We start from the raw sequence: 230686 nt of genomic DNA, 5'->3' as shown, positions 1-230686 counted from the left end.
ATACCAGCCGTCCACGGCTCCCGGCACCGACACCGGCAAGGGGCCATGGGAGGGAATCCGATCCAGGCCGTTTTCAGCAAAGTAGGAAAATGGCAGGGACTTGGGTGAGCGGCCACTGGCATTCAGCCCGTAGAGTTTCTCGGACTTGGCGTCCCACACGATGGCAAACAGGTCACCGCCGATTCCGCAGCCGGTGGGTTCCATCAGGCCCTGTGCGGCGTTGGCGGCAATCGCCGCATCCACCGCCGAACCGCCCTGCTTGAGAATATCGAGTGCTATCTGCGTGGCCAGCGGCTGGCTGGTGGCCGCCATACCATTGGTTGCCAGCGCCTGAGAGCGACTGGCAAAGCCCTCACCCGCCACGCGGTCATAAGCGTTGGCGCCAGCACTAAAAAGTACAAAGGGAAAAGCCAGCCCGGCCAACAGGCTTTTAACTGACTTCAACCGTCCTATCATGCCTTCCATTAAGGTTTCCTCCGTGGCCGGTTACACTGGAACAGGTAGATGATGCCCTGCCTCACCCTACTGCAAAGGTGGCGGGTAAAGTTTCAGTCTCCACATATCGAAACCGACCGCAAGTCAGACCGGAGAACCCTGTGCCCAAACCGTCCCGAACCACCATTGCCATTCTGCTGCTGGTGGCAGCAGCCTGGTGGCTGTGGCGCGATCGCGATTCGGTTGCCGCGAGCCTGATCAACGCGGTTCAGGATGTTGGCGCCGTGGAGTCCCTGAATGGCCTGAATTTTTACGGGGGAGGCGTGCGCCTGGATCGACTCAGGTTTACGACTAAAAATGGCATCACAGCAGACTTCAGCGCCCTGCAACTGGCAAATCCTCTGGGCGCATTCGGGGCCACTAACGACAGTGAACTCACTATTGGTAAAGCGGAGCTGTACTTTCCCGAACTCCGTCCCCCCCCCGGTTCGGGAGAATCCGGGGAACAGAGGGAATCGGGCACTACCAACGGACAGACTGATACAGCCAAGCACGCAGCAGCCACCAGTCAATCCAGCCGACAGGAAGATAAACGCCGCTCCGATACCGGACCGCTGTACCTGAGTGCTCTGATCGATTCATTGGCCTCGGTGCCGGCCCGCATTGAAATCCAGCAGCTAGAGTGGCCACAAGCGGACCAGAGCTGGCACTCGGCAACGGCCAGGCTGAGCGTCCGGCGACTGCCGGATTCCACCACCCTGCTGACAAAATACGTGACAAGCCGCTTGCGGGCTGAAGCCACCATCATCCCCGACAGGGAGCGCCTGCAGCTGCGGGGCAAAGTGAATCTCGGAGACGCTCCTGCCTCTCAGGTCCTTATCGCTACCGCAGAAAGACGCCCTGACGAGAGCTGGCAAACTGCCATCTCCACAGTGGCCAGGCTGCAATGGCTGCAAAGCGGGGAACTTCCACTGCCGGTGGAGACTTCGTCCGGCGAATTGATCGCAAAACTCAGCGGCATACTGCCCGACGACCTCCGCGCCCTGGATGAATACAAAAACCTCTGGGTGAATCTGTCCAGCCAAAAAGCATCCGTCACTCTGGACAGAGACTTTGCGCCCCTGACTCTGAAGATGGAGACGACAGAACCGCTCTCGGCGCAGATAAGCTCCGTCAGCCCGCTTCAACTGCGACAATTATCCGGCGAGGCCCAGGTCGATGCCGATCTGACTGGCAAAACCATGGCGCAGCTGCTTTCTGCCAATATTCGAGCCCAGGGCACAGGTGGAAAACCCGTGTTGAAGGCCTCAGGCACGGTGTTTCCCCAGCAACTTCATGCCCTACTGCAGGAGACCGCACTGAAAAAGCGCCCGGATCTCGCGGCTATCGAGAGCACAACCGGGACTCTTTTATTTGCAATGCACGCGCAATTGGCAGGGCCGGGCGAAAATCTCGCCATATCCGCCAATGACCACCTCCTTGTTCACGAAGCAAGTCTGGAGCTGAAATCCGGCAGCGAACTGCGTCTTGTTACCGGGCCAGATCCAGCAGGAAAGTCGGTGTTGAATCAACTCGGCTGGAAACAGATCTCCGCGAAAGTGGATTTGGAGGCACCGGTAATCCTCTCCACTGATGGCTGGCCCGGCGACATCCATCTCTCGGCACCGGATCTGCGCGGCACACTACAGGGGGTAACATTACAAAAGAAGGGAGGAAAGGAGGCCACACCGGTCTTGTTCCAGGTTACCGATGCTTCCTGTCAGTTTTCCGATACTCCCAACTGCTCCGTTGTGGCCCGCACGGAGGCTGCAGAACTGGCTCTCGCCGAGCCAGAGGCAACCCTTATCGACCTCCAACTTTCCACCTCAGTGAACGTCAAACACACAAAGTCAGGCAATAAGATCAAGCTCTCGAAATTTGCCGCTGAAGCTGAAAGACTGAGCAGCGGCGAGGTGCAGATAGAGGGATTATCATTGAATTCCCCCTCCTTCGAATGCGTTGCAGAAGAGACGGAAATCCGCTGTGAAGGTGAGTCCACAGCGACGGCTCTATCAGCAGGCAGCGCCAATCCAGCTGTCAATGTCGGCGGCACGCTATCTTTTCCCTCACTGGTTTTCACCCACCGGGACAGAGAGCCGAAGCTCAATGCCAGTTTTCAGATTCCGGGAGGGAAGCTGCGCTGGGTGAATAGCGGTCAGACCGACTTTACGGGCAGCGGTGATTTGTCACTGGAGGGTGGCAAGCTGCGTGGCAAAGGACAGATTTCGGCCGGGGATCTCCAGGTAAGGGGCTCCTGGTCTCACAATCTCGACTCTTCCTCGGGAGAAGCCAAACTCGGAATGCCACGCGTTTCGTTCAGCAAGGAGCGGCCTCTCAGCCACTCCGCTAGAGGCCTGCCCGTCGATATCGTCGCTGGGTCCCTTGCCGGCACCGCACAGTTTGCCTGGCCCGCAGGGGAGCAGGATCAAATCCAGCTCTCGCTGGATGAAATCGCGGGTGTCTACGAAAAGAGCTTTGCGACCGGCATCAGCACCACTTTAAAGCTACAACGCTCGGGGGGCTTTTGGCGAACTCCCGAACCTCAACCGGTATCAGTATCCTCTGTGGATGTGGGCGTGAGCATTACTGATATTCGCTTTGACCTCAAGGTCACCGAAGAGCGCGATATCATTCTGTCCTCACTCTCCGCAGCAACCCTTGGGGGAGAGATCAGTTCGAAATCTCTGAGCTGGAATCTGGACAATGAACCGAGGCGCAGCCTGGTATCCGCCAATGGCATCTCGCTGCGGGCGCTCGAAAACGAGATGGAAGCCGAGAACTTCGCTGCATCCGGCACGCTGGACCTGCAAATCCCCGTGGTTACCGGTCCAGACGGTATTACCGTGGAAAACGGGGAAGTGGAAGCAAGAGCTCCAGGGGGGCGGCTACGCTATTATGGCGCCTTCTCCCCACAGATGCTGGCCGGCAATCCCCAGCTCAAGATGCTTTCCGGTGCCCTGGAGGATTACAACTTCCGCACCCTGGGAGGCACCCTGAACTATCCCCCAAGCGGTGACATGCAACTAAAGTTAAAACTGGTGGGGCGAAGTGACTCAGTGGCCAAAGATCGCGATCTCATCATCAACCTCAACCTCGAAAACAACATTCCCTCAATGCTGCGCTCTTTGCAGGCGAGCCGAGACCTGAGCGAGGCGCTGCAAAAGAGGCTTGAGTGAACCGTCACACGCAGAGGGTTCAGTTTGGGTTAAGCTAGTCCGGATATCATGACATGGCGTTGACACTCAGGAGTAACTCATGACCGGCACCAGACTGCTCCCCCCGCTGCTGATAGCCGCCCTGTTTACCGCGGCCTGCACGCCGACGGTGGCAGTGCAGGCACCCAGCGAGCCCATTACAGTGAACCTGAACGTCAAGATCGAACACGAGATCCGGGTCAAAGTCGACCGGGAGCTGGACGATCTTTTTGACGACAAAGAGGGAATTTTCTAAGGAGGCATCATGAAGAGGCTGACAAAAAATCTGCTGCTCATCATCGGCCTGGCCATCGCGCTACCGGCACTGGCAATTACGCTGGATGCGGCGCGATCCCAGGGCCTGGTAGGTGAGGCCAACAGCGGCTACATCGCGGTCGTCGACCAGTCTTCTCCGGAACTGGAACGGTTGATCAACGAGGTAAACAGCAAGCGCAAACGCGAATATGCAGCCATCGCCAAACGCAATGGTATCGACATTGCCCAGGTTGCAGCGCGCGCGGCTGAAAAGCTGGAGGCGCGCCTCAAGCCGGGAGAGTTTTATCAGGACAACCGGGGAAGGTGGGTGCAGAAATAGCTACGGACTGGCACCACGACCGTTGCCCCATCAGCAGTGAGCAGAGACTGGATGAATGGGGCGTTGATGCATTGAGCAAACATAAAAAAGCCGCGAGGGGCATGATCTCGCGGCTTTTCATGTCATCAAAAGGTTTTTACTGTCAGAGGTTGGCAAATAATGAGAGCCCGTCCAGCCCCTGCTTCTCCATGACTTCACGCAGGCGCTTTAGTGCATCTACCTGGATCTGGCGTACGCGCTCACGGGTCAGACCAATTTCCCGGCCCACTTCTTCCAGGGTGCTCGCCTCATAACCCCGCAAACCAAAGCGCCGTGAAACCACCTCGCACTGCTTGTCCGGCAGTTCGCCGAGCCAGCGATTGATACTTTCGAATAAATCCGTGTCCTGAAGCAGTTCAGCCGGGTCCGACTCCTGCTGGTCCGGGATGGTATCCACCAGGGTTTTTTCCGAAGAGGGACCGATGGGCGTGTCCACCGAGGTTACGCGCTCGTTCAGGCCCAGCATTCGCTCAACATCCTCCACCGGCTTCTCGAGCAGGTTGGCAATCTCTTCTGCCGATGGCTCGTGATCCAGCTTTTGTGCCAGCTCGCGGGAGGCACGCAGGTAGACATTGAGTTCCTTGACCACATGGATAGGCAAGCGGATCGTGCGGGTCTGGTTCATGATGGCCCGCTCGATGGTCTGGCGGATCCACCAGGTGGCATAGGTGGAGAAGCGGAACCCACGCTCGGGATCAAACTTCTCAACCGCACGTATAAGGCCGAGATTACCCTCCTCGATCAGGTCCAGCAGCGCCAGCCCACGGCTTACATAGCGCCGCGCAATCTTGACCACAAGGCGGAGGTTACTCTCAATCATCCGCTTTCGGGCGGCCCCATCGCCTCGCAGAGCCTTGCGGGCGTAGTAGACCTCTTCCTCGGCGGTGAGGAGTGGGGAAAAACCGATTTCGTTCAGGTAAAGCTGTGTGGCGTCGAGGTTCTTTTGCAGGTAACTGTCACTGTCTGTCCTGCGGGCTCGAGCCTTGAGGGGGGTGGGTTCGGAGGTTTTTTTTGCTGCGGTCTTCCGGGGCCGACCGCCGGATTTCTCCTCTTTCTGTGATTTTGCCGATTTCTTTCCGCGAGTATTGACCTCATTTGCTGCCAACTCTGGAGGAAGGTCTGCCTGTCCAGCTGCCAGCTGGTCGCGACGATGTGCTTCCATTTCCCCAACTCCTTGTAAATTTGCCAGTCTCAGTCGCACTGAAACCGAGCCGCTACGCGGGTCGCTGTCAGGGCGACAGTCGCCAGTTTCGACGACCACAAGGAACGGCGGAGAAAGGACAAACTGCCTGGGCAATTTGTTGCAGGGAGGGGACATCGAGTCAGACGCGGAGGCACCTGACTAAAGGCTCTAGCCCTGCTCTGCCGACCTTGGGCAGGTCACGAATCCGGTGACTACCTCAAGTGGTACAAAATAAAAATCCGTTTTTATTTACAGGGCCGTCGGCGCCTCACGGGTTGCGCGGCAGGTAGGAAAGCGGGTCGACTGGCTGACCGTTCCGGCGAATTTCGAAGTGGAGCTTGTTGCGGTCTGTACCACTTGAACCCAGTTCCGCGATCCTCTGCCCCGCCTTCACTTCGCTGCCCTCTTTCACAAGCAATTTGTGGTTGTGGGCATAAGCACTGAGGAATTCCTCATTGTGCTTCACGATCAGCAGCTTCCCGTATCCTCTCAGCGCACTTCCCGCGTAGATCACGGTGCCATTGGCTGCTGCAGATACAGAGTCCCCCTTTTGCCCGGCGATATCAACACCCTTCCGCAACGGGTCCCTGGCCCGGAATGTGCTGATCAGGGGACCACGGACAGGCCAGCGCCAGACAATTTTCGAGTTTGAAACGGGCTGGGGCAGTTTGCGAACAGTTTTCTTCGGTAAAGATCTTTCTACTTTTCTGGATGGCTTTTGCGCCACAGGTTTTGCGGCCGGAGCACTCTTTCGCACCGGCGCCGGGGCTGGCCGGGGGCTGGAAACCAACGCTTTGCCCTCCAGGCGCAGACGCTGGCCGGGGAAGATACTGTAAGGGGCCGCGATGCCATTGATGGCCGCCAGGTGGCGAAAGTCCTGGCCATATCGCCAGGCGATGGAATACAGCGTTTCGCCGCGACTGACGGTGTGGTGCTTGATCCTCTGGCTCGGCGGCTGCCCAAGTGAGTGCGTCGGCGCCGGGTGACTGGTGCAGGAAGCAACTATCAACCCCACCAGAGCGACGGTTAATATCTTTAACACGGACAGAAAAAGATGACCGGAAAAGAGATCAACGTCCCGCCAGCTGAAAACACTAGATTGTTGAAAAAGACGACACTTCATTATTCTCTTTTTACATCAGGGGGTCGTATTTATGGGAAAAGTATCTAAAAAAATTCGCTTAACAGTGCGCATTTCAGGGTTGGAAATACCATTTTTCCGATCCTCAGCAGCTTGAAATGTGGCAAAAGGGCTTTTCACGCCCCTCATTGGCGTGCGCCCTGCCTGTGGCCCCAGAAATCCACCGTCAGGACGATCATCGCAGCAACCATGGCCGCTGTCGCCGCAATCAGCAGGTAGCTGCTTTCCCCGGTCACTTCAGCGTAGGTCCAGGGTGAGGTGTTGGACATCAGGGGCGCCAGCTTGTCCCCGGCTTCCGGAGCCTGCCCGGTGGGCAGCTTCCATGGCCAGATGATTTTCAGGCTGCCGAGAAGAATACCGCCGAGGAAAGCCAGGGTTCGCGCCACGTAATGATGCATCAGCCAGGACAGCAGGCGGCTGAACAGCATGAGACCAGTGACAGCACCAGCGGCGAAGCACAGCAGCTTGACGATCTGCATTTCGTGCACCGCCGTCAGCACATGGGGGTAGATGCCGATCATGAGCAGGATAAAAGAGCCGGAAATGCCGGGCAGGATCATGGCACAGATCGCAAGTGCGCCGGAGAGAAACAGGGTCAGTGGCGTCGCCGGTACCTGAGCGGGCCGTAATTCACTGACCCCTATCGCGATCAGCACCCCTAGCAGCACGTAGAACAGCGCCCCGGTGTTCCAGCGGGGCACCCGCCGCAGAACAGGGATGACTGACGCGAGCACGAGCCCGAAAAAGAAGCCCCAGACCGCAATCGGGTAGGTATCGAGCAGGTAACCGATCAGGCGGGCAAGGCTGACGACGCTGATCAGGATGCCGGCGAACAATGACAGCAGGAAACTGCCGTTGATATATTGCCAGGCAACCACCAAGCCGTGGCGCCGCAGTACCGTCAGGGCGTGCGGGCCGACACGGCTGATGGAGTCGAGCAACTCCTGGTAGATGCCCGTGATAAAGGCGATGGTGCCACCCGAAACACCGGGCACCACATCGGCAGCCCCCATGGCCATTCCCCTGGCAGCAACGCCCCACAGGCGGCTCTCGCGCAGCCTCATCGGACGACACCGCCCAGAAGTGGCACAAAGCGCACCGGCTCAAGCCTCTCCACATCAAACTGTTCGCTGTCGCCACGGCGCGTGATGATAGTCAGGAATTGACGCTCGTTGCCAACGGGCATGACCAGGACCCCATCGGGGCCCAGCTGCTCCTTGAGCTCGGCAGGTACGGAGGCCGGGGAGGCAGCAGCCAGAATGGCGTCATAAGGGCCCTTTTCCGGCCAGCCAAACCCGCCGGCGCTGAGGCTGGTCTCCAGGTTGTAGAGACCCAGCTCCCGCAAACGTTGCCGGGCTTTTTCCAGTAACGGCCCGATGCGCTCGACGGAATAGAGCTTGTCCACCAGGCGCGCCAGAATGGCCGCCTGGTAACCGGACCCGGTTCCAACCTCCAGAACCCGGTGCAGGGATTTCGCCCGGCTCAACAAAAGTTCGGTCATGCGGGCGACGATATAGGGTTGTGAAATCGTCTGCCCGTAACCGATGGGCAGGGAAGTGTCCTCGTAGGCACGGATGGCCAAGGCTTCGTCCAGAAAGAGATGTCGGGGGGTTGAGGCCATGACATCGAGCACGGCCTCATTGCTGATTCCCTCTTCCCGCAGTCGCTGAATCAGCCGGTTGCGGGTTCGCTGGGAAGTCATCCCCAGCCCCTCACGTTTCAAGCGATCCATATTACCCCTATTAAATGCCGGTAGCCGCCCTTGGCTCCGAAGTGCCGGCACGAGGGCCGGTTATTGTTGTAGCTCTATTTTATGTTGGCGCCGCTCTCATTGGCCAGCACCGCGAGCTCCCGCAATACCGCAGTGGCAAATGCACCCGGCGGCAGAGCGAATGCCAGCTCCAGGTTGTCCCCCTGCCAATTGAAGCCGTAGCCATCCGGACGCAGTAGCAAAGCGCGTCGCTCCTGCTGCAGGCCACAGTGCTCCAGCCAGTCACAGAGCCCCTTCCACTGATCTGTGACGGAGGACTCCAGGGTTGCAAGCTCCGCAGCGGCCGGGTTGCGCCCGCGCCCCCACAAGGGACCGGACGGCTCTTCGATGGGTTCCCCCGGCATCGCCTGCCGCCAGCAGTCGCGACGCACCCGTTCCGCCAGCACTTGATTGAAAAGCCAGCTGCGCGCTGCGGACATGGCAAAGGCCCTGTCACTGCGCCTAACCCGCACATTGTCCTCTGCAATCCGCAACGCCAGATCCAGATTGCCCCCTTCGCGGCCGAAACGCTGTTCGCCGAAATAGTTGGGCACTCCCTCACCGAGGCGTTCAAGAACGGACTCCGCCTGATCGCGATCACCCCGCACGTTGCGCAGGGTAATCACAAACCGGTTGCCCACGTGCTCGCCGCGGCGGAGCTTACGGGGACCGCGAAACACATTCAGGATGGCGATCTCGTCAGAATTCAGCTGGCTCCAGTCGGGCGCACTCTTCTGCCCCAGCCAGACACTGAACCACTGCGTGGTGACCGCGTGGCGATCCTTCAGCCCGTAAAACCCGATATCCCCCGGACGAACGCCGGCAGCCCTGGCCAGTTGCTGGGCGACCCAATTGGTGTTGGCACCGCGCTTGCGAACCTGCAGATAGACATGCTCTCCGCCGTCATCGACCGGCGGCGCCGCCAGCTCCTCGACAACGAAGTCCTCGGGAATACTGCGAAAATCCGCCTCGATCGCTGCCCCACCGAGCGCACGGGGCCAGTCCAGATCCCATCCGGGAGCAGCAGACGCAGAAGACCCAGAGGACCCAGAGGACCCAGAGGACCCAGAAGACCCAGAAGACCCAGAGGACATAGTCACGAGCCAGTTTTTCCTTCGGATAAAGCCAGCAAAACTGCGGCCTGGGCGGCAATACCCTCACCCCGACCGGTAAAGCCGAGACGCTCGGTGGTGGTGGCCTTGACGCTAATGGCATTGACGTCTGTACCACAATCTTCGGCAATGTTGGTGCGCATGTCTTGGATATGCGGAGCCATTTTGGGGGCCTGGGCAATCAACGTGCAGTCGGCGTTGATCAAATGGTAGCCCTGCACTTTTACCAGCCCCATTACATGGCACAGCAGCTGGCGGCTATCGGCCCCGGAGTAGTTCGGATCGTTATCTGGAAAATGATGACCGATATCACCCAGGGCCAGCGCTCCCAGCAATGCATCCGCGAGGGCGTGCAATAAGACATCACCATCGGAGTGGGCTTTCAGCCCCCGCTCACAAGGGATACGCACGCCCCCGAGCATCACATGGTCACCGTCACAGAAGGCATGGACATCAAAGCCCTGTCCGATTCGTAAATTCATCAACGATTGCCTTCCACGGCTGCAAACCTGAGGCGCAGTACCGCCTCTGCCAGGGGTATATCCTCAGGATGCGTCAGTTTGAGATTATCACTGCGGCCCAGCACCAGCTGAGGGTGGTCGCCGGCAAATTCGAGGGCACTGGCTTCATCAGTGACCGGGTCACCCCGCTCCAGCGCTTCCCGCAGCGCACTGTGCAGTCGCGACAAAGGCGCCCGCTGGGGAGTCTGCGCCAGCCAGATCCGGGAGCGGTCCAGGGTCTTCTCGATACTGGAGATCCCCGCAGCAGATTTCTGCCCCAGTTTGACCGTATCACTGGCCGGCCGGGCCAGCAGTGCAGACGCTGACTCTGCCGCCAACAGTGCTTCAATATCCTCCACCGCGACACAGGGGCGCGCTGCATCGTGCACGAGAACCTGGGTAGCGGGGGACACCTTCGGGGCAAGAAAATTGAGGGCGGCAAGCACGGAATCGGCCCGCTCTGCCCCACCCTGAACAGGATGCACACGGGAATCGCGGGCTTCCGGCAGGTGTTCAAAGTCGCGATCATCTGCGGAAATTGCCACTACGACTCCAGCCAGCCCGGGCCAGGTCAGTATGTTGCGCAGGGTCAGAGACAATATGGGACGGCCGAGAAGCGGCAGATACTGCTTGGGTTGGTCCGCCCCCATTCGCCGGCCGGCCCCGGCCGCGGGGACGACCACCCAGTAGCCGGAAATCACTCCGTTTCTTCCTCTTCGGGTTGCATGAAGATGAACAGGGTTTCGCCCTCCCTGATCAGACCGAGGTCGTAGCGGGCCTTTGCCTCAACGCCATCGGTGCCTTCCTTGAGGCTGCGCACCTCCCGCAACAGCTGGCGATTGGCCCTGCTGAGAACGGCGTTCTTCTCCTGCTGCTCCGCCAACTCGCGCTTCAGCCGGGACACTTCCGCAAAACTCCCCTCCCCTACCCACAAGCGGTATTGGAAAGTCACCAGCAGGATGGTCAATATTGCCAGCAGCCACTTCATTGGCACTATCCGGTTAATGCGCGGCGGAGTATCTGCGGAGAAACGGTAGCCCGCTTTACAACGGGGTCAGCAGGCTTCCGTTCTCCCCACCGCACTTACTTGAATTCGGCGCGGCCGCGATAAGGTGCGGCGCCGTCCAGTTCCGCCTCGATGCGCAGCAGGCGGTTGTATTTGGCCACCCGGTCGGAACGGCACAGGGAGCCGGTCTTGATCTGGCCCGCTGCGGTCGCCACGGCCAGGTCGGCGATGGTGGTATCTTCGGTCTCACCGGAACGGTGGGAGATCACGGCGGTGTAACCCGCATCCTTGGCCATCTTGATCGCATCCAGTGTCTCGGACAGGGAGCCGATCTGGTTGAACTTGATCAGAATGGAATTGCCAACGCCTTTTTCGATGCCTTCTTTGAGGATCTTGGTATTGGTCACGAACAGGTCATCACCCACCAGCTGCACCTTGTCACCGATCTTGTCAGTGAGGATCTTCCAGCCATCCCAGTCACCCTCGTCCATACCATCTTCGATGGACAGGATCGGGTAGTTGGCGGACAGGTCGGCGAGATAGCTGGCAAAACCTTCGCTGTCGAACTGCTTGCCTTCGCCGGACAGGTCATACTTGCCGTCTTTGAAGAATTCGGAGGAGGCACAGTCCAGTGCCAGCATGATGTCATCGCCCAGCTTGTAACCGGCTTTCTCGACGGCTTCGGCAATAACCTGCAGGGCCGCTTCATTGGACGGCAAATTCGGCGCGAAGCCACCCTCGTCACCGACGGCGGTGTTCAACCCCTGGGAAGACAGCACCTTTTTCAGGGAGTGGAAAATTTCCGCGCCCTGGCGCAGCGCCTCGGCAAAGGAAGCGGCCTTCACCGGCTGGATCATGAATTCCTGAATATCGACGTTGTTGTCCGCGTGCTCACCGCCGTTAAGGATATTCATCATCGGCACCGGCATGGTGTACTCACCGGCTGTGCCGTTCACCTCAGCAATGTGCTGGTACAGGGGCATATTCTTGGAAGCGGCCGCTGCTTTGGCTGCAGCCAGGGATACTGCCAGGATGGCGTTTGCACCAAACTTGGATTTGTTCTCGGTGCCGTCGCCTTCGATCATGGCCTTGTCCAGGGCGCGCTGGTCAGTCGCGTCCATACCCTTGAGCAGGTCGGCGATGGTGGTGTTGATATTCTCAACTGCTTTCAGGACACCCTTGCCCAGATAACGGCTCTTGTCGCCATCGCGAAGCTCCAGTGCCTCGCGGGAGCCGGTGGACGCGCCGGACGGTGCACAGGCGGAACCAACCGCACCGCACTCCAGGATAACGTCGGCTTCTACAGTCGGATTTCCGCGGGAATCCAGCACTTCGTAGGCTTTTACGGCAACAATCTTGCTCATTAACGGGGCTCCATGTTGATCATTGTTGTGTGTTGGCTAGTAAATATTTTGTTCTATTTTATGCACTGTCCCACTGTAGTGGCATCGCCACTGCCAGAGGGAGATATCGAGACACGCCGTGAATCCCTCCCTGGAGGCTTGTCCGCGAGATCCCTCTCGCAGACAGTCTCGATATCTCCCTCCGGCACCAGCGCTTTCGCAGCACGTTACAAAGTCGCGCTAATGCGGTAACAGCGATTACTTGGTATCGAGCGGCTCGAAACCTTTCACCAGGTCGTCGACAGCTTTCATCTGAGCCAGGAAAGGTTCCAGCTTTTCCAGCGGCAGCGCGCTGGGACCATCGCAAAGCGCCTTGTCCGGATTCGGATGCGCCTCAAGGAACAGGCCTGCGAGTCCGATGGCGAGACCGGCACGCCCCAGCTCGGTGACCTGACCCCGGCGGCCGCCGGAGGCAGCCCCGGAGGGATCGCGCATCTGCAGGGAGTGGGTGACATCAAAAATCACCGGTGCACCGCCGGAGGCGTCGATCATGGTGCGGAAGCCGAGCATATCGACTACCAGGTTGTCATAACCGAAACAGCTGCCGCGCTCACACAGGATGATTTTCTCGTTGCCACCCTCAGCCAATTTTTCCACCACATTTTTTACCTGCGGCGGACTCATGAACTGGGGCTTTTTGACATTGATTACAGCACCGGTGGCCGCCATGGCTTTAACCAGGTCGGTCTGACGTGCGAGAAATGCCGGCAGCTGGATTACATCCACCACCTCGGCAACCGGAGCCGCCTGATCCACCTCGTGCACATCGGTAATCAGCGGCACGCCGAAAGTCTTTTTGACTTCCTCAAAAATCTTCAGGCCTTCTTCCATACCGGGGCCGCGGTACGAGTGGATAGAAGAACGATTGGCTTTGTCAAAAGAAGCCTTGAATACATAGGGAATACCGAGCTTTTCAGTCACCTTTACGTAATGCTCGGCCACCTGCATAGCGATATCGCGGGATTCCAGGACATTCATACCACCGAACAGCGTGAAGGGCTTGTCGTTGGCGACCTCGAGTTTTCCGACTTCTATGGTTTTCATCATTCGCTTTCCATTTGACCCGGCTACCTCACACAGGAAAGCCGGGTATCAATTTACCTGCAGGCAGGCCCCTGCTTTTGTCCTGCTATTTATTTTCGCTGGCGCCATGCTGCTTCATCGCGGCCGCGACAAAACTCTCAAACAGCGGGTGCCCGTCACGGGGCGTGGAAGTGAATTCCGGGTGGAACTGACACGCCACGAACCAGGGGTGCTCCGGAATTTCGACCATCTCCACGAGGGTGTCATCGGCAGACCAGCCGCCAATCTTGAGGCCGGCTTTTTGCAGGCGGTCCACGTAGTTGTTGTTCACTTCGTAGCGGTGACGGTGCCGCTCGACAATCACGTCAGCGCCGTAGATATCACGGGCTTTGCTGTCTTTGGCCAGGCGGCACTCCTGGCCACCGAGGCGCATGGTGCCGCCTAGGTCGGACTGCTCGTCACGCTTCTCGATCTTGCCCTCGCTATCAATCCACTCGGTGATCAGGCCGATAACCGGATTGGAGGTATTGATGTCAAACTCAGTGCTGTTGGCGTCTTTCAGGCCGAGCACATTGCGGGCGTACTCAATCACCACCGACTGCAGGCCGAGGCAGATGCCCAGGAACGGGATATTGTTCTCGCGGGCGTAACGCACCGACTCGAGCTTGCCCTCGAGGCCGCGCTCGCCAAAACCACCGGGAACCAGGATCGCATCCGCGTCCTTGATCAGCTCCAGGCCGTTCTCGCCTTCGACATCCTCAGCGTTGATGAACTCGATATCCACCTTGCAGCGATGCTTGATACCGGCATGGGTCAGCGACTCGATCAACGATTTGTAGGCGTCGAGCAGCTCCATGTACTTGCCGACCATGGCGATCTTCACTTCACGGTCGGGGTTCAGCTTGCCATCGACCACGGCATCCCACTCGGACAGGTCCGGCGCCGGGCAGTCCAGCTGCAGTTTCTCCACCACGATATCGTCGAGGCCGTGGCCGTGCAGCAGGCGCGGCACGCTGTAGATTGTCTTGGCATCGGGCAGCGGCACCACTGCGCGCTCTTCCACGTTGGTGAACAGGGCGATCTTGCGGCGGGAGTCTTCGTCGATCTCACGCTCGGACCGACAAAGCAGGATATCCGGCTGCAGGCCGATGGAACGCAGCTCCTTGACCGAGTGCTGGGTCGGTTTGGTCTTGGTCTCGCCGGCTGTGGCGATGTAAGGCACATAGCTGAGGTGAATCAACAGGGCGCGGTTCAGGCCCAGCTCCACACGCAACTGGCGCACGGACTCCAGGAAAGGCTGGGACTCGATGTCGCCCACGGTTCCACCGATCTCGACGATGGCCACATCCATATCGCGACCGCCCTCGATCACGCGGCGCTTGATCTCGTCGGTGATGTGCGGAATCACCTGCACGGTGCCGCCCAGGTAGTCGCCGCGGCGCTCCTTGCGCAGCACGGTCTCGTAAACCCGCCCGGTGGTGAAATTGTTGCGCTTGGACATGCGCGTGCGGATAAAACGCTCGTAGTGACCCAGATCCAGGTCAGTCTCGGCGCCATCTTCGGTCACATAGACCTCGCCGTGCTGGAAGGGGCTCATGGTGCCCGGATCCACGTTGATGTAGGGATCCAGCTTCAGGATGGTGACCTTGAGGCCGCGGGCCTCGAGAATGGCGGCCAGGGAAGCGGAGGCGATACCTTTCCCCAACGAGGAAACCACGCCACCAGTGACAAAAATATAGCGCGTCATGCAAAACCTTGGTCAGTTGAATGCCCGATGAGATCGGGTTTGCGGGGTCGGCACGGCCAGACGCTCGAGCGTCTCCCGCTGCCTTGGGATGGGACGCCAGACTACCAGAACAGGGCATTCGCCTCAATCAAAAAACGCCAGCGGCCGCCAATCCGGGAGGGCCTGCGGGGCATCTCCCTCCCACCCGTCACACAGGAACAGATCGCCCACGGCGAGTAACCGCTCCCCTTCAAAGATTAGCGGAACACGGTCCCGCAGCCATGGCTCGAGACCATACTCCTGCATCAGCTTCTTCAGAGTCTGTGAGTGCTGGCGCTCCAGCGGCCGCGCCCGTTCACCGCCCCGGCGAAAAGTGACCCGGTACAGCGCGGCCGGCCAGTCGGGAAGCCTCCCGAGGCAGCCCCTGCCGGCCAACTGCAGCACGCTTTGGCCGTCCCACATGACCGAGAAGCTGCCCGGCAGCTCCGGCAGGGCCGGCGTCAGGAAAAGGCGGTCACGGAAACGTCTCGCCACCATCCGGCCCAGGGGCACCGCCGGTTGCCGGTCCGCCTCGGCACTGGCGAGCTGCTGATCCAGCTCCGCCAGCTGCAGGGCGCTGGGCCAGGCCCCACCGAGAGATTCCGCCCAACTGCGCAACAGGTTGCGCTGACGCTCGGGGCGCAGGGCCAGGAACAACTCCAGGGCGATTGACTCGCCCAGGCGCTCGGGCCGGCGCCGGCAATCACTGAGGTCTGACTTGGCCAGCTCCCGCAACAGAACCGCACTCTCCTCCAGGTTACGGGCAGCCCGCTGGACACGGTGCCGAAGGGGCCACCGGTCACTCAACAGCGGCAATACCCGGGTGCGCAAATAATTGCGGTCAAAACGCAGGTCGCGGTTGCTCTCGTCCTCTACCCAGCTGAGCTCGTGCTCCCGGGCATAGGACTCGAGCTCACTGCGGGCGACATTCAACAGCGGCCTCAGCAGTGTCCCGCGCCCCAACGAGCGACAACTGCGCATGCCACTGAGCCCCTGGGGGCCAGCGCCACGCAACAACCGCAAAAAGAAAGTCTCGACCTGGTCGTCCCCGTGATGAGCCAGCAACAGCTGGTCACCGGGCTCCAGTAACTGATCAAACACACCGTAGCGGGCATCCCGGGCTGCCGCCTCAAGTCCCGCCGAGGCCTCCACCACCACCTGCCGGGTAACCAGCGGAATACCAAGAGAGTCAGCCAGCTCGGCACAGTGGTCGGCCCATTCATCGGCGTTCGGGGACAGGCCATGATGTACATGCACGGCAGACACGGGCTCCCCCTCAGCGGACAGCAGGTGCAACAAAACGGTGGAGTCCAGACCACCACTCAAGGCCACCCAGCGGCGTCCCCGACAGGGGAAACCGGCGAGAAATGCCCGGAGGGTATCCTGAAGGTCGAGTGTCTGGTCGCCCAAGTTGCCTTGCCCTCCCCCATGCCGGGGCCACTGAATGACTGAAGCCGGGACAGCGCGCCTCTCACACAACGACCAGACGCGGATCTGACCGCCTGCGCTGCGCCGGCAGGTTGGCACAGTTTACCCCAGCTTACCCGGAGCCCGGACGCCCCTGGCGAGAGGAGGCCCGGAGAAGTGAATCCCGATCAGCCTTGTGTTCAATTACTGCCTAGCGCTGCAGCGACCTTTTCACCGAGCGCGCCCGCCGACGCGGGATTCTGGCCCGTGATCAGGCGGCCATCCACCACCACTTTACTCTGCCAGTCAGCGCCGCCCTGGAAGTTCGCCCCGGCTGACTTGAGGGCATCCTCGAGCATAAACGGCACCACATCGGCGAGTTGCACGGCATGCTCCTCACTGTTGGTAAACCCGGTGACATTGCGACCGGCGACCAATCTGGAGCCATCACTGAGAGTGATGCCAAGCAGCGCTGCGGGACCATGGCAGACAGCGGCCACCACCCCATCATTCTCAAAAATCGTTGCTGCCACCCGATTCACATCGGCGTTATCGGGGAAGTCCCACATGGTCCCGTGACCGCCAACAAAGATGACCGCTGCGTATTTTGCCGGATCCACCTCACCCAGCGAGCGGGTATCTTCAATCAGCTTGCGGGTTTGCGGGTTACTCAGGAACCGCTGATTGTCAGCGTCATCCTGCTTCAGGCTGCGGGGATCTACAGGCGCATCCCCGCCGGCAATACTGACGATATCCACGGGAATGCCCGCGTCCAGCAGGGCAAAATACGGGTGCGTCAGCTCCGCCATCCAGAAACCGGTCGCCTTACCGGACTCTCCCATCGTCTTGTGACTGGTCAACACCATCAGCGCACGGGGCTGCTGTCCCTCCTGTTTGCCCGCGGGACCCTGAGCCTGCGACGAAAACGCGAACAGCGTCGCGATCAATACGGCTACAGCTGCCAATAACTTGTTCATCTTCAAATTTTCCCTTCAAAACTGTTGGGTAACAGTAAGCATTCCCGAGCCATTCGGGAATTGCAGAGTTTGGATATGAGTCATCAATTTCCTGCATGGCACCCAGCCTGCCGCAAAAACAGGGCGCCACGACGCGGGAGCGAGCTCACTCCTCCGAACCAGCAACTGAACAGTGCGACAATCGAGGAAAACAAACAATAACGAGAGATAACGGGAGAATAACCCATGGAAGCAACACATGACCGCCTCGCCACCGAAGCGGAACGCCCCCAACTCTTCATCTTACTGATCTGCAGCATCGCCACCATTGGCGGATTCCTGTTCGGCTTTGACAGCGGCGTCATCAATGGCACCGTTGACGGGCTGCAACAGGCCTTCAACTCCAACAGCGCCGGTACGGGCTTTAATGTAGCTTCCATGCTACTGGGCTGTGCGGCCGGCGCCTTCTTCGCTGGTCGCATCGCGGATTTCTGGGGCCGCAAACCGGTCCTGCTTGTCACCGCAGCCTGCTTTCTGGTGAGCGCCTGGGGCTCCGGGATCGCCGCCTCCTCGATGGAATTCGTGAGCTACCGGATACTCGGCGGCCTCGCCGTCGGTGCCGCCAGCGTGCTGGCTCCAGCCTACATCAGCGAGGTGGCGCCGGCGCGCTGGCGGGGGCGGCTCGCCACAATTCAGCAGATCGCCATTATCTCTGGGCTTTTTGCCGCTTTCGTGAGCAACTACCTGCTGGCCAAAGTCGCGGGCTCCGCCACCACTGACTGGTGGCTGGGGCTGGACGCCTGGCGCTGGATGTTCTGGGTCGAGATAGTGCCCGCCACCCTGTTTCTAGTGGCGCTGCTATGGATTCCGGAGAGCCCCCGCTACCTGGCGCTGTCCGGCCAGCTACAACGTGCCCGCGATGTCCTTGAGCGCCTGACCCCCGACTCACGGGAGGTTGCCCTGAAGCTGACCGAACTGGAATCGACCACCGTGGGCGAGCACCGTCCCCGACTGCGGGGCCTGCTTGATCAAGCGGGCAAGATTCGTCGTATCGTCTGGGTCGGCCTGGGGCTCGCGGTACTGCAACAGCTTGTGGGCATCAACGTGGTCTTTTACTACGGCGCCGTGCTCTGGCAATCGGTAGGCTTTTCCGAGTCAGATGCACTGATGATCAACATCATCTCCGGTGGAATCAGTATTGCCGCATGCCTGATCACCATCAGCCTGATCGACAAGATTGGCCGCAAGCCATTACTCCTGGCCGGTTCGGTCGGTATGGCGGCATCCCTCGCCCTTGTCTGCCTGTCGTTCACCACCGCCCAGCTCGACGCCAGCGGGCGACTGCTGCTCTCAGACACCATGGGCCTGATCGCCCTGGTTTCTGCCAATATCTACGTTTTCTTTTTCAATGCGTCGTGGGGCCCGGTGATGTGGGTCATGCTGGGAGAAATGTTCCCCAATCGGATGCGGGGCTCGGGCCTGGCAGTGGCGGGGCTGGCACAGTGGGGGGCCAACTTCCTTATTACCATGAGCTTCCCCCTGATGCTGCATGCCATCGGCCTTGCCGCGGCCTATGGCATCTATATGCTGTTCGCCTGCCTCTCTGTCATCTTTGTCATCCGAATGGTGCATGAGACGAATGGTAAAGCGCTGGAGCATATGCACGGCTAACCGCCTCCACACTGCCCCAATACCGGCAACCCGTACTCAACGTACGGGTTGCGCACCCAGGGGCTGCATGGCCCGCCTGTAAACGAGCAAGAATCGACCGGGTTCCCCTGCCGTTTTCGAACGACCCACCACCACTAAGCGAACGGAAAAACCCATACCTCCGTACCATTTTGTCTACCGTTGCCCGCAAGCAAGTGATAGATTGTGCGGCAATTCTCAAAATAATTGATGTACAGAGTTACCCATGGTCCAGCTCGTTGTAGATTCCGGTTGCGATCTGCCGGATGAGTTTCTGCGCAAATTCTCCATCCCCGTGTTGCCTCACACTGTCAGCGTTGGCAAGGACACCTTCGGTGACCAGCGCAACCCGGCGCAGATGGCCCACTTCTACACACTGTCACTGGTGGACCGCTCTCACCAGATCCTGACCGGCCCAGCGCCTACCGCGGAAATTGAGAGCATCATCAAAAAGCTGGTCAAGAAGGGGCGCAAGGACATCATCGTCCAGACCATTAACGGCACCAACAGCCCGACCTTCGCCAATGCCGAAGTTGCGGTAAAGAACCTCTCTGCGACCAGCGCCAATGACGAGCTGAATGTCCACGCCGTCGACTCCCACACCCTGTTCTGCGGTCAGGGGCTGCTGGCACTTTATACCCTGTCGCTGATTCAACGGGGTCTCGAGGCCGCCGAGATCAAACAGCGGGCCGAGGATTTTCGCCGCAATATTCACGGCTACGCGGCGATCAAGGATGTCTACTACGTGCGCGAGCGGGCGCGCAGCAAGAATGAGAACAGCATCAGCTGGTTCAAGGCCATGGCCGCACGCCTGCTGAAGCTGCATCCCATCCTTTCCATCCACCATTCTGGATCCACTGTGACCGACACGGTCCGCGGCTTTGAGAACTGCACCCAGTCACTGTTCCAGCTGGCCATCGACAAGATCCGGGCAAACGATTTGCTGATGCCTTCGATCGTGGTCAGCATTGCCGGCAAGCTGCAGGACCTGGAGAAAGTCCCGGGCTTCGCCAACCTGGAAAAAGTCGCGCAGGAGCACAACGTGAAGGTCTACAAGACGGTGATGAGCCTGTCCGGCGGTATCAACCTGGGACCCGAGACCGTAGCCCTGGCACTGGCCTCAGAGACTCCCTGATACTGCCCCTGCGCAGGGGCAACAGGCACAAAAAAGGCCGCAACACCATGTGTTGCGGCCTTTTGTTCTTTCGGTACCGGCCCCGTGATCAGGACGTGATATTGCCGTAGCTCATCAGGCGCTGGTAGCGCTTTTCCAGCAACTCGTCGATGGGCACCTTGCGCAGCTGTTCCAGCTGCTCGGTCAGGCGCTCCTGCAGGCGTCCGGCCATTGCCTCCGGATCGCGATGGGCCCCGCCGAGGGGTTCTTCGATGGTCTCATCCACAATGCCCAGCTCTTCGAGCACAGTGGAAGTCACCCCCATGGCCTCTGCCGCCAGCGGCGCCTTTTCCACGGTCTTCCAGATAATGTTGGCGCAACCTTCCGGGGAGATCACAAAGTAGGTGGAATACTGCAACATATTGAGCTGGTCACCGACACCGATGGCCAGCGCACCGCCGGACGAGCCCTCACCGATCACGGTGCAGATAATGGGTGTGCGCAGCCGGGACATCACCGCCAGGTTCTGGGCGATGGCCTCACTGATGCCGCGCTCTTCACTGTCGATACCCGGGTAAGCTCCCGGGGTATCAATCAGGGTCAGTACCGGCAGGCCGAAGCGCTCCGCCATCTCCATGATCCGCAGGGCCTTGCGGTAGCCCTCCGGCTTCGGCATACCGAAGTTGCGCGCCACCTTGTCGTTGACGCTGCGGCCCTTTTCCTCACCGATCACCGCCACCGGCTTGCCGTCGAGGCGTGCGATACCGGAGATGATCGCTCTGTCGTCGCCGAAGTGGCGGTCGCCATGGAGCTCATCCCAGTCGGTGAACATACGCTCGATATAGTCCTTGCTATAGGGGCGCTGCGGGTGGCGCGCCACCTGAACCACCTGCCAGGGCGTCAGGTCACTGTAGATGGACTCGGTGAGGTTCTTGCTCTTTTCCCGCAGCCGGGCCACTTCGTCGGCGATATTCAGCTCGTTATCGTCGCCCACATGCTGGAGCTCTTTGATCTTGCTCTCCAGCTCGGCGATCGGCTGTTCAAATTCGAGAAAATTGAAATTCATGCAATACGCGCCTTTTAACTCTGGTCATCCCGGAGGGCTATTTATGGCGGGATAGCTTACTCGCAGAGAACCAGCCAGTCGACCCTGAGGGTAATTATCGCCGCTCCTTGTAGTCCAAAATGACCCGGTCGCGGCCGATCAACTCCCGCAGCGACTGCACCAACTGATCATTCGGCTCCACCTGCCATGCCGGCGGAAGCCGGTAGAGACCGCGAGCATCGCTGCGGGCCACCTCCATACTGACTCCGCAATGACTTGCCGGACCATTAGTGTAGGGCCTGAGACAGGCGGCTATGCGTTTGCCGAGCCCCGCCGGCGCGCTGGCGCTGTCCAGCCGCAGACGCACCCCCACCACACTGCCCTGGCGCAGCTCATCTAGGGTTGAGACCCCGTTGACGGTCATCTTCAGGCCACCGCTGTAGTCATCGTGGGAGATTGGCCCGTCCAGTACTAGCAGTGCATCCTTGACCAGTTTCTCCCGGTGCTCGCCGAAAGCTTCACTGAAGACCGCCGCCTCAATGCGGCCGCTGCGGTCATCCAGGGTAACGATGGCCATGGAATCACCGCGCTTGGTCTTCATTACCCGCATGGCAACCACCAGCCCCGCCACCTTCTGCCCCTCGCGACCGGGCTTGAGGTCGGCGATGCGTGCCTTCACCAGGTGCTGTAGCTCATCCTCATATTCGTCGATCGGATGGCCGGTAAGGTACAAACCGAGGGTATTCTTCTCGCCCTCAAGGCGCTCGCGAATACTCCAGGGGCGTGCCCGCCGGAATTCCGCGTAAACATCGCCGTCGGAGGCCGATGGCACCACCTCGCCGAACAGGTCCATCATGCCGGCGCTGGCATTGCGGGACTGCTGCTCGGCAGCCTTCACCGCCTCGTCCAGGGCGTTGAACATGACTGCCCGCGAGTAGTTGAGCCCATCCATTCCTTCCGCGGAGGGACCAATACTGTCCAGGGCGCCGGAACGCACCAGGGCTTCGAGGGCGCGCTTGTTCACCTTGCGCGGATCCACGCGGGAACAAAAATCGAACAGGTCGGTGAAGGGCCCGCCCTCACTGCGCACCGCGATGATGTTTTCGATCGGCCCCTCACCCAGGCCCTTGATCGCACCGAGACCGTAGATAATTCGGTTGTCCTTATCGACGGAGAACTGGTAGCTGCCCAGATTCACATCCGGCGGCACCAGGTCCAGCTCCATGGCCCGGCATTCCTCGATGAAAGTCACCACCTTGTCGGTCTTGTCCATATCCGACGACATGGTGGCGGCCATGAATTGGGCCGGGTAATGGGCCTTGAGCCAGGCGGTCTGGTAGGACACCAGCGCGTAGGCCGCGGAGTGCGACTTGTTGAAGCCGTACCCGGCGAATTTCTCCACCAGGTCGAAGATCTTCATCGCCAGATCCGGGTCGACGCCCTGCTCCTTGGCGCCGGCAGCAAAGATTTCCCGCTGCTTGGCCATTTCCTCGGGCTTTTTCTTACCCATGGCCCGGCGCAACATATCGGCGCCGCCCAGGGTATAGCCGGCCAGCTCCTGGGCGATCTGCATCACCTGCTCCTGGTAGACGATTACCCCGTAAGTGGGCTCCAGGATCGGCTTCAGTTTCTCGTGCTGGTACTTGGCATCCGGGTAGGCCACCTGGGCGCGACCATGCTTCCGGTTGATGAAGTCATCCACCATGCCCGACTGCAGCGGCCCCGGACGGAACAGGGCCACCAGGGCGATCATGTCCTCGAGGTTATCCGGCTGCAGGCGCTTGATCAGGTCCTTCATACCGCGGGATTCCAGCTGAAATACCGCGGTGGTCTCGGCCCGCTTGATCATCTTGTAGGTTTCGGCATCGTCCAGCGGCAGCGCCTCGATGACCAGCGGCTCTTTGCCCTCACGGGCCCGCTGCTCGTCGACCATGTCCTTGGCCCAGTCGATGATGGTGAGGGTACGCAGGCCGAGGAAGTCGAACTTCACCAGGCCCGCATCCTCAACGTCGTTCTTGTCGAACTGGGTCACCAGACCCGCGCCCGTCTCATCGCAATAGAGCGGCGCGAAGTCTGTCAGTTTGGTGGGGGCGATCACCACACCACCGGCGTGTTTACCCACGTTTCGGGCCACACCCTCCAGCTGCAGGGCCATCTCCCAGATTTCCTGGCCCTCCTCGTCGCCGTCGAGGAATTCCCGCAGGATGTCTTCCTGCTCGAAAGCCTTTTCCAGGGTCATGCCCGGATCCGGCGGGATCATCTTCGATAGCTTGTCCGCCAGGCCGTAGGACTTGCCCTGGACCCGCGCCACGTCCCGCACCACCGCCTTCGCGGCCATGGTGCCGAAGGTAATGATCTGGCTCACGGCATTGCGGCCGTAGTTGTCGGCTACATAGCCGATGACCCGGTCGCGCTTCTCCATACAGAAGTCGACGTCGAAGTCGGGCATCGAGACCCGTTCCGGGTTGAGGAAGCGCTCGAACAGCAGATCGTACTGCAATGGATCCAGGTCGGTGATCTTGAGTACATAAGCCACCAGCGAGCCGGCACCGGAACCCCGCCCCGGTCCCACCGGGATATCGTGGTCCTTGGCCCACTGGATAAAGTCCATCACGATCAGGAAGTAGCCGGGGAAACCCATCTGGATGATGATGTCCAGCTCGAAGCGCAGCCGTGCCTCATATTCCGCGCGGCGCTCGGCGTAGTCCGCTGCCGAGCGGTCGAGGATGGTTTCCAGGCGCGCGTCCAGCCCCTCGAAAGAGATCTTCTCGAAGAACTGGTTTTCGGTCATGCCTTCGGGAATCGGGTATTCCGGCAGGAAGTACTTACCCAGTTGGATGGGTGCCGAGCAACGGCGGGCGATCTCCACCGTGTTTTCCAGAGCCTCGGGAATATCACTGAACAGCTCCTGCATTTCCTCCACGGTGCGGAAGTACTGTTCCGGCGAGTAGCGGCGCTCCCGGCGCGGGTCGTCCAGGGCGCGGCCGTCGTGGATACACACGCGTACCTCATGGGCCTCGAATTCGCTCTCCTCGAGAAAACGCACATCATTGGTGGCCACCACGGGCAGTTCCAGGCGCTGCGCCAGGGAAACCGCCGCGTGCAGGTAATCCTCATCACCGGGACGCCCGGTGCGCTGCAGTTCCAGGTAGTAGCGGTCCGGGAAGATCTGCGCCCAGTCCCGGGCCAACTCCTCAGCCTGGGCGCTGCGCCCGGCAATCAACGCCCGGCCCACATCCCCGTATTTGGCACCGGACAGCGCCAGCACACCCTCGGCGTATTCGGGTAACCACTCGCGACGGATATAGGCGTTGCCGTGGTACTGCCCCTCCATCCACGCCCGCGAGATCAGCTCGGTGATATTCAGGTAGCCCCGGGCGTTCATGGCGTAGAGGGTAATCAGGGTCGGGTTTTCCTCCCCCCCTTCACTGAGCCAGAAATCCGCACCGGTGATGGGCTTGATGCCAGCCCCGAGGCAGGCCTTGTAGAACTTGATCTGGCCGTAAAAATTGGTCTGGTCGGTCAGGGCCAGAGCCGGCATTTCCAGCTCCGCCGCCCGCGCCACGAGCGGTTTGATCCTCACAAGACCATCGATCAGGGAATACTCGGAGTGGGTTCTCAGATGAACAAAAGGTTGGGTCATATTTTTTATTACGTCGGTGTCACCCGTTTTTTATCCGGGTGCGCCGCACGAGGTAAACCTCGCACGGCTCTGGTGCAGATTGAATATGTCGATCTTATTCGGTGGCCGGACTACCAGATCCGGCCCATGGAGCGTGCCCGCTCAGTGCAGCTTTGCAAAACCGCGCGGCGCTCGTCATTGGTCATGCTCCCCCAGCGGCTGATTTCCATACCGGTACGGAAGCAGCCCTCACACACATCCTGCTCATTCAGGGCGCAGACGGAGACACAGGGGGAGCGCACCGGCCTCTCGGCCGTGACCACTCTGGCTATCACTTTCTCTGACATCAGGATTCGGAAACCGGTACCAATTCTTCTGCGAAACGCCGCCCGTTGGCCGCGTAGTGATCACTGCTTGCCTTCAGCAACTCGAACATCGACTCATCCAGCGTCTTCACCACTTTGCCGGGGCTGCCGAGCACCATGGAGTAATCGGGGATTTCCGCGTTCTCGGTCACCAGCGCATTGGCGCCAATGATACAGCACTTGCCGATCCTGGCTCCGTTCAGCACCACGGCGTTGATGCCGATCAGGCTGTAGTCGCCAATGGTGCAGCCGTGCAGCATCACCTTGTGCCCGATGGTCACACCGGTACCGATGGACAGTTGAACCCCCGGATCCGTGTGCAGAACGGCTCCGTCCTGCACGTTGCTGTGTTCGCCGATGGTGATCCGGTCGCAATCCCCGCGCACTACCGCGTTGAACCAGACCGAGCTGTGACTGAGCATTCGCACATTGCCGATCACGTGGGCCCCGGGGGCAATGTAGTGCCCTTCACCCTCCAGCTGCGGCTCTTTTGTTCCCAGTCTGTACAGCATTTGACCTCCGGTTCCGTTGCCTGGCACAAGCCTCCCATTATCCCGGTCAGGGGCGCTCATGACCAGCGCCGCGCCGGGTGCACCGGTCATATCAGGCGGGGCTGATCCGCGAAGCGCGCGCCCTCCAGGGTCAGCAGGCGGGCCTTCATTTCCAGTCCGCCGGCGTAACCGGTCAGGCTGCCGTCCGCGCCGATGACCCGGTGGCAGGGAATCACAATGGCAATAGGGTTGGCCCCGTTGGCCCGGGCCACGGCACGGATTGCCTTGAGGTTGCCCAGTGCCTCGGCCTGCTGGCGATAGCTGCGGGTCTCACCGTAGGGAATAGACTGCAATGCCTCCCACACCCGGCACTGGAACTCGGTGCCGGGGGGATTCAACGGCAGGTCAAAATTGAGCCGCTCCCCGGCCAGGTACTCTGCCAACTGTGCGGCGGCCCGGTCTGTCAGCGCAGAAGCCCCTCGCTGCCAGTCAGGCGGCGCCTGCCAGGGGCGCGTCTCGGTCGGAAAACGCAAGGCAACCAACCCCTGAGTGTCAGCCGCGATCACCGCCTGCCCCATGGTAGTGGGATAAATCTTGTAATGGATCATGACTGTTTCTCCGGGTTCAGGGACTGCCACAACAGCAGCGCTCCATAGGCACGCCAGGGGCGCCACATTTCTGCCCTGGCGAGCGCATCTTTTGGTTTTGCCTTTTCCTGCCCCTCGCCCAGGGCCTTCAGGATACCCAGGTCCGAAGCGGGAAAGGCATCGGGCATCGACAGCCCGCGCATGGCGATGTACTGGGCCGTCCAGTCACCGATACCCGGCAGTGCGGTGACACGGGTACACCACGCCTCCAGATCGGGCTCGTTGAAATCCACCCGACCGTCCAGCACGGCCCTGACAAAAGTGCGCAGGGTCTCCGCGCGCTTGCGGGTCAGCCCGAGCCCGGAGAAATCGGCCTCCGCCAGTTGTTCTGCTGTGGGAAACAACCGATATTCGCACCCTTGTTCGTCGGGGACCAGAGTTCCATATTGAGCGACCAGGCGCCCAGCGATGGTGGTGGCTGCCGCTACGGAAATCTGCTGGCCGAGAATCGCCCGCAGGGCGTATTCGAATGGATCCCAGGCTCCCGGCAGGCGGGTACCCGGGCAGCGGCAGATCTGCCTGTCCAGCAGGGAATCCTGACGAAGAACTTTCTCTATCTCGTCCGTATCCGCATCCAGGTCAAAAAGGCGGCGCAACCGCCGGTTGATCAGGTAAAGGGATGCACCGACCTGACCATGAACCTCGACCAGCAGCCGATTGCGGGCCGATTCATTCTCCACGCGCAGAAACCCGTGCTGACCATCGATAGAAAAACTGCGCTGGTAAATTTCGTCCACCACCTGCTCCACACCCGGTAGTGCCCTGGGCCGGAAAAATGCCAGCAACTGCCCCCAGTCGAACGGCGGACGATAGGCGAGCTGCAGCCGTACCACTGAGCTACCACGGCTGAGCGGCACTGCGTTCCCCTCCCGCCGCACCTCAGTCGGGGTGCGCTGGTACACCTGCCTGAAAACGGCATTGAAACGCCGCAGGCTGCCGAACCCCGCGGCAAAAGCGATCTCAGCCACCGGCAGACTGGTGTCGCGTAACAGCCCGTAAGCAAACAGGGCCCGCTCCGCCTGCCATATCGACAGGGGGCTTGCACCGAGGTGTTCGGAAAACAATCGGCGCAGATAGCGGCTGCTCACTCCCAGCCGTGCCGCCAACTCCTCGACAGACACCGCCTCACGCTCGCTGCGCATCAACTGCAGGGCTCTTTGCACGGTCGTGGAGACAAGACCCCAGGCAGGACTGCCCGGCGCTGCGTCGGGGCGGCAACGGAGGCAGGGGCGGTACCCCGCCTGCGCCGCCTCGGCGGCAGAGGAGAAATAGCTCACATTCCGCTCCAGCGGCGGGCGCGCCGGGCAAACCGGGCGGCAGAAAATCCCGGTCGTCCGGACCGCGACAAAAAAGCGCCCATCGAATCGGCTGTCCCGGGCCATTCGGGCCCTGGCACAGGTCTCGGGATCCAGTGTTGTCATCCTCCCCCCTCCTTTCAAAGGCAAGTCTAACGGTGCTCCAGCACGCCAACTAGCCATATTCGGAACCGACAGCCGAGAGGATCATTCCGGAAGTGCGGGGGCAGGTTTGAACAGACAGTCGGGAAATGCATGACAAAGTCGAACACTCCCGCGCCAAAACTTAGACTTGGTTCAAAATTTAGATTAGAAACGCATCACGGATAAAAATATTAATTCGTTCCGCAATATCGACCGATAAAAGGACAGGGGACAGCACGCCACCCGGCGACACCCCGAGGTTACAAGGAAGTAACGTTGTAGGAACAGGCAACCAGCGGCCTCTGGCGGCGGGGTCAGGATGATCCCCGCTACCGGAAACCGAGCTGCAGTTGCCCACCCTATCTCCGATACGTCTCCAGCCTCAGACAGATAACAAAAAGGACTTTTGTTCTCCGGAGATTGTTCATGAAGCGCTTGTTTCTCGCTCTGTTAGTCATTCTATTCACCCACCTGGCCGCCTGTAGCGCCGACGTCAAATCGGGAAAACCCAATACAACCACTGACACTCAGACCCTGACCGTTGTCGACAGTGACAACGATGGCATCGCCGATGGCAATGACAACTGCACCAACGCCCCCAACCAGGACCAATCGGATCTGGACGGCGATGGCAACGGCGATGCCTGTGATGCCGACGACGACAATGATGGCACCGATGACGATACCGATAACTGCCCGGCCCTGCCCAATGAAGATCAGGCGGATGCCGATGGTGACGGTATCGGGGATGCCTGTGACGAGGACCTCGACGGCGACAATGTCGACAACGATGCCGACAATTGTCCGGCAGTGCCGAACAGCGAGCAGGGTGACCTGGACGGCGACGGTATCGGCGACGCCTGTGACAACGACCGGGATGGTGATGACGACACCGACGCCAACGACAACTGCCCGGAAGTCTCCAACCCGGATCAGGCCGACCAGGACAACGACGGCATTGGTGACGCCTGTGATACCGACAGTGACACGGACAACGACGGCCTGGACGATGGCGAGGACAACTGCCCGTCAATTGCCAACCCGGACCAGACCGATACCGACAGCGACGGCATCGGCGACGCCTGCGACAGCGACGACGACGGCGATAGCATCGGAGACGACGCTGATAACTGCCCCACCGACGCCAATGCCGGCCAGGAAGATCAGGACGGTGACAATATTGGCGATGCCTGCGATACCGATCGCGATGGCGACGGTGTCGGCAACAATCCCCATGACAACTGTCCGGACACCGCCAATCCCGGTCAGGAAGATGCGGACAACGACGGCATCGGCGATGCCTGTGATCCACTGACCGACCCTGACGAGGACGGAATCGACAGCGGTGAAGACAACTGCCCGCAGACAGCCAACCCCGACCAGAGCGATCAGGACAGTGACGGCACCGGCGATGCCTGTGATGCCGATACCGATGGTGACGGGGTCGAAAACGATACCGACAACTGCCCCAACACCGCCAATTCGGATCAACTGGATACCGACAGCGACAACCTTGGCAACGCCTGCGACAACGATGACGACGGCGACGGTGTTGACGACAACTCCGACAACTGCCCCGCGAATGCCAATGCAGATCAGGCCGACCAGGATGGTGACGGCATTGGCGATGCCTGTGACAGCGACCGCGACGGCGACGGTGTCGAGAACGGCACCGACAATTGCCCGCTGACGGACAATACGGACCAGACGGATACCGATGGCGACGGCTTCGGTGACGCCTGCGACGACAATACCGACAGTGACGGCGATACCTTGCCCGACGAGGCTGACAACTGCCCCAACGCCGCCAACAGTGATCAGGCCGATCAGGATGGTGACGGTATCGGTGATGCCTGTGACGACGACGTGGACGGGGACGGCGACAACAACGATGTCGATAACTGCCCGACCACCGCCAATCCCTCCCAGGCCGATACCGACAATGATGGGCTCGGGGATGCCTGTGACAACGACGATGACAACGATGGCGTTGAGGACACCACTGACAACTGCCCGACCATCGCCAACAGCGACCAGGCCAACCTGGACGGCGACGAGTTCGGCAATGCCTGCGACGCTGACGAGGACGGCGATGGTTTCAATGACGATGCCGATAACTGCCCGTCAGTCGCCAACGCCGGCCAGGAGGACCTGGATGGCGATAGCATCGGTGACGCCTGTGACTCGGACGACGACAACGATGGCATCGAGGACGGTGCGGATAATTGCCCGGCAATAGCGAACGCGGACCAGTCAGATATCGACGGCGATGGCATCGGCGATGTCTGTGACGCGGACCGGGATGGTGATGACATTGCCAGCGATTCAGACAACTGTCCGAACGACAGTAATCCGGATCAGGCCGACCAGGACGGTGACGGTATCGGCGACGCCTATGATGCCGATAACGACACCGATAACGACGGTCTGGACGATGGCGAGGATAACTGTCCAGCTGCACCGAATGCGGATCAGTCCGATGTTGACGGTGACGGCATCGGTGATGCCTGCGACAGCGATGCCGATGGCGACGGAGCCGATAACGGCAGCGACAACTGTCCCATGACTGCCAACGAAGACCAGACCGACAGCGATGGCGATGGCATCGGCGACGCCTGTGACGACGACCTGGACGGCGACGGCACCGATGACAACACCGACAACTGCCCGCTGGTAGCCAACCCCGGCCAGGAAGACAGTGACGGCGACGGACTGGGTGATGCCTGCGATCTCGACCGCGACGGTGACGGTATTGACGACGGCGATGACAACTGCCCATCCATCCCCAACCCGGCACAGCTCGATGCGGACGGTGACGGTATCGGTGATGTCTGTGATGCAGACTCAGACGGTGATGGTGTCGACAACGACGTCGACAACTGTCCGCAGACACCCAATGAGGATCAAGCGGATTTCAATAACGACGGGGTCGGTGATGTATGTGACGACGACCAGGCAGCGAGCTGTGCGTCCTTCGGCGACTTCCAGCCAATCACCACCAGCGAGTCCAAGCTGGACAAAGGGATTATCGCACCTTGCGCAGGCTGTTCCGTTACCAGCCCGGGGCGCGTTACCAATAGCGTGATTACCGATGCCGCACGACTGGAAGTCACTGCGGGGGCTGGTGGTTATGCCTACGTGGATGTCACCAAAACCTCGGTGCTATCCGGTCGCCATATGATTGGCTTCCTGGTGGAAAAACCCTCCACCCTGCTCGACCTGGTGCTGCTGGAGACCATCACTATCAGCACCTGGCTCAACGACACGCCCACTGGCGACAGTTCCACCGGCAGTTCACTGGTGGCGTTCAAGGTGGATGGCGCGGTAGACCAGCGAGTGATCGTGATCGCCTCGGAGCAGGACTTCAACCGTGTGCGCCTGAGCCTCGGCAGCCTGCCGTCAGAACTCAACCAGTTGGATGTCTATATGGCCTGCATGGCTCCTCTTTAAAAGAGCTCCCTGAAAGGGCTCCTCTAAAACGAGCTACGTCACCTGTCTCTGGCCCCGGTAAACACCGGGGCTTTTTTTGCCATTGGTTCGACCAATTTCCGGATCATCAAGAACATCATCGTCCCGGTCCTACCGTCCCACGGGTCCGCTGAAATGCTGAAATGCTGAAAGTGCATCAATAAAAAAACCCGGCCGGAGCCGAGTCTTTTTCAAGCCAGGGGTCGGAGCAGCGTTTACAGCCCCAATACCTCTTTGCCCTGAGTGAAGGTCACATCCACGGGAATGCTGGCGTCAGCGAGGCGATCGAGGTCTGCCTGCAGCTCTTCACCGACCACACCCTTGCCCTCCAGCAGCTCCTTGGACTTTTCGTAGTCACCATCACCCTGAATGGTCAGGATCAGGTTGGAGAGGCTGGTCATGGCTTCCTGCATCTTGTCGAAATCGACACTGTAGTGACCGGTCTCGGGGTCGCGGGTAAAGGCGCCCTGCTCCTTGAAGTAGTTAAAGCGCATCATATTCGCCTTGCCGTGGGCGCTGGCAGCACCGAAACGCACACTGCGGAAGATGCTGGCAAGGAAAGTGACGTAGTTGTCCATCAGCTCGCCTTCCTCGATCTCTCCCTTCTCGTGCAGACGGGTCACCATGTACAGGCCGAGGATATCTGCCTTGCCCTCTTCCAGCGCAGACGATGTCTCCTTCAGCGCCTGACGGACATTCGCGCCATCGGTCACGGTCTTCTTGATGCCGAGGCCGTGTGCCACTTCGTGGAACATGGTGTTGGAGAAGAAGGCCGGGAAGGTGATGTGCTTACGCTGGTCCTCGGCGATCAGTACCTCGCTGATGGGCACCAGGATCTTGTCGAACTTGGCGCGCATGGCATTTTTCAGTTGCAGGCGACGGGTACCCTTGGCCAGCTGAACCTCCTCATCATTGGGAAGGTTGATGGCGATGGTCTTGGAGCCAGCATTGCTGTGGCCGGCATAGTAGAGAACATCGTAAGCGTTCAGGTCAGAGTCGGTGCCGGGCACCTCGGACTTGTACTTCTCGTCCACCGGCAGGCCCTTCTGCAGCTCGGGCAGGAAAGCGGCAAACTTGGCCAGCTTCTCGCTCCACTCCATATCCTTCAGCAGTACATAGGATTCATAGGCGGTGCGATAGGCGAACAGTTGATCCTCGTAGTTCTCGATGGGGCCGATCACCACGTCGATCTCGTTGTCCTTCATATCCATCCACGCCATATCACTGGGACGGAAGTCATCGTTCAGCAAAGCGTCGGCGCGCATGCTCAGGTAGTTGGCAAACTGCTCATCCTCGGCCAGTTCAGAAGCCTCGCGCAGAATCTGTGCGGCTTTCTCCAGGTCTGCCTTGTAGGCTTCGTGGTAAGGCACCAGCTGCAGGTTGCCCTTGTCATCGCGGCGCACCAGGGAGTATAGGCCGTCCTTGCCGGGCTGTTCCCAGGCCTCGAATTCAGCCTTGGTCATATCCTCCGGGTAGAACTGCGCGCCGAGCGGTTTCGGGCCGTACCCCTCCACAAAGGCTTCGTTGTTGTTCAGCCGGTCCCAGGGACCATAATTGATATCGGCAAACTTGCGCTTGGCAGGGTCATCGATCTTCGGCAGCAGGTCATCGGCCGGGCCAAAGGACTGCAACCAGAACAGGCGGTCCATGATTTCGCTGGCATCGATCAGCTTGGCAATCATCTGCCGCTGGTCGTCAGAGAGGTCGGAAAGATCCGCACTCAGCTCGACCGGTACGTAGATGTCGAAGCGATCGCTGGAAGTGCTTTCGCCCTCCTGCGGGCCAGTCTGCTCAGGGGTTGTCTCGGTCTCGGTCTCGGTCTGGGCCTCGGCCTGCGCGGTCGGGGCTTCTTCTGCGGTGCGGGATTGCTGCTCATCGCGGGGGGAGCAGGCGCTTACCAGCGCTAACGCCAGCAGTGCAGCAGTGATCTTAGCGGTTTTCATGGAAATCCTGCCTGTTATCTTCATTGGTCCGGCGCCACATTAAGGCGCTACCGGATTTTTATCAAGACAACAGCGGGGGCGGGCGGCAGCGCTCAGCGGCCGGCCTGGTTGGTATCGGCGGCACTGCGACGCTCCTCCTGCTGCAGCTGCCACAGGCCCGCGTAGTGCCCATCCTCGGCCAGCAACTGACTGTGAGAACCCCGCTCCACCACCCGGCCGCGGTCGAGTACCAGGATCACATCCGCATCCACCACCGTGGAGAGCCGGTGGGCAATCACCAGGGTTGTCTGCTCACTGGCAACCTGTCGCAGCGCACCGAGAATGCCCTGCTCCGAGCGACTGTCCAAGGAGGAGGTGGCCTCATCAAAGACCATGATAGGCGGATGTTTCAGCAGCGCGCGGGCGATGGCGACCCGCTGCTTTTCACCACCGGACAGTTTCAGGCCACGCTCACCAACCATGGTATGCACCCCCTCCGGCAACTCGCGCACGAAGTCTTCCAGTTGAGCGTGGCGGATAGCTGCCATCACTTCGTCATCGCGGGCATCGATACGGCCATAGCGCACATTCTCCAGGATGGACTGGTTAAACAGCACCGCGTCCTGCGGCACCACACCAATGGCTGCACGCAGGGAAGACTGGCTGACGGTGCGAATATCCTGACCATCGATGGTGATGCGACCCGCCGTCGGGTCATAGAATCGGAACAGCAGTTTGAACAGGGTCGACTTGCCGGCCCCACTGGCACCGACGATGGCCACTTTCTGTTGCGGCGCCACAGTGAAACTGACCCCCTTGAGGATCTCTCGGTCTGCACGATAAGCGAAATGCACATCCTCGAAGGCGATGCGCCCCTCTTTCACCTGCAGCTCTGCGGCATCACTCGTGTCTTCAATACCCGGCGCCACACGCAGCAATGAGAACATCTTTTCGATATTGGCCAGCGAGCCTTTCATCTCCCGGTAGACGAAGCCGAGAAAATTCAGCGGAATAAAGATCTGCATCATAAACGCGTTGATGAGCACGAAGTCACCAATGGTCATATCCCCACTGATAACCCCCATCGCCGCCAGAATCATGGCCGCGCTCATGGCACTGGCGATGATCAGGGCCTGACCGGCGTTTAGCCCAAACAGTGACAGGCGATTCTTGCGACGCGCCTGTTCCCAGAAAGCCAGTTCGTTATCGTAATGGCCCGCCTCGTAGTTCTCATTGCCGAAATATTTCACCGTTTCATAATTCAGCAGGCTATCGACGGCCCGGCTGCTGCTCTGGCTCTCGGCCTGGTTCAGCTCCCGTACAAAGCGGGTCCGCCACTCGGTCGCCACCACAGAAAAGCCGATATAGATGACCACCGCACCGAGCACCAGCAGGGCAAAGACACCACTGTAGTTCCACCATAACAGCCCTGCCACCATGCCGATTTCCAGTAGTGTCGGCACGATATTGAAAACCATGAAGCGCATCAGGAAGCCGATGCCGGCATTGCCCCGCTCGATATCTCGTGAGAGTCCGCCGGTGCGCCGGTTGAGATGAAAATCCAGATCCAGCTTGTGCAGATGCTCGAAGACCTCGAGTCCGATCCGACGCTGGGCGCGCTCGGTGACACGGCCAAAGATGGTATCCCGCAGCTCGCCAAACAACACACTGGAAAAGCGCACCGCGCCATAAGCCAGTAAAAGACCCAGAGGCAGCGCCGCTGCAGCTGCCACACCTCCGGCATTATCCAGGTCATCGACGATGTGTTTGAGCAGAAATGGCAGGCCCACGCTGGCCAGCTTCGCCCCCACCAGGCACAGCAGCGCCAGGATCACCGCACGGCGGAATTCCAGCAGGTAGGGAAACAGGGTTTTCAGTGCACCCCAGTGCACCTCACTCAGTGGAACATCAGACTTGGGTCTGGGCATGGTCAAGCTCGCGGGATAATGGCGGCCATTATAGGCCCCAAGGGGTCTACTGCCAGAGGGGTACTCCAAGGCTTCGGAACACAGCCCGCAGCCGGATCAAGAGCCGGAATGCAGAGCTGTTAGTTCAGGGCCCGCAACGGGACGTCGTCACTGTGCTCGATACGCGCGCCGAGCACCCGCGTCAGGAACTCGGTCAGGATACCGGCGGTAAAGCCCCAGATTTCATAGTCCTGAAACTGGTAGGCCGGGAGATAGATGGCGTGCTCATCTATTACGATGCGATCGGTGCGAATGCGCGGGTCCTCGAGGAAGAACGAGAGGGGTACGCGAAAAATCGCATCGAGCTCCCCTGGATTCGGGGACAGACTTACCTGCGGCGATATAATCCCCAACCACGGTGTCACACGCACATCCCAACGCGTGGTACGCGGCCATAGCGGGCCGAGCACTCGCACCTCTTCCGGGGGCAGGCCAATCTCCTCCTCCGTCTCGCGCAGAGCGGTGTGTTTCAGGGAGCGATCGCCTGGCTCCCACCGTCCGCCCGGCAGGGAGACTTCACCAGAATGCGTGGAGAGATGTTGCGAACGCAAAGTCAATATGACCTGCGGGTCGGCTTCGTCCGTGAGGGCCAGCAATACGGCTGCGTGGCCAGTCAGCTCATTGCCGCTTGCAACTTTGCCCTCCAGCCTTGTCCGAAGCTCGGAAAATTTTTCCTCAATCTTTTTCAGCATCAAATTATTTTCGCATCACCCACCACAAGCGCTCGTGGCGATCTCGCTCCTGAATGTGTCCCTCTGTCATTCTATCCTGCGCCGGGCTTTTTCCGCCATGTATGCATCTACAGGCAGATGATCACGGGCGATGTGAGAATGGGAACTCCCCCCAAGGGCGGTGAGCTCACGTCTCCAGGGTTTTCTCGACGCTGACGTTGTCTTTCCCTCGCCCACCTTTGACCCACTCCCGCAGCCGCTGCACCAGCGCGAAATAGATCGGCACAAGAAAAGTGGAGAAGACACTGGCAGCTACCATGCCACCCAGGACGACGAGGCCAAGAGACACCCGACTCGCTGCACCGGCGCCGGTCGCGATTACCAGGGGAAAAATACCAAGTACAAATGAGAGTGCGGTCATCAATACGGCACGCAGGCGCAAACGGGTAGCTTCGAGTGCAGAGTCGGTGATCGATAACCCCTTCTCCTGACGCTGCACCACAGCAAATTCTGTCATCAGGATCGCGGTCTTGGCCGACATGGCAATGAGGAGCACCACGCCGATCTGCGTATAAAGATTGTTTTCCCCCCCCATGATCCACACTGCAAACATACCACCGGCGATGGCGATCGGCACCGCCAATAAAACCGCGACTGGTATCGCCCAACTTTCATACTGCGCCACCAGGAACAGGTAGGCAAAAATCAGGGCGAGAGAGAAAAGGATCGGTGCCATATTGCCAGCTTCGATCTCCTCGAGACTCGACCCTGTCCATTCAAAGCTATACCCTTGGGGTAACTGTTCGGCAACTTCCTCCATCGCCCTCATGGCATCACCACTTGAATACCCCGGGGCCTGGCTACCATTGATATTGATACTGTTATAGAGGTTGTAGCGGTTGATGCTGAGAGGCCCCACCATCGGCTCGAATTGCGCCAACGCATTCATCGGTACCAGCTCACCCCCGCGATTGCGCACGAAGAAGCCACTTAAAACTGCCTCATCGCTACGGAATTGCGCATCCGCCTGCACCAGCACCCGGAAAACCTTACCGAACCGATTGAAATCATTCACATAGATACCGCCGAGATAGGCCTGCAGCGTCGTATAGACATTCTCCAGCGGCAGGTCCAGCGTATGGGTGCGATCTTTGTCGATGACCAGTCTCAGCTGTGGTGTGGCCGACTGGTAAGTGGTATAGGCGGTGGCGATTTCCGGCCGCTGGTTGGCTGCCTCGAGTAACTCTTTCATCGCCTCGGCCAACGCCGTGATACTCCCGCCCTGCAGATCCTCAAGGATAAAGGAGAAGCCACCAACAGCGCCAAGTCCCGGCAATGCCGGCACGGGAAAGGCACCAACGGATGCGGAGGTTATAGCTCCCATTTGCTTTTGCACACGCTGCATGATTGCCTGCTGGAACAATTCAGGATTCGTGCGTTCCTCCCAGGGATGCAGCAACACGATCATCAATGCAGCGTTTGAGGCCAGGGTATTTGATAACAGGTTATAGCCCGGAACCGCGATAATATGGGCAACACCATCCTGCTCCAGAACCTTTTCTGTAATCAGATCGACAACCGGCTCGGTGCGTTCGATCGAGGCGGCATCGGGCAACTGCACATGCATCATGAAATAGCCCTTGTCCTCATCCGGAACAAAACCGGTTGGCACAGCCGAGAACAGGTACCAGCACAACAGCGCGACGCCGGCGATGGTAGCCAAACCAAGCAGGGGAATCCCGACAAAAAAAGCCACTATCCCCGTGTAAGTTCGCGACAGCACCTCCAACAGTCGATTGAAGAAACCGAATACCCCGCCCGTTTTTTGTCCCTCTTCTCCGGTTCCCTCCTGCTTCCTTAGCAACAGGGAACAAAGCGCAGGACTCAGCGTCAGCGCGTTGATACTGGAAATCAGCACAGATACGGAAATGGTGATCGCAAACTGCTGGTACATCTTACCGGTGAGGCCAGGCATCAGCATTACGGGGACGAATACCGCCAACAATACTGCCGTAGTGGCGATCACCGGGCCGGTGACCTCATTCATGGACTTCAGTGCCGCTCCCTTGGGCGCCATGCCCTCCTGGATCAGGCGCTGGGTATTTTCCACTACGATAACTGCATCGTCGACGACGATACCGATCGCAAGAATCAGGGCAAATAAAGTAACAGTATTGATCGTCATTCCCAGCGCATACATCGCGGCAAAGGTACCGATCAGGGAAACCGGGATGGCGATTGCTGGAATCAGAGTGGCGCGCCAGTCCTGCAGGAATACGAACACCACAATGATTACCAGAATCATGGCGATGATCAGTGTCTCTACCACTTCATTGATAGAGGCCTCTACAAACTGAGTGGTATCGTAAAGAATTTCTGCCCGCAGCCCCTCTGGAAAGCGCTGACGCAAATCGTCGAGGCGCGCGTGAATATCTTGTGACACATTGACCGCATTGGCTTCTGGCAGCTGGAAGATACCCATTACGGTTGACGGCTGACCATCGAGCAGGCCAAACGCCCCGTAGTAGCGACTGCCCAACTCAACCCGGGCCACATCGCCCAGACGCAATATGCTACCATCGGCTCTGGAGCGGATGCTGATATTGGCAAACTCTTCCTCTTTTGCCAGACGACCACGCACGATCACGGCATATTCAAACTTCTGATCCTCCTTGGCTGGCGCAGCGCCAATCTTGCCCGCGGCCACCTGAACGTTCTGCGCCCGAATCGCCTGAATGACATCCTGCGCCGTCACATTGAGGGCTGCCATCTGATCGGGGTTCAGCCACACTCGCATAGCGTAATCCTGGGCCCCCAGGATCTGCACCTCACTGACACCATTCACACGGGCCAGCTCATCCTTGATAAAAATTTCGCCGTAATTGGCCAGGAAGAGGTCATCCAGCGCCTCACTGGCCCCCTCTTCAGCAAAAATATTGACGATCAACAGCATGTCGGTGGATTTCTTGCGTACCTTGACGCCGCCGCGTTTCACCTCCTCCGGCAGCTGGGGCAAAGCCTCCTGCACGCGGTTCTGCACATTGACCTGGGCAATGTCGCCGTCGTAACCACTTTCAAAGACCACCCGCAGGGCATAAGTACCATCATTACTACTTACGGAAGACATATATTTCATGCCTTCGACACCGTTGACAGCGGCTTCGAGGGGCACCGCCACACTATCGCGCATCACTTCAGCACTGGCACCCGGATATACCGTCTGTACCTGCACAGTCGGCGGTGTAATATCAGGGAATTGCGCCACCGGCAGCAACGGCAAGGCCAGCAGGCCCGCCAGCGTGATCAGGATTGAGATCACAAAGGCAAAGCGCGGACGCCGGATACTGAACGCACTGATCATGCGTGGACTCCGGTCATGCCCTGCTCATCCGTATATTCACTTGAAGTCATCGTCGACTCCCGACGGATACCGCTGCAGACCATCTTCAGGCGTTCTTTCTTCGGGCTTGATACGGCGTTCACGGAATGGCGGCGGTGTGCGCGTTTCAAGGTCTTTGTAAGGGTCCAGTGATGGTGGCTGTGGATCCACCGGCTTGCCTATTGCCACGCGCTGCAGGCCACTGACCACCACTCGCTCGCCGCCACTCAACCCTTTTTTGACGGCCCACAGCACACCCTCTCGCTGTCCAAGCTCGAGGTACCGTTTTTCGGCTTTGTTTTCCTGCCCGATGACGAAGCAATAATACCCCTGCATATCCTCCTGCACTGCGACCTGCGGAATCAGGGGCTTCACAGACTCAGCCCCACGAAAAACCCATACCGACACCCTGGCAAACTGACCCTGCACCAGTAACTGGTTTGGGTTGGGAAAACTGACGCGCGCGGTGACTGTACCGGTGGAGGGGTCGATCGTGTTTTCGACGAACTCAATCACGCCGGGATGAGGGTAGTACTCCCCATCGGGCTGCTTGATGCGGATATCGCGCCGGATGGGTCCCCTGCCCTCCGCCCGCCGCTGCTCTTCTTCTGCTCGCACGGAGAAAAGCTGAAATTCAGGCACTTGGAAACGGACGAAAATCGGATCCATCCGCACGATGGTGGTCAGCGGGATCTCGATATCCGGTCCCACCAGGGACCCCTCTGGAAACTCACTGCGGCCGATCGGCCCTGAAAGGGGAGCACGGATTTCGGTGTAGGACAAATCAAGTTCTGCGCTGCGCACATCGGCGGCTATTGCCTGCACCCGGGATTCTGCCTGCTCAAATTGTCCCTTGAGCTCATCCATCTGAACCTGACTGATTGCACCGGTCTCGACCAGCTGCAGGCCCCGGCGGTAATTCCGCTCTGCCACCTGCAGCGCCGACTGTGCCTGGGCGAAATTCGCACGCTGGTTTTCCACCCTGGCCACAAAAGGCTGGGGATCGATCACGTATAGCAGCTCGCCCTCCCGGACCTGTTGGCCCTCGACGAAATGCCGGCTCTCGATATGCCCGGAAACCCTGGAGCGCACTTCATATTCATCAGTTGCCTCCACCTTGCCAACATACTCAAAGCGGGGGATCACCTGGTGCTCACGAATCGTCACCACCTCCACTGAAGGAGGTGGGGGCGTCTCTTGTGCCTGTTCTTTATCGCCACAGGCGACCAGGCCAACCGCGAGCAAGAAAAACAATAAATAACGTGCCACGACTACCAACCATGCCCTGTGTACTACGAACGGGACGATGAAGAGCATTTTTTCATCGACCGGCCCACCACCTTCAACTATAGGCCCTCAGTAACCTCACATCGCTATCGCAATCAGAACGGCAGTTACTGGCGTAACAATCCTCGCCCCATTTGCTCAAGTCTGCCTTGTCTGCTACCAGCTCCGACCCATTGATGCCGTATTTCGCATAGCCAGAGAACCTCGTTAACCGATGCTTGTGTCTCATCTGCCAAGCACATTCAGACATCTAGACTGACCTCAGAAACTCCGACAAAGTGGGCCCGCATGTCTGCAGAAACTGAGCACAATCTGACGCGTACGACCATGATGGGCATGGTGGTTGGCTCCATGGTCGGCGCGGGTATCTTTTCCCTACCGGCCACCTTTGGCAATGCCACCGGCCCCTTTGGCGCCCTGATTGCCTGGACCATTGCCGGTACCGGTATGTTGATGCTGGCCTTCGTGTTCCAGTTCCTGGCGGTGCGCAAACCCAACCTGGAAGCCGGTATCTTCACCTACGCCCAGGAGGGCTTCGGCAATTACATCGGCTTTATGGCCGCCTTTGGTTTCTGGGCTGGTAGCTGTCTGGGAAACACCACCTACTTCGTGCTTATCAAGTCCACGCTCGGTGCAGCCGTCCCAGCCTTTGGTGAAGGCAATACCGTCACTGCTGTCGCCGTATCTTCAGTGATTCTGTGGTCCATCCACTTCATGATCCTCAGAGGCATCAAGCAGGCGGCTTTTATCAACAAAATCGTCACCGTCGCCAAGATCATTCCCATCATTATCTTCATCGTCATCGTGGCGGTTGCCTTCCAGAAAGATCTGTTTGTAAACAACTTCTGGGGCGGTAGCGATTACAGCTTCAGCGACGTCATGAGTCAGGTTCGCAAGACCATGCTGGTCACCGTCTTCGTCTTTATCGGAGTGGAGGGCGCCAGCGTCTTTTCCCGTTACGCGAAGAACCGGGCAGATGTGGGCTGGGCAACGGTGATGGGCTTTCTCGGCGTGCTGTGCTTGATGATCATGGTTACGTTGCTGCCCTACGGAGTGATGCTGCGCCCTGAGATTGCCGACCTGCGCCAACCATCAATGGCCGGTGTGTTGCAGGCGATTGTCGGCACCTGGGGTGCTGTGTTTGTCAGCGCCGGCCTGATTATTTCGGTACTGGGTGCCTACCTGGCATGGACGCTGCTCTGTGCAGAGGCGCTGTTCTCTGCCTCAAAATATGACCTTGTGCCAAAAGCTTTCGGGCATGAAAACAAGAACGGGGTTCCATCCACCGCGTTGTGGCTGACCAATGGCCTGGTACAGACATTCCTTATCCTGACCATCTTCGCCCAGTACGCCTTCGACCTGACCCTCGAAATGACCAGTTCCATGACGTTGATTCCCTACCTTCTGGTTGCGGGCTACGGGCTCAAGCTTACCTGCAGCGGGGAAACCTATGAGTCAGATCGCCATGGCCTGCGCAACCGTCAATTGCTGTTTGCCCTGATTGCGACGATCTACGCCATCTTCATGATCATCGCCGGGGGTCTCGAGTATGTCCTTCTCGCCTGCATTCTTTTCGCACCCGGCACCATTCTTTTCATCCTCGCCAGACGTGAACTAAAGCTCTCCCTGTTCAAGATACCGGAGCTCCTGCTGTTCGGACTGATCATGATTGGCGCACTCGTCGGCGTTTACGGGCTTGCCACCGGTACCATTACTCTCTGACAAGAGGTCTGCTTCAATGGCCAAAGCCAGGACAAATTCCGAAGCCACACTCGGGGTTCACTCGGAGGTCGGCCAGCTGCGCACTGTAATGGTCTGCGCACCCAGCCTCGCCCATATGCGACTGACGCCGACCAACTGTGACGACCTGCTGTTTGACGACGTCCTCTGGGTACAGAATGCCAAGCGGGACCATTTTGATTTCATCACCAAGCTGCGGGATCTTGATGTCGAAGTCCTCGAGATGCACAACCTGCTGGCAGAAACCGTTGCCATCCCCGCAGGTAGAAAGTGGCTGCTGGACCGGAAGGTGACTCCCAACAATGTGGGCCTGAGCCTGATGGAGGACACCCGCGCCTATCTCGAAAGCCTGGAGCCCCGCAAACTGGCGGAATTTCTAATCGGTGGCGTCTCGGTCACGGACCTGCCTGAAGAATTCTCCCAGTCGCAATTCGTGGAACTCGCTCGCGAGGCGCACGGGGCCACGGAATACCTGCTGCCGCCGCTACCCAACACGCTCTATACCCGCGACACTACCTGCTGGATTTATGGCGGCGTCTCCCTGAATCCACTTTACTGGCCCGCGCGCAAAGAAGAGACTTTCCTGACCACGGCGATTTACAAATTTCACCCCCGCTTTACGGAAGAAAAGTTCAATGTGTGGTGGGGCGACCCGGATATCAACTTCGGGCTCGCTACGGTCGAGGGGGGCGATGTCATGCCGGTGGGCAATGGCGTCGTACTGATCGGTATGAGCGAGCGCACCTCGCGACAGGGCATTTCCCAGCTGGCCACAGCGCTATTCGAACAGGAAGCTGCCCAGCAGGTCATCGTTGCCGCCATGCCAAAGCTGCGGTCGGCCATGCACCTGGATACGGTTTTTACCTTCGCCGACCGGGATCTGGTGACGCTGTATCCGGAAATCATGGATCAGGTACATCCGGTGGTGATGCGCCCCGGCGACAGCAAAGGCAAGCTGCACGTTACCCTGGAGAACAAATCCTTTGTGGACGTGGTGGCCAAGGCGCTGAACCTGAAGAAACTGCGGGTCGTGGAAACCGGAGGCGATGCCTACGTCGCCGAGCGTCAGCAGTGGGACAGCGGAAACAACCTGGTGGCAGCAAAACCCGGGGTCGTATTTGCCTACGACCGCAACACCACCACCAACACCGCCCTGCGGAAAGAGGGGGTCGAGGTGGTCACGATTGTTGGTGCCGAGCTGGGCCGGGGGCGGGGCGGCGGCCACTGCATGACCTGCCCCATCAAGCGGGATCCCATCGACTTCTAGGAGCCTAACTACCATTTCGCTCCCCACCACCCCACAGGCACTGACGGCGGCGGGTGAGCGGGGTATACTGACGCCATGAAATTCTGTTGTCACTGCGGCAGTGCGTCCGTTTCCTTTGCCATTCCCGAGGGCGACGACCGCCCCCGCCACCTCTGCATTGAGTGCGGCGCCATCCACTATATCAATCCACGCGTGATCGTCGGTGTGATGCCCTATCTCGGGGACCGCGTTCTGCTATGCAAGCGCGCTATTGAGCCGCGCCTGGGACTATGGACCCTACCGGCGGGCTTTATGGAAAATGGCGAGAGCAGTGAGGAAGGCGCCCTGCGGGAATCCTGGGAAGAAGCCCGGGCGAGCATTCGCGTGGACGATCTCTATACCGTCTACGATATCCCCCATATCAATCAGGTGTACCTGGTGTACCGGGGCGAACTGACCGACACCAATTTCGGGCCCGGCCCCGAATCCCTGGAAGTCGAGCTCTTCCGGGAAGAAGAGATCCCGTGGGATGAGATGGCCTTCCCGATTATGACGGAGACGCTGAAGCACTATTTCAGTGACCGCCGTCGCGGACAATTTGGGCTTCATCGGGGCATTATTGCCCGCAAGCTCTGACCACTCTCCGCGTGCAATACGCTCACGGCGACTTTTCCAGGGATTGCTGCAGCAGCCACTGATACAAGTCCTGCCCCTCGTAGACCCGGCGCCAGACGTCATGGGACATGTCTTCATGAACGGTAAAACGAACCTCACCGCCCATCTCCTCGAGACGATTCACCCCGGCATAGAAATAAGACTTTTCCACCGTTCGGTCACGCCCACCGGCAAAGACCCACACCGGCACTTTATTCTGCGCAATTGGCGCCATCAGGTTTGGATGGCCCCAGCCCACCACCGGTGCCACAGCGGCAAATTTTTCCGGATGGCGACTGGCCATATACCAGCTGCCAAAGCCGCCGTAACTGAGCCCCGTCAGGTAGATGCGGTGATCATCCACACGGTAACGCTCGCTGACATGATCGAGCATCGCAATCAAATCGGCTTCGACTTTTTCCCAGCCCCAGGGCAGACCCTCGGGTATTTCATCCCACCCTGAGACCGGCTGTCCAATACTCATCCGGCCACGAGGCTGGATATATTTGCGCTCTGGTACACCGGCAGCGAGACGATCCGGGATACTGTCACGCGAGCGGTTGGCAATGTAGCTCACCTTTTTGTCCATCCCGAACATGTGTAGCTGCGGGACCAAGATAATAAATGGCAGGTCACGCTTCTGAATCCAGGCCTCGTAAAGAGGTCCATGGATCAGCGTATAGTCGAGATCATCTCCACCGTTACCGCGCTCCCCGTTGCCATGCAAGTGCATCAGGACTGGCCAGGTCTTCTCCGGCTGCTCTCCATACCCTCGCGGCAGATAGACAAAATATTCGCGGCTTGAGCCATCCACTCGACTCGTGTACGGGAGCCTGAGCAAACGTGCTTCGCCGACGCCATCAGCCAGGCTGTCCTTGGATAATGGAAAATATTGGCACCCTACCAGCAGCGACAGGGTTAGCAGGACGGGGCCAATGGGAATTGCCGGGGATTTCACGGCGCGCTCCTTTTTCTTCATTATTGTTGCGCTGGATTAAGAGGAAAGGGCCGGACTTTAGCCCCTCTTGATCGGAGGCCAATCATCCGGCATGGGGAGCAATCAGTTACAGCGATCGTCCAGTTTCCAGAGGTCGAAAGCCGGCTCTTCATAGGGGTGCGCGGCGCGCAGAGCGGCCAGCGCCCCGTCCACCAGGTTATCAGCACAGACCATCTCCACCCGGTATTCCGATACCCGCTCCACCTCGCCCTGCTGACCAATAAATGGCTGGCTCCCCTCAAGAGGCCGAAACTGGCCGGTACCGGCCACCTGGAAGCAACAGCTGTCGTAGTCGCCGATACGACCTGCACCGGCTACAAACAACGCCTGCTTCACCTTCTCGAGGTGGGTCTCGGGGATATACACACAGAGCTTATACACGGTTGTACTCCGTCACTCTCTTGCTTTTGCAACCGACTCAATACAAAAGCGTCATCAGTTTACGCTGGTACTTTGCCGCCAGGGGGTCACCTGCGCCCAGGCTCTTGACCACATCCAGGTAGGCCTGCTTCGCCGCACCGTCAGCAAAGTTCATGTCGCTGCGCAGGATATCCAGCAACAGGTCCAATGCCTCCTCATGGCGGTGGTTCTGACTGTACTGCACCGCCAGCTTGTAGCCGGAGTCCCAGTCATCAGGATTAGTCGCCAGCGCCTGTTCCAGCGCCTTGATTTCCGGGGATTCTGCCGCCTGCTGCTTCAGTTCCAGCTGCGACATCAGCTGCTGGTAGTCCGCATCCTGATCCGCCAGCAGGATCTTGCCCAGGATCTCTTCGGCTTCCGGCACGCGGTTCAGCTCCAGCAGGACCGCCGCCAGCTGCTTGGCGATATCCGCCCGCTCACCGGACTCGGTGTAGACCTGGCGCAGCACCGGCAGCGCTTCATCCAGCTTGCCCTCACCCACCAGCTTCTGGGCCTGCTGGAACTGCAGCTCCCAGGCCTTGGGCAGGTACTTTTCCAGCATCTCGCGGATCTGCTTCTCCGGCTGAGCCCCGGCAAAGCCGTCCACCGGCTGGCCTTCTTTCAGCACCATGACCGTGGGCAGGCTGCGCACGCCCAGCTGGCCCGCCAGCATCTGCTCGGTATCCGCATTGACCTTGGCCAGCAGGAACTGCCCCTGGTATTCGTTGGCCAGCTTCTCCAGTACCGGCATCAGCTGCTTGCACGGCTCGCACCAGTCGGCCCAGAAGTCCACCAGCACCGGGCGCTTCATGGATTCGTCGATCAGTACCTGCTGAGCGTTTTCCGCCGTGACGTCGACAATATATTCGTTCACTTCTTCTCCCAATATGTTCTCTTAATCAGCGGTAGACGGCCCTGGCGCCATAGAGCAATTCCAGCGCCTCCCTCTCGCCTTTTCGCAACTGACGGACGACAAGGCCATAGGACCGATCCATCATTTGCTCAATTTCATTGTCCGGCACACTGCCATTCAACAGTACGGTATTCCAGTGCCGCTTGTTCATATGATAACCCGGTAACACACCGGTGAAGATATCCCGCAATGCCTGGGCCTCGTCGGGGTCGCACTTGAGATTGGTCCTCGGTACGCCATTTTCAACCGCCAGGGTGGCGAACATCTTGCCCCTGATCTTGAATACCGCCACCGCCGGGCCAAAGGGAAAGTCCTCTTTGGCTTCGGGGTGGCCCATCAAATACTCCCGGGCGGCCTGATAATCCATCATCCTTACCAGTTGAGGGAGGATGGCAGTCGCGGCGAAGAAAGCAGTCTGGAAAAGCGCTGCCAGCGCTCCTCCTCACTCCCCGCGCCCTCCTCTATGTAGTCCGCGACCAGCTGTTTGCCCCAGTTATAGTTGATTACGTAGGCACCGTAGGTATCCACGAAGCGCTTGCGCTGACGTGCCTTCTCGGGGCTCATCAAAGCGTACTTCTCGAACAATTCCACCGCCCTGTCCCCATCGATCTCGCCATTGATGTATTGCCGCGCGATGGTGTTACCGGCAAAACTCACCGTATCGATCAACTCCAGTACGCGGTCATATTTCTCTGCCTGAGAGGGATCGAGATCCGCCAGCGGGTACAGGACCTCACGCTCGAACTGGGTTTTTTCCTCACCCGGGAAGGCCAATTCGATCCCGTAATTGGCACTGCCCTCGGCAATCAGGGACTGCGGACTGAATAGTGGGTAGACACTGAACTCGATCCAGCCGCGGTCTTTCACCAGCTTCTGCTCCAGCAGCGCATTGTAGGTGTGATGGCCCGGATAGCCTTCGTGACAACCCAGGTCGATTGCCCGGTCGATCATCACCGGCAATTCTGTATTCATCTGGATCAGGCTGTTGGCATCGCCCTGATACCAGTTGTAGCCACTCCAGGGTTTGTCGGTGACATACTCCAGGGTGAACTGTTCGTTCGCCGGTAACTCGATATATTTCCTGGTCCGTTCCCGACAGGCATCGATCGCTGCCTCGAACACAGCCGGCAGCTTGTCGGCGGGTATCTCAAACTGCTTGCGGAATGCCTGCACGCGCTCATGCAGCGGCCCCTCGCCAGGCAACAGCTCTTCCAGCTCTGCCAGGGCGGGCTCAAATTCTGAGAATGCCTGTTTTGGCGGCTGTGTATCGTAAAGTAGCTCCGCCTCGCGATCGAAATCCCGCGAGCCATTTCCGGTCAGGCTCTCTGCGTGGGCTGCTACCGCGCGCAACTGGGTTTTCAGGTAGTGGTGGCGCAGCTTTTCCATTTCGTCCGCTGGCTCGGGCATGGCCTCAAGCTTGCCGGAAAGCTCCATCGCCTTTTCCGCGAGCTCAGCCGGGCTCGCAGTATTCTGCCTGGCATTTTCCCGTAACTGTTCCGGGCCGTAATAGGCATCCACATAGTTGTCGTCGTGGTTGCCGAGCGACAGCACCAGCAGCACGTACTCCCGGGCCAGTTGATCCATGGATTGCATTTTTTCGCCCTCGGCGTGGTTCGCAGTAGTTGAGGCTTGCTGTTCAGCTTGCGGCTCCCCCACATCGGATCCCGGAGCAGGCTCGGAATCTGGGCCCCGCTGACCGCAGCCCGCCAGCACTGCGAAAGTGAACGCGGCAACGGAAAAGCTGAGCATTGTCTTGGCTGACGTCATGAGATCTCCTCAGTACTGCTTGGTTTGAATTCATCTGACTTATTGATTGATGCCGTCTCCACCTGCATGCGCAGCTTGAACAGTTCGGCTGAATATTTCCGGGCCAGGCTCTCCGCATCCCGCAGCCTTCCCGCACCGACAGCTTTGAATATCTCCGCCTCTGCGGCGTTGATCTGTTCCAGTAGGGTTGCGCTGCTCCCGCGCGCGATCGAACTGGTCATATGGACCCGGTGCTGTTCCCACAAATCCGGCTCGCACACCTGCCACCGGCCGCTAAAATCGACTGGGTGAAAGAGGCTACAGCAGGTGGCCGCAGTGCCGGTGAAGGTCACACGCGGACCCTCCTCCCGTAACTGCACAATCATGGCATTGGTGGTCTGGGAGGGACGCAGGAAGGCGAGCGGTGACTCTGACGGCGCGGCATGCATGCACAGATCGCCATTACCACTGGGCCCGGCCTTGCGGTGCTGCCGAAGAATTGCGGCAAAGTGCCGGAAGCCAACACCGTGTTGTGGCAGGGCGCTGAGGGCTTTCCAGCTGGAAGCTCTGCGACGCTTGCTGGCTCCAAAATACGGACGCAACCAGGTATCAAAGCGCCGCCGGAAGCTGCCCTGCCCGCCCGGCACTGATGCCAGATCGGGATGAACCCGATCGGCTTCTACACCGATGGTGAGCGCGTTGGAGATGCTGTCGAACCTGTCGACCCGGGACGCTGCCCACTGGCGCCCTGCCGTCTCCAGTTTCCAGGCACTGTTTTGATCGGCGATGAGGAAACTGTTGTCATAGCGGAAGTCCCGCTGACTGAAACCCGCCGGCCCGCCCTGACCATGCGCTTCCAGTAATGCGATGATCACTTCCAGTGCCTCTTCGGCCGAAGCTCCGCGCTCCAGACCCAGGCGCACCAGATCCATGCCGAGCAAGGCTTCACCGCGCTTCAGTACCCGCCGGGAAAAAATGGCTTCGTTGCCAATCGCCACCCCGCACTGGTTCACCCCCATTTCCGCCCCCCACATCCAGGCGGGGCGGCCGATAATGCAGGCGTGACGATCGGGCACCTGGGGAATTTCGATCCAGGTACAGCGCAAACGCGGACTCCTGTCCCCACACACTGCAGGCACTACCTCCACCCGCTGCGCCTCGTAGGGATCGCGATCACTGTTTTTCGCCAGCCAGGTCTCTCCCTGCCCGCGCCAGACCAGCGTGTCACACACGGGGCGCCTCCCACTGTTGACGGCTCAGCGATGGCAATTCGACCGCGTTCTGTGACAAAGCTTCGCGAACCTCCCCGACGGCGCGCTCGGCAGCTTGCAGAGCCCCTTCCATATAGCCGTACCACTCCGTAGCTGATTCCGTTCCTGCGTAATGAATTGGACCATCCGCATCGCGCAGCACCTGGCCATACTGGGTCCATACGCCCGGCGGCATCAAGGCGGCGTAGCATCCCCTGGTCCAGGGCTCACTGCTCCAGTCCCGATCGACATATTCCAATGGGCGGCGGGCCTGATCACCGAAATAGCGCGCGAAACAGTCGAGCACATCCCGCCGGCGAACCTCAGCATCGACCCCGCCGTAATGTCGCGCGGCCTCACCCTCGAGGAAGCCCATCAGCAGTCCGGACTCGCTACCCGCCTCGGAATTATCGAATACCACCCGCACCGGCCCCTGAACGCTGGTTACCTGCCCGGAGAGCCCCTCGTCCCGCCAGAAAGGGCGATCATAGCGGGCGACACATTTGATGCAGCTGCCCGCGGGCATACGCTGCCACAACTGGTCACGCCGGGCCGATAGAGCGGGGGAAAACTGGATGCGCAGCGCCTGGTTAGGAGGCAGCGCCATAATCAGTCGACGACAGCGGAGGACACCACCGTGAAAATACACCCGCAATGTTCCCTCGGCTTCCCGCTCTATCGAACTGACCGACGCATTGAGGTGCAGATCATCACCCAGCTCTCTGGCCATACGGGTGCAGAGACCTGCCGTGCCACCATGGACCCGGTCCTGCTGGGCACCGCCGGTCACCGAGAGCAGGGTCTCCAGCGAGTTTCCGGAGCGCGCATAAAACAGGGCGTGCAGCAGGGACAGTTCCTCCGGCTCTGCCGCAAATACAGCGCCGATGCCAATGGCAAATAATTTCCGTGCCCTCCGGGTGCGGCAGTTGCGCTGCAGCCAGGACGCCAGAGTCTGGCGATCCCACTTCGAGGCATTGGGATGGGCCCACGGCGCCGCGGTATCGATGCTTCTGGCCATCCTCTCAAAGCGCGCCATGGCCTGCCCCAGGTCAAGCAGCGCCAGAGGCCCAATACGGGGAATCGTGCCTTTGTAGCGCCGTCCCCGATTACTATCCCAGAGCAGGTTGTCACCACTGTCCCAGAGCGGCCAGGTCTCGAAGCCCAGCTCCGAGATCAAGCGGTACATCCGATCCTGCCCCGGCCCCACCCACTGTCCACCGATGTCCACCGTCTCGCCATTGGCAAAGCGATGGTTGCAGAGGCGACCACCCACGCGGTCGCGTGCCTCCAGCACTGCAATCCGGTGCTGCGGTCGCAACTGCCGAGCAGCATACAGCCCGGAAATACCTGCGCCGATAATCACTACATCCAACAGATCCGGAGGCACCGCATAATGATTGTGCTTATTCACGGGAGGTCACCTCATCCTGGTGAGTATTGAGCCAGAGGCTGGAGATAATGGCCGTATCACGGCGCTGGCCGAGGATCAGCTCCCCATCCAACACGGCCATGGTCTGGCCATCGTCGCCCAGATCCCAGAGGTCGCCACGCAGAAAAGTATTGATCCCGGCCCGCAGTTGTTGGCCGCGGCCCCCCAGCGCGTATTTGCGCCAGGCTTCGGCCTCCGTCAGACGACCAACGTCTGCAGCTGTTACGTCGGCGGGTGCCGGCGCGCCGTTGTAGCCACCCCACGGCGATTGCCAGATGCCGTCTGGTGAAGAGAAAGAAGGTACCGCTACCAGTTCGGCGCTTTCCAACTGCGCCCAGGTATCCGGGTACCAGCTGTCTGCGCAGATCAGCACCCCCAAATGACCGGCAGGAGTCTCGAATACCGGCAGGCTATGCTCCAGCACCGCCGGTTCAGTGAAAGGCAGCTCGCTGTCGATGGGGTAAACCTTGCGCACCGGCCCGGCCATTCGACCGTCGGCAAAGAAGACAAAGCTGCTGTTGTACAGGGCCCCACGGCCTGCAATCAGCTGACCATCCTGCGCCATCGGATTCGGCAGCAGTATCGAGCCGGCCACCACCGTCACGCCATACTCGGAGGCCAGTGCGGAGAATACACGCTGGTACTGGGCCGCCATCGACTCCGCTTTTGTGCGAAACAACGCTGCAGCGAAGGAGTCTTCCTCCTTCGCTTCAGACAGGTGGTAGAGAAACTGGGGCAAGTTACCCAGCGCCGCCCAGGTGAGCGCGCCTGTGGTGGTGGATGAGTCGAAGACAAGCGCGCTCTCCCCCTCCGCCACCAGCCAGGTGCCAATGTGTTCCGGGAAAACCACTACTGTCAGCGGAGTCAGCCACCCGGCTTCGCGAGCCTGATCAAGATAGGTGGACAGTTTTCCCAGGAGACGCTGGGTATCGGCATAGTCTGCGGCTTGCAGGTGGGGCTGCACTGATAGCAGGTTGGCGGCCCCGGGCGCCGGCGTGCTCAGTGGCTCCAACAGCGCGAGGGCCGGCTCTGCTGCACTTGGACCCAGTGGCCGCAGAATCAGCGCGAGCACCAGCGAGCCGCCGAGCAACACAAAGGAGATGATCAGGCCCAGGCGGCGCACCGCCGCAGACCTCTCAGGTTTTTTTCTCATTATTGGTAACGCCGCTTTTATCGTTATTGGTACCGCCGTTATTCCTTCGACCACTATTATCCATGGCAAGGCTGCGGCGGTTCAACGCCGCAGCCTGTTCCATGACCGGACTGCGCGGAGGAGAGCCAGCAGGTGTCGGGCCAGGCCACAACCATCACCGTTACCTTCCGCTTCTACCGGGAGCTGAATGACTTCCTGCCCCGGGACCAACGCCAGCGGGATCTGGTGCGCCGTTACCCCTGCGCCGGCTCGATCAAGGACGCGATCGAGAACCTCGGTGTACCGCACACAGAGATCGACCTGATCCTCATAAACGGGGAATCGGTGGATTTCAATTACCAGATCGATAACGGAGATCGTGTCAGCGTCTATCCGATGTTCGAATCCCTCGACATTGCACCACTGAACCGGCTGCGCCCCAAGCCATTGCGGAACCCCCGCTTCGTGCTGGACTGCCACCTGGGACGACTGGCCCGCTACCTGCGCCTGCTGGGCTTCGATACGCTGCTACCGGAGGACTCCGACGACGCCGCGCTGGTGCGTGTTTCGGTGGAGCAACAACGCACCCTCTTGAGCCGGGATCGCGCCCTGTTCCGGCGCCGGGCGCTGCAGCGGGGCTACTGGGTCCGGGCCACCAATCCCCGCCTGCAGGTGGCTGAAGTCGCTGCGCGTTTCCAGCTACAGAATACGCTGCGGCCTTTCTCCCGCTGCACCCGCTGCAACGGGACTCTGCGCTCCGTTCCCAAGGAGAAAGTACTTCACCAGCTGCGGGAGAACACCCGCCAGCATTTTCATCACTTCTGGCAATGTGCACAGTGCGGGCAGGTTTACTGGAGAGGCAGCCATTACGACCGCATGAGCGCCCTGATCGGAAAATTGGTCCTTGCCCCAGCGGGTGAGAAATAGAGCGCCGCACTCAGGCTTGCATAAAAAAGGCCGGGATAACCCGGCCTTTTGTTGCGCTAGTGTCTGACTGCCAGATTGAGCGGTGCCTCAATCGTGGCGGTTGCCGCCACTTGCAGAAGCAGTCGCTGCGTCGCCATGCCCCTCTTCTTCACGTTCAGACTCGGCGTCCTCATCCCGCTCTTCATCCGATTCGTCGAGCGCGTATTCATCGGAGATGGGCGCCTTGCGCAGGATCATAAAGCCGCTGATCCCGGCGATGAGGGACGCAAGCAGCACACCAGCCTTGGCCTGGATCAGCAATTCCTCTTTGCCATAGAAGGCCAGCTCAGAAATAAAGATCGACATGGTAAAGCCGATACCCCCCAACAGCGCCACGCCGACAATATGGTGGAAGGTGGCCCCTTTGGGCAGGCTGCCCAGACCCAGACGCCAGCCGATCCAGGTCGCCCCGACAATACCGATCAGCTTGCCGAACACCAGCCCCAGGATCACACCCAGGGTCACCGGGTTCAGGACCGCCGATCCGGTGGTGAAGCTGTCAATCGGAATGCCCGCGTTGGCCAGCGCGAAGATCGGAATAATCAGGAAGGCCACCGGCGTGTGCAGGCGGGTTTCCATCCGCTGCAGGGGTGATTGTGCCAGCTTCACGCCGTTGCCGAGCGCCATCACCCGCGCGCGCAACGCGTCGTTGGCAATGATCTTGTCCCCGGGACGGAAGCTGCGATCGAAACTCCGGATGATGTCCTTGACGAAGGTACTGAAGGCCACCGGATCGTATTTCGGCCGCGCGGGCATGGCCATGGCGGTAACCACGCCCGCCAGGGTGGCGTGAATACCACTGAGGTAGAATTCATACCAGAGCAGCAGGCCGACAAAGATATAGGCCGGGGAGCTGCGCACACCGGCCGCCTTCAGCAGCCACAGGATCACCACCAGCACGCCGGCAGCCGCCAGGGCAGCCATATTGACGCTTTCGGTGTACCAGATAGCAATCACCAGGATCGCGCCCAGGTCGTCGACAATCGCCAGGGCGACGAGGAACATTACCACCGCCCGTGGCACACGGTTGCCCAGCAAGGCAATACAGCCAACCGCAAAGGCGATATCGGTGGCCATGGGAATCCCCCAGCCCCGTGCTGCGTCGCCGTCGGGATTCAGCCCGGCATAAATCAGGGCAGGTATCACCATACCCCCGATAGCCGCCATGATGGGCAGTACCGCCTGCTTCAGCTCCGACAACTCACCGACGAGAAACTCACGCTTGAGTTCCAGGCCGACCAGGAAGAAGAAGACCGCCATCAGCGCATCATTGATCCAGTGATGCACTGTGAGGGAAAGCTCCCAGTCCCCTGCTCCGAGGCTGATGGGCATATGCAGCAGGTGCTTGTAGGCCTCCTGCATGGGTGAATTGGCAATGACCAGGGCAGCAATTGCCGAAATCATGAGCAGAATGCCACTGCTGCTCTGCCGGTGAATAAATTCTTCAAAAGGCGTGACTAGTCGCCCGAAAGCGCTCTCCAGGGGCGCCTCAAACACCTTGCCCTTGCGAATCCTGAACTTGCCCAGAACGCTTTTCGCCATCCGCTGCCAACCTCCTATCCAGCTCACTGCTTCTAACAAGTGGGTCCAGAGGTTAGCATGTCAGCATTGAATTCCACCATATTTTTAGGATCACGCTCCTCCAATGCGCCTGGATGTCCTGCTCGTTGAACGCCAGCTGGCGAATTCCCGTACACACGCCAAGAAACTGATTGAAGGCGGCCGGGTTATGCTGGATACCGGTGCAGGCTGGCAGGCCGCGCTCAAGGCGGGTCAGGCGGTTACGGCGGACCAGGCCATCCGCGTTGAGCCCCTGCCGGAGGATCGCTACGTCTCCAGGGCGGGCCTCAAACTGGCGGCAATCCTCGATCACACCGGCCTCAATCCTGAGGGCTGGAAGGCACTGGACGTGGGTTGCTCCACCGGCGGTTTCAGCGACTGCCTGCTGCAGCGGGGCGCCGAACTGGTAGTCGGTATCGATGTGGGGCACGACCAGCTGGCCCGGATACTCCGCGAACACCCCCGCATGCGATTGTTTGAGGGCTTGAACGCCCGCTACCTGGAGCCTGCGCAGCTAAGCCCTTACGGAGAGGGGGGATTTGATGCGGTGGTGATGGATGTGTCGTTTATCTCCCAGACCCTGATCCTCCCGCGCCTGCCAGCGCTGATGCGCCCGGGGGCGCAGTTACTCAGCCTGGTCAAACCCCAGTTTGAGGTCGGCCCGGAGAACATCGGTAAGGGCGGGCTGGTGCGCGACCAGAAACTCTATCGGCAGGTCCGGGAAAAGATCGTCGCCCAGTGCGAGGAGTTCGGGCTATCCGTAAAGGCCTATATCGACAGCCCTATTCTCGGTGGGGATGGCAACCGGGAATTCCTGCTCTGGGCCCAGAAGCCCTGAACAGCACCCTCAGGAACGGTTAAGAATATCTTCCAGCTTGGCTTTAAAGCCCTGGGTTGGCACTTCAGTCGGGGAGCGTGTGCGCGGTGGGCGCAGCACCAGCCGACCCTGGCAGTTGGGGCAGCTGAGGGAGAGCGCCTCTGAACATTTAGGGCAGAAGGTACACTCGAAAGAACAGATGTACGCCTGGTCTCCCAGGCCGAGCGCTGCACTGCAGCGCTCGCAGGTTGGCTTCATCTTCAGCATGACAGCTCTAAAATCCTCCATCAGAGCGCACCCGGCTGGTTGAAGCCGGGAGCGCTAGCAGCGAGGCGGCCGCCATTACAGTCGACTATTCCGCCTCAAGTTGCTTGTCGGTACGCGCCGCCATGATGAAGTCGTTCTTGTGCAGGCCACCGGCCTCATGACTCCACCAGGTCACAGTCACCTTGCCCCACTCCGTCAGCAGAGCAGGATGATGGCCGACTTCTTCGGCGATCGCGCCAACGCGGTTGGTAAATGCCAGTGCCTGCTTGAAGTTGCGGAACTTGAAGACACGCTCCAGCTGCATCACACCGTCGCGGGCGAGCGGGGTCCAGTCGGGGATTTCCCGCAGCAGTTCGGCCAGTTCTTCATCGGAGACCAGCGGCGCATCGGCGCGACAGGCTTCACATTTTTGTTCGGCGAGTTCGGTCATGAATCAGTCCTCGAAGTGTTTCAATTATTATGGACTCGAGTGAGCAGCGCATCACTCTAACCCCGCCCCAGGACCGAGACAAGCGCACCACGCAAAAGGCTATTTTATGCGGCCGGGCTAAGGTTTAATGGGACAGAGTGCTAAAAAACGCCAATGGCCTTGCCGACAATCCAGATCCGCCGGCAGACTAAAAAGCTCAAGCAGCAAACGAAAGTGCCACAAACCGAGGACTGCAATGAAAATCACACTTCCCGCAATGGCCGTTTCCGCCCTGGCCGTGAGCCTTACTCTGGCTGGCTGTGACCGGCAGGAAAGTGACGGTGCAAAAAGTGATGCTTCCACCGCCACGAATAACGCGGAAGCACCTGCCGCCACTGAAGCCGACACCAGAGCAGAGAGTTCGGAGATGGGTTTCGATGCACTGTCGGCACGGATGGTGAAAGAGCTCTGGCAGCTATTTCCTTCCTGGGCAGTGAGTGAAGGCTATTATGCGGTCGCTGATCAACTGCAGATCCCTGATGACAATTACCGGGAACAGGTACTTGAGTTCGCCCGCAGCTACCGCGAGCAGTTCTCAGCCCTCGATGCCGAGGCCCTGGACCCCAATGACAGGAGTGATCTGGTACTCATCCAGAACTTCCTCAACCGCCTGGAGTGGGAAATCACCGAATTCCAATCGCACCTCTGGAATCCTGCTGAATACAATGTCTCCCACCCCTTTGCCCTGATTCTCAATACCGACTACGCCCCTCTCGATGAGCGCCTGCGTACCTTCAGTGAACGGCTGCAGAAAGTGCCCGCCTACTACGACGCGGCTGAGAATACCCTGGAGAAACCCGCTTCGCCCCAGCTGGTCCTTGCCATCCAGCAAAACGAGGGTGCGATGAGTGTTTTCGGCGAGGAAGTGGAAAAGAAGCTGGGGCAGAGTGGTCTCACCGACGAAGAAAAGAAACTCTTCCAGGAGAGGCTGGAGGCCGCTCGAAAGGCTATCCAGGAGTACATCACCTATTTGCAGACGCGCCACGCGAAACTGGAGGATAGCCAGGACTACAAGGACTTCCGCATCGGAGAGGAGCTCTACGAACAGAAGTTCAAGTACGAAATACAGATCGGCATGACCGGCAAGGAATTGTACGAGAGGGCTCTCGCAGACAAGGAAAAACTTCACGACAAGATGGAGGAGCTGGCCGGTGAACTCTGGCCCAAATACTACCCGGACCAGCAACCCCCCGAGGACCGTCTGGAAAAGATCGGCATGGTGCTTGAAAAACTATCCGAGCACCACGCCACCAAAGAAACCTTCAAGGCAGAAGTGGAAAAGCAGATTCCAGAGCTGGTCGCGTTCGTAAAGGAAAAAGATCTGCTGACCCTGGATGAGGACAAGCCGCTTGTCGTCCGCACTACCCCGCCCTACATGCGTGGCTTCTCCGTGGCATCCATCAATGCACCCGGCCCCTACGACAAGGGCGCCAACACTTACTACAACGTCATGCCGATCGAGGAATTCAGTGACGATCGTGCCGATAGCCTGCTCAAGGAATACAACAAGTACCTGATGCAGATCCTCAATATCCACGAGGCCATTCCCGGTCATTACACCCAGCTGGTGTATGCCAACAAGTCACCGAGCCTGATCAAGAGCATTCTGGGCAATGGCGCCATGGTCGAGGGTTGGGCGGTTTATACCGAACAGATGATGCTGGAAGCGGGCTACGGTGACTTCTCCCCCGAGTTGTGGCTGATGTATTACAAGTGGCGGCTGCGCGTTGTGATCAACACAATCCTCGATTACGAGATACAGGTAAAAGGTATCGATGAAGAGAGGGCGATGGATCTGATGGTACGCCAGGGCTTCCAGCAGAAAGCCGAGGCTATGGGCAAATGGCGCCGCGCCACCCTGAGTCAGGTCCAGCTCACCAGCTACTATGCCGGTTACGCGGACATTCTCGCGCTGCGTAAAGAAATGAAGGAAAAACTCGGGGACGATTTCGACCTTAAGGCCTTCCACGAGAAATTCCTCAGTTACGGCAATGCGCCGGTACCGGTGATTCGGGAATTGATGCTGGCCGAATTGCAGTAGCCGCTATAGGCCCGGGTCTTCCGTTTGGCTCCGGGCGCCGCTGACGCCGCGGGAGCTTTGCGGGACACGCCGTGTATACATCCCTGTAGGCTTGTCTGCGAGGTCCCTCTCGCAGACAGTCCCGCAAAGCTCCCCCGACGACAGCGCCTTAGCATCAACGAACATACTTACTATATTCTTTAAAATACCCCCCTTCTCGAAAAGAACAGTGCTCAATCGGTGAAGTTAAGGTCCTGCTGCTGGTGGCTGTTCGCCAGACCTTACGCGGCCATGGATGGCCGTGTAGAGCCTACAGGGATGTATTCACGGCGTGTCTGGCGAACAGCCACCAGCAGCAGGAGCGCTCCGTAAGTTTCGACGAGGCACAAAAAAGGCCGGGTCCCTCGCGGAACCCGGCCTTTTCGAATCAGGCGGAGATTAAACCGCGCCCTCCTCGATCTTTTCTTTCCAGATCAGCGGTCCTGTGTTGTGCACCGACTCGCCTTTACTGTCGACAGCGACGGTGACCGGCATGTCCTCAACCTCGAACTCGTAGATGGCTTCCATTCCGAGCTCTGGGAAGGCAACCACTTTGGCATCCTTGATTGCCTGGGCTACCAGGTAGGCGGCGCCGCCCACAGCCATCAGGTAAACCGCCTGGTTGTCACGGATCGCCTCAATCGCCGTCGGACCGCGCTCGGCCTTGCCGATCATGCCCAGCAGGCCGGTCTCTTCCAGCATGGTGCGGGTGAACTTGTCCATACGGGTGGCAGTGGTGGGGCCAGCGGGGCCAACCACCTCTTCGCGCACCGGATCCACCGGGCCCACGTAGTAAATGAAGCGGCCCTGCAGGTCCACCGGCAGCTTTTCGCCCTTGGCGAGGATGTCGACCATCTTCTTGTGGGCCGCATCGCGGCCGGTCAGCATCTTGCCGTTCAGCAGCAGCGTCTCGCCCGGCTGCCAGCTGAGCACGTCCTCCCGGGTCACCTCGTCCAGGTTGACGCGGCGGGTGTTGGCGCCGGCCTCACGGGTGATCTCCGGCCAGTCTTCCAGCTTCGGCGGGGTCTGACGTGCCGCACCACTGCCATCCAGAGTGAAGTGCGTGTGGCGGGTAGCGGCGCAGTTCGGGATGATCGCCACCGCCTTGTTGGCGGCGTGGGTCGGGTAATCCTTGACCTTCACATCCAGTACTGTGGTCAGGCCACCCAGTCCCTGGGCGCCGATGCCCAGCTTGTTGACCTTGTCGTACAGTTCCAGACGCAGCTCCTCGGCACGGTTGGACGCCCCACGCTCCTGCAGCTCCTGGATATCGATGGGGTCCAGCAGGGACTCCTTGGCCAGCAGCATCGCCTTCTCGGCAGTGCCGCCGACACCGATACCGAGCATGCCCGGCGGGCACCAGCCGGCACCCATCTGCGGCACCATCTTGAGCACCCAGTCCACCACGGAGTCGGACGGGTTCAGCATGGCGAACTTGCTCTTCGCCTCACTGCCGCCACCCTTGGCCGCCACGTAGACCTCCACGGTGTCGCCGGGCACGATCTCGTAGTGAATCACTGCCGGAGTGTTGTCGCCCGTGTTCTTGCGGGCACCATCCGGGTCCTCGAGGATCGAGGCCCGCAGCACGTTGTCCGGGTTGTTGTAGGCGCGGCGCACACCCTCGTTGACCATGTCGGTCACGCTATTGTCCGCGTCCCACTGCACGTTCATACCCACTTTCAACTTCACCGTCACGATGCCCGTGTCCTGGCAGATAGGGCGGTGGCCCTGGGCGCACATGCGGGAGTTGATCAGGATCTGGGCCATGGCGTCCTTGGCCGCCGGGTTGGCCTCCTTCTCATAAGCCTGGTTGAGGGCCTGAATGAAGTCCTGCGGGTGGTAGTAGGAAATGAATTGCAGCGCGTCGGCAACGCTGTCGATCAGATCATCCTGACGGATAGTGGTCATAGCCGGCTCCGGTTAACGTCTCGAGGCGGGCGATTTTACACGAAATGGAGGGCAAATGGCCCCACGTCCCCTGGGGTAATGGGGTTCCCGGTGTGCTTGGACTGACTGGTCGTAAAGAGTGCGGGGGAAACTGGGAGAGAGCCGGGCGGAGTATCCGCCCGGCCCCGGAAGGCAAACTTAGAGGGAGGAGGCGGTGTTGCTGCCACCGGACTGCAGCGAGCGCACGGCGTCACGCAGCTGCACCAGGTCCTTGTTCACCGAGCGGCGATACGCGTCGATGGACTGCACGGCCTCTTCATTGGCACCGACACGGGCTGTCAGGTCACTGCGCACGGAAGACAGCTGACGCTCAAGGCTGGTGAGCTTGTCGGTCATTTGCCGCTTGCTGGACGTGTTGTCCTTGCGCAGCTCGGCCAGAGCAGTCTCAACTGCGGAGATCTTCTTCACGCTGGCGCTGAGCCCATTGACCTTGCTGGACAGGGCAGCCACTTCTTTCTTGGCCGCAGCCGCCGCACTCTTGTTGGCAGCGATACTCTTGCGGTTGGTGTCGTAGGAAACCCCCCAGAGCTTGCGGATCTCGGAAGCGTTCTCCTTGACCTTGGCATTCAGAACCTCGACGGAAGCCGTAGACTCCTCGTCGGACATCTCGAAGCGCTTCTCCAGCTCAACGATGCGATCCTCAGCGTCATTCAGCGCCGCGCGGCTCAACTGCCACTGGTTATAGAGAAAGCCGGAGGCGCCCAGGCCCGCCAGGGCCAGGATCAGGGCAACCACACCTACGATTGAGATGCCACCGCGGCTCTCATCCGGATCCAGCGGTGCCGGGGCCGGCCGCTGCGGGCCGCCGCCGATGGGCTTGTTGTCCAGTTGCGGCTCGATGGACGGCGCACCGCCACCTCCGATAGTCGGCTCTTTGCGTTGCATACAGACTCGTACCTGATAGTCACGCCCCTGGGGATCCGAAGTCTCCGAGGGAACGTAGATTGGTGGAATTCAGCGGCAAGTTATACCAAAAATTGACGAAAAAGTAACCGCCTCCGAGATAAGATTCCACTCCCCTCTTGCCTTTGGAAAATCCGCCCCCAATAGAGGGGACAAGCGCGCAGTTTGTGCGCCGGCTTAATTCTGCCACACGCCGTGTGTAGAATGGCCAGACTGACAAATCCAGACCAATCAGACAGAAGAAGGAAGACAGCATGGCTCACGTTCTCCCCGAACTCCCCTACGCGATGGACGCACTGGAACCGCATATTTCCCAGGAGACCCTGGAGTATCACTACGGAAAACACCACAAGACCTATGTCGACAAGCTGAACGGCCTGCTGGAAGGCACCGCTGATGCCGACAAGACCCTGGAAGAAGTGATCAAGTCCTCTTCCGGCGGTGTGTTCAACAACGCCGCCCAGGTCTGGAACCACACCTTTTACTGGAACTGCCTGAGCCCGAACGGTGGCGGCGCTCCCTCTGGCGCCATTGAAGACGCCATCAACAAGGCTTTCGGCTCCTTCGACAAGTTCAAGGAAGAGTTCACCAACAGCGCTGTGAACAACTTTGGTTCCGGCTGGACCTGGCTGGTCAAGAAAAGCGACGGCTCCGTGGCCATCGTGAACACCTCCAACGCCGCTACTCCGGTGACCGAGAGTGACCAGACCCCCCTGCTGACCTGCGATGTGTGGGAGCATGCCTACTACATCGACTACCGCAACGCTCGCCCCAAGTACATGGAAGCGTTCTGGAAGCTGGTTAACTGGGACTTCGTGAACCAGAACTTCTCCTGATCCCTGTGATCTGAAAGGCGGGCTTCAGGCCCGCTTTTTGCTTTAGAGCCACCGGGCTTACGGTGGCGCATCCCCACCCCATGAAGATTTCAACCAGACGGGAATGCCAGACATGCACCTCAACAAAACCCTGATTGCCGCGGCCATAAGCGCGCTGGTAATGACAGGCTGCGACCGCACCGAAGAAAAGCCGGCTGCGAGCCAGGACACCGAGATCACCGCAGAGACCACGACGGAGAGCGCAGACGCCGCTGCAGCCAAGCCGGCTGAGGACGCCTCCGCCAACCCGGAGATGGTAGCCAAGGCCAACCAGCTGTTTGAGGAGCACTTCCAGGAGCTGCTCGACCGCAGCCCGGTGTTCAAAACCTTCCTCGGCATGAAAGAGGATTACGATAAGTGGGACAACCTCTCGCCGGAATTCGAGGAGGAAACCCATGAAATCGTCAAGCGCCAGCTGTCGGAACTGAAAGAGATCGACGCGAGCCAGTTGGATGAGTCCACTGCGCTGAGCCTGAAGCTGGCCATCCGCAACAAAGAGCAGGACATCGAGGGCTTCAAGTGGCGGTTGCATACCTACCCCGTCAACCAGATGTACGCCGAGCACACCAGCGTGGCCTCACTACTCATCAACCAGCACCGCATTGACAGTGTCGAGGATGCCGAGGCCTACATTGCCCGTCTCAACGCGCTGCCGGCGCATTTTGACCAGCTGATCGTCAACCTGAAGGACCGCGCCGAGGCCGGCATTATTCCGCCCAAGTTCGTCTTTCCCTACGTCATCAGCGACGGCAAGAACCTGATCACCGGCGCCCCCTATACCGATGGTGAGGACAGTACCCTGCTCGAAGACTTCAAGGGCAAGGTGGAAAAACTGGAGATCAGCGACGAGCAGAAACAGGCCCTGGTCGAGCAAGCCAAGACTGCCATGCTGGAGAGCGTCCAGCCTGCTTACCAGGAACTCATCACCTACCTCGGCGAGCTGGAGAAGAAAGCCACCACCGATGACGGTGCGTGGAAATTCCCCGAAGGTGACGACTACTATGCCCACCGCCTAAATGTTTATACCACCACGGATATGACTGCCGACGAGATCCACAAGACAGGTCTTGAGGAAGTGGAGCGTATTCACGGTGAAATGCGCGGGATCATGAAGCAGGTCGGCTTCGAGGGCTCACTGCAGGAATTCTTCGAATTCATGCGCACCGATGAGCAGTTCTATTACCCCAACACGGAAGAGGGTAAGGAGCGCTACCTGAAAGAAGCGACGGCTTTGATCGACAACATGAAGGAGCGCCTGGACGAACTGTTCATCACCAAGCCGAAAGCCGAGCTCACCGTAAAGGCGGTAGAGCCGTTCCGCGAGAAATCCGCCGGCAAGGCGTTCTACCAGCGCCCGGCACCAGATGGTTCCCGCCCCGGTATCTACTACGCCAACCTCTATAACATGAACGATATGCCCACCTACCAGATGGAGGCACTGGCCTACCACGAGGGTGTGCCGGGGCATCATATGCAGCTGTCCATCGCCCAGGAGCTGGAGGACATTCCGAAGTTCCGCAAGTTCGGCAGCTACACCGCCTACACCGAGGGCTGGGGTCTCTACTCCGAGCTGGTGCCGAAAGAGATCGGTCTGTACGAGGACCCCTACTCAGATTTCGGTCGCCTGGCGATGGAACTCTGGCGCGCGGCGCGGCTGGTGGTAGACACCGGACTGCACAGCAAGAAGTGGACCCGCGAAGAAGCGATCGAGTACCTGGGTGAAAACACCCCCAACCCGGAGGGTGACCAGGTCAAAGCCATCGAGCGCTACATCGTCATGCCTGGCCAGGCCACTGCCTACAAGGTGGGCATGCTGAAGATTGTCGAACTGCGGGAGAAGGCCAAGGAAGCCCTCGGCGACCAGTTCGACATCCGTGAATTCCACGATGTCGTGCTCGCCAACGGCGCTGTGCCGCTGGACGTACTGGAGCAACTGGTGGACGAGTGGGTTGCGGAAGTGAAAGCCCAGCAATAAGCGCAGGCTTCAACCCCACGAAAAAACGGGCCCAAGCGGGCCCGTTTTTTTGCCAGTACGGTGGCACTCTCTTTATTCATACGTTCACTGGTGATTTGTAATCGCTGGGCTTGAGGGCCAACAGCGAACAGGAAATCCGCTGCAGGATATTCTCGGCCGTGTTGCCCATGATAAAACCCGGAATGCCTGTGCGGGCCAGTGTCCCCATCACCAGGATATCCAGCTGCTTCTCCTCGATCAGCAAAGGAATGAATGAGTCCGGTCGCGCGATGGCATGGTGTATCTCAATCGGTCCCTCAATGCCGGCTGCGTGAATCAAGGCATCCAGTTTACTGCGGTGCTTTGAACCTGCTTTCTCCAGCGCACGATCCAGCTCTTCATCCGAAATATTGATGGGATAATTGTGGCGCAGGTATTCATCCACATCGTAATCCCAGCAGGACACGACATGCAGAGTTCCGCTGCAGCTGTCTGCCAGCCCACGTGAGAGGCGCAACAAGCGAATAGCGAGGTCGTACGCTGAAGGCTGCTCGTATTCAGGATCAACTGCCACAACCACCTGCACTTCCTCGCGGGGATGCTCGATGCGCCGACTGAGCCAGACAGGACAGGGACACTTACGCAGCAACTCCATATCCATGGCTTTGAAGCCCTTGCGCTGGGTACGTCCCTCGACGTTTTTCACGACCAGGTCAAAGTCTTCTTGCAGTACCCGCCGGATGATTCTCTCGGCGGGATTATTGCCCTCATCCACCTCAATTTCAGCCGGAACCTGGCCTTCGTCTACCTTCAGCAACTCACGGGATTTTTTCAGCGACTGCCCCGCCCGGGCGATCAGCCCATCGGTATAAGCGCCCTCATATTCCGTGAACCCCTCCGGCAGGAGCGGACACACAACCATAATCGTCAACGTTGCGCCACTGACACGGGCTACCGCCAGCGCCTGCATCAATCCGTCGCTTTCGTCGACAGTGCCGTGACTGACAAAGAGTATTTTGCGGAAGTTCTGCATATGCTTTTTTAACTCCTGTTTCTTATATGCCCGGCGCTCCTTGAAATAGCCGGGTGCGCACCAGGACTCTGGCCACTACTCATTATGAAAGGCCGCGTGCTACGAAGATACTGAATTGGCGCCAGATTCATCGTGAACAGACACTCTGCGGGCAAATAACAATCCATGCGACATACCGCCCCACTCAACGCCCACCTGATGGGTATCGACACCCATGAGGAACCGATCGTATTTATGCGAAGCGACTGCGCCATCTGCCGCGCAGAGGGTTTCAGCGCCAACACGCGCCTGCAGGTACAAGCCGGGGAACGTAGCCTGATCGCCAACCTCAATATCGTGAGTCCGGAAGTGCTCGAGGAGGACCATATCGGTTTCTCCGACAGCGCCTGGGCCTTTCTGGACCTGAGTGAGGGCCAGCGAGTCCATGTGCGCCACGCCCCCCTGGTGCGCTCACTGAGCGCGTTGCGCAAGAAGATCTACGGGCACGAACTCAATGCACTGGAAATCAATACCATCATTCGCGACATTGGTCGTCGGCTTTATTCGGATATCGAAATCGCCAGTTTCCTGACCGCCAGTGCAGCCGGCCACCTGACTGCCGCCGAGGTAACTGCCATGACTCGCGCCATGGTAAACAGCGGCAACCAACTGCACTGGACCGGAGCCGATCGGGTGTTCGACAAACACTGTATCGGCGGTCTGCCCGGCAACCGGACGACACCGATCGTCATCTCCATTGCCAGCGCCGCTGGACTGATGATCCCCAAAACCTCTTCCCGCGCCATTACCTCCCCTGCCGGCACTGCCGACACCATGGAGGTGCTGACCGAAGTGGACTTGTCTCTCGAGCAATTGCAGAGAGTGGTGGAGCAGACCGGTGCCTGCCTGGCTGCGGGAGGCAAAGTGGACCTGAGCCCCGTGGACGACCTGCTGATCCGCATCGAGCGAGCCCTCGACCTGGACAGCCCCGGCCAGCTGGTGGCTTCGGTTCTATCGAAAAAGGTCGCGGCCGGCTCCAATCACATCCTGATCGACATGCCGGTGGGGCCCACAGCCAAACTTCGCTCCCGCGAAGAGGCCGACGAGCTCGCAGCCCTGTTCCGGCAGGTGGCAAACGCCATGGGCCTGCACCTGCACTGCGTGATCACCGATGGCACCCAGGCCATCGGCTACGGTGTCGGCCCGATGGAGGAAGCCCGCGATGTGCTTGCGGTGCTGCGCAATTCCGTCGAGGCCCCCTCCGACCTGGCCGAGCGATCACTGTTCCTGGCCGCCAACCTGCTTGCCATGGACTCGGGGGAACCACTCGATGTGACCATACCCCGGGCCCGGGAAATACTTTACTCAGGCCAGGCGTGGCAGCAGTTCCAGCGTATCTGCCACGCCCAGGGTGGCCTCAAACCCCTTGCGGAAGCGCCGCATCATTCCTGCCTGCGCGCCCAGCGCACCGGCAAGCTAGGGGCGATGGACAACCGGCGGCTCGCGCAACTGGCCAAGCTTGCGGGCGCACCCAGCTCGCCCCTCGCCGGGCTGCGACTGCATGTAAAGGTGGGCGACAGCGTTATCCCCGGCCAACCGCTGGCCACCCTGTTCGCCGACACACCGGGCGAACTGGCCTATGCGCGGGATTACTACCATCAGAACCGCGACCTGTTCGACATAGAGAGCGCCTCGTGAAAACGATTCTGATCCCCATGGAAGAAGATCTGCCGCTTTTCGGACCGCTCTGTGCGGCGCTGGATGCAGAAGCGGGAACATTACAACGCCGGCGCTTTCCCGATGGGGAGAGCTACCTGCGGGTCTGTAGCCCGGTATCGGGAAAACAATGTATCGTACTCGCCGACCTTTCCAACCCGGACCCGAATCTGCCGGCGTTGCTCTTTCTGGCGGACACACTGCGTGAGCTCGGAGCAGAGACAGTCGGCCTGGTCGCGCCCTACCTGTGTTACATGCGTCAGGATCGCAGATTCCACCCGGGGGAAGCGGTGACAGCGCCAAGTTTCGCCCGCTTGATCTCCCGTTATTTCGACTGGCTCGTTTGTGTCGATCCGCATCTTCACCGTATTCATCGACTGGAAGAGGTCTATACCATTCCCGCCGTGGCTGTCAGTGCAGCCCCGGTGCTCGCCGGCTGGGTGGCGGCTCAGGATGGCCCCTGCCTGCTGGTGGGGCCGGATGCGGAGAGCCGCCAGTGGGTCAACTCCGTAGCGAAACAGACCGGCAGCCCCGTCATCGTGGGCGAGAAACACCGACTGGGAGACCGGGCGGTGGAAATTGCCTTCCCGGAGCTCAGTGCATTTCAGGGATATCCAGCGGTGCTGCTGGACGATGTCATTTCCAGCGGGCATACGATACTGGAGGCAGTGACACGGCTCCGGCAGGCGGGTGTTTCACAGGTCGACTGCCTTGCGGTGCACGGTCTCTACGCCGAGGGCGCGTTTGCGAAACTTGAGCAAGCCGGGGTCCGACACCTGCTGGCAAGCAACAGTATTCCGGGGCGCGGTAACACGCTGGACCTGAGCCCGGTCCTGATACCCGCCATTTCCGGGCTGCTGAGCAATTCGTGAAAAAATTCGAGGGACAAGGGGCAAGCTGAACAGTGAACATCATTTTCCTGGGCGCCACCCAGACAGTCACCGGCTCCAAATTCCTGGTCGAACACAACGACACCCGCTTGCTGGTGGATTGCGGGCTTTACCAGGGCTACAAGTGGCTGAGGGAACGCAACTGGCAGGCACCGGCCTTCGATATCAAATCCATCGATGGCATCCTGCTCACCCACGCCCACCTGGATCACTCCGGTTATATCCCGCGACTGTACAAGCTGGGCTACCGGGGACCGGTCTTCTGCCACCCGGCCACGATCGATCTCTGCTCCATCCTCCTGCCCGATGCCGGCCATATCCAGGAGGAAGACGCGCGCTTCTACGCCCGTCACCGGCTCGGCAAACACGCGCATCCCCAGCCGCTCTACGATGGGGAAACCGCGGAGCACAGTCTCGAATTGTTCCAGCCGCTCGCATTTGGGGAGGAGTTTCAGCTGGGCGGCCTCCGTTTCCACCTGCAGGGCGCCGGTCATATCCTCGGGGCGGGCAGTGCCATTATCCAGGCCGACGGCAAGCAGGTCGGCTTCTCGGGTGACGTGGGTCGGCCCGACGACATTGTGATGTACCCGCCAGATCCCCTGCCCCCGCTCGATCTGCTCATGCTTGAATCCACCTACGGTGACCGTCTGCACCCGGACCTGGATGTCCGCAGCGAGCTCAACCGGGTCGTCAACGAAGCGGTGGCAAAGGGCGGGGTGCTGGTGATCCCGAGCTTTGCCGTAGGCCGCTCGCAGATGATCCAGCACATGCTGGTCTCCGCCATGGCCGCCGGTGAAATTCCCAGACTGCCGGTGTTCCTCGACAGCCCCATGGCCATCGACGCCTCATATATTTACCGGCACCACCCAAAGCTGCACCGACTCACCGAGGCGCAGTGCCAGGAAATGGGCCGGCTGGTCACCTACACCCGTGACGTTGAGGAGTCGAAAGCGCTGGAACAAGTCACCTATCCCCACATCATCATTGCCGGCAGTGGCATGGCCACTGGTGGCCGGGTGCTCCATCACCTGAAGCGCCTGCTTCCCAACCACCGCACAACCGTCCTGTTTGTCGGTTTCCAGGCGGGGGGCACTCGCGGGGCCAGAATGCTGGCCGGCGCGGGATCGGTGAAAATCCACGGGGAATACATTCCATGCCGGGCGCAGGTGGAAATGCTGGACGGACTCTCGGCCCATGCAGATTACGAGGACCTGACAAAGTGGTTACTCGATTCGCAACTGGAAAAAGGCACCAGAATCCAGCTGGTGCACGGGGAGCCGGATGCCGCGGACTGTATGCGGCTCCACCTGAATGACCACACACCGTTCAAGGTAAAAGTGGCGCAATACCGGCAGATCCTGCGGCTCTGAAGAGTCAGAGTGGGAAAACGGGACGGGCGGGGATGCTCAGATACCGAGCACCTCTTTCACAAACGGAATGGTGATCTTGCGCTTGGCCATCAGCGATGCCCGGTCGAGGGTTTCCAGGCACTGGAACAGCGCGCGGGTATCCCGGGGCGACCGGTGCAGGATGTACTGGGCCACATCTTCGGGCAGGTCGAAGCCGCGCAGGCGGCTGCGGCGCCGCAGCGCGGCCAGCTTGTCGCTATCGTTCAGTGCCTGCAGTTGGAAAGTGAGCCCCCACTGCAAACGCGAGTGCAGGTCGGCAAGGTCCAGCTCCAGCCCCCTGGGCGGTTTACGGGCTCCCAGCAGCAACTGCCCGCCACTGTCCCGCACCCGGTTGTACAGGTGAAACAGCGCCTCCTGCCAGCGGGGCTGCCCCTCCACCAGGTGCAGATCATCGATGCACACCAGCTCAAGCTGCTCCAGGCCGTCCAGCATGACTGACGGATCCATGCCCATGAGATCTTTCAGTGGCAGGTACTGGAAGGTGCGGGCAGCCTCCTCTGCGCTCTGGCAGGCGGACTGGAGCAGATGGCTGACGCCACTGCCCGGCTCCCCCCAGAGGTACAGCACCTGCTCTGGCGATTGGCCACAAGCAAAGGCCTGCAGGGCTTCCACCACCTGACGGTTGGCGTCTTCCCCCGAGAGGTAAAAGTTATCGAAAGTGGCGTCGTCCCGCAGGGAAACCCCCAGGGGCAACTGCTGCGGTGCGCCCTGATTACTGCTCATCTCATTGCCAGCGGTAACGCAAGGGATTCTCCGCACTGCCCACAGGCGCGCGGTAGCCGGTCAGATCGATAGGATCTTCCTCTGCATTAGCACTCAGCCGGCGGTTCAGGGCCAGGGCATCACGCAACCGGTCCAATGCCACGGTGGAAGTGATCGAGAACCGCAAGCGATCATTGTCCGCCGACAGCAGTTCGGCGCGGCTTACCTGCGCCAGCCCCTGTACATAGGCGATGGCCCCGGTGTAGTCAGCAAACTGGTCGATACCCGAGAGTTCCAGCACCAGGGCGCTTTGCTGCCCGGTCTCGCCTGTACGGACGGCATAGCGCTGTGCCAGCAAATCTGCTGCGCCGTCGATCCCCTGTTGCGCGACCTCCTCGAGGGAACTGCCACTGGCATCGAAGGCGTGAGCGCGACCGCCGTGAATCAACAGCCAGTTGGCCTGCCAGCGATCGGCGGAGAGTTCCAGAGCCCGCCCCATCAGGGTCGCGTCCGGGCGATAGCGGATACCGGCGCGCTCCGCCGCCCGCTCATCCTGGGCCCAGAGGTTGCCCAGCGGCATGGCACGGCGATCTGTCTGGTCCATCGCCGGGAAGTCCACCGGCAGGCCGCGTTCGATCGCCATTGCGTCGAGGGCCGCATAAAGCTCCGGGAATTGCTGCTCGCTCAACGCGTTGCGGCCACTCTGCAGCGTATCCGCCGCCAGCCATACCAGGGTGCCGGGGCGGTTGTTGGGCCACAACGGCAGTTTCAAGCGGTGGACCCGCTCGGATACTACCTGCGGATCATAGGAGAGGTGGAGGTAGAGTTGATTGTCCTCCACCTCATAGCGGTAGCTCTGCAGGTACTGTTCTGCCTTCCGGAGTTCCGAGCGCAGCTGCGCATCGCTGCCAATGGCAGTTTCGCCGGTGACACGCACGAAGACCCGCTCGAGCCCGCGGGCGGTGGCATCGGCCCGGTCGGTGGTTCCGCGGCTGGGCACGGCCTCCACCACCTCGTAGAGGCCCGTTACCACTCGTGCCTGTGCAGGCATCACCAGGACGCAGAGCAACAGCGCCAATAATTGAGCCGCCAGCCCGTGCCGGAGCAGCTTGTGCATCGGATCTCTCCCAAACATCGTGATTCTTGACGGGCCACCGTCGCGAGGACATCGCAAAACCCGGTGGAACCCCACGGAGCTGGCGGTCAGGCGGGCTCCGAGCGGCTATTGTATCAGTGTCGGCCTTTTCTCCCAGCCCCCAGTTCGCACATTGGGATCCCTGCCGCGTTTGCAGCGCTACCGGCGCCCACGCGAGCTCCCGCTGGGGAACTTCAGCCGAATTGCGGCAGATCGGCATCGGGCGTGGCTAGACGAGCAACTCCAAGCTAGAATACGCGCCCTCTCGAATCCCCCATTTGCAGGAAGAATCATGAGCGATTCCAAACCCCAGTCCCTCAGTTATAAAGATGCCGGTGTCGACATCGACGCGGGCAACGCGCTGGTCGACCGCATCAAGCACGTGGCCAAGCGCACCCAGCGCCCCGAAGTCATGGGTGGACTGGGCGGTTTTGGCGCCCTCTGCGAGCTGCCATCCGGCTACCGGGAGCCGGTGCTGGTATCCGGCACCGACGGTGTTGGCACCAAGCTGCGCCTGGCCATGGACCTGGGTATCCACGACACCATCGGTATCGACCTGGTGGCCATGTGCGTCAACGACCTGGTGGTCGCAGGCGCCGAGCCACTGTTCTTCCTCGATTACTACGCCACCGGTAAATTGAACGTGGACGTGGCCGCCCAGGTGGTCACCGGCATCGGCCGTGGTTGCGAACTCGCTGGCGCTGCACTGGTCGGCGGCGAGACCGCAGAGATGCCCGGCATGTATGAAGGTGACGACTACGACCTGGCCGGTTTCTGCGTTGGCGTGGTGGAGAAGTCCGAAATCATCGACGGCAGCAAGGTCAAGACTGGCGACAAGCTGATCGGCCTCGCCTCCAGCGGCCCGCACTCCAACGGCTACTCCCTGATCCGCAAGGTCCTGGAAATCAGCGGTGCCGATCTGCAACAGGACATGGGCGGCAAGCCCCTGGCAGAGGCGCTGATGGCGCCGACCCGCATCTACGTGAAGAACCTTCTCGAACTGATGAAGTCCGCCCAGGTCAACGCGCTCAGCCACATCACTGGCGGGGGCCTGCTGGAAAACCTGCCGCGGGTCCTACCCGAGGGTGCCAAGGCCAAGATCGATGTCAGCAGCTGGGAGCTTCCTCCGGTGTTCCGCTGGCTGCAGCAGGCCGGCAATATCGACGGCCGCGAAATGTACCGCACCTTTAACTGTGGCGTGGGCATGGTGATCTGCGTGCCTGCAGAGCAGGCGGACAAGGCGCTGGACACCCTGCGTCAGCTGGGCGAAGACGCCTTTGTCATCGGCAGCATCGAGTCTGCCGCCGAGGGTGATGAGGCCGTGGAGCTGGCGGGCCTCTGATGTCAGCGCGCAATGATGAAAACCGCTGCCGTGTGGTGGTACTGATTTCCGGCAGCGGCACCAACCTGCAGTCCATCATCGACGCAGCGGCAGATAGCGACGCCCCCTTTGAGGTCAGCGCCGTCGTCAGCAATAAACCCGAGGCCTTTGGACTGACCCGGGCCAGCAAAGCGGGAATCGAAACCGCGGTGGTCAACCACCGCGACTATCTCGACCGCGAGGGATTCGACACCGCACTGATCGAGACCATCGATCGCCACGATCCCGAACTGGTAGTGCTGGCCGGCTTTATGCGCATCCTCACGCCAGGCTTCGTACGCCATTACAGCGGCCGCCTGCTCAACATCCACCCTTCCCTGCTGCCGAAATACCAGGGCCTGCATACCCATCGACGGGCCCTGGAAGCGGGCGATCGTGAACATGGCGCCACGGTGCATTTCGTCACCGAAGAGCTGGATGGTGGCCCCCCGATTGTCCAGGCCGTAGTCCCCATCGAATCCGATGACACCCCCGACACTCTCGCCAAGAGAGTTCAGGTGCAGGAACATATTATTTACCCCATGGCAGTGCAGTGGTTCGCCGAGGGCCGCCTGTCCATGAATGGCGACCGGGCTGAGCTTGACGGCCATCCCCTCCCCGATTCCGGCCACCGCATCGACAGCCAGGCTGCCTGAATCGCACTAACCCCTCGCGCCGTTGTCAGAGTTTCCACAGGCTTTGGCTCCGGCGCCACCCGAGACCTCAACAGGTCCAGTGGCCGGATGCTAAAGTAGTGCATCCCGGGCCCGGACAACTGGAGGTCAAAGTGCCAATTCGCAGTCTCCTCACACTGGTCTCAATTTTCGCCACCCTGCTGCTGGCACCAATGGCCAGCGCCAGTGACCTGAAACCTTTCCGTGCTGTTTATGAAGCCCGCTATGGCGCTTTCGAGGTCACTGCTACCCGCTCGTTGTCCGGCAGTGCAGACAACTGGCGACTCGACTTCCAGGCCGACTCTTTTTTTGCTGACATCAACGAATACTCCCGCTTTCTCAGCCGGGACGGGCAGCTCTCCCCGCTGCACTACGAGTACCGTCGCTCCGGGCTCGGCCGCAATCGACACACTTCACTCAACTTTGAGCACGGGGAAAACCGCGTCGTCAATCTGACCAACGCGGATCGCACTCTGGAAAACGCTCCGGAAAAAACCCAGGACAAAATCAGCTACCAGCTTCAGCTGGCTCTCGATGTTGCCGCCGGCAGGCAGGACCTTCATTACGTGGTCGCCGATGGCAAAAAATTTCGCGAATACCGCTTCACCGTCACTGGCAAAGAGACTTTGCAGACTCCTCTCGGGGAAGTGGAAACCGTAAAGGTACAGAGAGTGAGAGAGGACGACGACCGGGAAACCAATATCTGGTTTGCCCCGGCGTGGAATTATGCACTGGTCAAACTGCAACAGAATGAAGATGGCGAAACCTATCAAATCGCTTTGACCGAATTGATCATCGACGGGAAAACCATCAACGCCCGCTGAAAAAGTTCAAATTTCCCGCCAAAAAGGGGAAAAAAGTCCCGCCACCCAATAGATTTTTTGACCCATTCTCTTTATAAAGTCGCCCGTTTCCTCAGGTGCAGCGGCGCGACAGTATCGCGCTGCTAGTATTTTTTTTGTACCAAGGAATACATTGCGAGAATTGGAAGCTTTGTGAAAAAGCTTTCCTGCCGGATGCGCCTCCTCCGAACTTCGGGATTGTGCGTGCCGGCGAAAAGTCATCAGCAATACAGAGTGGGACCTCATGAAAAAGAATTTACTGCGCCGCGCAGCGTTGGCTGTCGCAATCAGCACCGTTTCCAGCGGATCAATGGCTGCCGGTTTCTACCTCCAGGAATCAGGCTCTACCGGACTCGGCCGGGCCTATGCAGCAGAGAATACGATTGGTGACAACGCCTCGATTCTCGGTCGCAACCCGGCCGGTTCTGCGTTATTCGACAGCATCAGCGTCAGCGGCGGTTTAATCTACGTCAACCCTGAAATCGATGCCGCGGGCGACGTTACCTTTTTCTTCGACACGCCGGCAGGTCCCTCCAGCGCCACTTTCTTTGACAAAGCGGATGACTACGCCAGCGACGCCTTCATCCCCAATGGCTACCTGGCTGTGCCACTGGACCCCTGCTGGTCGCTGGGCCTGGCCATGTACACCACCTACGGCCTTGAAACAGACTTCGATCCGGACTGGCTGCTGACCCACGTCAACGACCAGACCGAACTGTTGACTCTCAATATCGCACCATCAGTGGCCTACGACTTCAACGACCAGTTCAGCGTCGGCCTGGCAGTGAACTTTGTTTACGCAGATGCAACCTTGAACACCAAGGTACCAGCCAACTTCCCGCTGGACCCGAGCGTATCCAATATCTCGATTCTCGATGCCGAAGATGCCGACGACTGGGACGTGAGCTGGACCCTGGGTGCCCTGTGGAATATCAATGATCGCACCCGCCTCGGCATTTCCTACCACGCCGAGATCGAGCTGGACCTGGAGGGTGATGTTAGTTCCGACATCCTGCCGACCGCGGCACTGCCCCCGGTACTGCAACCGGCCTTCCCGCCATTCGATAATGCGAGCGTGAAAGTCCCTCTGGACTTGCCTGACACCCTGGAACTGGGCTTTTACCATCGTTTCAGCAACGAGTGGGGTGTGGCAGCCGGCCTGATGTGGACCGACTGGGACGACTTCGAGCGCCTCGAGGGCTTTTTCCCGTCCGCCCGTCTCGGCGTCGAGGAAGAGCCATTCAATCCGCTGGTGCTACGCGAGGAGAACTTCGAGAGCGGCCTGCGTTACAGCATCGCCGGTGAGTACTACCCCTGTGAGGAAGTCACCTGGCGGATCGGTTACGCCTTCGATGAAGGCGCCGCCCGTGACGGCCTGAACCGCGCAGAGAGCGAAGAGACCGGTTTCCCGATTACCTGGCGCAACCTCGCAATCCCGGATACCGATCGCCAGTGGATCACCTTTGGTGGCACTTACAAGTTTGACGAGCACCTGAGTGTCGACGGTGGCTTCGCCTACCTGTGGGGTGACGACGAAACCATCCAGGACTTCACTACCGTACCCCTGCCTACCGCCTTCGATGGCGGGACTACCAATCTCGAGGCGTGGCTGTTCAGTGCTTCTGTGAACTACACCTTCTGATTGGCGGCCCCCGGGGCCAACCATGAAAAAGGCCGGGCAGCGAAAGCTGCCCGGCCTTTTTTGTTTCTGCAGGTTCCCCTCGGCCGGAAAACACAAATATCGGCCCGGCTTCTGACCGCCAGGGATGGCGGAAATGCAGGTTTTGCAGGAGCAAAAACCTGCCTTGGCCGGTCGACCTCTTTCCTTGGGAAAAGCCGCGCGGCGGGCAGTGCTCGCCGTACGCGCGGGAAAGCTTTTCGCTAGCAGCCTTCCCTGGATTTAATTCCGGCCCGGCGTCTGACCGCCATGGATGGCGGAAATGCAGGTTTTGCAGAAGCAAAAACCTGCCTTGGCCGGTCGACCTCTTTCCTTGAGAAAAGCCACGCGGCGGGCAGTGCTCTCGACTGTGCCGTAACAAGCTCTTTCCTCGCCATCCATGGCGCAACCCATGCGTGTTTGATCAGGGTCCGGCCCGGCGTCTGACCGCCACGGATGGCGGAAATGCAGGTTTTGCATGGAGCAAAAACCTGCCGTGGCCGGTCGACCTCTTTCCTTGAGAAAAGCCGCGCAGCGAGCAGTGCTCGCTCAGCGCGCGATTATTCCCAGCCGCACTGGCGGCCCTGGTTTTGCTCTTCCAGGTAACCCATCAGCGGCTGGAAGTAATCAATGATGGCAGAGGCATCCAGCTCGCGCTGGCCAGTGATGGCTTCCATCGCATCCGGCCAGGGCTTGCTTGCACCCATGGCCAGCATGTTGCGCAGTTTCTCGCCGGCCGCGTCGTTGTTGTAGATGGAACAGCGATGCAGCGGCCCTTCTTCACCGGCGGCTTCACAAAGGGCGCGGTGGAACTGGAACTGCTGGATGCGAGCCAGGAAGTAACGGGCGTAAGGGGTGTTGCCCGGGATGTGATATTTCGCACCCGGGTCAAAGTTCTCCTCGGTGCGCTCCACCGGCGCCTGGATACCCTGGTAATCCTCACGCAGCTGCCACCAGGCCTTGTTGTAATCACCCGGCTGCACCTCGCCGTCGAATACCTGCCAACGCCACTTGTCCACCAACAGGCCAAACGGCAGGAAGGCAATCTTGTCCAGTGCCTGGCGCATCAGGAAGCCGATGTCTTTCTCGCTGCCGGGTACTTCCTCCATCAGGCCGACTTCCTTCAGGTACTTCGGCGTGATGGACAGCGCAATGGCATCACCTACCGCCTCGTGGAAACCATCGTTGGCGCCCTCGCGGTACAGGAACGGCTGGTCTTTGTAAATACGCTGGTAAAAATTGTGGCCCAGCTCATGGTGCACGGTGATGAAGTCGTCGGCAGTCTTCTGGATGCACATCTTGATGCGGATATCGTCCTGGCCATCCATGTTCCAGGCACTGGCATGGCAGACCACATCGCGATCGCGGGGCTTGGTGAACTGGGAGCGCTCCCAGAAGGTTTCCGGCAGCGGCTTGAAGCCCAGTGAGGTAAAGAAACGCTCACCTACCTTCACCATGTCCTTTTCGCTCATCCCCGACTCCTGGATCAAAGCGTCCAGGTCGTAGGGTGCTTCCATATCCTCATCTTTGACGACGTCATAGATGTTGCCCCACTCCTGTGCCCACATGTTGCCGAGCAGGTGTGCGGGAATCTTGCCGTTGGGCGGCACCACGTCATCGCCGTAGCGCTCGTTGAGCTTGGCCCGCACGTGACAGTGGAGCGCCTCGTACAGAGGCTTCACCTTGTTCCACTGGTTATCCATGTCTGCAGCAAACTCATCGGCGCCCATGTCGTACTTGGAGCGCCACATCACACTGAGGTTGTCGTAGCCCAGCTCCTTGGCACCGGCATTGGCGATTTCCACCTGACGCTCGTAGAGAGGTTTCATCGGCGGGGACACCTTGCGCCAGCCCACCCAGAGGTCTTTCAGTTGCTCCGGGTCGCGGCTTTCGGCCATCAGCCGGCCCATTTCAGTAAGGCTGTAGCACTTCTCCGCGTCGCCTTCACCAGTGCAGTACTTTCCAGAGCCGTACATGCCCTGCAACTTGGACTGGATCTGCGCCAGTTCTGCAGTGAGTTCCGGATCCTTCGGCGCCGGCAGCACCAGAGCCTGCTTCAACATGGTCAACTGACGGCGGGTTTCTTCATCCACCTGCAGATCATCAAACTGCGCCGCTTCGTTGGCCAGTTCGACCGCCAGGGAAGTGAAACGCTCGGAGGCAAGGGACTCCACGTACTGGGAGTCAATATTGATGTAGGTCGAAGCCAACCAGCTGGCGTGGCTCAACTCTTCTGCCATCTCGGCGAGCCGCGACTGCGCATCATCCAGGAATGCCTTGGCATCGGCTGCCGTCAGCTCACCGCCATTTTGCGCGCCCTTGGCAGTCTCACTGCTCACCTGGGCGGCAGCATTCGTCGCCTGCGTCGCCTGTTTATCAGTTTCGCCGCTGTCACAACCGGCAAAAACCACCGTGGCCGCAATCGCCAGAGCAAGTTTCTTCATCGGTTCCCTCTTTGTCTTTATCGGAATCGGTTTCAGGTAGTGACGCCGTTTATAGCATAGGGACCAGAGCCCGCGGGACCGAAGGGCGGCGCAGGACGAAACATCGGCACATTATTCCCTGCATGAAGGCTAAGACGGAGAAAAATACTGCTGTGAGCAGAGCGAAAGGAGGTACGAAAGGGGAATTTCAGGGGGCAAAAATGGAGGCAGCCCAACCAGCACACCCTCGGCACATGACGTCACTGCTACCGTTGCTCCCTTCCGGGCCTGGCGGAGTTCACAGCTGTTCATTGCGAGGGGACCGGAAGGGCCGCCACTACACTGCTTCTTAAGAAGAACTTAAGCCCTCGACCGATATCGACTGGCGATCAGCATCGAAGAGGGCGCGATTATAGAGACTCACAGGCGCGAGTTCTACCCCTGATAGCGGTTATACTATGGCCGCGTTTTTTGACCGACTATTCCTGACCCAAACCGCTAAGGCTGTGCATGCACCTCTTTGTCGACAACCTCATCAACGTTGATTTCAGCTACCTGGACCATACCCGCGGCCTGGTGGGCGAAACCTGGCTCGCCAGTGCTGCGCTGGACGGCGCGCTCGACGAACAGGGTATGGTGTGTGACTTCGGCATCGTCAAGAAAACCCTGCGCAACTGGCTCGATAGTGAACTCGATCACCGCTTGCTGGTGCCAGTACAGTCGCCCCACCTGGAGCTGCAACGCAGCGATGACAAGCTTTCATTGACCTGGTCACTGGCGGACGGCGGGCAGATTACCGTCAGCGGCCCGGAGCAGGCCTTCGCCCTGGTCGAGGCCGAGGAAATTTTTGAGGAGAGTGTCGCCGCCTGGTGTGTAACCCAGCTGGACAGCGCCTTTCCCAGCAGCGTCGCCAGGCTGCAGCTGCGCTTTCGCAGCGAATCCATCGACGACGCTTACTACCACTACAGCCACGGGCTGAAGAAACACGACGGCAACTGCCAGCGCATTGCCCACGGCCACCGCTCCAGAATACAGATCTTTATCGACGGGACGCGGGATCCGGACTGGGAAGCGCGCTGGGCCGAGCGCTGGCGTGACATCTACCTGGGCACGGGCGAGGACCTGGTCGGCGGCAGCAACAGCAACCAGTTCGAGTTCGCCTACCGGGCCCGGCAGGGGGAGTTCACCCTGGGACTGCCGGCCAGCCGCTGTGAGCTGGTTCAGTGTGACACCACGGTGGAACAGCTGGCCCAGTACATTGCCGACACCATTGCCGCAGAGGAACAGGGCCGCATAGTGCGCGTGCGCGCGTACGAGGGACTGGGCAAGGGCGCCGAGGCCAGCACATCCAGCTGACTGCTATCTGGGGCCAGCGCTCCGCTCCCGCCCCAAGGGCATTGCACCGCTTCCACGGGTCAGTCGCCAAGTGCGGCCTGACCTGTAGCTTGAGAACAAAAGCTTGAACCTGATCATTCTGTTTCCCGACGATTTCACCGCGGCGACCCGCGTTACGCTCACAGGCCGCCGTCACGAACATATCTGCCAGGTGCACCGTGCAGGGCCCGGCGACCACCTCAAGGTGGGGCTGCTCAATGGCGCGATCGGTCGCGGGGAGGTGCTGCAGATCGACGACAACCAGGTCAGGCTCGAGGTCACGTTGCAGGATGCTGCACCGACACCGCTCCCCCTGACAGTGATCCTCGCCCTGCCCCGCCCGAAAATGCTCAAGCGCATCATCCAGCATGTGACCACACTGGGCGCCAAGAAAATCTATCTGATCAATGCCTACCGGGTGGAAAAATCCTACTGGCAGTCCCCCTGGCTGGAGCCGGAAAAGTTGCGGGAATTGTGCCTGCTGGGCCTCGAACAGGCCGTGGATACCCGGATGCCCACCATTGAGCTGCGCAAGCGTTTCAAACCCTTCGTCGAGGATGAGCTTGCGGAGATCGCGGCGGACTCCCGCCGCCTGGTCGCCCATCCGGTGACGGATAGTCCCTGCCCTGTGGATATCGACGGCCCTGCGACCCTGGCCGTGGGGCCAGAGGGTGGATTCATCCCCTACGAAGTCGAAAAGCTGCAGGACCTGGGGTTTGAGGGCGTGCACCTGGGGCCGCGAATCCTGCGGGTCGAAACGGCGCTGCCGGTGCTGCTGGGGCGTCTTTTTCCCGGGCGCTGACGGTCACTGCATCCAAACAGCCCCTGTCGCGCATCTATTGATTAAGCAACGCCGATTTCCGGCATCGACTCAATCAGGAGCACGACAATATGAACGAAGGCACCCTCGCCCTACTGATCCCTTTCGCGTTATTCCTGCTGGTGGGCCTGCTGGTATGGATGGCCCTCTACTTCCGCCAGAAATCCAACCGCGAAGTGCAGGAGACCATTCGCCTTGCGCTGGAAAAGGACAATCCGCTGACCCCGACGCTGATCGAGCACCTGGCCAGCTACGGACCGCATCCCAAGCGCGACATCCGCATTGGCATCGTGTGGGTGGCCATCGCCCTGGGTCTTGCGCTGATGGGTTTCTTCACCCCCGACCCCAGCGGCAATGCCTTCAAAGGCATGCTGGCTGTTGCGGCGATACCGCTGATGGTCGGCATTGCCTACCTCGTGATGTCGAGGATTACAACAGACCGCCCTGCGGTCTGACCGGCACGCGCAGCCTCTCCGACCCACCCGCGACAACAACAAAAGCACAAATAAAAAAGCCGCGTAAATACGCGGCTCAAAAATGGTGGCTCCCGCCACCTGGTCTCACAGAGCGGGGCGCCGGGAGCGCCCCTGGGGAGAAACAGTGCTCAAACAAGAATAAACGCGTTACTCAATCAAGCGCGGTGAAGCGGCCGATCAGGCCACTGCACCCTGGTCCACTGCAGATTTCTGCAGGGCCAGTTTCGGGTCGACGAATTCGTAACCCAGTACATCTGCCACTGCCTGGTAGGTCACCATGCCAGCATGGACGTTCAGGCCTTCCAGGAGGTTGGCGTCGTCCAGCAGGGCCTGCTTGGCACCTTTGTTGGCCAGAGAAACGGCGAACGGCAGAGTCGCGTTGTTCAGGGCCATGGTGGAGGTGCGGGCAACACCGCCGGGCATGTTGGCAACACAGTAGTGCACCACGCCGTCTACCACGTAAGTCGGCTCCTGGTGAGTGGTGGCCTTGGAGGTCTCGAAACAACCGCCCTGGTCGATGGCCACGTCCACTACCACTGCGCCTTTCTTCATGCGGCTGATGATGTCGCGGGTCAGCAGCTTCGGCGCCGCGGCACCCGGGATCAGAACCGCACCGATTACCAGGTCGGACTCCAGTGCATGGGTCTCGATGGCGTCATTGGTGGAGTACTCGGTGCGCACCGCGCCGCCAAAGATATCGTCCAGCTGACGCAGACGCGGCAGGGAGCGATCCAGGATGGTCACGTCAGCGCCCATACCCAGGGCCATCTTGGCCGCGTTGGTGCCTACAACACCGCCGCCGATGATCAGTACTTTGGCCGGGGCCACACCGGGAACGCCGCCCAGCAGCACGCCCAGACCGCCCTGGGCTTTCTCCAGGTGGTGCGCGCCGCACTGTACGGACATACGGCCCGCAACTTCGGACATCGGGGCCAGCAGCGGCAGCGCGCCGAAGCGGTCGGTCACGGTTTCATAGGCGATACAGGTAGCACCGGACTTCACCAGCAGCTCGGTCTGCTTGGGATCGGGCGCCAGGTGCAGGTAGGTATAGAGAATCTGGCCGGGGCGCAGCATCTCGCACTCGTGCGGCTGCGGCTCTTTCACCTTGACGATCATGTCGGCGCTGGCGAAGATCTCTTCCGGCGTATCGATGATGCGGGCACCCGCCTCAACGTACATTTCGTCGGTAAAGCCGATGGCGGCACCACCGTCCTTTTGCACGATCACTTCGTGGCCGTGGCTGATCAGCTCGCGGACGCTGGCCGGAGTCAGGCCGATACGGTACTCGTGGTTTTTGATCTCTTTTGGTACACCAATCAACATTTTTCTCTACTCCTCAAAATGAAGGACGCCCGCGCTTTCAATGGCCGGTTTGCCGTCCTGCCTCTGTGATTTCGGCTAGTATAGGACCGCCCTTCAAGTGAATTTATGTTAGATTTTCATCTAAACCAGTGGATTCCACTGCCTTAGGCGTGAGAAAGCTGATTTTTCGAGCAAATCGACCATTTTGGAGCCCGTCATGCGCAAACGCGCCAATGAATTGAGTACCGTCGACCGCAACATCCTGCGCGTTCTGCAGAAAAATGGCCGCACCAGCTATGCCGAACTGGCCCGCCAGGTGGGCCTTACCGCTACCCCCTGCGTCGAGCGGGTCCGGCGTCTGGAAAGCGACGGCGTCATCCAGGGCTACACCGCCTTGATCAATCCCGAGTTTCTGGATGCCGCGCTGGTGGTCTTTGTACAGATTCGCCTGAACCGCTCTGCCCAGGATGCCTTCGAGGAATTTCGCAATGCGGTCGCAGCGCTGCCGGAGGTACAGGAGTGCTACCTGGTATCGGGAAATTTTGACTACCTGATCAAGGCGCGGGTGGCCGACATGAGCGCCTACCGCAAGTTCTACGGCGAGACCCTGCTGACACTGCCGGAGGTGCAGGAATGCACCAGCTATGTGGTCATGGAGGAAGTGAAAGAGACGCTGGAAGTCCCGGTGCATTACAACCGGTAACAGGGGCCCCGAACGGGACCCCGGTGTTGAGTCAGACTGCTGCCGCCTGGCTCAGTAGCGGATACCCAGCTTGCGATAGAGAAAACCGATTACCCAGGCCGGCCCGATCAGCAGGAACTGCACGTCTTTGAAAAAGGAAGGTTTCTTGCCCTCTACGTGGTGGCCGATAAACTGAAAAATCCACATCACCACGAACAGCAGTAGCGACACCTGCCAGACACTAAAGCCCAGCCGGTCGACAATGGACCAGCCCCACAGGCAGACCACGCTCAGCGCCACCATGCCCAGGGCCACGGAGAAGGACATCAGGGCATAGAACATCAGGGCCGGCACCAGCGCCACCACAGCCCAGTTGAGCCAGGCAATCTCGGCCATGAAAGCCGGCTGGGGGATGGACCAGACCAGGCCGATGACTGTGGCGTAGATCACCGGCACTGCAATCCAGTGAATCGCCTTGTTGGTTGGGTTCTGGTGGCTCTCGCCGTATTCGGAAAACCACTGCTCCGCGCTGCGCATACTCTTATCCTCGCGTCATTTATTGTGCGTTTTATGCGCCAATAATGTTGGACGCGAGGACAAGAATCAACAGTGCTTCAGCGGCGCACCAGTGCGTCGAGCTGCTGGCGGTACAACTCCGCCATCGCCTCGTCGAAGCAGCAGAAGACGATCTCGAACGGCGGGCTGTCCCGGTCCAGGTGCTCCTGGACCTGCTCCACTGCGATTTCCACAGCCAGCTCCGCGGGATAATCGTAGACCCCACAGCTGATCGCGGGGAAGGCGATGGACCGCATCCCCTCCCGCCGTGCCAGGGAGAGGCAGTGCCGGTAGCAACTGCACAATAACTCCGGCTCACCGAGGTTGCCGCCCCGCCAGACCGGGCCGACCGTGTGGTAGATACGCTTTGAAGGGAGGGAGAAGGCCGGGGTTGGCCTGACTTCCCCGACCGGGCAACCGCCGATCTCACGGCAGGCCTCAGAAAGTTCGGGCCCCGCCGCCCGGTGGATAGCCCCATCGACACCACCGCCACCAGACAGGTGGCGATTGGCCGCGTTGACGATTACATCGACCTGTAATCGAGTGATGTCACCGAGATGAACTTCAATCACTCAGTATCTCCAACCGCGTTTGGTTAATTAGTGCGGATGGAAATCCTTTTCATCCCCGACAGACACGGTGCGCCGTCGAGGAAACCGCCGGCCGACAAGCGTCAGCCCGGTTTGCGGCGATACTTCCCGCACAGCCGCGAACAAGCGGTGCAGCTCAGCCGACAATTGTACGGTGCCGCTGCTCCACCTCGGCAGGACACTTCGTCACTGCACTAACTATCACGATAGCAGCTGCAGAGAGGACAAAACCCGGCAGCAGCTCATAGATATCGAATATGCCGCCGGAGAGCTGCTTCCACACCAACACCGTCACGCCACCCACCAGCACACCGGCAATCGCACCGGCACCGGTCATGCGCGACCAGAACAGGCTGATCAGTGTCACCGGGCCAAAGGCGGCACCGAGTCCGGCCCAGGCATACGCCACCACATCCAGCACCTTGGAGTCCGGTTCCATGGCCACCCAGACGGCGATCAGAGACAGCGCAACCACCGCCCAGCGCCCCACCTTCACCATGGCCTCGGGACTGGTGCTGCGGCCGAACCACACGTGGTAGATGTCTTCCGCCAGTGCAGCAGAGGAAACCAGAAGCTGGGAGTCCGCCGTGCTCATGATGGCCGACAGGATCGCCGCCAGCAGGACGCCGGCCACCACCGGATGGAACAGGGCCTCCACCAGCGCCATGAACACACGCTCACCGTCCGCCAGCACCTGGGTCAGCTCCAGGTGCCCGAACAGGCCCACCGCCATGGCACCCAGGAACCCCGCCAGCGACCAGATGGCGGCCACCGATGCCGCCACCGGCACATCGTCTGCACTGCGCACCGCCTGGAAGCGGGCGAGAATATGGGGCTGGCCGAAATAACCGAGCCCCCAGGCCAGGGAACTCAGAATGGCCACGATCCCGAGCGTCTGGCCGCTGCTGTCCTGCATCCAGTGCATCAACTCCGGCACCTGCTGTTGCAGCTTGCCCCAGCTGGCGGAAAAGCCGCCCTGGTCCATGATCACGATCACCGGCACGATCACCAGTGCCAGGCTCATCAACAGCCCCTGGAATACATCCGTCCAGGAAACTGCCAGAAAGCCACCAAACAGGGTGTAGGAAATCACCGCCGCAGCACCGATCACCACTGCCCAGCGATAATCCCAGCCAAACACGGTCTCAAACAACTTGCCCCCGGCAATCAGGCCTGAGGCCACATAAAACAGGAAGAACAGCAGGATGAAGAAGGCACACAAGGTGCGCAGGTAGGGGTGTCCCATATTGAAGCGACGGTGCAGATAGGCGGGTACCGTCAGTGCGTCATCCAGCTCGTAGGTATAAATCCGCAGACGCCGCGCCATCACCGTCCAGCTCAGCACAATGCCGCTGAACAGGCCGATAGCAATCCAGCCGGAGGAAAGACCGCTGGCATAGGCAGCGCCCGGCAAGCCCAGCAACAGCCAGCCACTCATGTCCGATGCGCCGGCACTCAAGGCCGCCACCGCCGGCGGCAGCGAACGACCACCGAGGAAATAGTCACTGGCGTTCTTGGTGCGCAGATAGGCGTAGACACCGATGAGCAGGATCAACGCCAGGTAGGCAATGAAGGTGAGCGCGACGAGCCACTGTCCAGACATGGAAACTCCCTTTCAGCAATGCAGGCCCGGCCGGACCCGGTGAGCGAGCCCTTGCGCGGATGGCCATGTGAATGGGCCCTGCAGTTAATTTTTGTGTTTATTGCGCGTAAATCTACCCATTCGCTGGCGCCAGCTCAATCCGCAAACTAAATATTGGGTAGAGAAACGGAAAACAAGACAACACTATGGGCATCTGTCTGGACGAGTTAAGACTGCTGGTCATTCGTCCGACCCTAAAGCATCTGAGAGCCTGGTCTGCGGGAATGGAAAACCTGCTGCTGGGCACTGCCGCGCAGGAATCGCAGCTCGGCTTCCATCTCAAGCAAGGGCGGCGCCACGGACTCGGCATCTATCAGATTCAACCGCACACGCACCGCGAGATCTGGGATCAGTATCTGATCTCACACCCGGCGCTGGCCTCCAAGGTGCGCGGGCTGGCGAGCCAGCGGGACTTCCTGGATCACCCCCACAGCGAGTTGACCACCAACCTGCGCTACGCGACAGCCATCGCCTGGCTCATCTATCGCGCGGCCGAGGCCGACAAGGTGGCCGCAGATGACGTGCCGACCATGGCCAGGCTGTGGCATCAGCACTTCCACCACGGGCCCGCAGCATCGCAGCGGGACTTCGAGCAGAGTTACGCCCAACTGGTGAGCGGTGCCGACCCTACAGATTCAGCGCCTCGATATACAGGGGAGCCTCCTCCCCCTCCTCGGCGTCCGGCACCCAGGAGTTCACCTGACGCTCGATGGCGTGGTCGTCCCGCGCAGCAGTCGCTGGTTTAGCCCGGTCCAACTCCAGGTTCACGAAATCATACAGATCCCCGTCCGCCAACTGTGACGGGGATACTCTTGTAAGCGCCGCAAAAATATTCTCGCTGCGCCCGGGGAACTGGCGATCCCAATCCTGCAGCATCTTCTTGATCGCCTGCCGCTGCAGGTTCTCCTGACTCCCGCACAGGTTGCACGGGATGATCGGGAAATTCCGGTGTTCCGCAAACTTCACCAGATCTGACTCGCGGCAGTAAGCCAGCGGGCGGATCACGATATTGCGTCCATCGTCGGCGCGCAGCTTCGGCGGCATGGCTTTCAGGCGGCCGCCATAAAACATGTTCAGGAACAGCGTCTCGACGATATCGTCCTTGTGATGGCCCAGTGCCACCTTGGTCGCCCCGATCTCCTCGGCGAAGCCATAGAGGGTACCGCGGCGCAGACGCGAACAGAGACCACAGGTGGTCTTGCCCTCAGGCACCACTTCCTTCACCACCGAATAGGTGTCTTTCTCCACGATGTGGTAGGGCACACCCAGGGACTGCAGGTACTCGGGCAGCACGTGCTCGGGGAAGCCCGGCTGCTTCTGGTCCATATTGACCGCCACCAGTTCGAAGCTGACCGGAGCCGTCTTCTGCAGGTTCAGCAGGATATCCAGCATCGCGTAGCTGTCCTTGCCCCCGGACAGGCACACCATGATCTTGTCGCCCTCTTCAATCATGTTGAAGTCGGCAATGGCGCGGCCCACATTGCGGCGCAGGCGCTTCTGCAGCTTGTTGAATTCCAGCCGCTCGCGGCGATTTTCCAGTTCGGACATGGTGCTTCTCTGAATACAGACCTCAGGGTCCGGGGCGTCGACAGTCGATGTGCAGCTGCTGCTGGCGGTGGCTCGCCGCGGGACCTTACGCGGCCAGGGACGGCCGCGTAGAGCGTGCATGGACGCATTCACAGCGTGTCCCGCGGCGAGCCCCGCCAGCAGCACCGCCAATCAGGTCGACTCTGCCCCGGAAATCAGGCCGCGATTGTACGCATTTCGATCACGGAGTACACGACTCAGTGTTCACGCCCTCTTCCAGCAACTGCTGCACACAGGGCCAGACATGGTCCAGCAGTGCCGGCTGGGCCTCTGCCGTCGGATGGATACCATCGGTCTGCATGGCGCCCTCCTTGAGGGCGATAGGCTCGAGGAAGAACGGCACCAGCGGCACCTGCTCCGCCTCGGCCACCTTCGGATAGACCCCGGCAAAGGCCTCGGTATACGCCTGCCCGTAATTGGGCGGCATACGCATACCCAGCAACAGCACCTCCACATCCTCATCCTGGGCCAGGCGAATCATCCGCTGCAGGTTGCGCTGCAGCGCCTGCGGTGGATAGCCTCGCAGGCCATCATTGCCACCGAGTTCCAGGATCATCCAGCGCGGCTTGTGCTCATCCAGCAACCTGGGCAGGCGGGCCAGACCACCGGAAGTCGTCTCGCCACTGACACTGGCATTGACCACCTTCACCGCCTCACCTGCCTCCTCCAGCCTGGACTGCAGCAGCTCCACCCAACCGTCCGCCTGTTCCAGACCGTAGGCCGCACTGATACTGTCCCCCAGTACCAGCAGCGTTCCCGCCCTTGCCGCCGTCAGCGGGGCGAGCAGCAGGAAACACAGGCCGAGATGAAGGCTCAGCCGCCGGAAAAAATCTGTCGTCATGTCATACTCTCCACTGCCTTATGCGTATAACCGTGTATACGCACAGCTTTGCGCAATTGCCGACAATAAGGAAGACTTTCGATGACCGCCATGCTTCGGGCCGAGAACCTGATCCACCGGGTAACCACCAATGAAGGCCCCCTCACTCTTCTGAACGACATCTCCCTGCAACTGGACCGCGGCGAAAGCCTGGCAATCACCGGCGCCTCCGGCTCTGGTAAATCCACCCTGCTGGGCCTGCTGGCGGGCCTCGACAAACCCACCGAGGGGCGCATCTGGCTGGCCGGAGAGGAGATCACGGCCATGGACGAGGAACAGCGGGCCGCCGTGCGGTCGCGCTATGTGGGTTTCGTGTTCCAGACCTTTCAGTTGCTGCCCGGCCTTACCGCGCTGGAGAATGTCATGCTCCCCAGCGAGCTGCGCGGCGAGCGCAACGCCGCCGGCCGCGCCGAGGAGTTCCTCAAGCGGGTCGGCCTCGAACACCGGTTGCACCACTACCCGCGGCAGCTCTCCGGCGGTGAGCAGCAGCGCGTCGCCATCGCCCGCGCCTTCTGCAGCATCACCGGCAGCGACGGCATCCTGTTCGCGGACGAACCCACCGGCAGCCTGGATGCCGGCAACGGCGAGAAGATCATCGACCTGCTGTTCCAGTTGAATGCGGAGTCCGGCACCACCCTGGTGCTGGTCACCCATGAGCAGCGGCTGGCCCAGCGTTGCCAGGCCCACCTGCGCATGGCCGCTGGTGAGGTCGCCCTGGCGGCAGGGCGGGACAACGGCAGCCTGTCGGAGGTGTCCGCCTGATGCAGTCCGCCAACCCCCTGTTACCACTGAAGCTGCTCGTTCGCGACTGGCGCGGCGGCGAGCTGGCCCTGATTGCCACCGCCCTGGTGCTGGCGGTGACCTGTGTGACCGCCATCGCCCATTTCAGCGATCGCCTCACCCGCGCCATGCATATCCAGTCGCAGACCTTTCTCGCCGCCGAACGGGTCGTCAGCAGCAGCCGCCCGGTCGAACCGGGCTGGATGGAAGAAGCTGCTGAACGCGGGCTGGAACAGGCGCAGACCGTCCAGTTCGCCTCCATGCTGTCCGCCGGCGACCAGTTCCAGTTCGCCGCCATCAAGGCTGTCAGCGACGGCTACCCACTGGTAGGTCACCTGGAGATGCGCCCCAGCGAAGACGCCGAATCCCGCGTCGTACAGCAGGGACCGCCTCCGGGTGAAGTCTGGATGGAACCCCGCCTGCTTCCCCTGCTGGGGCTCTCCCCCGGCGACAGCCTGCAGATCGGCGAGTCCAACTTTACTGTCACCGGCCTGCTCGATCATGAGCCGGACCGCAGCGACAACCTCTTTTCCATGGGCGCCCGGGTGATGATGCACCGGGATGACCTGGCGGCAACCAATGTCGTCCAGCCCGGCAGTCGCGTCCGCTACCGCTACCTGTTCGCCGGCGACGATGCCGCCCTGAACAGCTATTTCAAATGGCTGGAACCGCGCCTCACCGAGCACCAGCGGGTGATCGATCTGCGCGAGGGCCAGCCCCGCGTGGCCTCCGCCCTCGACCGGGCTGAGAGCTTCCTTTTCCTCGCCGGCAGCCTCGCGGTATTGCTGGCCAGTGTTGCCGTCGGGCTGGCCGCGCGCCGCTACAGCCTGCGCCACACCAGCTATGTGGCGGTCATGAAGAGTCTCGGCGCCGGCCGCGGCAAGGTGCTCGGCATTTATCTGGGACAGCTGGCCGGACTCGCACTGATCGCAACCGGCGTCGGCCTGCTGCTGGGCACCCTGATCCAGGCCCAGGCGGTCACCCTGATGGCGGACTTCTTCCCGGTCGACCCGCCGCCCAGCGGCTGGCATCCGCTGCTGGTGGGACTGGTCACCGGCCTCGCCTGTGCGCTGGGCTTTGCCCTGCCGCCGCTATTCCGCCTCGCCCGCACAGACCCCATGCAGACACTGCGCCGGGACTGGAGCAACCCGGACCGACGCGAGTGGCTGGGTCTGGTGCTCGGCCCCACCTCCATGCTGCTGCTGATCTGGTGGCTGTCCGGCAGCCTGCCCATCACCCTGGCCCTGTTTGCCGGTATGGCATTGCTGGTGGGTGGCAGTGCGCTGGTCAACCGGCTGCTGGTACGCGGCCGCCTGGCGAAGCTTGGCGGCAGCTGGCGTATCGCGCTGGGCAGCCTGCAGCGCCGCGCCGCCTTCAACACCCTGCTGATCGCCGCCTTCGGTACCGGCCTGCTGGCCATGTTGGCCATGGTGTTTGCGCGCACCGCGCTGATCGACGAGTGGCGTATGCAGCTGCCGGACAACGCCCCTAACCACTTCCTGATCAATATCGCCCCCTATGAAAAGAAAGATGTGCAGTCTCTGCTTAGCGACAACAACATCACCGCCACCGAACTCTACCCGATGGTGCGCGGCCGCCTGATCGCCATCAACGATGTACCGGCCAAGGAACGCAAGCAACAGGCCGGTGCCCTGCGCCGGGAACTCAACCTGAGCTGGACAGAGAACCTGGCCCCGGATAACCGCATCGTCGCCGGGAACTGGTGGGAAAGCGTCGATACCGACAACGGCGTGTCGGTGGAAGCAGAACTGGCGGAACGGCTGAACCTGAAGCTCGGCGACCAGCTGAAGTTTTCCATCGGCGGGCTGGAGGTGGAATCCACCATTACCAGCCTGCGCACCCTGGACTGGAACAGCATGCGGCCCAATTTCTACATGCTGTTCGCCCCCGGCAGCCTGGAAGATTTCCCCGCAACCTATATCACCAGCTTCTATCTGGCACCGGAGGAAAAACTGCTGGTGAATGATCTGGTGCGCACCTTTCCCAGTGTGACCGTGATCGAGCTGGACAAAATCATCGAGCGCATCCGCGACACCATCAGCCAGGTATCGGTGGCCATCGAATCGGTGATGGCCCTGATGCTGGTGGCGGGTGTGCTGGTGCTGATCGCCGGGGTGCGCGCCAGTATCGCCGAGCGTTTGCAGGAGGCGGCGATAATCCGCACACTGGGCGGGCGCCGCCGGCTTTTGCTACAGAGCCTGGTGATCGAGTTCGGGCTCCTCGGTATCGCCGCGGGCCTGCTGGCCGCCGCCGGTGCGGAGACCACCCTGGCCGTGTTGGCGCAGCGGGTATTCGAGCTGCCCTTTACCCTGCACCCACTGCTGTGGATCGCCGGGCCGGTTGCGGGCGCACTGCTGGTGGGAACCGCCGGCACCCTTGCTTGCCGCAGCTCCGTCAGCCAGCCGCCGCTAAAAGTCCTGCGCGAGCTGGCCTGAGCACTATTCCAATCGTCATTCCGGCGAGAGCCGGAATCCAGGGGTAAAAGTCTGGACCCCGGCCTGCGCCGGGGTGACGACAACACGTTTTGACCGTATTCCGACCTATGGATCTAGATTTCGACCGCCAGCATATCTGGCATCCCTACTCCTCACTGATCAATCCGCCGCCGGTCTACCCCGTTGCCCGCGCCGAGGGCGTGCGCCTGTACCTCGAGGATGGCCGCGGCCTCATCGACGGCATGTCCTCCTGGTGGTGTGCGCTGCACGGCTACAACGTGCCCGAACTGAACCGGGCCGCGCAGGAACAGATGGAGAAGATGTCCCATGTAATGTTCGGCGGCCTCACCCACGAGCCGGCCATTGAACTCAGCAAAAAACTGGTGGAGATTACCCCGGCTCCGCTGCAGCGTGTTTTCCTGGCGGATTCCGGTTCGGTATCGGTGGAAGTCGCCATCAAGATGGCATTGCAGTACTGGCAGTCCCAGGGCCAGCCGCAGAAGAGCCGCATCTTGGCGCTGCGCAACGGCTACCATGGCGACACCTTCGGGGCCATGGCCACCTGCGACCCGGTCACCGGCATGCATCACCTGTTTGCCAGCCACCTGACCCAGCACCTGTTTGCGCCGGCGCCACGACCGAAATTTCACGAACCCTGCAGCGATGAGGAAGTGGCCGAACTGCGCCAGCTGATCGAGGAAAACCGGGATCAGCTGGCCGCCGTGATCCTGGAACCCATCGTTCAGGGCGCCGGCGGAATGCGTTTTTATTCCCCGGAGTACTTACAGCGGGTGCGCGCACTGTGCGACGAATACGACCTGCTGCTGATCGCCGACGAAATTGCCACCGGCTTCGGCCGCAGTGGCAAACTGTTCGCTTGTGAGCACGCCGGTATCAGCCCCGATATCCTCACCCTCGGCAAGGCGCTGACCGGCGGCACCATGACCATGGCGGCGACCCTGTGTACCGACAAGGTCGCCGATGGTATCTGTCGCGGTGAAGCGGGGGTGTTCATGCACGGCCCCACCTTTATGGGCAACCCGCTGGCCTGTGCCGTGTCCAACGCCAGTATCGAACTGCTGCTGTCGGGCCCCTGGCAGCAACGGGTCAGCCGGATCGAACAGCAACTGCGGGAAGAGCTGTCGCCACTGGCGGACGCAGAGGGCGTGGCCGACGTGCGCGCCCTTGGCGCCATCGGCGTGGTGGAGATGAAGCAACCGGTCGACATGATGCAGGTGCAGGAAGCCCTGATTGACCGCGGTGTCTGGCTGCGTCCTTTCGGCAAGCTGGTATACGCCATGCCGCCCTATGTCACCAGCGAGGAAGACCTGCGGCAACTCACCACGGCCATGGTGGAAGTGCTCGGCAACGCGTGAGGTTTCACCCCGGGCCCCGGTCCGGGAATTGCCCGGGCGGGCGTTTTCCCCCGAGCCCTTTGCCCGCTCGCCGTGAAAAGCGATAATCCCCACCCCAGCAATTACCAGGGTGCACCGTGCAGTCGCTTCTCCAAGTCACCGATGCCGAATGCCGTTACGGCGATAAACTGATTCTCGAATCGGTTTCTTTTGACCTGCAGCCGGGCGAGATCGCCTGCCTGCTGGGCCCCAGCGGCTGTGGCAAGACGACTTTGCTGCACGCCATCGCCGGCTTCCAGCCCCTGGCTCGCGGCGCCATCGCTCTCGGTGGCGAAACGCTCACCGGCAACGGCCAAATCGTGCCGCCAGAGCAGCGCCACATTGGCGTGGTATTCCAGGATTACGCACTCTTCCCACATCTGACGGTGCAGCAGAACATCGCCTTTGGCCTCCGCGCCCTGCCCCACGAAGAGCGCGCCTCGCGGGTCCAAGAACTGCTGTCACTGGTACAGCTGAGCCGGCACGCAGACCAGTACCCGCACCAGCTGTCCGGCGGCCAGCAGCAACGTGTCGCGCTGGCCCGGGCCCTGGCACCGAAACCCCGCCTGCTGTTGATGGACGAACCCTTTTCCAACCTGGACACCGAACTGCGCCGCAGCCTCGCCAGCGAAGTCCGGCACATCCTGCGCGAGGAGGGCATCGCCGCGCTGATCGTGACCCACGACCGCAGCGAGGCCTTCGTCGCCGGAGACAAGCTGGGTGTGCTCGCCGACGGGCATCTTCAGCAGTGGGATACTCCCCATAATCTCTATCGCGCCCCCGCCAACGGCGCCGTGGCCCGCATCGTCTCGGATGGCAATTTACTGCGTGGGAAATGGATCGGGGACGGCTGGGTGGAAACCGCCCTGGGCCGGGTGGCTGTGCGTGATCAGGGCTCTGAGGTGGGCAGCCCCGTGGAAGTTTTTGCCCGCAGCGAGGACCTGGTCCCCGGCGAGCACGACGACGCCGTCACCGTGCAGGTCGTATCGAAAAGTTTTCTCGGCAACAGTGCCCTCTACTGTTTCCGCCTGCCCAATGGCCGCACCATCGAGGCGACACTCAGCAGCGAATACCGCTTTGAACCCGGTAGCGAGATTCCCATGCGCCTGGACAGTCCGCTGGCCTTTCCCCGCTGAATATGTAGCTCAGCCCATCGCGGCGGTCGGCGGCAGCTCAGCCACTTCCGCCGGCTTTTCTTCCCGCCCATCCTCCGGGCCGCGCATGGCCCGGCTCAACAGAATGACCGGCAGCAGTCCCACCAGCACAATCATCAGTGCCCCCAGTGCCGAGCGCTCCAGCATTTCGTCGGAAGCAAACTGATAGACATAAGTGGCGAGGGTGTCGAAGCCGAAAGGCCGCAACAGCAGAGTGGCTGGCAACTCCTTCATGCAGTCGACGAACACCACGATGGCGCCACTCAGGATACCGGCCCGTACCAGCGGCAGGTGCACCGCCCACAAAGTCTGCCAGCTGTTGCGGCCCAGTGAACGGGATGCCCGATCCATAGACGGGGTCACCTTGTCCAGGCTCGACTCAATGGCACCGGTGGAAACCGCGAGGAAGCGCGCCGTGTAGGCAAACAGGATCGCGAACACACTGCCGGAAAGCAGCAGCCCGGTGGAGGTATCGAGATAACGCCGGGCAAAATCATCGAGGGTATTGTCGAACGCTGCCAGCGGAATAATCACCCCGATTGCCATCACCGCACCGGGCATGGCGTAACCCAGCTTGGAAAAGCCCACCAGTGCACGCACGGTTTTTCCGGCGGCCAGGCGCTTACCGTAAGCTAGCAGCAGGCCCAACAGTGCCGTCGCCAGCGCCGCCACCGCAGAGAGCAGGAAACTGTTGCGGGCGATGGAGAGAAAGTCATCGGTCCAGTAGCTGGCGAAATTGCCCAGGGCGTACTGCAGCAGCACCAGCATCGGCACGCCGAAGCCGCCCAGCAAGACCAGGCTGCAGAACAGTGTCGCGGCCAGAGCCCGGCCGCCCCGCAGCTCGTAGCGATGCCGGTTCGAGCCCGGTGAAGCAACGAAATGGCGCTGGCGGCGCCGGGCCATCCGCTCCAGCGTCACCAGCAGGACCACAAATACCAGCGTACTGCAGGCAATTTGCGCGGCGCCACCCAGGTTGCCCCGGCTTAGCCAAGTATCGTAAATACCCACACTCAGCGTGCGCACCGCAAAGAAATCCACCGTGCCGAAATCATTCAGGGTTTCCATCAAAACCAGTGACAGACCCACCGCAATCGCCGGGCGTGCCATGGGCAGGGAAACACGCAGGAAACTCTGCCACGGCGTGCAGCCCAGTGAGCGGCTGGCGGCGCGGATACTGCCGCACTGCTCGAGAAACGCCGCCCGGGCGAGCATGTACACATACGGGTAGAGCACCAGTGACAGCATGGCAATGGCCCCGCCCATACTGCGAATTTCCGGGAACCAGTAATCCCGTGAAGTCTGCCAGCCAAAACTCTCACGCAGGAACTGCTGCACCGGGCCCGCATACTCCAGCAGGTCGGTGTAGACATAGGCGATCACGTAGGCGGGGACGGCAAAGGGCAGCAACAGGCCCCACTCGAAAAAACGCCGCCCGGGGAAGCGACACATGCTGACCAGCCAGGCGGCACCGACGCCGGTCACCAGCGTACACAGGGCGACACCGAGAGAGAGCGTCAGGGTGGCACCAATATAATGGAACAGGACCGTGTCCCACAGGTGCGGCCAGATATTTTCCTCGGGGAAGAAAGCCAGCGCGAACACGGACAACACCGGTAGCGCCACCAGCAGTGCAATCACCAGTACCGCCCAGAACCAGCGGCGAGCGGAGGGTGTGGACCCCATGGCAGATTCCTGCTTGCTCATAAAACACAGAAGGCGCGGCACCATTTACAGCGCCGCGCCGTCGGACCCCAGCTACCGCGCGGCGGCGCAACGCCCCCGGGCGGAAAACTATGATGACTGATAAACGGGATCAGAAGTCGAAAGCGACCTCGTCCACCAGCTTCGATGCCGCCGGTACATAAGAGGCGATTTCCGTGAGGCTCAGGTCGTCCTCCTTGAACTCACCCATGTATTCCTGAATCAGCTCGGAGCGCTCGACGCCCGGGCGCACCGGGAATTCAAAGTTCTTTTCCGCGTACAGGTACTGCGCCTGCTCACCGCTGAGGAACTCCAGCAACTTCTGGGCATTGTCCCGGTTGGGGGCGTGCTTGGTCACCGCCGCGCCGGAAATAAACATGTGCGTGCCGCGGTCGTCCTGGTTCGGGAATACCAGGTTGACGGACTTGGCCCACTCGATCTGCTCCGGCTCCTCTTCATTGGTGATCATCTTGCCGAAGTAGTAACTGTTGCCAAGGGACAGGTCACACACCCCCTCGCTGATCGCCTTCACCTGAGCGCGGTCGTTGCCTTGCGGCTTGCGGGCCAGGTTGGCCTTGACGCCTTTCAGCCACTCCGTGGTCTTTTCTTCACCGTGCTCGGCGATCATGGAGGCGATCAGGGACAGGCTGTAAGGGTGCTTGCCGCTGCGAGTGCAGACACGCCCCTTCCACTTGGGGTCGGCCAGCTCTTCATAGCTGGTAATTTCCCCCGGCTTGACCCGGTCTTTGGAAGCGTAGATCAGGCGCGCGCGGGTCGTCAGTCCGTACCACTGGCCCTCTTCATCGCGAAACTGGGCGGGAATATTTTCTTCCAGCACTTTGCTGTCGACAGACTGGGTCAGCCCCTTGTCCACCAGCTGCATCAGGTTACTGGTATTGGAGGTCAGCACCAGGTCCGCCGGGCTGTTGCGGCCCTCGCGCTCAAGGCGCTCGACCAGCCCCTTGCTGGCATAGACCACACGGGTCTCGATGCCGGTTTCCTCGGTAAAGGCGTCGAGTACAGGCTCAATCAGGAAGGGCTGACGGTAAGAATAGATATTCACCTGCTCCGCAGCCGCACTGCTGAGGGTGAAGCCAAAAGTGGCAGCAGCCACCGCGATACGGGCAAAGCCTTGAACAAGAGATCTGGAAAGCATCGAAAATCCCTGATTGCCTGGTTAATTTGAGAAGGATTCTCATTTCTATCGCGCACAAAGTCAACCACCCGGGTCATCTGCAGCGCGTGACCCTATCATCCCCACAGTCGCGAAATCCCTCCTATGCTTAAGGGCAAATATCACGCCTCGGCGTCATTTGCCGGGGAGGCATTCATTCAAAAGCAAGAGGTGCCCTATGTACCGCTACTTATCGTTACTCGCCCTGCTGATGCCGCTGTGGCTCATCGGCTGTGGCCAGAAAACAGACACCGTTGAGCCCACGGAAACAGAAACCATGGAGGAGGAAGTCGAGGTCACCGAGCCGGCTGAAGAGCGCACCGCCCCGGGTGAGGCAACCGACGACGCCATGCCCGACACCGGTTATGGCCAGGACTCGTCAAGCGGTCAGGAGCAAACGACAGACTCCGATATTGGCTCCGCTACCGAGGTTGAAACCTGTTCACCGCAGTGGTTCGAGTGGGTACACGAGAAAGTGGTCGCCATGCCCGGCGTAGACGCCAAGGTCGCCCAAATGTACAGCGACGGCCTGCCGGAAGTGGGCAGCGACGAGTGGTTCACAGCCATGGATCGCCTCACCGGAGGCGACGGTGCCCACGGCCCGGACGGCGGCAGTGCCGAATGGTGCAGCATGATGGAGCAGCGTCTGGACAGCCAGGTGCCCTAACGCCGCGGCAATCTCTCAGCTTGACCGTAACTGCTATCAAGGGGCCGGCGCTGCCGGTCCCGCCCGTCACCCTCAGTTGTTGGATTGCCAATCGCCCAATTACAAGCCGATTAAGGAGAGCCGCATGAAATCCGCAATCGCACTGGCGCTACTCATCGCTGGCGCTGCTCTCTCGCCGATCACCATCGCCGACGAAAAAAGGCCCCCGCCCGGTGCCATGGCCCTGTCCACCGTACTGACCAAGCTGGAACAGCAGGGCTACACACCCATTGTGGAGGTTTCTCTCGAAAACGGACAATGGGAAATCGAAGCTTTCAAGGAGGGCGAGCCCGTCAAGCTGAAGGTGGACCCCAACACCAGCGACATCCTCTCTGAGCAACCGGACGAGAGCTGACGTTTCCAGCGGAACAGCCGCGCTGACGGGAAAATCCTGCAGCGACTGACGCCGCACCCGGAGCAAAGTATGAGCAGTCTTGCTTCACTGTTGTTGTTGAGCGCGATAACGATCACGCCACCAACTCCAAAAATCTATTTGCTGACAGATCCCTTGCCGCCGGACCCGCCGCTGCAGCCCAACCTGAACCTGCCTGACAGCGAGGACCTGGATAGCGGTGTGCCATCCGAAATCGCGATGCAGCCAGCGGAAATCCGGCATCGGTTGCACCGGCTCGGCTTCAAACCGGTGACCGATATTCACTTTGCCCGCGGTCGCTGGCAGGTCATCGCCTATCGGCAGGGAGAAAAACGCTGGCTGCAGCTGGACGAGAACACCGGCCTGTTACTGTCCGACCGGCCCGCTCCTTACTGAAAAGAGCCGGGGCCCGGTCAGAGCGCATCCGACGCGGCGCAAAGGCCCATCAAGACCCGGCTGAAACCCGTATTGGCTCCCAGGCTCGCCGACTCCTCCATGGTGTGATAACCGGTGGTGGGAATCTGCAGCGTGGTCCCCTGCACAAATCCCCCCGAGGCTGCTGCGATACGCCCCATCTCCGTGCTGCCAAGAGACTGGGGCTCCTGGCCAGCAGCCACCGCCCGCTGGTTCAGTTCGTCGATGTATGCATCCTTGTAAGTAAAACGCACCCGCTCCTCCCGGCACAGGCTTTCCAGCCGCGCCGTCGTCTCGGGGTGAAATTCAGCGTTGGCGTCGCGGCGGCGCAGGACCACCTGCTGGCGATCCGCTGTCTCCCGGTCCGGGTAGGGGCTGGTATCCACAACCACCAGCTGATCCGTTGCGCCCTTGAAGCGACGGAACCACTCCAGCAGGTAGCGCCAGCTACTGCCGGCCTCTTCCTGTGCAGTAAAAAACGCCGTGCCCTGAAAACCGAGGGCAAACAAGTGCACCAGGTGTGCGGCGGTGAGTACGTTGTCGAGCTGGGCACTGAGTATCCCCTCCTCGATGGTCAGGCGGTCGGTAAAGGCCACCGGGGTACCCGCCTCCAGGTGCGCGAGACCGTCCACTTCAAAAATCAGGTTATTGCGGTACTCGCACACATAGGCTTTGTCGATCACACCCGAACCGCGATAGGAACCCGACCAGGGCTCGTAAGCCATCACCGGCACGCCGTGAAAGCGATCGACGATCTTCATCATCAGCTTTTCCGACACAGAGTTGCCCAGCAGGTCCGAGCGGCGCCCGGCAACAAAAGCGGCATACTGGAATTCATTGGGCCCGGTACAGATCAGGCCGTGACGATCGATATGGGCCGAGAACATGGCTGAGTTGGGTCGCTGGCCATGGGCCACCAGTACTCCCTCGTACCAGGTCACTTGCGCGCCCCGCTCCTCCAGCTCCCGCTGCAGCACACGAAAAAAAGAATGCTCCGCACCCACCACACTGGGGCTGCGGATCAGCACCTTCAGCAGGTCAATAAAGTCCTCAGCTTTTTCCATCCGCGTACCCTTTTTCCAGTTCCGGTGCAGCCGCTGCGACACCCAACAGCGGTTTATATCGCCTTTGGCGCACGACAGAAACAAAAAAATAGCGGACCAGTGAGCGGGGGCGCCGGGCAAAACAGAGAGACTATTTGGATTTATCCTGCGGCAACTGATCGTACCATGCCCGGTACGGCGTGTTTTTCACCAGAAAACGGTTGTAATCCGGCGCACCGTCATCCCACCAGACCGGCCCGCGTTCGCCGAGGGCGACCTTGGCCGCGTTAACCCCCTTTCGCGCGGCCTGTTCCGCCGCTTTGTCACCGCTGCGTTTGGCCCGCCCTACCGCCGAGCGGCAGCGCATCAACTCCCGCACCAGTCGCTCGTGCTCTTTATCACTCAAAGCGGGGTTGGCACGGCGCCACAACCGGCCGCGGACAACAAAATAGCGCTGATCCGGCGTCACCGGATATTGCGTATCAGCCATACGGGACAGTCGTGTCGGGAAATGGTAAAACAAGTAGATCAGTGTGGCTGCCAGCATCGGCCCGCGCAGATATTCGCCATCGCACCACAGCACCCGGCCAGGCAAGTGGGCCGTGAGCCCGGACCATGCCAGACACACATTCAGGAACACAAATAACCATGGGATCAATCATGAAGAAACTCTTTGGCTTTTTCCTCGCCTCCCTTGTCAGCCTGCCACTGGCCGCGCTGGAAGTCGGCGACCCGGCGCCCGAATTCAGCCTTCAGGGCTCCGATGGCAAGACCCATAAGTTGTCTGACTACAAGGGCGACAAGGCGGTCGTCATCGCCTGGTATCCGAAGGCCTTCACCAAGGGCTGCACCATCGAGTGCAAGTCGCTGGCGGAAAATGGCCACCTGATTCGCGAGTATGACGTGGCCTACTTTATGGCCAGCACCGATGAACTGGAGACCAACAAGAAATTTGCCGAGGAACAGAAGGCCGACTTCCCGCTGCTCAGCGATCCGGAAGGTGAAGTGGCCAAGGCCTACGACGTGCTGATGCCGGTGATGAATGTGGCCAAGCGCATCACCATTTACATCGGTAAAGACGGCCGCATCCTCAAGATCGATCGCGACATCAAGCCCGCCACCAGCGCGCAGGACATGGCCCGCACACTGGGCGAGCTGGGTGTCGAGCGCAAAGGCTAACCGACCACCGGGGCTGGCAGGGCCGAGTGCAGAGGCGGACGCCGCCCTGCCATCCCCTGTCAGCTGCCCCGCACCCCCTTCTCGATACGCTCACCCACATCCTTGTCGACCTTACGCCAGTAATCAAAGGCCCGCTCGAGGATCTCGTCCGATACCCCGGCCTTAAGGTGCCCCACCGCGTTGGACACCAGGCGATCCCGCGCCGCATCGTCCATCACTTCACGCACCAATATCCCCGCCTGCACAAAATCATCGTCATCCTTGTGCGGGGTATAAGGCGCGTGTACGAACTCCCCGCTCCCGGACCACTTCTCCGTGTACGTATGGTCCGCAGCAGGCCCGCCCTTGGAGTTGGGGGCATAGACCGGGTCAGAGACATTCTGCACCCGCAAGGCGCCATCTTTGCTGTAACTGTGCACTGGGCACCTGGGAGCATTCACGGGAATCTGCTTGTAGTTCACGCCCATCCGAGCCCGGTGCGCGTCCGCGTAAGCAAACACCCGCGCCAATAGCATCTTGTCTGGACTGAAGCCGATGCCCGGCACGGTGTTGTTTGGCTCGAAGGCGGCCTGCTCGATCTCGGTGTGGAAATCCGTCGGGTTGCGATCCAGGGTCAGGCGTCCCACTTCCTGCAGCGGGTAATCCTCATGGGGCCAGACCTTGGTCAGGTCAAAGGGGTGAAAGCGATAATGCTCCGCCTCTTCGAACGGCATGATCTGCACCTTCAGGGTCCAGCTGGGATAGTCACCGCGAGCGATGGCATCGAAAAGATCACGGCGGTGGGCATCTGCATCCTCACCCGCCAGTTTGTCTGCCTCTTCCTGAGTAAGGCACTCGATACCCTGGTCCGTCTTGAAGTGGTACTTGACCCAGAAGCGCTCACCGTCTTTGTTGACCCACATATAGGTGTGGCTCGAATACCCGTTCATATGGCGGTAAGTCTTGGGGATCCCCCGGTCACCCATCAGCCAGGTCACCTGGTGCGCCGACTCCGGTGACAGCGTCCAGAAATCCCACTGCATGTCGTGATCCCGCAGGCCGTTGTCAGCGCGACGTTTCTGCGAGCGAATAAAGTGCTGGAACTTCATCGGATCCCGCAGGAAGAATACCGGCGTATTGTTCCCCACCATGTCGTAGTTGCCCTCACTGGTGTAGAACTTGAGGGCAAAACCCCGCGGATCGCGCCAGGTATCCGGGCTACCCCGCTCTCCGGCCACGGTGGAAAAACGGATCAGGGTATCGGTCTTTGTACCGGGCTGGAACACCGCTGCCCTGGTGTAGGCGCTCACATCCTGAGTCACCTCAAAGTGACCAAAGGCGCCGGAACCCTTCGCGTGGGGCTGGCGCTCGGGGATACGCTCCCGGTTGAAGTTGGCCATCTGCTCGATCAGGTAGTGGTCGTGCAGCACGATCGGGCCCTCTGGCCCCACCGTCAGGGAGTACTCATCGCTGGCAACGGCGATACCGGCATCAGTGGTTGTGCGTTTGCGGTCGTCTTTATTCACGCTGCGCTGTCCTCGTCTTGGTCGGTCCCGTAGGCGCTGGTGTGCGCCAAGGGGGTTCTGAAAAATGAAAGACAAGGGCTACGATAGTGCAGCAGCTGGATGACGGAGGAGAGTTAGGCGCCGAACCTTCAGAAGGGGTAAATTACTGCGGACCAAGTCGCCCCGAGGCAGGAAGCAGAGGGCGCAGCAGACCGATATCGGCCCGGACTATTGTGGCATCACAGCTTGAATCTGCCGCTGTTCCTGCTCGGTCAATGCCTGGTAGCCGCGGGGGAAGGTCCAGCCGTAGCCCCAGCGAAATTCCGTGGGCAAGAAAGGGCTACCGCCAACGCGCACACCGGCGAGCATCAGCGCACCAATCTCCGGCTCCCCCACAGAGGCCACGCACTGGCGCAATGCCTGATCGGCCAGCAGCCGCTCCTCGTAGGTTCCGCCCTTCCAGTAGGCCAGGTCATGCGCAGTGCAGCAGCTCAGCCACAGCTCCTGCTGGTCTAGGGTGCCATCCGGGAAGACACTGCAGCCATCCGAGGTAAACGGGGCAATTGCCTCGACAGCCAACGGGTTACCAAGGAACAGTAACAGCAAAAAATTCTTCATCGCTTCTGGGCTACCTGGAATGACGCGGGTCATTATCCCGTCTTCAGTCAATTTGGAAGAATTTAAATGGGACGCTCGGGCGCAGCGGGCCAGCCGCCGGCAAATTTGATAATGGTGCCGGTATGGAAAGAGCCCTTCATGTTAGCCAGGTATCGTACCAGCTCACCCACCTCTTCGGGTTCACCCAGTCTGCCCGCGGGAACCACCTCCCGGATAAACTCGCGCCCAACCGGGTCCTCAATAAACCTGGCCTTGGGGAAGTAGGCCTCACTGTACAGGTAGTTGGGTGCGATAGCGTTGACCGGGATACCAAAAGGCGCCAGTTCGATGCTCAGCGACTTCACCAACGCATTGGCGCCCGCCCTGGCCATATCCGGCATTGCCCCGCCGGGTTGGGGCAACTCGGTCCGACAGGAAGTGACCAGTATGACGTTACCACTGCCCTGTGCTTTCAACCGCGGAATGGCCGCCTGCATCAGTTTGAATGGGGCCACCATCACATGCTCGATGGTCGCATAGAGATCCTCTAGATCTGCCGCTTCCACCGGCGTGTGAATGGCCGCGAAGGCATCATTGCTGATTAGCGTATCTATCCTGCCGTGGCGCTCCCACACTTCGTCCACGAGCTGCTGCGGATCAGCCACCGCCACAGGCTCCGCGCCCGGGTGTTCCGTAGCATAAGCCTGTTTTACTTGCGCGTCTTCAAAGCCGGGATCCTGGGCGACGACCCGGTAGCCCTCGTCCAACAATGCCCGCACCGCAGGCGGACCCACGAAGTCCCGAGCATTGGTGACGACAGCTATCTTTTTGCCCATGGGTTGCCTCATCAATAAAAGCCACTGATCATGCGTTGAAAATACCAAGCGGAACCGATCATGTCAGCCGCCCCGGCGATGTACATGACTTGCCAGCCAGCACAATTGGCGAGAGCATCCCGGGTGACAGAGATCCAAGCCGCCAGCCCGGGCGTAGCGGAAGTGTTGCGGCACGGGAAAAGCATGAGTGGCGAACCCTGCTTTTACCCGCGGCGGCCTCTGAGGCCAACAGGTCGCAGATCGAGCAGTGAATAACAGCAAAAACGGAGCCCTATCATTGACCATGAAATCCCTACCGCTTCTACTGGCAGGCTGGCTCGTTGCCCTGCCCAGTATGGCCGAGCCCGAACCCTCCGGCGCTCCGTACATGCCGGTTTCCGCCGCACCGGCCTACACGGATGCCGCGGCGCTGACCTATCGCGCCTATGACCAGAAAATCCCCTATGGCGAGGACCCGCACCAGTTCGGCCTGCTGTGGCTGCCGGAGCCCGGAGCCAGCGCGGACAAGCCCACGGTAGTGCTGGTACATGGCGGATGCTGGCTGGAGGCCTACGATATAAGCCACACCTATGCGCTCGCCACGGCGCTCGCCCATGAAGGCTTTCCGGTCTGGAATCTCGAATACCGCCGTACAGGAGCCTCGGGAGGCAGCTGGCCCGCAAGCTACACCGATATCCGTGCCGGCCTGCAAAAAATACCTGCCCTGGCTCAGTTTGGACTCGACACCGACAGGCTGGTGATTGTCGGCCACTCCGCCGGCGGCCACCTGGCCATGCTCGCCGCCGCAGACTGGCCGAACCTTTTCCCGCAGCAGCGGCCCAGTGCGTCTGCCATCGGCCTCGCGGCGATTACGGATATCGCAGGCTACGCACGCGGTGAGAACAGTTGCCAGCGCGCCACTGCCCAGTTTATGGGCGGCATGCCCGCAATCCGGCAGGACGCCTATGCCGCGGCAACACCCCGGGCCAGTGACATTACCATCCCGGTCACCCTGCTCCACGGTGACCAGGATCCCATCGTGCCGATAGGCCAGTTTGAACAGTTTGAGGGCCCGATGGTCCGCAAGAGCCTCGAGCCGGGAGCCGCTCACTTCGACTGGATCCATCCCGGCACCCCGGCTTTCCGGACCTTGCTGGAACACCTGACCACACCCAATCGAGAAGAGACCTGACCACAGGACCGATGAATGCGCCCGACCGAAGTACTGCAAAAGCTCAACCCTGAAAATAAAATGCCCAGCGCTGAAGAACTGGATGCGACCGATCCCCTGAGGGCGAAACGGCAGCAATTCCACCTACCGCCAGGGACCATCTATCTGGATGGCAACTCACTCGGGCCGATGCCCTTGGCGGCCCGTGAACGCGCCAGGGAGGTGGTGGAGCAGCAATGGGCCGCAGACCTGATCACCAGCTGGAACCAGCATGCCTGGATCGACCTGCCCGAGACGGTCGGCGAGAAAATCGCCCCACTACTGGGCGCAGGACCCGGCCAGGTGATCTGCTGTGACTCGATCTCCGTCAACCTGTTCAAGCTACTGGCCGCCGCCCTACGCCTGAACCCGGGCCGCAACCGCATCCTCTCACAGCAGGATAATTTCCCCACGGACCTGTATGTATCGCAGGGCCTTTCTCAGCTATTGGGGCATGAGAACTGTGAGCTGGTCACTGTCGCAAAAAATGAAATCGAATCAGCCCTTGGCGAGGACATCGCTGTACTGCTACTGACACAAGTGAATTTTCGCAGCGGTTATGCCCACGATATCCAGCGCATGACCGAGCTGGCCCATGCAAAAGGAATACTGGTGGTCTGGGACCTGGCCCACAGTGCCGGCGTTATGCCGCTGGAGCTGGATCGCTGGAATGTCGACTTTGCCGTAGGCTGTGGGTACAAATACCTCAATGGCGGACCGGGCGCGCCCGCATTCCTCTATGCCGCAAAAACACACCAGGGCGAACTACACCAACCCATCGCCGGTTGGATGGGCCACCAGAACCCCTTCGCCTTTGACAGCGAATATCAGGCGTCCGGTGATATCAAGCAATTCCTGGCCGGGACACCGCCCATTCTCTCGATGAGCGTCCTCGATGCCGCATTGTCGGTTTACAGTGACATTGCCATTGACGATGTGAGGGAGAAGTCTCTGGGTCTGGCCGACTTCTTTGCCCTGCGGGTGGCCCAGGCACCCGAGCTGAGTAGCCTGAAACTCGCCAGCCCCCTCGACCATGACCAGCGGGGCGGACAACTCGCTTATGAACACGACCACGCTTATGCGATCTGCCAGGCGCTGATTGCGGAAGGCGTAATTGCCGATTTTCGCTCCCCCAACATCCTCCGCTTTGGTTTTTCGCCTTTGTACCTGAGCTACCAGGATATCGCTGTCGCCACGGCTCGGCTGGGAAAGATTCTGGCAACTGAGCAGTTCCTGCAACCCGAGTTCAACCGGAAAAACAAAGTCACCTAGAACAAATAATGAATCTTCTGCAGAGGCCGAGTTTGACTGAATGACAGGCCTCACTCTTTTTGCTTGGTCAGCTCAGGGCTTTCTTGCCAGGCTAGCCAAGACAACAATGGTGTCTCGATATTCCAGGCTGGCCTTTAACACAGGCCCCGCGCAAGGCGCGCCAGGCGGCGCGCCGTTTCATATGGGTAAGATGGGAACGATGGACACGGTGATGAAGCAACGCTGCAAGCTTCGCCGCTGACGCGTTTTTCACCTTGCCGATAAATCAGGCAAATTCCGCCATCTTTTCACCGGCATGCGCGAGCACTTCGTTCAATTCATCTGTAGGGCTGAACTCAACGCATTGAGTATCTTCTTCAAATCTCACTGAGTGGCCTGGCCGAAGGTAGTAAGCCTCACCCGCGCCGACCTTTTCTTGTTGACCATCGGAATAGTCAACGATGACCTCCCCCTTTAGAACATATCCCCAATGCGGACACTGACAACTATCATCCTTCAGGCCGCTCAATAGCGGTGCGAAGTCAGTTCCAGCAGAAAACTGCGTATGGCTGATGGTCATCCCACCAGCCTCTTCCGCCTGGACTTGAGCAGTTGGGGTATCCATTAAAGACTTCATTTCAGCAATTTTACAGTGCATCTTCTTCTCCTTTTCAGGCCTGTGTAAAGCCAGTTGACGTCGATACCAAGCGTACCGGGCCGGGACTAGCTAGCAGGTCAGTTAACGTTTTTGCCCTCGGCGCCTGGCTTCATGCCAGACTTTGAAAAAGCCCAGACACCCAGAATGACAAGGTTTACTGGGGAGATGATCGAGAGCAAGCCGTACAGCAAAGGATTACGCCCGTGCTTGCCGGCGATCTTGCCGAAACAGACGGCAATATAGCCTATCACGATTACGAACACGATCCACTGCGGTGTTGACATCTCCATCTCATTCTCTCTCATTCATTATCGGACGGCCGCCCGGCTTTGGAGCAAATTTGGTGTTCGGAAGAAGTGAAAGGCTTGTTTAGGCCCCGAAGGAGACGACAACACTTGATATGGCTTTACCTTCTTCAATTTGTACACTCTGGGGCAGCATCCATAAGATGACAGATAGAATTGCGATCCTGCCAAAACAACAACACAAAGCCGCTTTAACTTCGACTTCCCCTCAAATTACTCTATTTTCCTGGTCGCACTGGTGCTCATATATGATTAACGCCAAGCTTTGGGGCGGGCAACGCAGTTGGCCGTCCCAGCAGCCTCAGGCTGCGACAACAGCGCCTTGTTAGGTGATGGCACGCCATTTCTCACGAAACAGATACCAGTATGAAAGTGGCCATACCAAAAAGATCGCAATTACCAAAAACTTTGAACTCCTTTGGTGCGCATGAGCCTGCGCTGATAGCCATGTAAACAACACTCCAGTGACGCCAACACCTATTAGCAACATCTCCAATACGCTCCCCTTCTCTATGGAAGCAAGGGACAAGCTAATGAGCGCGGCCAAAGCCAAAACCCCAAAAGATAACCATACAGAAGAGCTAGAAGCACCCAGAAAGAAAGAACTGAGTTTGTCTTCCATATCCCGACTGAAAAGTGGATGCTTCACTACGCTCGCCCCTCACCTAACAGTTTTATTCATAAGCCCTTGGCTTTTGTTTTAGAAGGCTATTGTTCCCGCTTCTTAGCTGCGATGACTCTGTGAAAACTCCATGAAAAACAACAATCTAGCAACTTTGGGTCTAGGCCAGAATCCGCGAATTGAAGCCATGGACTCTATATTTCTCAGTCTCATGGGCTGGATTTGCAAAATCTCGCCCTTCTAAATCAGTTACTTAGCCTATCCCATCCCGTAAACACAAGCCATAGGCTGTTGTTCCTGGCATTGACGAGCTTCATCAAGAGGACTACTGTATATATAAACAGTTTTTCGGGTATGTTATGGATGACATCAAGAGAAGGCTTCCGCAAAGACCTGTCCGCTTTCTGGATCAACTACGCCAACATATGCGAGGCGCGGGGTTGGCGTACACCACCGAGCGCACGTACATACACTGGATTCGGCGCTTTATTCTTTTTCATAGAAAACGGCACCCCAAAGAAATGGGTGTGCCGGATGTTGAGAATTTCCTGACCTACCTGTCAGAGAGTCGAGATTGCTCGGTGGGAACACAGCGAATCGTGCTCAATGCATTGGTCTATCTTTACGTGCGGTTTATGGGTATCCCATTAGATGGGCTGCGATTCACGCACGCCAAGCGCCCCCAGCGCCTACCGGTGGTCTACAGTCGTGCAGAGATCGCGTCTATCCTGGCTTATCTGAATGGTGCCGCTCGCCTTCGGGTGCAGCTGCTTTATGGCGCTGGCTTGCGATCGGCAGAGTTACTCTCATCACGAGTAAAAGACATCGACTTCGCGAGTAACAACATTATTGTTCGCGCTGGCAAGGGCAACAAAGACAGGACAACCATGCTGCCCCAGGCACTGACTGGGGATCTCAGGCGGCAGATTGGACGTGTGGAGTTATTGCATGCGCAAGATCTCGCAGACGGCTATGGAGAGGTTTATTTACCTGATGCACTGGCCCGAAAATACCCAAACGCAGCTAGTGAGATCGCCTGGCAATACCTGTTCCCGGCCTCGAGGCCTGGTCCCTGCCCTCGTACCGGAGTGGTACGCCGGCACCACCTGCATCCGACTGCCCTCTCGAAACAGATCCGTTGCGCCGTCAAGGCTGCCGGAATCCATAAACCCGCCAGAGCCCATGCATTTCGACACAGCTTTGCCACACACCTGCTGGAGGAGGGATACGACCTGAGGACAATCCAGGAACTGCTGGGCCACTCGGACATTAGTACCACGGAGATTTACACTCATGTGGTGAACCGCGGGGGCAAGGGCGTAAAGAGTCCGATGGATCGCCTGGTGATTACGCCCAACCTGGTCCAGGAACCGACGCAGGCTTACTGCTAGTCACGTTTGGAAGATTACCAACAAGCCAACTACTCCGGACGTTTGGCTGCCGGCACGAAGCAGGCAAAAAAAACCCCGCGATTGCGGGGCTCTAATATCGGGAACCGAGTCCAGTTCAGGCCGCATCTTCCGCCAAGCGCAGGGCTGCCCTCTCCCGCATCATATCTGGTATCGACGTTGCAGAACGCTGTTTCAGGTCAAACAGCACCGAAGTGGCCTTGTTCACCGCCGCCACCTCATTGCTTTCACTCAGGATGAGTGTCTGGCGGTAGGTGATGGAGCTGTTACCGACCCGCAGTACTTCGCACTCTACATGCACCAGAGCGCCCTCGGGGACTTCCGCCTTGTAGTCGATCTCATGCCGCACATCGGCCCAGCCGAGGCGACGCTGGCCTTCGACCATGGCGTTGTGCCCCAGTACCAGCATGAAGTGCTGCATGGCATCGTCGAACATGCCCACGTAATTGCGGGTGTTCATGTGCCCCATCTCGTCGCACAACCAGGTGTGCGCCACGCCGGAGAAAGTACGCACGCCGGCCATTAGTTGCCCCCCTTGATCATGGATAGCATGGTCTGCCAGGCGTCTTCGGTCGCGACCGGGTCATACTTGGAGCCCGCCTCGATATTGGCCTGGTTTGGGTCGGCGTGATCGAAGGTGTGGGTGGCTCCTTCGTAGAGTTTCAGGGTCAGCTCGCCCGCCTGCTGTGGATGGTTGGGCAGGTACGCCTGGCACACTTCCTCTTCAATGTAGCGGTCTTCTTCGGCGAGGAACTGCACCGCATCAACATCCACGGTCCAGGGCTGCATACAGGTGCCGTAGAACATGAAGGCGCCCTGTACGTGTTGTTCAAAGCCGACTTGCGGCCACTCTTTCAGGCCAATGGGTGCGGAGTTGGCAGAGGCCTGTGCCAGAGCGGCCCAGATGGTAACGGCGCCGTGGGAAAAGCCGGCGACGTACAGCTGCTCTGCATCCACGCGGGAATCGTTTTTAACGTCCTCGATGGTAGCGAGGATATCCGCGGAGCGCTGCCAGGGCGTCATTGCCTGCATATTGCACGCCTGCTGCCAGTCAATGCCCCTGCCCGCGTAACTGTCCACCGCAATCATGCCAATGCCTTCGCCGTTGAAGCGCTTGGCCCAGTCCTGCTCGTGGCTGGCGGTGGGGCCGCTGCAGCCGTGGAAAAACAGTACGGTGGGTACCGGCTTGTCGGACTCGGGGAAGTATTCCTTGTCGTGCGGGCGCAGGTCCGCGCTGATGGCTTCCAGGGTGGTAGGCTTTACGGTGGCTTTCGCGTGGGCAATTGCGTTGGCGATAAAGCTCTCAATGGAGCCCTCTTCCACCACGTCTTCCAGCTCTTCACGGCTCTTGTCGGTGGCCAGTGCCTGGGCGCTGAACAGCACCACCAGTAACAGGAAAAATCTAACCATTTTGTTGCAACTCCTCATTGGTCGTTTCCACCACCAGCGCGGTCTTGCGCACCCGGCGGCCGAAGTCATTGTCCAGCGCCCTGAGCAGGGAGCGGAAAATCAGGAACAGGATCAGGGTCAGGGGCAGTGCCAGGATAATGGTCAGTGATTTCACTGTATCCAGGCCATTGGCAAACAGCAGGCCGATGGCGATCATCGCCAGGGCAAACGCCCAGGCCAGCCGGTTGGCCTTGGCCGGCTCTTGCTCCCCGGACAGGTTGCGGGTGCTGATACTGGCGAGCACGTAGGCGGATGAATCCAGCGTGGTGGCCAGGAACACAAAGCTCAGCAGCGTAAACGCGGCCATCACCAGCTGGCTGAAGGGCAGCGTCTGCACAATCGCCACCACAGTCGCCGGGATGCCGTGGCTATTCAGCAGCTCGGTGACCGCCAGCTTGCCCGATAGCTCCAGCTCCAGCGCGTAAGCGCCGCAAATACTCAGGAAGGCAATACAACCCAGGCTGCCCCAGAGCATGATGCCGAGCACCATCTGGCGGATGGTGCGGCCGCGGGAAATGCGGCCAAAGAACAGCCCCATCAGGGGGGCGTAGGCAATCCACCAGGCCCAGTAGAACAGGGTCCAGGCATCGGGAAAACCGCCCTGGCGGATCGGGTCCAGCCAGAAGCTGATACGGGTGAAGCTGTCCAGCATCAGCCCCAGGCTACTGGCGGACAAACTGAGGATAAATACCGTCGGCCCGGCCAGCAGCACCAGCAGCACCAGCAGCACCGCCAGGTAGATATTGATATCACTGAGAATGCGGATACCCGCTTTCAGGCCCTTGTAGGCACTGATACCGAAAATCAGCGTCCACAGGCCGATCACCCCCAACTGCGTAAGCAGGGACTCTTCGATCCCCAGCAGCGACGTGGTCAGTGCGGAAACCAGCGGCACACCCAGGCCCAGCGAAGTGCCAGCCCCGCCAATGAGACCGAGGATAATCAGTGTATCGATGACCTTGCCGGCCCAGCCATCAGCGTGGCGGCCAATCAGCGGCCGGCACACTTCCGATACCCGCAGGAACGAGCGACGGCTCACATACAGCATGTAGGCCACGGCCACGGAGGGAACCGCATACAGCGCCCAGGGCACGAAGCTCCAGTGGAACAGGGAGTACATATGTCCCCACTCCGCCGCACTGGCCGAGTTGGGCTCGATATTCAGCGGTGGTGTCGACAGGTAATAGATGGGCTCGACAAAAGACCAGCTCACCAGGCCAATGCCGATGCCGGCCGAGAACATCATCGCCGCCCAGCTCAGTTCGGAATATTCCGGCGGCTCATCGGTGCGGGACAGCTTCACCTGCCCGAAGCGCCCGAACGCCAGCCACAGGGCAAACACAAAAGTGCCGAAGCCGAAGATAACGAACAGCCAGCCGAACTGGCCGGTGACGAATGACATCATGTCACTCGCCCATATCTCTGCCTGCTGCGGCATCAGCACCAGGATACTCGCCACCAGCACCGCGATTCCGAACGCCGGCAGGAATACCGGCAGGTCCAGTCGCGGCCGCGGCAGGGTTGATTTCATTTGCATGTTTTCACCAGGCATAACAAAAGGGGCCCACATCGCTGCGGGCCCCTGGCGGGAGTCTCAGGTCAGAGGAATTCCCGGGTAACGCTCACGCCCCAGGTCAACGGTTCGCCCGGGATGTAGAAGGCCATACCGGACTGCTCGAAGGAGTGCGCGCGATACTCCTCGTCGGTCAGGTTCTTGCCCCACAGGGACACTTCCATTCCGGCGTAGTTGTCCCAGGTCGCGTTGAAGTTCACCAGGGTGCGGGCGTCGTCTCCGGCGGCGGCGCTGTTGCTGACGCTGTAGGACACCTCGTCCTGGTACATGGCATTGGTGTTGAAAATAATGGCAGTGCCATTACCCAGCAGCCACTCGTAATTGATGTTGGCGGATACCGAGTGCTCCGGGGTGCGGGCGAGGCGATTGCCGACCACCTCCGGACGCGACTCGAAGCGCACGTATTCGGAGTCGGTGTAGCCGTAGTTCACCCCCATGCGCAGACCATCGGTCAGGAAGGCAGTGGCTTCGAGCTCCAGGCCCTTGATCTCCGCATCGCCGGTGGCGGTTTTCACTCGGCCGCTTTCTAGGTCGACAGTGAAGCTCTGCAGGTCGCTGTAGTCGAGGAAGAACACGGCACCGTTCAGGCGCACGCGCTGCTCCAGCATGCTGGATTTAAAGCCCAGTTCGTAGTTGGTGGCGTTTTCCGGGTCGAATGCCACGGTGGCGCCCTGCTCGGTCGCTGCAATGCCGTTGAAGCCGCCGGCCTTGTAGCCTTCGGAGAGCGTCGCGTAAACGATATCGCCGTCTTCAGCGGTGAAAGTCACGGTGGCCTTCGGGGTGAACTTGCTCCAGCTCTCGTCGGCAGTCACCGCGTAGTTCTCGGCCAGGAAGCCGAACAGGTCCGGCGCGCCGCTGGCGGTGCTGGCGAAGTCCTTCTGGTCGTAGGTGTAACGACCACCCAGGGAGGCGCTCCACGCCGGGGTGAAGTTGTAGGTCGCCTCACCGAAGGCCGCATAGCTGGTGGTTTCGTTGGAGGCATCCCAGACCGGACGGGAGGCCAGGCCCAGACCACCCAGGCCCAGGGTTTCGTAGACCAGGGTGGAGTCAAAGCTCTCTCCACGCTCGACCTCTTCCTGGAAATAGTAAACACCGGCGGTCCAGTCCAGCTTGTCAGTGGCGGACTGCAGGCGCAGCTCCTGGGTGAACTGGCTGGATTCTTCGGTGGCATCGTTGGTCAGCGCCGCATTGGCCGGTGCCAGGTAGCGACCCAGAAGGTCATCGTTGAAGGTGTAGTCCTGGGTGCGGTAAGCGGTGATGGAAACCAGATCCACTGCGCCAATGGCGTGGGTCAGCTTGGCGGAAACACCGTGCATGTCGCGATCGGTGGCACCGTCGAAGAACAGGTCTACCTCGTCCTGCTTGCCTTCGGTCGGATGGGCAACGCCAAATACTTCCTGGTAACCATCGATGGCACGTGCACCGGAACCCACCAGTTCGTCCTGGGCGTAGTCGGCGCTCAGCAGCAGGTCAGTGTAGTCACCCAGCGTAATATCCAGCTTGCCACGCAGGGAGAGGTTGTCCTGGTCGGCCAGCTCATTGCCGGTGGAGACATTCTCGATCCAGCCATCGCGCTGGCGGCTGGAAACCGCAATACGGCCGTTCACGTTCTCGGCCAGTGGGCCGCTGACCATACCGCGGGCTTCTACCAGGTTGTAGTTGCCATAGGTCAATTTTGTTTTGGCCTCAAAGGTTTCGGTGGGGTTGTTGGTGATCACGTTGATCGCACCCCCGGCAACGTTGCGGCCGTAAAGGGAGCCCTGCGGACCACGCAGCACTTCCACACGCTGCACGTCGAACATATCGGCGCTGTAACCGCCGGCACGGCCCGCGTACACTTCGTCGATAAACACACCCACGGAGGCATCGTCGCCCACGGAGCTGGAGTTGGTGCCAACGCCGCGAATGTAGGGCTGCGGCGTTACCGGGTTGTAGGTGGAGAGAGAAAAACCTGGGGTCATGGCCGATACATCGTCCACGTTCAGCATGTTGCCCCGCTCCATGGCCTCGCCGCTGAAAGCGGATACGGCAATGGGCACGTCCTGCAGATTCTGCGATTTGCGCTGCGCGGTGACCGTCACCTCTTCCAGCGCCAGCTTGGTAGTCTTCTGTTCCTGGCCAGCCTCTTGGGCCATTACACTGTGGCTCAGCATGATGGCCAAAGAGGTCGAAATTGCTTTGGCGAGAGGCTTGGTCTCAAGCGAGGAATTGGCGTCTTTCTTGGCAGTTTGCATTACGGTTCCAGTGCTTATTGAATTCAGGAAAAGTTCCATAAAAATTTAGAGTTCTAAAAGAGTGCGCCTATCCTAGCGACTGAAACTGTTTATACTTTACCCAATGCGATCATTTGTTTACCTAATCCGACATGACCGATAATCCACGGGAGTTTGCCCCCCAGGATACTTTCCAGCCGCCCCGGTTTGGGCACAGCAACACGGTTCATATCGGCTTTGTGCTGGTGCCGGGGTTTTCCTTCTTTGCTCTGGCCTGTTGCTCGGAGCCCTTGCGGGTCGCCAACCGTATTGCCGGGCGGCAGCTGTTCGAGTTCATGTTTATGTCCGAGGATGGCGAGCCGGTGCGGGCCTCCAACGGCATGCCCTTCCCCGCGGCCTGCGCCCTCGCGGACTGCCCCGACGAATACCAGACCGTTGTGGTGGTGTCCGGCTTTGACCCATTGGAGGGGGCTGGCGATACCCTTTTTCACGAGCTGCGGCGCCTGTCCGCCAACGGGGTCAGCCTGGGTTGCGTGGATACCGGGGCCCATATCCTGGCCAAGGCGGGCCTGCTGCAGGGCCAGAAGGCAATCGTGCACTGGGAGTCCAGCAGCAGTTTCCAGGAGAGCTTTCCCACCATTCAGGTGGTGCCGGAACGCTTTATGATCGAGGAGGGCCGCGTCTCCGCTGCCGGCGGGCTCAGCAGCCTGGACATGATGCTGAACCTGATTCGCGCCAGTCACGGCCATACCCTGGCCAATGCGGTGGCCGAGCAATTTACCTACAGCCATGTGCAAAGTGCCGACGACGCCCAGCGCATGAGCCTGCGAGCCCGCCTGACCACCACCAACCGGCGGCTGATCCGGGCCGTGGAAATCATGGAGCAAAACCTTGCCAGCCCGCTGACCATCCAGCAGATCGCCGCGCAGATCGAAACCTCCACCCGCGAGCTGGAGCGGCTATTCAAGAAAGACATCGGCACCCCACCCAAGCGCTTTTACCGCCGCCTGCGGCTGGAGCGCGCCCGCCAGCTGCTGCGACAGACCGACATGACCGTGCTGGAAGTCGCCGTTTCCTGCGGCTTCCAGTCCGCCGCCTACTTCAGCTCCGCTTACCGCGAGGACTTCGGCACCAGCCCCAGCAAGGATCGCGGACAGTCCCTCGCCTGAGAAACCCCGCACACCCAGGCCAGCCTCCTCTCACCAGCCCCAAAGGCACTCAAACCTGCCGTAACAGGTGGGTTTGTCGCATCAACGAAACTTCCCTGCGCCCTAGCGCGAGATCTTTGCCCGTGGATCCTTAGCATGCGCAGCAAGCTTGACCAATCCCGGAGCAAAACATGCAGATGAACGACAGCGTGATCATCACCTGCGCCCTGACCGGCGCCGGTGCCACCACGGAAAAAAGCCCCCACGTCCCGGTTACCCCGAAGCAGATTGCGGATGATGCCATTGCTGCGGCAAAGGCCGGCGCCGCCATCGCCCACATCCACGTGCGCGACCCGGAAACCGGTGCGCCCAGCCGCGATACCGCGCTTTACCGCGAAGTCGTCGAGCGTATCCGCGAGTCCGACACCGACGTGGTCATCAATCTGACCGCCGGCATGGGCGGTGACCTGCTACTGGGGCCGGATGAAAACCCGATGCAATTTGCCCAGGGAACCGATGTGGTTGGTGGTGCTGAACGACTGAAGCACATCGAAGAGCTGCGACCGGAAATCTGCACCCTGGACTGCGGCTCGCTCAACTTTGGTAACGACAACCTGGTCTATATCTCCTCGCCGGAAATGCTGCGCATCGGCGCGAAGCGCGTCCAGGAGCTGGGCGTCAAGCCGGAGCTGGAAATCTTCGATACCGGCAACCTGTGGTTCGCCAACCAGATGATGAAAGAAGGTCTGCTGGACGAGCCGCCGCTGTTCCAGCTGTGCATGGGCATTCCCTGGGGCGCCCCGCCCGAAATCGGCACCCTCAAGGCGATGGTCGACAACCTGCCCACCGGCGCCCAGTGGGCCGGCTTCGGCATTGGTCGCCACCAGTTCCCCATGGCCACCCAGGTGATGCTGATGGGCGGCAATATGCGTGTGGGCCTGGAGGACAACCTCTACCTGAAGAAAGGCCAGCTGGCGACCAACGCGCAGCTGGTAGAGAAAGCCGCGGGTATCGTGGAACTGCTGGGCGGCTCCGTCGCCACTGCGGCAGAAGCCCGCGAACGCCTGAACCTGAAAGTGCAGGGTTAAGGGGGAGATATGTCACACGCAGCAGTTATCGGCACCGGCGTCATCGGTGCAGGCTGGGTCGCACGCCTGCTGGCCCAGGGACACGACGTGATCGCCTGGGACCCGGGCGCGGAAGCCGAGCGCAAATTGCGCGAGAGCGTCGATACCGCCTGGCCCGCGCTGGAAAAGATCGGCCTGGTTGAGGGCGCATCAAAGGAGCGACTGCGCTTTGCCAGCTCCCTAGCCCAGGCCTGCGAGGGTGCCTACTTTATCCAGGAAAACGCCCCGGAACGGGAGGCCATGAAAGTGGACCTGCTGGCTGACATCAGCCGGGCCGCACCGGCATCTGCCCTGATCGGCTCCTCCACTTCCGGCTTTAAGCCTTCGGTGCTGCAACAGAAAATGGAGGCACCGGAACGCTTTGTGGTGAGCCACCCGTTCAACCCGGTCTACCTGTTGCCACTGGTGGAAGTCGTGGGCGGTGAGCACACCAGCGAGGAGACCATCGAGCGTGCCATGACCTTCTTTAAGGACATCGGCATGCATCCCCTGCACGTGCGCAACGAGATCGACGGCCACCTGTCCGATCGCCTGCTGGAAGCGGTGTGGCGGGAGATCCTCCACCTGGTCAATGACGGCGTTGCCACCACCGGCGAACTGGACCAGGCCATCACCTATGGCCCCGGCCTGCGCTGGGCCTTTATGGGTACCAACCTCACCTACCACCTGGCCGGTGGCGAGACCGGGATGCGGCATATGCTGGAACAGTTCGGCCCGGCACTGAAACTGCCATGGACCAAGCTGGAAGCACCGGAGCTGAACGATCAGTTGATCGATCGCATGGTGGAAGGCACCCAGGAACAGGCGGGGGATCAGTCGATCCGCGAGCTGGAAAGTCTGCGCGACCAGTGCCTGGTGCGGATCATGGAAGCCCTGAGCGAATACGAAGTGGGTGCCGGCAAGGTGCTTGCGGAGCATCGCGAAAAGCACAGACTGTCATCCGGTTCGCAGTAAGTGCTGTGCGATTGCAGTGCCCCGGCCGCAATAGGGCCGGGGCACTGGATCAGCTGCGGATAATCAAATCTTCAGGCCTGGGGATCGACTCTCTTTTTCTTCTTTTCCTTTTTCTCTCTGTGCCCTTCCGCACTCAATCCCCACCCATCTTGCTGCGCAACTTGTCCAGCGCGCTGCGGATATAGGTTCTCACCGTGGGCGGCTTTTCCTGGCGCTGCCGGGTCCTTGGCCGCTGTCTTGCCTGCTGCTGCGTCAGCGCCCGCGCCTCCCTTTTTCGCACTTCGTCACTGAGCGAAAGCAGCATCGCATTATTTGGGGCAATGTTGAGCCCACTGTCCAGATAGTAATGGGCATCACTGTAGTCACTCTCGCTCATTTCGATGCGTGCGAGCCGAATGTATTCCTGTATCACTTTGCGGATGCCGGTCTGAGCCCGGGAATTCTTCGCGTCGATGGCCAGCGCCTGGTGGAAAAAATGCAGTGCATTGTTTTGTTCCGGTCGCTGCAGCCGGCCATCCGCCAGGGCCTGGGCCCCCTCAGCCAGATAAGCCTCTACCTGTTTTTGCTCGGCTGTTTTCATTCCCAGAATGGCGGTGAGGTTGGTGTTATCGAGCTGCAACACCTGGCGATAGAGATCCCGGGCATTATCGGCCGCTGGCGCGATATAACGGCCGGCCTGCATGCTCTGCTCTGCCTGCTCCAGCAAGCGGGTAATCTCCCGCTCCGTCTCACTCTGGTAAAAGGCCCCGAAATAAACCATCACCATCAGCGCACCAAGGCTCACCGTCGCCAGCCCACCCACAAGCCTGCCCGACGAGAGGGTTGGTAACGGCGCTCGGTGCCGTACAAACGTCGTGCCCAAGCGGGACAGCAGCGACGCCGGGGCAGAAAGCATCCTGGAGAACGCCGCTGACAGAGAGATCGCAGGCAGCGCCGGCAATCGCAGTCGGCGAAACTGGTCAGCGCCAAAACGCCGGGGTCGTGTATGCTGAGGTGCATCGCCAGCCATCTGCAATGCCAGGTCAATCTCCCCGATCAGCTCGCGGGCAGACTGGTGACGGTTACCCGGGTCCTTGGCCAGCATCTTGTTCACCAGCGGTGCAAGGTAGTGGTACTCCGATGGCAATTCCGGCACCGGCAACTGAATATGGTTGAGCGCCGTGCTGGTATGGCTATCTCCCTTGAACGGGTTATGGCCGAGCAACAGCTCCAGCAGCACCACACCCAGACTGTAAATATCAGTTGTCGAATCGATGGGAAGGCACTGCGCCTGTTCCGGGCTGCTGTATGAGGGGCTGCCCAGGCTGAACCCCACCTGGGTCAGGTCCGAGTCATTGTCGATCTCTTTGGCAATGCCGAAGTCGGTCAATACTGCCGTGCCATCTTCGCGAAACAGGATGTTGGACGGTTTCACATCCCGGTGAATAATGCCGTTTTCGTGCACCACTCCCAGGCCCAGCGCGATCTGGCGTATCACTTGGAGTTTGCCTTCAACCGTGGTCAACCCTGGCAGGTTATCCGCCACCTCACCACCGCCAATAAACTCCATCGCGATGTAGCAGTCCCCGTTCTTTAACGTCGAGATATCGTAGATAGTGATGATGTGGGGACTGTTGAGATTGGCGATATAGCGTGCCTCATTGATAAAGCGTTCGCCGATACCGGCCTCTGTGCTGTTGCGCAGCACCTTGATGGCCACCTTGCGATTGAGCGATTCTTGCGTCGCGAGGTACACAGATGCCATTCCGCCGTGGCCGATCGCGGAGTGAATGGTGTATCCGGGTATGTGAATGTCGGAAGAACTCATAGTCGCCCGATTTGCGCAATATCCAGGACAGAAGTGGCACGCAACAAGAGTTGCCAATCGCTACGCGATCGATGCCGGCGCTCGCATCAACACAGCGGGTATTATTGTCGCTGGCCCGGTGCGTGAAAGACTCGGAAACGCCATCTTGGCAGATTGAAAAACGGCACGACGTGAATCGGCTGCGGCGTACAAGCCATATTCAATCCCGACAAAGTAGATAGACGACTGCGCCCCACTTTACAACTGGTCGCAGGTCACCCCGGAACAAGGACGCGCCGGTCGATCGCAGAGGTGTGATGCAGGCAATATGCACAACCCCTGGGCTCTGGCCGTGCGCGAGAGGGACGAATAGTCCTTGCAGATGACTTTAATACAAACCTCTGCCAGCGTGGGGAAGTTTTTCTCCGCGAGTCTCAGCACTTCCATCCAAGAACCTGCGGCCCAGGCCCCGCGCAACCTGCGCGTATTCAGGCGAGCTTTGTCGGGCCTCGCGGAACTCCTCTCTGCCCGCCCCAAGCAGATACAAAAAAGCCCCGCATTTGCGGGGCTTTTCCTCGATAGGCTGGAAAGGCCGGCTTACATCATGCCGCCCATGCCGCCCATGCCACCCATGCCGCCCATGTCCGGAGCAGCCGGCTTCTCTTCCGGAATCTCCGCAACCATGGCTTCGGTGGTGATCATCAGACCGGCGATGGAGGCAGCCGCCTGCAGTGCAGAGCGGGTAACCTTGGCCGGGTCCAGGATGCCCATTTCCAGCATGTCGCCGTACTCACCGGTAGCAGCGTTGTAGCCGTAGTTGCCGGAACCCTGCTTGACCTTGTCCACAACCACGGAGGACTCGTCGCCAGCGTTGGCAACGATCTGACGCAGCGGCATTTCCATGGCGCGCATCGCAGCGGCGATACCATGGTTCTGGTCTTCGTTGTCGCCAGTCACGGAGATGGACTGAACGGCGCGAACCAGGGCAGTACCACCGCCAGGAACTACGCCCTCTTCTACCGCAGCGCGGGTAGCGTGCAGGGCGTCTTCAACGCGGGCCTTCTTCTCTTTCATTTCGACTTCGGTGGCAGCGCCAACCTTGATCACTGCAACACCGCCGGCCAGCTTGGCAACACGCTCTTGCAGTTTCTCTTTGTCGTAGTCAGAGGAAGACTCTTCGATCTGGGCGCGGATCTGCTTGACGCGGGCTTCGATGTCTTTCACATCGCCAGCGCCGTCTACGATCACGGTGTTTTCCTTGGACAGGGTTACGCGCTTGGCAGTGCCCAGGTGCTCCAGGGTAGTGCTCTCCAGCTCCATGCCCAGCTCTTCGGAAATCACGGTGCCGCCGGTCAGGATGGCGATGTCCTGCAGCATGGCCTTGCGACGGTCGCCGAAGCCCGGTGCCTTGACGGCGGCAACCTTGACGATACCGCGCATGCTGTTCACAACCAGGGTGGCCAGCGCTTCGCCTTCTACGTCTTCAGCGATGATCAGCAGCGGCTTGGAAGCCTTGGCTACCTGCTCCAGCAGCGGCAGCAGGTCGCGGATGTTGGAGATCTTCTTGTCGACCAGCAGGATGAACGGGCTATCCAGCTCGGCAGTCATGTTCTCCTGGTTGGTCACGAAGTACGGGGACAGGTAGCCGCGATCGAACTGCATGCCTTCAACGACGTCCAGCTCGTTCTGCAGGGACTGACCTTCCTCAACGGTGATCACGCCTTCTTTACCAACTTTTTCCATGGCCTCGGCAATGATGGTGCCGACGCTCTCGTCGCTGTTGGCGGAGATGGTGCCTACCTGGGCGATGGACTTGTTGTCTTCACAGGGAGTGGACAGGGTAGCGATGTGATCAACAGCGGCAGTTACGGCCTTGTCGATGCCACGCTTCAGGTCCATCGGGTTGAAGCCAGCGGCTACGGACTTCAGACCTTCGGTCACGATTGCCTGGGCCAGTACGGTGGCGGTGGTGGTGCCGTCACCAGCGGTGTCGGAGGCCTTGGAAGCCACTTCCTTCACCATCTGCGCGCCCATGTTCTCGAACTTGTCTTTCAGCTCGATTTCCTTGGCTACGGAAACACCGTCTTTGGTTACGGTCGGCGCGCCGAAGGACTTGTCCAGTACCACGTTGCGGCCTTTCGGGCCCAGGGTGGTCTTAACGGCGTCAGCCAGGATGTTTACACCAGCCAGCATTTTCTGGCGGGCGTCGTCACCGAATTTAACTTCTTTTGCTGCCATGATTCTTGTTCCTCAATTCTGTCTGTGCGTTGGTTTGAGCGCGGGGCTTAGCCTTCCAGCACGCCGTAGATGTCGCTCTCGCTCATGATGATCAGCTCTTCGCCGTCCACCTTCAGGGTGTTGCTGTCGGCGTAGCGGCCGAAAACCACGGTGTCGCCTACTTTCACGCCCAGCGCGCGCACGTCGCCGTTGTCCAGCTGCTTGCCTTCGCCCACGGCGACCACTTCGCCCTGGTTGGGCTTTTCTTTGGCGGCGCCCGGCAGCACGATGCCACCAGCGGTCTTCTCTTCCTCTTCCTTACGGCGTACTACGACGCGGTCGTGTAAAGGACGAATTTTCATGGATAGGCTCTCCAATGAGTCGTTTCTTAAGGTTGTCAAAGTGAGGACCCTTGGCCCGCGGGCCGCCGGTCTCTGCGCCCAGCCCTGCAGCCAGGGTCGGGGCAAAATTCTGCGTGCACCCTATCTATGGGCGGGGGAATGGATTTCAACAGCAAAAAGTAAAAAAACTGCGCTGCGGGTAGGGATTTAGGGCCGCAAGGAAGTAGCGGCCCCGGAATTGTTCAATATTTGTCCAGAGCTAGCGCTCGCTGTCAGAATCACGGTCATCGCGCATCCGCTGGCGATCCTCGCGGGAATATTCGCCCTCGATGATGTCACTGTCCTGGCCCGGACCGCGGCGGGGTCCGTACTGACCACCCGGCGGGTAACCGCCACCGCGCACGACCACCACGTGACGCAGCAGCCGCCCGAGTACCAGCTGGCGCAACCCGGGGATCAGGCAGGCAAAGCCCAGTGCGTCGGTGAAGAAGCCGGGCGTCAGCAGCAGCGCCCCGCCCACGGCGAGAAAAATCCCCTCAGCCATCTCCCGCGCGGGCAGCTCCCCAACCTGCATCTTCTGCTGGGCACGCAGCACTGTAGAGAGCCCCTGTCGCCGCAGCAGTGCCAGGCCGACCACAGCAGTCAGCAGCACCAGGCCGATAGTGGGCAGGGCCCCGATCTCACGGCCGACGGTGATCAGCAGCCACATCTCAAAAATGGGTACAACAATAAACAGCAACAGCAGCGCGGGCATGAATGGGCTTCCAGTTGTTGGTTTTGGTGAAAGTGGGTATTTTGGGCAATGCTGTACTAAATGAAGTGAGCTGGCAAACGGACTTCAACCGGTGAACAGCCCCGAGGGCCCGATCACCGGTCGCTCAAGGGAGACTTCCATGGGAAGTGAGCAGCAATCAATGGCAGCACCAAGCAGGCCCCGCGAACAGCACCTGGTGGACAAGCTCCTCGCGGAGGCGGATATACACATCAACGGTGACCGCCCGTGGGACATGCGGCTGCACAAGCGCAGTGCCCTCGACGAGATTGTCGCCCGCCAGAGCCTGGGGCTCGGTGAGACCTACATGCGCGGCGAGTGGGACGCGCCTGCCCTGGACCAGTTCTTTTACCGCCTGCTGCGCGCCGACCTTACCCGTCATATCCGCCCTTGGCGCGACGGCCTGCGCATTCTGCGCAGCTACCTGCTGAACCGCCAGAGTCGACGCCGCGCCTTCGAGGTGGGCGAGCGCCATTACGACCTGGGCAACGACTTCTACAGCGCCATGCTGGACAGCCGGCTGACCTACAGCTGCGGATACTGGAAAGACGCCGGCAACCTGGAGGACGCACAGACCGCCAAGCTGGATCTGATCTGCCGCAAGCTGGGCCTGGAACCGGGCATGCGCCTGCTGGATATCGGCTGCGGCTGGGGCAGCCTGGTGAGCTATGCCGCGGAGCATTATGGCGTCGAGTGCGTCGGCGTGACCGTTTCCAGGGAGCAGTGCGCCTACATCCAGGAGCACTTCGGCCATCTGCCCATTACCGTACACCTGCAGGACTACCGCCACCTCAACCAGCGCTTCGACCGCATCGCCAGCGTCGGCATGTTCGAGCATGTGGGGCGCAAGAATCACCGCACCTTCATGCAGGTGGCCAAACGCTGCATGAAACCGGACGGCTTGCTGTTACTGCATACCATCGGCAAGAACCAGCGCCATTCGTCCACCGACCCCTGGATCGAGAAATACATTTTCCCCAACGGTGAACTCCCTTCATCGGGCCAGATCGCCGATGCGGCGGACAAGCTGCTGGTGTGTGAGGACCTGCACAACTTCGGCAGCGACTACGACAAGACACTCATGGCCTGGCATGAAAACTTTGAGAAACACTGGGACCGCTTTGCGGAGCGCTACGGCCAGCGCTTTTACCGCATGTGGCGTTACTACCTGCTCTCCTGTGCCGGCGCCTTCCGCGCGCGGCACATTCAGCTGTGGCAGTGGCTGCTCTCGGACCGCCGGCCAGGGGGAGTAGCCCGGGTCTCCTGAGCCGCGGGTAAGGCTGGATGCCGGCCTGCGCCGGCATGACGACTGAGAACTTGCAACCCGGGCAACACTGGCGTCGTCATACCAGCAACACCACCGTCGTCACCCCGGCGAAGGCCGGGGTCTATCGCCGTGGTATGCCAAGATCCAGATGACGAACCGGCACTGGATGACGGCATGACGACTGGGATATTGCAACCCGGGCAACACTGGCGTCGTCATACCAGCAACACCACCGTCGTCACGCCGGCGAAGGCCGGGGTCTATCGCCGTGGTATGCCAAGATCCAGATGACGAACCGGCACTGGATGCCGGCATGACGACGGGGATATTGCATCCCGGGCAACACTGGCGTCGTCATACCAGCAACACCACCGTCGTCACCCCGGCGAAGGCCGGGGTCCAGCGTTTCAGGGCAGCATTCGCAATGACGGGGAGCCATCGAAGGGAATAGAGAGTGGCGGCAACCAATCGAGCCGCCGCATCCAGAACGTTAGATCCGCGCGCCGCCGTCGATGTCCAGCACACGGCCGGTCAGGTAGTCATTCTCGAGGATAAACGCCACGGTAGAGGCAATTTCGTCCTGCTCGCCAAGGCGGCGGAGCGGTACCTGCTTGACCAGGCCCTCGAGAATTTCCGGACGCATCTGCGCCACCATGTCGGTGCCGATAAAGCCCGGGGCAATGCCGGCAACACGGATTCCGTAGCGGGCCAGTTCGCGGGCCCAGGTCACGGTCATGGTCGCAACACCAGCCTTGCTGGCGGAGTAGTTGGTCTGACCCATATTACCGGCACGGGACAGGCTGGAGATATTAACCATTACGCCGCCCTCACCGCTCTCGGCCATGATGGCCGCCGCCGCGCGACCGCAGAGAAAAACACCGGTCAGGTTCACATCGATCACCGACTGCCACTGGGCCAGGGACATACGCTCGGTAACCTTGCCTTCCTTCACTTTCAGCAGCATGCCGTCGCGCATGATGCCGGCGTTGTTCACCAGGGCATGCAGACCACCGAAATCCTCGGCGACTTTGGCGAACACGGTGTCCACCTCGTCCTCACTGGCAACGTTGACCTTGTAACTGCGGGCCTGGGCACCCTTGGCCTCACACTGGGCCACAGATTCCTGCAAGCCCTCTTCGTTGACGTCGAGCAGCGCCAGGCGCGCGCCCCGCTCGGCCAGATACACCGCCATGGCCCGACCGAGGCCCTGGCCGGCGCCAGTGATGGCTACAACTTTGTCTGTAATGTTCATGGTCTGTCTCTCTTATTTTTTTCCGGTCACCATTGGTAGCCGACACCGACGGTCAGCTTGGTGTCTTCTTTCTCGCTCTCCAGCGAGGGCGTGTTGTCGTACAGCCAGTGATAGGCGATTTCCATCAGGATGCCCTTTACCAGCGGCGTGCGGACACCGAGTTTGGCGTTGGTCTGGTAATCGTCACCATTGTTCACAGACTGCAGCAATTCGTGGTCGAAGTAGATCTCCGGCCCCAGGTCGAATTTGTAGCGGTAATTCAGCGCGGTACGGGCCGCAGCATAGCGCTCGTCCTGGTCTTCGCTCAGGGTCGGGTCGATAAACTGCTCCTGCAGGCTGCTCACACCACCCTGCAGCGAAAGGGCAGACTTGTCGGTATCGAAGAAGAGGTAACCGAGACCGAGACCGTAGGTGGTGCCCAGGTCCAGGTTTCGGGCCTCTTCACGTTCCGCTGCCGTGTTGGCTGCGGCGAACCATTTTTCGGAGAAGATCCAGCGCAGGTTGTAGGCCAGCAGATACTTTTCAAGAGACTCCACTTCCGGGCCATTATCGCTCTGGTACAGCGCGTTGATGAGGTGATGGAAATCGCCGCTGCGCACGTCCAGGTTGACGTTTACATCCAGGTCTTCCCGTTCGCGGTTGCCGCTTTCGAACACGCCCCCGGCATTCACATTGCCGTGGAACACCACCGGGTCGCCGACAAAGTTTACATAGGGCTCGGCGCGGTCAATCGCGGGGAAATCCATCACCCAGCCCTCGCCCTCCTCACAGTAAAGTTCCCACTGCTCGCGGCGGTGCCCGGCGAGCGCGCACGGGCCCTCGCGCCCGGCGATCTTGAGATCGACATCGGTATCCAGGGAGAGAACCTTCGACTTGTCCACCCGAATCTCGCCGAAGTTTTCCGACTGCCAGACCACCTGGTCCCGCTCGACCACCACCAGGTTGCCGTAGACACGGTCACCGTTATTCAGGGTCAGCACACCAGCGTAACCCGGCAGAGCAAACAGGAGCAGACCAGCTAAAGTGGCGGACGAAAGGATGCGTACAACTGAGGACACAGAAGAACCTTGGCTTGTAGAAGTTATTTACCGCGGTGCGCACCGGATTTCGGGCCGGCGCGATTGGGATGCAATAATGCCATACTCCCGGCAGCTGTTGCAGGGGCTACTGAACTGGGAAAAGTTCCGCTGGGCAGCAGAAGACGGGGGGTTCGTGACCAGAAACAGCAAAGCAGACACAAGGCACTCACCCAGCCCCATGCTGACGGCCATCTGCCAGGTGCTTGCCCGCATCCCCGTCGGGCATGTCATCACCTACGGTGATCTGGCGGCCATGGCCGGTTACCCCCGCGCGGCCCGCCGCGCCGGGCAGGCACTGCGCCAGCTACCGGCAGACACGACCCTGCCCTGGCACCGTGTCATCAATGCCCAGGGCCGGATTTCCGTGCCGGAGCCCGCCGCCGGCAGGCAGCGGGAGAGACTGGAACAGGAAGGGGTAATCGCCATCGGCGGGCGCATCGATCTGGCCCGCTTCCGCTGGCAGCCGTGAGCGATCAGCCGGTGGCCGGCTCCGCACCGGCGGTTTTGCGCTTGTCGCGCCACCACAGGTAAGTGGCCAGCAGTACCGCAGGTGTGCCGAGGATCGCCACGTAAATAAAGAACTCTGCGTACCCCTGGGCATCCACCACAATGCCGGAGAAACCGCTGATGAATTTCCCTGGCAGCGTCATCAGCGAGCTGAACAGTGCGTACTGGGTGGCGGTATAAGCCTGGTTGGTAAGGCTCGACAGGTAGGCAATGAATACCGCATTGGAGATGCCCGCACTGATATTGTCGGCACTGATCACAATGGCCAGCCATTTTATGTCCGGCCCGATCGTTGCCAGCTGGGCAAACAGCAGGTTGGTTGCCGCCACCATCGCGGCCCCCAGGATCAGCGGCCGCATGATGCCATAGCGCACCACCAGCACCCCACCGAGGAAGGAGCCCAGGATGGTGCAGACAAAACCGAACACCTTACCGATATTCGCGATATCCGCCTTGCTGAAGCCCAGGTCCAGGTAGAAGGGATTGGCCATCACCCCCATGGCAATATCGCTCACGCGGTAAATGCCGATAAACAGCAATAGCACCAGCGCAAAACGACCGTTGCGCTGGAAAAAGTCGATAAACGGACAGGCCACCGCTTTGACGAACCACTCTTTGAGGGGGCCGTGCTCGCCACTGCCCAGCATCCGGTCGACCCACTCGTGCTGAAAGTGCTCGGCCCGATCGAGAATGCTCTGGTGGTCCGGCTCCGCAATCAGCAAAGTGGTGATCACCCCAATGCCCATCAGGCCGGCCATGGCCATATAGGAAATCGACCAGTTGGCGAACTCGGCGATATACAGTGCCCCGGCCCCGGCCACGAGCAGCGCCACCCGGTAGCCGAAAACGTAATTGGCTGCCATGGCGCCCTGTAATTCCGTATCCACCGACTCGATTCGGTAGGCGTCGATGACCACATCCTGCGACGCGGACCAGAACGCCACCCAAACCGCCAGCAAGGCCACCTGGGTCAACGCCATGGTCGGATCCAGGCTGCCCATACCCAGTAGCCCAAGGGCAACCCCGAACTGGGAGACCAGCATCCAGCTCCGGCGTTTACCCAGCCAGCGGGTCACCCCCGGCAGCCGCAGGTAGTCGATCACCGGTGCCCAGAGCACCTTGATGGAGAAGGTAATGCCCACCCAGGCAAAGAAGCCAATGGCCGTGCGGCTGACACCGTAATCCCTCAGCCAGGCCGTCATGGTGGAAAAAACCAGCAACAGGGGCAGCCCGGCAGAGAAGCCGAGGAAAAACATCGTCAGTACGCGGGGCTTCAGGTAGACCTTTAACGCCTGCCCCCAGGTCATTTTCTGTTCCTGCATGCCGCTGTGCTGTTCCTTTTATTGATTTTCAGGCGGGCTCGGTAGGTGCTGACTCGGGCACTATTGCGAATCAGTGGCCCCAGAGCACCTCCAGCTCGGCTTCCGCCAGCTTGTGGGCATTGACGTTGAAGCCCACCTTGGCCGGCGTGGCGGTGTCATCGAGCGGCAGCTCCTCGACATCTAGGGCGACGAGACGGAACTGGTAGCGGTGATCACCGTGTCCTTTCGGTGGACAGGCGCCACCATAACCCGGCGCCCCGTAATCATTGCGCGCCTGGATCGCTTCCGGAATCAGGCCGTTTTTCGGCTCGCCGGCGCCCGCCGGCAGGCTGTCCCGATCGGCGGGGATATTGAACAACACCCAGTGCCACCAGCCACTGCCGGTAGGCGCATCGGGGTCATAGACCATCAGGGCAAAACTCTTGGTGCCCTCCGGCGCACCGCTCCAGCTCAGGGCCGGGGAAACATTCTCGCCGCCACAGCCGCTGTAGACATGCTCCATGGGCATCCGCTCCCCCGGCTTGAGGGTATCAGATTTGAGCGTGAATTCTTGTGCGGCGGACATGGAGGCGGTCACCGTTAGTGTGATGGCAGCCACCAGTTTAGCAGCCCACCCGGTCACCAGAGTTCGCGCCCGGCGCGGGCGTCCGATTGGGTTCATGTGCTCTTCTCCCTGCTGTTGAACAGGCCGCAGGCCTTGTCCAGATCCATATTGCCGCCAGTCAGCACTACGGCGACCTGTTTGTTACGGAAGCGTGCCCCGTGCTCCAGGATGGCTGCCAGCCCCACCGCAGCCGAGGGCTCCACCAGCTGTTTGGTCCGCGTCCAGAGCAATTCCATCGCCTCGACAATACCCGCCTCCGAAACGGTAACGATATCGCGAACCGTCTCCCGGATCACGGCGAAGTTACGCTGGCCCAGCGTGGTACGCAGGCCGTCGGCTACGGTGTCCGGCTGCTGGCTGGTCACCAGCTGTCCGCTGCGCAGAGAGCGCTGGGCATCGTCGGCGCCGGCAGGCTCAGCCCCGAGGACAATCACACCCGGATCGAGCGCCGCCATGGCGAGACCAACCCCGGCCAACAGCCCGCCGCCGCCTACCGGCGCGATGACAATATCGGGCGTGAAGCCGGCCTCACCGGACTGCTGCATGATCTCCAGCGCCACCGTGCCCTGCCCGGCAATGATGCGCCGGTCATCGAATGGCGGCACTACATGCGCGCCAGTCTCGGCCACCAGCTTGGCCAGCGCCCCCTCACGGTCGGCAAGGGTCGGGCCGCAGAGGACGATCTCCGCTCCGTAACTGGCCACCGCAACGCGCTTCGCCAGTGGCGCGGTCTCCGGCATTACCACCCGGCATTCCAGTCCGGCCTGCGCAGCCGCCCAGGCCAGTGCGGCGCCGTGGTTGCCAGACGAGTGTGTCGCCACCAGATGGGTACCCTCGGGCAGTCGCGCCATGGCATTACAGGCGCCGCGGGCCTTGAAAGCGCCCACTTTCTGCAGGTGCTCGCACTTGAAGTGGAGATCGGCGCCGGTCAGCGAATCCAGCTGGCGGCTTTTTAACAGCGGAGTGGTATGGACCTGCCCGGCTATGGTCTGTGCTGCGGTAAACACATCGGCACTGGTGGGCAGCTCGTGCGGTTCAATGGGCATGAGGCGGGACAAACCTTGTCAAACAATTCTCCAGCCCGGTCTCCGTGAGACCGGGCGTCGCGGATGGCTGGAATGGTCTTAGCGCAGCCAGCGCAGCAGTTTGAATTTGACTGCGCTGAAAGGTGCGTAACGCACGCTCAGGTCGAGAATGTTCTTGCGCTTCATGACGGCCTTGTAGTGGCTGAATGTCTTGAAACCATGCTCACCGTGGTAGGCGCCCATACCGCTGGGACCAACCCCGCCGAACGGCAGGTCGTGGGCAGCCATAAACATCATGCAGTCATTGATGCAGGCGTTGCCGGAACTACAGCGACGCAAAATGCGATCCGCCGTGCCCTGATCCTGGGTAAATACATACAGCGCCAGTGGCTTTTCCCGCTCATTGACGAACTCCTCCACGCGGCTGAAGTCCTCCAGTTCCACGACCGGCAGGATAGGACCGAAGATCTCCTCCTGCATTACCGGCGTCTCGAGGCCCGCGTTGCGGAGGATTGTCGGCGCGACGTAGCGATTTTGCGGATCGGTCTCACCACCCAGGGACACATCGCCGTCCTTGATATAGGCCGCCAGCCGTTCTGCGTGGCGCTCATTGACGATACGCCCGTAATCGGAGGACTCGCGGGGATCGTCACCGAACATTTCGCGCACGCTTTTCTCAATGGCCGGCAGCAGCAGCTCGGCTGTCGCCCGGGTGCAGAGCAGGTAGTCCGGGGCGATACAGGTCTGCCCGGCGTTGGTGAACTTGCCCCAGGCAATGCGCCGGGCGGTGACGTCGATGTCCGCATCATCCGCCACGATACAGGGGCTCTTGCCGCCGAGCTCCAGGGTAACCGGGGTCAGGTGCCTGGCGGCTGCCGACATCACGATTCGGCCAACCCGACCACCGCCGGTGTACAGGATATGGTCCCAGCGCTGCTCCAGCAGAGCGGAGGTTTCCTCGACCGCACCCTCCACACAGGCGAAAGCGTCACTGTCGAGATAACGGGGCAGCAGCTCGGCGATCAACGCAGAGGTGGCGGGCGATAGCTCGGAGGGTTTCACCACGGCACAGTTGCCGGCGGCGATGGCCGGCACCAGCGGCGCCAGGGTCAGCTGCAGGGGATAGTTCCAGGCGCCGATGATCAGCACCACACCCAGCGGCTCGGGCAGGATGTAGCTCTTGCCCGGCTGGGCTACCAGGGGGGTGGCTACCCGCCTCGGGCGCGCCCAGCGCTTCAGGTGCTTCAGCGCGTGATCGATATCTCCCACCACTGCAGAGATCTCGGTCATGAACCCTTCCTGCGGCGCCTTGTTCAGGTCGCTCTTCAGGGCATCGAGAAACCGCTTCTCATTCTCCGTCACCATCTTGCGCAACTGCGCCAGCTGCTGGCGCCGCCAGTTCAGTTCAGCCGTGGTACCGCTGCGGAAATAAGTACGCAGGCCAGCCACCAGTGCCGGCGCATTGAGAGGAGTGCCGGAGCTGGAATCGTGCTCAGTGGCCATCTTTGGCTCCAGAGTTGGTGCATCCATGAATCTTTCCGCCTTTCTGTTTTTATAGCGCTTTCTTGCAGGGCTTTCCGGCTGTGCCGGACAAACGGCCCTTCACGGGGCAATATCTGGCCGCCCCGGCACCAAGTCAACCTTGCAACTGGAACAATGTTCCAAAGTAGGCACCAGTTCACTGTGGGAAGCGGTGCCAGACCGGGGGCTAGTAGCCAAACAGCACCACCAGTGCCATTAGCGTGATCCACAGCAACAGGGAACGGGACAGCAGGGCCTGCAGTCCCTCGAGCTGGGCACCACAGGCGCGCTGGCCCTCTGCCACCTCGAAGCCGGCACTACACTCGCTGGCATCAATGCCGCCGAGAGCACCTTCCAGATACGCCTCCAGGATCTCGTCCGTGCGGCGCTCACGACAGGTGAGACACTGGCGCCAGGCCCGGTAACAGCCGGCAAAGTTGCCGACAATGGCAAAGCTGAACCCCATCAGCCGCACGGGCAGCCATTCGAGCAGCCAGAGCCAGCGGGCGGCCATATCGTTGTCACGCCCCTCTTCTTCTGCATAGAGCGCACTCAGGCGGAACAGCAGCGCTCCGGGAATCCCCAGCAGAATGAACCAGAACAGCACTGCAAACAGGCGCTCGAAGGCACAGTAGGCAGCACCGCGAAATACCTGCTCGTGCAGCTCTTGCGGCGAGGCCCCCTCCTCCTCTTGCGGGGGCAGTAGTGGCGCGGCCGCCGTCCGGGCTGCCGCCAGGTCACCCTGGTACCAGTAGCGCAGGTAATTGGAGACCATCTCGTTGAAGTTACCCCGGCCAAGGCAGTAGAGGAGCAGCGGCACCCCCGCGAACAGGATACCCAGCCACCCCAACAGGGCTTCAGCAAGCACCATGATCACAGCACCCAGCAGTGCCGGTGGCAGAATGGCCGCCACCAGCATCAGGCCCGGGTTTTGCTGCAGAGCCGAGAATCCCGCCAGGCGGTGGCGCCAGAAGCGGAACCAGCCATCCCGGTGCACTGGCGCACCGGAGCCCCAGAGCTGCACCAGCGCCAGGGCGATCAACACAATGAGCAGGGCCATAATTATTCTCGATCGGGAAAGACAGGGGACAGAATACCGCTACCGGGGCGGCGGAAAAACCCTCACCGCACGGGCTCGCGGGAAATCAGGCCAGCCGAACCTGTTCCAGCTCGCGGTGATAGCGCGGCCAGTCGAAGCCGGGACCGGGGTCCAGCTTGCGCCCGGGGGCAATGTCGGAGTGACCGGTGATGGTCTCGGAACCGATACCGGGGTAGGCATCCATGATCGCCGCCGTGACTTCGGCGAGGGCGCGATACTGGGCATCGGTATAAGTGTCGGTATCGATGCCCTCCAGCTCGATGCCGATGGAGAAGTCGTTACAGCCGCAGCGGCCGCAGAACTCCGACTGCCCGGCGTGCCAGGCGCGGCGATCGAATGGCACGTACTGGGTCACCCTGCCCTCGCGATCGATCAGCAGGTGTGCCGAGACCTCCATGCCACCGATCTCCTCGAAATAGGGATGAGCACTGGTATCGAGATGCCCCTGGAAGAAATCATCGATGTAGTTGCCGCCATACTGCCCGGGCGGCAGGCTGATGCTGTGAATGACCAGCAGATCGATTTCGGCCTCCTGCGGCCGCTCGTTGCAGTGCGGGCTGGGCACGCGACGCGCGCCACTCAGCCAGCCATCTTCCACATGGTATTGCATAGGTACAGGTATGGCCTCTGCAGGGGCGCCCGGATGGGGCGCTGACAAAAGGCCATTGTATGGAGGGGGTGCCCCGTCGCCAACCGGAGGGCTTCAGCCCTCCTCGGTGGCCGCGGTGTCAGCGGATGCCTGGTTCGCGTCTTCAGTTTCCATCCCCTGCTCGCCACCCACGGTGACCGGGATCTTGCTCTCGCCAATACTGCCGACCACGTGTTGCAGAGCGCGCTCGAACAGCGGCCCCTGCTCCAGGGGTTTCATCTGCTCCTCACGCAGGGCGTGGGCCAGCTCCAGGCGGGTGTATACCGCCACCCGGGCGCCGGTCCTGTTCACGAACATGAACTGGTCCAGATCCCGGATAATCGCCGCCAGGCGGCAGCGCACTGGTGCCTTCTCCGGCTGGTGCAGCATGAACCAGCTGTCCTTGAGGTGATAGGTCTGCTGCCAGTGCTCATCGGAATCCGCCAGCGGCTTGAGCGCTTTCGCCTTGCGCTGCGGCGCTTCCTGCACCACCTCCTCGAGCTCCTTCATGGGCGGCAGGTTCGCGTCGCCATCCAGCAACTCCTGCACGTCCACGCCCACCTCATCCTCTGCGGGTAAGGCTGTCGCCTCCTGCGCAAACGGAGCGGCGGTTTCGGGCTCAGACGGGGCCTGCTCGGCGCTGGCCTCGGCCTCCGGTGTCACCGGCGGGATGCGCATAATGCTGTCCGCTTCGCGGCGCAGCTCCTGCACCAGTCGCTCGCGGGTGCGCCGTTCACGCTCGGACTCCACGCGGTCGGCGAGCGCCTGGCGCTCACGATGGAGGTGGTCGAGGGCCTGCATCAGGCGCTGCCGGTCACCTGCATTCAGGGACAGGGAACGGGCGCCCTCGTCCAGGCGCTTGCGCAGCCCCGGCAGCAACTGCTGCATCTTGAAGCTGCTCTCAGGCATCGGAGCCACGACGCTCCACACCAGATCCCGTGCAGTGAGAACATTGCGACGCCAGTTGTCACTGTCGGTACCGTCTTTCAGGCAGGTGCGGAACAGCACACTGTTCCAGACCCGGTTCAGCCAGACGTGCACCACCTTGGGCAAACGGCGCTCGGCAGTGAGTGCATCAAACACCGCAGCCACGCGAGCCTTGGCTGCCTCGACCCGGGCGCTGCCCTGGGCCTCTTCCACCGTGCGGCGCTCCATCACCTGGGCGCGGCGGCGCTCCCGGTCGACATAGGCTTCGAAGTTGTCCAGCAGCTGGACAAAAATATCCTCGTCCCGGTCGAAGTCTTCCAGCACGCGCTCAACGATGGAGGAGATCTCGCGGTAGAAAGGTTCCTCGCGGAAGTTATCCCCCGGCTGCCAACCGATAGCGGCGTCCGCCAGGGCATTGAAGAGTTTCCGCGCCGGATGGCCGCCCTTGCTGAAAAAGGCCTTGTCAGCCACGGCGAGTTTCAGCAGTGGCAGCTGCAGTCGAATCAACTGGACTTTAATCGGCTCGGCGAGGTTGCGGTCTTCCAACATGAAAGAGAACAGCATGTCGACCATGCGAATGACTTCGCTGTCGAGCTCCTCCAGGGAGGCTTTCTGCTTGGCCTCGACCAGACGCTCCTGCAGCAGGTCACTGACGTCAAGCAATTGACCGGTCGGGCCCGCTTGCAGCGGCACTGATACCTGCAACTCCCCCAGGTGCTGCAGCAGGTCGGGCGTCGCCATGGGCGCCACACCCGCCGAGGGTGGCATCAGGCCAAAACCTCCGCTCCCGCCACCTTGCTGGCCCGAATAACCGCCAGCAGGGGACGCAATGCCGGAAGCGGGTGATCCAGTCATGCCTGCGCCAGCGGGCGAACCTGAAAAACCAGCGGGCGCCGGAGCTCCGGGTACAGCGCCCGGGGCACCACCAGGCATGCCCTGCGACCCGCCCGACGGCGAGCCGAATCCCGGTGCCATTCCGGCACCGGGGATACCATTTCCAGGCATACCACCAGCGGGCACACCACCAGCAGGCATACCACCACCGGGCACCCCACCCTGCCAGGAACTGTAATCACCCTGAGTGCCGCCCTGCTCTCCCGGCTGGGGCTGAGCGGCAGTCGGGGCCCCTTCAGGGGTGGAAGGAGAAGAGGAGGAAGGTCGCGTGTTCTTTGACTGACGATGCAGCAGGGGGTCCTTCAGTCCGGGCAACACGCCCTTCTGGATCAACAGGTCGTTACAGTTCTGGTACAGCGTTCCAAGCTTCAGGCCCAGCAACTGTTCAAATTTCTTCAGCACCGTGAGGCGCGCGCGCAGATGGATATCGAGCGGCGCCAGCGCCTGCACAAATGCATCGCAAATCACCACCGGTGACAGCGGCATGTTCTCGTCGTAAACCTTGTTGGGCAGCAGGGTATCAAGGCGCAGCGTCAGCTCCGCAATGGGGCTGGCATGGTCGCGCTTTACCGCAGCGATAATGGTCTTGATCGCCACCTGCTGCTCGAGATCATCGTTCTGCACCAGCGAAAGACTGGCATCGGAGCTACCGGACTCCGCCCCTGTAGGGTTGTTGCGACTGCGGTCCTTTCCGTTCCGCCCATTCAGCTCTTCGAACGCCTCGGAAACGGCACTGATGAATCGATCCGTCACTCGATTGCGCTCAAGTCGCAGAGTGCGCAGCGCCTGGAAAAGCCCGTCCTGCTCCTCCTGCGAAATGACTTTCTCGGCAGTCGCAAACAGTGTGTCGTCAACGGCAGTGAAGATTTCCTTCACCCGTGCAAACAGCCAGCTGCTCGCGGTATCGCGAACACTGGTCACTTTGCTGGAAAGAGTGGAGCTGCGCGACCCTCCGGAATCACTGACATTTTTTCCGGAAAAAGCGACCACGCGCGGGAAGTCATTGGTATCCATGAATGCCTCTGCTCGCCAGCCTGGCGTTGAGAAATCGAATTTCTCCGACGGTCTTCCTGACCTTGACGGATGCTTAGAATTATTTGCCGATTAAAAAATACCCAAGTCGCAGCCCGATCAATTGCCGCCATCCCAAACGGGGCTATCAATCAAGAGCAGACCCAAATGGAGAATTTGGTCACACTTTTTGGGCTAACCAGCTTAAAAGAGAATATCGGGGAATTGCCGCCAGCAAGCAAGAGGTTGGCGGGCACTTACACCGGCTTTTAATCGAAATTTTTCCACAAATTAGCGGGAAGTCACGAATGTCACACCAAAAAGGCAACGTTGTCGTGATCTGACAAGCCGGTTGAGCGTATTGGGCAGGGCGGTTTTTCAAAGCCTCAGCGTACCAAGTAACAGGCTCTGAAAGCACAGGCGTTACTGGCCGCTCGCTATTGTTTCTCGCGGTTTTTACGCACGTTACCGATGACGGATTGCAGCGCTCGCTCAAACAACATCCCGTCGTCCATCGGCATCAGCCTGGCCTCGCGAAGCGCGTGGGCCAGCTCCAGGCGGGAGAACTCAGCCACTTTCGCACCATTGCGGTTGACGAAAATAAACTGATCGATGTCCTTGATGACAGCGGCCAGCCGACAGCGGAACTGCTCCTCGTCGGAGCGCTTGAATTCAAACCAGCTGCCCTGGGCAAGGCGGAAAGTCATCTGCCAGTGGGCATCACTCTCGTCGAGCTCGCGGGGTTCCTCTTCGCCGGACTCACCCGCAGAGACTTCCGCACTGGCCGCCGCCTGCTCAAGTTCCTCGAGTTGAGGCACGGCGGTTGTGGTGGATTCGCTCTCCTCCTTCGCTGCCGGCTCTGCCGCAGCGCCAGATTCGGCATCTGTGGCTTCCGGGCTCGGGGTATGCGGCTCTTCCTCCGCCAATTTCGATCGCCGTTCGGCCTCCGCCGCCTGCTCGGACAGCAACCGCTGAGCCAGCGCGAAACGCTCCCGATAAATTTCTTTCAATTCCGCAAACAGACGACGGGCTTCGAAGGGGTTCAGGGAGACAGACTTTACGCCCTCCCGCAGCCGCTCTTGCAGCACCGGCAGCAGTGCCAGTAACTGCGGCCGACTGTCGGGCATGGGCGCCTGCACACTCCAGACCAGGTCGCGCGCGGTGCGCACATCCCGGCTCCAGGCCTCGGACTCTGTTCCCTCTTTTACCGAGGTCAGGAACAGCACGTTGTTCCAGACTTTTTTCAGCCAGTCCTGTACCACCTGGGGCAGGTCGCGCTCAGCCATGAGGGCATCCATCACTGCCGCAACCCGCGCCCTGGCAGCCTGGGTCCTGGCCCTGCCGTCGGCCTCATCGACAACCCGTCGCTCCAACATCTCAGCGCGTTTGCGCTCACGGGCAATGAACTGTTCAAAGGATTCCAGCAGTAGGGAGAAGATGCCGATATCCCGATCAAACTCGTTGACTACCCGATCCACCACCTTGGAAATTTCCCGGTACAGCGGGTCCTTTTCGTAGTCCTCACTGGCCAGCCAGCCAGTCGCCGCATCGGCGAGCGTATTGAGAAGTTTGCGCGCGGGGTGCCCGCCCTTGGAGAACAAGGATTTATCGGCGATGCCCACCTTGAGCAATGGAAGCTGCAGGCGCCCGAGCTGGGATTTGATGGGCTCGGCAAGATTGCGGTCCTCAAGAATAAACGAGAACAGCATCTCCACCAGTTTGATAATGTCACTGTCCACTTTGGCCAGCGACGCGGACTCCTGCGCGTCCACCAGTCTCTGCTGCAACAGCTGGCTCACATCCAGCAGCTGGACCCCACCCGGCTGACCGGCGACAGCCGCCGACTGCAGCTCACCGAGATGCCCCAGCAGATCAGAAGCAGGCATGGGGGCCAGCCCCGCAGTCGGGGGCAGCAGCCCCGGAGCAAACGGCCCGGGTTGCCCGCCGATCAGTCCCTGGCTGCCACCGCCGGGAGCCATGGCAGTACCGTAGCTGGGCGCTTGCTGACCCTGACCTGCACCCGGATTAACCCCGACAGAACCAGGTTGAGTCTCTGCAGCCGCACCCTGGGACTCAAGCTGTCGGGCACGGGCCTGTTCCCGTCGTGCGGCTCTCTGTCGCCGGCTCAGGTCGGGGAGGACTCCCTTCTCCACCAGCATCTGGTTGCAGCGATCGTAGAATTCGCCCAGGTGCAACATCACCATTTGCTCGAATTTCTTCAGCACTGTCAGGCGCGCGCGAATATGGACTTCGAGCGGTCTCAGGGCCTCGACAAAGGCGTCACATATGGCTTCAGGGCGCAGCGGGTTGTTCTTTTCAAATACCTTGACGGGGTAAACCGAATCTAGCCGCAAAGCCAGCTCACCCAGAGTCTCACCGAAGTCACGTTTGGCGTTGACCACCATGGTATCCACAGCGACCAGTTGCTCGAGGTCGTCGTTATGGACGAGGGAGAGATTTTCAGCGAGGGGGGCGTCATCCAGCTCTTCGCGTTCCTCTGCGATCTGGAAACTGTCTTCGATGTACGCGCCAAAACGGGCGGCGATATTGCGGCGCTCGACCCTGAGTAATCTCAGGGCCTGAAACAGACCATCCTGCTCTTCCTGGCCGTGGGCACGCTCGGCCATGGAAAACAGGGAGTCGTCCACCTTGCTGAACAGCTGTTTGAGGCGTTCAAGCAGGAGATCTCGCGCCTTTTCCCGGAGGGTGATGACGGTTGAGGGCAGCACGAGAGGACTCTGCGCATCACCACGCTGTCCGCTCCCCCCTCGTTGTTGAGAGAGGGGCACTACGTTTGTCGATTCCTTGATCTCCACCCTGTCCCCCGAATGCCCCCGACGGCATTCCGTTCTCTTGGTAGTGTTAACCGCGACAGCTGTCTGTGCACACGGTCCTTGCTCTTGGCCGCCTCTACTGTTTGCGTGCGGGCAGCTCGAGAAACTAACGGCATTCTAACGCCAATTTGACACTGGGCGACAACAACCTGGCAGCCATTTTGAGACATCGCTCACAGCCCTGCCGATTTCAACGCGCTAAGTGTCGGCAAGCCTCGGGCGTCGCACGGACACGTCCACTGTGGCGAATTCTGCTAAGATGCCGCCCTTGCAAGAAGAGACCCAGTGATGCACCCGCAACAAACCGATATTCCGAATTTACTCGAGGATCTCGAGCGCGCCGTCCGCGCTGCGCTGGAGGAGGACGTGGGCAGCGGTGACATTACCGCCCAACTGATTCCCGCCGATCGCGAGGCGCGAGCCAGAGTGATCACCCGCGAGGACTGCACCATCTGCGGCCGCGCCTGGGTAGAAGCGGTCTTTCGACAGCTGGACCCGTCACTGAAGCTTTTCTGGCACTGCGAGGACGGCGACGAGGTAAAGGCGGAAACCGTGCTTTTCGAGCTGGAGGGCAATGCCCGTTCAATCCTCACCGGCGAGCGCACGGCGCTGAATTTTCTCCAGACCCTGTCGGGCACCGCCACCACGGCGGCAGGGTATGCGGCCCGGGCGGCAGGTACCGATGTAAAGATTCTCGACACCCGCAAGACCATCCCCGGGCTGCGCACGGCCCAGAAATACGCGGTGCTTTGCGGCGGCTGTTTCAATCACCGCATTGGTCTCTATGACGCCTTCCTGATCAAGGAGAATCACATTACAGCTGCCGGCGGCATCGACGCCGCGGTGCGCCAGGCGCGGGGCATTGCCCCGGAGGCGCTGGTCGAGGTGGAAGTGGAAAACCTGGAGGAGCTGGGCCAGGCCCTGGAAGCCGGCGCCGATGTGATCATGCTGGACGAGTTCAGCGACGCGGATACCCGCGAGGCCCTGACGCGGGCAAAAGGCAAAGCAAAGATAGAGATCTCCGGCAGCGTCGATGCCCAGCGGCTACAGCAGCTGGCGGCCCTCGATGCAGACTATATCTCGTCGGGCAGCCTCACCAAGCACCTGCGGGCCATCGATCTCTCTCTGCGCCTCGACCTGTGAGCCTGCCCGGCCACAGGATGCAACGGGATCGCGGCTCAGCGTAGTCGATCCCGGGCCCGCTCAATGGAGCGCTTCATGTCAGTCCAGGCGTCTTCCAAGCCGTCCCTGAATTCGTCCCAGGCATCGCCGCTCTTGCCGTGCAGCTGCTCGAGTTTTCTCTTCATCGATTCGCGCTTGCTTTGCAGCTTGTCGATTTCATCCCGGTACTTCATCTTCGTGTCCGCACTGGCTTGCTCTGCCCTGGCGGACAGCTTGTCGATCTCCGCGTTCCACTCCTTCAACTTGGCACGGGCTTTTTGCTCATAGGCTGAACGATCGGATTCCCTGCTCATTGCGGGCCTCTCTCTGTGACTGATTGCATCAGTGTAGCGCTGAATTACACCTGGCGAGCGTCTCCAGGTTGCCACCCTCCCCTACCGGCAAAACGCCTGGCACTTGTACGTCTTCACCTATGCTTGCGGGGTGAATCACACCACAGACAGCCACCCGGAGGAGACGACCGATGCAACAGTGTGAGACCTGCGGCAACCAGTACGATAAGCCGATGCAGATCACCATCGACAATCAGCAACACTTTTTCGATAGCTTTGAGTGTGCGATTCAGGCGCTAGCGCCGAAGTGCTCTCACTGCAGCTGCCGCATCCTGGGTCACGGCACCGAGGCGGAGGGTAAGTTTTACTGCTGCGCCCACTGCGCTGCAGCGGACGGCCACGACGAGATCATTGACCGGACCTGAACGCACAGAGCTTGCCGGGCCCGGTTATGCCCCGGCAGCAGACAATTCAGTGGTGGTGATGATGCCCACCCGGTTCGGTGGACTCCACGGCCGGCTCACCGTGGCCGGTGTGACTGCCGTGAGCACCGTGGCCTGCATGGCCCACCGCGCCCCAGATCGTCCACAGCCCGAATAGCAGGATCAACAGTGCCATCAGGATACGCACCCGCGGTCGCTGCACCAGCTCCCGCACGCGGGCACCGGCGGCCCCGGTAGCAAACATGGCCGGCACTGTGCCAAGGCCGAAGGCGAACATCGCCAGCGCCGCCTGGCCACTGCCGCCCTGGGCGAGGGCAAAAGTGAGGGCGCTGTATACCAGACCGCAGGGCAGCCAGCCCCAGATGGAACCCAGCGCCAGTGCCTGCGGCGCGGAGTTCACCGGCAGCAGCTGCCTGCTGAGCGGCTGCAGGTAGCGCCAGAGATGAGCTCCGCCGCGCTCCAGCCAGACAAGCCCTCGCCACCAGCCGGCGATATACAACGCCATCGCTACCAGCATCAGTCCGGCCAGCACCCGCAGCGGTGTCAACGTGGGCAGCACGGCGGCACCCAGAGCGCCGGCAATCGCCCCCATTAACGCATAACTGCCCAGGCGTCCGGCGGAGTAGGAGACCAGCTGGCCCCAGGCCGGCTTCCGGCCCGGCACCGCCATGCCCAGCGCGGATGAGATTCCGCCGCACATGCCGATACAGTGGCTGCTGCCAAAAAACCCGATGGCCAGAGCGGCCGCGACAAAACCCCAATCACTCACCGCGCTTCCCCCGGCTGTCTTTGGCCTGATTTACCGCTTCAGTCTGATCCGGGTTGCGGGCGCCCTGGTCAGCATCCTCACCATCCGCTGTCTGCTTTTCGCCACTCGCGGTCACATCGGGCGCATCGTCATCAAACAGGATGCGCCGGCCCTCGGTATTGAGGTCGTCATATTGGCCGTTATTCACCGCCCAGAAGAACACCTTGACGGCGATACTCACAAAAACAATGGCGATGGGAATCAGGAAGTACAGGCTATCCACGGTTACCTCGCAGTTTGTGCCGTGACGCTGATATCGGACACTGCCGCACGCCGCCGGGGCGCCCAGCGGGACAGCCGCAGGGCGTTGAGGACCACGATCAGTGAGCTGGCCGACATCCCGAGGGCCGCCACCCATGGCGGTACCAGCCCGCACACTGCCAGGGGCAATGCCAGCACATTGTAACCCAGCGCCCAGGCCAGGTTCTGGCGGATAATCCGCCGGGTTTTGCGGGACAGCTGCAGGGCATTGGGAAGAACCTGCAGGTCCCCGTTCAGCAATATGGCATCCGCACGGGACTGGGCCAGATCCGCCGCCGAGAGCATGGCCACAGAGGCATCGGCCCCGGAAAGCACCGGCACGTCGTTGAGGCCATCACCGACCATCAGTACCTTTTCCCCACCGGCCTGCAGCTGTTGCAGGCGCTCGAGCTTTTCCTCCGGCGATACGCCAGCGCGGTAATCTGTAATTCCCACCGACTGCGCCAGCCTCGCCACCTCAGCCGACTGGTCGCCGCTCAGCAATTCCATTGCCAGGCCGGAGTCGCGCAGTCGGGAAACCGCCGCCATCGCCGATGCGCGCAGCTGATCACCGAGCCCTATCCAGGCCACAGGTCCCTTTTCATCCCCCAGCAGCAGCCACTGCCCCTCGCTCCGGGGCAGAGGGGGCGGCTCGACAGCGGCAAAATCGGCGCGCCCCAGGCGGTAGCCCATGTCGTCCAGGCGGCCCTCGATGCCGCGTCCGGTGTGCATGACCAGCTCGCGGGCCTGAAGATTGTTGAACCAGGGGCGAAACGCGCGCGCCAGCGGGTGATTACTGCGGGATTCGAGCGCAGCGGCCACATCGCGCACCCGCTGCTCGGTCCAGCCATCCCGCAAGAGCTGGATCTGCAGAATGCGCGGCTCTCCCTGCGTCAGCGTGCCGGTTTTGTCGAAAACGACCCTCGTCAGCCGTGGCAGCGTCTCCAGCAGATGCCCCCCGGCAATTAATAGCCCGAGCTGCTGCAGTCGCAGCGTGGCTGCGGCGAGGGCTGCCGGCGTCGCCAGAGAAAGGGCGCAGGGACAGGTCACCACCAGCACGGAAAGGGCGATCCAGAAGGCCCGCTCCGGGGCCACCTGCCACCAGAACGCAAAAGCAGCCCCCGCCGCCGCCAGCACCACCGCGACAAACCAGCCTGCAACCCGGTCGGCCAGGGCTACCTGCTGGGGCTTTTCCAGCTGCGCCCGCTCAACCAGTCGCTCGATCGCTGATATCCGGGTGGACTGACCCGCAGCCGTGACCCGTACTTCCAGGGTCGAGTCGCCGTTGACACTGCCGGCGTAAACCCGGCTGCCGGTCGTTTTCTGCTGCAGCGCCGACTCACCACTGAGCAGGGACTCGTCCACACCGCTGGTGCCCTCGAGTACTTCACCATCCGCTGGCACCGTATCCCCGGGGCGCAGCAGTATCCGGTCACCGGCCACCAGTGCGGCTACCGGTACCTCACGCGCTTCCCCCAAATCCAGCCGGGTGGCGGTCAGGGGCAGCAGCTGTGCCAACCCGCCACTGGCGAGCCCGGCCCGGTGACGCGCCCGCATTTCAACGGTTCGGCCAAGTAGCAGGAAGAAGGTGAACATGGAGATGGATTCGAAGTACACATCCCCGGTACCGGTCACCGTGGCATAGAAACTGGCCACATAGGCGAGACCAATGGCCAGGGAAACCGGCACATCCATACTCAGGTGACGGCTGCGCAGGCTGCGCCAGGCGGCAGAGAAGAACGGCCGTGCCGCATAGAGCACCACCGGTGTCGCCACCAGCAGGGAGACCCAGCGGAAATAACGCTCCATCTCGGCATCGATGCCGGTGGCCTCGCCAAAATACAGGGCGATGGCAAACATCATCACCTGCATGGTGCCCAGGCCGGCGACACCGAGGCGACGCAGTGCAGCGCGCCGCTCGGTCAGGATAAGCTCCTCGCTATTGGCCGCAGTCGCTGCGGCCGGTCGGTAACCGATACGGGCCAGTTCCGCGAACAGCAGGCTGGGCTTCATGTGCTGCGGATCGAAAACGATCTGGGCTCGCTGGGTGCTGGCATTCACAGAAACCCGCTCCACACCCTCCAGCGCGCCGAGATGTTTCTCAATCAGCCAGACACAGGCGGCACAGCTGATACCACCCACCAGCAGGCTGGCCAGCTTGAGGTCGCCCCCTTCTCCGCTGGAACCCCAGTCACGCACAAACTGTTGCTGCAGCTCCGGCAGGTCAAAAGCATCCCAGCGGGCTTCCCGGGGATTATCCCCCTCCGGCCGCTGGTTGGTGGTATCGCGGAAACGGTAGAAATTGTCCAGGCCCCCGGCAACGATCGCGCCCGCCACGGCCTCGCATCCGGGGCAGCACATCGGGCGCTCGGCGCCACTGATGACCACGGAGTGACGACTGCCGGCGGGCACCGGCAGGCCGCAGTGAAAACAGCTGATCTCGCTCATTGCACTGCGGGGTTCAGCGGTGCGGCCTGGCCCAGCTCAAAATTGATCTCGCCCTTCAGGCGCCACTCCGCATCCAGGTGCTGCTCAGGATCCAGCTGCGGCATCAGGCGCAGGTACCAGCGGTGATGCAGCTCACCGTCATAGGTACCGCGATATCGCCCGGAAGACACCTGCGCCAGGCGGATATGGTGGTCCAGGTCCTCTTCGACCGGGTGGCTGAGCGACAGGAGCAAGGCCGGCGGGTACTCGACAGCACCGGTCAGGTCCAGGCTGACCACATGCGTCTCGGGGTTGAACTGTAGCAATGCTGCCAGCTCCAGTTCCCGCGCGCGCTCATCCTGGCCCGCGGTGTAGTGGTACATGCGGCTGTCTTTGTAGTAGGTGTCACTGACGGTATCGTCGGCGTGGCGGAAGGCGATAGACACCATGGTCAGGGAAACCAGCACCACGAGAATCAGTGGTGCGAGCACGAGCCACAGCCAGGTTTCCCGGTACCAGGGTTTTGGGGATTGATCGTTCACGAATGTACTCACAGTGACAGGGCGGCCAGTGGCCTGCCCTGCCACTTAACCGCTCTCCGGAATCCAGAGCCGACACCCGCGCGAACGCGCCCCGGTGTCGGTCGATTGCTATTTTTTGGGGCCGATAAATACCGTCTGGTGCCGGTCAGTCAGCTCAGCCTTATCCACCGCCTCGACGATGATATCAATATCGTGCTTGGTGTCCTGCAGCTGTTCCTTGGGAACGCTGACCCGGATCGGCACTGCATAGATCTCGCCGGCCTCAAGATAGATCTGGCGCGGCATGCGCAGCGAGTAATCAAGCCCCGCCTTGCCCTCCACGCGGATCCTGAACTCATGGGGCGCCTGATCCATGTTGTTGATCTTCACGGTGTAGACGTTCTGGATATCGCCGCGATACTCCCGAAAAAGCCGCGCACCGCGATCGCGCAGGACCTCGGCCTCAATCGGGCTGCGGGTTACCACCTGCTGTGTAAAGAGCGCCAGCATGGCCACCAGCACGAAAGCATAACCAAACAGACGCGGCCTCAGGTAGTTGGTCTTGCCGGTTTCCAGCTCGTCTTCGGAGGTAAAGCGAATCAGCCCGCGGGGGTAACCCATCTTGTCCATGACGCTGTTGCAGGCGTCGACACACAGGCCGCAGTTAATGCACTCGTATTGCATGCCGTCACGGATATCGATATCCACCGGGCAGACCTGCACGCACCAGTAGCAGTCGATGCAGTCCCCCATCCCCTCGGCCTTGTAGTCAACCCCCTTCTTGCGGGGGCCGCGCGTCTCACCGCGACGGGCATCATAGTAGACCGCAAGGGTATCCTGATCGTACATGACCGACTGGAAACGGGCATAGGGGCACATGTACTTGCACACCTGCTCACGCATGAACCCGGCGTTGAAGAAGGTGGCCAGGGTGAAGAAGCCGACCCAGAACACACCCTGCGGATGGGCATTGAAGGTGGCCAGGTCCACCACCAGCTCGCGGATACCGTAGAAGTAGCCAACAAACGCCAGCGCCGTGGCCAGGGCGATCAAAATCCAGATGGCATAGGTGCCGGACTTGCGCAGCGCCTTTTCGGTGCTCATGGGCGCAGCGTCCAGCTTCATCCGCTTTGCCCTGTCGCCCTGGCAAACCCGTTCGGCCCACATGAACATCATGGTCCACACCGTCTGCGGACAGGTAAAACCGCACCAGACGCGCCCCAACCAGGTGGTCACTGCAAACAGCGCGAACGCTGCCATGATCAGGATCCAGGCCAGCAGAAAGCCGTCCTGGGGGCCGAAAGTGGCCCAGAGAATGTGAAACTTGCGCTCCGGCAGGTCGAAGTGGACAGCCTGGCGTCCGTCGATATTGATCCAGGGAATGAAGAAAAACGCTGCTAGCAGCGGCAGCCCCGTGTACTTGCGAATACGGGTGTAAAGGCCGCGTATGTGGCGGGTGTAAACCTTGTCTTCGGATTCGTAGAGCATGCGATAGCGGACTTCGCCATCACCTTCCTGCTCTTCGCGGCTGGGGATCAGATCGCTCACGAGAAACCTCACTTATGCTCCGGGCCCTGGGTGCAGGGGAGCACTCTTCGTCTGGCAAACAATGAGGCTTTTGTTTTTCGTCCCTGCGCGCCCGCTTCCTTGTCTGGCCCCGCCAGAGCGGGGCCGCTTTTCCTGGCTCAGCGAGAGATCACTGCTCCACTTCTTCCTGGCGTGACAGGCTGTAAACGTATGCAGCCACCAGGCGGATCTTGTCATCGCGCAGCTTGTCGTCCTGGGCCGGCATCATGTTGCTGCGGCCACCGCGGATGGTGTGCTGGATCTGCTCGCGGCTGCTGCCATAAAGCCAGATGTTATCGGTCAGGTTCGGTGCGCCCAGGGCCTGATTGCCCTTGGCGTCCATACCGTGACAGGCCATGCACACCTGACCGAATACCTTCTTGCCCTCAGCCGCCATTTCGGCGTTGTGCTCCAGGCCGTTCAGGGCCAGCACGTACTCGGCGGTGTTGCGGACGCCCTCCTCACCGATGATCGGGCCCTGCGGCGGCATCAGGCCCTGACGCCCTTTGTACAGGGTTTCCAGGATTTTCTCCGGGCTGCCACCGTAAAGCCAGGCGCTGTCAGTCAGGTTGGGGAAGCCGTAGTTTCCGCCACCGTCAGCACCGTGGCAGACCGCGCAGTTGTTGGCAAAGATACGGGCACCCATCTTCAGGGCTTGCGGGCTCTGGGCGATCTCTTCAACGGGCATCTCGGCGAATTTGCCGAATGTCTCATCGAACTTCTCCATCGCTTTCTGCTGGTCGTTTTCCAGCTCACCGACAGAAGTCCAGCCACTGACCCCCTTGAAGTTACCCATGCCCGGATAGATTACCAGGTAGATGGCACTGAATATCAGAGAGCCAACGAACAGCAAAAACCACCAGCGCGGCAGAGGGTTGTCGTACTCTTCGATGCCATCGTAGACATGGCCAGTGGTCTGGTTACCAGGTTCACTCTGGTCGTCCACTGCCACCTTGCGATTGGCAAACAGAACCCAGCAAACCAGTGCCAGGTTGGCGAGCGTGAGCACGATTACCCACAGACTCCAGAAAGTAGTCATTTTTCGTCCTGCCCCTTCTTGTGCTCCGCGGAAGTCTCTTCGGGGCCATCACTTTGCCCACTCTCTACCGCCGAGTCTTCATCAGTTTTGTTCTTGTCGGCTTCATAGGCCGAGCGAATGGATTGCTCTTCGTCTGCGAACGGCAGCTTGGCATCCTCCTCAAAACGCTTCTTGCGCTTCGGGGAGAAGGCCCACCAGCAGACCGCGAGGAACGCGATCGAACCGAGGACGACCGCGATCTGACGCAATATGTCGATACTCAAGAGCAATTACCCCTTAGCGTTTCTGCTGTACCAGTACACCCAGCTGCTGCAAGTAGGCAACCAGCGCATCGATTTCTTTCACATTACCGCCCACGAAAGGCTCGCTCGCGGTGGCGATATCCTCATCAGTGTAAGGGACACCAGCCAGGCGCAAGGCGCGCATCTTGTTGGCGGTGTGCTCACCGGTGACGACGTTATCGAACAGCCACGGGAATGCCGGCATGTTGGATTCCGGCACTACATTGCGCGGGTTGTACAGGTGGGCGCGGTGCCACTCGTCGGAGTAACGGCCACCGACGCGGGCCAGGTCAGGACCGGTACGCTTGGAGCCCCACAGGAACGGATGCTCGTACACGTGCTCCTGGGACATGGAGTAATGGCCGTAACGCTCCACCTCGGCACGCAGCGGGCGCACCATCTGGGTATGACAGACGTGACAGCCTTCACGGATATAGATGTCGCGACCTTCCAGCACAACCGCCGGCCAGGGCTTCAGGCCCTCGATCGGCTCCTTGTTGGCCTTGATAAAGAACTGGGGCACGATCTCTACCAGCGCACCAAAGCTGATGGCCACGCAGATCAGGACGATCATCAGACCGATATTTTTTTCTACGATGTCATGATTCTTCACGATCTGAACTCCTATGCCGTCTGCGCCAGCGGAACAGTGTTGTCCTGCTGCTTGGCGTTTTCCTTATCGGTGATGGTGCGGAAGACGTTGTACGCCATCAGCAACATACCCAGCACGAACAGCGCGCCGCCGATAAAGCGGACGTAGTAGCCCGGGTAGCTCGCAACAACACTCTCAACGAAGCTGTATGTCAGGGTGCCGTCGGCGTTGAAAGCACGCCACATCAGGCCCTGGGTAATACCGTTCACCCACATGGCGGCGATGTACAGAACGGTGCCCACGGTCGCCAACCAGAAGTGGGCGTTGATCAATTTGACGCTGTACATCTGCTTGCGATGCCACAGGATCGGTACCAGGTGATACAGGGCGCCAATGGAAATCATCGCTACCCAGCCCAGGGCGCCGGAGTGCACGTGGCCCACGGTCCAGTCGGTGTTGTGGGACAGTGCGTTCACCGTCTTGATGGACATCATCGGGCCTTCAAAGGTGGACATGCCGTAGAAGGACAGGGATACCACCAGGAAACGCAGGGTGGGGTCGGTGCGCAGTTTGTGCCAGGCGCCGGACAGGGTCATGATGCCGTTGATCATGCCACCCCAGGAGGGGGCCAGCAGAATCACGGACATGATCATCGCCAGGCTCTGGGTCCAGTCCGGCAGCGCGGAGTAATGCAGGTGGTGACCACCGGCCCAGACGTAAATGGAGATCAGCGCCCAGAAATGCACGATGGACAGCTGGTAGGAATATACCGGGCGTCCAGCCTGCTTGGGCACGAAGTAGTACATGATGCCGAGGAAGGCCGCAGTCAGGAAGAAGCCCACCGCGTTGTGGCCGTACCACCACTGGATCATCGCGTCAGCAGTGCCGGCAAAGTAGGAATAGGACTTCCACGCCGAGGCCGGTACCGCCAGGTTATTGACGATGTGCAGACAGGCAATGGTGATGATGTAGGCGCCGAAAAACCAGTTGGCCACATAGATGTGGGAGGTGCGACGCTTGGCGATGGTGCCGAAGAACACCATGGCATAGGCCACCCAGATCAGCGCGATCAGGATGTCGATCGGCCACTCCAGTTCCGCGTATTCCTTGGAGGAAGTCAGGCCCATGGGCAGGGTGATGGCAGCGAGGATAATCACCAGCTGCCAGCCCCAGAAGGTGAAGGGGATCAACCAGCCACCCCAGAGGCGGGTCTGACAGGTACGCTGCACCACATAGTAGGAAGTGGCAAACAGCACGCTACCGCCAAAGGCGAAGATCACCGCGTTGGTGTGCAGCGGGCGCAGGCGGCCAAAGTGGCTGAACGGTTGGAAGAAGTCGTTCAGCTGTGGCCACGCCAGCTGGGCGGCAATCAATACCCCCATCGCCATGCCGAAAACGCCCCATACCACCGACATGACGGTGAACTGGCGCACGATTTTGTAGTCATAGTCCGGCACGGGGCCGGTCTTTGCCACGGTTGTCGTCATTGTATTACTTCCGTTGCTTTTTTGAGATTCGTATCCAGCAAACGAGCGGGGGCCCGCCATCCTGATTTCGGCTACATCCCTTCAAAGTAGACGCAGCCAAGCGGCAGACGAGGATTTAAACGCATCATTCGCCCGCCAAAACTGATCTAGGTCAATTCCCTGCCCTTGCCTGCAGCAATCCGCAGACGCAGGGCATTCAACTTGATGAAGCCCTCGGCGTCTTTCTGGTCGTAGGCACCGGCATCGTCCTCGAAGGTGGCGATGCGCTCGTCGAACAGGCTGTCCGCGGAACGGCGACCCACTGCGGTCACGCTGCCCTTGTACAGCTTCAGGCGCACCTCACCGTTTACCACTGACTGGGAATCATCGATGGCAGCCTGCAGCATGCGGCGCTCCGGTGACCACCAGTAGCCGTTGTAAATCAGCTGGGCATAGCGCGGCATCAGCTCGTCTTTCAGGTGTGCCACTTCACGGTCCAGGGTGATGGACTCGATAGCACGGTGCGCCCTCAGCAGGATGGTGCCGCCGGGCGTCTCGTAACAGCCGCGGGACTTCATGCCCACGTAGCGGTTCTCAACGATGTCCAGGCGACCGATACCATTGGCACCGCCGAGCTTGTTGAGCTTCTCCAGCAGAGTCGCCGGGGACATCCGCTCACCGTCAATCGCCACCGGATCGCCCTGCTCAAAGGTCAGGGTGATGTAAGCCGGCTTGTCGGGGGCAGCCTCCGGACTGACGCTCCAGCGCCACATATCCTCTTCGGCTTCCGCCCACGGCTCTTCCAGAGTGCCGCCCTCATAGGAGATATGCAGCAGGTTGGCGTCCATGGAGTACGGGGATTTCTTCTTGCTGGAAGAGAAGTCCACGGGAATCTCGTGCTGCTCGCAGTACTGCATCAGCTTCTCGCGGGAGTTCAGGTCCCACTCGCGCCAGGGTGCAATTACCTGGATGCCAGGTTTCAGTGCATAGGCACCCAGCTCGAAACGCACCTGGTCGTTACCCTTGCCGGTGGCACCGTGGGAAATGGCGTCAGCCCCGGTCTCGTTGGCAATCTCGATCAGGCGCTTGGCAATGAGCGGGCGGGCGATGGAGGTACCGAGGAGGTACTCGCCCTCATAGATGGTATTGGCGCGGAACATGGGAAACACGAAATCCCGCACGAACTCCTCGCGCAGGTCATCGATATAGATTTCCTTGACCCCCAGCGCTTCAGCCTTGGCACGCGCCGGTTCGACCTCTTCCCCCTGGCCGATATCAGCGGTGAAGGTCACCACCTCGCATCCGTAAGTATCCTGCAGCCAGCGCACGATGACGGAGGTATCGAGTCCGCCGGAATACGCCAGTACCACTTTATTGATATCGCTCATTATTACCCTCTACCGGGATCTACCGCCGCCGCAAAGCCCCGGCGAGAACCCACCGGTAACCATGAATAGAAGTCTTCTGCTGGGGGAGTTATTGTTGGAAGTGTGCCCAGTTATGGCAGTTGCGCTGCCTTTTTCGGGGCGCGATTGTAGCGCTTCAAATGGCGAACGACTAGCGCCAACTGGTCTCGCGCCAGAACCGGTTACTTTTTAAACGATCTCGCGTCGCATTTTCAGTAATGTTCGGTTAGCATCTGCGCCCCAATCAACCGGCCCCCTATTCATATTCAGAGTTGCGGAAAAGACCATGGAGCAAATCACCCTGCGCGCCCCCGATGACTGGCATATCCACCTGCGCGACGGCACCGCCCTCGAGCGCACCGTCGGCGACGCAGCAAGGCAGTTTCGCCGCGCTATCGTGATGCCGAACCTGGTACCGCCGGTGGTCGATGCCGAAGATGCGCTCTTTTACCAGCTGCGCATCCGCGAGCAGATCCCCGAGGGCAATCCGTTTGAACCCCTGATGGTGATCTACCTCACCGACCGCACCGATGCCGAAACCGTGCGCCTGGCCCACAAAGCCGGCGTAGTGGCCGCCAAACTCTATCCGGCCGGCGCGACCACCAATTCTGACTCCGGCGTCACCGATATCGCCAACATCTACCCCGCCCTCGAGGCCATGCAGGAGTGCGGCATGAAGCTGCTACTCCACGGCGAAGTCACCACGGAGGATATCGACATCTTCGACCGCGAGCAGGTGTTCATCGAGAAAATCCTGTCCCGGGTGGTGGATGATTTCCCGACCCTGAAGGTGGTGCTCGAACACATCACCACCGCCCATGCGGCAGAATTCGTGCAGAATGCCCGCGAGGGCGTTGGCGCCACCATCACCGCGCACCACCTGCTGTACAACCGCAACCATATGCTGGTGGGCGGTATCCGCCCCCACTATTACTGCCTGCCCATCCTGAAGCGCGGCTATCACCAGTCCGCGCTGATCGAGGCGGCTACCAGCGGCAACCCGAAGTTCTTCCTCGGCACCGACTCTGCACCCCACGCCCAGGACAAGAAAGAGACTGCCTGTGGCTGTGCCGGCTGCTACACCGCCTACAGCGCCATCGAGCTCTACGCCGAGGTATTCGAGCGTGCCGGCAAGCTGGACAAGCTCGAGGCCTTTGCCAGCGAATTCGGCCCCGACTTCTATGGCCTGCCCCGCAACGAGGGCACCATCACCCTGAAACGTGAGCCCTGGCGCCTGCCAGAGAGCCTCACCATGGGTGAAGAGAGACTGATTCCCCTGGCCGCGGGTGAAACCCTGAACTGGCGACTGGTATGATCCGCCAGGATTGACGTACCGAAATGCGAAGCCCCGGCCAGGGTGGGCTCTCGTGTGACTTTCGGCGAGAGGGACCTCGCCGAAAAGCCTACAGGGATGTATTTACGGCGTGTCACGGGAGAGCCCACCCTGGCCGGGGCGCCACCGAACACTGCTGAAAATCCAGACGACCAAGGACCCCAAGTGACCCCCGCCGAAGACCCCACCGGACCGAAAAGCCTTCTGGCCCAGCGATTTCGCGGATTCCTGCCCGTAGTGGTGGATCTGGAAAGCGGTGGTTTCAACGCGCGCACCGACGCCCTGCTGGAAATTTCTGCCGTCATCCTCGATATGGATGAAGACGGCGTGATCTTCCCTGCGGAGACCCACAGCTTTCATATCGAGCCCTTCGAAGGGGCCAATGTCGAGCAGTCTGCGCTCGACTTTATCGGCATCGACCTGGAATCCCCTGACCGGGAGGCCTGGCCAGAGGAGATTGCCCTGCCCGAGCTGTTCCGCAAGATCCGTACGGCGGTAAAGAAGCACAGCTGTACTCGCGCTGTGCTGGTAGCCCACAACGCCCACTTCGACCTCGGCTTCGTCAACGCCGCTGTTGATCGCTGCGGCATCAAGCGCAACCCCTTCCACCCGTTCTCCTGCTTCGACACTGCCACCCTGGCCGGACTGGCCTATGGGCAGACCGTGCTGGCCAAGGCCTGCCAGGTCGCCGGCATCGAATTTGATAACAGCAGTGCACATTCGGCGGAGTACGACGCGGACAAAACCGCCGAGCTGTTCTGCCTGATCGTCAACCGCTGGCGCGCCCTGGGTGGATGGCCGCTGCCAGTCCAGGCCTCCCCCGCCACAGAAGAGGACGGCGCAGAAAACAACGGATAAGCCCCACAGCGCAAAGCTTGCGTGACGCACTTCGCAAGCTGGCGCAACGTCCTACGAGTTCACCGCCAAGGTACAACCAAGGTCGCATTCCCGCCCGCACCGGGCGCTCCTACGCTGATCGGTGTAGTCATTCGGCGACAGACCGAACACCAATCCGATAACAATAACGGTGAATGCGATGATGATCCCCAGCCCCTGCCGCGGCTCGTTCCGCGGTCTTGCTACTGCTGTAGCCCTCACTTGTGCCGCCGGCGCCCACGCCGGCAGCTGGCAGCAAAATGTCGCTGTCGGCGGCTTCAATAACGTCAATATCTACACCCCCGACAGCCGATCCGAAATCGGCGACGGCAAAGCCCTGCTGATCGTGCTGCACGGCTGCTCCCAGCCGATCAACAACTACCTGACCGCCAACCTGGAGGTCGCCGCTGAAGAGTACGGCATGGTGGTAGCCGTACCCGATGCCATGAACAAGGCAGGCTTCAGCTGCTGGTCCTACTGGGAGGGGACCAAGTCCCGCAGCGCCGGCGACTACAAAAACCTGATTCAGCTGGCCAACGACCTATCAGTAGACAACGCCCGCGATATTGACCCAGACCAGGTCTACATCGCCGGCCTCTCTTCCGGCGCAGCCTTTGCCAACACCACCGCCTGCCTGGCTCCGGATGTATTTGCCGGCATGGGCATCAGCGCCGGCCCCAGCATCGGCACCAGCTCCAACGGCGCCCTGGGCCCCTGCGAGCAGGCGGATGTTACAAGCCGCTGCAACACCTATGCCGGCAGTTACAAGGGCGCCTTTGAGACACAGATCGCCTCCATTGCCCATGGCTACGACGATACGACGGTGAACCTCTGCTACAACGAGCAGAACGCCAACGGCATGGCTGGCGTCTACGGAGTCGCCCAGCTGCCGGGAACGAACACCGTCAGTGAGGGCAGCCGCACCGCCGACGAGACCCTCTGGGAGGACGGTCGCGTTTCCATGCTCTGGTTCAACAACGTCGATCACGCCTGGTCCGGTGGCGAGGGCGCCAGCGGGGGCTATATCAACGGCAATGGCATCAACTACGCCAGCTATCTCGGCCGCTACTTCCGCGACAACAACCAGCGGGTGGACCGCAACCAGCCGCCCGTCGTGAGCCATGTCCAGGTCACTGCGAGCGGTGATCGCCTGCTGGTAAGCGGCAACGCCGAAGACACAGAAGGCAGCGTCACTGAAGTTCAGGCCTCATTCTCCGGCGACGCCGGTTCGACGTCCGTCACAGGAGGAGTGGACAGCAGTGGATTTTTCAACCTGACCAGCCCCGCGCTCGCCGATGACCTCTATGAGGTCACCGTGGTGGCCACGGACGATCAGGGAGCCCGGAGCGAGGCCTTCTCCACCACCGCACGCGTGGGGCCGGAGCCGCCCGAGACGGCCCCGGAACTCAGCAACATCAGCGCATCAACGTCAGGGCAGTGCGCGACTGTTACCGGCACAGTGGTAGACGAAAACCAGAACCTGGATCAGGTGTCCGTGGCGTTCAGCAACGGAACGGTGCCAGCGGCAGTAATGGGTACCGAGTTCACCGCTGAACAATGCAACCTGCCCGGAGGCAGCGGTTCTGCCACCGTCACCGCAACAGACCTTGGCGGACTCTCCAGCACCGCCACGGTCAGCTTCACCGTCGATGCCGGGATCACCGCCGACCTAGATACCCACATCGCCGCCGGCAGGCTCGACTACGCCGTGGGTTACTCCAACTGCTACCTGGAATACGGCACCGACGCCTTCCGGCTGGATGAGGTAGCCGCGGGCAATGGCCAGTGCCGCTGGGAGGACGACGATGCTACCTGCTACGGCCCGGATCAGGCATGCACATCTACCGGCGGTGACTCTGGTGGCGATTCCGGCGGTGATTCGGGTGGCGATTCCGGCGGTGATTCGGGTGGCGACACGGGGGGCAGCGGTGGTGACGGCGGTCAGCCCGGCGAGTGCGTCGAACAGACTACGTACAATTACTACCACAAGACTGCTGGCCGCGCGTACAGCACCGGCAACTACTTCTCCCCGGACTATTTCGCCAACGGCAGTGACGATCCAATGCCCGGGTCCACCTGGGGCCTCAACACCCTGTTCAGCAGCGATGGCTCCTCCTGGCAACTGGGCAACTGCCCCTGACGCCAAGCTATTACCGCCCGGGCGGGTTTCTGCCCGGCGCGGTGCACCCCCTCGCAGCGAAGCGGTGAGCCACACTGCTTTCACAGTACACTCAGAGGGTATTCTGGAACTCTGTGTGCAATCTGGGACTCTGTGTGCAAAAGGAGGCAATCATGAATACCCCCCGCGGTGGACTGCGGCTGTCCAGCATCCTTTTTGGCCTGATGGCACTGGGGCAACTCTGGAGACTGGTCGCGCAACCACAGGTACTCGTGTCTGGCGCGCCGGTGCCGGTGTGGCCGAGCGCTTTGGCCTTTATCCTGTTACTGGCACTCAGTATCTGGCTGTGGCGCCTCGCAAAAAAAGCACAGTAAAGCCGGGCGGTCACGGAGCCAGAAAGGATTGCTCTCTACCTGCAACAGGCCGCCCCTGATTTGCCTGCAGATGGGGTTCGCATGCGCCCCACTCTCGTATGCGCCTCATTAGAGGCGCCGCAGATCGCGCGTCGCTTGAGATTTAAACAACGCGAATCAAGCAACGCAGAAAGAAGCAGACGGAGAGAGACAAACGGGGAAGGATCAACGGAAGATTTCTCGTTACCCGGACAGATAGAGAGCAGAGGGGATTCAGGCTTGGCGGCTGCGCCAAAGTACAGAGCAGGCGGCTACTGGACAGCCCGTGCGCAAGCGGGTGATTTTTTATCCAACTTGCTATAGAATGGCTCGTTCACGCAGAAAACCGGATAATTATTGTGGCCAAAAAAGCTTCCAGCGCGTCTAAACGCAAGCAACCCACCGCTATGGAAACCCGCGAGAGTATTGAAGAGCAAGTAAAGGCTTTCCTCTCTTCAGGCGGCGAAATCGAGCAGGTGCCCAAAGGGGTCAGTGGCCAGACGAACACCTCCGGACCCAAGCACATTACCCTGGGCAAGAAGCCCCGCGCCTGAGCCGGACCTGAAAGCGCGGACCGGCTGAAGTCGTTCCGGACCGCGTTCTTCCTTTCAGATTTCCCCCGGTCCGTCCCTTCCAGACTCTTCTCCATCAGAAGATGCCTTACGGCATCTCCTCCTCCAGCTCAGAACCTTCCTTCACCGGCGGCATCAGGTCTTCCTTGGTGATATTCATGGCCATCAGCACGTTCGCGGCCACGTAGACGGACGAGTAAGTACCGACAACCACGCCCACGATCAGTGCCAGCGAGAAGTTGTGAATCAACTCACCGCCGAAGAACTGCAGTGCCCACAACACCAGCAAGGTGGTGAATGAGGTCATGAAGGTACGGCCCAGTGTCTGGCTGATGGAAATATTGATGATTTCATCCGGCTCCGCCTTGCGCACCTTGCGGAAGTTCTCCCGGATACGGTCCGCCACCACGATGGTGTCGTTCAGGGAGTAGCCGATCACGGCAAGCACCGCAGCCAGAACGGTCAGGTCAAAATCCAGCTTGAACAGGGCAAAGAAGCCCAGCACGATAATCACATCGTGGGCCAGTGCCGCCACCGCACCGAAAGAGAACTTGTACTGGAAGCGCAGGGCCACGTAAGCCATCACCACCACCAGCGCGAACAGCATGCCCAGGCCGCCATCATCGCGGAGCTCTTCACCAATCTGGGGCCCCACCATTTCCACGCGACGCAGAGTCACATCTCCCGGTGAAGCCTGTTCCAGCATGGTCACCAGCTCGTCACCGATGGACTGGGTCGCCTCCTCGTCGCGGGCGCTGATCTGGGTCTGCGCCTCTGCCACCGCCGGTGGCAGCTTGATCAGGATCTCGCTGTCGGAGCCGAAGCGCACCACCGACGCTCCCTCATAGCCTGCATCCACCAGCTGCTTGCGCACATCCTCGATTCCAGGTGCCTGCTCGTAACCCACCTCGATCTGGGTGCCGCCGGTAAAGTCCAGGCCAAATTTCAGGCCGTTCAGGACCAGCGCTGCAATCGCGGCGAGCAGCAGAACGATGGAAACGGCCGCGGCCGGTTTGCGCCAGCGCATGAAGTCGTACACGCGCTTGCCCATGTATTCGGTGATCTTGCCGTTTTCTACTTTGGTCTCACTCATTGCCAACGCCCTTAAATCCAGAGTTTCTGCACACGGCGACCGCCGTAGAACAAGTTAATCAGTGCCCGGGTACCCATGATGGCGCTGAACATGGAGGTCAGGATGCCGATGGACAGCGTCACTGCGAAGCCCTGTACCGGGCCGGAGCCGATGGCATAGAGAATCACCGCCACAATCAACGTGGTGATGTTGGCATCCACAATGGTGCTGAAGGCGTTATCAAAACCGGCGCTGATGGCCGACTGGGGCGGCATACCATTGCGCAATTCTTCCCGTATTCGCGAGAAGATGAGCACGTTGGCGTCCACGGCCATACCGACGGTCAATACGATACCGGCGATACCCGGCAGGGTCAGGGTAGCGCCGAGAATCGACATCACTGCCACCAGCAGGATCAGGTTGACCGACAGGGCGATATTCGCCGCCAGCCCGAATACGCGGTAGAACAGCAGCATACAGACCAGGACCGCAAGCAGGCCGATCTGCACCGAGGTCACACCCACCTTGATGTTGTCGGCACCCAGGGACGGGCCGATGACCCGCTCTTCCACAAAGTACATCGGCGCAGCCAGGGCACCGGCGCGCAGCAACAGGGCCAGCTCCTGGGCCTCTGCCGGGCTGTCCAGTCCGGTGATCCGGAACTGGCGACCCAGGGCACTCTGTACGGTGGCCAGGCTGATGATCTTCTTGTCGTCGGTGCGGCGCTGCACCACCACCTCATTACCCTCGTCATCGACGGAGGTTTCCGGCACGAAGCGACTCTCGATAAACAGGGTGCCCATGCGGCGACCCACGTTCTTCCAGGTTGAGCGGTGCATCAGTTCGCCGCCGCGGGCATCCAGGGTGATGTTCACCTGCGGGAAGCCGCTCTCGTCATAACCGACACGGGCATCGGTCACACGGTCGCCCTTGATGATCACCTTGCGCTCAAGCCAGGCGCCGCCGTAGGCCTGACGCTGCTGCTCGTTGCGGTACTCGAAGAACTCCTTGTTGGTGACCAGCGCATCGGGCTGCGCCTCCATCCGGTATTCCAGGTTGGCGGTCTTGCCGATGATGCGCTTGGCCTCGGCGGTGTCTTGCACACCCGGCAGTTCCACCACGATGCGATTGGCGCCCTGGCGCTGGACGATGGGCTCGGCCACCCCCAGCTCGTTGACACGGTTGCGCAGGGTAGTCAGGTTCTGGGTTACTGCATAATCCTCAAGCTGCTTGATCTCCTGCTCGGCGAGGGTGGCGCGGATCTCCAGATTGCTGCCGCTGCCGGCTTCCACCAGCTGCAGCTGTGGAAATTCCTTGCGCATGGTGGAAAGCCCCAAGTCCCGCAGCTCTTCATCACGGAAACGGGCCACGATCTCGCGGTCATCCACCAGATCCACGCTGCGGTAACGGGCCTTGGCCGCACGCAGCTTGGACTTCACGTCCTGGAGGTAACCCTCCATGTTGGTGCGCACGATGGTGTTGGTATCCACCTCCATCAGGAAGTGCACACCACCGGCCAGGTCCAGACCGAGCTTCATCGGGCTGGCACCGAGGTTGGCCAGCCATTCCGGGGTAGTAGAGGCCAGGTTCAGGGCCACGACGTAGTCACTGTGGCCGAGTGCCTGCTGAATGGCACGCTTGGCAGGTAGCTGCTCCTCAATGGACTTCAGGCGCAGCAGGATGGCCTTGTCCCCCACTTCGCCACCGAAATACTCGATACCAGCCTCGTCCAGGGCCTTGCGAGCCTTATCGAGGACGCTCTCTCCGACCTCCATGGCGCTGGACTGGCCGGAGATCTGCACGGCCGGGTCGGGTTTGTAGAGGTTGGGGGAGGCGTAGAGGAAGCCCAGGCCCACCACCGCGAGAATCAGGAGGTATTTCCAGAGGGGGTAGCGATTCATGCTGCTCTCATTGTTGTAATGCGGCCCTGTGAGCCGGTAAATCTTGGCAATGTCGGAGGATATGCGGGCGCCTCAGCCAGAATGCAAGGCGCGGCCGTCCCCAAGTGGGGGCCGATTATACGGGGATCACCTGAGGGTACAAATGGCGGGCCCGCGGGGCCCTCAGCCCAGCGGCGGCACCTCGCGGCCCAGCCGCTTGTAGAACGCCGCCACGTAAGTCTCCAGCTCGCCGGCGGCAATAGCATCCCGGAGGTGCTGCATCAGGCGCTGGTAATGGCGCAGGTTGTGAATGGTATTGAGCTGGGAGCCGAGGATCTCGCCACAGCGATCCAGATGGTGCAGGTAACTGCGGGAGAAGTGCTGGCAGGTATAGCAGTCGCAGTCCTCCTCCAGCGGGCGCGTGTCGTGGCGGTGCTTGGCATTGCGGATCTTCACCACCCCCTCGAAGGTGAACAGATGGCCGTTGCGGGCGTTGCGGGTGGGCATCACGCAGTCGAACATATCCACGCCGCGGCGCACCGCCTCGACGATATCTTCCGGCTTGCCTACCCCCATCAGGTAGCGGGGCTTGTCTGCCGGCATCTTGTGGGCCAGGTGATCCAGTACCTTGATCATCTCGTCCTTGGGCTCACCCACTGACAGGCCGCCGATGGCGTAGCCGTCAAAGCCGATCTCGGTCAGCCCGCGCAGGGAAACATCCCGCAACTCCGGATACATGCCCCCCTGCACGATCCCGAACAGCGCCGACGGACTGTCGCCGTGGGCATTCTTCGAGCGCTCGGCCCAGCGCAGGGATAGCTCCATGGACTTGCTCGCCTCGTCCGGTGTGGCCGGGTAAGGGGTACACTCATCGAAGATCATCACGATATCGGAGCCCAGTGAGCGCTGCACGCGCATGGACTCTTCCGGATCCATAAACACCGGACTGCCGTCAACGGGAGACTTGAAAGACACCCCTTCCTCGGTGATCTTGCGCATCTTGCCCAGGCTGAATACCTGGAAACCACCGGAATCCGTCAGGATCGGACCCTGCCACTGCATGAAATCGTGCAGGTCCCCATGTTCCTCGATCACCTCGGTACCGGGGCGCAGCATCAGGTGGAAGGTGTTGCCGAGAATGATATGGGCACCGATGGCCTCCACATCCCGGGGCAACATGCCTTTGACCGTACCGTAGGTACCCACCGGCATAAAGGCCGGGGTCTCCACCACCCCACGGGGAAAACGCAGCCGCCCGCGGCGGGCCTTGCCGTCGCTGGTGTCCAGTTCAAACTGCATAAAACATTCGCGGCTCAAGGGTCTCTCCTCGGTCTATTCCATTGCACTGGGTGCGGCCATTCACCAGGGGCTGACATTGGGATTGCGGCTGATCAACATGGCATCGCCGTAACTGAAGAAGCGATAGCGCTCCCGCACCGCCTCCCGATAGGCATTCATGGTCTGCTCGTAACCGGCAAAAGCGCTCACCAGCATCATCAGGGTGGACTCGGGCAGGTGGAAATTGGTGATCAGTCGGTCCACCACCTGGAACTGGTAGCCGGGGTAGATGAAGATATCGGTCTCCCCCACCGTCGGTTTCAGCTCGCCACTGGCGGCGGCGCTCTCCAGGGCGCGCACACTGGTGGTACCCACGGCAATCACCTTTCCGCCGCGGGCGCGGCAATCCGCTACCGCCCTGCAGACAGACTCGGGGACGTTCAATACCTCGCTGTGCATCTGGTGCTCGTGGATATCGTCCACCCGCACCGGCTGGAACGTGCCCGCGCCCACGTGCAGGGTCACGAAAGCGGTTTCCACCCCCATATCGCGCAGGGTATCGAGCATCTCCTCATCGAAATGCAGTCCGGCCGTGGGCGCAGCAACGGCACCGGCCTCGCGGTTATAAACGGTCTGGTAGCGCTCGCGATCCGCCTCGTCATCCGGGCGGTCGATATAGGGCGGCAGCGGCATATGGCCGAGGCGCTCCAGCACCGGCAAGGCACCTTCCGACGGGAAGGCCAGCTCGAACAGCGCATCGTGGCGGGCCACCATCTCCAGTGCAGTGTCATCCTCCAGCAGGATGCGGGTACCCGGCTTTGGCGACTTGCTGGAGCGGATATGGGCCAGCGCCCTGCCCTCGTCCAGCACCCGCTCGATCAGGATCTCCAGCTTGCCACCACTCTCCTTGCGGCCAAACAGCCGCGCCGGAATAACCCGGGTATCGTTGAACACCAGCAGGTCGCCGGACTGCACCAGCTGGGGCAGTTCCAGGAACTTGCGGTGATCCACGGCTCCCGTAGGGCCATCGAGGCACAACAGGCGGCTGCCGCGGCGCTCCCTGGCGGGGGCACGGGCTATGAGCTCATCGGGCAAATCGAAATGGAAATCCTGGCGACGCATGGCTTCAGTTTAGGAGGTTGGAAATCGGCCGCGAAGATTAACGGAAACCCCCGCCAGCGCCAAATCCGGTTGACCGGCTCCAGTCCATGGCTATAATCACCCCCCTGTCCGAGGCACCCCAAACCACGCCTCGAGCCGCTGCCAGAGTGGTGAAATTGGTAGACACAGGGGATTCAAAATCCCCCGGGGTAAAACCCGTGCCGGTTCGAGTCCGGCCTCTGGTACCAAATTAAAAAAGCCCGCCATGCGCGGGCTTTTTTAATTTGGAATCGGGGTGTCGGCGAGAACCGGCACTCCGGTTCGACCAACCGCGCCAGCGGTTAGGACGCCGAAGGCGCCCGAAGGGGCGCATCGGCAAAGCCGATGCGATCAGTCCGGCCGGTAGAAGAACCCTGAAACCTCTGCCAAAACGATTCCTTTCTCTTTAGTAACGAAAGTCGGTAACCGATTGCGCCCACGACGCAATCAACAACGAGCAACCGCAGGTTGCGAAGCCCGAAGGGCCAAAAAAGCCAAAGCTTTTTTGGTTAGTCCGGCCGCCTCCCCTGCAAAGCCCCCGCATCGCATGCCTTCTTTGTCTGGCAGCAGAGACCGGCGACCCCTTGCGTCCATGACGCGATCAACAATGAGCAGCTGGCTACAGCTGCGAAACTCGAAGGGCCCAAAAGGCCTTAGAGTTATTGGTTTGAACACCAACCCGGTTCGATTTACTTTGCCTTACCTCCACGACAGACGCCACCAAAGCGAATTCACCAGCAAAACAATCGCCAAAAGACAGAGTATATTAGCGCCTCTTAAAAATATGATTCAGTAAAGACATTGCAAAAAACACTACAAGAACCAACACATACCCAAAGAGAAGCACAGGTGAGGACACATAGTTCCACGCCATGTCCCCAGTGAAACTCTCCAACGCTCCTTTCGAGACAAGCGCCAACAAAAAACTGGAAGTTATGATGGAAAAATAGAAAAAATTAGCAACAACAAAAAGGCGCAAAAAAGAAATTTCAGCTATTCTCAACCTCTATTCCCCTGCATGATATCGAAATACTAGCTGCAATGATCGAATTGTTTAAACGCCGCACTCCTTAAACTCTCAAAACAAACCCAGCGATAACTACCCTATATGCGGGTAACACGACATGCTGACGCTTTTCATATGCAACAGGAGCTAAGTCGCTTTTGAAAAAATGCTCCAAACCGCTGAGCTTTGCTCACCCCCCATGCTCGCCCCCCATGCTCGCCCCCCATGCTCGCCCCTCCAAAGCTAACGCACTCTGAAAAAACATACTATGCGTTGCCATATAATTAGAGTTAAAGCGACAACAAAGCCACATTCAATATAAAGCCGCTCTCTCCCAGACTGAAACCAATCAAAATAAACACCCAGCCGATAAAAAGTCTCAAACAAGACCCCAAGTATTGCGATACTGACAGCCAGAGGGTTCGCAACAAGAATGAAAAAAAATAACTTTTCAGCCAATTTGATAACAGACATCATTACTCAACCAAACAAACTAGACTGAGTCTAAAAAGAAGAAAAAATTTCAACTACATATCCTCAACAAGAAACCAGCAAACAAAAATCCCTAGCGAGATTCGCTACCGCAGTTTGACCAAGCACTTCTCCACCGTAATCAACAACGGGCAACCAATAGACTGCAAAGCTAGAGTCACCTTCCCCCAACATTCAATACCACCTTCCCCACCGAACCCCCACTCCGCAAACACTCAACCGCCTCATGCGCCTGCTCAAACCCAAACTCATGCCCGACATGCGGCGCCGGCAAGTCTAAACCTGCGCAGCCATCCAACAACGCATCAAACAGCGACTGCTCCTGCCACAACCAGATCAGGTTGAAAGCCAACACCGAGCGATTGCTGCTGATCATCTCCATGACGTCGTAGCGGGGTCGAGTCAGGTAAAGCCAGGCGGCCTTGAGCCAATTGGGCTTGTCGCCGGGAGTGAATTCGGCAGCCCCAAACACCACCAACCTGCCGGTCGGTGCCAGCGACTGGAAGGACTGCTTTTGCACCTTGCCACCGATGCCATCCAGCACCGCGTGCAGGGGGCGGCCAGCGAGAGTAGTTTTTAACTGTGAGGCAAAGTTCGGTCCGCGCACGATAACCTCATCGAAACCCTGCTCCCGCAGAAATTGACGCTTTCCGGCGGAGCCGACAGTGCCGATGGGAGTCGCTCCGAGTTGACGCAGCATGCGCATGGCCTGCAGACCCACACCGCCAGCAGCACTGTGGACAAGAACCACCTGCCCGGGCTTCACCGCCCCGAGATCATTCAGTGCGTAATAGGCCGTCAGGCTCTGTACCGGGAAGGCCGCGCCCTCGGCAAAGCGCCAGCCCGACGGCATCTTCCGGCAGTGCTGGGGCGGTACATCCAGACAGTCCGCGTAGCCACCAAAGCGGATGCAGCCGTACACGCGGTCACCCACTGCCAGGTCTGTATTTGCCTTCTCGCCGATCTCAGTAACACGACCGGCAAACTCCAGGCCGGGAATAAAACTGCCCTCCGGGGTTGCCGAATACAGTCCCGTCAGCGCAAAGATATCGGCAAAATTGAGTCCGACGGATTTGACGTCGATACGGACGTTGTCGGCCGCGAGTGATGCCAGCGGCTCCTCAACGAGGCGCAGGTCGCTGATCGCGCCGGCCTTCTGTGTACGCCACACGCGTCGGGTTTTACTCATCTGCCGTTACTGCCCGCTCAACCATCCGCTCTCGAGTCCAGCATTGCCAGCAACTGCGCAACACTGGGGCGCGTCTTGTAATCTTCGGATACATGGGCCCACTGGACGATGCCATTACCGTCCACCAGAAAGACCCCCGGGGCGGCGATCTTATGGTGATCCCGGCCGGACCAGTCTTCCAGCACAATGCCGTAACCGCGGTATTTTTCTGCGGTGGCATCGTCGATCTGTACCACCACATCGAAAGCCTCGTGGGCCTTCAGGTCCGGGTCGGACAATACCGGGAAGGGAATTTCGTAGGTAGCCTGGGCGATGGCACTGGCATCAGGCTTGTCCGCGCTGATCAGCACCGGCGTTACGCCGCGGCGCTCGAATTCAGGCCACGCCTCCGTCAGCTGCCGAATCTGCGTATTGCAGTAGGGGCACCAGCCGCCGCGGTAGAACACCACCAGGACCGGTGCCTGCCCCAGCAGCCGGGTCAGCGCCATGGATTCGCCTTTGTGGGTGGTCACAGAAAAAGCGGGCACTTTTTCTCCAACAGCAACGCCGGTGTCACTCTGCCCCAGGGAACTGATATCAGCCTCCTGCAATGCCGGCAGTCGATCCGGCAGCTCCAGCTCCTGTGCCGTTAGGGGTGCGGCGAGCAATAACGCGCAGATCAGGGTCGCGATGGTTTGGGTCATGAGCGCTTCCTGCTTTTTTGATGAGTGTTTTTTAGGAATCGTGTGTGGTGTGGCGGTCTCAGGCCTCGGTAGCCAGCTGTGGGCCTACCCGTAACGTCATGATGGAAAGACACTGTGCCAGCAGAGCACACGTCATGATACCGGCCACCAGCGGCAATGGTTCACCTTCGAAAAACAAACTCACCAGAACGATACCAACCGCACCGAGCAACATCTGCAATGCACCGCCCAGTGCTGCAGCGGTACCGGCGATAGGGCCGTGCGCCTCCAGCGACAGAACCATGGTGGTGGGCACCACCAGTCCCAGAAATGCGTTACTGATCATCAGCATGGTAACCAGCAGTGGGAAGCTATCGGCACCGAGGGAAAACAGCACAAACATGGCCGTCGCACTGGTGGCGAAACCGGCCACGGCCCGCTTTACCACCACCACCTGCCCAAGACGCTCCCCCAGGGTAGCGGCGAACTGGCTGGCGATAAAAAAGCCGACGGCATTGAGGGAAAACGCCAGGCTGAACTGGGTTGGCGTCAGGCCATAGTGCCCGGTGTAAATAAAAGATGAGGTGGACAAAAAGATAAAAAAGCTTGCCATGCCGAGCCCACCGATGGCGGTGAGGCCCATATAGCCACGATCGCGGAAGAGACTGCGGAAAGCGCGCACCATGGCCGAAAAGCGGAAGGGCACCCGGTGCTTCTCCGCCAGCGTTTCCGGCAGGCTCCAGAATGCCAGCGCCAGCCCGAGCAACGCAGCCAGGCCCACCGAGACAAACACCGCTGGCCAGCCGAATGGTGCAATCACCAGGCTCCCCACCAGCGGTGCCAGCATCGGCGAGATGGAAATCACCAGCATCACCGTGGTCATCAGGCGCGTGGCCCGGGTGCCGGTGTAACAGTCGCGGATCACCGCACGGGGGATGGACATACCCGCCGCGGCACCAATGCCCTGCAGGAACCGCAGTGCGATCAACCACTCGATGGAAGTTGCCAGGGCGCAGCCGATGGAAGCCGCAGCAAATAAGCCCAGACCGAAATAGAGGGGAGGCTTGCGCCCGAACATATCCGCCGCCGGGCCGTAGAACAGCTGGCTGACGCCAAAGGCGATGAAAAACGACATCAGGGTGTACTGGGTCAGCTCAACCGGCGCGTCCAGGCTCTCGGCGATCTGCGGCAGGGCGGGAAGGTACATATCGATGGCGAAAGGGCCAACGCAACTGAGCAGGCCCAGGATCAGGGCCATCTTGATAAAACCGGGGTTCATGACTGCTACAAACCTTGCCTGCCCCGGGCTTCACTTGCGGAGCATTGATAATTCTTTATGGGCAAGCGGTCGGCTGGATAACCGCTATTGGCGGTGCCTAGCGGGCATCGCCATTCTGTCTGTTCACCCAGTATTTCTGCATCTTCAGGAACATGAACGAAGCCGTCCAGGTGATCATCACCAGCCCTGTCAGGGCCTCCAAGCCGGCCGTGAACCGCAGGTGCCCCAGGGGCTCGATGTCACCGAAGCCGAGCGACGTGTAGGTGGTAAAGGAGAAATAAGCACAGTCGATCAGGCTGCCGTCAAAATTTCCCTGCATGGTCTCAAAAGCATCCGAGTGCACCATGTAGTAATACCCCAGGGCAAACAGCCAGATCTCAACCACGTGGGCAATCAGTGCACCGAAGACACCGATCAACAGGCCGAGGTGACGGTGTAGTGTCAGCCTCTGGCCAATCCGGAACAGGCCGTTCAGGGCCTCGTGATGAATCACCACGACGACGGCAACCAGTAACGAATTGATCAGAAATGCCAGTGCCATCTCAGCGCCTGCCCTGGAAAAACTCCCTTACAAGGTCACCGCCCTCATCGGCCATGACCCCACCCTCAACAGCGATACGGTGGTTGAAGAAAGCCGCCTGACCCAGCTGGAGCTGACTCTCCACCACACCAGCGCGGGGCTCGGTGGCACCATAAACCAACCTTGCGATACGCGCATGCACCATGGCCCCAAAGCACATGGTACAGGGTTCTATGGTGACGTACAGGGTGGCCTCGGGCAGGCGGTAGTTGCCGGTACGCTCCGCGGCGCGGCGGAGGGCAACGATCTCGGCATGGGCACTGGGATCACAGTTGCCGATGGGACGATTGCTGCCCTCGCCGATAATCTCCCCGCTCTGCACTACCACGGCCCCGACGGGGACTTCGCCCCGCTCAGCGGCAATTTCCGCCAGCTCAAGGGCGCGCTGCATATATCCGTAATCTCTCGGGGTTGCCATCGGCAGGGTACTTCCAGCTCAGTCTATCGATTTGTTGTTCTAAGGGCTTATTTGCGGCACACCATGCGCCGAACGACAAAGTCTGCCTCCAGGCGCAAACGCTCGCGCTGCTCCAGCTCTGCCCGCGCCTGCGGATCGCCCTTCCACGCGAAAGGTGTCATTGACAGGAAATCGGTGATTGCCTCCGGGCCGTCCAGGGTAAACAGAAAACAGCAGCGCAGCTCCACTTCCGGCACGAAACCCTGCAGGGGCTTCGGCGGTTCGTGTCGCCGCGGCTCCCTGTACAGGGCCCCCTTGAGAGACCACAGGTGTTCCGGACCCGGTGCCACATCGACGATCGATCCTCCCGGGTTGACCACGCGGCTCAGCTCCTCTGCATCACCGGGGGCAAAAACCCGGAGAATATGGTCAACGCTGTCCTCGGCCACCGGCAGGTCGAAGTTCCCCGCCACCACATACTGGCTGCCGGGCTGGCTTTTGGCCGCCATACGCACACCGGCCTTGGCAATATCGACACCAGCCAGCGCATCTGCCGGCCAACCGGCCGCGCACAGTTGCCGTGTGTAATACCCTTCGCCGCAGCCCACATCGAGCAGCTGTCGGCCAGACTCAAACGGCAGCAGGGCAGCAATTGCTTCCACCAGCGGTCGGTAGTGGCCGGCTTCGAGAAAGTGCCGGCGCGCCCGCAACATATCGGCGCTGTCGCCCGGCTCTTTTGAATGCTTGCGCTGCACCGGCAGCAGGTTGACGTAGCCCTCGCGGGCGCGGTCGAACAGATGGCCGTTGCCGCAATGCCAGCTCTCATCACGGCACTCCAGGGGCAAGCGACAAATGGGGCAGTGCCAGATCATTACAGTTCCACTGTTTCCAGGTCGACAGCCGCGGACGTCTCCTTTTTCAGGATCAGGTCCGCCGCCTTTTCTGCGATGGCAATAACCGGTGCATTGGTGTTGCCGCTTACCAGAGTCGGCATTATGGAGGCGTCCACCACCCGCAGTCCATCCACGCCGCGGACCCGCAGCTGGGCATCGACCACAGCGTCATCATCACTGCCCATTTTGCAGGTACCCACGGGATGATAGATGGTTTCCGCATGCTGGCGGATGAAGGACTCGATATCTTTGCGCTTGCTCAGGGCCTTTTCAGGGCTCCAGAGCCGCTTCTGGTAACGCTTCAGTTCTTCCTGCTGGAGAATTTCCCAGGCCATCTCGTACCCCTCCACCAATACCTGCAAATCGTCCGCGTCGCTGAGGTAATTGGGCTGAATGCGCGGCAGGTCCCTGGGATTGCGGCTTGCCAGCGTAATCTCGCCGCGACTTTTCGGACGCAGCGCGCAGGCGTGTAGCGAATAGCCATATCCGCGCTGTTTTTTCAGGCCATGCTCAAAAAGTGGCGCTGCGGTGAAATGGAACTGAACGTCCGGGTGGGCACCGGCCAGGCTGGAACTGGCAAAACCGCCGGCTTCCGCCACGTTGTTGGTCAGCGGCCCACGGTTGGCCAACAGGAACTCCGGCAGGTGCGCCGCATTTTTCAGCATGGCCCCGAACGCGGTGGAGAATGTGACCGGGGCTGACGCCTCTACCACCTGCGTCACATCCAGGTGGTCCTGCAGGTTGCGCCCCACCCCGGGCAGGTGTGCCTGGGGCACAATGCCCATTTTTTTCAGGGCAGTCTCATCCCCGATGCCGGAGAGCATCAGTAGCTGCGGTGACTGGATCGCCCCGGCGCACAGAAGCACCTCACGGTTGGCCAGAATGCGGTGGCCATTCAGCATCTCGACGCCCACGACCCGATCACCGCGGAATATCAGTCGGGCAGCCTGGCTTTTGGTGAAGACACTGAGGTTAGGCCGGTTTTTTACCGGGTGGAGATAGGCCCGCGCGGAGGAACAGCGCCGACCGCGCTTCTGGGTCACCTGGTAAAATCCCACCCCGCTCTGCCGGCTGCCGTTGAAGTCGCTGTTGTGACGGTGCCCTGCCGCCTGGCCGGCACGCACAAAGGCCTTGCCGGATTCCGTGCGCCACTTTAGATCCGATACCGCCAGAGGGCCATAACCACTGTGGTAGGCATCGCTGCCTCGCTCATTGCCCTCAGCCAACAGGAAGTATGGCAACAGGTCACGCCATCCCCACCCGGGGTTGCCTGCAGCTTCCCAGGCATCGTAGTCGGCGCCATTACCGCGGATGTAAATCATCGCGTTGATCGCGCTACTGCCACCCAGGGTCCGCCCGCGGGGCCAGAACAGGCGCCGGTCATTCAGCTCCGCCTGCGGCTCGGTGTAATGATGCAGGTTATGGCCCTTGCCCGGCACCAGGTAACTGATACCCGCCGGCATCTGTATCAGCAGGCTGCGGTCCGATTTTCCGGCCTCCAGCAGGCAGACCCGGTGCTTTTCATCGGCACTCAGCCGATTTGCCAGTACGCAGCCGGCGGAACCACCGCCGACAATGACATAATCAAAGATCATTTCACGGGGCATATCGTTATCTCTCTTATTCCCTCTCCCTCGGTACACTGGGACACTACACCCAGCTTTGGGGATTTCCTACCGGAGCGCAGCACAGATCATGACCGATTCCGAATTCAGCGACGAAAAAGTCCTGCGCAGCTGGCGACGCAACGCTGCACCATGGCAACGGGCCATCGAGGGTGCCGAAATCGGCAGTCGGGTCCGCATAACCGATGGTGCAATTGTAGCCGCCGCTATGGGGCTCCGGCCGCGCACGGCACTGGATATCGGCTGTGGTGAGGGATGGCTCTGTCGCGCGCTGTCGGCGCAGGGCGTTGAGATGTGGGGAGTGGACGCAATCGAGGAACTGGTGGCGGCGGCCCGTGCCCGCTCACAGGCCGGGAGCCATTTCCTGCAACTGCGCTATGACGAGCTGGAAAGCGGATGCTTCCCGTCCCGCTTCGACCTGCTGGTATGCAACTTTTCCCTGATCGGGCGGCAATCGGTGGAACAGGTGCTGGCCGCGGCCCCGACATTGCTCCAGCCCGGGGGCCACTTACTGATCCAGACACTGCATCCCTGGACCACAGCCAATGGGAACTACCGCAGCGGCTGGCGCCCAGGCTCCTGGCAGGGGTTCAACGAGGAATTCTGCGACCCGCCACCCTGGTATTTCCGCACGCTCGCAGACTGGATGGCGCTACTGGATGAGAAGGGCCTGAGACTGGTGCGCCTGCAAGAACCCCTGGATCCGGAGACAGGCAGCCCCGCCTCCGTGATCTTTACCGCCCATCCCGAGGATAGCGGCTATTAGTTAGTATCCGCTATGCTGAGCCCCTGACGCCCGCCGGGAAGCGGGCGTCGGATTAACGGCTCGCAGTCTCTGCGGCTGCCGGCAAATCCACCGCCCGGCCGGCACGATGGCCATCGGCACTGCGCGCCCGCACCGACAGGATATTGGCATTAGCTGCTGCATTCTCCACCGGCAGCCAGCGCTCGTCATCAAACACCTCCACCGGCAGACCCGGGAAAGGCACGGCAGTTTGCAGCTCACCATTCAACCGTACGGCGCCCGGTACCGGCACGCGGTAGCCCACACCGGCGCGATCCAGTTTGAGCAGTTCCTTGTGGCCCAGGGTGGCAGCAAACTCCGCCCAGTCACGGGCCAGTGCGGCTTTGTCCACCAGATCGGTTTCCGCCGAGAAGGTCTGGCCCTCCTGCGGTGACAGCTCCCAGGAGGCGCGGTGCCAGGCCCGCTCCGCCAGGGCCAGCAAGCGCGGATACACCATGTATTCTACCCGGGCATCAGTGCGCACTACCTCGCTCCACAGCTGCCCCTGGATCCCCCGCACATGCTCGACGAATTCAGCCGGGGCAGAGCTGGCGGACCAGCCGTTGCCGTCACGGTCGGTAGACACCTCCGCCAGCTGCGCCGTGTTGAGCGGCGCGTAGCTGAAGGTCTTCTCGGTATCGATATAACGGGAGGCCCAGTAGTAGCCGCTCTCCTTCGGATCCACCTCGTACGGCATATCGAAGTAAAGGAAATCGGAATGGGACTGCACCACGTCGAAGCCGGACTCGGCCAGGTGCACACTCTCATCTCCACCGCCCCAGAACAGCGGCCCCCAGGAATTGGCGTAGTTGTCGCTGGTAGCGAGTTCCGCAGCGGCCTCGTCGATTCGCTTAACGCCATCGTTCCAGGCGGCCATGGTGGCAATACCGGCATCAGCCAGCAGCACGCTCACGCGCTTGGCATAGTGCTCACCGAGCTTGTCCATGGATTCCACGCTGCCCTCCGCCACCAACTTCTGGCATTGCGGCGAATCGCTCCAGGGCTGTTTGCGGGCGGAGGCGGGTACGTCGCCTTTTTCCGGATCGCTGCCGGGCGCGTTCTCAAAGCTGCCGCTGGCGAGGATATTGACGGCTTCATCACCACCAAAGTGCCAGGTCTCCAGTGGTACACCGGCAACAGCGTGCATGGCCTGCACCTCGCGAATCAGCTTGTTCACGAAGCGGTAAGTGGAATCGATACAGGGGTTGATGTAGCTGTCGTTATAGAACTGCACGGACAGGTATTCAGTGTCGTCCTCCGGGTCGATCAGCCGGTACTCGCTGGCCTGCTCCGGCGCGCTCTCTGCCAGGCGGCGGTAGCGGGCTTCCATCGCCACCACGGCAGCGCGGGCGTGGGCCGGCATATCAAACTCAGGCACGACTTCGATATGCCGCGCGGCGGCATAGCGCAGGATCTCGACATAGTCATCGACGGAAAAGTAACCACTGCCGTTGTTATCGGTACTGGGACCGGAGCCCAGCTGTGGCAGCAGGCACTGGTCCTCATTCAGGTCGAAGCAGCGGCGCCCCCCCACCTCAGTCAGCTCCGGCAACCCGGGAATCTCCAGCCGCCAGCCCTCGTCATCGGACAGGTGGAAGTGAAAGCGATTCAGCTTGTAGGCGGCCATCTGCTCCAGCATCCGCAGTACTACGGCCTTGGTGTGGAAGTTGCGCCCTACGTCCAGGAACATGCCGCGGTGCTCGAAACGGGGCGCATCCTCCACCACCACCCGGGCCAGGGTCTGCTGCCGGACGTCTGCCAGCGCTAGCAAAGACTGCAGCCCGTAAAAGGCGCCGGCCTGGTCGTAACCGACGATTCGGGCACCTTCTGATTGTGTCTCCAGCTGATAGGCACCGGAGACGCTGTCCGCGAATGCCGCCGGATCAATGGAGACCTTTACGGGATAAGCAGCCTCGTTACCGCCGCCCGCCAGGCCGAGAGTTTCCAGGCGCCCTTCGATCACAGCGAGACTCTGGTCGTCCAGCGATCCCGGCATCAGGGCGATGCCGCTGCCGATCTCCACCGGCTCGCCAACAACCTTGGTCTTCAGGGGACGGGGAATAATGCGCTCACGCCAGGAATCCACCTGGGCGCTGGCCTCCGCGGTGAAGTCTGCATAGCGACTGGCGGCATCGGCCAGGACGTTGGCATCCGCGGCGGTGCGCTTCCAGTTGTCCGGGTCATTCTTGCCGATGGGCTTCACCAGCCCCTCGATGCTGTCGCGGTCCGTGGACGCGATCACCAGTGCCTCGCCATCGGCACCCACTACGAACAGCCGGGGCATAAAGTCCGACTCGAACTGCATCCAGTTCTCTGCCAGAAAATCCAGCTCCAGAGTCTCGCCGGCGGCAATACCAGCGAAATGCGCATTGGGCTTCAGCCGGTGCAGATCCCCCTTTACATGCTCCACCTTGAAATCGTCCCGGTTAAGCAGGCTGAAGGTGCGGCGAATGCTGTGAAAGTACAGTGTCCAGTCCCGCTCACTGGCGGCGATCGCCATGCCGCCATTGGTCAGGCTGATGCGGTAAGTGGAACAAATGGCACCACTGCCCCCTGCGCGCTTGCAGTCTGCCCGCAGCGCCTTGTCTACCCCCTGGAAGTTGGTGAGTACCTCCAGGCTGACAGTGAAGTGGTCGGCGATACGCTGTGCGGCAGGCGGTGGCGTCTCTTGCGACTGACCGCAGGCGGCTACCAGCAGTGCCAGTGCGATTATGGTGAGTAAACGGTGCATAGGGCTTCTGACTGTTATTGGTTATGAGCTCGACAGCTTTCCATTCTGCTTCAGCGCAGCAAAAAAGACAACGCTGTCATGCAGGTGCAGCAAGAGGAATCGCGCGCCAATCGCTATGGTGCTGCGTTGGCGCCTCCTAGATTAAATTTGCATATCAACGTTTTTTGCGCCGCGTGCGAGGTGATAAAAAACAATGGCGCGGGGCTTGTCTCGGTCACGGAATTTTGGACAACAATAAACGGGTCCAGCGCTCATGCGGCCTGTGACGCAATGACCAAATTCCACACAAAGTCCACAGATCAGGCTTGCACTGCTCGTGGTGGATATGAGATACAACAGTTCGAAACGGGTGAACCATAATAAATTCAGCGGCTGTTCATACACCGCACAGGAAGAAGTAAACACCCTGGGGTAGATCCAATGGAACTCTGCAGCAATCGCTTTCGCGTCAGCCGACACCTCCCGTACGTGTTCGCCCTGTTTTTGTCGCCCATTTCCACCCATTGCCTCGCCGACGAACTGTTCATCCCCGATTCCAACACTGCTTTGAACCTGCAGGCCGACAACGCCTTCTTCGTCGACAGTGCTTTCGGCATGGACAATACCGCCCTCTACGAGGCAGCGGATAATCTGCGTAACAACTCCATGGGCAATGTGCAGCGCCAGCTGAATTACCAGTGGCTGCAAATGTACACCAATCCGGATGAATTTGAGCCCACCACCGGCGGCAAGGCCGTCAATGAGATCCTCAAGATGGGTTGGCGCACCTGGCGGGAACAGAACCGTCGCAGCAACAGCAACGGTCTGCTCCGCTACACCGACGGCCACGGCAAGATCGGCCAGGCCTTCGATTACGATGTGCGCCTCTCCGACGACAAGTTCAAGTTCTCTTTCGAATACGAGTTCTGATACTCGACTGCCGGACACGGAAGTCCGCTCCGCGCACTGAAACATCCCCCCCACCCCCACCACGCCCCCGCCTTTGATAGAATCTGCCGCCACAACACCAGATCTGGCGGAGTAACCCGTGACGCAACAACAGTCCCCTACCAGTTTCACTGAACTGCCATATGCCGGTGTAGGCAGACGCCTGGCAGCACTGGTCTATGACCTGCTGATACTCGGGGGGTTGCTGGTGGTCTATGGATTCCTGGCAATGATGGTCGCATCCGTGTTCGGCGGACTGGACTGCCGCCCGGACGAGCTGGATTACAGCCCCTGCGTCAGCGGGCCGCTGCTGCAGGCCGGGATGATCCTGGTTGTCGCCGGATACTATTTCTGGTCCTGGCGGGGTGCCGGACAGACCATTGGCATGCGCGCCTGGCGGTTGATGGTTGCCAGCCCGGAGGGTGTGCAATTGAGCTGGACACAGTGCGTGATGCGCGCCCTGGTCGCCCCGGTGTCTATTGCGGTCTTCGGAGCGGGATATTTCTGGGGCTGGACGCGGACAGACCGGGCCAGCTGGCACGACCTGGCATCCGACTCCCAGGTCCGGCTGCTACCCAAGCCCACCAAGAAATAGGCGGGCGAGGATTCAGCAGACCAGAACTAACCGACAGGCGGGCTAGCGCGCCCGCCGCAACAGCATCCAGCCCACCGCAAAGCACAGCAGGATGGGCACGAGCACGGCGATAAAGGGCGGGAAGCCGAACACCACGGATGACGGCCCGAGCATGTCCTGCAAGGTCTGGAACACGATGCCCACGATCACCCCGGTAAACACCCGCAGGCCGGTGGTCACCTCACGCAAGGGACCGAAAATGAAGGAAATGGCTACCATCACCAGGCTGGCAATGGTCAGAGGCTGCAGCAGCTTCTTCCAGAACTGCAGCCAGTAGCGGCTGGCATCCTGGGCCTTGCGATCCAGGAAGCGGCCGTAGGACCAGAGACTGCTGGGTGAAAGATCTGACGGCAGCGGCACTACCAGAGAGAACAGCTGCGGCGAGATATCAGTCTGCCAGGTTCCCCGCTCACGGGCATCACTCTCCACAAATTCCTCGGAGAAGCGTGTGGCGCGGCTGTTGTTCAGTATCCACTTGTCCTCCGCAAACTGCGCTCGCTCGGCGAACTCCACCCATTCCAGCTCACGCTCTCCGCCGAAGTGATAGCGGGTAATACCGTACAGGCGACCGCCGGAGAGGGCGGCATTGAAGTGGATAAACTCATCCCCGTCGCGCATCCACATGCCGCTCTCGAGTCCTGCGTCTTCCAGATCGCCAAGGGCAATCGCCTTGCGGCTCTCTGCGGTCTGGTTGGTAATGGGCACCACAAACTCCGCCAAGGCCAGCCCAAGGGCAATCAGCAGGATCACAGGTTTCATCACGGCCCAGGCGATCCGCCCGATGGACACCCCGGCTGCGCGCATCACCGTCAGCTCGCTGGTCCCGGCCAGGGTGCCGAGGCCGACCATGCAACCGACCAGGGCCGAAAAGCCCAGCTGTTCGTAGAGGCGCCCGGGGATGGTCCAGATGACATACTGGATCACCTGGGCGGTCTGATACTCCGCATCCATCTCGCCCAGTTCATCGACGATGGCGAAAATGATGTCCAGACCGAGGATCACCATCAGCACGGCGCCGATGGCCATCGCGACAGTGCGGCCCACATACCAGTCGAGCTTATGCATCGCGGGCCTCCGGATCTGCCGCGGGCGCGCCATCGGCGGGACTGCGCTTGGGTCGTCGACCCCAATTGCGCCCACCCAACAGCAACAGCCCCAGGATCAGGAACGGGGGATGGACCAGCCAGATGGCCGCTGGATTTTCGATCTTTCCATCCTCCACTGCACCGCGCACGCCCTGCAGCAATACCAGGTAAACCATATAAAGCAGGATGGCCGGGATCATCTTCGCGTAACGCCCCTGCCGCGGGTTGGTACGGCTCAATGGCACGGCCAGCACTGCCACTACCAGCACCAGTAGCGGCAGGCTGAAGCGCCAGTGCAGGAAGGCCCGCTCCTCGCGCCCGTCACTGCGCAACAGGTCCAGCGTCGAGGCGGCCTCAATCCGGTCACTCTGGCTCTGGCGCAGCCGTGGGATATCCAGCAGGATCTCGTAACTGTCGAACTTCATCACCCGGTAGTCCCGCTGCCCCGGCACACCCTCGTAGCGGTAACCATCCCTCAGCACCAGGTAACGCAGGCCCGTGTCGGCATCGATCTGCTGTACCCCCTCGCGGGCAAAATGCACGATCTGGTAATCCGTCTCGGTGTCTGCACGAGTTGATCCCAGCTCTGCCAGGAAAACGTCATACATGGTGGATTTGTCTTCACTCAGGGCGTCGGCGTAATAAACCGCCCGGTCCCCTTCCGTGGAAACAAATTTCTTTGGCACAAGATGATCGAATTCGTTGCGGGATTTGTCCGCGGTCAACAGACCGGAGGAGCGCTCTGCACCGGTGGGTGTGAAGTAGAGACTCATCGCCCCCACCACCAGTGCCACCAGCAGCGCCGGCGCCAGGGTGTAGGTCAACAGGCGGCGCTCGCTGAAGCCACAGGCATGCAGCACCGTCATTTCGCTTTCTATATAGAGGCGCCCGTAGGCGAGCAGGATGCCGACGAAGAATCCCAGCGGCAGGACCAGCTCGAGAAATCCAGGCAGGCGATACCCCATCAGGGAAAAGAGGATACCGGCGGACAGGTCCCCGGCAGCCGCCTCGGCCAGGTATTTGACGAAACGGCCGCTCATCACCATCAGCAGCAACACGGCGCTGACTGCCAGCGTGGCGAAAAGCAGCTCGCGGCAGAGGTAACGGAAGATAATCACAGGATAAACGCGTTCCTTGGTGACAGCGGAGACTGGGAGTCTGGATCAAATTTGATCAAGTTTCCGGCCTGTGCAGCAATCCAGGCCGCCAGGGGTTAAACTTGTGCCCGCATTATCGCCAAAATTATTTCCGATGTCTCGGTCGCGAGGCATCCCCGCGGATTGAGCGTGGGTAAAGAGTGGGTAAACAGAGAAGGAAAAGGAATCATGCAGTTCTCCGCCAAGGTCTCCGAAGCCAGCAAACAGCGCACCGCCTGCGCCATCATCCCTGTGGATGCCAAGAGCCGTCTCACTGCCAGCGGCAAGGCCCTCGATGAGGCCTGCGGTGGCGCTATCGGCAAACTGCTCAAGCGCAACGACCTGGGCAGCAAACTCGGTGCCACCCAACTGCTGTCCATGACCGAAGGCCCGGCAGAGCGAGTCCTGCTGGTGCGCAGTGGTGAGGGCGTTCTCAGCCAGGCAGACTTCCGCAAGCTGGCCGGCGCCAGTGCCCAGGCGGTGAAAGGCTATAAAGACGCATTCAGCTACCTGACCGAACTGGAAGTCGCCGACGCTGACAGCGCCTGGCAGGCACAGCAGCTGGCACTGGCAGCAGGCCTGGCATGCTACAAGTTCACCCGCTGCCTGAGCGATGCCAAGCCGAACCCGCTGGCAAAGTTCCAGGTGCATGCTCCGGAAAAGAAGCAGCTGAGCGCCGTCAAGAAGGGTGTCGCCATGGGCGCAGCCCAAGCCACCGGCAGCAATGTGGCCCGCGAGCTCGGTAACCTGCCGGGCAATATCTGTACACCGACGTATCTCGTCGGCCAGGCCAAGGAGCTGGCGAAAAAGCACGCAAAAATCACCACCTCCGTGGTCGACGCCAAGAAAATGCAGTCTCTCGGCATGGGCGCCTTCATGAGTGTGGCCAAGGGCAGCGACGAGCCGCCGGCATTGATCGCCATGCAGTACAAAGGCGGCAAGGCCAACCAGAAGCCCGTAGTACTGGTGGGCAAGGGCATCACCTTTGACACCGGCGGCATCAGCCTGAAGCCGGGTCAGGCCATGAACGAGATGAAGTTCGATATGTGTGGCGCCGCCAGCGTCTTCGGCGTCATGGCCGCCCTGGCAGAGCTGGAACCCGCCATCAACGTGGTCTGCCTGGTTGCCGCCGCAGAGAATATGCCCAGTGGCCGCGCCAGCAAGCCGGGTGATGTGGTCACCTCCATGTCCGGCAAGACCATCGAGATCCTCAACACCGATGCCGAGGGCCGACTGGTGCTCTGTGACGCGCTGACCTACGCGGCCAAGTTCAAGCCGGAAGTGGTGATTGATGTGGCCACCCTGACCGGTGCCTGCGTGATCGCACTGGGTAACCACGCCACAGGCCTGTATGCCAACGAGGACGAGCTGGCCCAATCGCTTATCGCCGCCGGCGAGCGCACCGGTGACCGCGCCTGGCGGATGCCGCTGTGGGACGAATACCAGCCGATGCTGGATTCCAATTTTGCCGATATGCAGAACATCGGTGGCCGCGAGGCGGGCTCAGTAACCGCCGCCTGCTTCCTGTCACGCTTCGCCGAAGACTACACCTGGGCCCACCTGGATATTGCCGGCAGCGCCTGGAATTCCGGCGGCAACAAGGGCGCCACCGGTCGACCGGTACCACTGCTGATGGAATACCTGCTCAATAAATAAGCAGAATTAAAGTCGGCGCAGGCAGTTCGGCAGGGCCCCGGCGGCCCTGCCTCCGGCAGCGTTTTACAAGATGCGCTGTGCGTACATGCAGGGCGGCTTTTTGCTGCCGTAAAACGCTATCAGCACCACGCCATTTCCATAGTGTCAGCCGCCACTAATCAGGTACCGAACCAGGAAGCCATGACCCGCATCGACTTCTATATCCTCTCCTCCGATACCCTCGAATCCGGTGATCACTTCGCCTGCCGGCTGGCCGAGAAGGCCCACCGGGCCGGCCTGCGGGTACTGGTGGCGGTGGACAACGCCGAGCGGGCCGAGGCGCTGGACAAGCTGCTGTGGACTTTCCGCGAGGACGCCTTCCTGCCCCATGACCGTCAACAGGCCGAAAAACAGGCCGCGGTGGAAATCAATTGTGGCGAGGACCCGGGTGCCCACCACGGCCTGCTGATCAATCTCTGCAGCGAGGTGCCCGGGTGGTTCAGCCGCTTCGAACGCCTGGCCGAGATTGTGGTGCAGCAGCCCGAAGCCCTGGCCCGGTCGCGCCAGCGCTACAGCTACTTTCGCGACCGCGGATATCCGTTACAATCCCATCGCATCAGTAACCACTAACTCCGCTCCCTCGGAACGCAGCAGATGGCCGGTAAAAAGCACAAGCACAGACAGCGCCAACAACAGCGCGGCAACTCCACCGAGTTGCTGGACGAACTGAGCTCCCTGCGCGATTTGCTCGGCACCGACGATCTGGGCGAAATCCCCATATTGGACCAGGTGGCAGAGCCCGCCCCGGTGACAGCGCCGCGCCAGGCAAAGGCAACGCCCCCCGAGCGCCAGCCCGTGCAGGAGCCGCTCGACGAGAGCGATCTGCCCATTCTCTTCTCCCCGGTGGATGAGGAATTGCCGGAGGACATCAGTCCCGAGCTCAACGAGGCCGACCGTGCCTTGCTGCGCCCGTTGCAGGACCTGCCCTCCCCGCCTGCGGCAGACCAGGCGGTGACCGTAGATAGCAAGCGCAAACTCCAGCCCGCGGAGCAACAGAGCGATCTGTTCGATCCCCCCGCACCCAAACCCGCGGAGAATCCCTTTCTGCCGGCGCATATTCGCGCCCGCCTGACCGGCGGCAGAGTACCGCGGGATCCGGAACCGGCCGAGGAAGCCCAGTCACCACCGGCCAAAATCGATACCGACGTTGAACTGCTACCGGAACCTGCCCTCGAGCCCCAGGCAAAAGAGCACGAGCATGAGCATGAGCAGGAAACGGCCGTCACTGACGCCTTACGAGAAATGGAACAGGAGGCCGCAAGCAGGCTGGCGGAGGGTGCCCTGCCCACCGCAGCGGAAGCATCGGCTGCCTCAGCAGAAGACGCCCCGCTGGAGCAGGACCCGCAAGCCGAGCGCGCGCGCGAGCGTGCCCAGCAGCGCCAGAAACTGGTTGACCGCCTGGTGGCCAGCCAGCTACCGGAGCTGGAGCGCCAGCTGCGTGCCCGCATCGAGCTGATGATTGACGAGCTGGAAGCCAAACGCTGAATCCACCGCCGGCTCCCGATTCAGCATCTGCCTCACGCAGCGCATACGAACATTGGCGCCCTTCGGCTGTCTCCTCCCTTTTGCCGCCCCCGGCCGCGGCGGTATAATTCCCGCCTTTTTCGGCGCAGTGACCGCCCTGCCCTTGCGGCAACCAAGGCGCCAGCAGTCAGTCAACACAAGGTTTCCCCACCCGTATGGACAAGACATACCAGCCCAACGCCATCGAACAGCAGTGGTACAAGACCTGGGAAGAGAGCGGCTACTTCAAGCCCAGCGGCGACACCCAGGCCGATCCGTACTGCATCATGATCCCGCCGCCGAATGTCACCGGCAGCCTGCATATGGGCCACGGTTTTCAGGAATCCATCATGGACGCGCTGATCCGCTATCACCGCATGCAGGGCGACAACACCCTGTGGCAGGTTGGCACGGACCACGCCGGTATTGCCACCCAGATGGTGGTGGAGCGTCTGCTGGCCGCGGAGGGCACCAACCGCCACGAGCTGGGCCGTGACAAATTCATCGAAAAAGTCTGGGAGTGGAAGGAACAGTCCGGCGGCAACATCACCCGCCAGCTGCGCCGCCTGGGTGCCAGCCCCGACTGGTCCCGCGAGCGCTTCACCATGGACGACGGCTTCTACAAGGCGGTGCAGGAAGTCTTTATCCGCCTGTATGAAGACGACCTGATCTACCGCGGCAAGCGCCTGGTGAACTGGGACCCGAAACTGCACACCGCCATCTCCGACCTCGAAGTACTGAACGAGGAAGAACAGGGCCACCTGTGGCACTTCCGCTACCCGCTGGCGGACGGCTCCGGCCACCTGGTCGTCGCCACTACCCGCCCGGAAACCATGCTCGGCGATACCGCTGTGGCAGTGCACCCGGAGGACGAGCGTTACCAGCACCTGATCGGCAAAACCATCAAACTGCCGCTGGCGGATCGCGAAATTCCCATCATCGGCGACGACTATGTCGACCGCGAGTTCGGTACCGGCTGTGTGAAGATCACCCCGGCCCACGACTTCAACGACTATGAGATGGGCCAGCGCCACAATCTCGAGATGATCAACATCCTCGATGCGGACGCCAACCTGAACGACGCCGTGCCGGAGAAATACCGCGGCATGGAGCGCTTTGCGGCGCGCACGCAGGTCGTCGACGACCTGGACGCCCTGGGCCTGCTGGAAAAAACCGAACCCCATACCCTGAAAGTGCCCCGCGGTGACCGATCCGGCGTCGTGATCGAGCCGTGGCTCACTGACCAGTGGTACGTAAAAACCCAGCCGCTGGCCGATGAGGCGATCAAGGCCGTCGAAGATGGCAGCGTCAACTTCGTACCGAAAAACTACGAGAACATGTACTTCTCGTGGATGCGCGATATCCAGGACTGGTGTATCTCCCGCCAGCTGTGGTGGGGCCACCGGATTCCCGCCTGGTACGACGATAATGGCAACGTTTACGTGGGCCGCAGCGAAGAGGAAGTGCGCCAGAAGCACAACCTGGGCGATATCGCCCTGCGCCAGGATGAAGATGTACTCGACACCTGGTTCTCTTCCGGCCTGTGGACCTTCGGCACCCTGGGCTGGCCCGAGGAGACCGAAGAGCTGAAGACCTTCCACCCCACCTCGGTGCTGGTGACCGGCTTCGACATCATCTTCTTCTGGGTCGCCCGGATGATGATGCTGACCCTCTACTTCAAGAAGGAAGTGCCCTTCCATACCGTCTACGTACACGGCCTGGTGCGCGACAGCCATGGCCAGAAGATGTCCAAGTCAAAGGGCAACGTGCTCGACCCCATCGACCTGATCGACGGGATCGACCTGGAGAGCCTGGTACAGAAGCGCACCACCGGCATGATGCAGCCGCACCTGCGTGAGAAGATCGAAAAGCAGACCCGCAAGGAATTCCCGGAGGGCATCGCCCCCTACGGCACCGACGCCCTGCGCTACACCTATTACTCACTGGCCTCGACCGGTCGCGACATCAAGTTTGATGTGGGGCGTATCGAGGGCTTCCGCAATTTCTGTAACAAAATCTGGAACGCGTCCCGCTACGTCCTGCAGAACTGCGAAGGTCACGACTGCGGCCAGGATGGCAGCGGCGACTTCGAGCTGTCCCTCGCCGACCGCTGGATCATCTCCCAGCTGCAGCGCACCGAGAAGACCGTACGCGAAGCCATGGACAGCTACCGCTTCGACCTCGCCTCACAGGCACTGTACGACTTTATCTGGGCCGAATACTGCAGCTGGTACCTGGAACTCTCCAAGCCGGTGCTGTGGGACGAGTCCGCGTCCGCTGCGGTGAAGAAAGGCACGCGCCGCACCCTGATCCGCGTACTGGAGACCGTCCTGCGCCTGGCGCACCCGATGATGCCGTACATTACCGAGGAGATCTGGCAGCGGGTGAAGGACCTGGCCGGCAAGAGCGGCGATACCGTCATGCTGCAGCCGTATCCGGAAGCGGACGAAAACCGCATCGACACCGAGGCAGAGGCTGCCATCGCGGCGCTCAAGCAGGTGATCGAGGGCGTGCGCAATATCCGCGGCGAGATGAACATCTCCCCGGCGAAAAAGATTCCACTGATTCTGCGCGGCGGCAGTGCAGAGGACCGTCAGAACCTCGACAATGCCCGTTCGCTGATGATCAAGCTGGCCAGCCTGGAGTCCGTCTCCTGGCTGAACGCCGGCGAGACCGCCCCGGCTTCCGCCACCGCCCTGGCGGGCGATGTGGAGCTGCTGGTACCCATGGCGGGCCTGATCGATGTGGCTGCAGAATCCGCCCGCTTGCAGAAGGAAATCGACAAGCTGGCGAAGGAACTGGCCCGTGTCGAAGGCAAGCTGAAGAACCCGAAGTTTGTCGACAAGGCGCCTGAGGCAGTGGTCGAGAAGGAGCGAGGGAAGCTGGCCGAGATGCAAAGTGCTCAGAATCGCCTGCAGCAGCAGCTGGAGGAAATCTCCAAGCTCTGATCACTACCGCAGCTGATCAATGACAAGCAAAAGGGGCTCAGGCCCCTTTTCTTTTTCTTTTTCTTTTACCTGGGACTGAAGCAAAACCACTGCAACCGCTCTGTATGCAGATCTGACCGGGATACTTATGTTCCCCAGCCACCGAAGATCCCCACAGCCAGCTCTATCCATAGATACAGAAATACCACCACGAAAGTGGCGACCACGGGAATTCTAGATTTAGCGGTACTACGCTTCGAGATAAATGCGCACAGGCTACCCAAGCCAATGGTAAGCGCAGCCATAAGTATAAAGTCGTAGCGATCCCAATTGACTTCTGCAGTGAACTGCATGGCAATCAGCGGAATCAGCAAAATCGTTAGCGAGCCGACTAAAATCAACCAATATGGATTGAGCTGGCTCTCCGCTTTGTTGCACTTGCCACCCATCGCTTTATCTCCTGAAATTCTACGCTCAGCTCAGCGGCAGAAAATATAGTGCGAGACTCCTGTCACAGTAACGCAGCAAGTCTGGCCTTCCCGCTCATCGCTCATAAAGAACGAACGATGATCTTCACCGGTGCTATTTATAGGGCCATTCCGGGCAATCATTAACTTCATGATTCACCCCGAAGAAGCGGTCGATCCCATTTTGGTGCTCTTTCGCCATTGTACCGTCTTCGAGGCGGTTACAGGATGCCGCATGGTCACCGCTCCCCTTGAGGTAAGCGAACAGCAGCTTCCCGTAGCGAAGCAGGTACATATCCTCATAGGCCTGCTCATAGACATTGTTACGGATGATGCAGCTGCTGTTGGGTCCGCTACACCGGATAGTCCTCAGGCCCCAGACCCGAAAGAAGTTATCTTCAATACGAAACTGTACCGGAGAAGCTCCGCCTGCGAAAACGATGTCAGTCTTGGGGCCCTCTGCGTTGGCCCAAAAATAGTTCCCGCGAATAACAGCAGAACCTGACATTGGAACCTTGCCAAACTGAAAACCATCTGCATGGGACTTCGGGGTCAGGGTCAGAGAGTGCATGTAGTTATATGTGACCTCAAGGCCATCGTTATTTCCGCTAAGGACAAACAGATCCTCACAGCCGCGGGTCTCGGTGCGGTGGACAACGAAGTTCTGATAATTGATGAGCCGGAAAACCTTGGTGGGCTTTGAGCATTGCACCAGACTGTACTCGATACGGAAATCCGAGTGATCCGTGGCTTTTACCGGGTAAAATGAGTCACAACGAATGACCACGTTGCGCAAAATCACATTATCACTCTCGATGCGCAGGCAGCCCTCTACGACAACATTTTCAATGGTGGTCGGGGAGCTGATCTTCATTGGGCCGCGGTAAGCCCTGGTGGGGAATGGAGCGATGACACCAGCGCCAATAGTGACACCGGCATCTTCTGGGCGCACATGGCGATAGGGCCCGACTATAAGCGCTGGCGGCACTCGTGAAAACTCATCCCCCTCCTTCTGCGGAGTTTTTTCCGCCGCAAGTGTGAAATACGCCACCACAATCAGAACGAGCGCTACGAAGCTTCGCATACGGGACTCCCTTCCTTTTTCCTGTAGGAGTATCGAACAAAGCCCTCCCGCGTGCCTGCCCTGCCTCATGCAGAACCTAAGATCGGCGCTTAAGGCATTACGCCTGCGCGCGTTCCATGAAGGAACACCATCTATTCCGATGAGGCAGAAACCGCTGGGGTGTACGGATACACCCAATCACAACGCGTTGACTTGAGCACCCTGAGACTTTCTTACTTCGTCCATGCCTTTTGCTGATTATCGTGACGAGGACTTTTCCGCCGATCATTGGCGCCTGCACCTTATCCCTTCTATAAGTCTTGCAGTGCTCTCCCAAGGAAATTCGACTACATAAGCCAACCCATGGAGAGCGTGAATAGATACCACGCCAAAAGAATGAAAAGTGCGCGGGTATTCTCTACATTCAGCCAATCTTCGCCCGGCTCCCAGCGGCATCGAAACGAAAAAAGCCGAAAAGTGAGCGCGGGCAAGGGAGCAATCAGTGACAGAAACAGCGACTACCGGCGATATCTGGCCGCTTTTTGTCTATGCCCTGGCTGTGCTCGGCCTGATTGCACTGATGCTGGTTTTGTCACACCTGCTGGGGCAACGTCGAAGTGACCCCGCTACGCACCAGCCTTACGAGTCAGGCATCGTATCCCAGGGCAGTGCGCGGCTGCGCTTCGCCGTGAACTACTACGTTGTCGCCATCCTGTTCATCATTTTTGACCTGGAAGCGGTGTTTCTGTTCGCCTGGGCGGTGGCCTTTCGTGAGGCGGGGCTGGCTGGCTTTGTCGAGGCAGCAGTTTTTATCGCCATTCTGCTGGTGGGGCTGGTTTACCTGTGGCGCCTTGGCGCCCTCGACTGGGGCGGCCGCCAATTGAGCCTGGAACAGCGGCAACAGGAAAAGCCGCCCTGAGGAGCAAGCATGCGCTGGACACTGACCCGGGCGCAGCCGCCCGAACCGGAACTGATTGCGAGAGAAGCTGCGGCAGAGAACACGGCAGAATCCGATGTGCGACGCAATGTTCTCATGACCAAGCTCGAGGACCTGGTAGCCTGGGGGCGCGCGAATTCCCTGTGGCCATTCAACTTCGGCCTTTCCTGCTGTTACGTGGAAATGGCGACGGCTTTTACCAGCCGTCACGATCTGGCGCGCTTCGGCTCGGAAGTGATCCGGGCGACACCCCGGCAGGCCGACTTGATCGTGATCTCCGGCACGGTATTCCTGAAGATGGCCCCCGTAATCCAGCGGCTCTATGAACAGATGATGGAGCCCCGCTGGGTCATCTCCATGGGCTCCTGCGCCAATTCTGGCGGCATGTACGATATCTATAGCGTCGTGCAGGGAGTCGACCGCTTTCTACCGGTGGATGTCTATGTGCCCGGCTGCCCACCGCGACCGGAGGCATTGATGCAGGGACTCACCCTGTTGCAGAAGTCGATAGCCGAAGAGCGCCGATCGCTCAGCTGGGTTGTGGAGGATCAGGGGGTAAGACAGGTACCGCGCGTCAGCCAGCGGGATTTGCATCGGGATGAGCGCATGCGCGCGGAACAGCTGCGCACGCCGGACTCGGTATAAGCGGGGGGCCGTCATGCGCGATGTCATCGCCGAATGCCAGCCTCCACAGTCGCCCTACCGGGCGGCGGCAGAACAGTTTGTGGCTGATCTGCGCCAGCTGGCAAGTGCACCGGCCTACTGGCTGCAACCGGATTGCCTCGACTTGCCCACACTGTGGGTAGAGGCGGGGGCATTACTGCCGATATTAATCTCCCTGAAGCAGGAGATTCCCCACCCCTTTCGCATGCTCTACGACCTGAGCGCCATTGATGAACGGCTGCGAAACCATCGCGGCCGGGATCAGGACCTGCAGCCAGAGAGTGACTACACCCTCGTTTACCACCTGCTCTCCCTGGAGCGCGACCTGTTTATCCGCATCAAGGTGCCACTGGCAGAATCTGACCTGCGCGCGCCCTCCATCACCGGCATCTGGCCCAGTGCCAACTGGTATGAGCGTGAAGTCTGGGACCTGTTCGGGATTGGCTTCAGCGGGCATCCGAACCTGCGCCGCATCATGATGCCGGAAAGCTGGGAAGGGCATCCGCTGCGCAAGGACCACCACGCCCGCGCCACCGAAAAGGATCCCTTCCATCTCGATGAGGAAAAAGAACAGCGGGAACAACAGTCACTGCTGTTCAAGCCTGAAGAATGGGGCATGGCCCGCTCCAGTGCCACCAGCGATTTCATGTTCCTCAATCTGGGCCCCAATCACCCCAGTGTGCACGGAGTTTTCCGCGTGGCCCTGCAATTGGATGGCGAGCGTATTGTCGACGCGGTGCCGGATATCGGCTACCACCATCGCGGTGCGGAGAAGATGGCCGAACGACAATCCTGGCACAGCTATATTCCCTACACCGATCGGGTGGATTATCTCGGCGGGGTGATGAACAACCTGCCCTATGTACTGGCTCTGGAGCAAATGGCCGGTATTACGGTGCCACCCCGGACCCAGGTAATCCGGGTCATGTTGTGCGAGCTCTTTCGCCTGTCGAGCCACCTGGTGTTCTACGGCACTTTCGCCCAGGACGTGGGGCAGATGTCGCCTGTGTTTTACATGTTCGAGGACCGGGAGCGACTGTTCGGCATCGTCGAGGCTATTACCGGTGCCCGCATGCACCCGTCCTGGTTCCGCATTGGTGGCGTAGCCATGGACCTGCCCGACGGCTGGGAACAGAAGGTCCGTGAGTTCCTCGACTACCTGCCCCGCCGTCTGCAGGAATACGAGGGCATGGTGCTGAAGAACAGCACCGTGCAGAGGCGTACCCGCGACATCGGCGTCTACAACACCGACGAGGCTATCGAGTGGGGCATCACCGGCCCCGGGCTCCGCGCCACCGGCCTGTCGTGGGACCTGCGCAAGCGGCGGCCATACAGTGGCTACGACCAGTTCGATTTTGAAATCCCCACTGGTGTGCGTGGTGACAGTTACGATCGCTGTTGGGTACGGGCGGAAGAGATGCACCAGAGCCTGCGCATCATCCGCCAGTGCCTCGACAATATGCCGGGCGGGCCGGTGAAGGCAGAGCACCCACTCACCACACCTCCGGACCGGCCGCGCACCATGCACGATATCGAGACCCTGATTCAGCATTTCCTCAATGCCAGTTGGGGTCCGGTGATCCCCGCCGGAGAAGCGTGTGTACCGGTCGAGGCGACCAAGGGTATCAACAGTTACCAGTTGATCAGTGACGGGGATACCAGCGCTTATCGCGCGCGCATTCGCACCCCCTCATTTCCACACCTGCAGATGATTCCACTGATGTCACGGGGACTTATGGTGGCAGACCTGATCGCGATTATCGCCAGTATCGATTTCGTCATGGCTGACGTGGATCGCTAGGAGCCAGCGATGAAGGAAAGACCAGAAAAAGTGCCACAGCGAATACCCGCGCACCAGGAGGGAACAGCGCCACAGCTATCAGCAGAGGAGATGCGTGCGATCGACGAGGAACGCAGCCATTACGAAAGCGATGCGGCCGCGGGGCTGGAAGCGCTGCGTATCGTACAGCGGGAGCGCGGCTGGATCTCCGACGACAGCCTGCGCGCAGTTTCCGCCTATCTTGGCATCGCTGAGGCGGAACTGGAGGGACTGGCCACCTATTACCAGCTGTTATTCCGGCAGCCAGTGGGCCCCGAAGTGATACAGCTTTGCAAAAGTTCCAGCTGCTGGATTCTCGGCTGCGATCGCTTGCAAACCACCCTCGAAAAGGCATTGGGTATTCATCCCGGGGAAACCAGCGCTGACGGTATTTTCACTCTGTTGGAAAATCCCTGTCTCGGTGCCTGTGATCGCGCGCCGGTCCTGTTGATGAATGAGGAACTTCACTCCCACCTGACTGAGGAGAAACTGCAAGCCCTGCTGGCAGAGAAAAGACAACGGCATGCTGATCAATCCGCTGACTAAAAATATCGGCGCAGATGACACTGCACTCGACCTCGGGGCCTACCGAAATAATGATGGCTACCGCGGCTGGCTGCGCGCGCTGCGGATGTCACCGGAAAAGCTGATCGACCTCGTGCAGAAAGCCGGCCTGCGGGGCCGCGGCGGCGCGGGCTTCAATACCGGGTTCAAGTGGAGCTTTGTTCCCGGGGATCGCCAGGCCCAGCCGGTTCGCTACCTGGTCTGCAACGCGGACGAGATGGAGCCAGGCACCTTCAAGGACCGGCTGTTGATGGAGCGAGACCCGCATCTGCTGCTCGAGGGCATGATGATCGCTGCCCATGCCATCGGTGCCACCACTGCCTATATTTTCATTCGCGGCGAATATCACCGGGCGGCGAAGGTGCTGGAAAATGCCATCGGGGAGGCAGAACAGGCCGGCCTGCTCACCCCCGAAACCACAGGCTGGGAGCAGCCGCTCAGGATTTACCTGCATCGCAGCAGCGGTAACTACATCTGCGGGGAAGAGACTGCGCTGCTCAATGCACTAGAAGGCAAGCGCGCGATTCCGCGAGCCAAGCCGCCATATCCGCAGGTCAGCGGCCTGTGGGGCCGGCCGACCGTCGTCAACAATGTGGAAACCCTGTGCAACCTGCCGCACCTGGTGACTCAAGGTGCGGACTGGTATCGCCAGCTGGGGCGCGGTGAGGATGGCGGCACCAAGTTGTTTGGCGTCAGTGGCAAGGTCAACAAACCCGGACTGTGGGAACTGCCCATGGGCACGCCGGTGCGGGAGGTCATTGAAAACCATGCCGGTGGCCTGCGAGACGGCCTCACCCTGCGCGGTTTTTTGCCCGGCGGCGGTTCCACGGACTTTCTCGGCCCGCAGCACCTCGACCTGCCCCTGGATTACGACGCGGTGGGGAAGGCCGGAAGCCGCCTCGGCACCGGCACCATCACGGTACTCGATGAAGCTACCTGCCCGGTGGGCCTGGTGTTGAACCTGTCACGATTCTTTGCCCGGGAATCCTGCGGCTGGTGTACGCCCTGCCGGGATGGACTGCCCTGGGTGGTGCACATACTGCAGCGGATCGAGAACGGCGAGGGAACGATGGAAGACCTGGAACTACTGCGGGAACACACCATTCGCATGGCTCCCGGCAATACGTTCTGCGCCCTGGCCCCCGGGGCAGCCGAGCCGATCCAGAGTGCGCTGAAATTATTCGAGCAGGACTTTGTCGACCATATTCGCGGTAAAGCTTGCCCGTTTCATTAGCAGCGGGCCGTAAGGGAATTCAATCAGGACCCAATAAAAACCTAATGCCAACCATCACCGTCGACGGCGAAGACTACGAGGTAGAAGCCGGGCAGAACCTGCTCAGCATCTGCCTCAGCCGGGGCATCGACCTGCCCTACTTTTGCTGGCACCCGGCCATGGGTTCCGTCGGTGCCTGTCGCCAGTGCGCGGTGATCGAATACGAAGACGACGAGGACCAGCAGGGTCGGCTGGTCATGAGCTGCATGACCGAGGCCCGTGACGGCGCCCGTTACAGCGTGGACGCCCAAACGGCGCGCGAATTCCGCGGCGGTATCATCGAAAACCTGATGATCAACCACCCCCACGACTGCCCCGTGTGTGAAGAGGGTGGCGAGTGCCACCTGCAGGATATGACCGAAATGACCGGCCATACCCTGCGGCGCTATCGCGGCCCGAAACGGACTCATCGCAACCAGTACCTGGGCCCGTTTATCAACCACGAAATGAATCGCTGCATCGCCTGCTATCGCTGCACCCGCTTCTATCGCGACTATGCCGGCGGCACCGACCTGGAGGCCCTGGGGCGCAACAACCAGATTTACTTTGGTCGCAGGGAAGACGGTCGACTTCTCAGCGGCTTCAGCGGCAACCTGGTGGAAGTCTGCCCCACCGGCGTATTCACTGATAAAACCTTCAGCCGGCACTATGTGCGCAAGTGGGACCAGCAGATGGCGCCCTCGGTCTGTGAGCACTGCGGCGTGGGTTGCAATACCGCACCGGCGGCCCGTCAACCCGGTAGCCCCGGCGATCCCTGGTTGCGCCGGGTCACCAACCTCTACAAACGCGACATCAACGGCTATTTCCTCTGTGATCGCGGCCGCTTTGGTTACGAATATGCCAACAGCCCTGCCCGCTTAACCCAGGTAATGGAGCGGGACAATATCGAGCTGATCGGCAGCAGCTCGGGGGGCGGTGCCCTCTCACACCGCCAGATTGCACCCGCGGACGGCGTAGAGGCCTTTGCCCGTCACCTTGAGGATCACGGCACGGGCAAGCACCTGCTGCTCGGGGTTGGCTCACCGCGCAGTTCCCTGGAAAACAATTTTGCGCTGCGCACCCTGACCGGCGCCGAGCAGTTCTATGCCGGGGTCAGCGCTGTTGACCTGCAGCTATTACAGCTGGTCAACAGTATCCAGTGTGATGAACGGATACGCAGTGCCACCACACCGGAAGTCGAGCAGGCGGACGCCATCCTGATTCTCGGCGAGGATATCGACAATACCGCAGCGCGCATCGCCCTGGCGGTGCGACAGGCAGCGCAGAACCAGCGTCGCAGGCAGGCGGAAAAACTGAAAATCCCGGACTGGCAGGATGCAGCCCTGCGCCAGTTGCCCGCAGCGCCAGTGCCCATTGTGTTCGCCGGTTGCGAGATTCCGGCTCTGGCGGACTGCTGCTCCGACCACGTCATCGGCACGCCGGATGCGCTGGTAAGTTTTGGCGAGGCAGTACTCGAGGCGATTGGCGCTAGCCGTGGCGGCACAGACCAGGGCGACACACTGACGGATACAGGCGATTCGCCACTAAGCCGCGACTACCTTCAGCTTGCCCGCGATACAGCCCGTGCCCTTGTCGACGCCGAGAGGCCGCTGGTGATTAGCGGCTGCGGTGCCCAGCATCCAGGGCTGTTGCGCACTGCCGGCCTCATCGCGACGGCACTGGCTGAGGAAAGAGACGAGCCGGTCAATACATACCTGAGCTGCCCCGAGGTCAATAGTCTTGGACTCCTACAGATACTGTCCTCCGCCGATCAGCATCTGGAACGAGCCGGGTCGATCATGGCAGATGCGAGGAAGCGGGGAATCCCGGTAACACTGGTGGTGCTGGAGAATGACCTGTTCCGACGGCTGCCGCAAAACCAGGCGCAGGAAATTCTCTCCTCAGCCGATACCGTGATTGCCCTCGATCATCTGCTCAACGATACCACACGTCGCGCCCACCTCGTATTCCCAACCGCGGCGACGCCGGAATACCAGGGCACGGTAATCAACAGCAGCGGCCGGGCACAGCGGCATTACTGCGTCTACGAGGGCATTGGTTTTATACAGGAAAGCTGGCGCTGGCTGGCCGATGCCATCAGTGCCAGTAATCTGCACAGTGATACCGCCGACCTGGTTCGCAGCTGGCAGCACAGCGATGACGTCAGTGCAGCGCTGGCGGAAGCCCTGCCCGTGTTCGCCGAGATTCGAAGGCTAATGGTTTCGTTACGGGACAATTTCAACGTGGCCCGACAGAGTCACCGGGCCAGTGGCCGCACCGCCATCAGTGCAGAACGGCGAGTGGCCGAAGAGCCTCCACCCGAAGACACCGATGCGCCGCTGAGCTTTACCATGGAGGGGGTACACGACCCTGCGAAGACGACTCTGCAGGCGGTGATCCGCGCCCCGGGCTGGACCTCCAACCAGTCAATTCACAAGTACCTGCAGGGCCTCAACGGGCTGCGCGTCGAACGCGGTGCACCGACATTACTGCAGCGTCCACAGAAACCCGTGCCCCGCTGGCAGTCTGTGGAACTGCACGCGTGTGGGAATGCAACGAACGGCAGCACCACATCTGGAAGGCTATTGGCCGTGCCGCTGCACCGCCTGCTTGGCAGCGGAGAACTGAGCAGCAGCGCCGAGGGCATTGCCAGTGCGATCGAGCCCCCTTTCGCCAAACTGCACCCGACAGATGCCGCCCAGAGGGGAATTCACCATGGTGAGCAGCTGGTACTCAACCTGGGAGAGACAAGACGCCAACTGCACGCCCGGGTGGACTTTGAGATTTCCCCGGGTGTTGTCGGCTTACCCTGCGGCTTTCCGGAACTGGCTGACATCACCGTGCGGTTACCGGTGGCGGTTCATATAAAGCCGGTCACAGCCAGCGACCATACCGCGGGGGGCGATGAACCATGAGTGCGCCCCTGCTGGCACAGCTCACCACTATTTTCGGCATCCTCACTGTCGTGGTGTTACTGGCAGCGCTGCTCACCTGGGTCGAGCGCCGGCTGCTGGGCCTGTGGCAGGACAGGCCGGGACCCAACCGGGTGGGCCCTTTTGGTCTGCTGCAGGTGGTGGCGGACATGATCAAGCTTTTCTTCAAGGAGGACTTCGTTCCCCACTTTGCCGACCGCCCGGTGTTTATCCTGGCACCGACCCTGGTGATGGCCACCATGCTGCTGGGGTTCGCAGTGGTGCCGTTCGCACCCGGCATCGGCATCGTGGACCTCAATGTGGGGCTGCTTTTTGTGCTCGCCATGTCTTCCCTGGCCGTCTACAGCGTGGTGCTTGGCGCCTATGCTTCCAACAATAAATACGCACTTCTTGGCGGCCTGCGTGCCGCAGCGCAAACCGTTTCTTACGAGGTTTTCATGGGCCTCAGCCTGATGGGTGTGGTCATGCTCGCTGGCAGCTTCAATCTGCGTGAGATCGTTACCGCACAGGAAGGTGGCTGGTTTGTACTGCCACAGTTTCTCGGCTTTGTGATTTTCTTTATTGCCGGTATTGCAGAGAGCCACCGCCTTCCCTTTGACCTGCCCGAGGCAGAGCACGAACTCACCGCCGGTTTCCACACCGAATACTCCAGCATGAAATTTGGCATGTTCTTTGTCGGCGAGTACCTGTCGGTGATTCTCATATCAGCACTGATCACCACGCTGTTCCTCGGCGGCTGGCTCGGCCCCTGGCTGCCACCATTGCTCTGGTTCTGTATCAAAACAGCGCTGCTGGTTTGTGTGTTTGTACTACTGCGCGCCGCCCTGCCGCGACCGCGCTACGACCAGCTGATGCAATTTGGCTGGAAGGTAATGCTACCACTGGCGCTCGCCAACTTGCTGGTTACCGGCGGGGTCCTGCTATGGCTGCAATGAACCGGAAGGGAGTGACATCATGATCAGTCAACTGCGTAGCATGTGGCTGGTATTCCGCCATCTGTTTACCCCCCGGGTCACGGTGGAATATCCCGATGAGAAACCCTATCTGGCACCGCGCTATCGCGGCCGCATCGTACTGACCCGCGACCCAGGCGGTGAGGAACGCTGTGTGGCCTGTAACCTGTGCGCGGTGGCCTGCCCACCGGATTGCATTTCCCTGCAGAAAGCTGAAGACGAAAACGGACGCTGGTATCCGGGATATTTTCGAATCAATTTCTCCCGCTGCATTATGTGCGGCCTCTGTGAAGAGGCCTGCCCCACCTACGCCATTCAGCTCACGCCGGACTTCGAGATGTGCGAGTACGACCGGCAGAATATGGTGTATGAGAAAGAGGACCTGCTGATCAACGGGCCGGGGAAATACCACCACTACAGTTTCTATCATGTTGCGGGAAAGGCCGTCGGAGGAAAAGACAAAGGGGCGGCCGAAAACGAAGAGAGACCGGTGGATATCCGCGGGCTCAACCTGTAACCCAACCGGGCTAGCGACAAGGAAGGATCCATGTCGATATTTTTCTACCTCTGTGCGGCCATTGCGCTCCTGGCCACTGTGTGTGTCATCACCGCCCGCAACGCGGTACACGCCCTGCTGTACCTGATCGTGTCCCTGCTGGCGATTGCGGTGATCTTTTTTCTCTACGGCGCCCCGTTTGCGGCGGCGCTGGAAGTGATCGTGTATGCGGGGGCCATCATGGTGCTGATGCTGTTCGTGATCATGATGCTCAACCAGGGGGACTCGACCGTGGAGCAGGAACGCCAGTGGCTGGCGCCGTCGGACTGGATCGGTCCCGGGCTGCTTTCGGCGATCCTGCTCACACTGTTTCTGGTGTTGCTCGGCGGCAACGGTGGACAGGCCGGCGCCGTGAACTATGTGGGCGCACGACAGGTGGGTGCGGCGCTGTTCGGGCATTACCTGCTGGCGGTAGAGCTGGCCTCCATGGTGCTGCTGGCAGGTCTCGTGGGCGCATTTCATCTTGCGCGCCGCGGCCAGTCGGAGCAGGAGGGGACCGACCATGGCCATTGAAGCTGCAGGCGGCGTCCCGGACATTGCATTGCAACACGGCCTGCTGCTGGCCGCCGCGCTGTTCTGCCTGGGACTGGCCGGGCTCCTGGTACGGCGCAACATTCTCTTCATGCTTATGAGCGTAGAGATCTGCACCAATGCGGCCGCCCTCGCTTTTGTTGTAGCGGGCGCTCACTGGGGCAATGCGGACGGCCAGGTGATGTTTGTGTTTGCCATTACCCTGGCCGCAGCAGAGATCGCCATTGCGCTGGCCCTGGCGCTGCATCTCTATCGCCATCGAAGTACTGTGGATATCGATCAGCTCAGCAGGATGCGAGGCTGAAATGCACGGGCTACTGGCATTAATACCGCTATTGCCGCTCGCGGGCTTTCTCGCCCTGATATTGAGCGCCCTGTTTTCCCGCCGTGAGGCTGCCGAGGGGCTGGTGGCCTGGATCGCTGTGGGTGCCGTGGGTTTGGCGGCGCTGACCAGTGCCACTTTGTTTTTCGGCCACTTTCTCGGAAGCCCCGGTACCGAGCAAAGCCTGGACCTGGGCGCCTGGATTAATGCTGGTGCGCTGCAGCTGGACTTTGGCCTGTCTGCCGACTGGCTGACGGTGGTGATGCTACTGGTGATTTCCGGCGTCGGCTTTCTGATCCACCTCTATTCCGTCGGCTATATGCGCGGTGATGGGGATTTTCGCCGTTATTTTGCCTACCTCAACCTGTTCGTGGCGGCCATGCTGGTACTGGTTCTGGCGGATAACCTGGTGCTGCTCTATCTCGGCTGGGAGGGGGTGGGCCTGTGCAGCTACCTGTTGATTGGCTTCTGGTATCGCAACCGGGAGAACGGCCGCGCGGCGATCAAGGCGTTTCTGGTTACCCGTATCGGCGACACGGCGCTCGCCATCGGCCTTTTCCTGTTGTTCCGGGAATACGGCACCCTGCAAATCGGCGAGCTGCTGGATGCCGTTACCGCCGCGCCGCGGGAACCCGTGGTGACCCTGGCAGCACTACTGCTGCTCGGTGGCGCCGTGGGCAAATCCGCCCAGCTGCCACTGCAAACCTGGTTGCCCGATGCCATGGCCGGCCCGACTCCGGTGAGTGCCCTGATTCATGCCGCCACCATGGTCACCGCCGGTGTGTACCTGATTGCCAGACTGCACCCGCTGTTTGCCCTTTCCGATCTGGCCATGACGGTGGTGGCGACGATTGGCGCCCTCACCCTGTTGCTTGCCGGTTGCAGCGCGCTGGCCCAGACCGATATCAAGCGCGTACTGGCCTACTCCACCATCAGCCAGCTCGGTTATATGTTCCTCGCACTGGGTGTCGGCGCCTGGTCCGCAGCAGTCTTTCACCTGATGACGCATGCATTTTTCAAGGCGCTGCTTTTTCTGGCTGCCGGATCGGTGATCCTCAGTCTTCACCACGAACAGGCGCTGGCAAAAATGGGCGGGCTCTACCGCAGGATGCCTTTCACATTTGCAGTCTTCGCCGTCGGTAGTGCCTGCCTGGCCGCACTGCCGCTCACTTCCGGTTTTTACAGTAAGGAAGCCATTTTGGCGGGGGCCTGGGAGGCTCGCCATGGCTTTAGCCTGTTCTGGCTCGCGGGAATCCTGGGTGCGTTTATTACCGGTGCCTATACGGCGCGCCTGCTGTTGAAAGTCTTTTTCGGTGCCGAGGGAAGTGCCAGTAGCCACTGTGCCGATGCCAATACACAGGTCATGCGCCTGCCGTTACTTCTGCTCGCGCTACTGGCACTGGCGGGCGGACTGCTGGCTCCACCGCTTCAGGAAGTTTTTGCCAGTGGTGGCTTGCCGCATCCACCGCTGTGGACAATCATCATAGCGGTCGTGGCGCCGGTACTCGGCGCCCTGCTCGCATGGCTTCATTTCCGCCGCCCCAGCCATCAACTCTCGGAGTCGGTGCTCGCACATTTCTGGCGCCAGGGTTGGGGGTTCGACAGTATTTATCAGTGGTTGCTGGTACGCCCCTTTCGCTGGCTCGCGCACCTGAACCGCAATGACATTGTCGACGGACTGTACAACCTGGTCGCCGGTCTCAGCCGGCAGCTGCACGGACTACTCAGTATTTCCCAGAACGGGCAGTTGCGTTGGTATCTCGCCACCATCGCCGGCGGGCTCGTGCTCTTTCTTGTGCTGGTGGTGATCCTGTGATGCTTGCACTGCTGATTGCGCTGATGGCGACCGGTGGATGTTTTGCACCGCTGGTGGAAAAGGCGAGACCGGGTGGTGGACGCTGGCTCACACTGGCGATACTGCTGGCGGCCTGCGCTCTGCTGCTTGGAGAGGTGGCAGCCTTTTCGCCGACTCGGGGCACCCAGCCCCTAGACTCGCTGGCAGCACCGGACTGGTGGCAGCAGGTATCGCTGCCGTGGATTCCCCGTTTCGGTATCCGCTTCAGCCTGGCACTGGACGGGCTCAGCTTTGCCCTCCTGTTACTGACGCTGGCAATGGGACTTTTTGCACTATTGGCCACCTGGAGCCAGGTGAAGTATCGCTGCGGATTCTTCTACGCCAATTACCTGTGGGTGCTTGCGGGAATCGTCGGTGTCTTTACCGCCGTGGACCTGTTCCTGTTTTTCTTCTTCTGGGAAGTGATGCTGATTCCCATGCTGCTGCTCATCGCAATCTGGGGGTATGAGGCACGCACTGCTGCGGCGATCAAATTCTTCATATTCACCCAGGCCAGCAGCTTGTTGATGCTGGTGGCCATTATCGCACTCGTATTTATTCACTATCGTGCGACTGGTGAGGTCACCTTCGCCTATGAAGCCCTGCTGTCCTCCCAACGTTCGCCGGAGGCCGCTTACTGGCTGATGCTCGGTTTCTTTGTCGCCTTCGCCGTAAAGCTGCCTTCGATCCCGTTCCACACCTGGCTGCCGGATGCCCACACCCAGGCGCCCACCGCCGGCAGTATTCTGCTGGCCGCGATTCTGCTGAAGACCGGCGCCTATGGGTTGATCCGTTTCGTCCTGCCGCTGTTTCCGGAGGCGTCGCAAACCTTTGCACCGGTGGCCATGGCCCTCGGTGCTATCAGTGTCGTTTACGGCGCTGTGCTCGCCTTCGCCCAGAGCGATATGAAACGGCTGGTAGCTTATTCCAGTGTGAGTCATATGGGGTTTGTCTTGCTGGGCATCTACGCCTTCAATGTGGTGGCTTTCCAGGGCGCCCTGGTGCAATTGTTCGCCCATGGCCTGAGCACAGCCGCTCTCTTCGCCCTGGTCGGCAGGCTGCAGCATCAACTACACACCCGCGATATGGGCCACATGGGCGGACTCTGGTCGACGCTGCCGCGACTGTCGGCTTTCGTGCTCTTTTTCGCCGTCGCATCGCTGGGGCTACCGGGTCTCGGCAACTTTGTAGCGGAATTCCTCGTACTGCTGGGCGCTTTCGGCCGCAGTGCCCCACTGGCGGTGTTCGCGGCGCTGGGGATGATCGGGGCCGCGATCTACGCGCTGGTAATGGTGCAGCGGTCGCTGTTTGGTCCACCCTCTGCGCAAGTTTCCAGCACTCCAGACGCGGGTGCCTTACCTCAAGGGCTTACAGACCTCTCTGTTCGTGAATGGCTGGCCCTGCTGGCGCTGGCACTGACACTGGTGTTTATCGGCCTGCGCCCCCAGCCCCTGATGGACAGCGTAGCCCCCGCCATCGAGAAAGCACTGGCAGGTGAGCAGGCGGTTACCAGCAAGCCCGTCGCCCGATCTGTTCCGACCACCCAGGAAATGACAATCAATACCGGAGGCAGACCATGACGGCGATGGAACTCTACGCGATACTGCCGCTGCTGGTCCTGACCGCGGGCATCGTGTTGCTGATGCTGCAGGTGGCATTCTTCCGCAGCCACAACGCCGCAATGATGACCACGGTCACTGTGCTTGTTACCGCCATTCTTGCCTGCCTTGTGGTAACCGGTGAACTTCGTGACACCGTTTCCTCGCTGCCCGCCACGACGATGCTGCTGATAGATCAACAGGCGCTGTTTATCTGCGTGCTGCTGTTGTTGGCGGCAATGGCAGTAGCCGTCCTGGGCCACAGCTACCTGCGCGCCCGGCAGGTCGTGCCCTCGGCGACGGATCACCCGGAGGCATTCTATATCCTGCTGCTGCTGTGCCTGCTGGGAGCCTGCACACTGGTGTGCGCCAGTCACTTCGCCATTTTTTTCCTGGCACTGGAATTGATCAGTCTCGCCCTTTACCCGCTACTCGCCTTCCCCCTGACAGGAAGGGCCTTCCAGAACGACGAGCGCGGCCTGGCGATGGAATCTGCGATCAAGTACCTGCTGCTCTCCGCCATTGCCAGTGCCCTGGGGCTATTTGGTATCGCACTGGTGTACGGCGCCACCGGGGCACTGGAATTCTCTGCGGTCGCTGCGGCCATGAGCGGACAGAATGTCTCTGCCGGCCTGATGCAGTCCGGCCTCGCCCTGGTACTGGCCGCTATGGCGTTCAAGCTCTCCCTGGTCCCGTTCCATCTCTGGACACCGGATGTCTATCAGGGCGCTCCGACGCCGGTAACCGCGCTGATCGCCACCGTGAGCAAAGCTGCCGCCGTGGCAATATTGCTGCGGCTGATGTCGGTTTCAGGCTGGTCCGAGGCGTCGATCATCGGCTCGCTCCTCACCTTGATGGCGATTGCCAGTATCGTGGGGGGCAACCTGCTGGCATTGCTGCAACGCGATATCAAGCGGCTGCTGGCTTACTCTTCCATCGCCCATATCGGCTATTTAACGGTCGCCTTTCTGATCAACGAACAGACCCTCGGTGGAGAGGCGGCCCTCTACTTCCTGGTAGCTTATGTCGTCACCACCCTGGGCGCCTTTGCCGTGATCAGCCTGGTGGCCGACAACGCCCTCAGCAACGGCAGCACTGATCCCGGAGAGGCATTGGCCCCCTTTCATATTGACTATTACACGGGGTTATTCTGGCGTTCGCCGTTGCTGGGAACTTGCCTGGCAGCGATGTTGCTGTCATTGGCGGGTATTCCATTGACTATCGGCTTTATCGGCAAGTTTTATATTTTTGCGGCTGGAGTCGAGGGCGAGCTGTGGCTGGTCCTCGGTGCGGTGATCGTGGGCAGTGCTCTGGGGCTTTTTTACTATCTGCGCCTGCTGCTCACATTGTTCCAGCGCGCCCCCATGCCGTCAGTGGCGGGCAGCAGTGTTTTGGCGATCCCGGTGACGGGGCAGCTGTTGCTGGTGTTGCTTTCCCTGACCCTGCTAACCCTGGGGGTTTTCCCTCAGCCCTTGATCAATTGGCTACATGCACTATACACATAGCGAGGGTATGATGATTTTCAGGACAGAAAACACCCACTTTCACGCCGCAAAAAACCACAACTATTCAAAGGCCTGCCGATGAAGACGTTTAAACAGGCGTATGAAGTACTCAAGGACGCCGAAAAATTTCACCGGGAAATCGCCGATTTTTACCGCGATTTGATGGATGAATCCGAAGATAACCGCACTCAACTCCTGCTCAAGCACATGATCGAGCATGAGGAGCGCATGGCGAAAAATCTTGCCAACTACGGCGAGGTGGCTCAGCACAAGGTGATGAAGACCTGGCTGCAGTACACCCATGAGGAGTCCGTGAAGGACTTTATTCAGGAGCTGGAGCTGAGCGACCCACCCACCATCAAGGAAATTAACACCATGCAGCGGGCCGTCGACCGCTACTTTTCCGACCTGTACCAGGCGGTTTACGGCGCCATTGAGTCTGCCGAGGTGAAGGAGGTCTTCGACGATCTCAAGCAGATTCAGGACAAAGAGCGTATTACGCTTTCCATGGCCACCAACTCACTGTGGGACATGTAGCAGAAACGTTCGACGTTCCAATACCCGCCCCTCGATACGCCGCCACCCCACCAATGGCGGCGCAAGCCTCCTTGATACCCAATTTGTGAACTCAGCACGTTGAATTCCTGTCCTTGACGCTGCTATTTTGACAGCGGTGTCATTTTGGCGTCAGGCGACAGAGGCACCGGTAGTTCGTCCGAGCAGTCGCCTGTGGCAATAACAATAAACAAAGCAAGGTGAAAATAATGAACAAGCTATTCGCGCTCGGCGGTCTCGCTGCGGCGATGCTCGGTACTGCCAATGTCCAGGCGGTGGATTGCTCCGCTCTGCCACTCTGGGATTCTGCCACCGCCTACGTCGGCGGCGATCAGGTTCAGCACAATGACAGTGGCTACGAGGCCAAGTGGTGGACCCGCAACCAGGATCCGGAGCAGTACTCCGGCGAATACCAGGAGTGGCTCCTCCTGGGTGCCTGCGACGGCGTCACCGACCAGCCTCCAACGGGAACCATCACCTCCCCCGCCGCCGGCACGTCCTTCAATGAAAATGACAGCGTTATCATCGCCGTCTCTGCCGATGATGATCAGCAGGTGGCAGAGGTGGAATTTTTTGTTGATGGGGTCTCCATAGCCATCGACAACACGGCCCCCTACACCGCCGAATGGACCGCAGTTGCCGGCGCCCCGGTGCTGAATGCAGTGATAGAAGACAGTGCCGGGCAACAGACACTGACGAATGATGTCGTGATCGATGTGATCGCAGCCGGTCCGCAACCGCCACAGGTCGGTCTCGACAGCCCCACCGACGGAGCCAGTTTCACCATTGGCGACACCGTCAGCCTCGAGGCCACCGCCAGCGATGCAGATGGCAGCGTCACCGCCGTGGAATTTTTTGTCGACGGTACCAGTGTGGGCAGTGACAGCACAGCGCCATACGGTCTCGACTGGACTGCCGTTGAGGGCAACCACAGTGTCTACGCGGTGGCCTTCGACAACGATGGCCAGTCGACCTCGTCTGCCAGCGCCGACTTTTCTGTCACCGCTGCCGACAGCCCGCCCTCGGTATCCCTGGATAGCCCGGCGGATGGCAGCACTTTCGAGTCCGGCGAAGTGGTGTCACTGACTGCAACCGCCAGTGATAACGAGGGCCCGATTGCCCGTGTAGAGTTCTTCGTCGACGGGACAGAAGTGGGCGAAGACGCGAGCGCCCCATTTGCTGTCACCTGGAATGCTGCGAGCGGGGCACAGTCCATTTACGCACGGGCTTTCGACAGCGCCGGACAGTGGACAGACTCCTCCACCATCACGATTTCTGTAAACGGTACCCCGGTGGTTACCGACCATCCCTGCCGCCCGGACGGGCTCTATACCACTCCCGGCACCAGTCCCGATTACTGTGACATTTACACGGCTTCCGGGCACGAAAAGATGGGCAGTGACCACCCGCGGCGAATCATCGGTTACTTCACCAGCTGGCGTAACGGTGCCAACGGCCAGCCCAGTTACCTGGTCAACGATATCCCCTGGGACAAGATTACCCACATCAACTATGCCTTTGCGCATATCGATGACAACAATCATGTCTCGGTGGGTGACACCAATAACCCCGACAACCCCGCTACCGGCATGACCTGGCCCGCAGTGCCCGGAGCAGAAATGGATGCAGAATTTGGCTATCAGGGCCACTTCAACCTGCTGAGCAAGTTCAAGAAACAGCATCCCCAGGTAAAGACGCTGGTGTCCGTCGGCGGCTGGGCCGAGACCGGCGGTTACTTCAATGAGTTCGGCGACCGCGTCGATAACGGTGGCTTCTACACCATGACCACCAATGCCGACGGCAGCATCAATCACGCCGGTATAGAAACCTTTGCCGACTCAGCTGTGGCGTTTATCCGCCAGTACGGCTTCGACGGCGTCGACATTGATTACGAGTATCCCACCTCGATGAGCGATGCCGGCAACCCACTGGATTTTGGCATCGCCAACCCGATGCGTGCCTACCTGATGAACTCCTACGTGGAGCTGATGCGTGTACTGCGGCAAAAACTGGATGCGGCAGGCGAGCAGGACGGCACCCACTATCTGCTCACCATCGCCTCCCCTTCCTCGGGTTACTTGCTGCGTGGCATGGAAACCATGCAGATCACCCAGTACCTGGATTACGTCAACATCATGACGTATGACCTGCACGGGGCCTGGAACGAATACGTGGGCCACAACTCAGCCCTGTTCGATAACGGCAATGATCCGGAACTGGCTGCCGCCAGTGTTTACAGCACTTCCCAGTATGGTGGTATCGGCTACCTCAATATCGACTGGGCGGTGAAATACTTTCGCGGTTCCATGCCGGCAGGCCGAATCAATATTGGCATTCCGTATTACACCCGGGGTTGGCAGGGCGTAACGGGCGGCACCAACGGCCTGGGTGGCACTGCCGCATTACCTGACCAGACCCAATGCCCGGAGGGCACCGGAGGCGCAGCAGATTGTGGTTACGGTGCAACCGGCATCGACAATCTCTGGCACGACAAAAACAGCAACGGTGAGGAGATGGGAGCCGGCTCCAATCCCATGTGGCATGCCAAGAACCTCGAAAACGGCATCGCCGGTACCTACCTGGACGATTACGGACTCGATCCCGCCGGCAACCCGGACCACGCGCTGCAGGGCACTTACGCCCGCAATTACGACAGCGTCTCCGAGGCCCCCTGGCTCTGGAATGCCAGCAAGAGCGTTTTCATCTCCACAGAGGACGAGGAGTCCATGGCGGCCAAAGTGCAGTACGTGATTGACCAGGGTGTGGGCGGCATCATGTTCTGGGAGCTGGCCGGTGACTATGACTGGGACGCCGCGAACGGTGAATACTTTATGGGGCACACGCTCACCACACTCGCCTACGACCGCTTCGCCACCGCCAGTCCATATCGAGAATTGCGCAGTGACCGTACCCTGCCCGCAGAAGCACTGGATATCGGCATGGAGGTCACAGGCTTCAAGCTCGGGGACCAGAACTACCCCCTCAATCCGCAACTGGTGATCACCAATCATACCGGCGGTGAACTGCCGGGCGGTACTGTGTTCGAGTTCGACATGCCCACCTCTACCTCCAATATCATCACCGACCAGAGCGGTGCCGGGCTGGAAGTGATCGAGGACGGCGCCAATACCGGCGGCGGTAATGTGGGCGGGCTGGAAAATGAATTCCACCGCGTACGCTTCGCCCTGCCCAGCTGGCAGAGCCTGGCCGATGGCGAGAGCTGGGAAATGACCCTGAATTACTACCTGCCGGTTTCAGGCCCCCAGGCCTATCGCGCCATCATCAACGGAACCTCATACGCGCTCGCTTTTGAGCACCCGGAGTTGCCGCTGGCCACCATTGCCTCTGGAGACACTGGCGGGGACGGTGGTAGCGGAGGGGAGAGCTGCGCCGACGCAGGCGTGGATACCAGTGGCCTTGTGACCTATCCGGACTGGCCCGCCGGCGATCACGCCAATGGTGGTGATCGGATCATTCATGACGGCGATGTCTGGGAAGCCAAGTGGTGGACCAACTCGGTACCGGGAACTGCCGACGGTAGTTGGCAGTTTGTCTGCACCGTGAACTGACGCCGGCCTTCTGCTGGCCAGGGTAAACGGGCCGGCAGAATTCACTGAAGATTCTCCCTGTGGTTATTGGATAGGCTGTGCTTATATCCTGCCCCGGTGATCCGGGGCTTTTTTCATTGCATGGCGACGAGCGCCGCTCTCTTCCGGCACGCCAAGCCCGAAACGTACCAACTTTCCTCAGCCCAACCCCGCGCCACTGTTGTTGACAGAGTGCCCCGCAGGCTTTTCGACAGCCGGCCCGTGCCCGATTGCCCCGGGCTATGACACAAGCTTCAACATAACATTCACAACCAGAGCATTGGCGATATCGATAAAGAAAGCCCCCACGAGCGGTATTACCAGGAACGCCTGTGATGAGGGCCCATGCCGCTCGGTGACCGCTGTCATATTGGCCAGCGCTGTAGGCGTCGCACCGAGACCGAGACCCGCATAGCCGGCCGACATTACTGCAGCGTCGTAGTCCCGCCCCATCACAGGGAACAGGATAAACAATACGTAAAGGGTGACCGCGACTACCTGTCCGGCAAGCAGTAAGACAATCGGCCCGGCAAGCCCCAGGAGAGTCCAGAGCTGCAGGCTCATCAATGACATCGCCAGAAAGAGACCGAGACTCAGGTCCGAGATGAGCGCCAATATGGCTGTGCCTGTGGGCCACGGCATCTGCTTGAAAATTAATGGAACCGTGTTCGTCATCAGGATACCGGCGAACAGGCAGCTGACGAAAAGCGGCATATTGATGTCCAGATGCTGCAGCAGCATATCCAGGTGCAAACCGATGCCGATCGCAATACTGATCATCAGAATCGCGTTCAGGACCGAGTCCACGCTAATCGTCTCATCTTTTTTTCCCTGGGGAACACCTACGGTAATATGCTCGTGGCTGGATGATTTCAGCCGGTAGCGGGTCACCAGCAGGTTGGCGATTGGCCCTCCAACAATTCCCCCGAGAATCAGCCCGAAGGTGGCACAGGCAATACCGATCTCCATGGCGTCCGCAATACCGTAGGATTCCTCAAGCAGGGAGGCCCATGCAATAGCGGTGCCGTGCCCGCCACTGAGTGAAATACTGCCACCGAGAATACCGACGACCGGATCCAGCCCGGCCAGGGAAACCACTGCCACCCCAATCAGGTTCTGCAGGAATAGCAGCCCCACGGCGAGTACCAGCAACGTCAATAACGCACGTCCCCCCGCCAGCAGACTACTGATGCGGGATGACAGACCAATACAGGTAAAGAAAACCACAAGAAAAACGTCCCGCTCCCTCAGGTCGAAAGCGAAGACACGGTCGGCGACTAGATACACCAGCAAAAAGAAGAGTGATGCCAGCACCCCACCTGTGACAGGCTCTGGTATGTTGTAGTGGCGCAGGAACCCGATTCTGGCAGTCAGGTACTTACCGAGAAACAATACCAGTATGGCGATGATGAGAGTCTGCCGGGGGCCTAGCGCATATTCCATCGCGCATTCACCTCCTCTGCGCATCTTTCCGTGTATCTGAAAGATAGGCCAGGACAGGTCAGGTGGCCCGCAAGAAGCCTACAGGGTGAATTTACGCGCTGGATCTGTGCGGCTCAGGTAAAACCCCAAACACCGTGAGGCATGTGTGCCCTGCCGGGTCAGCTTGCCTCCTGTCGAGGGAAAGCACCGAGGTCCACCTCCAGGCAGGAGGCAATCAGATTTCGCTTGCTGAAGTTATAGCGACTCACAATACCCACCATACCCTCTTTGCCCAGAAGCCTGCGTGTAATTTCCACCAGGGCTAATCCCTCTTGCCTGAGTTCCTGCGCGTCAGATGCCAGGTTAAGCAGGTAGTCGTATTTTTCCCGCAGCTTCTGTTTGCCATTCTCTACCACGCCCCGGTGTGGACAGAGGATGGTATCGAAGTCCCGCTCGAGCACGGTCCCGATGCTGTGCAGCAGGATCCCGACGTCCTCATCGCTGCGCAGTAATTTCAAATAGTTTGCGATATACAAATCAGCGCTGAACAGCCAGCCACGCTCCGGCAGCAGGTAGCAGTGCATGTCTTTGGCGTGTCCCGGGGTAAAGATGGCCTCGGTACTTTCACCACCGACGGTAATTTCCCCGGGCAGCTCACGGACTTCAGCCCGGTTCGGAGAGCCCCAGAACAGCCTCTGCATTGGCGGAATGCGAAAACCGCGCTTCAGGATATCCACCGTCCTGGCAGGGCCGATGGGCTGAACGCCGGTGAGCCTGTGGATGGCATCCGCATTACCACTGTGATCTTCGTGGTGATGGGTCAGCAGCAACTGCTTCAACGGCCGGGACTCGATAAAAAGCTTCACATAACGCCACTGATTACTCGGGCCGGTATCGATTACCGTGCTGCCAAGCCGGTAGACGATAAAAGTGGTATTCACCCCCAGGTTGAATCGGCCTACGCGAATCCCCTCCAGGTCCTGATAGCGGTAGTGTTTGATAACGGACATGATACCCCTGCCATTGAAAGCGATGCTGCCACCCGGCACGAGGCGATACCGGCGTAGCAGTGACTGGCGCCCATTCTTACTGAACAGGTCCCATTACTGAAGAGCCTGAGCTATTGCCATACTTGATCAAACCGATCGCTGAGGTAAACGCTGCCACCACTGCAAGGGCCCGATGTCGGCGGTATCAGCCGCTTGAGGGGGGCTCCTGCGGCAGCTATACCCTACTGATAAACCCCCACCAGCCTGCCCAAGATTGGAAATTCTCAGCCGTGTATGAGCCGTCCAGATTTCGCCTCGACGGCGCAGTAGCGTTGGTCACTGGTGCAGCCAGTGGTATCGGCCACGCCATCGCCGGGACTTTTGCCGCCGCCGGACCCGCAGTCGCAATTACCGACCGTGATGCCAGCGCAGCAGAAGCCGCGGCAGAAGCCATTTCCACCAGCGGTGGCATAGCGGTAAGTGGCGTCTGCGATGTGACCAGGGAGGCGGACCTGCTCGCGGCGGTAGAACTGACCTCGGAAAAGCTCGGGGGCCTGACGATACTGGTCAACAATGCCGGTGGCGGCGGACCCAAGCCCTTCGAAATGCCAATGGCGGACATGCGCCTCGCATTTGAACTGAACCTGTTTTCCGTTTTTAGGCTGTGCCAGCTTGCGGTACCGCACATGGAGAGGGCCGGTGGTGGCGCGATCCTCAATATCACCTCCATGGCGGCCGACAATATCAATGAGAGGATGGCCTCGTACGCGTCATCGAAGGCTGCCGAGAGCCACCTGACCCGCAATATCGCTTTCGATCTGGGCCCCAAAAACATCCGTGTCAATGCAATCGCGCCCGGGGCCACCCGAACCCATGCGCTGTCGACAGTACTGACCCCGGAAATCGAGGAGAAAATGCTGCGGAACACCCCGATCAAGCGACTCGGCGAACCGGATGATATCGCCAATGCAGCGCTTTTCCTGTGCTCGCCAGCGGCAAGCTGGATCAGCGAGCAGGTCCTCACGGTTTCGGGCGGCGGCGTGCAGCACCTGGATTGATGCATGGGCCTATGGACAGCAGTACACACTTGCCCATCAATGCCGGTGAACATCAGCAACCGCTGACTGGTCACGGTGCCGGAAACGATACCCTTTCTGCGCAATTTTCAGTTCGAACTGGGTTGGCGGCACTGCCGGCAGGACGATAGCCCTATGCTTGCGGATTTCCTTCAACCAGACCGGAGCACAAGCGTAAGACAGTGTGTTTGCTATTGCTGCAATCCGAGCAGATAGCTGGCCAGTGCATGGTAAGCCGGCAGGGTGGCAGGATCGTTTTCCGCATTGGCTGCTTTGGGGTGAGAGGCAAAACGCGCGATAACCATACGAGCCTTTGGATCTATATACAGCGACTGACCATGAACACCGCGAGCCATAAATGCTCCGTGCTCGTTGTTGGTAACCCACCACATATTCCTGTAACTCCAGCCACCCAGTAGTGCATAGCCGGCCTTTTCAAAATCCTTTTTGCTGCCCCCTTTGCGGATTTCCTGTACAACGGATTCAGGCACGATCTGCTGGTTGTTATAGTAGCCGCCACTGCGCATCATCTCACCGAATTTTGCCAGGTCTCGCAGCCCCAGATTCAGTCCGCCACCGGAGAAAGGCGTGCCCACAGAATCCACACTCATATAGGCATCCAGATCTGCCCCCAGTTTTTGCCAGATCCTCTCTGACAGCAAATCAGCGACAGACTTGCCTGTGACACGACTGATGACCCAACCGAGCGCATCGGTGTTGGCTGTTTTATAGTGAAAGCCCTCGCCATGCTTCCCTTCGGGTATAATGGTCTGCAAAAACTCGTAATAGCTCCTCGGCCCCTGGTACCCCTCCGGCTTGGGTAGCGGATTGCCTGCCCGCGCGTGCGCCCAAACCTCGGCTTCGGGGTCGGCGTAATTCTCGCTGAAGCGAATGCCGGTCGTCATATCCATCAGTTGCCTGACAGTCGCGTTGCCAAACGCAGAACTTGCGAGCTCGGGTACGTATTCCTTCACCAGCTGCCGCTCGTCCAGTTCGCCTCCGGCGACAAGCATCGCCGCCAGAGTGCCGACAAAGCTTTTCGTCATCGACATCGCCGCATGGGGCCGCAGCTCAGTCATCACCCCAAAGTACCGCTCGTACACGACCACGCCCTCATGCAGGACAATGATTGCGTCGGTATAGTTGCGCGATAAGGACTCTTCCCAACTGATCGACGCATCGATGCCGATTGGCCTGAATCGCAGTTGGTCAATGTCCCCATCGAGTTTCTTCTCCAGCGGTGCAGGCTGTCCGAGACCTCGCGCCACATTGACTGTGGGCATCAGCTGGCGCATGTGGGAGACAGTCCAGCGGAGCTGGGGGAACCTGAAGTAACTGCCATCATGAAAGCGGATCACTTTTTCATCGGGCGGTGGAAAGCCCTGCATCCACCCCAACAGGTGGGGGTCAGTCTCGGCAATACCTGTTTTCACTGCACTGCCTCCCTCCCCGGCCGCCGCCTGTAGGCCGGCCAACATCACGATAAAAACTATCGTTCCCCGAATGTGTTGCATGGTCTCATCACCAACGGATAGCTCTGTTGAAAAAGTCTGCGGCTATCAGCCAGCACTCGCATCCGGCAATGGATGGACAACTGACAGCGCACCCGCAACGATGAGCCGCTGCGGTAACCCGTAAAGGCAGGCGCTACCGTGGGGGCCTGATCATTGCCTCGCTCAGTTTGTCAGTGCCAAACGCAGTTTCAGGCCCCATTTGGACGTTGTACCGGAAGTGACCCAGGCCACTTCGCCGTCGCTATCGACAATGACGATGGTCGGTGTCACACGCACTCCCCAGGAGCCGCTCAGGGAACCGACCGGGTCATTCAGTGTGGGAAAAGACCAGCTCTTGCCGCCGAGGTACTGCTCCAGCTCGGCATCGCTACCGGATTGCAGGGCCACCGTCAGGATCTGGTTCTCGCTGGCCAGCTCGTCCACCATCGGCGACACAATACGGCAGTAGCCGCACCAGGTAGCCCAGAAGTACAGCAGCACCGGGCCACGTTCAGTCAGTCCCGCCAGATCGACAGCTTCACCGCTGATGGTTGTTCCCATCAGCGGTGGCAGTCGATCCCTTGGGATATCTCGCTGCTGGTAGAGACCCACTGCGGTGACCATCACGGCAGCCAGGAGCAGGAACACGGCTATCTGACGCAGGGTGGCCAGCCATTTTCGTGCGCTCACCGGAGATTACCCGAAGCGCCTGTCAGTACTTCACTGAACAGCCATAGGCGCGGGAGGAGGCGACCGGGATGGCCTCGCCACTCATGGAAGCATCCAGTGCGGTAGCGACGTAGTTAGTGGACTTGGGAATCACTGCCGGATTGGCGGAGTCGTTGTCATCGATCGCGCCAGCGTAAACCACCTTGCCTTCCGGGTTGATGATAAACATGTGCGGCGTGGTCTTGGCACCAAAGGCACGGCCCATGCTGCCGTCCGCATCCAACAGGAAGGGGGCGCTGGCGTTCAGATTATGATTCTTGGCCACGTCCATTGCCTCGGCAGGTTCCAGGTAGCCCTGCTTGCCCTTGGCGGACGAGATCACCGTCAGCCACTCTATTCCCTCGCCGGTGTACTTTTCCTGCAGACTCTGCATATTGCCGCTGCCGTAATGTTTCTTCACATAGGGGCAGTCTTTGTTGAACCACTCGATCACCAGCCACTTTCCTGCGTAGTCATCGAGGGAGTGGGTCTTGCCTGCGGCATCCACTTCAGAAAAGGCCGGCGCTTTCTCGCCGGGGACAGCAGCGGCGAATGCGACCATCGGCGCAGCAATTAACAGTGATGCAACCCAGCGGCTCAGAGAGTGTTTGATTTTCATGGTTTGTCGTCCTCTTTTGGTTGACGCGATGAATCCTCGAAGAGTCCGGTAATCATGCTCTCCTGCAAAATCTGTGGCAGAAGTTCCGGGCGGCTTGCCCCCGGGGCGTACCAGGCGTAAACGGGTACGGAGTTGCGGCCCAGTTCCGCCAGCGCGCGGGTGATTTCCGGATTGTGGTCGGTCCAGTCAGCCCGCACCAGATAGACATTATTGCGCTGGAATACGTCCTGGATCTCCGGCAGGTCCAGCACCAGTTTCTTGTTGACCTGGCAGGTGATGCACCAGGCCGCAGTGTAGTCGATAAATACACCGCGCCCCTGTTCGCGGGCATCAGTGATGGCAACCGGGTCGAACGGTGCCCAGATACCAGTTCCCGCCACTGGCGCCTTGCCCTCCCGCAGCTGCAGGGCAGAAAAAGCCACTACCAACGCGAGGGCGGAAAACGAATAGCCGACGATGCGCCCGCCCCTGCTGATGGTCCGCCCGAGCCAGATGGCAAACACCAGCGCCACCAGCAGCAGTGATCCGATCAGCCAGCCATCCTCTCCCAGCAGGCGCCCGAGCACCCACAGCAGCCAGATTACGGTGAGGTAGAGCGGGAAGGCGAGAAACTGCCGCAGCTTGTCCATCCAGGGGCCCGGCTGGGGCAAACGTCGCAAGAGGGGAGGACTGGCGCAGAGCAACAGGAACGGCGCAGCGAGGCCCGCGCCCAGGGCGAGAAAAATGGCCATGGCGGAAACCGCCGGCAGCACCGCTGCCGCACCCAGTGCGGCACCCATAAATGGACCGGTGCAGGGGGCGGCGACAAACACCGCCAGTACACCGGTGGCAAAACTTCCACCGCGACTGCTTCCGGCCAGGTTCATCAGTCGCTGGCCAAATTCAAACAAGCCACTGAAAGAGAGCGCCATCAGCCAGAACAGCGCGATCAGCGCCAGCACCACCGGTGCAGACTGCAGCTGAAACCCCCAGCCGATCGCCGCGCCGCCGGCACGCAGGAGCAGTAACAATGCGCCCAGCGCAGCAAAAGTCGCCAGAACGCCCGCACCGTATAGCAGTGCCTCGCGGAGACGGTGTCCGGCGCCGCTGTTGATCAGGCCAAACACCTTGATGGAGAGCACGGGGAACACACAGGGCATCAGGTTCAGGATCACCCCGCCGGCAAAGGCCGCCAATACCAGCAGCCACAGGGATTGCGCCGGTGACTCTGTCAGTTGACCGAATGGCACGTTCTCAAGAGACCAGGCCCGGGCACCGTCACTGACCACAAAGCCGGCTGCCCTTACGGGGCTGGCACCGGGCACCCGCTGAAACCTGTAGACGACCTCCCCATCAAGGCGCTCCACTTCTGGCGCCGCCGCAGTGAGCAGCCCTCCGTCGAGGGGGAAGACCTGAGGGAAATCTTGTCTCTCTCCCCGTCCCTGCAGGGTCAACACAACCTGTTCGCCCTCTTCTGCCAGTTCCGTAGCTCGCCAGGGGCTGGAGCTTTCCGCTCCGGGAACCCGCGCCAGGAAACGTGCGACCAGATCCCGATCGGCGGGATCCCACACCTCGCGCCCCACGACCGAGCGCTCCAGGCGCAGGGTACCGAACCCGGGAATGCAATCAACCTTGCACACCAGCCACTCCAGGTTCGCTTCCAGTACTATCTCACGGGCACCTGTGTCCGGTGTTAACGGCAGCAGGTAGGCGACATTACCCTCATAGCCGAGGTTGGTGAGATGTTCGATGGGGAGGCGTTTGGGAAAAGGCCAGAGAATCTCGCCGGTTTCTGCGCCCGCAATGTTCAGGTCGAAGCGCGGCGCCGCGCCGGAATCGCCGGCATTGCGCCAGTAAACATGCCACTCCGGGTCCACCTCAAAATAGAAGCCGATGGTCGCCGGCTCTCCGGCAGCAAAAGTTTCCGGCGCCAGCCAGCGCACCCGGACATGGTCGCCTGTGGCAGTTTCCTGGGCAAAAACGGTTACCGGGCCGCAGAGCAGGAAACTGACAAGTGTGAGCAGAAGCGCAGCGAGGCGACGGGCAATCACAAACTTCACTCCTCCTTTTACGGACGGGACATAAGACATTTTTACGGTGCTCGCATCCACTCGGATTGCCGCAGCAGGTGGTCAATCCCGCGAGCCATCACTCATCATCCAGGGCAACAACCTGAATTGACTGGCCCTGGTAACGCCAGCGCAAATTGAACCCGCACAACGCCATACCGTACACCCGTTGTGGATCCGGTTTCTGGTAGGCGGGCTTGGGATCCTGTGCCAGTACCTGCTCGATCAAGCGCGGGAGATCCGTCCCCCAGTCGTCGCGGTAGGCCCCGGCCTTCCTGCGAACAGCATCCGGAATTTCAACGGCGAGGGGTTCCGGCGCGTTATCCGCGAACGCACTGTGGGCGTCCCGAAGCGCATCCGCGTAGGGCACATAGGGCTTGATATCCAGGACCGGGGTGCCGTCGACCAGGTCGGCACCGCCGATGATCAGCTCCACTCTGGGGGAGGTGCGCACCTCGAGCAGGCGCACTACCGAGAGGCCGATATTGTTGGGGCGAAAAGGCGATCGGGTGGCGAGAACGCCGAGTTTTTTGTTGCCACCGAGGCGCGGTGGGCGGACTTTGGTTGACCACTGGCCCGCGGCCTGGTGAAACTGGAAAATTACCCAGATATGGGTGTTGTCTTCCAGCCCTGCCACCGCGTCCGCCACATCGAGTGGCGGCAGCAGCTCAATGGAGGCGCGGCTCGCATCGGCCAGCAGTGGCTGGCGCGGCACTCCAAACTTTTCGCCGAAGCAGGAGTGCACGCGCGCGATGGGCTCGATATTCATCGAGGGAGGATGGCTGTTTACTTGTCGATTCCGCCGAGGCAGAGATATTTGATTTCGATGTAGTCGTCGATGCCGTACTTGGAGCCCTCACGGCCTACACCGGACTCCTTCACACCGCCGAAGGGAGCCATTTCGTTGGAGATAATGCCTTCATTGACACCCACCATGCCGTATTCCAGCCCCTCACTCACGCGCCAGATACGACCGATATCACGTGAGTAGAAGTAGGACGCGAGACCGTACTCGGTATCGTTGGCGAGCTTGATGACCTCTTCCTCGGTGGAAAATTTGTACAGCGGTGCAACCGGGCCGAAGATCTCCTCGCTGAAGATTTGCATATCGTCCGTGACATCGGTCAGCACGGTCGGCGCATAGAAACAGGCACCCATTTCGCTCGGGCCGCCTTCGACCGGCGCATTGGCCCCCTTGGAAACGGCGTCTTCCACCAGTGCCTGCACATCTTTCACAGCCTTGGTGTTGATCATCGGGCCGACCTCGACACCGTCCTCGGCACCGTTGCCCATTTTCATGCCCTGTACGGCCTGGGCAAACTTCTTCGCGAAGGCATCATAGACCCCATCCTGCACGAAGATGCGGTTGGCACAGACACAGGTCTGGCCGGCGTTGCGGTATTTACAGACAATGGCGCCCTTGACCGCCTCATCCAGGTCCGCATCGTCGAACACGATAAACGGCGCGTTGCCACCCAGTTCCATGGAGGTTTTCTTGATGGTCTCGGCACACTGGGCCTGCAGCTGCTTGCCCACGGCAGTGGAACCGGTGAAGGTAAATTTGCGCACCAGCGGGTTGGAGGTCATCTCCGCACCGATCTCGCGGGAGCTCTTGCCAACAACCACGTTGAACACGCCCGCGGGAATACCGGCCTCTTCCGCCAGCACCGCCAGTGCCAGTGCGGAGAGCGGGGTTTCGGAGGCGGGCTTGCTGACGAAAGGACAGCCGGCAGCCAGTGCCGGCGCCATCTTGCGCGCGATCATGGCACTGGGGAAATTCCACGGCGTCACCGAGCAGGTCACACCGACGGACTGCTTGATCACCACGATGCGCTTGTCTTTGGAGGGCGGCGCGATCACGTCGCCGTAAACCCGCTTCGCCTCTTCAGAGAACCACTCGACGTAATTGGCCCCGTAAACCACCTCGGTCCTGGCCTCGGACAACGGCTTGCCCTGCTCGGCGGTGAGAATTTTTGCCAGGTCGTCGGCGTTCTCAATAATCAGGTCATACCAGCGACGCAGGATTTTGGCGCGCTCCTTGACGGTGGCATCTCGCCACGCCGGCCAGGCCCGGTTGGCAGCCTCGATCGCGCGGCGGGTTTCCGCGGCGCCGAGGCTGGCAATGCTGGCGACAACTTCGCCGGTCGCCGGATTGGTTACATCGAGGGTGGCCCCGGAATCGGCGTCGATCCACTTTCCGTCCACATAGGACTGGGTGCGCAGCAGCGAGGGGTTCTTCAGGTCCAGCATTGCGTTCTCCTTTTGCCTGCTGGTTGGCCCCGGAGGTCGGGGCTGCAACCATTATTTTTTCTTTTTCACGAATTTCATCAAGCGGCGCTTCTTGGCCTTCTGCCGGTCGGTCAGTTTGTTCTTGCGCCCGGCGTAGGGGTTGTCGCCGGTGCGGAACTCGATCTTCACGGGCGTACCGTGGAGTTCCAGCGCCTTGCGGAATGTCTTTTCCAGGTAGCGCACATAATGGGACGGTACTTTTTCGGTCTGGTTTCCGTGAATCACGATCACTGGCGGATTCTGCCCGCCGGCATGGGCATAGCGTAACTTGATGCGATGCCCGTGCACCAGAGGGGGTTGGTGCTCACTTACCGCCCACTGCAGGATGCGGGTCAGGTGATTGGTGGAGAGTTTGTCGGTGGCAGACTGGTAGGCCGCTTCGATGGACTCGTAAAGGTGACCCACCCCGGTACCGTGCAGCGCGGAGATAAAGTGGATGTCGGCGAAATCCACAAAGCGCAAGCGCCGCTCCAGCTCGGTCTTGACGAAATCCCGGTGATCCGCCTCGAGTCCGTCCCACTTGTTCAATGCCACAACCAGGGCGCGCCCCGCCTGGATCACACTGCCCATCAGGTGCATATCCTGGTCAACGAGGCCCTCTCTGGCATCGATCACCAGCACCACTACATTGGCATCTTCCACCGCCTGCAGGGTTTTCACGATGGAAAACTTTTCCACCGACTCCTTGATGTTTTTACGCCGACGGATACCGGCGGTGTCGATCAGGGTGTAGGGTTTTCCGTCCCGGTCGTAATTGATGTAGACACTGTCACGGGTCGTTCCCGGCTGGTCGTACACCACCACGCGCTCTTCCCCGAGCAGGCGATTGACCAGCGTGGACTTGCCTACATTGGGGCGGCCGACAATGGCGATCTTGACGCCGGTGGCCTCATCCTCTTCCTCGTCTGCTGCCGCCTGCTCCGGTAAGCCATCCGCAACCCGCTGCATCAGGGAGCGCACACCGCGGCCATGGGTAGCGGTGGTGGGGAAAAGCTCACCGATACCCAGCTCGTAGAAAGGCGCCAGTGCGATATCGGGGTTGACCCCATCCACCTTGTTGGCCACCAGCAGTGTCGGCTTGGAGCGGTTACGCAGCTGCTCGGCAATCATCTCATCGGCAGGCGTAAGTCCATCGCGACAGTCCACCAGGAACAACACGAAATCAGCTTCTTCAATGGCCTGCATGGACTGCTGTGCCATGGCCGCATCAATGCCCTCCTCGCCGCCGGTAATACCACCGGTATCGACCAGGATCATTTTCTTCCCATCGATTTCCGCTTCGCCGTACTTTCGATCGCGCGTCAGACCGGCATAGTTGGCCACCAGGGCATCGCGGCTTTTGGTGAGCCGGTTAAACAGGGTGGATTTACCCACGTTGGGGCGCCCGACCAGGGCAATTACTGGCAGCATAACTCAGTCTTCTCTGGGCAAAACGGATTTGCCATAAACACGAACGCCCGCGTAGCGCGGGCGGTACAACGTCTCCGCGCGTGCGTGGCGCGGCGGACGGAGACCAGCTCCGCCCGGGTAAACTTTTACTGGCGGCGCTCGAGGCGCAGGGCGACAAGCTCACCGCCATCAGACAGGGCAAACAGCAGGTCGCCATCTACCACCATCGGGATGCGCACCGGATCGCCATCGATCTTCTCCCGGCCGATGATCTGGCCGGTGGTCGGATCCATGGCGTGCAGGTAACCATCGAGATCTCCCACCACCAGTACGTCACCGAAGTAAGCGGGGCCGCTCAGCTCGCGACGCAACAGGTCATCGCTGCTCCACACGATCTGGCCACTGCCCACATTGTAGGCGTAGACACTGCCGCCGGCATCGCTCAAGTATACATTGCCCGCGCCCACGGCCACGCTGTGATGGGTCGACGCATCGCGGGCCCACAGGCCACGGCCGTCCTCGCGAGACAGTGCCACTACACGGCCCTGGTAGCTGGCGGCAAACACCAGGTCACCGCGCACTACCGGCGAGCCGTCAATATCCACTACCCGCTCCAGTTCCGCAGAGCCCTGCGGAATCGCCACACGCTGCTCCCAGCGGGGAATACCATCACGGGCATCCAGGGCGATCAGCTTGCCACTGTCGAGTCCAGCAAAGACTGCCCCGGCGGTGATGACCGGCGCTGCAGTGCCACGCAGGGTCAGTACCGGCAGAGTCGTGCTGTGGCTCCAGCGCTCGGTGCCCTCGCTTGCATCGAGGCCCACCAGCTTGCCATCCACGGTCTGTACCACGACCACGCCGGCGCCAACGGCGGGAGCGGCCACCACTTCACTGGAAAGCTGATGGGTCCACAGCTCGCTGCCGTTATTCAGGTCCAGGGCGACGACCTTGCCGCGATAATCGGAGACGACCGCAAGGCCGAGCCCCACGCCGACGCCACCGCTGAGGGGCACGTCGAGGTCCACTTCCCATTGCTGACGGCCGCTAGCGCGATCCAGCGCCTGTACTTCGCCGTCACTGCTGGCGGCGACGACTTTACCGTCGCCGATGGCCGGCTGCAGCATGGCATAGCGCTTGCTGTCGATATCGCCGATGTTTTCGGACCAGACTTCACGCAGTTCCACCGTGGGGTTGATATCCACCAGCTCGACCGGATCCGTGTCCTCTTTTTTCTCGTCATTGGACGCGCAGGCGGCCAGGGTTGCCGCCAGCGCGACTGCGACCGAGCGCGTCAGGGTCCGTGAAAAAAATCTCATTGCTCGTCACTCTCCTGTGCCGGTTCCGGCTCCGCGGTGGCGTCCTCCGCCGCGCTTTCATCTGCCGCCGCCGGGGCGACGCTTTCCGCCTTGAGGCGCAGCAACTGCGCGCCGCCGGCCTGCTCTGCGGGCAGCTGGGCCAGCGCCTGCTGGTAGGCCTCATGGGCAGCCGCTTCATCACCTTTTTTCAGCAGGATATCGCCGCGGGTCTCTGCGAACAGTGCCGCGAATGCCGCGGGCACGTTGCCCTCCAGCAGCTTCAATGCTTCATCCGGCTGGCCCCGCGCCGCCAGCACCGATGCCAGGCGACGGGTAGCCAGCAACTTGAGGGACTCCTCGGAGGTGTTGTCCCGCACCCAGCGCAGCTCACTGGCGGCCGTCTCCAGGTCGTTGTCGCTGGCCGCCAGTGCCGCCAGACGCAGGGCCGCCTGGCTGGCATAGATCCGTCCGGAGAACTCCTCTTTCAGCTGCTGCGCCAGGCTCTTGGCGGTGGTCAGCTGCTTGTTATCGGGCTGCCCTTCGTTGGCGCTGACGGCCTCAATGAAGCCCTGGTACAGATCGGAAGAAGCCTCAGCCTTTTCCCGCTCTGCCCCCTGCCACCACTGAAAGCCGAAGTAACCGGCCAGTGCCAGTACCACGCCGGTAACAATGCCGCGGCCATTTTCCTGCCACCAGCGCTTAATCGTTTCTATTTGTTCTTCTTCTGTCAGATGATCAGCCATTGGTAAATTCGCCTTTCCTGTAAATTCTTCATACTTCCAGTGGAGCGATATGCTCGCTCCCGCCGACTGCTCGTCAGCTTTGCGGTTATGTGCCGCCACTCACCCCTGCAGCAGCGGGGCTAGCTCGGCCAGGCTCACGGTCTGCTGCGGCTGGTCTGCGCGCAGGAACTTCACCGTTACCTGCCCGGCGACCGCCTCGTCCTCACCGATGATGAGGGCAAAGTCCGCATTGCTCTTGTCAGCCTTCTTCATCTGGCTCTTGAAGCTGCCACCACCGCAGTGGGTCTGCAAGCGCAGCCAGGGCAGCTCATCGCGGACTTTCTCCGCGGCAGCCAAAGCCGCCGATTGTACATCACCCACGGCAACCAGGTACGCATCCACCGGTTGATCCAGTCCCTCGGGCAGTACTTCGAGGGTCTCGAGCATCAGTACCAGGCGCTCGACACCGAGGCCAAAGCCCACCGCCGGGGTCGGCTTGCCGCCCAGCTGCTCCACCAGGCCATCGTAGCGGCCGCCGGCGCATACGGTTCCCTGGGCACCGAGGCTATCGGTCACCCACTCAAAAACAGTCTTGCCGTAGTAGTCGAGCCCCCGGACGAGGCGCGGGTTGATCTCATATTCCACCCCGGCGGTATCCAGCATTTCCCGCAGGCTGCTGAAATGCGCCGCTGACTCGTCGTCCAGGTAGTCCAGTAGACACGGGGCATCCGCCAGCAGTTCCTGAGTCTGGGGGTTTTTGCTGTCCAGGATACGCAGGGGATTCTTTTCCAGCCGGCGCTGGCTGTCCTCGTCCAGCTGATCCCTGCGCTCGGTCAGGTAGCTCACCAGGGCGTCCCGGTAGGCAGCCCGGCTGGCGCTGTTGCCCAGGGAATTGAGTTGCAGGGTGACGTGCTCGGCGATACCCAGCTGCCTCCACAGCCGCGCCGTCATGATGAGGATTTCCGCATCCACATCGGGCCCCTCGATACCGAACACCTCGACACCGAACTGGTGAAACTGGCGCAGGCGCCCCTTCTGCGGGCGCTCGTAGCGGAACATCGGGCCGAAGTACCAGAGGCGCTGGGGAGTGCTCAGCAGGCTGTTCTGGATGGCAGCGCGCACCGTTCCCGCGGTGCCTTCGGGGCGCAGGGTGACACTGTCACCACTCTTGTCCTCGAAGGTGTACATCTCTTTTTCAACGATATCGGTGGCCTCACCGACCGCACGACTGAAAAGCTGGGTCGCCTCCAGGTAGGGGGTGCGGATCTCACTGTAGCCGTAGCGGGCGAAGAGCTCGCTCACTGTGCTCTCAACATACTGCCAGACCGGGGACTGCCCCGGCAGCAGGTCGTTCATGCCGCGAATTGCGCGAAGCTGTTTCAAGGTTTGTCCTTAAGGGTTTTCTGTTCTCGGGTTCGAGTGGGCTCGAAGCTCTGTGGCGGCACTGCAAGCGGTTACCTTTGCGAGACACGCCGTGAATCCATCCATGGAGGCTTGTCGGCCGGGTCCCTCGGGCCGACAGTCCCGCAAAGGTAACCGCTCACAGAGCCTTCACATCAAGAGCCGACAGTAAGCTCGGGGCTGGACCCACGCTCGTTACGCCTTGGCGATGATATCTGCCTCGCGCTCCGCCTTTTCGTTGGCTTTTTCGCGAATCAGACGCTCGAGGTCATCCACCAGGTTGTCATTTTTCATTTTGTGGCTGGGCTTGCCGTCCACGTAGATTGCATGGCTCGGGGTACCGCCGGTAAGGCCGACATCCGCCTCTTTCGCTTCACCCGGGCCGTTGACGATGCAACCGATGACCGCCACGTCCAGCGAAGTGGTCACATCCTCAAGTCGCGTCTCCAGCTCGTTCATGGTCTTCACCACATCGAAGTTCTGGCGCGAACAGCTGGGGCAGGCGATAAAGTTGATGCCCTTGCTGCGCAGGCGTAGGCTCTTGAGCAAATCCCAGCCGACTTTCACCTCTTCCACCGGATCGGCGGCGAGGGAAACCCGCAGGGTATCGCCAATACCGTCCAGCAACAGCGCACCCAGGCCAATGGCGGACTTCACCGTGCCCGAGCGCAGACCACCGGCTTCGGTGATCCCCAGATGCAGCGGCTGCTCGATCAGCTTTGCCAGCTTGCGGTAGGCGGCGGTGGCCATGAAGATATCGGAGGCTTTCACGCTCACCTTGAAGTCGTGAAAGTCCAGTCCGTCGAGAATCTCCACGTGCCGCAGGGCGGACTCCACCAGGGCATCCGGGGTCGGCTCGCCGTATTTCTTCTGCAGGTCCTTTTCCAGTGAACCCGCGTTAACACCGATACGGATGGGGATATTCAGGTCCCGGGCCTTGTCCACCACCGCACGAATGCGGTGTTCACGACCGATATTGCCCGGGTTGATGCGCAGGCAATCCACACCCAGATCCGCCACACGCAGGGCGATGCGGTAATCAAAGTGGATATCCGCAACCAGCGGTACCTCGACCTGTTTCTTGATTGCCCCGAAGGCTTCGGCGGCATCCATGCTGGGCACGGATACCCGCACGATGTCCGCACCGGCATCCTGCAGACGGCGGATCTGGCCGACGGTGGCATCGACGTCGCAGGTATCGGTGTTGGTCATGCTCTGCACCGAAATGGGCGCCCCGCCACCAACAGGCACATCACCCACCATAATCTGGCGGGACACGCGGCGGACAATGGGTGACTCAAATTGCATAGGTCTGACCTGGCGGTTTCGCAGAGTGAAAAATCGAGGGGCAATTATAAAGGTGCGGAGCGCACAAATCAGCATCAGTGCGATGCCAACTCATTCGCACCGGGGAGGCCAGCGGTCGACAGGCCCCGGAGAGTAGTTGGCCAGCCACCCGGGCCGGCCACAAGGGAGCTTATTCGCCGACAGTCAGGCGGCGGGTACGGCGGCTACCGATCGGCTCACTGGGCACCAGCTGGTCACGGTAGCGGACCTCGGTGCCGGCAGCATTGCCGAGCATCAGGCTGAACGGCGGCTGACCTTCGAGTGTCACCTGTGACCCCTGCGCCTGCAACTTGGCCAGCAAAACCTTGCCGCTTGCGTCCTTGACCTCGATCCAGGCTTCTTGAGAGAAACGCAGTTCGAGTGCCTCGCTGGCTGCTTCTGCAACCGGGGCTGCCGACGGTGCAGTGGCGGCAGCGGGGGCCGGATCAGCTGCGGCTTCGACAGCGGAAGCCGCCGGCGTTTCAGGCTCGGCCACCTCTGTCACCTCAACCCCGATCTCCGCCACGGCATCGTCGGCGGCTACAGGAGCCTCGGATTCTACGGCCTGCAGGCTCGTGCCCGCCTGCGCGGACAGTGCCTCGTAGGCGGCAACATCTGCCACCTCAAGTGCGGCTGCCGACGGGGACTCAATGGCGGTGTCCGATAACTCCGGTTCTGAGGCTGCCACAGCAACCGCTTCCCCGGCTGCCCCGACCTCTTCCGCCTGCAGCGGCTCTGCCGCGATCGGCTCTGCAGCCTGCTCAGTAAAGCCTTGCAGATCGCCCACCTGCTCACCCTGCTGGACAGCCTGATCGTCGGCCAGAGCCTCCATGTTCATGGATGGTGTGGCGAGATCGCGCCCCTGAAACCACCAGAAGGCAGCGGCAACCAGCACAAGAGGCAACAGGGCCAGAAGGCCAAACCCACCCTTGCGCCCTGGCTCGAGCGCCGGCCCCCTGCTGACGTGCTCGATAATTGCCCGACTCTCCTCCTCAGCCGCACTGTAGCCGGAAAAGGCTTCCAGTACCGGCTCGGCATCGACGCCGAGCTCCTTACAGGCATTGCGGATATACCCGCGAACATAAAGGGCACTGGGAAGGCGGTCGTACTCGTCCCGCTCGAGCAGCTCCAACTTGTTGCCGGTCATGCGCAGGCGGGAAGAGAGCTCTTCAAGGGATAGACCGGCCGCTTCGCGGGCAGTGCGAAGCTGGGTACCGGGGGAGGGATGCTCCTCGCGGAGCTCAGCAGATTGCGTGGACGCTTGCGCGTTTTCGACTACTTTATCCGTCATTGGCCATCATCTTCTTGTATTCCAGCGCTTCCGCTGAATAGGGATACAGGTTCCTCAGGGCCAGGGCGTAGCTGCGCTCCTTGTCCCGGTTACCAAAGATTTTTTCGATGCGGATACCCAGCCACAGGGACTGCGGTACCTGCCGGTGCTTGTCGCTGTACAGGTCCAGGTATTGCTTGGCCTGGGCGTAGGCACCGGCCTCGTACTTGATTTCCGCCAGCTCCAGCAGCGGCTGCGGCAGGCTGTCGTTGAGTGCCAGCGCGCGGATAAAGGCTTTTTCAGCCTCCTCGGTCTTGCCGAGTTTCACCGCGGCGCGACCATAATTCGTCAGGGCGTAGGAACGGCGCTTATAGGTCAGATCCTGAGAGGCTTCCTCAAACTGCTCGAGAGCCTCTTCATACCGAGCCTGGCGATAGAGAAACACACCGTAGTTGGTTTGGGCCATGGAGAAGTCGTCCCCATAGCGCAGGGCCTTGCGAAAATGGTCCTCGGCCACATCCAGCTCACCATCCGCCTGGTACAGCATCGCCAGACCGTGGTGGGCATCGGGATTGCGCTTGCCCAGCTCGAGTGCCTTGTTGAAGTGGTAGCGGGCGATATCGCGGTTTTCACCGGACTGCAGATAGCGCAGCCCCAGCTGCACATGGGTTTTGACCGCCTTATCCAGGTCAATCTCCTTGCGTTCCGGCAGACCGGTAGTCACGCAACCGGACAGCAGGACGCCGAGAAGAAGACCTGCCAGCGGCAGGGAGAGGGATTTGGCCAACACTACATCACCTTTTATTTTTCTGGGAGCACACCCCGGCGATGCGCCGTTGGGCGGCCGGCACTCGGGGCCGACCGGGAAAAGCGCTAGCCGACGATTCGGACCGGGCGCTCGGCATTGCGGTAGCGCTCAGAGCGGCGTGTGCGATCGTTCACACTACCGGCCAGCTGGCCGCAAGCCGCCGCGATATCGTCACCGCGGGTGGTGCGCACGGTTACCGTAAACCCTTTGTCCAACAAAATCTGCTGAAAGCGTCGCAAAGCGTTGTTGCTCACCCGCTGATAGTCGGACAGATCAAACGGATTGAAGGGTATCAGATTTATCTTGACAGGCACATCGCGCAGGAGTTCTGCCAGCTGCTCCGCGTGCTCCGGCCGGTCGTTGACCTCGCGTATCAGCGTGTACTCGATGGTCATTTTGCGGTGCGTATCCGGCATCTGCTCGATGTATCGCTTGGCACTGTCCAGCAGCATGGCAATCGGATACTTCTTATTGATGGGCACCAGCTCGTTGCGCAACTCGTCATTGGGCGCATGGAGGGAGATGGCCAGGCTCGCGTCGGTCACCTCAGCCAGCCGATCCAGTGCCGGCACCACACCGGAGGTGCTCAGGGTTACCCGGCGCTTGGAGATACCGTAGGCATTGTCCTCCATCATCAGGTTCATTGCGTCAACCACGTTATCGAAGTTGAGCAGGGGCTCACCCATACCCATCATCACCACGTTGGTAACCTTGCGCGGACCTTTTGGCTGCAGCTGGCCGAAGGACTTACAGGCAATCCACACCTGACCAATGATCTCGGCCGCGGTCAGATCCCGGTTGAAGCCCTGCTTGCCGGTGGCACAGAAGCTGCAGTCCAGCGAGCAACCCACCTGGGAGGACACACACAGGGTGCCGCGGTCCCCGTCGGGGATATAGACAGTCTCGATGGCGCTGCCGCCCTCTACCTCGATCAGCCACTTGCGGGTGCCATCAGAGGAATCCCACTGCTCCAGCACCTTGGGGGCACGGATCTCGGCCATCTCTGCCAGCTTCGCGCGCAGCGCTTTGCTGACATTGGTCATCTGTTCGAAGTCATCGACCCCGTTCTGGTGAATCCACTTCAACACCTGCACCGCGCGAAAACGTTTTTCGCCCAGGGAATCGAAAAACGCCGCCAGCTTGTCCAGCGACAGGCCCAGCAGGTTCACTTTTTCGGTTTGGCTTGTAGTCATGGAATCACCTCGGGAGGAGTCTGCGCCGGCCGGTCGGCCGGCGCGAAGTGGCGCGGATCAGGCGCGCGGGCAGATCTCGTCGTCTGCAAAGAAGTAGCTGACTTCGCGCTCAGCGGAAGCGGCGGAGTCGGAGCCGTGCACGGCGTTGGCGTCGATGCTCTGGGCGAAGTCGGCGCGGATGGTGCCAGCTTCAGCTTCCTGCGGGTTGGTGGCACCCATCAGGTCACGGTTAGCCTTGATGGCATCTTCGCCTTCCAGAACCTGGACTACAACCGGACCGGAAGTCATGAAATCGACCAGATCTTTAAAGAACGGACGCTCTTTGTGCTCGGCGTAGAAGCCTTCAGCCTTCTCGCGGGACAGGTGCATCATTTTCATGGCAACAATACGCAGGCCGGCTTTCTCGAAACGGCTTTCGATTTCGCCAATGACGTTCTTGGCTACCGCGTCCGGCTTGATGATGGAAAGAGTGCGCTCCAGGGCCATGATTTTCTCCAATTTCAGTGTTTGCGTTTTACATACAGAAAGAGCAACCGCAGTTGCTCCTCCCTGAATTCCTGTTTCTTTCACCCTTCGCATTGTGCGAAAAGCGATCAACCGCCATCTGCGGCGGGCGGATTATACGGGGAATTGCTCGAGTTTTGTACTCAAACAACCGCCCCACTCCGCAAAATCTACGCGACAGAACCGGTCGGTCAGTCGGCCTCCTCAATCCAGGCAGCCTGAATCGCCTCCAGGATCTTCTCACCGCAGCGCGCCGGATCATCGTCAAAGCCGGGCAGCTCGATCACCCAGTTGCGCAGGTCGACAAAGTTCACCCGCAGGGGGTCGACATCCGGGTGGGCTTCCACCAGCTCGATGGCGATGTCGTTGATATCCGTCCATTTCATCCGTCAATCTCCGTTGGCGACAGCGATGACCGCTTCGTCAGTGTTTTTCCGAAACCTGGTTGATGGTGTACTTGGGAATCTCGACCACGAGATCCTCATCGTCCACGATGGCCTGGCAGGAGAGACGGGATTCCGGCTCCAGGCCCCAGGCCTTGTCCAACAGGTCCTCTTCCAGCTCGTCCGGCTCATTCAGGGAATCGAACCCCTCCCGGACGATCACGTGACAGGTGGTGCAAGCACAGGACTTCTCACAGGCATGCTCGATCTCGATACCGTGTTCCAGCGCCGCATCACAGACACTCACGCCGTTCTCCACTTCGACTACCTTGCCATCCGGGCAGATCTCGGCGTGGGGCAAAAATACGATTTTAGGCATGGGCTTCCAACTCGCTATGGTCTCAATGGCGTCGCCGCACGAAAGTGGCGACAGCGGCGGTTCTCTATCTACGGGAACCGCGTGTTATTGATCAAATTCATCCAGGGTATGGCCCTGCATGGCCCGCCGGATGGAGGCATCCATACGGCGCGCGGCGAAGGGCTCGGACACCTCATTGAGCGCCTCGATACGCTCATGAATCTCCTCGGCGTCACCACCGTTATGGGCCAGGCGCAGGGCCTCCATGGCACGCTCCATGGCATCCAGCTCTTTTTCACTCAGCAGCTCTGCACCATTTTCCTGCAGGGCCACCAGTAGCGCCTCCAGTGCGCGTTCCGCTTCCACCTGCGCCTCCCGCAGGGCCCGCGCCGCCATATCCTGCTCGGCATGGGCATAGGAGTCCTTGAGCATGCGGGTGATGTCCTCGTCCTCGAGCCCGTAGGAGGGCTTGACGGTAATATCTGCGCTGACACCGCTGCTCTTTTCCATGGCGGTCACCGACAGCAGACCGTCGGCATCTACCTGGAAGGTCACCCGGATGTGGGCCGCGCCGGCCACCATGGGTGGAATACCCCGCAGCTCAAAACGAGCCAGTGACCGACAGTCGTTCACCAGCTCCCGCTCGCCCTGCACCACGTGGATGGCCATGGCGGTCTGGCCGTCTTTGAACGTGGTGAACTCCTGGGCCTTGGCCACCGGGATGGTGGTATTGCGCGGGATCAGTTTCTCCGTGAGCCCGCCCATGGTCTCGATACCGAGTGACAACGGGATCACATCCAGCAACAACAGATCCTCACCGGACTTGTTGCCGACCAGCACGTCCGCCTGCAGGGCCGCGCCGATGGCGACCACCTGATCCGGGTCGATTTCCGCGTGGGGCTTGCGGCCGAAAAATGCTTCTACCCGCTCGCGCACCCGCAGGGTGCGGGTGGATCCCCCCACCAGCACCACTTCACCAACCTCTTCGACAGCCAGGTCGGCGTCACGGAGCGCCCGCTTGCAGGCACGCAGGGTCTTGTCGATCAGAGAATCGAGAATCTCCGCCATGGCAGCGCGATCGAGAGTGCCGCGCCAATCGCCGTAGCTCACGCTCACGGACTCTTCGATTGCCAGTTTTTCTTTTGCGGAGCAGGCAGTATCCAGCAACGCCCGCTGTGTCTTCACGTCCAGGTCCGTGCCCAGTCCGGCCTGTTCGGCAATCCAGCTGGCAATGGCGCGGTCGAAGTCATCACCACCGAGCGCCGTGTCGCCGCCAGTGGACAGCACTTCGAAGACGCCTTTGGACAGTCGCAGGATGGAAATATCGAAAGTGCCGCCGCCCAGGTCGTAGACGGCGATGACACCCTCCTCGCCCTGGTCGAGACCGTAGGCCACTGCCGCGGCAGTGGGCTCGTTGAGCAGTCGCAGGACATGCAGACCGGCCAGGCGCGCCGCGTCTTTGGTGGCCTGGCGCTGGGCATCGTCGAAATAGGCCGGCACGGTAATTACTGCACCGTCCAGCTCTCCGCCCAGCGCTTCACTGCCGCGCTGGGCGAGCACTTTGAGGATCTCTGCGGAAACCTGCACCGGATTCACGCTGCCTGCCACTGTCTCGATCTGCGGCATACCGCCATCGCTGTCGGCGAACCGGTAGGGCAACTGCTCACCAAAACTCTTCACGTCGGCAACACCCCGCCCCATCAGGCGCTTGATGGAGAGCATGGTGTTGTAGGGATCAGCAGCAGCACGGGCACGGGCGCCGGCCCCCACAGACACACCTTCGGAGCTGTAGTGGACTGCGGAGGGCAGAATCACACTGCCATCGGCTGCCGCGACCGCCTCGGTAGAACCGCTGCGCACCGTTGCCACCAGCGAGTTGGTGGTACCGAGATCGATACCCACCGCGCGTTTGCGCTGATGGGGCTCGGGAGTCTGGCCGGGTTCGGAAATCTGCAGTAGCGCCATGTTCAATCCAGTAAATCTTCTTCCAGTTCTTCAACCTGCCGCTGCAGCTTCGACAGAAACTGCATCTTCAGCAGGGAATTTTTCGCATCTTCCAGTTGGCCACCAGCAAAAGCCGAAGCAAAGACCTGCTGCTCGGCCCTGAACAGCCCGCCCACCTCGTCGGCGAGATCGTCCAGTGCCGCGGCGGGATCCGCTGCGTCGCGCACCTCTTCCAACTGTTCCCGCAGCATCATCTGCTGCATCAGGAAGTCCGCATCGGCGGTGGTCTGCTCGGGACTCACTTCCACACCGGCCAGCGAGAGCAGATAAGCGGCGCGCCGCACCGGGTCGCGCAAGGTGGTGTGGGCCTCGTTGATTCGCGTCGCGTATTGCATGGCCAGCATCTGCTCGCGGGAGGACTTCGAAGCGTACTTATCCGGGTGAAACTCCCGCTGTAGCTCCCGGTAACGCTGGGACAGGGCCGACCGGTCCACTTCGAAAGCGGGCTTGAGACCGAAAATATCGAAATAGGTCTGCTGCTCCGACATATCTGCCCTCTATCCTCAATTGATCCGGCACCCGCCGATCACCCGGGTTATCGTGAGCGACGCACGGTGCGAAAGGGTTTCCATTGAACACCAAGAAAAAAGGCCGGCCTGCACAAAAGCAGCCGGCCCCGTTTGCGCTGCAGCTGCTTCACACGTGGAAGCTTTCGCCGCAGCCACACTCATTTTTCACATTGGGGTTGTTGAACGCGAAACCCTCGTTCAACCCTTCCTTGACGAAATCGAGCTCGGTTCCGTCCAGGTAGGCCAGGCTTTTCGGGTCAACCACAAGCTTGACACCGCCCTGCTCGAAGACCTCATCCTCGGCTTCCGCCTGATCGACGAATTCGAGCACATAAGCCATGCCCGAGCATCCGGCAGTGCGCACACCAACCCGGATACCGATACCCTTCCCGCGTTTGGTCAGCTGGCGCGCAACATGTTCCTGAGCCGCGGCCGTCATGGTAATTGCCATTATTTCGCCTTACTGCTTATTCGGCCGCTTCTTCCTTCACTGCCTCGCCGCGCTTCTCGCGGATATTGCGCACCGCGGCTTTAATCGCGTCCTCGGCGAGAACCGAGCAGTGGATCTTCACCGGCGGCAGGGCCAGCTCTTCGGCAATGGCAGTGTTCTTGATCTGCTCTGCCTCATCGATGGTCTTGCCCTTTACCCACTCGGTCAGCAGGGAGCTGGAGGCAATGGCGGAACCACAACCGTAGGTTTTAAATTTTGCATCCTCGATCACGCCGTTGTCGTTGACTTGGATCTGCAGGCGCATTACGTCGCCACAGGCGGGAGCACCGACCATACCGGTGCCCACGTTTTCCGCCTTGTCATCCATGCGGCCAACGTTGCGGGGATGCTCGTAGTGATCGATGACTTTGTCGCTATAGGCCATGACTTTTCTCCTAACTCTTGCTGGTGCGCTTAGTGGGCGGCCCACTCAATGGTGTTCAGGTCGATACCGTCTTTGTACATATCCCAAAGCGGCGACAGTTCGCGCAGCTTTTCGACGGCCTTGCGTACTTCCGCAGCAGCGGTATCCACCTCATGTTCAGTCGTGAAGCGACCAAAGCTGAAACGCAGTGAGCTGTGGGCCAGCTCGTCGTTTACGCCCAGGGCTCGCAGCACGTAGCTTGGCTCGAGGCTCGCAGAGGTACAGGCGGAGCCGGAGGAAATCGCCAGGTCCTTCAGGGACATGATCAGGCTCTCGCCCTCCACGAAGGCAAAGCTCACATTGAGGATGCCGGCCACGCGTTGCTCCCAGGAGCCATTCACGTGAACTTCTTCCATGTCCTTGATCTGATCCCAGAAGCGATCGCGCAGGGCGAGGATGCGCTTGCTCTCCGCTGCCATCTCTTCTTTGACGAGACGGGCGGCCTCACCCATGCCGACGATCTGGTGCGTCGCCAGCGTACCGGAACGCATACCACGCTCGTGGCCACCACCGTGCATCTGGGCTTCCAGGCGCACCCGCGGCTTGCGGCGCACGTACAGGGCACCGATACCCTTGGGGCCGTACATCTTGTGGGCGGAGAAGGACATGAGGTCCACTTTCATCTCCGCCAGATCGATGGGCAGCCGGCCAGCGCTCTGGGCGGCGTCCACATGGAAAATCACTTTGCGTGCGCGACAGAGTTCACCGATCGCGGCGATATCATTGATTACACCGATCTCGTTGTTGACGTGCATCAGGCTGACGACAATGGTGTCGTCGCGCATCGCCTCTTCCACCTGCTCCGGATAGACAATGCCGTCCTCGCGCGGATTCAGGTAGGTCACTTCAAAGCCTTCGCGCTCCAGCTGGCGGCAGGTATCCAGCACCGCTTTGTGCTCGATCTTTGAAGTGATGATGTGCTTGCCCTTGCCCTGGTAAAAGTGCGCAGCACCTTTGATGGCCAGGTTGTCGGACTCGGTGGCGCCGCTCGTCCACACGATTTCGCGCGGATCGGCATTCACCAGCTCCGCCACATGACGGCGCGCATCTTCCACGGCCTCTTCAGCCTTCCAGCCGAACAAGTGGGAGCGGGATGCCGGGTTACCGAAGTTACCCTCCATCGTCAGCTGGTCCGCCATTTTCTTGGCCACGCGCGGGTCCACCGGGCAGGTAGCGGAATAGTCCAGGTAAATGGGAAGCTTCATATTCAAATCTCTCTGCGCACTAACTCTGGTTGCTCATGTGCTCTGTTTCAGCTGCGCCGGACCGCCCGCTTAGAGGCCGCCGAGCACCGCCACTGTCTCTTCTTTCACTGCCTCGCGCATGTCCTGCCGGCGCGCGACCTCCTGAACTTCGGCCCGGGCGACGAGGTCGGCCAGGCTGATACCACTCAGGAAACTGTGAATCTGGGCGCTGAGGTCACACCATAAATAGTGTGTGAGACACTGCTCACCGCCCGCGCAATCGCTGTTACCGCCACAACTGGTGGCATCCACCGACTCGTTGACCGCATCGACGATCTGCGCCACGAAAATCTCTGCGCCGTCCCGCGCCAGGCGGTAGCCGCCGCCGGGACCGCGCACACTCGATACCAGCCCCGACTGCCGAAGCCGGGAGAAGAGCTGCTCCAGATAAGAGAGAGAGATGCCCTGGCGCTTGGAAATATCCGCCAGGCTAATCGGCCCGCGACCGGCATGCAGTGCCAGATCCAGCATTGCTGTGACCGCGTAGCGGCCCTTGGTTGTCAAACGCATTTCAGCTCCCGACTGTGGTACAGCCCTTACGAACGGCCGCGAGTATGGAATAACCCACCTACACAGTCAAGTATATACCCGGGTACTCCACTCAGGTATTGATCGCCACTTCAGGAATCGGGCCGCCCCTTGCCACCGGTGCGGTGAATATAGTTCTGGATGGCGGTCAGCATGCCGCGCAAAATGCCCAGCTCCATATCGTCCGGCCGCACGCGACTGAACAGTCGACGCAGGCGGGTCATGGTCTGGCGGGGATTGTCCGGATCGATAAAACCGAGCTCCCCGAGCGCTTGCTGCAGGTGCTCGTAGTACAGTTCCATATCGCTCGCCTTCGCGGGCGGGCGATCCCAGTCGGCGTAGCTGATCGGGGCGCCCTGCTCCGCCTCCAGCGCGGCCATCCGTACCTCGTAGGCCAGCACCTGCACGGCGGTGGCAAGGTTGAGGGAGCTGTATTCCGGATTGGCGGGAATATGGACGTGGAAATTGCAGGCCTGCAATTCCTCGTTGGTGAGGCCACGGTCCTCGCGGCCAAACACCAGGGCAACAGGATGGCTGGCCGCCTCTGCCACAGCCCTCTCGCCGCACTCCCGCGGGGTCAGCAGGGGCCACGGAATGCGGCGCTCGCGGGCACTGGTGGCGACCA

Annotated in this window: 201 protein-coding genes, 1 tRNA gene and 1 other RNA gene (2 of these 203 only partly in view); 74 read left to right on the top strand and 129 right to left on the bottom strand. The window is 60.4% G+C overall.

Annotated features, from left to right (window positions below; translation table 11 throughout):
* Positions 1–465: the 5' end (the start) of a gamma-glutamyltransferase gene (gene ggt, locus AWR36_RS14105; RefSeq protein WP_197409284.1), read on the bottom strand. Its footprint begins 1263 nt before the window's first position; 465 of the gene's 1728 nt are visible here — the first part of the coding sequence; the start codon lies at positions 463–465; its stop codon lies beyond the left edge, outside the window.
* A 254-nt stretch (positions 466–719) separates the two neighbouring features.
* Here ggt and AWR36_RS14100 point away from each other — a divergent pair, with 254 nt between their 5' ends.
* From AWR36_RS14100 to AWR36_RS14090, 3 genes are all read left to right on the top strand, one after another.
* A complete protein-coding gene (locus tag AWR36_RS14100; protein ID WP_141398542.1) occupies positions 720–3650 on the top strand; it encodes an intermembrane phospholipid transport protein YdbH family protein in 2931 nt (976 codons plus the stop codon).
* A gap of 79 nt (positions 3651–3729) precedes the next feature.
* On the top strand, positions 3730–3924 hold the full coding sequence (locus AWR36_RS14095) for a YnbE family lipoprotein (RefSeq protein ID WP_067086204.1): 195 nt from the start codon (positions 3730–3732) through the stop codon (positions 3922–3924).
* A 9-nt stretch (positions 3925–3933) separates the two neighbouring features.
* The gene (locus AWR36_RS14090; RefSeq protein WP_067086201.1) at positions 3934–4263 is read left to right on the top strand and encodes a YdbL family protein; all 330 of its coding nucleotides are present in this window, start codon (positions 3934–3936) and stop codon (positions 4261–4263) included.
* A gap of 142 nt (positions 4264–4405) precedes the next feature.
* On the opposite strand, the gene rpoS is transcribed toward AWR36_RS14090, so the two are convergent.
* From rpoS to AWR36_RS14025, 13 genes are all read right to left on the bottom strand, one after another.
* On the bottom strand, positions 4406–5464 hold the full coding sequence (gene rpoS, locus AWR36_RS14085) for an RNA polymerase sigma factor RpoS (protein ID WP_067086198.1): 1059 nt from the start codon (positions 5462–5464) through the stop codon (positions 4406–4408).
* A gap of 289 nt (positions 5465–5753) precedes the next feature.
* The gene (locus AWR36_RS14080; protein ID WP_197409283.1) at positions 5754–6608 is read right to left on the bottom strand and encodes a peptidoglycan DD-metalloendopeptidase family protein; all 855 of its coding nucleotides are present in this window, start codon (positions 6606–6608) and stop codon (positions 5754–5756) included.
* A 143-nt stretch (positions 6609–6751) separates the two neighbouring features.
* The gene (locus AWR36_RS14075; RefSeq protein ID WP_067086197.1) at positions 6752–7690 is read right to left on the bottom strand and encodes a DUF368 domain-containing protein; all 939 of its coding nucleotides are present in this window, start codon (positions 7688–7690) and stop codon (positions 6752–6754) included.
* Positions 7687–8358: a protein-L-isoaspartate(D-aspartate) O-methyltransferase gene (locus tag AWR36_RS14070; RefSeq protein WP_176491148.1), complete on the bottom strand. Its 672-nt coding sequence runs from the start codon at positions 8356–8358 to the stop codon at positions 7687–7689. Before AWR36_RS14070 ends, AWR36_RS14075 begins: the two co-directional genes overlap by 4 nt.
* A gap of 74 nt (positions 8359–8432) precedes the next feature.
* A complete protein-coding gene (truD, locus tag AWR36_RS14065; protein ID WP_082679620.1) occupies positions 8433–9470 on the bottom strand; it encodes a tRNA pseudouridine(13) synthase TruD in 1038 nt (345 codons plus the stop codon).
* A 2-nt stretch (positions 9471–9472) separates the two neighbouring features.
* Positions 9473–9970 (bottom strand): 2-C-methyl-D-erythritol 2,4-cyclodiphosphate synthase, encoded by a 498-nt coding sequence (gene ispF / locus AWR36_RS14060; protein WP_067086192.1) that lies wholly within the window; start codon positions 9968–9970, stop codon positions 9473–9475.
* Entirely contained in the window at positions 9970–10689 is a 720-nt protein-coding gene (gene ispD, locus AWR36_RS14055) for a 2-C-methyl-D-erythritol 4-phosphate cytidylyltransferase (protein ID WP_067086189.1), read from the bottom strand. The genes ispF and ispD overlap by 1 nt, the downstream gene beginning before the upstream one ends.
* Positions 10686–10976 (bottom strand): septum formation initiator family protein, encoded by a 291-nt coding sequence (locus AWR36_RS14050; RefSeq protein ID WP_067086187.1) that lies wholly within the window; start codon positions 10974–10976, stop codon positions 10686–10688. The genes ispD and AWR36_RS14050 overlap by 4 nt, the downstream gene beginning before the upstream one ends.
* Before the next feature lie 95 nt (positions 10977–11071).
* Positions 11072–12358 carry a phosphopyruvate hydratase gene (gene eno, locus AWR36_RS14045; RefSeq protein ID WP_067086184.1) on the bottom strand — a complete coding sequence of 429 codons (1287 nt, stop codon included), beginning with the start codon at positions 12356–12358 and terminating at the stop codon, positions 11072–11074.
* 237 nt (positions 12359–12595) lie between these two features.
* Complete coding sequence (kdsA, locus tag AWR36_RS14040; protein ID WP_067086385.1) at positions 12596–13441, bottom strand: 3-deoxy-8-phosphooctulonate synthase; 846 nt, start codon at positions 13439–13441, stop codon at positions 12596–12598.
* Positions 13442–13526: 85 nt separating this feature from the next.
* On the bottom strand, positions 13527–15167 hold the full coding sequence (locus tag AWR36_RS14035; protein WP_067086180.1) for a CTP synthase: 1641 nt from the start codon (positions 15165–15167) through the stop codon (positions 13527–13529).
* 123 nt (positions 15168–15290) lie between these two features.
* Entirely contained in the window at positions 15291–16595 is a 1305-nt protein-coding gene (gene tilS, locus AWR36_RS14030) for a tRNA lysidine(34) synthetase TilS (protein ID WP_082679619.1), read from the bottom strand.
* 197 nt (positions 16596–16792) lie between these two features.
* Positions 16793–17569, bottom strand: coding sequence for a type 1 glutamine amidotransferase domain-containing protein (locus AWR36_RS14025; RefSeq protein ID WP_082679618.1), 777 nt, complete (start codon positions 17567–17569; stop codon positions 16793–16795).
* A gap of 225 nt (positions 17570–17794) precedes the next feature.
* On the opposite strand from AWR36_RS14025, the gene AWR36_RS14020 reads away from it, so the two are divergent.
* On the top strand, positions 17795–19219 hold the full coding sequence (locus tag AWR36_RS14020) for a sugar porter family MFS transporter (RefSeq protein ID WP_067086177.1): 1425 nt from the start codon (positions 17795–17797) through the stop codon (positions 19217–19219).
* 244 nt (positions 19220–19463) lie between these two features.
* Positions 19464–20372: a DegV family protein gene (locus tag AWR36_RS14015; protein WP_067086174.1), complete on the top strand. Its 909-nt coding sequence runs from the start codon at positions 19464–19466 to the stop codon at positions 20370–20372.
* 88 nt (positions 20373–20460) lie between these two features.
* On the opposite strand, the gene AWR36_RS14010 is transcribed toward AWR36_RS14015, so the two are convergent.
* From AWR36_RS14010 to AWR36_RS13985, 6 genes are all read right to left on the bottom strand, one after another.
* Positions 20461–21417, bottom strand: coding sequence for an acetyl-CoA carboxylase carboxyltransferase subunit alpha (locus AWR36_RS14010; RefSeq protein ID WP_067086171.1), 957 nt, complete (start codon positions 21415–21417; stop codon positions 20461–20463).
* A 94-nt stretch (positions 21418–21511) separates the two neighbouring features.
* Positions 21512–25039 (bottom strand): DNA polymerase III subunit alpha, encoded by a 3528-nt coding sequence (gene dnaE, locus AWR36_RS14005; protein ID WP_067086167.1) that lies wholly within the window; start codon positions 25037–25039, stop codon positions 21512–21514.
* A gap of 110 nt (positions 25040–25149) precedes the next feature.
* Entirely contained in the window at positions 25150–25365 is a 216-nt protein-coding gene (locus AWR36_RS14000; RefSeq protein ID WP_096866668.1) for a DUF1289 domain-containing protein, read from the bottom strand.
* A complete protein-coding gene (locus AWR36_RS13995; protein WP_067086163.1) occupies positions 25365–25895 on the bottom strand; it encodes a gamma carbonic anhydrase family protein in 531 nt (176 codons plus the stop codon). Before AWR36_RS13995 ends, AWR36_RS14000 begins: the two co-directional genes overlap by 1 nt.
* Before the next feature lie 86 nt (positions 25896–25981).
* Positions 25982–26482, bottom strand: a complete 501-nt coding sequence (locus AWR36_RS13990; RefSeq protein WP_067086160.1) for a methylated-DNA--[protein]-cysteine S-methyltransferase — start codon at positions 26480–26482, stop codon at positions 25982–25984.
* Entirely contained in the window at positions 26479–27942 is a 1464-nt protein-coding gene (locus AWR36_RS13985) for a DNA-3-methyladenine glycosylase 2 (RefSeq protein ID WP_067086157.1), read from the bottom strand. Before AWR36_RS13985 ends, AWR36_RS13990 begins: the two co-directional genes overlap by 4 nt.
* Before the next feature lie 444 nt (positions 27943–28386).
* On the opposite strand from AWR36_RS13985, the gene AWR36_RS13980 reads away from it, so the two are divergent.
* Entirely contained in the window at positions 28387–31410 is a 3024-nt protein-coding gene (locus AWR36_RS13980) for a thrombospondin type 3 repeat-containing protein (protein ID WP_067086154.1), read from the top strand.
* A gap of 233 nt (positions 31411–31643) precedes the next feature.
* On the opposite strand, the gene AWR36_RS13975 is transcribed toward AWR36_RS13980, so the two are convergent.
* From AWR36_RS13975 to AWR36_RS13955, 5 genes are all read right to left on the bottom strand, one after another.
* Complete coding sequence (locus AWR36_RS13975) at positions 31644–33371, bottom strand: dipeptidyl-peptidase 3 family protein (RefSeq protein WP_067086151.1); 1728 nt, start codon at positions 33369–33371, stop codon at positions 31644–31646.
* A gap of 92 nt (positions 33372–33463) precedes the next feature.
* On the bottom strand, positions 33464–35278 hold the full coding sequence (locus tag AWR36_RS13970; RefSeq protein WP_067086148.1) for an ABCB family ABC transporter ATP-binding protein/permease: 1815 nt from the start codon (positions 35276–35278) through the stop codon (positions 33464–33466).
* Positions 35279–35397: 119 nt separating this feature from the next.
* On the bottom strand, positions 35398–36009 hold the full coding sequence (locus AWR36_RS13965) for an NUDIX hydrolase (protein WP_082679617.1): 612 nt from the start codon (positions 36007–36009) through the stop codon (positions 35398–35400).
* Between the two features lie 166 nt (positions 36010–36175).
* Positions 36176–39349, bottom strand: coding sequence for an efflux RND transporter permease subunit (locus AWR36_RS13960; RefSeq protein WP_067086145.1), 3174 nt, complete (start codon positions 39347–39349; stop codon positions 36176–36178).
* Positions 39350–39385: 36 nt separating this feature from the next.
* Positions 39386–40636 (bottom strand): efflux RND transporter periplasmic adaptor subunit, encoded by a 1251-nt coding sequence (locus AWR36_RS13955; RefSeq protein WP_231745345.1) that lies wholly within the window; start codon positions 40634–40636, stop codon positions 39386–39388.
* A gap of 306 nt (positions 40637–40942) precedes the next feature.
* On the opposite strand from AWR36_RS13955, the gene AWR36_RS13950 reads away from it, so the two are divergent.
* The 3 genes from AWR36_RS13950 (at position 40943) to AWR36_RS13940 (ending at position 44276) form a co-directional block, all read left to right on the top strand.
* Positions 40943–42376, top strand: coding sequence for a basic amino acid/polyamine antiporter (locus tag AWR36_RS13950; protein WP_067086139.1), 1434 nt, complete (start codon positions 40943–40945; stop codon positions 42374–42376).
* A gap of 16 nt (positions 42377–42392) precedes the next feature.
* The gene (arcA, locus tag AWR36_RS13945) at positions 42393–43661 is read left to right on the top strand and encodes an arginine deiminase (protein ID WP_067086135.1); all 1269 of its coding nucleotides are present in this window, start codon (positions 42393–42395) and stop codon (positions 43659–43661) included.
* Between the two features lie 75 nt (positions 43662–43736).
* The gene (locus AWR36_RS13940; RefSeq protein WP_067086132.1) at positions 43737–44276 is read left to right on the top strand and encodes an NUDIX hydrolase; all 540 of its coding nucleotides are present in this window, start codon (positions 43737–43739) and stop codon (positions 44274–44276) included.
* 22 nt (positions 44277–44298) lie between these two features.
* Here AWR36_RS13940 and AWR36_RS13935 read toward each other — a convergent pair whose 3' ends face one another.
* The 8 genes from AWR36_RS13935 to AWR36_RS13900 all read right to left on the bottom strand — a co-directional run bounded on the left by AWR36_RS13935 (position 44299) and on the right by AWR36_RS13900 (position 52181).
* The gene (locus AWR36_RS13935) at positions 44299–45252 is read right to left on the bottom strand and encodes a carboxylesterase family protein (RefSeq protein WP_231745344.1); all 954 of its coding nucleotides are present in this window, start codon (positions 45250–45252) and stop codon (positions 44299–44301) included.
* A gap of 102 nt (positions 45253–45354) precedes the next feature.
* Positions 45355–45672 carry a Nif3-like dinuclear metal center hexameric protein gene (locus AWR36_RS13930; RefSeq protein ID WP_067086126.1) on the bottom strand — a complete coding sequence of 106 codons (318 nt, stop codon included), beginning with the start codon at positions 45670–45672 and terminating at the stop codon, positions 45355–45357.
* 37 nt (positions 45673–45709) lie between these two features.
* Entirely contained in the window at positions 45710–46564 is an 855-nt protein-coding gene (trxA, locus tag AWR36_RS13925; protein ID WP_067086376.1) for a thioredoxin, read from the bottom strand.
* Between the two features lie 25 nt (positions 46565–46589).
* On the bottom strand, positions 46590–46970 hold the full coding sequence (locus tag AWR36_RS13920; RefSeq protein ID WP_067086373.1) for an MmcQ/YjbR family DNA-binding protein: 381 nt from the start codon (positions 46968–46970) through the stop codon (positions 46590–46592).
* 5 nt (positions 46971–46975) lie between these two features.
* Positions 46976–48370 (bottom strand): LptM family lipoprotein, encoded by a 1395-nt coding sequence (locus AWR36_RS13915; protein ID WP_141398541.1) that lies wholly within the window; start codon positions 48368–48370, stop codon positions 46976–46978.
* A complete protein-coding gene (locus AWR36_RS13910) occupies positions 48367–49581 on the bottom strand; it encodes a peptidase C69 family protein (protein ID WP_067086122.1) in 1215 nt (404 codons plus the stop codon). The genes AWR36_RS13915 and AWR36_RS13910 overlap by 4 nt, the downstream gene beginning before the upstream one ends.
* Positions 49574–51010, bottom strand: coding sequence for a flavin monoamine oxidase family protein (locus AWR36_RS13905; protein WP_231745343.1), 1437 nt, complete (start codon positions 51008–51010; stop codon positions 49574–49576). Before AWR36_RS13905 ends, AWR36_RS13910 begins: the two co-directional genes overlap by 8 nt.
* Positions 51003–52181, bottom strand: a complete 1179-nt coding sequence (locus tag AWR36_RS13900) for a carbon-nitrogen hydrolase family protein (protein ID WP_082679615.1) — start codon at positions 52179–52181, stop codon at positions 51003–51005. The genes AWR36_RS13905 and AWR36_RS13900 overlap by 8 nt, the downstream gene beginning before the upstream one ends.
* Before the next feature lie 132 nt (positions 52182–52313).
* On the opposite strand from AWR36_RS13900, the gene AWR36_RS13895 reads away from it, so the two are divergent.
* A complete protein-coding gene (locus tag AWR36_RS13895; protein ID WP_197409282.1) occupies positions 52314–53087 on the top strand; it encodes a Mut7-C RNAse domain-containing protein in 774 nt (257 codons plus the stop codon).
* A gap of 87 nt (positions 53088–53174) precedes the next feature.
* Here AWR36_RS13895 and nhaA read toward each other — a convergent pair whose 3' ends face one another.
* A complete protein-coding gene (gene nhaA, locus AWR36_RS13890; RefSeq protein WP_082679614.1) occupies positions 53175–54668 on the bottom strand; it encodes a Na+/H+ antiporter NhaA in 1494 nt (497 codons plus the stop codon).
* Between the two features lie 103 nt (positions 54669–54771).
* Here nhaA and AWR36_RS13885 point away from each other — a divergent pair, with 103 nt between their 5' ends.
* On the top strand, positions 54772–55524 hold the full coding sequence (locus AWR36_RS13885) for a TlyA family RNA methyltransferase (protein WP_067086113.1): 753 nt from the start codon (positions 54772–54774) through the stop codon (positions 55522–55524).
* A gap of 9 nt (positions 55525–55533) precedes the next feature.
* On the opposite strand, the gene AWR36_RS13880 is transcribed toward AWR36_RS13885, so the two are convergent.
* Together AWR36_RS13880 and AWR36_RS13875 are read right to left on the bottom strand one after the other, a co-directional pair.
* Positions 55534–55761: a DUF1272 domain-containing protein gene (locus AWR36_RS13880; RefSeq protein WP_231745352.1), complete on the bottom strand. Its 228-nt coding sequence runs from the start codon at positions 55759–55761 to the stop codon at positions 55534–55536.
* Positions 55762–55855: 94 nt separating this feature from the next.
* On the bottom strand, positions 55856–56200 hold the full coding sequence (locus AWR36_RS13875) for a 4a-hydroxytetrahydrobiopterin dehydratase (protein WP_067086104.1): 345 nt from the start codon (positions 56198–56200) through the stop codon (positions 55856–55858).
* 235 nt (positions 56201–56435) lie between these two features.
* Here AWR36_RS13875 and AWR36_RS13870 point away from each other — a divergent pair, with 235 nt between their 5' ends.
* The gene (locus AWR36_RS13870; RefSeq protein ID WP_067086100.1) at positions 56436–58280 is read left to right on the top strand and encodes a DUF885 domain-containing protein; all 1845 of its coding nucleotides are present in this window, start codon (positions 56436–56438) and stop codon (positions 58278–58280) included.
* Positions 58281–58697: 417 nt separating this feature from the next.
* On the opposite strand, the gene AWR36_RS13865 is transcribed toward AWR36_RS13870, so the two are convergent.
* Both AWR36_RS13865 and AWR36_RS13860 read right to left on the bottom strand, forming a co-directional pair.
* On the bottom strand, positions 58698–60206 hold the full coding sequence (locus tag AWR36_RS13865; protein WP_067086098.1) for a fumarate hydratase: 1509 nt from the start codon (positions 60204–60206) through the stop codon (positions 58698–58700).
* 177 nt (positions 60207–60383) lie between these two features.
* Complete coding sequence (locus AWR36_RS13860) at positions 60384–61130, bottom strand: hypothetical protein (protein WP_067086094.1); 747 nt, start codon at positions 61128–61130, stop codon at positions 60384–60386.
* Positions 61131–61402: 272 nt separating this feature from the next.
* Here AWR36_RS13860 and AWR36_RS13855 point away from each other — a divergent pair, with 272 nt between their 5' ends.
* Both AWR36_RS13855 and AWR36_RS13850 read left to right on the top strand, forming a co-directional pair.
* Positions 61403–61984 (top strand): superoxide dismutase, encoded by a 582-nt coding sequence (locus tag AWR36_RS13855; protein ID WP_067086091.1) that lies wholly within the window; start codon positions 61403–61405, stop codon positions 61982–61984.
* 112 nt (positions 61985–62096) lie between these two features.
* Entirely contained in the window at positions 62097–63998 is a 1902-nt protein-coding gene (locus AWR36_RS13850; protein ID WP_067086088.1) for a DUF885 domain-containing protein, read from the top strand.
* Between the two features lie 76 nt (positions 63999–64074).
* On the opposite strand, the gene AWR36_RS13845 is transcribed toward AWR36_RS13850, so the two are convergent.
* Positions 64075–65010, bottom strand: coding sequence for a universal stress protein (locus AWR36_RS13845; RefSeq protein WP_067086085.1), 936 nt, complete (start codon positions 65008–65010; stop codon positions 64075–64077).
* 165 nt (positions 65011–65175) lie between these two features.
* On the opposite strand from AWR36_RS13845, the gene AWR36_RS13840 reads away from it, so the two are divergent.
* Genes AWR36_RS13840 through AWR36_RS13830 form a run of 3 tightly spaced genes read left to right on the top strand, consistent with a single transcriptional unit; the run spans position 65176 to position 68965 of the window.
* Positions 65176–66687, top strand: a complete 1512-nt coding sequence (locus AWR36_RS13840; RefSeq protein WP_067086082.1) for a thymidine phosphorylase family protein — start codon at positions 65176–65178, stop codon at positions 66685–66687.
* Positions 66684–67577 (top strand): ribose-phosphate diphosphokinase, encoded by an 894-nt coding sequence (locus tag AWR36_RS13835; protein WP_096866667.1) that lies wholly within the window; start codon positions 66684–66686, stop codon positions 67575–67577. Before AWR36_RS13840 ends, AWR36_RS13835 begins: the two co-directional genes overlap by 4 nt.
* Positions 67578–67609: 32 nt before the next feature.
* Positions 67610–68965 carry an MBL fold metallo-hydrolase RNA specificity domain-containing protein gene (locus AWR36_RS13830; RefSeq protein ID WP_067086079.1) on the top strand — a complete coding sequence of 452 codons (1356 nt, stop codon included), beginning with the start codon at positions 67610–67612 and terminating at the stop codon, positions 68963–68965.
* A 36-nt stretch (positions 68966–69001) separates the two neighbouring features.
* Here the strand turns inward: AWR36_RS13830 and hda are convergent, their stop codons facing one another.
* Positions 69002–69727: a DnaA regulatory inactivator Hda gene (gene hda / locus AWR36_RS13825; RefSeq protein ID WP_067086075.1), complete on the bottom strand. Its 726-nt coding sequence runs from the start codon at positions 69725–69727 to the stop codon at positions 69002–69004.
* 1 nt (position 69728) lies between these two features.
* Positions 69729–70823: a DUF2066 domain-containing protein gene (locus tag AWR36_RS13820; RefSeq protein WP_067086072.1), complete on the bottom strand. Its 1095-nt coding sequence runs from the start codon at positions 70821–70823 to the stop codon at positions 69729–69731.
* Between the two features lie 310 nt (positions 70824–71133).
* Here AWR36_RS13820 and purM point away from each other — a divergent pair, with 310 nt between their 5' ends.
* From purM to AWR36_RS13800, 4 genes are all read left to right on the top strand, one after another.
* Positions 71134–72183: a phosphoribosylformylglycinamidine cyclo-ligase gene (gene purM / locus AWR36_RS13815; protein ID WP_067086069.1), complete on the top strand. Its 1050-nt coding sequence runs from the start codon at positions 71134–71136 to the stop codon at positions 72181–72183.
* Positions 72183–72857, top strand: a complete 675-nt coding sequence (gene purN / locus AWR36_RS13810) for a phosphoribosylglycinamide formyltransferase (protein WP_067086064.1) — start codon at positions 72183–72185, stop codon at positions 72855–72857. The genes purM and purN overlap by 1 nt, the downstream gene beginning before the upstream one ends.
* Positions 72858–72988: 131 nt before the next feature.
* A complete protein-coding gene (locus AWR36_RS13805) occupies positions 72989–73699 on the top strand; it encodes a DUF3108 domain-containing protein (protein WP_231745342.1) in 711 nt (236 codons plus the stop codon).
* A 262-nt stretch (positions 73700–73961) separates the two neighbouring features.
* Positions 73962–75359 carry an OmpP1/FadL family transporter gene (locus AWR36_RS13800; RefSeq protein ID WP_067086061.1) on the top strand — a complete coding sequence of 466 codons (1398 nt, stop codon included), beginning with the start codon at positions 73962–73964 and terminating at the stop codon, positions 75357–75359.
* 575 nt (positions 75360–75934) lie between these two features.
* Here the strand turns inward: AWR36_RS13800 and AWR36_RS13795 are convergent.
* Together AWR36_RS13795 and ffs are read right to left on the bottom strand one after the other, a co-directional pair.
* On the bottom strand, positions 75935–77818 hold the full coding sequence (locus tag AWR36_RS13795; protein ID WP_067086057.1) for a M2 family metallopeptidase: 1884 nt from the start codon (positions 77816–77818) through the stop codon (positions 75935–75937).
* Between the two features lie 210 nt (positions 77819–78028).
* An RNA gene (gene ffs, locus AWR36_RS13790) (signal recognition particle sRNA small type) lies at positions 78029–78125 on the bottom strand.
* Between the two features lie 182 nt (positions 78126–78307).
* Between ffs and AWR36_RS13785 the strand changes: the two genes are divergently transcribed.
* From AWR36_RS13785 to AWR36_RS13775, 3 genes are all read left to right on the top strand, one after another.
* A complete protein-coding gene (locus AWR36_RS13785) occupies positions 78308–79153 on the top strand; it encodes a 6-carboxytetrahydropterin synthase (protein WP_067086053.1) in 846 nt (281 codons plus the stop codon).
* 103 nt (positions 79154–79256) lie between these two features.
* Entirely contained in the window at positions 79257–79973 is a 717-nt protein-coding gene (locus AWR36_RS13780; RefSeq protein ID WP_067086049.1) for a 16S rRNA (uracil(1498)-N(3))-methyltransferase, read from the top strand.
* Between the two features lie 89 nt (positions 79974–80062).
* Positions 80063–80446, top strand: coding sequence for a DUF6249 domain-containing protein (locus tag AWR36_RS13775; RefSeq protein WP_067086045.1), 384 nt, complete (start codon positions 80063–80065; stop codon positions 80444–80446).
* 198 nt (positions 80447–80644) lie between these two features.
* Here AWR36_RS13775 and ald read toward each other — a convergent pair whose 3' ends face one another.
* Positions 80645–81790, bottom strand: a complete 1146-nt coding sequence (gene ald / locus AWR36_RS13770) for an alanine dehydrogenase (protein ID WP_067086042.1) — start codon at positions 81788–81790, stop codon at positions 80645–80647.
* Positions 81791–81986: 196 nt separating this feature from the next.
* Between ald and AWR36_RS13765 the strand changes: the two genes are divergently transcribed.
* Entirely contained in the window at positions 81987–82472 is a 486-nt protein-coding gene (locus AWR36_RS13765; RefSeq protein WP_067086038.1) for an Lrp/AsnC ligand binding domain-containing protein, read from the top strand.
* A gap of 51 nt (positions 82473–82523) precedes the next feature.
* On the opposite strand, the gene AWR36_RS13760 is transcribed toward AWR36_RS13765, so the two are convergent.
* From AWR36_RS13760 to putP, 3 genes are all read right to left on the bottom strand, one after another.
* Entirely contained in the window at positions 82524–82988 is a 465-nt protein-coding gene (locus tag AWR36_RS13760) for an Mpo1 family 2-hydroxy fatty acid dioxygenase (RefSeq protein WP_067086034.1), read from the bottom strand.
* A 77-nt stretch (positions 82989–83065) separates the two neighbouring features.
* Complete coding sequence (locus AWR36_RS13755; RefSeq protein ID WP_067086030.1) at positions 83066–83578, bottom strand: O-acetyl-ADP-ribose deacetylase; 513 nt, start codon at positions 83576–83578, stop codon at positions 83066–83068.
* A gap of 154 nt (positions 83579–83732) precedes the next feature.
* Complete coding sequence (putP, locus tag AWR36_RS13750; protein WP_067086027.1) at positions 83733–85199, bottom strand: sodium/proline symporter PutP; 1467 nt, start codon at positions 85197–85199, stop codon at positions 83733–83735.
* Positions 85200–85384: 185 nt separating this feature from the next.
* Between putP and AWR36_RS13745 the strand changes: the two genes are divergently transcribed.
* Positions 85385–85984 carry a hypothetical protein gene (locus AWR36_RS13745; RefSeq protein WP_176491146.1) on the top strand — a complete coding sequence of 200 codons (600 nt, stop codon included), beginning with the start codon at positions 85385–85387 and terminating at the stop codon, positions 85982–85984.
* Here the strand turns inward: AWR36_RS13745 and ttcA are convergent.
* Together ttcA and AWR36_RS13735 are read right to left on the bottom strand one after the other, a co-directional pair.
* A complete protein-coding gene (gene ttcA / locus AWR36_RS13740; protein ID WP_067086024.1) occupies positions 85866–86786 on the bottom strand; it encodes a tRNA 2-thiocytidine(32) synthetase TtcA in 921 nt (306 codons plus the stop codon). The two genes, AWR36_RS13745 and ttcA, sit on opposite strands and share 119 nt — an antisense overlap.
* Positions 86787–87006: 220 nt before the next feature.
* Positions 87007–87666, bottom strand: coding sequence for an arylesterase (locus AWR36_RS13735; protein WP_082679613.1), 660 nt, complete (start codon positions 87664–87666; stop codon positions 87007–87009).
* Between the two features lie 81 nt (positions 87667–87747).
* On the opposite strand from AWR36_RS13735, the gene AWR36_RS13730 reads away from it, so the two are divergent.
* The 4 genes from AWR36_RS13730 to AWR36_RS13715 all read left to right on the top strand — a co-directional run bounded on the left by AWR36_RS13730 (position 87748) and on the right by AWR36_RS13715 (position 93471).
* Complete coding sequence (locus AWR36_RS13730) at positions 87748–88467, top strand: ABC transporter ATP-binding protein (protein WP_067086019.1); 720 nt, start codon at positions 87748–87750, stop codon at positions 88465–88467.
* Positions 88467–90941 (top strand): ABC transporter permease, encoded by a 2475-nt coding sequence (locus tag AWR36_RS13725; RefSeq protein WP_231745341.1) that lies wholly within the window; start codon positions 88467–88469, stop codon positions 90939–90941. The genes AWR36_RS13730 and AWR36_RS13725 overlap by 1 nt, the downstream gene beginning before the upstream one ends.
* Positions 90942–91048: 107 nt before the next feature.
* On the top strand, positions 91049–92317 hold the full coding sequence (gene bioA, locus AWR36_RS13720) for an adenosylmethionine--8-amino-7-oxononanoate transaminase (protein WP_067086016.1): 1269 nt from the start codon (positions 91049–91051) through the stop codon (positions 92315–92317).
* A 116-nt stretch (positions 92318–92433) separates the two neighbouring features.
* Entirely contained in the window at positions 92434–93471 is a 1038-nt protein-coding gene (locus tag AWR36_RS13715) for an ABC transporter ATP-binding protein (RefSeq protein WP_067086012.1), read from the top strand.
* Positions 93472–93480: 9 nt separating this feature from the next.
* Here AWR36_RS13715 and AWR36_RS13710 read toward each other — a convergent pair whose 3' ends face one another.
* Positions 93481–95172 carry an ABC transporter permease gene (locus AWR36_RS13710; protein WP_197409281.1) on the bottom strand — a complete coding sequence of 564 codons (1692 nt, stop codon included), beginning with the start codon at positions 95170–95172 and terminating at the stop codon, positions 93481–93483.
* A gap of 130 nt (positions 95173–95302) precedes the next feature.
* Complete coding sequence (locus AWR36_RS13705; RefSeq protein ID WP_082679612.1) at positions 95303–96346, bottom strand: Fe(3+) ABC transporter substrate-binding protein; 1044 nt, start codon at positions 96344–96346, stop codon at positions 95303–95305.
* A 196-nt stretch (positions 96347–96542) separates the two neighbouring features.
* Between AWR36_RS13705 and AWR36_RS13700 the strand changes: the two genes are divergently transcribed.
* The 3 genes from AWR36_RS13700 to AWR36_RS13690 all read left to right on the top strand — a co-directional run bounded on the left by AWR36_RS13700 (position 96543) and on the right by AWR36_RS13690 (position 97839).
* Positions 96543–97031, top strand: coding sequence for a hypothetical protein (locus AWR36_RS13700; RefSeq protein WP_067086008.1), 489 nt, complete (start codon positions 96543–96545; stop codon positions 97029–97031).
* Between the two features lie 124 nt (positions 97032–97155).
* A complete protein-coding gene (locus AWR36_RS13695) occupies positions 97156–97425 on the top strand; it encodes a PepSY domain-containing protein (RefSeq protein ID WP_067086003.1) in 270 nt (89 codons plus the stop codon).
* A gap of 69 nt (positions 97426–97494) precedes the next feature.
* A complete protein-coding gene (locus tag AWR36_RS13690; protein WP_141398540.1) occupies positions 97495–97839 on the top strand; it encodes a hypothetical protein in 345 nt (114 codons plus the stop codon).
* A 17-nt stretch (positions 97840–97856) separates the two neighbouring features.
* Here AWR36_RS13690 and AWR36_RS13685 read toward each other — a convergent pair whose 3' ends face one another.
* A complete protein-coding gene (locus tag AWR36_RS13685; protein WP_067085995.1) occupies positions 97857–98921 on the bottom strand; it encodes a peptidase M42 in 1065 nt (354 codons plus the stop codon).
* A 130-nt stretch (positions 98922–99051) separates the two neighbouring features.
* On the bottom strand, positions 99052–99558 hold the full coding sequence (locus AWR36_RS13680) for a hypothetical protein (RefSeq protein WP_197409280.1): 507 nt from the start codon (positions 99556–99558) through the stop codon (positions 99052–99054).
* 2 nt (positions 99559–99560) lie between these two features.
* On the opposite strand from AWR36_RS13680, the gene AWR36_RS13675 reads away from it, so the two are divergent.
* On the top strand, positions 99561–100079 hold the full coding sequence (locus AWR36_RS13675; RefSeq protein WP_067085992.1) for a peroxiredoxin: 519 nt from the start codon (positions 99561–99563) through the stop codon (positions 100077–100079).
* 59 nt (positions 100080–100138) lie between these two features.
* Here AWR36_RS13675 and AWR36_RS13670 read toward each other — a convergent pair whose 3' ends face one another.
* The 3 genes from AWR36_RS13670 to AWR36_RS13660 all read right to left on the bottom strand — a co-directional run bounded on the left by AWR36_RS13670 (position 100139) and on the right by AWR36_RS13660 (position 102996).
* A complete protein-coding gene (locus tag AWR36_RS13670; RefSeq protein WP_067085988.1) occupies positions 100139–101584 on the bottom strand; it encodes a catalase in 1446 nt (481 codons plus the stop codon).
* Between the two features lie 207 nt (positions 101585–101791).
* Positions 101792–102181, bottom strand: coding sequence for a hypothetical protein (locus AWR36_RS13665; protein ID WP_067085986.1), 390 nt, complete (start codon positions 102179–102181; stop codon positions 101792–101794).
* Positions 102182–102243: 62 nt separating this feature from the next.
* Positions 102244–102996 (bottom strand): SDR family oxidoreductase, encoded by a 753-nt coding sequence (locus AWR36_RS13660; RefSeq protein WP_067085983.1) that lies wholly within the window; start codon positions 102994–102996, stop codon positions 102244–102246.
* Positions 102997–103279: 283 nt separating this feature from the next.
* On the opposite strand from AWR36_RS13660, the gene AWR36_RS13655 reads away from it, so the two are divergent.
* Positions 103280–104167 (top strand): alpha/beta hydrolase family protein, encoded by an 888-nt coding sequence (locus AWR36_RS13655; RefSeq protein WP_067085979.1) that lies wholly within the window; start codon positions 103280–103282, stop codon positions 104165–104167.
* Positions 104168–104182: 15 nt separating this feature from the next.
* A complete protein-coding gene (gene kynU / locus AWR36_RS13650; protein WP_197409279.1) occupies positions 104183–105457 on the top strand; it encodes a kynureninase in 1275 nt (424 codons plus the stop codon).
* Between the two features lie 265 nt (positions 105458–105722).
* Here the strand turns inward: kynU and AWR36_RS13645 are convergent, their stop codons facing one another.
* Together AWR36_RS13645 and AWR36_RS13640 are read right to left on the bottom strand one after the other, a co-directional pair.
* Entirely contained in the window at positions 105723–106094 is a 372-nt protein-coding gene (locus AWR36_RS13645) for a cupin domain-containing protein (RefSeq protein ID WP_067085971.1), read from the bottom strand.
* Between the two features lie 77 nt (positions 106095–106171).
* A complete protein-coding gene (locus AWR36_RS13640; protein WP_067085969.1) occupies positions 106172–106384 on the bottom strand; it encodes a hypothetical protein in 213 nt (70 codons plus the stop codon).
* Between the two features lie 996 nt (positions 106385–107380).
* On the opposite strand from AWR36_RS13640, the gene AWR36_RS13630 reads away from it, so the two are divergent.
* A complete protein-coding gene (locus AWR36_RS13630) occupies positions 107381–108412 on the top strand; it encodes an integron integrase (protein ID WP_067085963.1) in 1032 nt (343 codons plus the stop codon).
* A gap of 115 nt (positions 108413–108527) precedes the next feature.
* Here AWR36_RS13630 and AWR36_RS13625 read toward each other — a convergent pair whose 3' ends face one another.
* The 4 genes from AWR36_RS13625 to AWR36_RS13610 all read right to left on the bottom strand — a co-directional run bounded on the left by AWR36_RS13625 (position 108528) and on the right by AWR36_RS13610 (position 113686).
* Positions 108528–108953, bottom strand: coding sequence for an acyl-CoA thioesterase (locus AWR36_RS13625; protein WP_067085958.1), 426 nt, complete (start codon positions 108951–108953; stop codon positions 108528–108530).
* Positions 108953–109840 carry a dienelactone hydrolase family protein gene (locus AWR36_RS13620; protein ID WP_067085955.1) on the bottom strand — a complete coding sequence of 296 codons (888 nt, stop codon included), beginning with the start codon at positions 109838–109840 and terminating at the stop codon, positions 108953–108955. Before AWR36_RS13620 ends, AWR36_RS13625 begins: the two co-directional genes overlap by 1 nt.
* Positions 109833–111416, bottom strand: a complete 1584-nt coding sequence (locus AWR36_RS13615) for a BCCT family transporter (RefSeq protein ID WP_197409278.1) — start codon at positions 111414–111416, stop codon at positions 109833–109835. Before AWR36_RS13615 ends, AWR36_RS13620 begins: the two co-directional genes overlap by 8 nt.
* A 62-nt stretch (positions 111417–111478) precedes the next feature.
* Positions 111479–113686 carry a TonB-dependent receptor gene (locus AWR36_RS13610; RefSeq protein ID WP_067085952.1) on the bottom strand — a complete coding sequence of 736 codons (2208 nt, stop codon included), beginning with the start codon at positions 113684–113686 and terminating at the stop codon, positions 111479–111481.
* 131 nt (positions 113687–113817) lie between these two features.
* Here AWR36_RS13610 and AWR36_RS13605 point away from each other — a divergent pair, with 131 nt between their 5' ends.
* From AWR36_RS13605 to AWR36_RS13595, 3 genes are all read left to right on the top strand, one after another.
* Positions 113818–114834, top strand: a complete 1017-nt coding sequence (locus tag AWR36_RS13605) for a GlxA family transcriptional regulator (RefSeq protein ID WP_082679609.1) — start codon at positions 113818–113820, stop codon at positions 114832–114834.
* A gap of 170 nt (positions 114835–115004) precedes the next feature.
* A complete protein-coding gene (locus tag AWR36_RS13600; protein ID WP_231745340.1) occupies positions 115005–115901 on the top strand; it encodes a BKACE family enzyme in 897 nt (298 codons plus the stop codon).
* A gap of 9 nt (positions 115902–115910) precedes the next feature.
* Complete coding sequence (locus AWR36_RS13595) at positions 115911–116894, top strand: L-carnitine dehydrogenase (protein ID WP_067085949.1); 984 nt, start codon at positions 115911–115913, stop codon at positions 116892–116894.
* A gap of 133 nt (positions 116895–117027) precedes the next feature.
* Here the strand turns inward: AWR36_RS13595 and AWR36_RS13590 are convergent, their stop codons facing one another.
* On the bottom strand, positions 117028–118701 hold the full coding sequence (locus AWR36_RS13590) for a serine/threonine-protein kinase (RefSeq protein ID WP_067085946.1): 1674 nt from the start codon (positions 118699–118701) through the stop codon (positions 117028–117030).
* Between AWR36_RS13590 and AWR36_RS16255 the strand changes: the two genes are divergently transcribed.
* Positions 118685–118858, top strand: coding sequence for a hypothetical protein (locus AWR36_RS16255; protein WP_176491144.1), 174 nt, complete (start codon positions 118685–118687; stop codon positions 118856–118858). The genes AWR36_RS13590 and AWR36_RS16255 overlap by 17 nt on opposite strands.
* Before the next feature lie 419 nt (positions 118859–119277).
* Here the strand turns inward: AWR36_RS16255 and groL are convergent, their stop codons facing one another.
* The 3 genes from groL to AWR36_RS13575 all read right to left on the bottom strand — a co-directional run bounded on the left by groL (position 119278) and on the right by AWR36_RS13575 (position 121992).
* Positions 119278–120918, bottom strand: a complete 1641-nt coding sequence (gene groL / locus AWR36_RS13585; protein WP_067085943.1) for a chaperonin GroEL — start codon at positions 120916–120918, stop codon at positions 119278–119280.
* 47 nt (positions 120919–120965) lie between these two features.
* Positions 120966–121259: a co-chaperone GroES gene (locus tag AWR36_RS13580; protein ID WP_067085940.1), complete on the bottom strand. Its 294-nt coding sequence runs from the start codon at positions 121257–121259 to the stop codon at positions 120966–120968.
* A gap of 238 nt (positions 121260–121497) precedes the next feature.
* On the bottom strand, positions 121498–121992 hold the full coding sequence (locus tag AWR36_RS13575) for an FxsA family protein (protein WP_067085937.1): 495 nt from the start codon (positions 121990–121992) through the stop codon (positions 121498–121500).
* Between the two features lie 139 nt (positions 121993–122131).
* On the opposite strand from AWR36_RS13575, the gene cfa reads away from it, so the two are divergent.
* Positions 122132–123277: a cyclopropane fatty acyl phospholipid synthase gene (gene cfa / locus AWR36_RS13570; RefSeq protein WP_082679608.1), complete on the top strand. Its 1146-nt coding sequence runs from the start codon at positions 122132–122134 to the stop codon at positions 123275–123277.
* A gap of 490 nt (positions 123278–123767) precedes the next feature.
* Here cfa and AWR36_RS13565 read toward each other — a convergent pair whose 3' ends face one another.
* A complete protein-coding gene (locus AWR36_RS13565; protein ID WP_067085932.1) occupies positions 123768–124529 on the bottom strand; it encodes an SDR family oxidoreductase in 762 nt (253 codons plus the stop codon).
* 26 nt (positions 124530–124555) lie between these two features.
* Positions 124556–125587, bottom strand: coding sequence for a DUF481 domain-containing protein (locus AWR36_RS13560; protein ID WP_067085930.1), 1032 nt, complete (start codon positions 125585–125587; stop codon positions 124556–124558).
* A 76-nt stretch (positions 125588–125663) separates the two neighbouring features.
* Between AWR36_RS13560 and AWR36_RS13555 the strand changes: the two genes are divergently transcribed.
* Positions 125664–126077, top strand: coding sequence for an MGMT family protein (locus AWR36_RS13555; protein ID WP_332835516.1), 414 nt, complete (start codon positions 125664–125666; stop codon positions 126075–126077).
* 4 nt (positions 126078–126081) lie between these two features.
* On the opposite strand, the gene AWR36_RS13550 is transcribed toward AWR36_RS13555, so the two are convergent.
* The 8 genes from AWR36_RS13550 to AWR36_RS13515 form a co-directional block, all read right to left on the bottom strand.
* Positions 126082–127437, bottom strand: a complete 1356-nt coding sequence (locus tag AWR36_RS13550; RefSeq protein WP_067085927.1) for an AmpG family muropeptide MFS transporter — start codon at positions 127435–127437, stop codon at positions 126082–126084.
* A gap of 70 nt (positions 127438–127507) precedes the next feature.
* A complete protein-coding gene (locus AWR36_RS13545; protein WP_082679606.1) occupies positions 127508–128098 on the bottom strand; it encodes a YbhB/YbcL family Raf kinase inhibitor-like protein in 591 nt (196 codons plus the stop codon).
* The gene (locus AWR36_RS13540; protein ID WP_067085920.1) at positions 128095–129087 is read right to left on the bottom strand and encodes a threonine ammonia-lyase; all 993 of its coding nucleotides are present in this window, start codon (positions 129085–129087) and stop codon (positions 128095–128097) included. The genes AWR36_RS13545 and AWR36_RS13540 overlap by 4 nt, the downstream gene beginning before the upstream one ends.
* Positions 129088–129165: 78 nt before the next feature.
* Positions 129166–130596: an aldehyde dehydrogenase family protein gene (locus AWR36_RS13535; protein WP_082679605.1), complete on the bottom strand. Its 1431-nt coding sequence runs from the start codon at positions 130594–130596 to the stop codon at positions 129166–129168.
* Positions 130597–130774: 178 nt separating this feature from the next.
* Complete coding sequence (gene ampE, locus AWR36_RS13530; RefSeq protein WP_067085917.1) at positions 130775–131647, bottom strand: regulatory signaling modulator protein AmpE; 873 nt, start codon at positions 131645–131647, stop codon at positions 130775–130777.
* Positions 131648–131732: 85 nt separating this feature from the next.
* The gene (ampD, locus tag AWR36_RS13525) at positions 131733–132296 is read right to left on the bottom strand and encodes a 1,6-anhydro-N-acetylmuramyl-L-alanine amidase AmpD (RefSeq protein ID WP_067085914.1); all 564 of its coding nucleotides are present in this window, start codon (positions 132294–132296) and stop codon (positions 131733–131735) included.
* A gap of 93 nt (positions 132297–132389) precedes the next feature.
* Entirely contained in the window at positions 132390–135149 is a 2760-nt protein-coding gene (locus tag AWR36_RS13520) for a DUF1631 domain-containing protein (RefSeq protein ID WP_067085913.1), read from the bottom strand.
* 434 nt (positions 135150–135583) lie between these two features.
* Positions 135584–137875: a DUF1631 domain-containing protein gene (locus tag AWR36_RS13515; protein WP_231745338.1), complete on the bottom strand. Its 2292-nt coding sequence runs from the start codon at positions 137873–137875 to the stop codon at positions 135584–135586.
* Positions 137876–138268: 393 nt separating this feature from the next.
* Between AWR36_RS13515 and nadC the strand changes: the two genes are divergently transcribed.
* A complete protein-coding gene (gene nadC, locus AWR36_RS13510; RefSeq protein WP_067085909.1) occupies positions 138269–139123 on the top strand; it encodes a carboxylating nicotinate-nucleotide diphosphorylase in 855 nt (284 codons plus the stop codon).
* A gap of 35 nt (positions 139124–139158) precedes the next feature.
* On the opposite strand, the gene AWR36_RS13505 is transcribed toward nadC, so the two are convergent.
* Entirely contained in the window at positions 139159–139455 is a 297-nt protein-coding gene (locus AWR36_RS13505) for a sll1863 family stress response protein (RefSeq protein ID WP_067085906.1), read from the bottom strand.
* Positions 139456–139625: 170 nt separating this feature from the next.
* On the opposite strand from AWR36_RS13505, the gene AWR36_RS13500 reads away from it, so the two are divergent.
* Positions 139626–139859 carry a hypothetical protein gene (locus AWR36_RS13500; RefSeq protein ID WP_067085903.1) on the top strand — a complete coding sequence of 78 codons (234 nt, stop codon included), beginning with the start codon at positions 139626–139628 and terminating at the stop codon, positions 139857–139859.
* Between the two features lie 46 nt (positions 139860–139905).
* Here the strand turns inward: AWR36_RS13500 and AWR36_RS13495 are convergent, their stop codons facing one another.
* The 10 genes from AWR36_RS13495 to AWR36_RS13450 form a co-directional block, all read right to left on the bottom strand.
* Positions 139906–140646: a sulfite exporter TauE/SafE family protein gene (locus tag AWR36_RS13495; RefSeq protein ID WP_082679604.1), complete on the bottom strand. Its 741-nt coding sequence runs from the start codon at positions 140644–140646 to the stop codon at positions 139906–139908.
* The gene (ccoS, locus tag AWR36_RS13490) at positions 140639–140908 is read right to left on the bottom strand and encodes a cbb3-type cytochrome oxidase assembly protein CcoS (protein WP_082679603.1); all 270 of its coding nucleotides are present in this window, start codon (positions 140906–140908) and stop codon (positions 140639–140641) included. Before ccoS ends, AWR36_RS13495 begins: the two co-directional genes overlap by 8 nt.
* A gap of 2 nt (positions 140909–140910) precedes the next feature.
* Positions 140911–143373, bottom strand: a complete 2463-nt coding sequence (locus tag AWR36_RS13485) for a heavy metal translocating P-type ATPase (protein WP_082679602.1) — start codon at positions 143371–143373, stop codon at positions 140911–140913.
* Positions 143370–143894 (bottom strand): FixH family protein, encoded by a 525-nt coding sequence (locus AWR36_RS13480; RefSeq protein ID WP_067085900.1) that lies wholly within the window; start codon positions 143892–143894, stop codon positions 143370–143372. Before AWR36_RS13480 ends, AWR36_RS13485 begins: the two co-directional genes overlap by 4 nt.
* A 108-nt stretch (positions 143895–144002) precedes the next feature.
* Positions 144003–145421: a cytochrome c oxidase accessory protein CcoG gene (ccoG, locus tag AWR36_RS13475; RefSeq protein ID WP_067085897.1), complete on the bottom strand. Its 1419-nt coding sequence runs from the start codon at positions 145419–145421 to the stop codon at positions 144003–144005.
* A 148-nt stretch (positions 145422–145569) separates the two neighbouring features.
* The gene (gene ccoP, locus AWR36_RS13470) at positions 145570–146478 is read right to left on the bottom strand and encodes a cytochrome-c oxidase, cbb3-type subunit III (RefSeq protein ID WP_176491145.1); all 909 of its coding nucleotides are present in this window, start codon (positions 146476–146478) and stop codon (positions 145570–145572) included.
* Positions 146475–146741 carry a CcoQ/FixQ family Cbb3-type cytochrome c oxidase assembly chaperone gene (locus AWR36_RS13465; protein WP_067085894.1) on the bottom strand — a complete coding sequence of 89 codons (267 nt, stop codon included), beginning with the start codon at positions 146739–146741 and terminating at the stop codon, positions 146475–146477. Before AWR36_RS13465 ends, ccoP begins: the two co-directional genes overlap by 4 nt.
* 13 nt (positions 146742–146754) lie before the next feature.
* Positions 146755–147372: a cytochrome-c oxidase, cbb3-type subunit II gene (gene ccoO / locus AWR36_RS13460; RefSeq protein ID WP_067085891.1), complete on the bottom strand. Its 618-nt coding sequence runs from the start codon at positions 147370–147372 to the stop codon at positions 146755–146757.
* Positions 147373–147383: 11 nt separating this feature from the next.
* Complete coding sequence (gene ccoN / locus AWR36_RS13455; protein WP_067085887.1) at positions 147384–148838, bottom strand: cytochrome-c oxidase, cbb3-type subunit I; 1455 nt, start codon at positions 148836–148838, stop codon at positions 147384–147386.
* A 146-nt stretch (positions 148839–148984) separates the two neighbouring features.
* Positions 148985–150205 (bottom strand): argininosuccinate synthase, encoded by a 1221-nt coding sequence (locus AWR36_RS13450; protein WP_067085882.1) that lies wholly within the window; start codon positions 150203–150205, stop codon positions 148985–148987.
* Positions 150206–150509: 304 nt separating this feature from the next.
* On the opposite strand from AWR36_RS13450, the gene pyrC reads away from it, so the two are divergent.
* The 5 genes from pyrC to AWR36_RS13425 all read left to right on the top strand — a co-directional run bounded on the left by pyrC (position 150510) and on the right by AWR36_RS13425 (position 155497).
* Positions 150510–151538, top strand: a complete 1029-nt coding sequence (pyrC, locus tag AWR36_RS13445; RefSeq protein WP_067085880.1) for a dihydroorotase — start codon at positions 150510–150512, stop codon at positions 151536–151538.
* Between the two features lie 183 nt (positions 151539–151721).
* Entirely contained in the window at positions 151722–152414 is a 693-nt protein-coding gene (rnt, locus tag AWR36_RS13440; protein WP_067085878.1) for a ribonuclease T, read from the top strand.
* Between the two features lie 178 nt (positions 152415–152592).
* Positions 152593–154572 (top strand): extracellular catalytic domain type 1 short-chain-length polyhydroxyalkanoate depolymerase, encoded by a 1980-nt coding sequence (locus tag AWR36_RS13435; protein ID WP_067085875.1) that lies wholly within the window; start codon positions 152593–152595, stop codon positions 154570–154572.
* Positions 154573–154724: 152 nt separating this feature from the next.
* On the top strand, positions 154725–154925 hold the full coding sequence (locus AWR36_RS13430; RefSeq protein WP_067085873.1) for a hypothetical protein: 201 nt from the start codon (positions 154725–154727) through the stop codon (positions 154923–154925).
* 377 nt (positions 154926–155302) lie between these two features.
* A complete protein-coding gene (locus tag AWR36_RS13425; protein WP_082679600.1) occupies positions 155303–155497 on the top strand; it encodes a hypothetical protein in 195 nt (64 codons plus the stop codon).
* A 106-nt stretch (positions 155498–155603) separates the two neighbouring features.
* Here AWR36_RS13425 and secF read toward each other — a convergent pair whose 3' ends face one another.
* The 4 genes from secF to queA all read right to left on the bottom strand — a co-directional run bounded on the left by secF (position 155604) and on the right by queA (position 160867).
* Positions 155604–156608 carry a protein translocase subunit SecF gene (gene secF, locus AWR36_RS13420; protein WP_369814738.1) on the bottom strand — a complete coding sequence of 335 codons (1005 nt, stop codon included), beginning with the start codon at positions 156606–156608 and terminating at the stop codon, positions 155604–155606.
* 11 nt (positions 156609–156619) lie between these two features.
* Positions 156620–158488, bottom strand: coding sequence for a protein translocase subunit SecD (gene secD, locus AWR36_RS13415; protein ID WP_067085870.1), 1869 nt, complete (start codon positions 158486–158488; stop codon positions 156620–156622).
* A 162-nt stretch (positions 158489–158650) separates the two neighbouring features.
* Complete coding sequence (gene tgt / locus AWR36_RS13410) at positions 158651–159766, bottom strand: tRNA guanosine(34) transglycosylase Tgt (protein WP_067085867.1); 1116 nt, start codon at positions 159764–159766, stop codon at positions 158651–158653.
* 60 nt (positions 159767–159826) lie between these two features.
* Entirely contained in the window at positions 159827–160867 is a 1041-nt protein-coding gene (gene queA, locus AWR36_RS13405; RefSeq protein WP_067085864.1) for a tRNA preQ1(34) S-adenosylmethionine ribosyltransferase-isomerase QueA, read from the bottom strand.
* 140 nt (positions 160868–161007) lie between these two features.
* On the opposite strand from queA, the gene AWR36_RS13400 reads away from it, so the two are divergent.
* A tRNA-Leu gene (locus tag AWR36_RS13400) sits at positions 161008–161094 on the top strand.
* A 1446-nt stretch (positions 161095–162540) separates the two neighbouring features.
* Here AWR36_RS13400 and AWR36_RS13390 read toward each other — a convergent pair.
* From AWR36_RS13390 to AWR36_RS13360, 7 genes are all read right to left on the bottom strand, one after another.
* Complete coding sequence (locus AWR36_RS13390) at positions 162541–163572, bottom strand: zinc-binding dehydrogenase (protein WP_067085858.1); 1032 nt, start codon at positions 163570–163572, stop codon at positions 162541–162543.
* A gap of 17 nt (positions 163573–163589) precedes the next feature.
* A complete protein-coding gene (locus AWR36_RS13385) occupies positions 163590–164255 on the bottom strand; it encodes a peroxiredoxin family protein (protein WP_067085855.1) in 666 nt (221 codons plus the stop codon).
* 58 nt (positions 164256–164313) lie between these two features.
* The gene (locus AWR36_RS13380) at positions 164314–165513 is read right to left on the bottom strand and encodes a multidrug effflux MFS transporter (RefSeq protein WP_067085852.1); all 1200 of its coding nucleotides are present in this window, start codon (positions 165511–165513) and stop codon (positions 164314–164316) included.
* Positions 165514–165610: 97 nt separating this feature from the next.
* Positions 165611–166054 carry a potassium channel family protein gene (locus AWR36_RS13375; protein ID WP_067085850.1) on the bottom strand — a complete coding sequence of 148 codons (444 nt, stop codon included), beginning with the start codon at positions 166052–166054 and terminating at the stop codon, positions 165611–165613.
* A gap of 1 nt (position 166055) precedes the next feature.
* A complete protein-coding gene (gene tadA / locus AWR36_RS13370; protein WP_067085847.1) occupies positions 166056–166511 on the bottom strand; it encodes a tRNA adenosine(34) deaminase TadA in 456 nt (151 codons plus the stop codon).
* Between the two features lie 47 nt (positions 166512–166558).
* A complete protein-coding gene (locus AWR36_RS13365; RefSeq protein ID WP_067085844.1) occupies positions 166559–167362 on the bottom strand; it encodes a putative RNA methyltransferase in 804 nt (267 codons plus the stop codon).
* On the bottom strand, positions 167362–168990 hold the full coding sequence (locus AWR36_RS13360) for a GMC family oxidoreductase (RefSeq protein ID WP_067085841.1): 1629 nt from the start codon (positions 168988–168990) through the stop codon (positions 167362–167364). Before AWR36_RS13360 ends, AWR36_RS13365 begins: the two co-directional genes overlap by 1 nt.
* Positions 168991–169078: 88 nt before the next feature.
* On the opposite strand from AWR36_RS13360, the gene AWR36_RS13355 reads away from it, so the two are divergent.
* Positions 169079–169774 (top strand): class I SAM-dependent methyltransferase, encoded by a 696-nt coding sequence (locus tag AWR36_RS13355; RefSeq protein WP_067085838.1) that lies wholly within the window; start codon positions 169079–169081, stop codon positions 169772–169774.
* 52 nt (positions 169775–169826) lie between these two features.
* On the opposite strand, the gene AWR36_RS13350 is transcribed toward AWR36_RS13355, so the two are convergent.
* Positions 169827–172523: a family 20 glycosylhydrolase gene (locus tag AWR36_RS13350; RefSeq protein ID WP_067085835.1), complete on the bottom strand. Its 2697-nt coding sequence runs from the start codon at positions 172521–172523 to the stop codon at positions 169827–169829.
* 420 nt (positions 172524–172943) lie between these two features.
* Between AWR36_RS13350 and AWR36_RS13345 the strand changes: the two genes are divergently transcribed.
* Together AWR36_RS13345 and AWR36_RS13340 are read left to right on the top strand one after the other, a co-directional pair.
* Positions 172944–173432 (top strand): hypothetical protein, encoded by a 489-nt coding sequence (locus AWR36_RS13345; RefSeq protein WP_067085832.1) that lies wholly within the window; start codon positions 172944–172946, stop codon positions 173430–173432.
* A 118-nt stretch (positions 173433–173550) separates the two neighbouring features.
* Positions 173551–174045: an RDD family protein gene (locus tag AWR36_RS13340; RefSeq protein ID WP_067085829.1), complete on the top strand. Its 495-nt coding sequence runs from the start codon at positions 173551–173553 to the stop codon at positions 174043–174045.
* A 42-nt stretch (positions 174046–174087) separates the two neighbouring features.
* Here AWR36_RS13340 and lptG read toward each other — a convergent pair whose 3' ends face one another.
* On the bottom strand, positions 174088–175149 hold the full coding sequence (gene lptG / locus AWR36_RS13335; RefSeq protein ID WP_067085826.1) for an LPS export ABC transporter permease LptG: 1062 nt from the start codon (positions 175147–175149) through the stop codon (positions 174088–174090).
* Positions 175142–176287: an LPS export ABC transporter permease LptF gene (gene lptF, locus AWR36_RS13330; RefSeq protein WP_067085823.1), complete on the bottom strand. Its 1146-nt coding sequence runs from the start codon at positions 176285–176287 to the stop codon at positions 175142–175144. Before lptF ends, lptG begins: the two co-directional genes overlap by 8 nt.
* Positions 176288–176494: 207 nt before the next feature.
* On the opposite strand from lptF, the gene AWR36_RS13325 reads away from it, so the two are divergent.
* The 4 genes from AWR36_RS13325 (at position 176495) to AWR36_RS13310 (ending at position 182451) form a co-directional block, all read left to right on the top strand.
* Complete coding sequence (locus AWR36_RS13325; protein WP_067085821.1) at positions 176495–177961, top strand: leucyl aminopeptidase; 1467 nt, start codon at positions 176495–176497, stop codon at positions 177959–177961.
* A gap of 180 nt (positions 177962–178141) precedes the next feature.
* Positions 178142–178570, top strand: a complete 429-nt coding sequence (locus tag AWR36_RS13320) for a DNA polymerase III subunit chi (RefSeq protein ID WP_067085818.1) — start codon at positions 178142–178144, stop codon at positions 178568–178570.
* 24 nt (positions 178571–178594) lie between these two features.
* Positions 178595–179485, top strand: coding sequence for a hypothetical protein (locus tag AWR36_RS13315; protein ID WP_067085816.1), 891 nt, complete (start codon positions 178595–178597; stop codon positions 179483–179485).
* Positions 179486–179679: 194 nt separating this feature from the next.
* Complete coding sequence (locus AWR36_RS13310) at positions 179680–182451, top strand: valine--tRNA ligase (protein ID WP_067085813.1); 2772 nt, start codon at positions 179680–179682, stop codon at positions 182449–182451.
* A gap of 125 nt (positions 182452–182576) precedes the next feature.
* Here AWR36_RS13310 and AWR36_RS13305 read toward each other — a convergent pair whose 3' ends face one another.
* Positions 182577–182879 (bottom strand): hypothetical protein, encoded by a 303-nt coding sequence (locus tag AWR36_RS13305; protein WP_067085810.1) that lies wholly within the window; start codon positions 182877–182879, stop codon positions 182577–182579.
* A 133-nt stretch (positions 182880–183012) separates the two neighbouring features.
* Positions 183013–183981, bottom strand: coding sequence for a hypothetical protein (locus AWR36_RS13300; protein WP_067085809.1), 969 nt, complete (start codon positions 183979–183981; stop codon positions 183013–183015).
* 481 nt (positions 183982–184462) lie between these two features.
* Between AWR36_RS13300 and ndhC the strand changes: the two genes are divergently transcribed.
* The 15 genes from ndhC to AWR36_RS13225 all read left to right on the top strand — a co-directional run bounded on the left by ndhC (position 184463) and on the right by AWR36_RS13225 (position 203551).
* A complete protein-coding gene (gene ndhC / locus AWR36_RS13295) occupies positions 184463–184879 on the top strand; it encodes an NADH-quinone oxidoreductase subunit A (RefSeq protein WP_067085806.1) in 417 nt (138 codons plus the stop codon).
* A gap of 9 nt (positions 184880–184888) precedes the next feature.
* The gene (locus AWR36_RS13290; RefSeq protein WP_067085804.1) at positions 184889–185542 is read left to right on the top strand and encodes an NADH-quinone oxidoreductase subunit B; all 654 of its coding nucleotides are present in this window, start codon (positions 184889–184891) and stop codon (positions 185540–185542) included.
* A gap of 13 nt (positions 185543–185555) precedes the next feature.
* The gene (gene nuoC, locus AWR36_RS13285; RefSeq protein WP_067085801.1) at positions 185556–187361 is read left to right on the top strand and encodes an NADH-quinone oxidoreductase subunit C/D; all 1806 of its coding nucleotides are present in this window, start codon (positions 185556–185558) and stop codon (positions 187359–187361) included.
* Between the two features lie 9 nt (positions 187362–187370).
* A complete protein-coding gene (gene nuoE, locus AWR36_RS13280; protein ID WP_082679599.1) occupies positions 187371–187925 on the top strand; it encodes an NADH-quinone oxidoreductase subunit NuoE in 555 nt (184 codons plus the stop codon).
* Positions 187903–189177: an NADH-quinone oxidoreductase subunit NuoF gene (gene nuoF / locus AWR36_RS13275; RefSeq protein WP_067085796.1), complete on the top strand. Its 1275-nt coding sequence runs from the start codon at positions 187903–187905 to the stop codon at positions 189175–189177. The genes nuoE and nuoF overlap by 23 nt, the downstream gene beginning before the upstream one ends.
* A 44-nt stretch (positions 189178–189221) precedes the next feature.
* Positions 189222–192110, top strand: coding sequence for an NADH-quinone oxidoreductase subunit NuoG (nuoG, locus tag AWR36_RS13270; RefSeq protein WP_067085793.1), 2889 nt, complete (start codon positions 189222–189224; stop codon positions 192108–192110).
* A complete protein-coding gene (gene nuoH / locus AWR36_RS13265; RefSeq protein WP_067085790.1) occupies positions 192107–193063 on the top strand; it encodes an NADH-quinone oxidoreductase subunit NuoH in 957 nt (318 codons plus the stop codon). Before nuoG ends, nuoH begins: the two co-directional genes overlap by 4 nt.
* A gap of 19 nt (positions 193064–193082) precedes the next feature.
* A complete protein-coding gene (gene nuoI / locus AWR36_RS13260; RefSeq protein ID WP_067085788.1) occupies positions 193083–193598 on the top strand; it encodes an NADH-quinone oxidoreductase subunit NuoI in 516 nt (171 codons plus the stop codon).
* A 30-nt stretch (positions 193599–193628) separates the two neighbouring features.
* The gene (gene nuoJ / locus AWR36_RS13255; protein WP_067085785.1) at positions 193629–194150 is read left to right on the top strand and encodes an NADH-quinone oxidoreductase subunit J; all 522 of its coding nucleotides are present in this window, start codon (positions 193629–193631) and stop codon (positions 194148–194150) included.
* Positions 194140–194472, top strand: coding sequence for an NADH-quinone oxidoreductase subunit NuoK (gene nuoK, locus AWR36_RS13250; RefSeq protein ID WP_067085782.1), 333 nt, complete (start codon positions 194140–194142; stop codon positions 194470–194472). Before nuoJ ends, nuoK begins: the two co-directional genes overlap by 11 nt.
* Before the next feature lies 1 nt (position 194473).
* Positions 194474–196306 carry an NADH-quinone oxidoreductase subunit L gene (nuoL, locus tag AWR36_RS13245; RefSeq protein ID WP_067085779.1) on the top strand — a complete coding sequence of 611 codons (1833 nt, stop codon included), beginning with the start codon at positions 194474–194476 and terminating at the stop codon, positions 196304–196306.
* Entirely contained in the window at positions 196306–197904 is a 1599-nt protein-coding gene (locus tag AWR36_RS13240; RefSeq protein ID WP_067085777.1) for a complex I subunit 4 family protein, read from the top strand. The genes nuoL and AWR36_RS13240 overlap by 1 nt, the downstream gene beginning before the upstream one ends.
* Positions 197901–199427, top strand: coding sequence for an NADH-quinone oxidoreductase subunit N (locus AWR36_RS13235; RefSeq protein WP_067085774.1), 1527 nt, complete (start codon positions 197901–197903; stop codon positions 199425–199427). Before AWR36_RS13240 ends, AWR36_RS13235 begins: the two co-directional genes overlap by 4 nt.
* A gap of 78 nt (positions 199428–199505) precedes the next feature.
* Positions 199506–199964, top strand: a complete 459-nt coding sequence (locus AWR36_RS13230; RefSeq protein ID WP_067085771.1) for a hypothetical protein — start codon at positions 199506–199508, stop codon at positions 199962–199964.
* Between the two features lie 227 nt (positions 199965–200191).
* Positions 200192–203551 carry a glycosyl hydrolase family 18 protein gene (locus tag AWR36_RS13225; RefSeq protein WP_067085768.1) on the top strand — a complete coding sequence of 1120 codons (3360 nt, stop codon included), beginning with the start codon at positions 200192–200194 and terminating at the stop codon, positions 203549–203551.
* 258 nt (positions 203552–203809) lie between these two features.
* On the opposite strand, the gene gltS is transcribed toward AWR36_RS13225, so the two are convergent.
* Both gltS and AWR36_RS13215 read right to left on the bottom strand, forming a co-directional pair.
* Complete coding sequence (gltS, locus tag AWR36_RS13220; protein ID WP_067085766.1) at positions 203810–205012, bottom strand: sodium/glutamate symporter; 1203 nt, start codon at positions 205010–205012, stop codon at positions 203810–203812.
* A 158-nt stretch (positions 205013–205170) separates the two neighbouring features.
* Complete coding sequence (locus tag AWR36_RS13215; protein ID WP_067086313.1) at positions 205171–206001, bottom strand: MBL fold metallo-hydrolase; 831 nt, start codon at positions 205999–206001, stop codon at positions 205171–205173.
* A 269-nt stretch (positions 206002–206270) separates the two neighbouring features.
* On the opposite strand from AWR36_RS13215, the gene hdhA reads away from it, so the two are divergent.
* Positions 206271–207038 (top strand): 7-alpha-hydroxysteroid dehydrogenase, encoded by a 768-nt coding sequence (gene hdhA / locus AWR36_RS13210; protein WP_067085763.1) that lies wholly within the window; start codon positions 206271–206273, stop codon positions 207036–207038.
* Positions 207039–207247: 209 nt separating this feature from the next.
* Here the strand turns inward: hdhA and AWR36_RS13205 are convergent, their stop codons facing one another.
* The 24 genes from AWR36_RS13205 to trmJ form a co-directional block, all read right to left on the bottom strand.
* Positions 207248–208489: a serine hydrolase domain-containing protein gene (locus tag AWR36_RS13205; protein ID WP_231745337.1), complete on the bottom strand. Its 1242-nt coding sequence runs from the start codon at positions 208487–208489 to the stop codon at positions 207248–207250.
* Between the two features lie 243 nt (positions 208490–208732).
* Complete coding sequence (locus AWR36_RS13200; protein WP_067085756.1) at positions 208733–209239, bottom strand: protein disulfide oxidoreductase; 507 nt, start codon at positions 209237–209239, stop codon at positions 208733–208735.
* 22 nt (positions 209240–209261) lie between these two features.
* A complete protein-coding gene (locus AWR36_RS13195; protein ID WP_067085754.1) occupies positions 209262–209876 on the bottom strand; it encodes a thioredoxin family protein in 615 nt (204 codons plus the stop codon).
* Positions 209873–211915, bottom strand: a complete 2043-nt coding sequence (locus tag AWR36_RS13190; RefSeq protein WP_231745336.1) for a protein-disulfide reductase DsbD family protein — start codon at positions 211913–211915, stop codon at positions 209873–209875. Before AWR36_RS13190 ends, AWR36_RS13195 begins: the two co-directional genes overlap by 4 nt.
* Before the next feature lie 88 nt (positions 211916–212003).
* The gene (tsaA, locus tag AWR36_RS13185) at positions 212004–212693 is read right to left on the bottom strand and encodes a tRNA (N6-threonylcarbamoyladenosine(37)-N6)-methyltransferase TrmO (RefSeq protein WP_067085751.1); all 690 of its coding nucleotides are present in this window, start codon (positions 212691–212693) and stop codon (positions 212004–212006) included.
* A gap of 17 nt (positions 212694–212710) precedes the next feature.
* A complete protein-coding gene (locus tag AWR36_RS13180; RefSeq protein ID WP_067085749.1) occupies positions 212711–214174 on the bottom strand; it encodes an NAD-dependent succinate-semialdehyde dehydrogenase in 1464 nt (487 codons plus the stop codon).
* Between the two features lie 51 nt (positions 214175–214225).
* Positions 214226–215623 carry a ribosome biogenesis GTPase Der gene (gene der, locus AWR36_RS13175; protein WP_067085746.1) on the bottom strand — a complete coding sequence of 466 codons (1398 nt, stop codon included), beginning with the start codon at positions 215621–215623 and terminating at the stop codon, positions 214226–214228.
* A 125-nt stretch (positions 215624–215748) separates the two neighbouring features.
* The gene (gene bamB, locus AWR36_RS13170; protein ID WP_067085743.1) at positions 215749–216918 is read right to left on the bottom strand and encodes an outer membrane protein assembly factor BamB; all 1170 of its coding nucleotides are present in this window, start codon (positions 216916–216918) and stop codon (positions 215749–215751) included.
* Positions 216915–217640: a YfgM family protein gene (locus tag AWR36_RS13165; RefSeq protein ID WP_067085741.1), complete on the bottom strand. Its 726-nt coding sequence runs from the start codon at positions 217638–217640 to the stop codon at positions 216915–216917. The genes bamB and AWR36_RS13165 overlap by 4 nt, the downstream gene beginning before the upstream one ends.
* 99 nt (positions 217641–217739) lie before the next feature.
* Positions 217740–219002, bottom strand: coding sequence for a histidine--tRNA ligase (gene hisS / locus AWR36_RS13160; RefSeq protein WP_082679598.1), 1263 nt, complete (start codon positions 219000–219002; stop codon positions 217740–217742).
* Between the two features lie 213 nt (positions 219003–219215).
* Positions 219216–220328 (bottom strand): flavodoxin-dependent (E)-4-hydroxy-3-methylbut-2-enyl-diphosphate synthase, encoded by a 1113-nt coding sequence (gene ispG, locus AWR36_RS13155; RefSeq protein ID WP_067085736.1) that lies wholly within the window; start codon positions 220326–220328, stop codon positions 219216–219218.
* A gap of 169 nt (positions 220329–220497) precedes the next feature.
* Positions 220498–221637, bottom strand: coding sequence for a helix-turn-helix domain-containing protein (locus AWR36_RS13150; RefSeq protein ID WP_067085734.1), 1140 nt, complete (start codon positions 221635–221637; stop codon positions 220498–220500).
* Positions 221627–222406, bottom strand: coding sequence for a type IV pilus biogenesis/stability protein PilW (gene pilW, locus AWR36_RS13145; RefSeq protein ID WP_231745335.1), 780 nt, complete (start codon positions 222404–222406; stop codon positions 221627–221629). Before pilW ends, AWR36_RS13150 begins: the two co-directional genes overlap by 11 nt.
* 83 nt (positions 222407–222489) lie before the next feature.
* The gene (gene rlmN / locus AWR36_RS13140; protein WP_067085727.1) at positions 222490–223617 is read right to left on the bottom strand and encodes a 23S rRNA (adenine(2503)-C(2))-methyltransferase RlmN; all 1128 of its coding nucleotides are present in this window, start codon (positions 223615–223617) and stop codon (positions 222490–222492) included.
* 57 nt (positions 223618–223674) lie between these two features.
* Positions 223675–224103: a nucleoside-diphosphate kinase gene (gene ndk / locus AWR36_RS13135; RefSeq protein ID WP_067086309.1), complete on the bottom strand. Its 429-nt coding sequence runs from the start codon at positions 224101–224103 to the stop codon at positions 223675–223677.
* A 209-nt stretch (positions 224104–224312) separates the two neighbouring features.
* Positions 224313–224507: a Fe-S cluster assembly protein IscX gene (gene iscX / locus AWR36_RS13130; protein ID WP_067085725.1), complete on the bottom strand. Its 195-nt coding sequence runs from the start codon at positions 224505–224507 to the stop codon at positions 224313–224315.
* A 37-nt stretch (positions 224508–224544) separates the two neighbouring features.
* Complete coding sequence (gene fdx, locus AWR36_RS13125) at positions 224545–224883, bottom strand: ISC system 2Fe-2S type ferredoxin (protein WP_067085723.1); 339 nt, start codon at positions 224881–224883, stop codon at positions 224545–224547.
* 84 nt (positions 224884–224967) lie between these two features.
* Positions 224968–226827, bottom strand: coding sequence for a Fe-S protein assembly chaperone HscA (gene hscA, locus AWR36_RS13120; RefSeq protein WP_067085721.1), 1860 nt, complete (start codon positions 226825–226827; stop codon positions 224968–224970).
* Between the two features lie 2 nt (positions 226828–226829).
* Positions 226830–227354: a Fe-S protein assembly co-chaperone HscB gene (gene hscB / locus AWR36_RS13115; protein ID WP_067085718.1), complete on the bottom strand. Its 525-nt coding sequence runs from the start codon at positions 227352–227354 to the stop codon at positions 226830–226832.
* 148 nt (positions 227355–227502) lie between these two features.
* Positions 227503–227826 carry an iron-sulfur cluster assembly protein IscA gene (gene iscA / locus AWR36_RS13110; RefSeq protein WP_067085717.1) on the bottom strand — a complete coding sequence of 108 codons (324 nt, stop codon included), beginning with the start codon at positions 227824–227826 and terminating at the stop codon, positions 227503–227505.
* 16 nt (positions 227827–227842) lie between these two features.
* On the bottom strand, positions 227843–228250 hold the full coding sequence (iscU, locus tag AWR36_RS13105) for a Fe-S cluster assembly scaffold IscU (RefSeq protein WP_067085715.1): 408 nt from the start codon (positions 228248–228250) through the stop codon (positions 227843–227845).
* 29 nt (positions 228251–228279) lie between these two features.
* Positions 228280–229494 carry an IscS subfamily cysteine desulfurase gene (locus AWR36_RS13100; protein ID WP_067085713.1) on the bottom strand — a complete coding sequence of 405 codons (1215 nt, stop codon included), beginning with the start codon at positions 229492–229494 and terminating at the stop codon, positions 228280–228282.
* Between the two features lie 69 nt (positions 229495–229563).
* Positions 229564–230043: a Fe-S cluster assembly transcription factor gene (locus AWR36_RS13095; protein WP_067085711.1), complete on the bottom strand. Its 480-nt coding sequence runs from the start codon at positions 230041–230043 to the stop codon at positions 229564–229566.
* Between the two features lie 110 nt (positions 230044–230153).
* Positions 230154–230686 carry the 3' portion of a tRNA (cytosine(32)/uridine(32)-2'-O)-methyltransferase TrmJ gene (trmJ, locus tag AWR36_RS13090; protein ID WP_067085709.1) on the bottom strand. It continues 247 nt past the right edge of the window, so 533 of the gene's 780 nt are visible here — the last part of the coding sequence; the start codon falls outside the window, past its right edge; the stop codon is at positions 230154–230156.

The organism is Microbulbifer flavimaris, from assembly GCF_001641755.2.
GTDB lineage: Bacteria > Pseudomonadota > Gammaproteobacteria > Pseudomonadales > Cellvibrionaceae > Microbulbifer > Microbulbifer flavimaris.
This window is presented reverse-complemented; position numbering and strand designations above follow the sequence as displayed.

Coding starts and splice junctions, on each gene's coding strand:
- AWR36_RS14095 (WP_067086204.1), top strand. CDS start 3,730: ATGACCGGCACCAGACTGCTCCCCCCGCTGCTGATAGCCGCCCTGTTT.
- AWR36_RS14090 (WP_067086201.1), top strand. CDS start 3,934: ATGAAGAGGCTGACAAAAAATCTGCTGCTCATCATCGGCCTGGCCATC.
- rpoS (WP_067086198.1), bottom strand. CDS start 5,464: ATGGAAGCACATCGTCGCGACCAGCTGGCAGCTGGACAGGCAGACCTT.
- AWR36_RS14080 (WP_197409283.1), bottom strand. CDS start 6,608: ATGAAGTGTCGTCTTTTTCAACAATCTAGTGTTTTCAGCTGGCGGGAC.
- AWR36_RS14075 (WP_067086197.1), bottom strand. CDS start 7,690: ATGAGGCTGCGCGAGAGCCGCCTGTGGGGCGTTGCTGCCAGGGGAATG.
- AWR36_RS14070 (WP_176491148.1), bottom strand. CDS start 8,358: ATGGATCGCTTGAAACGTGAGGGGCTGGGGATGACTTCCCAGCGAACC.
- truD (WP_082679620.1), bottom strand. CDS start 9,470: ATGTCCTCTGGGTCTTCTGGGTCTTCTGGGTCCTCTGGGTCCTCTGGG.
- ispF (WP_067086192.1), bottom strand. CDS start 9,970: ATGAATTTACGAATCGGACAGGGCTTTGATGTCCATGCCTTCTGTGAC.
- AWR36_RS14050 (WP_067086187.1), bottom strand. CDS start 10,976: ATGAAGTGGCTGCTGGCAATATTGACCATCCTGCTGGTGACTTTCCAA.
- eno (WP_067086184.1), bottom strand. CDS start 12,358: ATGAGCAAGATTGTTGCCGTAAAAGCCTACGAAGTGCTGGATTCCCGC.
- kdsA (WP_067086385.1), bottom strand. CDS start 13,441: ATGAAAACCATAGAAGTCGGAAAACTCGAGGTCGCCAACGACAAGCCC.
- AWR36_RS14035 (WP_067086180.1), bottom strand. CDS start 15,167: ATGACGCGCTATATTTTTGTCACTGGTGGCGTGGTTTCCTCGTTGGGG.
- AWR36_RS14025 (WP_082679618.1), bottom strand. CDS start 17,569: ATGAACAAGTTATTGGCAGCTGTAGCCGTATTGATCGCGACGCTGTTC.
- AWR36_RS14020 (WP_067086177.1), top strand. CDS start 17,795: ATGGAAGCAACACATGACCGCCTCGCCACCGAAGCGGAACGCCCCCAA.
- AWR36_RS14015 (WP_067086174.1), top strand. CDS start 19,464: ATGGTCCAGCTCGTTGTAGATTCCGGTTGCGATCTGCCGGATGAGTTT.
- AWR36_RS14010 (WP_067086171.1), bottom strand. CDS start 21,417: ATGAATTTCAATTTTCTCGAATTTGAACAGCCGATCGCCGAGCTGGAG.
- dnaE (WP_067086167.1), bottom strand. CDS start 25,039: ATGACCCAACCTTTTGTTCATCTGAGAACCCACTCCGAGTATTCCCTG.
- AWR36_RS14000 (WP_096866668.1), bottom strand. CDS start 25,365: ATGTCAGAGAAAGTGATAGCCAGAGTGGTCACGGCCGAGAGGCCGGTG.
- AWR36_RS13995 (WP_067086163.1), bottom strand. CDS start 25,895: ATGCTGTACAGACTGGGAACAAAAGAGCCGCAGCTGGAGGGTGAAGGG.
- AWR36_RS13990 (WP_067086160.1), bottom strand. CDS start 26,482: ATGATCCATTACAAGATTTATCCCACTACCATGGGGCAGGCGGTGATC.
- AWR36_RS13985 (WP_067086157.1), bottom strand. CDS start 27,942: ATGACAACACTGGATCCCGAGACCTGTGCCAGGGCCCGAATGGCCCGG.
- AWR36_RS13980 (WP_067086154.1), top strand. CDS start 28,387: ATGAAGCGCTTGTTTCTCGCTCTGTTAGTCATTCTATTCACCCACCTG.
- AWR36_RS13975 (WP_067086151.1), bottom strand. CDS start 33,371: ATGAAAACCGCTAAGATCACTGCTGCACTGCTGGCGTTAGCGCTGGTA.
- AWR36_RS13970 (WP_067086148.1), bottom strand. CDS start 35,278: ATGCCCAGACCCAAGTCTGATGTTCCACTGAGTGAGGTGCACTGGGGT.
- AWR36_RS13965 (WP_082679617.1), bottom strand. CDS start 36,009: ATGCTGAAAAAGATTGAGGAAAAATTTTCCGAGCTTCGGACAAGGCTG.
- AWR36_RS13960 (WP_067086145.1), bottom strand. CDS start 39,349: ATGATCAGTGCGTTCAGTATCCGGCGTCCGCGCTTTGCCTTTGTGATC.
- AWR36_RS13950 (WP_067086139.1), top strand. CDS start 40,943: ATGTCTGCAGAAACTGAGCACAATCTGACGCGTACGACCATGATGGGC.
- arcA (WP_067086135.1), top strand. CDS start 42,393: ATGGCCAAAGCCAGGACAAATTCCGAAGCCACACTCGGGGTTCACTCG.
- AWR36_RS13940 (WP_067086132.1), top strand. CDS start 43,737: ATGAAATTCTGTTGTCACTGCGGCAGTGCGTCCGTTTCCTTTGCCATT.
- AWR36_RS13920 (WP_067086373.1), bottom strand. CDS start 46,970: ATGGATTATCAGGCCGCCCGGGAGTATTTGATGGGCCACCCCGAAGCC.
- AWR36_RS13915 (WP_141398541.1), bottom strand. CDS start 48,370: ATGACGTCAGCCAAGACAATGCTCAGCTTTTCCGTTGCCGCGTTCACT.
- AWR36_RS13900 (WP_082679615.1), bottom strand. CDS start 52,181: ATGAGAAAAAAACCTGAGAGGTCTGCGGCGGTGCGCCGCCTGGGCCTG.
- nhaA (WP_082679614.1), bottom strand. CDS start 54,668: ATGGCGAAAAGCGTTCTGGGCAAGTTCAGGATTCGCAAGGGCAAGGTG.
- AWR36_RS13885 (WP_067086113.1), top strand. CDS start 54,772: ATGCGCCTGGATGTCCTGCTCGTTGAACGCCAGCTGGCGAATTCCCGT.
- AWR36_RS13880 (WP_231745352.1), bottom strand. CDS start 55,761: ATGAAGCCAACCTGCGAGCGCTGCAGTGCAGCGCTCGGCCTGGGAGAC.
- AWR36_RS13875 (WP_067086104.1), bottom strand. CDS start 56,200: ATGACCGAACTCGCCGAACAAAAATGTGAAGCCTGTCGCGCCGATGCG.
- AWR36_RS13870 (WP_067086100.1), top strand. CDS start 56,436: ATGAAAATCACACTTCCCGCAATGGCCGTTTCCGCCCTGGCCGTGAGC.
- AWR36_RS13865 (WP_067086098.1), bottom strand. CDS start 60,206: ATGACCACTATCCGTCAGGATGATCTGATCGACAGCGTTGCCGACGCG.
- AWR36_RS13860 (WP_067086094.1), bottom strand. CDS start 61,130: ATGCAACGCAAAGAGCCGACTATCGGAGGTGGCGGTGCGCCGTCCATC.
- AWR36_RS13855 (WP_067086091.1), top strand. CDS start 61,403: ATGGCTCACGTTCTCCCCGAACTCCCCTACGCGATGGACGCACTGGAA.
- AWR36_RS13850 (WP_067086088.1), top strand. CDS start 62,097: ATGCACCTCAACAAAACCCTGATTGCCGCGGCCATAAGCGCGCTGGTA.
- AWR36_RS13845 (WP_067086085.1), bottom strand. CDS start 65,010: ATGCAGAACTTCCGCAAAATACTCTTTGTCAGTCACGGCACTGTCGAC.
- AWR36_RS13840 (WP_067086082.1), top strand. CDS start 65,176: ATGCGACATACCGCCCCACTCAACGCCCACCTGATGGGTATCGACACC.
- hda (WP_067086075.1), bottom strand. CDS start 69,727: ATGAGCAGTAATCAGGGCGCACCGCAGCAGTTGCCCCTGGGGGTTTCC.
- AWR36_RS13820 (WP_067086072.1), bottom strand. CDS start 70,823: ATGCACAAGCTGCTCCGGCACGGGCTGGCGGCTCAATTATTGGCGCTG.
- purM (WP_067086069.1), top strand. CDS start 71,134: ATGAGCGATTCCAAACCCCAGTCCCTCAGTTATAAAGATGCCGGTGTC.
- purN (WP_067086064.1), top strand. CDS start 72,183: ATGTCAGCGCGCAATGATGAAAACCGCTGCCGTGTGGTGGTACTGATT.
- AWR36_RS13800 (WP_067086061.1), top strand. CDS start 73,962: ATGAAAAAGAATTTACTGCGCCGCGCAGCGTTGGCTGTCGCAATCAGC.
- AWR36_RS13795 (WP_067086057.1), bottom strand. CDS start 77,818: ATGAAGAAACTTGCTCTGGCGATTGCGGCCACGGTGGTTTTTGCCGGT.
- AWR36_RS13785 (WP_067086053.1), top strand. CDS start 78,308: ATGCACCTCTTTGTCGACAACCTCATCAACGTTGATTTCAGCTACCTG.
- AWR36_RS13775 (WP_067086045.1), top strand. CDS start 80,063: ATGAACGAAGGCACCCTCGCCCTACTGATCCCTTTCGCGTTATTCCTG.
- ald (WP_067086042.1), bottom strand. CDS start 81,790: ATGTTGATTGGTGTACCAAAAGAGATCAAAAACCACGAGTACCGTATC.
- AWR36_RS13765 (WP_067086038.1), top strand. CDS start 81,987: ATGCGCAAACGCGCCAATGAATTGAGTACCGTCGACCGCAACATCCTG.
- AWR36_RS13760 (WP_067086034.1), bottom strand. CDS start 82,988: ATGCGCAGCGCGGAGCAGTGGTTTTCCGAATACGGCGAGAGCCACCAG.
- putP (WP_067086027.1), bottom strand. CDS start 85,199: ATGTCTGGACAGTGGCTCGTCGCGCTCACCTTCATTGCCTACCTGGCG.
- AWR36_RS13745 (WP_176491146.1), top strand. CDS start 85,385: ATGGGCATCTGTCTGGACGAGTTAAGACTGCTGGTCATTCGTCCGACC.
- ttcA (WP_067086024.1), bottom strand. CDS start 86,786: ATGTCCGAACTGGAAAATCGCCGCGAGCGGCTGGAATTCAACAAGCTG.
- AWR36_RS13735 (WP_082679613.1), bottom strand. CDS start 87,666: ATGACGACAGATTTTTTCCGGCGGCTGAGCCTTCATCTCGGCCTGTGT.
- AWR36_RS13730 (WP_067086019.1), top strand. CDS start 87,748: ATGACCGCCATGCTTCGGGCCGAGAACCTGATCCACCGGGTAACCACC.
- AWR36_RS13725 (WP_231745341.1), top strand. CDS start 88,467: ATGCAGTCCGCCAACCCCCTGTTACCACTGAAGCTGCTCGTTCGCGAC.
- bioA (WP_067086016.1), top strand. CDS start 91,049: ATGGATCTAGATTTCGACCGCCAGCATATCTGGCATCCCTACTCCTCA.
- AWR36_RS13710 (WP_197409281.1), bottom strand. CDS start 95,172: ATGGGGTCCACACCCTCCGCTCGCCGCTGGTTCTGGGCGGTACTGGTG.
- AWR36_RS13705 (WP_082679612.1), bottom strand. CDS start 96,346: ATGCTTTCCAGATCTCTTGTTCAAGGCTTTGCCCGTATCGCGGTGGCT.
- AWR36_RS13700 (WP_067086008.1), top strand. CDS start 96,543: ATGTACCGCTACTTATCGTTACTCGCCCTGCTGATGCCGCTGTGGCTC.
- AWR36_RS13695 (WP_067086003.1), top strand. CDS start 97,156: ATGAAATCCGCAATCGCACTGGCGCTACTCATCGCTGGCGCTGCTCTC.
- AWR36_RS13690 (WP_141398540.1), top strand. CDS start 97,495: ATGAGCAGTCTTGCTTCACTGTTGTTGTTGAGCGCGATAACGATCACG.
- AWR36_RS13685 (WP_067085995.1), bottom strand. CDS start 98,921: ATGGAAAAAGCTGAGGACTTTATTGACCTGCTGAAGGTGCTGATCCGC.
- AWR36_RS13675 (WP_067085992.1), top strand. CDS start 99,561: ATGAAGAAACTCTTTGGCTTTTTCCTCGCCTCCCTTGTCAGCCTGCCA.
- AWR36_RS13665 (WP_067085986.1), bottom strand. CDS start 102,181: ATGAAGAATTTTTTGCTGTTACTGTTCCTTGGTAACCCGTTGGCTGTC.
- AWR36_RS13660 (WP_067085983.1), bottom strand. CDS start 102,996: ATGGGCAAAAAGATAGCTGTCGTCACCAATGCTCGGGACTTCGTGGGT.
- AWR36_RS13655 (WP_067085979.1), top strand. CDS start 103,280: ATGAAATCCCTACCGCTTCTACTGGCAGGCTGGCTCGTTGCCCTGCCC.
- kynU (WP_197409279.1), top strand. CDS start 104,183: ATGCGCCCGACCGAAGTACTGCAAAAGCTCAACCCTGAAAATAAAATG.
- AWR36_RS13645 (WP_067085971.1), bottom strand. CDS start 106,094: ATGCACTGTAAAATTGCTGAAATGAAGTCTTTAATGGATACCCCAACT.
- AWR36_RS13640 (WP_067085969.1), bottom strand. CDS start 106,384: ATGGAGATGTCAACACCGCAGTGGATCGTGTTCGTAATCGTGATAGGC.
- AWR36_RS13630 (WP_067085963.1), top strand. CDS start 107,381: ATGGATGACATCAAGAGAAGGCTTCCGCAAAGACCTGTCCGCTTTCTG.
- AWR36_RS13625 (WP_067085958.1), bottom strand. CDS start 108,953: ATGGCCGGCGTGCGTACTTTCTCCGGCGTGGCGCACACCTGGTTGTGC.
- AWR36_RS13620 (WP_067085955.1), bottom strand. CDS start 109,840: ATGGTTAGATTTTTCCTGTTACTGGTGGTGCTGTTCAGCGCCCAGGCA.
- AWR36_RS13615 (WP_197409278.1), bottom strand. CDS start 111,416: ATGCAAATGAAATCAACCCTGCCGCGGCCGCGACTGGACCTGCCGGTA.
- AWR36_RS13610 (WP_067085952.1), bottom strand. CDS start 113,686: ATGCAAACTGCCAAGAAAGACGCCAATTCCTCGCTTGAGACCAAGCCT.
- AWR36_RS13605 (WP_082679609.1), top strand. CDS start 113,818: ATGACCGATAATCCACGGGAGTTTGCCCCCCAGGATACTTTCCAGCCG.
- AWR36_RS13600 (WP_231745340.1), top strand. CDS start 115,005: ATGCAGATGAACGACAGCGTGATCATCACCTGCGCCCTGACCGGCGCC.
- AWR36_RS13595 (WP_067085949.1), top strand. CDS start 115,911: ATGTCACACGCAGCAGTTATCGGCACCGGCGTCATCGGTGCAGGCTGG.
- AWR36_RS16255 (WP_176491144.1), top strand. CDS start 118,685: ATGTCGGAAGAACTCATAGTCGCCCGATTTGCGCAATATCCAGGACAG.
- AWR36_RS13590 (WP_067085946.1), bottom strand. CDS start 118,701: ATGAGTTCTTCCGACATTCACATACCCGGATACACCATTCACTCCGCG.
- groL (WP_067085943.1), bottom strand. CDS start 120,918: ATGGCAGCAAAAGAAGTTAAATTCGGTGACGACGCCCGCCAGAAAATG.
- AWR36_RS13580 (WP_067085940.1), bottom strand. CDS start 121,259: ATGAAAATTCGTCCTTTACACGACCGCGTCGTAGTACGCCGTAAGGAA.
- AWR36_RS13575 (WP_067085937.1), bottom strand. CDS start 121,992: ATGCCCGCGCTGCTGTTGCTGTTTATTGTTGTACCCATTTTTGAGATG.
- cfa (WP_082679608.1), top strand. CDS start 122,132: ATGGGAAGTGAGCAGCAATCAATGGCAGCACCAAGCAGGCCCCGCGAA.
- AWR36_RS13565 (WP_067085932.1), bottom strand. CDS start 124,529: ATGAACATTACAGACAAAGTTGTAGCCATCACTGGCGCCGGCCAGGGC.
- AWR36_RS13555 (WP_332835516.1), top strand. CDS start 125,664: ATGCCATACTCCCGGCAGCTGTTGCAGGGGCTACTGAACTGGGAAAAG.
- AWR36_RS13550 (WP_067085927.1), bottom strand. CDS start 127,437: ATGCAGGAACAGAAAATGACCTGGGGGCAGGCGTTAAAGGTCTACCTG.
- AWR36_RS13545 (WP_082679606.1), bottom strand. CDS start 128,098: ATGAACCCAATCGGACGCCCGCGCCGGGCGCGAACTCTGGTGACCGGG.
- AWR36_RS13540 (WP_067085920.1), bottom strand. CDS start 129,087: ATGCCCATTGAACCGCACGAGCTGCCCACCAGTGCCGATGTGTTTACC.
- AWR36_RS13535 (WP_082679605.1), bottom strand. CDS start 130,596: ATGGATGCACCAACTCTGGAGCCAAAGATGGCCACTGAGCACGATTCC.
- ampE (WP_067085917.1), bottom strand. CDS start 131,647: ATGGCCCTGCTCATTGTGTTGATCGCCCTGGCGCTGGTGCAGCTCTGG.
- ampD (WP_067085914.1), bottom strand. CDS start 132,296: ATGCAATACCATGTGGAAGATGGCTGGCTGAGTGGCGCGCGTCGCGTG.
- AWR36_RS13520 (WP_067085913.1), bottom strand. CDS start 135,149: ATGGATACCAATGACTTCCCGCGCGTGGTCGCTTTTTCCGGAAAAAAT.
- nadC (WP_067085909.1), top strand. CDS start 138,269: ATGCACCCGCAACAAACCGATATTCCGAATTTACTCGAGGATCTCGAG.
- AWR36_RS13505 (WP_067085906.1), bottom strand. CDS start 139,455: ATGAGCAGGGAATCCGATCGTTCAGCCTATGAGCAAAAAGCCCGTGCC.
- AWR36_RS13500 (WP_067085903.1), top strand. CDS start 139,626: ATGCAACAGTGTGAGACCTGCGGCAACCAGTACGATAAGCCGATGCAG.
- AWR36_RS13485 (WP_082679602.1), bottom strand. CDS start 143,373: ATGAGCGAGATCAGCTGTTTTCACTGCGGCCTGCCGGTGCCCGCCGGC.
- ccoP (WP_176491145.1), bottom strand. CDS start 146,478: ATGACTACTTTCTGGAGTCTGTGGGTAATCGTGCTCACGCTCGCCAAC.
- ccoN (WP_067085887.1), bottom strand. CDS start 148,838: ATGACGACAACCGTGGCAAAGACCGGCCCCGTGCCGGACTATGACTAC.
- AWR36_RS13450 (WP_067085882.1), bottom strand. CDS start 150,205: ATGAGCGATATCAATAAAGTGGTACTGGCGTATTCCGGCGGACTCGAT.
- pyrC (WP_067085880.1), top strand. CDS start 150,510: ATGGAGCAAATCACCCTGCGCGCCCCCGATGACTGGCATATCCACCTG.
- AWR36_RS13435 (WP_067085875.1), top strand. CDS start 152,593: ATGATGATCCCCAGCCCCTGCCGCGGCTCGTTCCGCGGTCTTGCTACT.
- AWR36_RS13430 (WP_067085873.1), top strand. CDS start 154,725: ATGAATACCCCCCGCGGTGGACTGCGGCTGTCCAGCATCCTTTTTGGC.
- secF (WP_369814738.1), bottom strand. CDS start 156,608: ATGAGTGAGACCAAAGTAGAAAACGGCAAGATCACCGAATACATGGGC.
- secD (WP_067085870.1), bottom strand. CDS start 158,488: ATGAATCGCTACCCCCTCTGGAAATACCTCCTGATTCTCGCGGTGGTG.
- tgt (WP_067085867.1), bottom strand. CDS start 159,766: ATGCAGTTTGAACTGGACACCAGCGACGGCAAGGCCCGCCGCGGGCGG.
- queA (WP_067085864.1), bottom strand. CDS start 160,867: ATGCGTCGCCAGGATTTCCATTTCGATTTGCCCGATGAGCTCATAGCC.
- AWR36_RS13390 (WP_067085858.1), bottom strand. CDS start 163,572: ATGAGTAAAACCCGACGCGTGTGGCGTACACAGAAGGCCGGCGCGATC.
- AWR36_RS13385 (WP_067085855.1), bottom strand. CDS start 164,255: ATGACCCAAACCATCGCGACCCTGATCTGCGCGTTATTGCTCGCCGCA.
- AWR36_RS13380 (WP_067085852.1), bottom strand. CDS start 165,513: ATGAACCCCGGTTTTATCAAGATGGCCCTGATCCTGGGCCTGCTCAGT.
- AWR36_RS13375 (WP_067085850.1), bottom strand. CDS start 166,054: ATGGCACTGGCATTTCTGATCAATTCGTTACTGGTTGCCGTCGTCGTG.
- tadA (WP_067085847.1), bottom strand. CDS start 166,511: ATGGCAACCCCGAGAGATTACGGATATATGCAGCGCGCCCTTGAGCTG.
- AWR36_RS13365 (WP_067085844.1), bottom strand. CDS start 167,362: ATGATCTGGCACTGCCCCATTTGTCGCTTGCCCCTGGAGTGCCGTGAT.
- AWR36_RS13360 (WP_067085841.1), bottom strand. CDS start 168,990: ATGCCCCGTGAAATGATCTTTGATTATGTCATTGTCGGCGGTGGTTCC.
- AWR36_RS13355 (WP_067085838.1), top strand. CDS start 169,079: ATGACCGATTCCGAATTCAGCGACGAAAAAGTCCTGCGCAGCTGGCGA.
- AWR36_RS13350 (WP_067085835.1), bottom strand. CDS start 172,523: ATGCACCGTTTACTCACCATAATCGCACTGGCACTGCTGGTAGCCGCC.
- AWR36_RS13345 (WP_067085832.1), top strand. CDS start 172,944: ATGGAACTCTGCAGCAATCGCTTTCGCGTCAGCCGACACCTCCCGTAC.
- lptG (WP_067085826.1), bottom strand. CDS start 175,149: ATGCATAAGCTCGACTGGTATGTGGGCCGCACTGTCGCGATGGCCATC.
- AWR36_RS13325 (WP_067085821.1), top strand. CDS start 176,495: ATGCAGTTCTCCGCCAAGGTCTCCGAAGCCAGCAAACAGCGCACCGCC.
- AWR36_RS13320 (WP_067085818.1), top strand. CDS start 178,142: ATGACCCGCATCGACTTCTATATCCTCTCCTCCGATACCCTCGAATCC.
- AWR36_RS13315 (WP_067085816.1), top strand. CDS start 178,595: ATGGCCGGTAAAAAGCACAAGCACAGACAGCGCCAACAACAGCGCGGC.
- AWR36_RS13310 (WP_067085813.1), top strand. CDS start 179,680: ATGGACAAGACATACCAGCCCAACGCCATCGAACAGCAGTGGTACAAG.
- AWR36_RS13305 (WP_067085810.1), bottom strand. CDS start 182,879: ATGGGTGGCAAGTGCAACAAAGCGGAGAGCCAGCTCAATCCATATTGG.
- AWR36_RS13300 (WP_067085809.1), bottom strand. CDS start 183,981: ATGCGAAGCTTCGTAGCGCTCGTTCTGATTGTGGTGGCGTATTTCACA.
- AWR36_RS13290 (WP_067085804.1), top strand. CDS start 184,889: ATGCGCTGGACACTGACCCGGGCGCAGCCGCCCGAACCGGAACTGATT.
- nuoC (WP_067085801.1), top strand. CDS start 185,556: ATGCGCGATGTCATCGCCGAATGCCAGCCTCCACAGTCGCCCTACCGG.
- nuoE (WP_082679599.1), top strand. CDS start 187,371: ATGAAGGAAAGACCAGAAAAAGTGCCACAGCGAATACCCGCGCACCAG.
- nuoF (WP_067085796.1), top strand. CDS start 187,903: ATGCTGATCAATCCGCTGACTAAAAATATCGGCGCAGATGACACTGCA.
- nuoG (WP_067085793.1), top strand. CDS start 189,222: ATGCCAACCATCACCGTCGACGGCGAAGACTACGAGGTAGAAGCCGGG.
- nuoH (WP_067085790.1), top strand. CDS start 192,107: ATGAGTGCGCCCCTGCTGGCACAGCTCACCACTATTTTCGGCATCCTC.
- nuoI (WP_067085788.1), top strand. CDS start 193,083: ATGATCAGTCAACTGCGTAGCATGTGGCTGGTATTCCGCCATCTGTTT.
- nuoJ (WP_067085785.1), top strand. CDS start 193,629: ATGTCGATATTTTTCTACCTCTGTGCGGCCATTGCGCTCCTGGCCACT.
- nuoK (WP_067085782.1), top strand. CDS start 194,140: ATGGCCATTGAAGCTGCAGGCGGCGTCCCGGACATTGCATTGCAACAC.
- nuoL (WP_067085779.1), top strand. CDS start 194,474: ATGCACGGGCTACTGGCATTAATACCGCTATTGCCGCTCGCGGGCTTT.
- AWR36_RS13240 (WP_067085777.1), top strand. CDS start 196,306: ATGCTTGCACTGCTGATTGCGCTGATGGCGACCGGTGGATGTTTTGCA.
- AWR36_RS13235 (WP_067085774.1), top strand. CDS start 197,901: ATGACGGCGATGGAACTCTACGCGATACTGCCGCTGCTGGTCCTGACC.
- AWR36_RS13230 (WP_067085771.1), top strand. CDS start 199,506: ATGAAGACGTTTAAACAGGCGTATGAAGTACTCAAGGACGCCGAAAAA.
- AWR36_RS13225 (WP_067085768.1), top strand. CDS start 200,192: ATGAACAAGCTATTCGCGCTCGGCGGTCTCGCTGCGGCGATGCTCGGT.
- gltS (WP_067085766.1), bottom strand. CDS start 205,012: ATGGAATATGCGCTAGGCCCCCGGCAGACTCTCATCATCGCCATACTG.
- AWR36_RS13215 (WP_067086313.1), bottom strand. CDS start 206,001: ATGTCCGTTATCAAACACTACCGCTATCAGGACCTGGAGGGGATTCGC.
- AWR36_RS13195 (WP_067085754.1), bottom strand. CDS start 209,876: ATGAAAATCAAACACTCTCTGAGCCGCTGGGTTGCATCACTGTTAATT.
- tsaA (WP_067085751.1), bottom strand. CDS start 212,693: ATGAATATCGAGCCCATCGCGCGCGTGCACTCCTGCTTCGGCGAAAAG.
- AWR36_RS13180 (WP_067085749.1), bottom strand. CDS start 214,174: ATGCTGGACCTGAAGAACCCCTCGCTGCTGCGCACCCAGTCCTATGTG.
- der (WP_067085746.1), bottom strand. CDS start 215,623: ATGCTGCCAGTAATTGCCCTGGTCGGGCGCCCCAACGTGGGTAAATCC.
- bamB (WP_067085743.1), bottom strand. CDS start 216,918: ATGAGATTTTTTTCACGGACCCTGACGCGCTCGGTCGCAGTCGCGCTG.
- AWR36_RS13165 (WP_067085741.1), bottom strand. CDS start 217,640: ATGGCTGATCATCTGACAGAAGAAGAACAAATAGAAACGATTAAGCGC.
- ispG (WP_067085736.1), bottom strand. CDS start 220,328: ATGCAATTTGAGTCACCCATTGTCCGCCGCGTGTCCCGCCAGATTATG.
- AWR36_RS13150 (WP_067085734.1), bottom strand. CDS start 221,637: ATGACGGATAAAGTAGTCGAAAACGCGCAAGCGTCCACGCAATCTGCT.
- rlmN (WP_067085727.1), bottom strand. CDS start 223,617: ATGACTACAAGCCAAACCGAAAAAGTGAACCTGCTGGGCCTGTCGCTG.
- ndk (WP_067086309.1), bottom strand. CDS start 224,103: ATGGCCCTGGAGCGCACTCTTTCCATCATCAAGCCGGACGCGGTAGCC.
- iscX (WP_067085725.1), bottom strand. CDS start 224,507: ATGAAATGGACGGATATCAACGACATCGCCATCGAGCTGGTGGAAGCC.
- fdx (WP_067085723.1), bottom strand. CDS start 224,883: ATGCCTAAAATCGTATTTTTGCCCCACGCCGAGATCTGCCCGGATGGC.
- hscA (WP_067085721.1), bottom strand. CDS start 226,827: ATGGCGCTACTGCAGATTTCCGAACCCGGCCAGACTCCCGAGCCCCAT.
- hscB (WP_067085718.1), bottom strand. CDS start 227,354: ATGTCGGAGCAGCAGACCTATTTCGATATTTTCGGTCTCAAGCCCGCT.
- iscA (WP_067085717.1), bottom strand. CDS start 227,826: ATGGCAATTACCATGACGGCCGCGGCTCAGGAACATGTTGCGCGCCAG.
- iscU (WP_067085715.1), bottom strand. CDS start 228,250: ATGGCCTATAGCGACAAAGTCATCGATCACTACGAGCATCCCCGCAAC.
- AWR36_RS13100 (WP_067085713.1), bottom strand. CDS start 229,494: ATGAAGCTTCCCATTTACCTGGACTATTCCGCTACCTGCCCGGTGGAC.
- AWR36_RS13095 (WP_067085711.1), bottom strand. CDS start 230,043: ATGCGTTTGACAACCAAGGGCCGCTACGCGGTCACAGCAATGCTGGAT.